Consider the following 197190-nt stretch of genomic DNA (forward strand, 5'->3'; position numbering starts at 1 on the left):
ACCAAAGTCCAATTGACTGATTCTTTGAAGTGTATGCATATACTGCGTCAGCAAAGGCTGATCCAGCCCGAACTCATGCCTTTTCTGCTCCAGAATCTCTGGAGTAGGATAAATATGAGCAGCCGTCAAATAAGCCTCGGCCGGATCAACTGGTGAAATATGAATCAGTGCAAAGGTAACGAGGGTGGCAAAGAGAACAATAGGAATGACCGCTACCATTCGCTTCCCGATATAGCTGATCATGAGTTGTCCTCCTATCCTGTAAACTACCGTTACCTATCGGCTTCAGCTACTTTCCGATTTCAATTCCCTCAAACGGATTTTCATCCCGATTAGCCGGGAATACAAAGTTTGTAATCTTTTTCTGGTACACTGCCGTTTTCTTAATATAAGAAATAGGCACAATGGCAGATTGCTCCTGAAGCGTCTTCAGAATCGAAGCATACAGCTCTTGACGCTTGGTTTCATCTGTCGATGAGAGCGCTTCGTGTACTTGCTGATCCAGATCTTTCTTCATCGGGAGGGCACTCAGCACCTCGGAAATTCCGAAGCTCTTCTTGGCAATGACATTAATAAAGGAATGCGGATCATAAGGTGCACCATAGTTGTACCAGAAGTACAGATCAAACTGGTTGGATCTAAGGCGCTTGATTTGAACCGTCAGCTCCAGTCCGGTCAGGTTCACTTTGACACCCAATTCTCCCCATTCAGCCTGAATGGTTTCAGCCATCGCCTTTTGGATCGGATCAGTCTTATCAAAAATCAGCTCAAAATCCAGCTGTTGTCCGTCTTTTTCCCGTACTGTACCGCCTGCGGGCAGCTTCCAGCCAGCCTCATCCAGCAACGATTTGGATTTTTCCACATCATAGCCAACAGGCTGTAAGTTTACATTCGTATACGGATAGTTTTTGGATAAAACCGTATCCGCTGTTTCCTCCAGCCCCGAGGTTACACCTTCCACCATTGCCTGCTTGTTAAAGCCATGCTGGAGTGCCAGACGTACCCGAAGGTCTGCCAGCTTGGGATTGGATGAGTTGAGTAACAGGCTTCTTGTACCTACAGGCTCGGACAGCGTGGTAACATACTGATTCGTGTCGCGAAGCTGTTTGAAAGCATCCAGACTAATGACACCCTCTCCATAAATCAGATCCAGGTCGCCTTTTTCAAAGGCCATTACACGGGTTTCGCCATCGGGAATGATTTTTACCGTAATTTTATCCACCTTCGGTGCAGTACCCCAATAGTTCGGATTACGCTTAAAGGTTGCATATTCATCTTGCTTGTATTCATCCAGCATCCAAGGTCCTGTACCTACAGGTTTCTTGATTCCTTTGGACGTATCTCCATCATCCGGGAACCCCGCTTCACCCAGAAAACGGAACGGGCGAACGACAGACAAATCCTGAAGCACTGGGTAGTATGGCTCTTTGAGCGTCATTCGGAAGGTGCTGTCATCTACAGCTTCAGTTTTGTCGTGAACGCCTACTATACCAAGCCAGCTGTGCGTTTTCTCATTTTTCATAATAGCGTCAAAGTTCTTTTTGACAATGGTCGCATTAAATAGCGTTCCATCCGAAAATTTCACACCTTTGCGCAGCTTAAACGTATATATTTTGCCGTCCTTGGAAATAGTCCAGGATTCAGCCAAAGCAGGCTCCAGCTTGCCTCCTTGCTTGTAGCTGACTAACGGCTCATAGACCATGGATTGTGCAAAAAGTTGGGAAGGATTGTATACGTGAGGATTCATCGTACCAATGTCACGCGGCCACGATAGCGTGATCGACTTTTCATTGGCAGCTCCGTCAGTAGAGGTGGATGCAGGGGTGTTTTCCTGCTTCGCGCAGCCCAAAACAACGGATAATAAGAGGAGCGCCACCAACATAAGGGTGGCAGTCTTGCGGTGTCGAACGGACATCAATGTATTTCCCCTTTTCTATATATGTGATAATGATTATCATAATCATATTTAGAATAGGTACCACGTTCTATTTTGTCAACAATATTCGACAAGCAATCCTCTTATTTATTTTAAATTTGTATAATATTAAATTTATGGCTTAATTCTCCAACGTTTGAAACAGAGTACGCGTGTACTCGTGCTGTAACAAGTCTTCATCCCATTCCTTAAAGATTTCCACGATCTCCCCCTGAACCATGACGGCAACTCGATCACAAAACTGACGAGTAGATTGGAGATCATGAGTGATGAATAGGTAGGACAACTGACGCTCCATCTGCATTCTTTTGAGCATGTCCAGTACAGAAGACTGCGTTGTCGTATCCAGATTGGCGATCGATTCATCGAACAAGATAATATCCGGCTCCACCGCCAACGCTCGGGCAATACATACCCGCTGTTTTTGCCCGCCACTCAGCTGTGCTGGGTATTTTTCCAGACTGTCAGCCTCCAATCCTACTGATTCCAATAGAGACAGACAAATATCCAGCGCCTGCACTTTTAGCTCAGGAAAATAGTTGTGGATCGGCTCCATTAAAATATCTCGAATGGTCATACGAGGATGCAATGAGGAGGACGAATCCTGTGCAACCAACTGGATTCGCTTGTACAACTGAACGTCCTTCATCTTTTCGAAATGTATAGGCTGATGATCCAGCCAAATCTCCCCTGAGGTCAACGACTCCAGCCCTAGAATACATTGTGCCAGCGTACTTTTGCCACTTCCACTTTCTCCAACCAATCCAAGACACTCCCCCTGCCGTAACTCCAGACTCACCTTCTTCACGGCCTGCTCGCTATCTTGCGTGCTGAACCAGCCTTTTCTCCGTTTGCGGACAGGGTATGCTTTGGTCACATTCTTCAATTCCAGCATCACTGGTGCATCCTTCCTTCCGGGCTCATCTCCAACACTCGATCTGCTATGCGGCTCATACCTTGGCGATCATGTGAAATCAACAATATGGTGAGATCAAAGTCTTCTCTCAATTGTTGCAGCAATGCCAAAACCTTGTCGCGGTTGATAACATCCAACGCCGTAGTAGGCTCATCGGCAATAAAGAGGCTCGGACCTGAGCTTAACATTGCAGCCAGCAGCACCCTTTGACACATGCCTCCGCTTAGTTCAAAAGGATATGACGACAAAATATGCTCAGGATCTGCAAACCCAACCTTGCGGAGCAGAGAGCGCAAATAGGCCTCCCGCACTGGAGTAGCGCCTCCTCTGGCTATCTCCATGGCACGGATCAGCATCTGCCGCATCCGTGGCAGCACGCCCAGCGGGTGGACTTGCTGCGGTGCAGTGTGGGATGGGGCAGCACCAGCTTGCCCCGGCTCCATCTGGTCGTGCGGCATCCGACGCCGCCCGTGCAGTCTAAGCGTATCCATCAGCTGGGCGCGGACAGTCCGGATCGGATTCAACCCGCTCAGCGATTGTTGAATGAGCAGGGCAATATCCTCTCGGCGCAGCCTTTGCCAGCGCCGTTCCTGGAACGGGAGAGTGTCTTCCCCGTTATAGTAGATACGCCCTTGCGTAACACCGATACCTGGCTCCAGCATGCCTGCGATTGCGTGTGCGGTCAGACTCTTGCCGCATCCGCTCGGTCCGGTCAGGGCCACAATCTCCCCTGAATATATGGAAAAGCTCACATCCCGCAGCAGTGGTTTGCTCCCACTTCCGCTTGCTCCTACGCCTGTGCGGCAGATTTCCAAATGTTCCACGTGTAACAACGGTTTTCGCCCTGCCACTTGTTCTATCGTATCCTTGCCCCCAAGGGCTATTTGATCTCCCACTATTTGGCCGCCCCCTTTTCCGAAAAGCGGTCGCCCAAAAGCTGGCAGGCAAGTACGAATAGCATAATCGCCAAGCCCGGGAAAATCATGACATGCGGAGCCACCTGAAAATATGAGGTTGCATCATGCAGCATCACGCCCCACTCTGGCTTGGGCGGCTGTACACCCAGTCCAAGAAAGGACAGCCCAGCGATCATCAGCACCACGCGTCCGATATCCCATACTGCATAAACCAACAACTGCGGCAACGCTTGTGGCAATACATAACGTCTCAGTATACGTACGTGTGAATTGCCGGATAAACGGGCATACCGAACGTAGTCCTCCTGACAGGCTTTTTGAACCAAACTACGGATATACCGGACATAGCCCGCCCACCGTACCGCAATAATCGCAAGGGTCATGTTAACAAAACCCGGGCCCAAAATGCCCACAATTGCCACCGTTAAAATAATATCAGGAAAAGCCAATACGCCATCGATTCCCCGCATGATCAGCTGATCTACACGTCCACGCACATAACCAATGAGCAACCCTATAGGCAGACTGAAGCACAGCGTAGCTACAGTAATTGCACATGCGATTAGCACGCTCGTCCGAATCCCGTAAATTAGCCGTGATAGCACATCCCGACCCAGATGATCCGTACCGAAAGGATATTTCCGACTGGGTGGTGCCAGACGGTTCAAAAGATCCACTTGAAGAGGATCATGAGGAGCGACCCATGGAGCCAATAACCCAAGCAGCACGATCAGACCAAAAAGTACGCCTCCTGCCAGCAAGCTCCCTTGAAAGGAAAGCCGTATCTTTTTCATTTTCAGCTTCCCCCTTAACGCAAACGTAGCCTCGGATCTATCGCCGTCTGGACCAAATCCACCAAACACTGAACACCTACAATTAAAAATACGGCAAAAATAACATACCCCTGAATCACCGGATAATCTCGCTGGGTAATCGCATCTATAAAATACTTACCTAACCCCGGCCATGAAAAAATGGTCTCGACGATGACATTACCTGCCAGCATAAATGATAGATTGGTACCTAGCAGTGTAATCATAGGCAGAACCGCATGCTTAAATATCTCAAAAAACAGGATATGCATACGTGAAAAGCCTCGAGCCTTCGCTGCTTTCACAAAATTCCGGTCACCCAGCTCCAGCATTTGAGCGCGCAGTACACGGGCTTGCACCGCTCCCAAACCTGCGCCAAGAGTCAGCGCTGGGAGCACTAGATGTGTCCAGTCCTCCCTTCCCATGGATGGGAGCCAGCCCAAGCGAACGGAGAATAGATAGATCAACAGAAAACCAAGCCAAAAAGAGGGAATCGACGATCCCAGCAGGGCAAACAGCCTGCCCAGACGATCCAGTGGGCCGCTGATTTTTAGCGAGGCAGCCAGTCCCAGCCCCAGCGTAAGCACCGTCATGACGGCAAAGCCCGCAGCAGCTAGCTCCACAGTAGCAGGCAGTCTGTTCCATAGTTCGGCTAGCACGGATTCCTTGGATACATACGAGGTGCCCCAATGCCCCGTGAACACATCTCGCAGCCAGTTCACATATTGAATATGAAGCGGCTCGTTTAAGCCCAGTTCCTGCCGTAGCGTCGTCAACGCCTCCTCAGAGGCAGGGACATTATGCGCGGTGAGCAAAATAGTAGCAGGGTCACCAGGAGCGAGCCGCATCAGTACAAAAGTCAGCGTGGATACAACGAATACAATGATGAGCAGCTGCGCCACACGTTCCAGTATAAAACGAATCATAGGATACGCAGCTCGTTATTCCGTAATATCAGATTGCGCTGTAATGTAGTAATACTCGATCGGATGGGGTGTAAAACCCTCCACCCCTTTTTTCACACCAAACACATTATCAGGATGCACAATGAACGACTGTGGCAAATCCGCATTGATGATATCCAGCGCTTGTAGTGTCACAGCATTACGCTGCGCTGTATCCTTCGCCAGCTTCAAGCTGTTAAGAATACTCTCTAGCGGTTTGGAACTATACCGGCTTACATTGGCTTCGCTTTTCGAAGAATAAAACATGTCCATAAAATATTGCGGCTCTCCTGTATGAGCAGTAAGCATACTGTACATAGCAAAATCCCAATCGTTTTTGGTCAACGCCTCGTCGATATTTTCCACCTTGCGAATCTTGACCTGGATTCCCTCTTTCAACAATTGGCTTTGGATGACCTCAGCCATAACAGAGAGCTCCGGACGCTGAGGGAAAGTCAGCAGCGTAACCTCGAACGGCTTGCCTTGCTTAGTCCATGTCCCTTGGGCGTCCTTCTGCCAGCCATCCTTCGTCAACAGCTGCTCTGCCGTTCCCCCCAGCGCTTTACGCTCAACTTTACCAAAGGGAAGAATGCTCGGGAATGGGCTGCTTGCTTCCGTACCGAAGCCCCTCATGACGGCGCTCACAATCGATGTGCGTGGAATCAGGCTGTCCACCACCTTACGGTTCGCCGCATCCTTGAATACTGGCGATTCCATATTGTACACGATCATATGGGTGCGCAAGGAGGGAGCCGACAGCACTTGTAGCTTGTCATTCTTTTTCAGTACCTCTGCATTATCAACCGGAATATCCGTCGCTACGTCCACCTCGCCGGATTGCAGCGCCATCAGACGCGAATTCCCGTCCGTAATGAACTTCATCGTCGCTTCAGCCAGTCGTGCCTTCTCGCCCCAATATCCGTCATAACGCTCTACGACCAACGATTGGTCCTTGTTGAACGCTTTGATTTTAAAGGCGCCTGTCATCGCTGGGTAACTCTGCTCATCTTTCATCGATGCCACATCCAGTACAATTGTCGATGGATCAGCTAGATTGGACACCAGCGCCGCGTTCGGCTGGTTTGTCGTGATTTTCAAAGCCAGCGGGCCGCTTACATCAATGGACTTCACATTCAGTAAATCCTTCGCCAGATGGCTTTTCTCGATAGAGCGCAGCAAAGACGCTTTTACACCTGCTGCATCCATACTCTTTCCATCATGAAAAGTGACTTTATCCTGCAAGCTGAACGTCCAAACTGTAGGACTATCCTGCTTCCACTCCTTTGCCAGCCAAGCCACAGGCTCCAGCTTTTCATTCAAACGTACCAGTGTCTCACCTGCACCGGATCGCATCACATCCCAGCTATTATCTCCGTGCGGGTCAACGCCTGACGGTTTCCATGTATACGCCATTATCAGCTTTTTACCTGTCGCTGTTTGTTGTGCTGACGCGTTTTCACCCTTGCCGGAGCTATCCGACGTCTTATTGCTGGTACATCCCGAAAGAGCCATAACTGCCAGAAATAGCATCACCCCTGTACATATCAACCATGAACGCCTGCTACGATTGCTAATCATTCAATGAATCCCCCTCTATCTTGTAAAATCATATAAACCTAACGCAAAACGCGAAAAAAGCATTCCGGACCACTTGATCAGCAGTCAGAAATGCTTTCATTATAAAATGTCAAAACTCACCTCGAAGCCAACTCCAAAAACATAGAAGGGATCAGATCGGTTTCAGACATTCCGTATGCAGCACGCCTAACCACCTCCCCAGCATCCCGTGGGTCTGACAGTGATGTCAAAACAGGCAGGTCTCCTGACTCCAGGCGCATCTTTCAGGCCTTCCCGGTTCTTCACAGTTCCAGTGGCTGTTCTGAAAGCTCCAGCAGTATCCTGCTGATGCCTGTATACAGTGGCGGGTCCGTGTCGGAATCTACCGAACTTCCCTTTTAAGTGAACACGCTCAACAACCATCTACATGGTCTCAACAAAACCTCGTACATAGAGTCGTCCGGCTCACACCTGTTTTCTTCCTTTATTTCTTTCCATTACGATCTTATTTTGTTGTCACAGGCTTGTCAATAAATGCTGCACAATAATTTAAATTTGAACGATGTGGCGAGAATGAAGGTGATGTCTATTCATTGCGTGCACGAAATGAACGTGCTAAAATTAGGTATAGAGATAATCATCGTGTCCGTATACTAAAAAGAGTCTTCGCCGCGCCAACGGCAAAGACTCTTAGGACTTGAAAGGCTGTGGATCACCACCACGGCGCGCTGCATAACTAAATGTTAATGCAAACGAAACCCACCGTTAGGGGCCAACCTAATTACGCGGTGGGTTTTCGCTTGTTCCGAAATTTTCGACGTAGCCAGCGATAAAGTTTACGAATACTAAACACCAGGCTTAGTAACGTAACCACCCAACGCAACACATCGTAGCACGACACAAGTGTGACCATCGGCTTCACCCCCTTTCGGGAAGCTGCACCGTAGTCCGAAAACATCCACCACTATTCAAAATCCATAAGGTAAATTATACCACTGCCTCGCCCACTACTCTAGCAAATTCCTCTAGTAAATAAATCAACTTAAGAGTTAACTTTAGCGCCACTGCACAGTCGGACAGGGTCAATATCTATATGTCCCCAGACGGCAAGGGTTTATTTATTCCTAATCATCAAACCTTCTGTGGAACCTCCTGAACCGTCACGCTTTTGACCGAGTCCCCTTGTTTTCTCGTCAAAACGATGTTCAAGACAATCGCTGTAATCGAGCCTGAAACGATACCATTTTGCAACAGCATTTTGGCAAAGCTCGGCAGCTGGTCGAACATTTGTGGCAGAACGGCAGAGCCTAGGCCCACGGCAATACTGCATGCTGCGATCAGCAGATTGCTTTCCTTCCGCAGATCCACTTCTGACAGAATAGACATGCCTGATGCAGCGACCGAGCCGAACATGACGATCATCGCCCCGCCCAGCACAGCGTTAGGAATCACTGTCGTTAAAGCAGCCAGCTTAGGCAGCAAACCGAGAACAACCATGATACCGCCCGCAGCAAAAATAACGTTGCGCGATTTGACGCGTGTGAGTGAGATCAGACCCACATTTTGCGAGAAAGCTGTATAAGGAAACGCGTTAAAAATACCCCCAAGCATGATCGCAAGTCCCTCGGAACGCAGACCATTGACGATCTGCTTCTGCTCCACCTTCTGATCAATCGCTTTGCCTACTGCCAGATAAACGCCCGTAGACTCAACCATACTGACAATATTGACGATAATCATCGTACAAACTGCCATAATGCTAAACTCTGGCTTACCAAAATAAAACGGCTGTGCAACACTCACCCATGAGGCCTCCGCCACGGGAGCAAAATGCACCATTCCCATTCCATAAGCAACCACTGTGCCCGCGAACAAACCAATAAGCACGGAAATCGAGCGCAAAAAGCCTTTTGCCAACCGATTCACAAGCAGAATAACCAGTAGTGTGACTAACGCCAACAGTAAATTACGTGGCTGTCCAAAGTCCGAACTGCCCTGGCCCCCTGCTACATTGTTCATCGCCACCGGAATAAGGGATAGACCGATAATCGTAACGACCGAACCCGTAACCACCGTCGGGAAAAAGCGTAGCAGCTTGCCATACAACGGTGCTGCTAACACCACAAATATACCAGACAAAATAATGGCACCATACGCTGTCGCTAAATTTGAGGTCGAAGCAATCGCGATGATGGGCCCTACTGCCGTAAACGTACAACCTAAAATGACAGGCAGTCTACTACCGAAAAAGCGTGTGCCCATAATCTGTAATAACGTAGCAATCCCGCAAGTGAACAGATCGGCAGCCACCAAATAAGCCATCTGGGCTGGCGTCAGGTGCAATGCTCCCCCTACAATTAGAGGTACAGCAATTGCTCCAGCGTACATCGCCATGACATGCTGGAAGCCCAGCGCGAATAACTTTTGTTTACTTAACATCCCACATTCTCCTTAACGGGAGGAATCACCGCGCCAGCTTCCTCTATAAAATGAACCTCGCCTGGTGCCATGGAAGCGATACGCGCAAGAGAGCGCACAGCAATGCCTCTTTGCTCCAACAGTCCACGGCCTTCCTGGAAGCTCTTCTCAATCACACTGCCAACCCCGGCCAGCTCCGCTCCTGCTTCCTTCACAATATCCGTAAGTCCGACCAATGCTGCGCCAGTAGCCAAAAAATCATCTACGATCAGCACATGGTCGCTGGCATGGAGATATTTTTGGGAAATACTCACCTGATAGGTTTCCTGCCGAGTGAACGAATGAACCTCTGCGAAGTATACCTGCTCATTCAGCGTGATTGCTTTCTTTTTCTTCGCATAAATGAAAGGGACCCCCAAGGCAATAGCAGTAGCCATAGCAAATTGAATACCACTAGCTTCAATTGTAAGCACCTTGGTGATCGGAGCACTGCCGAAAAGGCGTGCAAACTCCTTACCAATCTCCAATGCTAATGCTGTATCTACCTGATGATTCAAAAATGAATCTACCTTTAGTACGGTATCAGATAAAATTTGTCCCTCTTGACGAATACGTTCCTCCAAAGCTTTCATTATGCGAGTATCGCTCCTTCTGTACTTTAAAATAGTATAAAACCTGCCAAAACCAAAAAAAGGACAGGCTCCCTTGAGTTGTTTCTCAAGTGAAGCCTGTCCTTGGGGTTGTAATCCCTGACGGATTGGCGCACAAATAAATGCCCGCATTCATCCAAAGCCGATGCGCTATCACTCATAGTCGGACGATTACAGTGGTCATCCGGTAGAAACTTCTGGGCCATATCCCCAATATTATACGAGTCATATGAAATTGATATCTTGTATACTACACCCTCTGGCGGGCGGTTTCAAGACTATTTTTCATACAGACAGCGGCATTTGGAGAACCTTCCACAATTGGAATATCGTAAATCAAGCCGACCTTTGTTCAAGGTATATATATTGTAAGGACTTTGCATAATCCTGATTGTAGAAAACAGATAAAAAACAAAAATACATGCAAAACAACATTTAATTTTAATTATAATTTTAGAAAACAAAAATAAAACCACAAATTATACTTCCGTTTATGTTGACTACAAAGAAAAACGGAAGTAGTATGGAGTTAGTTAAGAAAGCAAAAGGCAGACTTTCAGGCTGCCAGTATTTTATCCATGCAAGGAGATTGGGTATGAATAATTATCTTGCTGTTGATATTGGAGCTTCAAGCGGAAGGCTCGTAAGTGCAACTCTGCAAGGTGACCAGCTACACTTGCAAGAGCTTCACCGTTTCAACAACTCCTTTACCGAAAAAAACGGACACGATTACTGGAATATCGACGAACTATTGAATGAGATTATTCAGGGCTTGCAAAAAGCTAAACAGACGGGGATTCACTCCTGTACGCTCGGCATTGATACATGGGCTGTAGATTACGTGCTACTTGATCAGAAAGGAAACCGCATTCATGAGGTATACGCTTACCGGGATGCACGTACCCTCCATGCGCCCGACAGGCTGCACCAGATCATCAGTCGAGAGGCTGTGTATGAGAAAACAGGCATTCAGGAACTAAACTTTAATACCCTGTATCAACTGTTTGTCCATGATCGGGAACAGCTTGCCCAGGCGGATAAAATATTGATGGTCCCCGATTATCTGTACTATCGCCTGACAGGCATCATGATCAATGAAATGACGAATGCGTCCACGATGCAGCTTCTCAACGTGAACACACGAGAGTTTGATGAAGACCTGCTTTCCCTGCTCCAACTGCGACGCAATCAGTTTTCAGAGCTTGCCGAGCCTGGACGGGTTCTGGGTTCTCTTTTGCCGGAGCTTGTTCAAAAATACGATCTTCCGGACTGTCAGATCATTCTTGCGCCTACTCACGATACTGCATCGGCTGTTGCAGGTGTTCCGTCACAGCGGGAAGAATCTTGGGCCTATATTAGCAGCGGAACGTGGTCACTACTGGGAATGGAACGTTCCAAAGCCTTGAATACCAAGGCAGCCATGCAGGCGAACTACACCAATGAGTGGGGTGCTTACGGTACGTACCGTTTTCTGAAAAATATTATGGGATTGTGGATGATTCAGGAGGTTAGGAGAGAGGGCGGTTCCGCACATAGCTTTGCTGAATTGGCCGAACTGGCTTCAGCAGAGACACCGTTTGTCAGTCTCGTCCTCTGTAACCAGTCGTCCTTCTTAAACCCGGATAGTATGACCCTTGAAATCCAGCGATTCTGTGAAGAAACAGGCCAGCCCAGCCCCAGAACGCCGGGTTCGCTCGCCCGCTGTATTTTCGACAGTCTGGCCTTAAGCTACCGCGATGCCTTACACGAACTGCAACGTTTAACAGACGAAACGATTACCAGATTGTACATTGTCGGCGGAGGCGCTAACAACGAATTACTATGTCAGCTTACAGCCGATCTCTTGGGAATTGAGGTTCAGGCAGGTCCTTCCGAATCTACAGCCATCGGCAATATTGTCGTGCAATTAATCAGCTCTGGTGCTCTTGAAGATCTCCAAGCTGCTGGCCGAACCATCGCCCGCTCCTTTCCGACTCGGCTATATGAACCGAAATCGGTGGAAGGCTTGCAAGAACTCCTGGATCGCTGGGAGCGCCTCAAGATACAAGCAACATCCTCTATTCAGATATCTCAATAAAGGAGTAAAGCCATGAATGAAGCTATTGAAGCCAGTTATAACGAAGCGAAAAAGCTGTATGCCCGCCACGGTATTCAAGTTGACGACATTTTACAGAAGCTTTCACAAATCAAAATATCACTGCACTGCTGGCAGGGAGATGATGTTCAGGGATTTCTGTTCAAAGACAAACAGCTTAGCGGGGGGATTGCCGTAACGGGCAGCTACCCGGGCAGAGCAGGCACGCCGCATGAGTTGCGTCAGGATTTAGAAAAAGCTCTATCGCTTATTCCGGGTAAACACAAGGTCAATCTGCACGCAATCTATGCGGACACCACAGAACAAGTGGATCTGGATCAACTGGAGCCACGCCATTTTCAGAACTGGGTAGACTGGGCCAAACAGCAAGGGCTCGGGCTTGATTTTAATCCAACTTTGTTCTCCCATCCCAAAGCGGAAGACGGCTTCACACTGAGTCACAAGGATTCGAAAATCCGCGATTTCTGGATCACACACTGCAAAAAATCACGCAGGATTGCAGAGCATTTTGGCAAAGAACTCGGTCAGCCCTGTGTCACAAACCACTGGATGCCGGATGGCTATAAAGATACTCCGGTTGATCGGTTGGCTCCAAGAGAACGTCTGCGTGATGCGCTGGACGAAATTTTCAGCGAGGAAATCAGCGAGGAATACAACATCGATGCGGTTGAAAGCAAGCTGTTTGGCATCGGCTCGGAAAGCTATGTCGTAGGCTCACATGAATTCTATATGGGATACGCCCTGACACGCGGTAAATCCATCTGTCTCGACGCTGGTCACTTCCATCCAACCGAAGTCATTTCGAACAAACTGTCCTCTGTGCTGATGTTCACCGATCAATTATTGCTCCATGTCAGCAGACCGGTTCGTTGGGACAGTGATCATGTCGTGACGATGGACGACGAATTGCTGGACATTGCCCGTGAGCTGGTTCGCGGTGAATTGCTTTCCCGAACCCATATCGGTCTTGATTTCTTTGATGGAAGTATCAATCATGTGGCAGCATGGGTCATCGGAACACGCAACACGATCAAAGCGCTGCTTCGCGCTATGCTTGAACCGATTGAAGCATTAAAGCAGGCGGAAGAGGAACGGGATTTCACCACTCGTCTTGCTCTGGTCGAAGAGTTTAAATCGTATCCGTTTGGTGCCATATGGGATTACTATTGCGCTCAAAACGGCGTTCCTGTTCGTGAGGAATGGCTGGCCGAAGTAAAAAACTATGAACAACAGGTGCTGCTGAAACGGTAACTACTGCACTGATAATGCTTATATTCATATCATACAAAGGGAGAGATTATCCATGACTACTGTGCTGGAGAATCAAAAAGAACGCAAATCGGGACTGGATATCCCATTTGTTCGCGAGATGGCGGAAATTACACAAAACATGTGGAAATTCGGCTGGGATGAACGCAATGGAGGTAATGTAAGCTATATTCTGGATGAAGCTGAGGTTGCAAAATATATAGATATTCATCAGGTCATTCGGACGATCAAACCTGCCTTCCCGGTGAATGAACTGGCTGGTAAATATTTTATCGTCACCGGATCAGGAAAATATTTTAAAAACGTAATTGCAGATCCAGAAGCTAACTTAGGAGTCCTTCGTGTCTCCCAGGATGGTGAGCAATTGGAAGTCTTGTGGGGCCTCAAACATGGCGCAGTGCCTACCAGTGAGTTACCTTCCCATTTTATGGGCCACATTGAGCGCTTGAAGGTCGATCCTAACCATCGTGTTGTGATTCATAATCATGCCACCCATGTTATTGCCATGACCTTCATTCATAGTCTGGACGAAAACCAATTCACCAAAACGCTGTGGGAAATGTGTACCGAATGTATTGTCGTCTTTCCAGACGGTATTGGTGTAATCCCTTGGATGGTACCAGGTTCCAGCGAAATCGGCCGCGAAACGGCTAAAAAAATGAAGGATCATCACGCTGTATTATGGCCTCATCATGGCATTTTCGGAACGGGCAGCTCCATTGATGAAGCGTTTGGCCTGATTGAAACGATTGAAAAGGCAGCGCAAATTTATATGCTCATTGCACACCATGATATTCAGCAACGGATTACAGATCAGGAATTGGCCGATCTGGCCAAAGCCTTCAACGTTACTCCAAAAGAAGGCATCCTGAACGTATAAATGTAGGCTAATCTTCATCTCATAATACAGAACTTAAAAGGCTCCATGGCTCGTCTCAAATCGACCATGGAGCCTTTGGCATACCTAGTTTTAATTATATAACCCTTAATTCCAATGAATTAACTTGTAATTACGCTTCCCTTTATATACAATAAAATCAAAATTCCCTTATCTCCACCAAAGGAGAGGTGACAAGTTATGAAAAGAGCAAAAAATGAAGATCACTTCGACATCGTGGAAGACCATTATTTCACAGCTACCGAACTGGAAAAATCCAGCGCCATTTGGCCAGTCAGACTGGGTATGGATATTTCGAAAACAAGCTGCCATGTCGGTCCCAAGGCTGTTCCTTATTTTTATTTGATTTTTGTACTTGAAGGTCAGGCTGAGTTTATTTATAAGCAGCAGAAGTACCGTGTCCAAAAGTCTGATTTATTCTGTTTTTTTCCGCATCTTGCCCATGAATATTACACCGATCAGGAGCACCCGTTGCAAAAGGTATGGATTGCCTTTGAGGGACCTAAATCCCTCGCGCTACTGGAGCGGATCGGAATTAATCCCTCTACGCCATTTATGGCTAACGCAGTGAGCGAGGAAATCCTTGAGCTTATCTCCAACCTGTTTTCCATCGTAAACGACAACAGACAGGGTAGCGATCTGGCCCGCTTGATTACACTGCATCAGATCTTCGAGGAGTTATCCCGCAACACATCTGACGTGCTGCGCAACTTTGTATGCTCTGATTATTGGCTCCAGCAGGGGAAAGATTACATTGAAATGCATTATTGTGACCGTGTTACGATTGAGCAAATTGCCGAGCATGTAGGTGTGGATCGTGCGCATTTTTCACGTAAGTTCCATTCCACCTTCCTCATCTCTCCCGCCAAGTATTTGCAAAACCTCAAGATTAACGAAGCCAAAAGATTACTGGAGCAGACAACTTACAATTTGTCGATCATAGCCCAGTCCATCGGCTATACCGATATGTCCACCTTTTCCAAGGCATTTAAGAAAACGGCAGGGATTCCACCGCGTGAGTATCGCTTCCGACATCAGTCCCGGCAAGAGATTCGTACCGTCAACGCTTAGTCGGAATCCAGTAACGTTAAAGAGAGCCGCCGTATACGGTGGCTCTCTTTTTATGACCTGATCCTAATTTCCACTTGGTTCTGAGCCCTTTCAACGCTATAATAGGCTTCAAACCAACAGGAAAGGTACGTGAAATCCATGCTGCGATTCAATGCGATACGTACGGGCTATCTGCTGGGCATCTCACTGATACTGGCCGCAATTATTTATTTTTTCGCCTCCAATTGGGGCGGACTGGATCGGACATCCAAGATTGTACTTGCTGCTGCGCTTATTGTTCTGTTCTATGGCTTGTCTTTTGTATTTGCACGGATACGTGCTGTTCCCGGCCAACAAGCTTTTCTGTCTAATATGTTTTTGGTGGCTGGCTGTATAGCCTTTGGCGTTTCCGTGGCATTGCTCGGTCAAATTTACAATTCCCATGCGGACAGCTACGGATTGTTTTTCATTTGGTCGGTGCCGGCTCTGCTACTTAGCTGGATTACTCGCTACAATCCCTTTTATATGCTGTCTTATGTACTGATTCAACTTGGTTTGTGGCTTTATTTTTACCCTACGATGCAAAGTGTGCCTTATAGCGAACTTCGATCATTGTCGATTGCCGGAGTGTTCGCACTGGTCAATCTGGTGTTGTTTCTATTGGCGTTCCTTCATCGTATACGCTCTGCTCCACTACAATATATGAGCTTTACTGTTTTTCATATAGCCATGTTAGCGATGACCAACTCTTTTGCATTTGATGGGTATGGGCTGGTCATGAATATACCGTATATCGCTGTGATTGCTTTAGGATTTTATATATTTATCAAGGTGCGACTGAATAAAACGCTACTGACCTTGAATGCATTGGCGCTCTCAGCGTTTGCTGTCTTTAAATTTATAGAGCTGGCAGAGGCGTACTCCTCATCTCTGTTTTTTGTGTTTGGTTTGATTTTTGTGGCGCTGCTGCTGACGGGTAACGTGTGGTTTTTCCGTTATTTGAATCGTTTGGGAAAAACACCGCCGGAAGCAGGGATAACGGACATTAGTACATCAAAGACTGAGACGACCGTTCCCGAGGAACATGGCAGTGAATGGATCAGCAAAACCGTATCCCGTGTAATCAAAGTGGTTGGAGTGCTGATCGGTAGTATATCTCTCATCGGATTGATTATGATTAGCACGAATGTAAACCACACCGAATATGTACTGTTGGTTGTGTCGTTGCTGCTTATGATTTCGATGATTGTCATACCGGAATCCAAGCTGGATTCGGTAATACGTTATACACTGCTGACCATCAGCTATATTACAGGCTTGGCGGCCATTCTATGGTCAGATCAGTCGTTGCTTTCGGTATTATTTCTGATCGTTTCCATCGCTGGATGGTTTCGCTCCAAGGGGAAAAGGCAGTTGTTTTTTGCCTACACCTTTGTAAACCTGAATCTGGCGACCATTTTATTTCAGCAGTATCAGGAGTGGGATGGTTGGAACTGGACCTATAAGTTCATCATTTTCTCTCTTTTCATCGTCAATGCCGTGTTATATGGGGTAAGTTACTTTAAATTCAAGACGGAGTTAAAAGAACATCTGCGGAATAGTTCATTATTTTTCAGCTTGTTGTTCCTTTTTTGGGCGACGTTTTTCGAGGATGTCATTCCATACTCTTATATGTTCATTAACATTTTTTATTTTGTTATCGTTACCGGGATGATCTTTGCCTTTGCCCGTCTGAAACAAAAATCGGAGACCCTCATGAGCGTTGTCTTCTGGTTTATTTTTATCGGCTTCAAATACTATGATTTATTGTGGACGCTACTGTATAAGTCTTTTACGTTGGCGCTTCTAGGGGTCATTGCACTCGGCTTGACCTGGTGGGCGGATCGGCGAATGGACCATAGCGGCAAAGCAGCATTTGATGCCGACCACCGCAGCTTTAGCTTCATGCGCTTAAGCCCGTTACTCATCGCTATTGTCATCGTGCTACAGCTGGGGATCATCGGCTATCAGACGGCGAGAAGTGAAACCCTGCTCGCCACAGGGGCTTCAATTAAGCTCAAACTGGCTCCTATAGACCCGCGCTCCCTGCTGCAAGGCGATTATGTGGCACTGAATTACGACATATCTACCCCGCCTTCCAAGACCCCTCTTCAGGAGGAGGAATGGAGCCGAGGCAAGGTCAAAGTCGTTCTCACACCAGATAGCCAAGGAGTATACGTCGCGGATCGCCTATATCAAGATGGTGAAAAACTTACCAGTCATGAGGTCGTTCTAAATGGACAATGGTATGGTTCTCGTATTCTGTACGGTATTGAGAATTATTTCATCCCTGAGGGAACCGGACGTACTGTAGAACAGAACGCACATTTTGCCCATATTCGGGTGAGCCGCAATGGGGACGCGCTGCTGGAACGTTTGGCAGAAAGCTGACCGGATCGGCGTAGGTAGTCAACAAAGCAGGCTGAACCAAGCTGCTCCATTGCTGGAGCACAACTTGGTTCAGCCTGCTTGTTCTTTTTCGGGCCATCGAGTTACCTCTTATAGATAACCTTTATCCCTACGCTACGCTTATCCTCGTTTATACATCTCTCGTCCATGATGCTATTTCCTCAATATCCAGCGGCTGAGTCCGGCAACAGCCGCCAATCAGACGAGCTCCCGCTTCATACCATTGGCGGGCACTTTGTCCAAATGTCTCTGTACAAGTGCTGCCGTGCCATGTCTTGCTGACCGGGTCATATTCCTCCCCCAGATTGGGATATACCACCACAGGCTTATCCGTGTGACTGCGTATTTCGTGAATAAGCGATGGAACGAAATTGGGCAAAGTGCAATTGATTCCTACAGCGGCCACTTGCTCATGCCCATTCAGCCACTCAGCACATGCAGCGGCAGACTCACCATTGCTGATATGCTGCCCATCCTTTGCGCTAAAGCTGATCCAGGCATACGTGCCTGGGAATTCCTTCAGCAATCGGGCGATGGCCTTGGCTTCAACCAGACAGGGTATCGTTTCACAAGCTAAAATATCTGCACCCGCCTCAATCAGAGCTTTCATACGCGGCCTGTGGAACTCCACTAGCTGTTCCTCGCTCAGCTTGTAATCGCCGCGATACTCTGACCCATCTGCCAAAAACGCCCCGTAAGGGCCAACAGAGGCCGCGACTAGCGGCTTGGGACGATGCCGCTGACTAGCAGTAGCCGTCACGTCAGCCCAAAACTCATCGCGTGCCTGCACAGCAATCCGCACCGATGATTGAATCAGTTCCAGCGCCTCATTTTCGCTTAGGCCCCGTTTAACATAGCCTTCAACGGTAGCCTGATAGCTCGCAGTAATCGCACAGTCTGCCCCAGCTTCAAAATAATCCCTATGTACACGCTTGATCGACTCCGGATGCTCATGGAGGATTTTAGCTGACCATAAGCTATCGTTCAGATCATGTCCATGACGCTCCAGTTCGGTCGCCATGGCGCCGTCCAGCACGATCAGCTGAAATTCGTCCAGTATATATTGTATCGGGTTCATGTGACCCCTCCTGCTCGTCTTTTCTATTTAACCCACTAATCAAGTAGGGTTTAATGATTTACATTATAGCACGGATGTTGATGAGCACTCACAAAGCCAATAAATAATCATTCCGTGAAGACGTGCCCTCTCGTTTCATTTACCATCTGATGTAACGTATAAATTTTTTAAATTAGTTTCATAAGTTAAATTAATTAGATATTGTTCTTTTTTTCACAAAGTCATTTTACTATAAAAGTGCAAACCAACACTTTGGCCAAAAGATCAGGGAATTGCATCGTCACATTCTGCATCGTCATTTATGTGAAAAAAGGTACAAGAGAGGGTTTTATCTATGTCTTTACTAGAAATGATTACAGCGACCTTAACAGATAACAAAATTCTCAGTTCTATCGCTTCCACCGTTTTTATTATCCTTCTTGGTTTCTTTTGCCGGAAGAAGGGGATTTTTAACGCAGCAGTAGGAAAGATGTTATCCAAGGTTGTTCTAACCGTGGCTCTACCAGCACTAGCCTTTAATTCTTTCATGCAGGATATTAATCCTACAATGTTAAAACAAGGCATGAATGTTTTAATATGGGGAGTTCTAATTTATATTATTCTCATCTTTATTTCTAAACCGTTCTTCCTGAGCTACAACAAGGATAAACAGGATGTTTTGCGGGTGTTAACCATTTTCGGTTCTACTACTTTTTTCGGAATTCCAATTGTCGGAGCCATTTACGGTCCTACCGGAGTGATGTACAGTTCCATTTTTAACATAGGGTACCGCATTTTCTTATACTCCTATGGCTATATCAAAATGAGCGGCTTGAAAATGGAGCTTAAAAATCTCAAAACCATGTTTTTGAATCCCATCGTTATCGCCACGTTTCTAGGCTTGTTTGTTTGGTTGTTTCAAGGTTATTTGCCACAGATGAGTGTAGCTACAGAGGATGGGGCCATTCAGCAGTTCGCCTTTCTAAGAATTGATCAAACCGCTGTCTGGCTGTTCAAGCCCATGACCTACCTAGCTGGACTAGCTTCTCCATTAGCCTGGTTATCGATTGGCTCGACATTGGGGGAGATCAGCTTCAAGTCGGCAGCTACTGATAAGACCTCTTGGTATTACAGCATAGTTAAGGTTTGGCTTGTTCCTATTGTTAACATCGTCTTGCTGGCTTTGTTGACTGTATCCCATATTCTGTCAGTCGATTCTGTCGCTTTAGCTACTATTGTCATCATGATGGCTACTCCTACAGCTACCGTAGCCGCAGCCTATGCCATCAGTTTTGATAAGGAAGCCATATTAACTTCTAATGCATCGCTTCTATCTACTATCACTTCTGTCGTCATGATTCCAGTGTGGATCATTACGCTCAATGTCATTGATAAAATTGGAATTTTCTAAATCAGGGGGAAAACAACATGTTAAAAATCATTTGCTATGGTGTCCGTTCTTATGAGAAACCCTATTTCCAGGATCTCAATAAATATAACTTCCAACTAACGCTAGTAGAAGAGTTGTTAACCACCAGCAATGCAGAATTGGCACAGCATCACGATGCCGTTTTGCTAAGAGGAAACTGTGCTGCCAATCGGGAAAATATCACAAAATTCAATGAATACGGCATTCAATATGTTTTCACCAGAACAGTCGGAATCAACCACATTGATTTGGATGCCTGCAGCGAATTCGGAATGAAGGTGGCACGCGTGCCATCCTACTCTCCGAATGCCATCGCCGAGCTCTCCCTAACTTTAGCAATGATGCTGTTCCGACACACCGCTTATATGACTACCAAAAGCTCGTTCAAAAATTTTATTGTGGATGAGCATACATTCAGCAAAGAGATCCATAACTGTAAAGTTGGGATTATCGGGGTTGGTCGCATTGGTCTGACGGAGGCCAAATTGTTTAAAGGATTGGGAGCCTCTGTTATTGGTTATGATGTGTACCAATCAGATGCGGCCAAGGAAGTCATTCCATTCACAACCTTGGATGAATTACTGGCAGAGAGTGATGTCGTTAGTGTGCACGTTCCTTATCTGCCGGGACAGAACGACAAAATGATTAACGCCAGCTTTTTGGCAAAAATGAAAAAGGGATCTATTCTTATCAATACATCACGTGGAGAATTACAAGATAACCAAGCCATTTTGGACGCTTTGCTCAGTAACCATCTGGAGGGCTTCGCTACGGATGTCTTCCCTAAAGAAGATGAATTATTCTTTAGAGCATTTGAACCATGGCAAATGCTCCCGGACCCAACGATCCAGAAGCTTGTGGAGCTGTATCCAAGAGTTTTGGTAACGCCTCATGCTGGCTCGAATACCGTTACGGCGTTATCCAACATGATTGAAACTAGCTACGACAACTTCCATGATATCGTTACAACTCATTCTTCGGATAACCTAGTCCCACTTCCTGTTCTCTCTATGAAATAATTAGGAAGCTCGGTACTCTTGTTGAACAAAAAAGAACCGCTATTTCCAGATTACATCGGAAATGGCGGTTCTTTTATATCAGGATTCAACTGATAGAGCATTAGCGGCCTGCCAACCTTGTGGTATTCTATCGATTCAACTAGAAAGCCATCGTCCACCAGGAACTGAATATATTTTTTTACCGTGATACGGGACAAGTCCACTTCTCTGGCTAATGTTTCAACCGAGAATGGTCCGTCCAGCTCTTGAATATTCTTCAGTATCGTGGTCATGGTCAGTTTGGACAAATTTTTAGATAGGTTTTTCGGTAGATTATGCGATGGATGTTCAACAGGTTTTTTCTTTTCCACACCCGCATGCTCTTCTTTATTAAAATAATGGTCAATAACAGCTTGATTAATTCCGTTCCCTTCCTCCATCACCGTGGCCAGACGCTGGATTTTCTCAACAGCCAGTCTAAAGCGTTCGAATGTAAAGGGCTTAATTAAATAGTCTGCAACACCATAAAAAACAGCTTCCTTCACCGTCTGAATATCTTTTGCAGCCGTAATTAAAATAACTGAAGCATGATACTGATGCTCCTGCATATGTGATAATAAAGTTAATCCGCTTTTTCCAGGTAAATAAACGTCCAGTAATACCAGATCCGGTGACCATTTTTGAAGGCAGTCCTGTGCTTTCTTGACGGTATCTGCCTTACATACAACATCCAAATTGTCCATGCGCTCGATAAACTGTTGATTGAGCTCAGCAACCATCGGATCATCCTCAACAATTAGAACTTTCATTCATTTGTCACCTCCAATGTACAGGGCAACTCTACATATATACTTGTTCCGAGACCCGGTTGGCTATCAAGCTCAATGATTCCTTGATGATTTTCCACCATGGTTTTAACCAGATTCAAGCCGTAGCCTCTGTCTTCTCCTTTGGTTGAAAAGCCATGCTCGAATATCCTTTTTTGCATCTCAAAATCAATCCCCAACCCATTATCTTTCACTTTCAAAATGAATACATTTCCCTCATACTCATAATTCAATTTCAGCTCAATTTTGCCGGGTTCTTTTTTTTGTAAGATGGAATCTATGGCGTTGTCAAAAAAATTACCCAGGATGTGTATGACATCATGAACGATATCCTGCATCTCCACATTAGAGACATCCGAGCTTTCTGCAAGAAGAACCGAAATATTCTGTTCGCGTGCTTCATTGATTTTACCCATAATAAAACCTGCTAATGCCGGAACTTTAATTCTCTCAGTCAAAAAGCCTACCTCATCTTGATACCGGTGATTTAGCTGCTGAATATATTGACTGACCTCCGCATATTTCCTCATTTCAATCAGGCCGGATATTACGTGCATTTTGTTCATAAATTCATGGGTCTGTCCGCGAAGGGAGTTAATATAATATTTTGTACCACTTAACTGGTTGCTGAGATGGATCATCTCGGATTGGTCGCGCAGCGTTGCAACTGCCCCAAAAAACTCATTTTCAATATATATAGGGGTTACTGTCGCAATGACTTCTATACCATTCACATAAAATGAGCGATCCTTGATTTTCTTTTTATCATCAAACACTCTCTTGAAGAGCACGTTATAAAAGTTGGTATCTAGCTGCTCGCCAATCGGGGCTTTCATCTCTTGGTTTGCCAGTTGATACTTGGCCTGAGCTTCTTTGTTCATGAGCATAATTTTCTTGTCAGCCGAAATGGCTATAATTCCTTCAGCGACCTCATTTTCAATAATTTCTTTTTCACGCAATCGTGTCGCTATCTCTTGCGGCTCAAGCCCAAATAAAATCGTTTTGATTTTCTGAGCCAGAATGATCGCGCCCAGAACTCCACTAAAGAGCCCCAGCATCAGCCCCCCAAAAATGGTATACTGCGCCTGCATCAAATCATGATTTAGGGTTCTCATGGTCAGCCCTACACATACAATGCCAATGACCTCATGCTGTTGATTAAATATCGGCGTAAAATATCGGTAACCTTTGCCCAAAATACCTATATTCTCAGAAAAATGTCCCTGACCGGATAGCGCTCTTCTGGCATCATTCAAATCAGAGAACGGTTTGCCAACCATCGTTGCATCCGGATGAGATAGCCGAATTAAATCGTGATTCAAAATGACAACGAAATCCACATTAACGTTGTGCATGACTCCAAGCGAGTAGTCTTGGATCTGCTTCACAGGAACTCCCTGCTCAACATTACGAATAACATCGTTGTCACTGGCAACCATCTTGGCAATACCCGAAAGTTTTTCCTTCGTATTATCAAAATGCTTGTTAATCACGAAATTACGAATGAGAAGCAAGGATATAATTAAAGAAATAATGATAACTAAAACAACCAAAATAATAATCATGAATTGTAGCGAAACCTTGAATTGTCGTCTCGGTTTCGACTTACTTTTTAATCGCAACCCCATCACCTAGCTTTTTTGTTAAGCTCTCCATTAGGAATAAGAGCCTATCTCTCTGACCCTATATTCCCTTGATATTCGACATCGTTTGACAATTTCCTTCTTATTCTGCAAGCTCTGCGCGCTTCAGAAACAAGGTGCGAACGACCAGGCGTCCGAGGAAGCCATTCATCGGCTGGAAAATCAAATTTCGTTCATCTTGAACAAGTGCGATATTAACCACTAGTTGATGCTTGGCTATTTCAGTAAAATAAATAAAACCGACTTGTCTTTTAAAGACAAGCCGGTTCTATATGAATTAGTGTATGCAAAAAGGTTCCAAATTCACAAAATTCCCCGTATCTCATCCAATGACTGCACCTTTTCCCGCTGCATCCATTGTTCAAGGCCATGTACCAGCTCAGCCCCTGCATGTAAATGAACAAAATTGTACGTTCCCACCTGAATGGCAGCGGCCCCTGCCATGGTGAATTCAATAATATCCTCCACCGAGCTAATCCCGCCCATCCCGATCACCGGAATCGACACCGCCTGTGCCACCTGGTGAACCATGCGCAAGGCAATCGGTTTAATTGCCGGGCCGGAAAGACCAGCATACGTGTTGGCGAAGACACTGCGACGCCGGCGTATATCTATTTTCATTGCAGAAAATGTATTGATCAGCGAAACTCCGTCTGCGCCTTCTTCCTCGCACATAACCGCCATCTGTGTGATGTTCTCTGCGTTTGGAGACAATTTGACGACCAACGGAAGCGCCGTCACATTGCGCACCTGGCGCACAACCTCCCGCGCTACCTCCGTCTGGATACCAAATTGCATTCCACCCTGCTTCACATTGGGACATGAAATGTTCAATTCCAGCATATCAACGCCTCTGCGGTTCATTGTGCGACGCTTTTGCGCGTTTTCCGTAATCATCGCTACGGCCTGAACGTATTCCTCCAGATTGGAGCCGCCCACATTGGCAATAACAGCCGTGTTCCAGCGTGTCATGTCATCCAGCTCATCCTTCAAAAAGGCGGCAACACCCGGATTCTCCAGCCCCACACTATTGAGCATGCCCGATGCTGTCTCATGTATTCGTGATCCCGTATTACCAGCCTTCGGATGCAGGGTCAGTCCCTTGCCGACGATACCACCCAATAATTCAGGAGAATAAAATTCCGCATACTCACGTCCGAATCCAAACGTACCGGAAGCCATGATGATCGGGTTCTTGAATGGTACACCCGCAATATTACACACCATGGAGATCATCAAACTCCACCTCCTCCACCGGGAATACAGGCCCTTCTTTACATACCCTTCGATTGCCTCCACGGGTACGCATCGTACAGCCCAAACATGCGCCAATACCACAGGCCATGTGTCTTTCAGTTGAAATATATAAACGGGATGACGTATCCACCGTTTTCATGGCGAGTGCTTGCAACATCGGAGTTGGCCCGCAGGAGAACATATTTGCATAAAGCGTCGGATCGACCTGTTCGACGATGCTTCCCCCTACCTTGACCTGCACAGATGCCGCCACAGCTTCGAACGCTTCAACCCCAAAGGCTTGCTGTGCAAACCCCAAATAAACGTGCGCATGCGGGTAATACTTTGCAGCCAACAGCAACGGAGCTGTACCCATGCCACCGCCGATCAAAGCCAAACTACCCTCTACCTGCGGAAATCCGTTTCCGAAAGGTCCTTCTAAATGAATCTCCTGACCAGGCTGTAATTGGGAAAACAAATTTGTCCCCTCTCCAACAACCCGGTACAAAAAGGAAATACTCTCTTCCCCGATATCATAAATGCTGATGGGTCTGGGCAGCAGTGGGTAACCTGTCCCGCTGCGCAGCATGTAAAACTGCCCCATGTTCCCTTTAAACTTTCCCTCTATTTTCATCACATAAATGCCCGGAACGAGCGCCACATTCGAAATTACGTTAGCCATATAACCCCTCCACTAACCACTCACTATAACGTAAAAGCAGCAACTATTACGTGACTATTTTCACATTTTCGGGTAACGTTTCGCCCTGCGGCTCGTGATATAAAAAAGCGTACTCCTGTTAGAGAGTACGCTTGTGTATTTAACTAATGGCTTCGCGCTCCGCATTGCGGCTACCCTTGGCATCCTTGCGGATTTGCTTGCTGCGTAGCTGCCCGCAGGCCGCGTCAATATCGACTCCATGCTCCAGCCGAACACTACAGCTAATGCCTTGTTTTTTCAGAACATCATAGAAGCCAGTAATCGACTCCGACTCACTCCGCTGGTATTGGCTATGCTCATCCACCGGATTGTACGGAATCAGGTTTACATTGGCCAGATTACGGCGATGGCCCACCAGCTCAGCCAGTTCGAGCGCGTGCTCCTTACCGTCATTAACATCCTTCAGCAAGATGTACTCCAGCGTAATCCGACGATTTGTTTTGTCCAAATAATAATCAATCGCCTGCATGAGTTTCTCAATCGGAATCGCCCGGTTGATCTTCATAATGCGAGTACGAATCTCATTATTCGGAGCGTGGAGGGAGATCGCCAAATTGACATGCAGGTCGGAATCTGCAAATTCAATGATTTTATCAGCCAGTCCACTTGTGGAAACGGTAATATGCCGTGGCCCAATCGCTAGCCCTTTGTGATCCTTAATGACCCGAATGAAATCGGACAGGTTCACGAAGTTATCAAACGGTTCGCCAATTCCCATCACAACAACGTGACTGACCTGGTCGCCCGGTCGTTCCTGATCCAGATACAGCTGGACCTTCATAATTTGCTCTACAATTTCACCGCTGGACAGGTCACGGCTCTTCTTCAACAATCCGCTCGCACAGAAGCTGCACCCAATGTTACATCCTACCTGCGTAGTCACACATACAGATAAACCAAACTTATGCCGCATCAATACTGTCTCAATCAAATTACCATCCTGAAGCCGGAACAAGAACTTGACCGTCCCGTCTGCTGACTGTTGCTTCACGTGTTCTTCAAGTGTTTCAATGGAAAAATGCTCGGCCAACAGGCGAGTACAATCCTCATGAACCTCTGCCATCGCTGCAAAATCAGTAACCCGCTTCCGGTACAATGCGTCCCATACCTGCAATGCCCGGGATTTCTTATGTCCATGCTCGATGAGCCATGCTGTCAATTGATCTAGCGTTAATCCATAAATGGATTCTTTTTTCATGTTCGATCCTCTTTTCAAAACATTCAAATTCGTCTTCCTCTATATGAAACTAAGCACGCACCATTCGTCTCAACCATCATTGCATCATAGCATGTTTAAGCAATCTGCGCTATTTAAACGCCTCTTCCATTGTCCCAAATTTTAATTATGAACACAAGGGGGCAGGCACATGGTTTCTCCAAAATTTTAGCGTGAAATTATATCTTGAAACAAAGTACAAGCCACATTAAACTAGGCGACAGAACCTGTTCGATAAGAGCACGCAAAGACAGGATTACAGATACTCCTAATGATATGATTACAACTAAGGAAGGTGATGCGGTTGGAATGGTTGCTTCGGATCAAGAACGCACTGGATCTGATGGAAGAGAGAATGCAGCAGTCACTCGATATCGATGAAATTGCAAAGGCAGCCTACTCGTCTCCTTTCCATTTTCAGCGTATGTTTCATATGCTAACCGGCGTTACGGTTGCAGAATATGTGCGCAAACGTCGATTGACCTTGGCTGCTCAGGAATTGAGTCTTTCTTCCGCCAAGGTGCTGGATGTAGCGTTCAAATACGGATATGATTCCCCCGAATCTTTTTCTAAAGCGTTCCGAAGGGTACACGGTATTTCGCCCTCTGAGGCCAGAAGCCCTGGGGTAAACCTGAAAGCCTTTCCACGTATCACCTTCCATTTATCGTTGAAGGGAGATCAGGAAATGGATTACAAAATTATAGAGAAGGCGGCCTTTACGGTCATTGGCAAGTCCATTCAAGTCACCACTAAGAACGGCGATAATCTTCGAGAAATCCCAAAATTCTGGAACGAACTGAATGCGGATGGTACATCGGATCAGATTCATGCCTTGGGAACAGGCGACGACATCCTCGGTATTTGTTTGGATTTCAAACATGGAGAAGAGAAATTCACGTACCTGATTGCCGCAGAAGGCAGCGAAGACGTAGCGACCGCGAATGGGCTGGAATCCAGAACCATTCCGGCTTCAACCTGGGCAGTATTTACATCCATCGGCCCTATGCCTCACTCGATCCAAAAGGTATGGCAAAGAATTTTTCAGGAATGGTTCCCTGCCAGTAATTATGAGCATTCAGGCGGCCCGGAACTGGAAGTGTATACTATGGGCGATTCACATGCTGAAGACTACCGAAGTGAAGTTTGGATTCCGATTAAGAAAAAGTAAACAACGAACCGACTGCCTATTGCAGTCGGTTTTATACCGTACTGTATTTACATCAGAAGGTGACAGAAAACACAATTCCCTGCATACTCGCTACTCTAGCTTAATGCTCCCAGGCAACTCCCCAAGCTCCTGCTTCAACACAGAGTATAGGCTTGAACCTGCCGGCTTTAGCGGATAGTCTGTTGCTTTGCAAAGAAGGCCGAAGGTCATATCGATCAGGCTGCCGCTTAATTCCCTCACCGCTGTTCCTGCTGGGACAGAACTGACCAGAATTTGTGGCACAAGTGCAATACCTAAATCGCTCTCCACATAAAATTTCAGAGCCGTCATGCTGCCAATTTCCATCGTGTTTAATATGGTTATTCCATATTCCTTCATGACCATTTCAAGTTTGCGACGATATGGACAGGTGGCCGACGTAATAAGCAACCGCTGCCCCTGTAAATCCTCCGGCCCAATCTTTTCTTTTTGCGCAAGCGGGTGATTTTCAGGCATCAATACTACAAATCTCTCCCTAAATAAAGGTTCAAAATATAGCTCTGTGCCCAAATCCGGTGCGGAGCACAGCGCTAAATCAATATCCCCCTTGAGAACACGCTCGCTTAGAGTAGGGGTATTCCCAAACTCAACAGAAACCCGAATGTTCGGATAATGGGTTAAGAATCGTTTTAAAATTTCTGGTAGTCGGTAACTGGCAGTCGGTTCGGTCACTCCTATACGAAGGTCGCCTGCGGTTCCTCTTTGCAGATTGTCCATATTTTCCTGCAATTGCTCCATATCCTTTACAATATGTAGACTTTGCTCGTAAAACATCCTGCCCGCTTCAGTTAACTTTATTTTCTTGCCCCGTTCGATCAGTTGAATTCCCATATCGGACTCCAGCTTCTGTATTTGCATCGTCACAGTAGATTGTGCATAATTCAACTCTTCCGCTGCACGAATAAAACTCCCGTAATTCACAATCATTTGAAATGTTTTGAGTGTTTTAATGTCCATTCTCAAACTCCTATATGCACAATTAATTCAATTTTATTGAATTGTAAATTCAGTTAATTCAATTATACAGAACACAATACATCTTCTACAATGATACATATCAGATCATATTATTTTTCAGACGCAAAATGAACTGGATGGGAAGGAGCGAATATATATGGATTTACATCAAAAAGTAGCACTGGTTACAGGTGGAGGTACAGGAATTGGGAGAGCCGTATGTATGGCCTTGGCAGATCGAAAAGCTACGGTAGTCGTAAACTATTCCCGCTCTAAAAACGATGCTGAGGAAACTGTACGTATGATCCTTGAAAAAGGCGGACGTGCTATCGCATTACAGGCAGATGTTTCCCGAGATCAGGAAGTTCGAATTATGGTTGACCAGATTGTCCATCAATTCGGTACGATTGATATACTTGTGAATAACGCTAGCATTACACATCACATTCCTATGGATGATCTGGAGGCAGCCACGGAAGAGGTATGGGATGATCTATTTGATGTAAATGTAAAAGGCATGTTTTACTGCGCCAGAGCCGTAGCTCCTTTTATGAAGCGTAGTAAACAAGGAGCTATCGTCAATCTGGGAAGTATAGCAGGACAAACAGGGCTAGGTTCCTCTCTTCCCTATGCGGTATCCAAAGCGGCCGTCCACGGGCTGACCAAATCTTTAGCACGAGCACTGGCACCGGATATTCGAGTCAATTGCATCGTGCCGGGAGCCGTAGCGACAAGATGGTGGGCAGGCAGGGAAGAACAAATGAAGCAACTGTTTCCTCATTTGCTCCTACAGCACATTTCCACGCCCGAGGATATTGCTAGCATGATCTGCTCTGCTTTGGAACAGGAAGCCATGACAGGCCAGACTATTACGGTGGACAGCGGACAAACGCTGTAAAAATACTGGGATTTCTGCGTAAAAACAAGCCGCCTTCTCAGACAGAAGGCGGCTTTTGAGCTATCGTATACCGTCGTTGACTACGTTTTTTAGCTTAGAGATACCGCAATTCGTGTACCTTTCACGAATTTAACAAATAAGTACCGAACAAGCGGCCCTACAATTAAGAGCTGCAGAGGGAAAGCAAAAATAAAATTCTTGCAAACTAAAGACAAGTAATTTTTAAATAATGAGTCTCCCGAAAGACCATTAAAAAAGTAAGCTGTCCCCAATCCATAAAGTGACATACAGAGAACCATTCCAATGACCATACAGCATGAGAGGGATAGAATCACAAATACCTTTTTAGTTTTGTCGTATGGTAATGAGAAGGCTATTTTCTTTGCTAGTGGACCGACAATAAATAATTCCAATACGAAAGCAATGATAAAACATAAAATAAATTGCAGAAACATTACTTTTAGAGATATTGTGCCAATCAAGTCATTTGTATATAGATTATAAAATGTCATGAATACGACCATCCCCAAGCACATCATTAAACCAAAATAAAAATCTTCTTTCTTCGTTGTTGGCAATTCCATCATCCCTTCCGTGTACCTTGGTAATTATATAAATAGTCAAAACCTCCACATAAGTGAACTTTCTGTGAACTTTATAGTAAGCGCTTCCTTTTTTGTATATAAGAAATAGGCATCGTTCAGCTCAACGATACCTTGGAATACTGCGTCATGTCCCTCAATGATCTGCTTTTAAATCTAAGCCAAATCTCTTCAGCTCAATAAAAACACCTTCCAGTCGCTTCCCTTTTTCCGTTAACGAATATTCAACACGCGGGGGAACCTCGGCATATACCTTTCTTTCTAACAGACCGTTATCTTCAAGTTCCTTCAGGCGTAGGGAAAGCGTTTTGGGGCTAATCCCCTTCATGGATTTTTGAAGTTGGCTGAATCTCAGTGTTCCTTCGATAAGAAGGTCGCGGATGATTAAAAAAGTCCATTTCGTTCCGATCAAATCAAGTGTTTGGGCAATAGGACACGGCTTACCTGGTATTCCTTTGGTCAATTCAATAGGTTCTTGGGCGTGCATAGGAACTCCTCCAAAAATATCTGTTAAACCCAATGGTATCACAATAGTTCCATTTAGGAAACTATATGAATTAAATATCACTACTTCCCTAAATAAACTTACTACATATACAATATCGGTGTAGCAAGTCATGTTTTCTCTAATACGAGGAGGTGAAGAGATGAAAAATATACTAATCATTAACGGTCATCAAAAATATGATTCGTCTGAAGGGAAATTGAACCGAACATTGATGGACAATATGGTGCGTCTCTTAAGTGAAGAGAACAAAATCAAAACAACGTCTGTTCAAAATGGCTATACCCTCAGCGAAGAACAAGAAAAATTTTTATGGGCGGATGTAGTCATTTACCAAACCCCTATCTATTGGTTCAGCGTTCCTGGATTATTAAAGACTTATATGGATGAAGTCTATGCTTACGGTGTATTCTTCACGGGTGCTCATGAATATGGTAGCGGAGGTTTATTAACCGACAAGAAATATATGTTCTCCACGACTTGGAACGCTCCAGAAAAAGCTTTTAATGATCCAACTCAATTTTTTAATGGCGCTAGTCTAGAAGCCGCACTCAGGCATTTGCATTCTGCACATGCATTTCTCGGTATGGAGCCTTTGAAAAGCTTTGCATGCTACGATGTTATTAAAAATCCAAATATACCTAAATTTATTGCTGATCTCGATATACATCTACAAGCCGTATTACATGATTAACAAATCCAGATGAACACTAGGAGGGAATCCATTTGCAAAACCAAAAGATTGTCATTATTGGTGGAAGCTCAGGTATTGGTTTAGAAACAGCTAAGCAAGTCATTTCGCTTGGAGCGGAAGTGGTAATCGCCAGCCGCTCGGAGGATAAATTGCACAAGGCCAAAGAAATGCTGGGCTCTCGTGCTGCAATATATGTGCTAGACACGTCAGATGAGCAGCAGGTAAAATCTTTCTTTGAAAAAGTCGGCCCCTATGACCATCTTATCGTTAGCGCGGCAGAAACCTCAGGTGGGTCATTCCTTCAGTTGGAGACGGATCAAGCCCGCAAGCTATTCGAAAACAAATTTTGGGGCCAGTATTATGCAGCTAAATACGGAGCTTCTCAACTTTCAACCGAGGGTTCCATTACCTTATTTTCAGGAGTGGTGGCATACAAGCCGATGATTGGCTCCTCTGCGCTCGGTGCTGTGAATGCAGCGGTTTCGAATCTTGGTCAAACCTTGGCGTTAGAGCTTGCTCCCATCCGCGTGAATGTCGTCTCACCCGGCATTATTGATACACCTTCACGCAGCAAAATGCCTGAAAATACGCGCAATCAATTCTATGATACGATCGCGCATAAGCTTCCTGTGAAGCGAGTTGGACTTGCCGAGGATGTTGCACGAGGTGTAATTTATTTGATTCAAAATCAGTTTGTGACCGGAACAGTCCTTCATGTGGATGGCGGACACATTTTAACATAAAAGCTTCGTCTTAAATCCGTCAGTCATTTAACAAAAAAACGAAGAACGCTCCCGCATCTTTGCTTGGGCGTTCTCCTCTTTTCTTATCAATGAATGATTTCACAAACTTTATCCTAGTGATGAATACGACGTTTGTTTCTCAAAATGTTGCGAATCATCTTGTGATTGGGGAGCTGCCTGAACAACATATGTCCGGGATGCGGATTGGCCTCGATAATCCAGATTTGACCGCTCTTTTCAATAGCAAGATCGATGCCCAGCTCGCGAACCGGATGATTTGTATCTATCGTGTCGGCAATGATTCTAGAAAGCTCGGTGATCTGGTCCAGAATCTCTTTCATTTTTGTTCTGTCATTTTTAAAGACCCTTAAAAGCACTTTGGACAACGGCGCCGCATGTCCTCCCTTCCGATAGTTGGTAACGACTTTTCGAGGTGCAGCGACACGGCCGGTTATTCCTGAAATGACCCATTCCGATTCCGGCTTCTGCATATACACTCTGGCATCAAAAATGGAACCTTTGTACTTGGCTAACTTAAGTCCTTGCTGTACCAAATAACGGCGATGAGGTCTCCGATAGGTTCTAACTGCTCTTCTTACGGCGTGGGATCTAACGACTCTGCGACTGGAGCCACAACGAATCTCATATTTCCTCCCCAGCTTTTTCGCACGTATGATGCCAGTTCCTCCACTCCCATAATTAGGCTTGATGAAGACTGTGCGATAGGTATCCAGCATCCGTAAAGTCCTTGCATTACTGATCCAGCGGGTTTCGGGCAAGTGAGAACGTAAAATGGGATGTTGTCGCATTTCCTTGTATTGAATCATCTTTCCAATGGGCACGAATATCCCTCGATTCTGTTGGGTTTTTGCACACATTACATGAATATGCATCTATATTCTATCTTGGTAACGGCGAATGCCACAGTTTGCTATGAAAGAGGCAAATCTCCTACTTTCTTTAAGGCGAGTCTTCTTTGATTTCAAGAGAGAAATGAACAAAGTGTTCTTTGCATGACGAAGTTATTGCAAATACCTATAAAGTTGATTCCAATAATATATTAGACCAATAATAATTCTGGATATATGATGTATTAAAAAATAACGTGAGGAGGAACGTTAATATGTCTATTTATGATTTTCAGGCAACCTCAATTAACGGGAAACCGATTGAATTCTCAGACTACAGAGGAAAGGTTCTCCTCATTGTAAACACAGCCAGCAAGTGTAGCTTCTCCAGTCAATTCGCTGATCTGCAGAGGCTCTACGAAAGACGGAGGGAACAAGGTTTTGAAATCCTTGCGTTTCCTTGTAACCAATTCAATGAAAAAGAGCCGGGTAGCCATTCGGAGGTTCAGGGAATCTGTCAAATGAACCATGGAGTAACCTTCCCGCTATTTGAGAAGACGGATGTAAGAGGCTCATCTCCTCATCCTTTATTTCAATATCTGACCCAACAGGCACCGTTTCAAGGCTTCGATACCCAGACCAAAGACGGTCAATGGATGGAGGATTTCCTGCGGGATAAGTATCCAGAAATATACGCTGGCGACGGTATCAAGTGGAACTTTTCTAAATTCTTGGTCGATCGCGATGGCCATGTAAAAGGAAGGTTTGAAGTAACAACCGAGCCCTGTGCCATTGATCCTGTCATCGAATCGCTATTGTAATTTTTCCGTTCACTTCTTTGGATTCTTTAAAAAAAGAGTATCAAATGACAAAAATGAATATTTGTCATTTGATACTCTTTGTGTTATCCTGACTTCAAGGAGGTGACTCACACGGCACTTGACCGTGTCCCTATGGAAAAATCCTCAGATGTGCTAACCAAGGAACAGATTCTCATCGCTACAGAAGACACCCTTAGACGTTTTGGTGTAGCCAAAACTTCCGTGACCGATGTTGCCAAAGTACTGGGAGTAAGTCATGGCACCATTTACCGACACTTTAAAAGTAAGGCCGAGCTTCTTGAAGGCGTGACCGAAAAATGGCTGAATGAAAAGATTATTGGCCCGTTAACGGAGGTCTGTCAGAATTCATTTATACTGGGAACGCCACATTTAAAACGATATATACAGACCTTGGTCGAACTTAAGCAGCATTATGCCCGCGATGACGAGGAAATGTTTGAGATGTATACGAGGGTCACCGAGCAAGCCGCTGATTTAATCGACCTGCATATCACACACATTGTGGATCAGCTCGCTGATATCATTGCACGCGGGGACATCACATCGGATCAGCCAGCCCAACTGGCGCGTACCCTTTTCTATGCCACAGCCCGTTTTCATCATCCCGCTCATGCTTACGAATGGAAGAGTCCCGTGATTAATCAGGAGTTTTCGGATGTGTGGATGCTTTTAGAAAAAGGAATCACTTAAAATAGATAAAGGAAAGAAGGACAAAACACATATGAAGCATTTGGACGGAAAAACAGCAATTATCACCGGGTCCTCCAGAGGGATTGGACGTGCCATTGCCGAGCAACTGGCTGATCTAGGCGCTAATGTAGTCATCAATTATGCCAGCAGTCCGGACAAAGCCCAAGAAGTCGTGAAGAGCATTCTTCAAAAAGGCGGCAAAGCCATAGCACTTCACGCTGATCTGGGCAAAATGAGTGATATTGAAGCATTATTTACAAATACGATTGCTGAATTCGGTAAAGTGGATATTCTGGTTAACAACGCTGGGCTGATGATTACCCAACCTCTGGCTGAGGTAAACGAAGCAGATTTTGACAAACAATTCGCACTCAATGTAAAGGGCACTTTCTTTGCATGTCAGCAAGCCATGAAATATATGGAGAACTACGGAAGAATCGTGAACCTGTCTACATCCGTGATCGGACAAATGTTCCCAGCCTATAGCGTATATGCAGGTACCAAGGGCGCAGTGGAGCAATTTACCCGTCAGCTAGCCAAAGAGTTCGGAAGCAAGCAAATTACGATCAACGCTGTGGCTCCCGGTCCTGTGAACACCGAGCTTTTCCAAGCAGGAAAAACCGAGCAGCAAATCGAAGGCATGAAAAAAATGAATGCTATGGGTCGGCTCGGCGAACCGGAAGATATCGCTGATGTGATTGAGTTCCTGGTCAGCGCCAAATCACAGTGGGTTACCGGGCAAACGATCCGCGTCAATGGCGGGTTCATCTAAAAGCTGGAATACATGGAATGGAGGCTGTTTACGTTCATGATATTAAACAAAGGCGAGACCTTATTTCGACAAGGAGAATCCGGCCCTTTATATCACTTAAAGAGCGGCTTGTTAAAAATTGTCCGAGTCCATGAAGACGGCTCGCAAATTTTAGTTAATGTGATTGTGCCCGATGAAATCATCCCGCACCACTCCCTGATCAGCCCCAATCCTTATTATGGTACAGCGGTGGCGTTGGTAACCTCTGAGGTCGAGGTTCTGTCGCAAAAAGAATGGTATCAGGCGCTGGAGCAAGATCCGGCTCAATGTCGGGCTATCGCTTTGCAGCTACAGGACAAGTTACGCATGATGCAGCAACGAATTGACCAGCTCACCGAGGTGTCACCTGCCGAGAAGCTTCGGAAGCTCCAACGCTGGTTCCACTCCTACATCGCACCCGCCACGTTAACGGACGTGCTGACGCAGGAGGAAATCGGCCAGTTTATTGGGCTGCGTCGGGAGACGATTAATCGGCTATTGCGTGCTTCAAGCGCTCCTTCTGCAAAAGATGATGACGATAATGCATCTCAATGAGCTCAAACCACTCTCCAGCATTCAACGCACCAAAACTGGGATGAGAGACGGTGAACAGCGTTGTTGATTTCCCAACGGTCGGCTCAATCTCTCTCATCTTGCGGATCACGACGTTTAATCCCTCCACAATTTCTTCTTTGCTAGTGGGTTGTTGGGGAGTGTACTGAGGGGATGGTGGAACTTGGATACGCATTGGCGGAAAGCTCCCCAGATTAAAAATGGCCGTGCCTGCCTCCGTTTTAACTCCTGTCTCCCCATTAGGCTGTAGACAAAGATCAATGTTCTTAAGATGCATATACAGTGCAGAGTTCACCAAATGAAGATACATTTGTCCAAGCGACCATTGACCCTCCTGAGGTGTGTATTGCAGTTCCTCCAAGCTAAAGCTGTCCAATTCAAGAAGATAGTGTTGTGCCGTTTCTTCGAAACGCTGCAATGTTTCAGTTGTATTCATATATTAATAATTGCTCCTCTCTATCAAAGTAGCTTTACTATACAAAAATGCTACTGACAGCATTATGTCAGTAGCATTTCAACATTTTTTCCACTTCCACACGTATCCGCTCCCTGAGCGACTCAGGCTCCAGCACAACCATATCCGCGCCCCATCCAAGTATCCATTGCAGTAGTTCCTCTGGCTGTCTGACGCGGAAGAGTACATGCAGTCCATCTGCACGCTCCTCTATGGCCTCCATATAAAAGTTGTTCGCTTCCTTCACCTTATCTGCGATATCTGAACGTGCTAATATGCGAACAGTTACATGACGGTCATCGGTTTGCTTGTAATCCTGCAAATGAAAATCGACAGGCAACTGAAACCTGTCCTCCAGCACGATAAGCTTGTCCATACGTGACAGACGGAAATGGCGAAGCTGCTGTCGCAATTCGCATTGCCCAATTAACATCCAAGAACCACGGAGCAGTACAAGACCATAAGGAGCGACCACACGCACACTTTGACGATTCCCGTCAGCCTCTGGCATTCTCTTGGAGTAGCCAAACTGTACTTTCCGTTTTTCCAATACTGCGAGACGCAACGTTTCCAAACAGGTTTTCTCGCTATGGTTTACCCCTTCACCCACCGCGAGCAGTCTGATGGTCGTACGCACCCGGGAAACTTCCCTGCGAACGCTCTCCGGTAATATGGCTTCAATCTTCCTGCGGGAGGTTTGCGCCTTGATACCGTAATCTGTATCAAATTTTTGTTCGACAAAATCCGTTCCGATTAGCAACGCCACAGCCTCTTCTGCGGTAAAGCTCAGGGGGGGCAGGAAGTACCCCTCCATCAAGGAATATCCAATGCCCGGTGCTCCTACAATCGGTACACCCGATTCACTTAGAGCCTGAATATCCCGATAGATGGTCCTCACACTCGTTTCGAATATGGCTGCCAAATCCTCGGCTCGTAAAATATCCTTACGCTGCAACTCTAGCAAGATCGCTAGCAAACGATCTGTTTTGTTCATACCACGGCCCCTCTCTGGAAGGATCTAAAATGCAGAAATACAAAAAAGCAATAAGGGCAGTACAGTCACTGCGACTTATTGCTCTTTTTTTTCATACGGAAGTTACTTCATTATTTAAAAAACACTTTTTCGACGTTATATTTAGCCTTTTGTGAATTGATGATGTAGGTTTCATAGATTTCTCGCTCTACAGCATCTTCCACAATACAAACCTCAATAATCGCTACTTCGTTCCGCTTGTCCTTGATCGGCGATACGGTATCTTCAAAATGCTTTTTGATTCTTTGTCTCAGCTTTCTTGCTTTACCAACGAACAGCAATTCCTCCTGTGTGTTGTAGAACATAAAGATACCAGCCTTATCTCTAGGGATCAGGTGAAAGTCGGTAAATCCGTAAATATGGCTGAGCTCAGGGTTAACCTGTTTGGTAATTGTGATATCCGGAGTTGGAATTGTTATATTAATCACTATGTCACTTCCTCATTCTATATAGGTGTAAATATTATCACAAATCCCGTGGTAACACCATTTAATAATCCTTTGTCCCATGACTAAAACTCCCGACTTAGAAACTGTATGAGAAAAAGATGACTCTGATGAATACAGAGCCACCTTTTCATTTATGTTATCCATTTTTGTAATCCGTAATGCGGTAATACATCGTTTTATCCTTCAACTTACGGAAATGGGACCTTGCCGGATAAAGATTAGCCTCAATAATCCCGATACGTCCTTTCCGGTCTATTCCAATGTCCAGTCCATACATACGATGTCCCGGAAAAAAATTACTTAATCTCTTCGCGGAACGGATGGAAACACGATTAATACGGGACTCTAGGGCACTGGCAGACAGGTGCCGAACAGAAGATTGTTTTATGCCGGATTTAAAACTGAGTAAAGTTCCCTTACTCCGTGTATTGTTGGAAACAATATAACCTTTGCCTGCAACTTTGATAACCTTCCCTGTGACTACCCATACAGGTGAGCCGGTTCTCCGTTGAATGATGACTCTCATATCAAAAGGGCGTTTGTTGATGGTCGGACGGGTAATTCTGCGTTGAACCATATAACTGGCGTTCCCGATTTTTCTTCTAATATAATGATACGTATTGGTTCTACCCCTTACTAAAACTCTTTTATTCTCGTAATGTACGATGTACTTATGGTTTCCTAACCAGGAGACCTGGAAGATCCCCCGTCCACGACTCCCCCACACCGGTTTCACAATAACATGCACGTACTTGGAGAGAAGTTTCGAGAAATTATGCCTATCCAGGAGCCTCGTCTCGGGGACATAAGACCTCAGAGACGCATACCTTCTCAATAACAAATATTTGTACCACTTATCTTTTGCTCCTGATGCCATGGGAACTCCACCTTTCTCATCCGCATTTTATGCTACTGAGATAGCCTTCAAGCAATTCCAAAAATAACTCCATTTCCTTATACGTAATATCACCTATATTGGCAATCCGGAACGTATTTAGCTTCTCTAGCTTGCCGGGATAAATCATCATGCCTTTGCTATAAAAATAATCATGCATAGATTGAAAATCATAACCTGCACAATGAGGTTCAAGAATGGAAGTAATGATCTTGGAATGATGCTCTTCGGGAATGATATAGGTTAGGCCTAACCGGGCTAACCCGTTAATTAAGGTTTTCCAGGATGTCGCGTACCTTTCGTACCTTTTATCCACCCCTTCTTGCTTTAATTCCTCAATCGCTTGTCTAAGCGCATATAAGGTTTGGACTGGGGGAGTAAACCGCATCTGCCCATGTTCCACAAAATAGTTATATTGAGCATACAAATTCAAATAATAGCTTCTTGGTTTCTGGCCTTTCAAATTCTCCAATTTGCTTTTTTCGGCGATCACAAACGAAACCCCGGCCATTCCCTGTAAGTTTTTGTTGGAGCTTGCCGCCAGGTAGGCAATGTTCATTTCCTTCAATTGAATTGGAACGGCCGCAAATGAGCTCATGGCATCCACGATCATGTCGATTTGATAGCTTTTGCACAATTCTCCGATATCCTTCACCTTGTTAAGCAGGCCAGTTGTCGTCTCATGATGTACGACGGCCAGATGGGAGACAGTGCGTTCGGAAGATTGGATACACCTTTCTAATTCGGCCAAATCAATCGCATCATCGGGAGAACTTTTGAACTCAAAATAATCCACTCCATAAACCTTCGCTATCTCGCACATCCGTTTTCCATAGGCCCCATTGCTGACAATGATTACTGCATCGTGATTCGGGACCGAACTGATGATGGATTCCACCGCTGCAGTACCTGATCCGCCAAACAATACGGTCGCATAATCATCCGGGTCAGCAACCAACCGGGTCAGTTCTGTAGAAATGTACTCCATGATTTGCCCAAACTCGGCTTCACGAGGACAAATATCCGGAACCACCTGTGAACATTTCACACTTTCTGTAGTCGTTGCCGGCCCAGGTGTTAGCAAAATGTTTTTCTTGACGACAGAACTCATGAACCGCCCACTTCCTTGCCCTTCAAAGGATCGTTATGAATAAAACGCTGCAGACGTTCTTTTACTTCGTGAGGCTTCATATGCGGACGAGCAAGCTGATCCTTAGAATCTTTGGATATTTTCAGACACAAAAACGTAAGTTCTCTATTCATTTTCCATTCTTGTAAAAAGACTTTTAGTTCCTCGAGACTGTGAACAAGAATCGACTTTGTATACCCACAGGAAGCAGCAATATCTATAAAATCAATATTATGCGATACCGTACTTTGCCCGCCTGTTGATTCATGGGCATTATTATCTAGCATGATATGAATCATATTGGCCGTATGGTAGTACCCGTTGGTTGCCAGGCTCCCCATACGCATCAACAGAGATCCGTCTCCGTCAATCACGACAATATTTTTGCTTGGTTGGCTCAGAGCTAACCCCAGTCCAAAAGAACCGATGCACCCCATAGAACCTACCATGTACAGGTTGTTATCTGCATCTTCAATTTCATATAGTTCGCGCCCAGTTTTACCAGTTGTTGCGAGCTGGACGGTATGGCTGTCTTTCATGGAGTTAATCGCACATAATGCATCATAGCGCGTAGGCATTTGATGATTCGCACGACCATGCTGCCGGATCTGATTTAAATGGATGGAGGTTTGCTGTTTTTTCAATGGCTCTTTGTCGAACGTGCCTTTTTTAACGACAAAAAAGAACGGGCGATTCCGAGCAATTTGCTCATTAGCCTGGATCAATTGATTTTTTACCTCCTCTAAATCCTTGGAGAGATACTGCCATTCCACATCCATCAAATCCAGCATTTGCGTTGTAATCTGGCCCATCAGTTCATGCTGAGGCTCGTCAGGTATCCCCGGTTCTCCGCGCAGACTGACAAATCCAAGCAGAGGAATACGAAAAGGGTAAGTAAGGGAGGTCAATGGCGAAACAGCGTTGGTCAGCCCCGAATTTTGCATAAGGACTACCGATTTCTTCCCCCCTATATAAGCTCCGGATGCAATGGCGACCGCATCCCCTTCGTTAGCCGCTGCAACATAATCGCATTCGTTTATGGCATAATTGATCAAGCTTTTCAAGAAGGAGCATGGAACACCGCTGAAAAAGGTAAATCCTAATTTTTTCAGCTCTTCTCCTAACAATTTCGTGTCCATTATACGCGCTCACCCGAATCCGGTTCTGACGATGGAAGATATTCCTTTTCCGCAGCTTGCAGCTCTTCGACCCCTTGAAGCCGGAATACTTCTTCGAGGGTTGCGACTTCCTTTTCGACATGAACAAGGCTTTCATCCCGATAAATTCGGCCAGATAATTGTTTCATGGCTTGAATGGATGCTCTCAAATTATGGTTTGCCCAAATCACAAGGCTAATCCCCATCTCCTGAAACCTGATGGTTGGAGTCGTATAGTATTTGGTAGGCACGATCACTACTGGCAATCTTCCAGCCCATTCTTTCATGAACGCTTCAATCTCTGCGGCATCCGATCTTTTGCTGTGTATAAATACGGCATCGGCTCCTGCCTTTCGATATGCCTCCGCCCGCTGCAGCGCCACTTTAAGCCCACTCCCGGTAATAAATGCCTCTACTCTGGCCACCACCGTAAAATCCGTGTCCGTCTGCGTATCTTTCATCGCTTTAATTTTCCCGGAAAACTCTTCGATATCAGCCAAAGTCTGCTCTTGACCGTTAATGAAAGAATTCGTTTTGGGGAACCGCTTATCTTCGATACATACCCCCGCAATATGGCGCTGCTCCAGTTTCTTCACCAAGCGCCTTGCATTGTTGAAGTTGCCGTACCCCGTATCTCCGTCCAACAAAATCGGGATGGAGGTAGCGTCACTCATGAATTCCAAAACATCCAAAACCTGCGTCCAGGAGGCCTCATTGTTGTCCCTTACTCCCATCGCTGCAGAGATGGATAACCCGCTGGCCCAAATTCCTTTAAATCCTGCCTCCTCCACAATTTTGGCTGACAGACCATTATGAGCCTCCATGATAAACTCTGGTTTTTGTGAATTGACCAAGTCTCTAAGTTGCTTTGTTTTTTTCATTGAAACTTTCTCCTTCTCCCCTAAAAATAACGTGCATGGAATCTACTTTCGAATAAGACTCTTGTTTCTCATGATGGTGTTGATCATAGTAGGATCGGGAAATTGAGTAAATAGCATATGTCCTGGGTGTGAATTGGCCTCGATAATCCAAATATGACCTTTTTTATCTATGGCAATATCAACCCCCAATTCGCGAACCGGATGCCGTTCATTGATCTTTTTGGCAATAATGACGGATAGTTTGGAGATTCTACGAAAATAGGCATCTGCTTTCGCGCGGTTGTGCTTAAAAAGGCTGAATAGCACTCGATGCAAGGATACTGCATGCCCTCCTTTAAGATAATTGGTAACATACTTATGAGGTGCCGCGACACGGGCAGCCACCCCGGAAATAACCCATTTCCCCCTTGGCTTCTGTAAATATATCCTGGTGTCAAAAATCGACCCGTGGTACTTAGCCAACCGAAGTCCTTTCTGTACCAAATACCGATGTCTGGATTTCCGGTATGACTTAATTGCTTTTAAGACAAAACGAGATCCAACAAACTTTCGACTTGAACCGCTACGAACCTCATATCCTTTTTTCAATCTCTTGACCCGGATGATCCCGCTGCCACCACTCCCGTGATTGGGTTTTATGAAGACCGATGAATAAGTATTCAGCATCCGCGAGGTCCTTGAATCCGTATACCAGTGGGTTTCAGGTAAATGCGAACGCAAAACGGGATGTTGCAACATTTCTTTATGCTTTTTCATTTTTCCAATAGGCACTAGTCATCCCTCTTATCTTTTTGGGTTTTTGCGCATACAGTATGCATATGCATCCAGATCCCCTTCTGCGTGGGCCGCTACCTCTGCTAGAAACCAAGATTTATGTCACAAAAAGGCATGTCCCAGCTGTTATAAATACGCCCCCCTTGGAGACACCCTTTCGGACAGACTCGGGGTTCGGACCACAGAAAATAGGCTGTCACACACTGCACTTGAAATAAAACCCATTTTGACCGAAAATATAAAGGGTAATTATGTAATTAATTCAACTATTTTGTTAGGAGGAATATGTATCATGTCAAATATCTTTAATCGGAAGGTCAGGTTTAGCTTCTTACTCGTAGCCATTATTGCGTTCGTTATTCAAAATTCTACAGGAGACATTCATGTAGCCCGAGCTGCGGACAATGTAATTAATGCCAAGGATTTTGGCGTTAAAGCCAACTCGAATTCCTCACAGTCAAAGGAAATTCAGAATGCATTAAAGTATTTCTACGACCGAGGAATGGAGGGAACCGTCTATTTTCCAAAAGGAACATACTTGGTTGACGAATCTATTCGTTTATATGCCGGGGTTAGCCTGAACGGTGACGGAATGGGAAAAACGATTTTCAAAAAGACAGGGTCTAAAAGCCAATACGTCGTTGGCGATCCGATTCTACGAAACAATTCTGACCGACTAGACATGAAGTTATCTAATCTCACCATTGATGCAGACCGTGCCAACCGTGAAGCCCGTGGCGAAAGTCAGGTGGGCGGTATTATTATGGAAGTCGCCGTCTCTCACTTCACGCTGGATCGTGTGGAGATTTGCGATACAACGATCGGAGCCCTTCTTCGCAGAACGAGAGATTCAGAGATTACCAACAGCCGCTTTGACCGAAATAATGGACATGCTATTGCCACCGGACACGAGAGCTTTCCGGCAGGCGAGTTCCGCAACGTCAAAATTACGAATAACCAGATTACCAATTCGGGCGGCGGCAGTGGAATAAATTTATCACGCGCAACCTACACGACAGTCACTGGGAACCAAATTATTAACAAGACCCATCAATCTGATGGATACGCAGGCATTCGCATCCCTAATAATGGCGCCAACAATACTGTAAACAATAATGTGATTGAAAATTACCCGCGCGGGATCTTTGTCCTGACTGGAGCAACAGGTAACAATGTATACGGAAATACTGTAAAAAATGCATCCCTGCAAGGTCTTTTGGTCCAATCGGATGGCAATACGTTTACCGACAACGAATTTATTCAAACCAATTCCTCACTTACTCCAGAGGCAGTCATTCGCCTTGCTGACGCAAACAACAACAAAGTTATTGGTAACGAGATGACCACATACTCCGGGTTCTCCAATATAGGAATACGGGTCACCGATTCCAACTCCAATGAAATTAAGGACAACATCACAGATACTAGAGGTAAATCAGTCAGTATTGAAGGCGGGCGTAATAACGTCAATACAGGCAACCGCAATCGGTAGAAATTTTATGAATTACCTACTATGCGAGTACGTCGGTTTCCGTTACAATATGTCAGTGTGATTCTGGCATCGGCAGATTGACGCGTACTTGAACATTATTGGAGGCTTCTATTTTTTCATGCAAAACGAATCTCATTCTAACGTAAAAATCATAACGGCCGATCCGAGTGCGATCGGCCTGTTTGGCTTGGCTATCGTAACGCTTGTGGCTTCATCCCAAAAGCTTGGTCTCACCGAAGGCTTAAGCTTCATCATCCCTTGGGCTATATTTCTCGGTGCTTTTGCGCAGCTGTTTGCCTCCATTCAGGATGCAAAACATAACAATACCTTCGGCATGACGGCATTTGGTGCTTACGCCTTCTTCTGGTTAGCCGTAGCTAGTAGCTGGATGATTAAAATGGGCGTATTCGGCCCTGAGCTGGCGTCTGCTGTAGACGGCAAGCAGCTCGGCTTTGCCTTTGCGGGCTATCTCATCTTTACGCTCTTTATGACCATTGGAGCGATGGAGACGCATAAGGTTCTATTCTTTATTTTTGTGTTGATTGATTTTCTGTTCCTCGGTCTTAGCTTCGATGCATTCGGCGTTGCACCAGAGATATTCCATACCATCGCCGCTTATGCTGAAATGGGCATTGGTCTACTCTCACTGTACGGTACAGGAGCTGCCGTTCTGAATGCTCATTTTGGCCGTACATTCCTGCCCGTTGGACGTCCTTTCGGCATTTTCAAGCCACGTCCTTAACTGTATATGTAAACCCACAAAGCCGCCTTTCGCGCCGATCCGCGTAAAGGACGGCTTTTGTTTTGGGATTAATATGCTATCTTAATTATTCAGCTTGCCAATTCGGCATCCGCTCTGCCGGATAACGAAGGCCTGCTGCCATTCCTTTTGGAATGATTGCGTTAATAGCTTCCATTTCCTGTGTGGTTAAAACAACATCGATGGAACCTGCATTTTCCTCTAAATACGTAACCCGCTTGGTTCCTGGAATCGGTACAATTCCCTCCTGCGCAAGCAGCCATGCCAACGCCAGTTGAGAAGGTTTGACCCCTTTTTGGGCAGCAAGGTCCTTAACATGCTGCACGAGGTCCAGATTTTTCTGGAAATTCTCAGGTTGGAAACGTGGCACCGAGCGACGGAAATCATCTTCTGCAAAATCATCAAACTTCTGAATTTGCCCGCTCAAAAATCCGCGTCCAAGTGGACTGTAGGCCACAAATTCGATACCCAACTCCTTACACGTCGGTATAACTTCATCTTCCGCTTCCCGGCTCCATAAGGAGTATTCCGTTTGCAGCGCTGTAATCGGATGTACCTTGTGAGCGCGTCGAATGAGCCCAGGAGAAGCTTCGGACAGCCCCAAATAGCGGACTTTTCCCGCCTGAACCAAGTCACTCATCGCGCCAATCGTTTCCTCGATAGGTACATTCGGATCGACACGGTGCTGGTAATACAAATCAATCACATCTACACCCAGTCTTTGCAGGCTGCGATCACATGCCTCTTTTACATATTCAGGACGGCCACTTACACCCATAAATGCGCCATCTTCCCCGCGCATAATGGAAAATTTAGTGGCCAATACGACTTCGTCACGGTGGCTCCGCAGGACTTGGCTAATCAGTTTTTCATTTTTCCCCACACCGTAGACATCGGCAGTATCCCAGAAGTTTATCCCTAGCTCCAGCGCACGATGAAGCGTTTTGATCGACTCCTGATCATTCAACTCACCGTAATACTCGGACATTCCCATGCAGCCCAGACCCAGTGCAGATACTTGAAGGTCGCTGTTACCCAGTTGTTTCTTTTTCAATTTTTATCACTCCTAAATTATCAGAATAGTCATCGCATTTCCTAATCACCACGTCACATCCCGTATATTACTACTTAAAGTTAACTTGAAGTCAAGCATTGTCTTGTATATGCTATTTCAAAATTTTTTAGAAAAATTTGATTTCCGGGTTGTAAGAGGCAGCTGTAAATTTCCTATATATATGAGAAACGAATTATCGCGCGAGATTCGGTTTCAAAATAATCCAATTGGAGGTTTAACATGCCAGCAAACTACTCTTACACCAAAACGTCCGATGGTTTCCATGTTATCATCACGCCAGCTTCGAATATTCAAAATAAAAATATTCGAAGCCGGATCACACAGCAAACCGATTACGGGATTAATGGGGGCTTCTTTAACCCAATCAGCACAACAAAGGCGCCGACCGAGTGTTTGTCTATCGCGGTCACACCTAATAATACCCATGATACTAAGGCGAATGCCAAAGGGAATAGCCGTGGTACAGCATTTGTATACACGGAGAGCAACAAAACGAAAATAGGGATTACCCGTGCTTCAAGTGTGACGGATCTCAAAAAACAAATGGGGAGTTCGGTTGCGTATAAGTCTATTATTAGCGGCGGTAGCCTGTCGCTGAAGAAAGAGGAAGAAGCATGGCTTGAGGATTTAAAAGATATTGAAAAATTTGATTTGAACGGAACGTTGCGATACACCGATTCCACCGGGCGAACTGGCCTGGGCTTCAAGGTCGTAAATAATGTTTGGCAGGTCTACCTGGTTGTTCATGAAAATGCGACACTGAAACAACTTCGCAATTATTTTATTAAACAGGATTGCTTTGAAGCCATTCTTCTTGATGGTGGAGGCTCGTCCGGTATTCAAGTTAAAAACTCTGCAGGCACTATGGTTAAGTATGAGCAAACACGTTATATCTACAACATGGTAAAACTCATTAATATCACCTAAGCCTTATGATATAACGTGCTTGTATAGGAGTAAGGAGGCCTTACCGGCCTCCTCTATAAATCATCCAGCACAACGATTTCCAATGCCAGGAAAACAGGTGTTACAGGGTACACATAAGAAACTTCAATCGGTTGCCCCGCTTGTAATTGTGCTGGATTGATTAATTGCCTCCGCTGACCATCCATCTGCTTATAAATATGTGTATCTGGGACAGATATATAGACCGATTGGATAGGTTTTTCCGTTGGATCATCACTTTGGGGTAGTTCTTTAGCAAATTGAACAGGCTGTTCAAATCGGACCAAATAGTCCATGGTGGGGGCTGCTAAGGGTTGTTCTACTTCTTTTTCAATTCTTTCAATACTTTCGATTTTGGCACGCCCTGTGTATACCGTTGTGCTTTCCAGACGGACTAAGTCAAAAATAGATTGAGCCACCGCTCCATTAGATTCGTTAACCGGCGTAGCCGATTCTGTTGTAGAACATGCAGGCAGTAATGCTGCCGCAAGCAAGACAAGGACAAGGGCAGAAACTCTATTTTTCATAAGTGATCCTCCCTAATCTGGTTTATAGAATATGTTCACTATTAAGACGCGGACAGGAACAATTTGGTTGCTTTAGTCTGTATTTATCCATTACATTTTGAAAGGTGTGCAATTATATGTTAAAAAAACTCAGTTTGGTAGCTCTCGCTGCATCAACACTTTTAGTAGGAAGCTCTATTACGGCAAGCGCTGATTCTACTGTAAATTACGATCATTTGCTCTCGGCAGGGACCACTAACGCTTTCCTGGCCATGGAAGATGGATCTTCATTTTATGCAACGGGAAGTAACAGTGATGGCAAGCTCGGCGTAGGCGCTGGCGGAGGGAATAATAAAACAAGCCCAATGCAAGCAGATGTATCCGACATCGCAATGATTGATGCTGGTGATTTGCATTCAACTTTGCTCAAAAAAGACGGAACCATCTGGTCTTGGGGGTTTGCAAGTTACGGCGAACTAGGGACAGGGAATAAGAGGGACACGGCAAGAGTACCTGTTAAAAACAAATATATTGATAATGTTAAGGAAGTGAGAGCAGGAGGTCAATTTACGCTTGCGCTCAAAAATGACGGCACAGTGTGGGCTTATGGAGAAAACAACTTTGGGCAGCTGGGGATTGGCACAAAAGGAGTTTCCGCCTTTTCCGTTAAGCCTGTTCAGGTACAAGGTTTAGAAGATATTGTATCCATTGATGCTGGTGACAGTTTTGGCGCAGCCCTGGACAAAAATAATCAGCTATGGGTATGGGGACGTGGTTATGACGGCGCACTGGGGCAGGATGACAAAGAAAACCAGCTTACCCCTGTTCAATATCGAATTGATGATATCAAAACTTTTACTGCCGGAGCTGACCGCATTTATGTACTAACGAACAGCGGAGAAGTATATGCTTCCGGGAGTAACACTTCTGGAAAGCTTGGGGATGGAACCTCTACTTTTAGAAGATCACCCGTATTGATCAATGTTTCCAATGTAAGTAGACTGAAAGCAGGCAAAACTCAAACTTTTGCACTTAAAAATGATGGAACTCTTTGGGGCTGGGGAACCAATAATGAGGGACAGGTAGGTGACGGGACCGATGTATTTTCTGTTAAAGTCCCATCCCAAGTTGTAGATGACACAAACACGCCACTAACCGATGTAGTAGCATTCAGTGCAGCAGGAACCCACTCCCATGCTTTGACAGCCGATGGGACGGTCTGGTCCTGGGGATATAACAAAAACGGCGAACTGGGAATCGGCAACACCAAGGAACAATATGCTGCCACGAAAACGAATTTCCCAAATCCTTTTTCGGAATAACTAATATTCTTATACCTTAATAAATTGTTTAAGGAATACGCTTAGCCCTCCGTTTTTTCCAACCCCAAAAAAGCAATAAGGGCAGTCCAATCAACTGCCCTCATTGCTTTTTATTTTCATTTAGAGCTGCTTTATTACAAATAAAACTATGATTATGTATGAACAGAAGCGCTTTAGTAGCTTCTGGACGGTAGAGAAATTCATTTACAGAGCTAAGGCTTCTTCCGTAATCTTTTTGATATCAATGGATGAAGGCGTTTCTTCCTTGACCATATCGGGCAAGATATTTTCCAAAAAATAATCAACGCAATGTAATTGAATATTCTTGATTTTCACAAGTGCATTACGGTACATGACTATAAATTCTTTTTCAGTATTTCCCCGCTGTAGTTCGGCAAATGCTTCGTACACCTGATCCATCTTGTCAGCAACTTCAAGGATCAAACCTTCTACTGAATTATCTTTGCCTTCACGTAACTGTTTGCGAAAAATAGCTTTAAAATCCTCGGGAATATTCTCTTCAATAAAATACTCAATCATACCTTCTTCGACCTGCTGGATTAATAATCGTAGTTCCTTAGAGGAATGCTTAACAGGCGTTTTGATGTCCCCAATAAAAATTTCCCCGTAATCGTGACTGCTCGTAATCTCGTATAGCTTTTTCCAGTCAATACTGACACCATTTCTCTCTTCAATATCAGCCAGCGTTTTAGCGTATTGTACTACTTTCCAAGAATGTGCCGATACGCTGTGTTCCTCGAATTTAAACTTACCCGGACAACGGATGATTCTTTCCAGCTCATTTAGCGACCGAAAATACGTGTGAATTCCCATCATTGCATCCATCCTTTAACATATATGAGATAGTCAATATAAACCCCACTATAAACCTCAACTATTAACAGCAGATTATCGCAGTATCAAGTTGAATCCACACATGTAGCACATATACAATTTTTGCTATACACTTTATAAAAGGGGAGTTGCAAAATCCTAAAAAAAGGTTAAAGTGGTGAAATCGTTGTTCAAAATCCTACTAATTGAAGATGATGAAACTTTGTTCCATGAAATGAAGGATCGGTTAACTCAATGGAACTATGATGTGTATGGCATCCAGGATTTTAATAAAGTCATTCAGGAATTCACAACGATAAAGCCTGACCTGGTCGTGATAGATATTCAATTGCCGAAATTTGATGGGTTTCATTGGTGTCGAATGATTCGATCCCACTCTAACGTGCCCATTCTTTTCTTATCATCACGGGATCATCCTACGGATATGGTGATGTCGATGCAGCTTGGCGCGGATGATTTTATCCAAAAACCGTTTCATTTTGATGTACTCATTGCAAAATTACAGGCGACACTCCGCCGCGTATATAATTACAATACAGAGCCTGTCTCCCTGAAAACATGGCGTGGAGCGACGGTCGATTATGAAAAAAACGTAGTAGCCAATGAGGCTGGCTCCATCGAATTAACCAAGAACGAAATTTTTATTTTGAAGCTGCTGATTGAACAAAAAAATAAAATTGTCGCACGAGAGGAATTAATTAAAAGCCTCTGGGATGATGAACGTTTTGTCAGCGACAATACCCTGACCGTCAACTTGAACCGCCTGCGTAAAAAATTAGACGAGCTGGATTTGGGCCGTTTCATTGAAACGAAAGTCGGGCAAGGCTACATGGCTACAGAAGAGGCACCTTCCTATGATTAAAAAATATCTTATAGAGAGGCGAAGCTGGATTCTACTGTTTGTATGCCAGCAATTCCTGATCCTGTTCATTGCTTATGTGGATGCAGCAATTCCGTTAATGCCAATCCTTTATATCGTCTTCTTATCCATGATGATTTTCTTGGTTTTTTTAATCATTCGCTATCCCAAGGAAATCAAATTCTATACCACACTAGAAGAATGGAGGAGCCCTCTTGAACTAACGGGTATAGGCGAACCGGAGAGTCCGTTTGAGCAAATCATTGAACAAAAAATCACTGACCAGACCGAACGGTTACAACAGATCATCTCGCAAAATCAATTGACACTTGAACATGAAAAAGATGAATTATTATCCTGGATTCATGAGGTAAAAACACCTTTGACCACCATGCATTTGATGATTGAGCGGTTGGACGATAAGCCCCTAAAAGCTCAGTTAACCTATGAATGGCTACGAATCCACTTACTGCTGGATCAGCAGCTCCATCACAAACGCATATCCTTTATTGAAAATGATCTGTATGTCGAGCAAGTGAATTTAAAATCTCTTGTTTTTAAAGAGATCAAAGCACTACAGTCATGGTGCATCCAAAAAGGGATCGGTTTTGACATCCAATTGGAGCACATGGAAGTGCTGAGTGATGCCAAATGGCTGGCTTTTATCATCAGACAGCTCTTAACCAATGCCATCAAATATAGCGATGCCAGTGATATTATCATTCACAGCTATGTACAAAGGGATCGAATACAGCTTGAGGTCCAAGACTTTGGGCGCGGTATTGATCCGAAGGATATACCCCGTATTTTCGAGAAAGGTTTTACCTCCACAACCCAACATTCTGATCATACTTCAACGGGTATGGGGTTATATTTAACGAAAAAGGCAGCACAGTCCTTGCTCATACATATAGATGTGCACTCCAAACCGAACGTGGGTACAACCTTCACTTTAATTTTCCCCAAACGAAATGATTTCGTGAGCATGGTGAGCATGTGACAGAGATGTCACATGCTTTTATGTATTGTTCGCCCAATCAAAGGAAAAACATCGGCTCTATTTTTATAATAAGGCTACAAGAACAATAAGGAGTGCATCGAAGTGAGTATTTTAGAAGCCCATAAAATTCATAAAAGCTACGGTAATAAGTTAAATATGCAGGAGGTTTTGAAGGGAATAGATATCGTCATTGAAGAAGGAGAATTTGTCAGTATTATGGGAGCCTCCGGCTCAGGTAAAACCACACTGCTGAATGTTCTTTCCTCCATTGATAAAGTGAGCCAAGGCTCCATTAAAATCAATGATATCGAAATGACGAAAATGAAAGAAAAGCAACTGGCTGAATTTCGCAAAAAGCATTTAGGCTTTATTTTTCAAGAGTATAATCTGCTGGATACGCTAACCGTGAAGGAGAATATTCTCTTACCCTTATCCATCACCAAAACGCCTAAAAAAGAAGCCAACCAAAAATTTCAGGAAGTAGCTACAGAACTGGGAATTTATGAGCTCAAGGACAAATACCCCAATGAAATCTCGGGTGGACAGAAGCAGCGTACATCTGCGGCCAGAGCGTTTATTCATGAGCCCAGTATTATTTTTGCCGATGAACCAACGGGTGCGCTAGATTCCAAATCGGCTTCCGATTTATTAAATAAGCTGGGCCAATTAAACCAAAAACGCAAGGCAACCATTATTATGGTCACGCATGATCCTGTCGCTGCCAGCCATTGCAGTCGGGTCATTTTTATTAAAGATGGGCAAATGTATACGCAGCTTCACAAAGGCGAGCAGGAAAGACAAAGCTTTTTCCAGGATATCATGAAAACCCAAGGGGTCTTAGGCGGGGTCCAATATGAACATTAATCTGCTCATTCTAAAGAATTTGAAAAAAAACCTAAAAAATTATTACCTTTATGTTTTTGCTCTCATTTTCAGTGTTGCGCTCTATTTCGCTTTCGTCACATTACAATACGATCCCTCCATGGACGAAGTGAAGGGTTCTGTTAAAGGTGCAGCTTCCATACGTGCAGCTTCCGTTTTACTGGTCGCCATTGTCTGCATCTTCCTTTTGTATGCTAATAATATCTTTATAAAAAGACGCAGCAAAGAAATTGGCCTATTTCAATTGATCGGAATGACTAAAAATAAAATTTTTCGCATCCTGAGTGCTGAAAACTTAATTCTATACTTCAGTTCACTATTCATCGGAATTGGGGTTGGATTTTCCTTTTCCAAATTAGTGATCATGATTTTATTTAAGACGACGGGCGTCGAAGCCATTGCCACTCTATATTTCTCTAACCAAGCACTTATTCAAACACTCATCGTTTTTGGTATCATCTACCTGTTGATCATGCTCATGAATTATTCCTTTATCAAAAGACAGAGTATTTTGTCTTTGTTCAGAGTAACCTCAACCACCGAAGGGAAAATCAAAAAAATATCTATCTATGAGATGATCATCGGGATCATTGGAGTTTCATTCATCGCTTTAGGATACTATGTTTCTTCCAAATTATTTGGTGGAGACTTTACATCCATGAATGAGTTATTTATGGCTATGGTGTTTATTTTGGGCACTGTCATCATCGGAACACTCCTTTTTTATAAAGGATCTATCCGCTTTATTTCCAATATCATCAGAAAAAGTAAAGGCGGCTATTTGAACATTAATGAGGTGCTATCTCTCTCATCCATTATGTTCCGTATGAAATCCAATGCTTTGTTGTTGACCATTATTACGACGGTATCGGCACTTGCCATCGGTTTACTCTCCTTAAGCTATATCGCCTATTATTCTGCGGATCAAGCAGCTGAGGACAATGTGCCTTCCCATTTTGCAATGACGAATGTACCGGAGGCTGAGAAATTCAAAACGTTACTTCAGGAGCATGACATAAAGTATCGTGAAAAGAAAATTGAAGTTATTCAAGTCAGTGTGAACACAGCGCAAATTATGGACACTCCTCTGGAAGGATTAAATATCGGTGCGAATTCCATGACGTTGCCTGTCATAAGCGATCAATCTGTGAAGGGTACGGATGTATCTCCAGGCCAAACGATTTTAACAGGCTATAATGATTTGTTACAGAAATTCATGTCCTTGAAAAACTCAGGTCCATTGGATTTGAAGGGAAATAAGGAAGTCATACACCAACAATATGTGGGTCTAAAAAAGGAGTACGTGATTCCCTACTATTTTACAGCCGGTGGATTACCCACTGTCATTGTAGACGAAACTATCTTTGAGCGGCTAAAGAAAGATGCAAATCCTGAGATTCAAAAGAAGTCATCCTTATATATTGGAATTGATATGATAAATGCAGAACAGATCAAAGAAGCCGATCGTCTCTTTACAGCTGCGAATTTTAATGATCAACAAACATCACGCCTTGAAATGAGCAGCAATCAGAAGCGGAACATGGGAGTGATCATGTTTGTAGTTGGCTTTTTAGGACTGACCTTTCTCATTACATCAGGCTGCATCCTTTATTTTAAGCAAATGGATGAGAGCGAAGACGAAAAAGCCAATTACACCGTGTTAAGAAAGTTAGGGTTCACCCAAAATGACCTGCTTAGAGGCATTAAAATAAAACAACTCTTTAACTTCGGCATTCCACTAGTAATTGGCCTTTCACACAGCTATTTTGCCGTTCAATCCGGCTGGTTCTTGTTTGGAACTGAAATTTGGATGCCTATGATCATCGTTATGGTACTGTACACCGCCTTATATTCCATTTTCGGGATACTATCCATCCTGTATTATAAAAAGGTCATTAAATCAGCATTGTAATCGGCAAAAAGCAAAAAAAAGCCCCAGGCAAAAGCGCTGGGGCTTTTCCAAATATTTGAGCATTTTCGTTCCTATGTGTACAATAAAATAACTATCATCGTAACCCCAAAGGGGGAGAGCTTATTTTATTATTAATCATCAATGGCATCGGCATCGTAGCCAATATCATACTCGGTTCCTCTGTAGGCGTGGCTATTATCGTAGGAATCGTCTTTTTCCTGATTGGCTTGCCTGAGTTTAAAAGATCGCCGAAACTCACGAAAAAGGCTAAAAAAGATATCACCTATATTATGTCAACCCTATTAACTCTCCTTATATTCGTAGTTATTGTTTCTTGGAATCTCCATACTTCAGGTGACCTGTTTCTTGAAGATCCGCTAACACCGCAAATGAAGTTTCACTGGGGACAAAAGGTGTTGCTGCTAGGGTTACTGGAGGGCTTATGGGCTGTCATCAGCCTAAAATGGCTGTTGCCTATCTTTTTTGATCCGCTGGATCTCAGTAAGAAGCAAATCCTTGTTTTAGTAAGCGGGATTGTATTTAGTGTGGTTTCAGGTATTTATGCCCTGCTTGAAGCAAGTTAAAAAGTCTCGCTCTTCTCTGTTAAGGACAGGAAGAGCGAGACTTTTTTATTAATGGTTCCCCTCTACAGAGGCTAGAATGCTTAACGCAAAGGTTCAAACCCCTCTGCTTGCTTGAGAATCCGCTCAATTTCCGCGCATGTCTCCGGTTGCAGCGTCACTTCGACTGCTTTTACATTTTCTTCGATTTGTGCCGGTTTAGTGGCCCCAATGAGTGCAGCGCTGATACCCGGTTCTCTCAGAATCCAGGCAAGCGCGAGCTGTGACAGGGTAATACCCAAATCCTTCGCCAGCTTATCCAGCTCCTGGACACAGTTTAGAACGGTATCGTTCATGTAACTGCTGATGACATTATTGACAGAGGCATCAGCCCCGCGGCTGCCCGTCGGTAAAGGTTGTCCAGGCTTGTATTTACCCGTGAGGATACCTTGGGCCAGAGGCGAAAATACAATTTGGCCGATACCTACCTGCCCGGATACGGGAAGTACCTCATGTTCGATATAACGTTCGAACATATTATAGATTGGCTGATTGGCAATCAGTGGCCGCAAATTCAGCCTTTTTCCAATCCCATAGGCATCCGTGAGCTGGGCAGCACTCCATTCACTGACAGCAGCGTACAGAATCTTACCCTGAGCCTGAAGGTCATCAAGCGCTCGCAGCGTCTCTTCCAAAGGAGTACCCGAATCATAACGATGACAGAAGTACATGTCGATATAATCCGTGCCAAGACGCTTCAGACTCGCTTCACATTGCTCCATAATGTGCTTGCGTGACAGTCCCCTGTCATTGGGACCAGAATCCATAGGGAAGTAAACCTTGGTAGATAACACATAGCTCTCTCTTCGATAAGGCTTCAAGGCAGCTCCCATAGCCTTCTCGCCTTCTCCCCGGTTATACGCGTTCGCGGTATCAAAGAAATTAATCCCGAGTTCAAAGGCTTTGGCAATACAGGTATGAGCTGCTTCCTGCTCGGCAGCTGTACCGTACGTTAACCAGCTACCCAGACCGATTTCACTAATTTTAAGACCACTGTTGCCTACATTTCTATATTTCATATCTACTCCTTCTTTCATAAGAAGATCATATTTTTATATTTTAACATGTAAACCCTTTCATTAAAATCATTGATAAAGGACTCATGGAGTTATATGAAGGATATCTACCACCCTGACTGTTAGGGTGGTAGATGCTTATAGCCTCACAATCTCAAATCATATTTACTTGCTTCCTACAGGAAAAAGCGCATCATATGCGGGACAAGGCAGTTTGTCGAGAAACTCCTGAAGCTGCTTCGGTTTATTTTTGTAAATATCCTTTAGGGATGTTCCATTATAAATATTGCCGATGACCACAGGATGGCATAGCTCACAGATCAGGATGTCCCCGTTCCCGTGAAGATGGAGCTGTTTTTTACCATCAACACAGTTGGAAAAATAAACACCAGGCTGTTCCTTGAAGCCCAGCGCTTCTGCAAAACGGTCCATACAGGTGAAATACAACACAGTATCATCTTTCTTATGTGCAATCAGGTCATGAACGGAACGGACGAGCGCTTCCTTGGTGGAAATAGCATTCCAGTTCGTATGATCCATCACAATGCTGTTTTGGATTTCATGGATGCGCACACCGAGTTCATATACCTTTTCGCTAATCGCTGGCATGTTGTTCTGCGTCTCCGCAAACAGCAACGTCTCCAGCACCGTTTCCAGCTTGGCTTCGGTACATAACCGGATATTTTGGACGATTTTCTCATACATGCGAGGATGAACATGATAATAGGTTGCATATTTATCGGCATCCGTGAAGTTGAAAGAGATATGAATGTTGGAAAGTCCTGCATCACGTAGTTTCTCAATTCGTTCAGGGCTGAGCAAGCTGGCATTGGTATTGAGCTGGGTAGCGATGCCCTTGCTTGAGCAGTGAGCCACAATGTCCAGACAATCCTCATACTTCAAGGTCACTTCTCCCCCGGACAGTCGCACACGTTTTAACGTTGGAATGTCATCAATAATATCAATGACCTCTTTGCTGCTAATGCATTGCCCATCGTTCCGCTGATACGCGCAGCAGTAATCACACTTGAAGTTGCAATTAGAGGTGACCCCGACTTCCAGTCCCTCCAGCTCGTAGATGCCCGGCTTTTCCAGCTCAAGTGCTTTATATTTGTTGTCTATACTCACTTTCTCATGATCCTCCCGATCTCAGGCTTATGTCTTGAATTCCCTTGAGATTATACAGAATAGGAGCGGTTTGTAGATATGACATTGGTAACGGTGGGGCCAAACAGATACCATAGCGGTAACGGCCTTGGGAATCCTCCTATCAGCGCTGAAAAAATTAATTTGACAAGTACTGCCGAACTTTAGTAAATTCATATTAGTTAAGTCCTTAACTACATTTATGGTGGTGATCGTTTGAAAGACCTACAGGATTATGTACTTGATTTGCCGCTGCATTCTCTGGTTTTCTTTTCACTGGTGGAAACGACAGCCGGATTAGTTGATGTCTCAGAAAAATACTGGCATTCGAAGGGAACCAATGGAGCCAGAATTCGAATTCTAGTTGAAATCATGAAGGAAGGAGGCACAATTCTCCCATCTGTGCTCGCCCAAAGGATCGGAGTCACCAAATCAAATATTAGCCTGCTGCTCACCCCGCTCGAAAACGAAGGGTTCATTCGCCGGGAAGGCCATCCCATGGACGGCAGAAAATCGGTAATTTCTATAACAAGTGAAGGGCAAAGCCTCCTGTTGCGTAATTTACCCGAAAACCGACAGAGGATTGCGGAAAAAATGCAAGTGTTGAATGAGCAGGAATTGAAGCAGCTCCTTTCCCTACTCAACAAATTAAAGAGGACGTAACGTCTTTTCTACTCAATTGGTTAAGTCCTAAACTAAAATCCCATTTGTATAAAAAGGATGATATTCCATGTCGATCGTTATTACTGGAGCCAATGGTCAATTGGGGAGCCTAATCATACAACAGCTCCTTCAAAAAGTCTCACCTCATGAAATTACCGCTTGTGTTCGCCACCTTGAAACCGGAAAACACTATGAGGCACAGGGAATTACAGTACGATTAGGTGACTACGATCAACCCGATTCGCTTGAGCAAGCATTCGCGGGTGCTTCCCAACTGTTGTTGATTTCAAGTTCACATCCCGACGATACGATTCGTATTCGTCAACATACTCATATCATAGAAGTAGCTAAAAAATGTAAAGTAGAACACATTTTATACACCAGCTTTGCCTTTTCTGAAGCCAGCTCTATCCCCCTCTCCAATCTGCATTTGGCTACAGAACACGCCATTTGTACCACCGGAATTCCTTACACTTTTCTACGGAATGCATTATATACTGATTTTGTCAAAACTCTTGACCTGAACGCCGCCATAGCGAAGGGCGCACTCGATATTTACCCTGGAGAGTGGAAATTTAACACCGTCACGCGTTGGGATCTTGCCAGAGGGATCGCAGCAGTGCTATCCGATCCAGACCGCCATAAGAACAAGAAATATGAATTTGTCTCCTCCAGTCCCTGGACCTTTTCAGATTTGACAGCAGCTTTGACCGAGCTTACAGGCAGATCCATCTCCCTCCGTCATGATCCCCAAATCAAAAATTGGATATTTGGGTTTTTGGGCAAAATAGATACGCGCTCCACGTCGGATGAATTGGAACAGTTGATCAGTGGTCCGCTCACTTCACTGAAAGAAAGCATCCGGCCCTTTATCTCCACATGAAAAACAACGCTAAAAATTCTTGCCAACACCCACTCCATAAATTGTGAGCGATATGTGAACTGGGCATACTTCTCATTCCCAAATCCATACTGAATATATCTGTTGGTAATGGAGGCGGGAATTGTGGATAAAAGGATGAATCTGCTTATGTTCAGCGGCGATTATGATAAGGCAATGGCTGGACTGATTCTGGCAAATACAGCGCGGGAATTGGACGTGGACGTGACGATGTTTTTTGCGTTCTGGGGACTATTTCTGGTTCGTGATCCTGACAAGATGACGTTTGAGGACAAGACGATTTATGAAAAAATCATGGGCTGGATGACTCCAAAAGGACCCGAAGAGTTGCCATTATCCAAAATGAATTTTAGCGGCCTTGGCAAGCTGATGCTGACGGAAATGATCGAAGATAACGAAGCCCCGAAGCTCATTCATTTCTTGAAAGGAGCACGGAAGAAAAATGTGAAATTTTATGCCTGTAAGCTATCGGTCGATATTATGGGCTTTAAACCGGAAGAATTTATACCTGAACTGGAAATTATCGAGGCCAAAACGTATTTAAAAGATGCGCTCGAATCCGATATGCAGTTGTTTATATAAGATAGACTTGCGCCTTATCCGGCTGTTGGATGAGGCTTTTATTGTGACTAAATGATGACACTCGCCTATTTTTTTTAACCTATTCGGGCCTACCTACGTACCCTAAGAAGACAGAACGACTTGGGAGGCGCCGTATGCTCATGGCTCGAATTGGAAGCAGTAATTGTAGGTATCAGCCTTCTAACGAGGCTTATTTCCAAAGGTATCGTGAAAGTACAATCGGATATCACCAGACCTTTGAATCTCCATATGGGCAAAAAAAGCTGATTTATGCGGATTGGGCAGCCAGCGGCCGTCTGTATGGACCCATCGAGTCGAAAATAGCTAATGAATTAGGCCCTTTTGTGGCGAACACGCATACGGAGTCTAATTTGACAGGAACTCTGATGACCCAAGCCTATGAAGAAGCGAAACAAATCATTAAAAGCCACGTTCATGCCAATGAACATGATATCATCCTGTTTGCCGGGTCCGGTATGACAGGTGCAGTGAATAAGCTTCAGCGACTGCTAGGATTGAAAATACATGAAAAATTAAAGCCCCTCTACCCCATCGCCGAAAAAGAACGTCCCGTTATTTTCGTTACACACATGGAGCACCACTCCAATCATATTTCCTGGGCAGAAACCATTGGAGACGTTGTGTGTCTTCCTCCGGGTCCCGGCGGAATTGTCGATCCAACTCATCTCGAACGACTGCTGCTTCAATTCCAGCATCGCCCTATCAAAATCGGCGCCTTTACCGCTTGCTCCAATGTTACAGGGTTCGAAGTGCCGATTTACCAGCTAGCCCGCAAAATGCACGAACATGGTGGCGTTTGTTTCGTTGATTTTTCGGCAAGCGCACCTTATGCCGAGATCAACATGCACCGTACAGATCCGCTTGAGAAGCTGGACGGGATTGTATTTTCTCCTCACAAATTTCTTGGGGGGCCCGGTACAAGTGGCGTTTTAATTGTGGATTCGAGGCTGTGCCTCAATTGTGCTCCGGATCAGCCCGGAGGGGGCACAGTTAGCTGGACCAATCCTTGGGGTGGATACGAGTATAAAGAGAATACTGAAGCCCGTGAGGATGGAGGGACGCCTGCTTTTCTACAGGCCGTTCGAACGGCGCTCTGCATTCGGCTGAAGGAACAAATGGGACAGAAGCGCCTGTTGGAGCGCAAAAAGGAACTGACATCTCTATTACTAAAGAGCTTGAGTACCATACCAGACCTACACATTTTAGGAGGAAGTAGCCAAGAACGAATGGGAATCGTTTCTTTCGTTGTCGGCCATATTCACTATAACCTGATTGTGAAACTATTGAATGATCGGTTTGGCATTCAGGTCCGGGGCGGCTGCTCTTGTGCAGGCCCCTACGGACATTATTTGCTGGGCATCGACCCACAAACATCTAAACAAATGACAGACCTGATCCATGCGGGAGACTTATCTCGAAAACCGGGCTGGGTGCGTCTGTCGCTCCATCCCATGATGACGAATCAGGAAGTCTCCTATATCGCCTCTTCCATACGGGCAATCGTGGAAAACATCATGATCTGGCAAAAAGATTATACCTATCAATCAGAATCAAACGAATGGCGATCTATGAATGAACATCACAAAATAGACATCAGCAAATGGTTCAATTTGAGCGATTAAGAGACTCATGTCCGTTCCCTTCTTTCAAAACTCTCATAGGATACACTGTAAATTACTATATGAGGAAAGAAGTGACGACAATGGGGCTCAATTTTCGCAACAGTACTAGTGCAGCTATCTTTGTAGTCTTTGCCTACCCGGACTTCAGCTGTACTCCTGTTAACTACTCTAAAGCAGGCTGGTACCGTGTTAACCCCGGACAGACTATTCAGGTTTGGAGCGGCTTCGCAGGAGGTAATACGTTCTTTTACTACGCTGAAGATGATTTTGGACGCGAATGGCGGGGTTCATATTTCACTCAAGTTCCTGAAAATGCCTTCAATTGGTGCTGGGATACAGGCTGTACCACTTGTAGAAGCGTGGGACTGCGGAGAATCGCAGTTAGTCCGTTCGTCTTGGACTACACCATCAACTTTGTAACGAGCAGCAGTCAAAGAAAACCTGCATCATCCACACTCCGCATGACATTGCCTTCCAAAGCAACCCAAGAGAAACCTATTTTGCGCAGAGTTCCTGCAACACCTAAGAGACTAAAACAAGGCAAAACTTTATTGCAAAAACGTATTGCGCATAAAAAACGGACCAAATAAAAAATGATCTGATCAGCTCGCATATAGTTTTTTAGAACCCAAAAAAGGAGCGACCTCACCCCCATGGCCTGCTCCTTTCTCTTTTATCTATGAGGTAACCGCTTATTTACTCTCGGATTCCCACTTGGATATCTCTTTACGAACCCGTGGTGCTACCTCTGTTCCCAATAGCTCAATAGCTCTCATGACATCATCATGCGGCATCGTACCGACGGGCACGTGCAGCAGAAAACGTGTAATGCCTACCTGTTTACGCAGATGAATGATTTTCTTGGCAACCGTATCGGGATCGCCCACATACAACGCTCCTTCAAAGCTGCGTGCGGCATCGAAGCTGGAACGAGTGTAAGGGCCCCAACCACGTTCACGCCCAAGCACATTCATGCTCTGCTGAGTGGAAGGGAAGAACTTATCCGCTGCCAGCTCAGTAGTCTCTGCGATAAAACCATGCGAGTGTGATGCAACCGGAAGCAGCGATGCATCATGACCGGCATGCCTAGCGGCTTTTTTATACAGTTCCACCAACGGGGCAAACTGTACAGGACTACCCCCAATAATCGCCAGAACCAGCGGCAACCCGAGCAAGCCTGCACGAACCACAGATTCCTGATTGCCCCCACTCCCAATCCATACAGGCAACGGATTTTGAACTGGACGTGGATACACGCCCAAATTGTGAATTGCAGGCCGATGTCCGCCTTTCCAGGTGACTTTCTCGGAATCTCGTATTTTCAATAACAGCTCCAGCTTTTCATCGAATAACTCATCGTAGTTATCCAAATCGTACCCAAATAACGGAAACGATTCGATAAAAGAACCCCGGCCTGCCATAATCTCAGCCCGTCCATTCGAAATACCGTCCAGTGTAGCAAAATCCTGAAACACACGCACGGGATCATCCGATGAAAGCACCGTAACTGCACTGGTTAACCGAATTCGTTGGGTCTGTGCTGCTGCAGCAGCGAGGATAACAGCCGGAGCAGATGCCGCATAATCTTTACGATGATGCTCCCCCACGCCGTACACATCCAGCCCTACCTGATCTGCAAGCACAATCTCCTCGACCACTTCACGTATACGTTGTGCGTGACTGATAACCTCACCCGTTTGGGTATCCGGCGTTGTTTCTACAAACGTGCTTATACCTATCTCCACTTGTTCTACCCCCTATTTTCATGCCCTATTCTCATACGACTGCTTTCGAAGCCAATCATTTTAAATACCGATATCTTTATATTGAACCTTTTTCACATCTTTTTCAAGCTCTCCTTTTTTGAGTCTGAAAACCAGCCAAGGGAAGTGTCCAGATTCGCCGCAGGAAAAGAAGTCTCTTTGTCGAATATTTTATGGAATAAAGAAGATTCCCATCCCCACAACATGAATACAACAAGGAGGCACATACATTTATGGCTTTTGTCATTAACAATTTAAAGGATAACAGCAATGTTGCCATCACTGACCAATTAGGTGGATTTACGGTACTAGAATACATAACAGATTTGAGTTCCACCTCGGTGGAGGCTGCGAAAAACAATTACTATATGAGCAAAAGTAATATGCGCCGCAAACAGCTCATGATCGAAATCAACAATAGCGAGATTATGATGAAAGCGGGAGCCATGCAATATACTGTGGGTAGCATGGAAATGACTACTGGTGTAAAAGGCGTTGGAGGCTTAATGCGAAACTTGGTGTCCGGTGCTGTAACGGGAACAGGTGCCATTAAACCACACTATAGAGGCACGGGTACCATTATGCTGGAGCCTACTTACCAATATATTTGGCTTATTGATGTCGACAATGATGATATTGCCATCGAAGACGGCTTGTTTTTGGCTTGTGACACGACGCTGGACATTTCCGTCGTTGCACGTAGTAATCTTTCCTCTGCTGCACTGGGTGGAGAAGGGTTATTTAATTTAAGCGCCCGCGGAAAAGGAGTTCTGGCACTTCAAGCTCCAATCCCTTCTGAGGAAGCGGTCGTTATAGAATTGCAAAATGATGTGCTGAAGGTGGATGGTAACTTTGCCCTCATGTGGTCCAATACCTTACAGTTCACCGTCGAAAAATCCGGGAAAACCAAAATGGGCTCGGCTGCTTCCGGCGAAGGGCTGGTAAATGTGTACAGGGGAACGGGAACCGTATGGTTAGCACCATTGTAAATAAAAAAGGAGAAGCCCTCGGCTTCTCCTTTCTTGCATTTTAATTCTTTTTTACAAACTCCGATTTTAGCTTCATTGCTCCAAAACCATCAATTTTGCAGTCAATATCGTGATCGCCATCCACCAGACGGATGTTTTTTACTTTGGTCCCGATTTTCAAGACGGATGAGCTTCCCTTCACTTTAAGGTCTTTAATGACAGTTACAGAGTCACCATCCTGCAGGATGTTACCATTCGCATCTTTAACAACCTTTACGTCTTCACTGCTTGCTTCTGACTCGGTAGACCACTCATGAGCGCATTCCGGGCAAATGAAAAGACTGCGATCCTCATAAGTGTATTCTGAATTACATTCAGGACAATTTGGTAAATTAGACATGGTATTATGTACTCCATTCATTTTCAAATTCTACTGCTATGCTAAGCTTCCTTGATAGACCAAGCTTGCTCCAAGTCTTCCTTGGAGTTCCCTACAAGTATATTGGATAATCCGTCACGATTCCACTCATTGATGAAACTAATCTGAGTATTGTTGTACCTTATATGTAAGCGTTCTGTCTACTGAAAATGCCGAGAGGTAAACATGTAACTAAAAAGGACGCTGTCTTCCTAGGCAGCATCCTTTTTTACGGCACGTTTATTATGCTTGGGTTTGCTTGATCAGTTCACTAATTCCTTGACTAAGCGGCGTAAGGGGGCGTTTCAACAGCTTCTCGAAGTCGTTGCTTACGACATCCAAGGCTCCTTCACGAATTGCTTGTTGAATACCGACCACAATAGGGATGGCACCTTCCGGGACTCCCGCACCGAGCATAACCTCGGCATACGTAGCATCATCCACCTGCTGTACAGGAACGTCTTTGCCCAGAACCTCAGCAAGTACCGCTGCAAACTCTTCTTGGGTAATCGGCTTACCGGAGAGCTCGTATATTGTATTCTCATGCCCTTCGCCAGACAAAACGGTTGCAGCTGCTTGCGCATAATCTGCGCGGGTAGCCCAACCTACTTTACCGGACCCTGCCGAGGTTAGCCAAGGAGCCCCCGCGAGTACGGATTGGATCGTGCCTGCCTCATTCTCCAGATACCAATTATTACGCAAGAAGGAGTAAGGAATACCTGACTCGCGAATGAACTCCTCCGTGATACGATGTACGGGCGCAAGGAATAGAGTGCTGTCAGCGGCATTGGCAGCGCTAGTATAAACGATGAAGCCTACTCCAGCACGCACAGCAGCATCAACAGCCGCTTTATGCTGACGGATTCTAGTATCATTATCCCCGTCTGCGGATATAATCAGCAGTCGATCTACTCCAGCAAACGCCTGATCCAGCGTCTCCGGTTTATCAAAATCGCCATGACGAACGTCAACACCACGAGACCGTAAGTTCTCTGCTTTTTCTGGATTTCTTACGCTAACAATAAGATCGTTTGCGGAGACAGATGTAAGCAACGTATCTACCACGATGGAACCCAGTTGCCCCGTTGCTCCTGTTAATGCAATTTTCATATGAAATCCTCCATTCAAATTGTATTCACTTTTATATAGTAACTAAAAATATAACACATGTCTAATCTAGAGTCTAAAGGTCTGCTTTTCGGGTAAGAGTTGGTAACCAGACTTTCCCCAGAGAAAGGAACATGTATATGAAGAAAGCTATGATTATTGTAAATCCCTCTTCCGGCAAAGAGGAATCCCTCCAACATGTCAGAAGCGTAGAAGAAATTCTACGTGATCAAGGATACGTTGTTACGGTTAAAGAGACGGCAAAGGAACTGGACGCCACTCGTTTTTGCGTCAATGCGTGTGAGGAAGCTTGTGACCTAGTCGTTTCCATCGGCGGGGATGGCACACTTCACGAAACAATCAACGGTTTCATTGATCAAGACCACCGTCCAAGACTGGGTGTCATCCCCCTGGGGACAGTCAATGATTTTGCCCGTGCCTTGCAAATTCCGCTAAGTCCCGAGCTAGCGATCCGTACACTGACTTCTGCCCGCGTGAAAAACGTAGATATGGGTCTCTTAAACGGCCGAATGTTTGCCAATGTTGTTGCCACAGGTTCGCTTGCTGAATCGCTATCAGCTGTATCATCAGACGATAAATCCATGTTTGGCACGTTTGCCTACTTCAAAGAAGGCATGAAAGAGCTTATCAGCCATCCTGCCCACTCACTTATCGTCCGCTATGATGACAATATCTGGGAAGGAAAATCCCCACTCTTTTTGGCTACTTTGACCAATTCAGTTGGCGGATTCGAGAAACTGGCGCCCGATGCGGCTGTTGACGATGGTCTGCTTCACTGCTTTATTTTCAAAAACCTCAATATATTGAACACCGTGACGGCCAGCATATCCTTATTTTTAGGCAACCTGAAGGATCATAGTGATATCGTTTACTTTACCGCAAAGCATGTAAGTGTCAGCTCTGCAGAACCGATCAGTACGAATGTAGATGGTGAGGAAGGGCCGTCTTTGCCTATCGAGCTTGGTATTTTACCGCGTCATATTGAGGTAATTGTGCCGGAAGAGGTTTAAGTAATGCGGTGCTGGTCCTCAAGCTTGAGGATCATACTCGCTCAATTTCCCCTCGTAGATCAAATGGAATCGATCACTTTGACGAAAATCGTCTGGCGTAACAAGAGCGGGCAACTTGTTCCATATTTTTATGCCGGATCGCTGTAAAATTTCCGCAACGAATTGCGAACAAAAATAAGAATTGCTGAACTCGACTGGTTCTTTGAGTGCAATACCAATCAAACCCAGTAAGTTATACATATATTTTTGACGACTTCGGATAAATACATGTAAAACTCGCTTCATTTTTTCAACTTCACGGTCGGTTACTTGAAGCTCATAGATAACACATGTTGTATTCGGAAATCTGCTGTATGTACCTGTCTTAATATCCTCTTTCACGAAACCACCATCCAGAGGGTTATTCGGGGTCTTTCTCCCGAAGCTGTATAACTCCGAAAGTTCCCGGTTGAAGGAAATGGAGGCGTGATTGTATGGCGCTCTCGTATAGCTTTTAATGACTCTCGTAAGAAACGTTCCCGTATTCGTAAGCAAGATAAAGACGGATTGATCTGCTACCATTTACGAAATTTCCCCTTATCAAGTTTGAATTATTCCTTCATAATAACATAGGAACCCTAATGGAACCCTATTTCGCGATAAGTTGGTGAGTGGTAATGGATAGTTCGTTATTAACGTTAATCCTTATTTTTATAGCCTTATTGGTCATCCATCTGATTTACATAGTAGTAGTCAAAACACAGCCAGACAAAGACTATGCAGCTATTGGGCTTCGCATCAAGACATGGTGGGGTATGTTCTTTATCTTTTGCTTGGCAACTCTTTTCAATCCGATCGTGTCACTGCTTTCCTTGATGGCACTCACCTTTTTTGCGCTAAAAGAATACTTTTCCATGATTAGATCCAGAAAAGCTGATCGCAGATTGTTTCTATGGGCATAATTGGCGATTCCCGTACAATTTTATTGGATTTATATCGGGTGGTACGGAATGTTTATTGTCTTTATCCCTATCTATGTATTCTTACTGCTACCGCTCCCGCGATTGATCAACAAAGGAACGGTTGGTTTTTTGCGCAGTGTCAGTTCGACCCAATGGGGGCTCATGCTGATGGTTTTTGGGTTGAGTCATCTGGCCTATTTTCAGTTTGCTACGCCGCAATACGGAGCAAAACTTGTACTTTTTCTAGTGGTACTGACGCAGCTCAATGATGTCGTACACTATCTAGCATCACTCTATTTCGGAAAGCGGAAAATCGTCCCGACATCCAATCCCAATATAACTTGGGAAGGCTTTGCATTCGCTTTTCCCGTAACTATAGCGGCTTCCTATCTCATCTATCCCTACCTGACGCCGTTTGACCTGAAATTTGGAATTATTTTCGGCATGCTGATCAGCTTGAGCGGTTTCTTCGGTAGCTTAACGGTTTCCGTGCTGAAGCGGGATTTATTAATCGGCGATGATGATAAGTTCGATGCTTTGAAAAAAAGCTATTTAAGTCGGGTGGATAGCTTGACCTACACCTCGCCCGTCTTTTTTCATGTAATCCGTTATTTTTTTGACTTTATGTAGCGATTACATGGCTCAAACCTAGATGATCATGGAACACAATATCTTGTTGTGAAAAAAGCAGCCTATCCTCACGGGGTTGTATTCCCGTCAGTACACTGTTGCTGTCCTATATCATCCTCCGTGATTCCTTCTCATTTGCTCATCTAGCTGGTGCAGGCTTTGTGTTTCTCGGCATCATGCTCATATCACGCGGTGAACGCCGCTGATTCACGCAAAGACTTTTTCAAAGAAAAGAGACTCCCGGCTAAAACTTCGGGAGCCTCTTTTCTTTGATTCAAGTTCTTATCGCTTGGAATTAATGCACCTGATCCAGCAATTGATATGCTTCTTCCTTCGTTTTAACCGCCAGGAGCGCTTCTCTGAAATGATCATCCATCAGCTTACGCGATAACATCTGCAGTACTTTCAGATGCGCATTTTCCTTGCTGTTGCGCGGTACGGCAATCATGAAAATCAGTTTTGCTTCACTTCCGTCTGCACTATTCCAGTCAACACCGCCCTGCTTGATGCCGAAGACCACGCTTGGCTTCAGGACAGCTTCCGATTTGCCATGAGGAATGGCAATATTCATTCCAATGCCTGTGGAGCCTTCTTCCTCTCTGGCTAATATCGCCTGTTTGAAATCACTGGCAGAGCTTACGGCTCCAGTTCTCTCAAGTGCTCTGATCATTTCATCAACTACAGCATCTCGTGTCGTTCCTTCCAGATCCAAATTAATCAGATCCATTGTTACAATATCCGTCAGTTTCTCAATGTGAATGGTTTGCGAAGACACGGCCGGCCCATTATTTATAACAGTTGTTGAAGCAGATGACTCCGTAGCGGCCCTTGTAGTAATCGCAGATTGTCCAGCTTCCCCAGCAACATCTGGAGTTACAGTTGCTGCAATATCTTTTTTCAGCAAGCTTACCAGGACAACCGATACAGCTACGCCGACAATAACGGCGATAAAGAACATAAGCACATGATCTACTGCACCAAGTACAGCTACAATCGGTCCACCGTGAGCTACCTTGTCACCTACATTCCCCAACATCGCAATGACTGAACCGACCATGGATCCTACCATGATACTAGGAATAACACGCAGTGGATCTTGCGCCGCGAATGGAATTGCACCTTCGGTAATACCGAACAACCCCATTGTGAATGTTGCCTTCCCAGCCTCGCGTTCCGCAGGTGCAAATTTACGTTTGTTGATCATCGCTGCAAGTCCCATCCCAATCGGTGGAATACAAATCGCAACGGCGATTGGCCCCATAATTTCATAATTCCCTTCGCCGATCATGGCCGAACCGAATAAGAAAGCAACTTTGTTCACAGGGCCGCCCATATCAAAGGAGATCATCGCACCTAGAATCAATGCCAGTAGAATTGAACTTGTACCTTGCATACCTGCAAGCCAACCTGTCAAAGCTTCAAACAATTGTGCGACTGGAGCACCAATCACAAAGACAAAGATTAATCCAACAATTAAAGATGCCAATACAGGGATAATAATTATAGGCATGATCGGCTGTAATGCTCGGCCAACCTTGATTTTTCGAATCCCAAGTGCAACATAACCCGCCAGGAAACCGGCGATAATGCCGCCGATAAATCCAGCCCCCGCCTCACTTCCATAAAAGCTGCCGTTTGCAGCAATGAATCCGCCAATCATACCCGGTGCAAGCCCCGGTCTATCTGCAATACTCATCGCGATAAATCCGGCGAGGATCGGTATCATAAAGGTAAACGAAGCCGAACCGATATCCTGAACCGTCTTCCAGAATGAACCGTCCGGTATAACCAGACCGCCTGGTGTCTTCTCACCGCCAATCGTCAACGCAATGGCAATGAGCAATCCCCCAATGACGATGAAGGGTACCATATAGGATACACCGTTCATCAAGTGGCGGTAGATGGGATTTTGTTTCGGTTTGTTCTCCTGTGAGCTACCTTCGGCAGAACGTGACTCTGCTTGGTACACAGGTACATTACCCTTCATCACCCGCTGGATCAATTCTTCTGAACGGCGAATGCCATCCTGTACGCCAACGACCAGCAGTTTCTTACCGACGAAGCGGTCTTTAACCACCGTTTTATCCGCTGCAATAATAATGCCATCTGCCTCACGGATCTCCTGCTCGGTCAGTTGATTTTCGACTCCAATGGAGCCTTGTGTCTCGACCTTCATCTCGACGCCCAGCTTTGCTGCTGCCTTTTGCAGATTCTCAGCTGCCATATACGTATGTGCAATTCCGTTAGGACATGAGGTAATCGCCAATATCTTCATAGTCATTCCCCTTCTCTCTGTTGTTTCCGCTTACATTGATAGTATAAACGCCTATCTTGCTGTTATCGGACGAACTTTTTACCGGAACTTTCGGAAAAACGGAATTATACCGGCAAAAAACAGGACTTATCTATAAGTCCTGTTCCAGAGCACAGCTTTTTTAGTTTATCCCTTCATTCTCCCTAATAATCTCATCGCATCGGTCTCCTTAGATAAGGCATGAACCAAAGCAGGCTGCTCACTGATCAGGGACAATTCCTTAAATAACTGGCGCATTTCTTCCCGCCCATCCTGTTTGACCGCAAGCAAGAACACAAGCTCTACTTTCTCGGTTCCCCAGGTAAGCGGCTGCTTCAAGGTAGCGATTACAATGGAGGACTGCCTTATCCACTCAGAACCGCCATGCGGGATGGCTATGCCTCCCCCAATCGTCGTGGCCGACATTTTTTCTCGCGCCAGTACGCTGTCCACATAACCAGGCTCCACATATCCTTTGTCCTCCAGTATTTGCGCCAGCTTGGAGATCAATTGTTCCGGATGCTGCACTTCCTGCTGGGGAAAGACCAAAAAAGGTGTTGTATATTTAAAAAATACCGATTCTTCTGCTGCCCTATGTTCCGGCTCATCCAGTCGTCGGATCACTTGCTCCAGTCGACGTTCGTCCTTGACATCCAGCAAGGGAGAGACGAGAATGTGCGGAATGTTCATCTCTGGGAGATCTACAGTGGTAATGACGAGATCCACCTCCTGGGCTGCCAGATAGTCCTGGACTTCTGCTTTGGAAAGGGTTGTCTCCACATGTACAGCCGGAAATTTACGTTCCACCTTGGTGCGTAGCAGTTGGGACATACCGATGCCCATGTGACACACGATGATGGCTCTCTGGGGATGACTCTCTTTCTGGTGCAATCGCTCCACAGAAGCCTGAAAATGCAGCGTTAAATACGCCGCTTCCTCCTCGGGGAAGGATAGCCGGATCCATTTCCCCACCTCTTCCAGTGTAATAATAACTCGGTCGAACATGTAGGGGTACATCTTCTTGATCTCGGCCAGCATAGGATTGGACACGGTCAACCCATATTGAAGACGGTTCAGGGTCGTATATAAATGGACATTCAACCCTTTCAGTAACATCTTGTCCTTGGAAAAGGCAATCATATTCAGCTCGGACATCCGCCGAACTAACTGCTCAATCAACTCAGGCAAAAGCGGGTGACTATCTGCCAGCTCACCTTGTTTTCCTGTTCTTCCCTCCTGCTGGTAACGGAACTTCCCACTAAGCAGGTGCAGAGTTAAATACGCCGTCTCTTCCTTGGAAAAAGGCACAGCAAACAACTTTTGCAACTGCTGCAAAAAAGACGTAGCCCATGTAAATTCGCGTCTCTCCTGCAAAAAGGCAATGTCCTGCTTGGAGAGCGAAATGGGTTGTCCCATCTTGGTTCGTTTGACCATTAAGAGAATATGCAGCATTAGAGCTTCGAAAGCTTCGTCAGTAAAGCTGAGCTCATGGCGTTTTTGAAATGCTTTTAATTCATGATTTATGGTTGTAATCTCGTGCGATTCAAACTGTTTGCGCATCATCTGTCCTGTTAACTCAGGACTGTCAATCAGCTGGTTCATCCGCGCCAAAGCGATGCGCTTATTTTTCTCAGAGCCTTGAATGGTCAATCCAACGCGCTGCTTGGTAATCAAGGCCAGATCAAAGCTGTGCAGCCAGCCATCGATCTTCTCCATATCTCTACGAATCACCGTCTTGTTCACATAATACTGTGAAGCTAGATCCTGGATGGTCACAGGCTTGGCATTCATCAAGAGCCGATAGGCGAGATGCAGCACCCTTTCCTCATCCGACTCATGTTGGGCTGTACTCTCGTCCGCATACAGTCGATGGAACAATTCATTCTGATCCGCTTCACCCATCTCCAGATAAATGCCGCGTCCCGGCCTTCTCACCAGATTGGCATCAGAATGCTTGACGATATAATCTTCAATTACTTTCAGATCGTTGCGGATCGTCTTTTCAGAGCAGTCGGTCAGATCCGCCAGATCCTGCGCTAACCACAACCGGTCCGGTTCAGTTAACAACATGCGTAAAATTTCCATTTGCCTTTTATTCATTCCATTCTCCCATCTTCCAAAATAAAGAATGTCCAGGGCATTTCGAGCTATATTTTTGCTGGTTTTGTGTTGACTTTAAGTATACTCCAAGTAGTACATTTAAAGCATGGTGGCCGCCAAATTCAAGAATAATGAAAAGAGGAATCGCTCATGACTATTGGGAAAACAGCTCTTATTACTGGGGCCAACAAAGGCATCGGGTATGAAACAGCCAGACAATTGGGGGGGATGGGTCTTACAATCCTGATTGGCTCACGGAATGAGCAGAGCGGCCGGGAAGCGGTGGCTAAGTTGGCTAATGAGGGAGTAGAAGCCCGATTGATTTTGTTAGACGTGACGAATCAAAGTACGATTGATTCCGCAGTCCAACAGATCAAACAAGAATTCGGTTCCCTTGATGTACTAATCAACAATGCCGGCATATCTTTAGGAGGAGCCACTCCTCCAAGTCAGTTCTCTTTGAACGATTTAAGAGAAACGTATGAAACGAACTTTTTCGGTTTGGTCGCCGTGACGCAAGCCCTGCTACCTTTATTGCAAGAATCTCCTTGTGGTAGAATCGTTAACTTGTCGAGTGGCCTTGGTTCGTTAACCTATAATGGCGATCCTGAGCATGAGCATGCACAATTTAATTTGCTTGCCTACAATAGCAGCAAGGCAGCGGTTAATATGTTCACCGTCACCCTTGCCAAAGAATTCAAAGACTCACCTCTCAAAATTAATTCGGCTGACCCTGGCTTTACCGCCACTGACTTAAATGGCTTTACAGGACCGGGTTCGGTACAACAAGCTGCTGCTGTCGTTGTTCGTTTAGCCACTTTAAATAATGACGGGCCGTCAGGAGGGTTTTTCGACTCGAATGGAGAAGTGCCTTGGTAATCGTTACAATTAAGGAGTGGGATACTTTGCAGGAAATTCCGGAGACCATAACCTCTATTAGTCAAGCTGCAGAACTAACAGGTTTAACAGAAGATACTATACGCTATTATGAGCGAATTGGCTTGCTGCCTTATGCAGAACGAAAGGCTAACGGACACAGGTTCTACAGTAGAGATCAGATTCTGGGGATTATCTTTTTAACCCGATTAAAAGCTACTGGAATGACTATAGAGGAAATGAAGCATTATCGAGAACTTTCGATGCAAGGCAACAGCACCATTCCGATCAGACACTCCTTACTTGAGAAACATAATCAGAAGATTCAACAAGAAATTTCCAGACTGATGGAAACCCAAAAAATTATTGAATATAAGCTCAACCATTATCGTGACCTCTCTACCAATCCTGATCTTAGCGACACGAATTGCAACCCTACAACACCCAGCACCAATCCCCTTTTTTAAGGGGTTTTTTTATTTTCAGCGGGAGATTGATGGAGCTCCCTTAATTCCCTATAATCCAAATATAGTATGAATTTCTAGGGGGAATAACGGTGATCACCTATGTGAGATGCAATGACGTCAGTATGGAACACATTTTCCAAGCATTTTCGCTTGGGTTCTCGGATTATTCCATTCGTCTGACCACGGATCAGGACGATTTCGCAGCACGTTTTTTTGGTCCAGAGGGTAATACACGGAATCACTCTTTCCTTGCCATGGATGAGGATCAACCGATCGGCTTAATTCTTGGCGGTGTCCGGCAGTTCGACGGGTACAAGACCATGCGTTGCGGCACGCTATGCATCGCCCCGGCTTACCGTGGTCAGGGGATTAGCAACAAGTTGCTGGAATTACATAAACAAACAGCCATCTCCGCGGGTTGCCAGCAGCTATGGCTCGAAGTCATCAAGGATAATCATCGGGCCGTCAAATTATATGAAAAGCAAGGCTATCAGCCACGCTATACGCTGAAATACTACAACGGCACTCTGCCCTCCACCCCACCCGCTGCCCTCTCATCTTCGTATATTCTTAAGGAAGTTACATTTGATGACATCGCAGCTTTTCGAAAGACCCTTATCGACTGCCACATCCATTGGCAAAGTGACACACCTTATTACGCCACTAGTACACAGGAAGCTTTTCTCGGCATCTACGAAGTAAATCAAACGTGCCTCGGCATGGTGAGCATGAGTGCTAAGGGTAAAATCAACTTTCTTTGGGTCGATCCTAAGCATCGCAACCAAGGATTAGGATGCGCCCTCCTTCATAGAGCAGCAGAGATCCAAAAGATTGAGAAGGTGTACATCTGTCTGTCTGACAATGACTCTCTTGAAGGCTTTATCCAAAAAATAGGTCTCTCGAAAGACTCCATTGAGCAATATGAAATGGGTATGCCGCTGAATCCAAGCTCTCCCGCTTGATTCACCTACATCTATCATTTCTGAGAACGATTGATATACTCTGATTTGACCAATGCGCACATGTAAAGATCATCATATTTCCCTAACGTAAATTCATATTGGGAGAGGAGCCCTTCTTGCCGAAAGCCTGCTTTTTCAAGCAACCGCAAGGATTGTGCATTCTCTGGCTCTACTAGCGCCTGAATGCGGTTCAATGAGAGGAAGGGATATTTATAATAATTTCTTTGTTTATAGAATGTTTTCCTAAACATGGATTGTAAAATGACCGTTAATATAAGGAGTGTGTTTTCAATTATTAAGAAGAGGTGTATTTTTTGGACGAACAGCACATATCACACAATCCGCAGGAAACTTCAAGACAGACGTACATTCAGCATGGTCAAAATTATGGGGTAGATCCAAACAGGATGGCGGCGTTATCAAAAACATACGGGAATTCTACTCTGTTTAGACGGTGGGGAGCAACAGTTTTTGATTGCATATTTTTTGTAATCGGGTATATTTGTTTTTTTATTTCTGTCATTCAAATAACGGACAGATGGTTTTTGCCTTTAGCGATTGCAACCCGTTGTATTCTGCTTATTGCTTTCTTCAGCTATTATTTGCTTTTGGAAGGTTACACAGGCTATACGCTGGGTAAGTTCGTTTTTCGTATTAAGGTGGTTAACGGGGAAGGAAAGCCTCCTGGTTTTCTTAAATCACTCATTCGTACGCTGCTCAGACTCATAGACACCAATCCGTTGCTAATGGGTGGGATACCTGCTGGTATCAGTGTGTTAGTAACTGCATCAAGACAACGAATTGGTGATTTAGCTGCAGGTACATATGTTGTAAAGGTACGGGATTTAGAGCCGATTAACAAAAAGACAATGAAACGTTCGCTCTTTATATTTTTTACTGCAATGGTGATCTTGGGAGCCTCGTTTGTAAATGCTATTTTTATACTTGCAGACAGTTACGTACCTCCTGAAGCTCCAGTGAGCAAGAAAGAGCAAAGCTATGTAAGTAAAGATGGACGATTTCAAATCACGGCCCCGCTGGACTGGTCAACAGACCCGGACCGTGAAGGAAAAGCAGAGATTGCGATATTTAATCCGTACATTCAAAAGTCCGTTGCGGTAGTATCCAATTCGAAAAAGGAATTGGGCAATGTAACTCTCCAGCACTACACAAAGAAAATTCAATACAACATGACCAAAGAGTTTAATCTCTCTACTGTAGGACCTTCATCTAACACAACGATTCATGGATATCCTGCCATTGAGTTTACGATTAAAGGACAAAAAGATGTGAACCATTATGTCACCCATGTGGCGATTATTGAGACCGAAAATGATTATTATCAGGTGCTCGGATATACGCCCGCATCTAAATATAGTCGTTTTAAGAAAGAGCTACATGATATTATCTACAGCTTCCGCGAGGTCCGTCATTAGACAGCGTGGCTGGCAATAAAAAGGATAGACAAAAAGCAGGTGCTCCTATGAGCCCTGTTTTTTTGCGTACAACTATACTCTAGATTACACTCAATGCAAAAATATATAACATCGTTTAATGGATTATTATAATATGCTGCAATTTCACATCTATGATAAAATTGACTGACATGTTCGGTAATCCGCTTTATCATATTGTTCAGATGCACAATGGATTGAAAACCCTTTCATAAAGGTAGTACATTAAAACACACTATATCACTATAGATAAGGGAGGAATCCTGATTTGTTTCAGCTCTCCGAAAAACAAGCTCAAGACATCGTAGACAAAATGATGAAGGATATTCCATACAATATCAATATTATGAATGAACGCGGCATCATCATTGGCAGCGGCGAGAGTGAACGAATCGGAACCATTCACCAAGGAGCTGTTCAGGCGCTCGAAACTGGGAAAATGGTTGAAGTGTGGCAGGACGGCCACTATGAGAAAAAGGGAACCAATGAACCGATTGTCATTCATCATGAGTTAGTTGGTGTCATTGGTATTTCAGGCAATCCTGATGAAGTGCGTCCTTTTTGCAATATTGTTAAAACTACGGTGTCTCTCCTGATTGAACAGCGGATCTCCTTGGAGCATCTGGCCCACGAAGCCAACCGCAAAAAATCTGTGCTGGAAATGCTGTTAAATCATCAGGGAGCCTACACGCAAAAAATAAAAAAAGAAGCAGCCCAATATCACATTGATTTGCTTCTAAAAACTTCGGCTGTATATGTAAAGTACCTGCCTACTGATCCAGCTCATTTAGCCGAGTTGTCCAATATATTTATGCAGCATCCATCCTTTCGTATGGAGGAAGACTGCTATCTCATCCTAATACAAAATCAGGAGCCGACAGACAAACTGCTAGAGCCACTTGTGCGCAGCCATCCCGATGTGCTGGTTACGGTCAGCAGACAAGAGATCAACATTGCGGATGTTTATATGCAGGCCAAGTCAGCTATGAATGTTTTACTGGCTTTGCGCCCGCCTGTGCAAAAAATTTCTTTTGCGGAAGTCGAATTTCTGGTCAAATTGAGTCAAACGAACCTGACGAATACGATCTATCTGGTTAGCAAGCTGGAAGATACCGTGGATTTGCTGGATACGCTGCGAAGCTTTATTAACCATAACGGCAGTGTCTCCTTTACCGCAGATGAATTAAATATTCACCGAAATACGTTGCAATACCGCCTGAAGCGCATTCATACCTTAACCGGTAAAGATCCCCGGAATCTCCTTCAGCTTTTTGAGCTTACGCACGGCTTATTGGCACTGTATCAATGAACTGCTGTATCACGCCAGACCATGCGCCAGTAACACCATATTTTCGCTCGCCGTCACCCAAATTTCTTAGTCAATCCGGCTTTAGCTAGGTTCGGGATTACAGGCGAGCGCTCGTATTATATCGTATTTGTATGATGCCGTTTTATGTTTAAAACCCGCTTCTCCATCTGTTCATTTCTCGCTCAATTGAAATACTCTTGCGATATTCTCGCACGTACGCTCTACGTTTTGCGGCCCTTCGGCCAGCAGCTTACCGAGCTCCGAGGCTCCCGGTACGATGCCGAACACCGCATCTATTCCTTCCTTGTACAACGTGTCGATCCCTTCCCCGATATAACCTGCGACCGCAATGACCTTTTTTCCAGACTGTTTTGCCGCCTGGGCTACTCCATAAGGAGTTTTACCGAATTTGGTCTGAAAATCAATACCGCCTTCCCCCGTCAAAACGATATCGGCAGTGGCGAGCTTTTGTTTTAAACCGGTGTATTCAATCACAATTTCAATGCCTTTTTGCAGCGCCGCCTGAGTGAAAATTAATAAGCCCGCACCCAATCCACCTGCTGCGCCTGCGCCTGGGAGATCGCGCACATCCTTGCCCAGCTGCTGCTTCACCACATCGGCGTAATGAGCAAGATTGGCATCCAATTGCTGCACCATTTCCGGAGTCGCCCCTTTTTGTGGCCCGAATACTTGAGATGCCCCATGCTCTCCGCACAGCGGATTTGTCACATCACAGGCTACAATTAATTGTACCTGCTGCAAGCGGTCATCCAGTGATGAAATATCAACACTGGCCAGCTCGCCCAGACTACCGCCGCCGCGCGGAAGAGTATTGCCTTTTGTATCCAGAAATCTGGCGCCCAGCGCTTCCGCCATTCCTGTACCGCCATCATTCGTCGCGCTTCCACCAATGCCGATGATAATTTTTCGAATTCCCTGGTTCAGACATTCACGGATTAACTCCCCTGTTCCGTAGGTTGTTGTCTTTAACGGGTTTTTGTTATCCTTGTTCACCAAATGGATTCCACTGGCGGATGCCATCTCGATTGCCGCTGTGGTGCCGTCTCCCAGCAGGCCGTATGCAGCAGTTACAGGTTCTCCAAGCGGTCCTGTCACCTCGATATAACGAATCTGTCCGCCTGTCGCATCCACCAGTGACTGCACCGTTCCTTCACCGCCGTCCGCCATCGGTACGTGGACATAATTCGCCGCCGGATAGACCTTGCGCAGTCCTTTCTCCATCGCGATACATACTTCTTTAGCCGTCATGCTTTCTTTAAAAGAATCTGGTGCCAGCACAAACGTTTTCTCTCTCATCTTCTCACCCCATCGTGAATATTAAAGTAAAAATCCATACATGATTGTCGCTACAATTGCCATCGTTCCACCCACAATAGCTTCGTAAGGAATCAAGCCCATCCGTTGTTTAATGCTCATTTTCATGCTGTCTGCCGTGACGTGAAAATAGTTGCCCTGCGGCAAGGAATCAATGACTGTAGCTCCTGTATGCACCATCACAGCTGCAGCGAGTGGGGCCGTTCCCATGTTCAGAATGGCTTCCCCAAACGAGCCTGTCGCCAAAATAACGCCCGTCGAGGTGGACGCCGTAGCAGCTGCCATCAGAATGCCTGCAAGCGGTGCCAAAAATGTACCGGAAACTCCCGAAGCTTCAATCAGGCCAACCACCTGAGCAGACAAGTTGGAAGCAGAGATCAGACCCGCAATCCCGCCCGCACCGATCAAAATCAGCACAGTCGCCGTCATTTTATTTAAACCGGAGGCCGAATACTTTAAGATATTGCGCCCTTGCCCCATGGCCAGCATACCCACAATCCCAGCGATCGGCAAAATGTACATCGCATCCACCTTGAAACTCGAAAGTGCTTCAATACCGGAAATAGAACCAATCGGGTTAATCATCAGCAAAATAACAGCTACCAGCGGGGCTACAATCGCCCGTCCCAACGCTGGATATTTCGATGTATCGACGTCACTGTCCATGATATCCTGATCAGACACCTTCACACCTTTGGTTTTCAACATAGACGCCACCAAAACAGTCATGATTAAACCACATATCGCAGGAACCACACCCGCCAACATCACGTGGCTTAAATCCAGATTAAATCCGCGCGCCGCTGCAATCGTATTAGGATTGGGAGAGATGATGTTCCCCGCTTTTCCGCCTCCAGACAAAGCCAACAGGAGCGCCAGCTTGGAAATCCCCATTTTGTTACCGACCGACAATGCAATAGGTGCCACAATCAACACGGCAACGGGAATAAATACACCTACCGCCGTAATAATCATCGTCGCCAAGGCTAGTGCGAGTATCGCTTTACTGCCGCCGAACTTCTTTACAATAGCCTGCGCAATCGTCTCCGCTGCCCCGGATTCCATCATTACACCTGCCAATACACCTGCGGCAAGCACACGAATGACCGTCCCCATCACACTTTGCGTACCGCTTATTAACACGCTGATCGTCTGCTCCAGATTGGCTCCGCCCAATAAAGCGCCTACAATAGCTCCCAAAAATAAAGCGTAAACCGGATTCAGCTTTCTTAATATCAGAATAATTGCAATAGCCAGCCCTGCCAGAGCTCCTATCCAACTGATCGTCAATCCTTCCATCTGTCTAACCCCCCGGGTAATTTTTGATTACGCTTTCATTATATCGATTGCCGCATGTTAAAAATATTGAAGAACAGACGAAATTGATTGTGCATTTGAACAAAAAATCGGAACTTCAATTGGAACCTATAGATGAAATCAGTATTGAGTCTAGCACTATATATGAGAAGATCCAAACAGGATCTATGTCTTAATATGCAATTTTCATTTTATGTATCGAGGCGTTACAAAACAAATTTAATGTATACGCTTGCAAATTTAAAATTTCAGATTATAATACCTGTATACAAGTATACTTGATTAATTGAGAAGGTGAAATGATGGTCGAATCAGAATTCCTATATCCCTCCAAATGGCTTTTAAAAGCCTCTGCTGGTGATCGCGTAACATCCGAGCTTAGAATGCGCATTATTTCTGGCGGGATTGAAAGCGGTACCATATTATCCGAAAATAAACTAGCTGCTGATTTCACTGTAAGTCGCTCACCCATTCGTGAAGCGTTAAAAATACTGGCATCCGAAAATATCATTCGATTAGAAAGAATGGGAGCCGTTGTTATTGGCCTATCAGAAAAAGAAATAGAAGAAATTTATGATGTCCGTCTGCTCATAGAATCCTTCGTATTTGAACGTCTTGTAAAGATGGATACTAATGATTTGGCGAAGGAACTTAGTAAAATACTCGAAATGATGAAAGTCGCCGTTAAATATAGTGATGCTGATGAGTTTTCATATCAAGATGTCTTGTTCCATGAAACGATTATTCGTGCAGTCAATCATTCGCATATTCTGATGATCTGGAATAATTTAAAGCCTGTTATGGAAAGTCTCATTCTTTTGTCGATGCGTATGCGTTTTAAAGAAAAGTATGAAGACTTTACACGGATTATAAACAATCACGAACTTTATATTGAAGCAATCAAAGCAAAAGATAGAGACCTCATGATCAAGTCTTTACATGAAAACTTTGATGATGTTCAAGGTAAAGTAGAAGACCTATGGATGTCACAACAAATGCTATCTAAAGGAGTCGTGCAACAAAATGACTAACTATATGTTAGGTGTAGATATCGGAACCACAAGTACGAAAGCCGTTCTATTTAGCGAAAAAGGCGAAGTCATCCAACAAGAGAATATTGGATACCCGCTTTATACACCGGATATAGCAACAGCTGAACAAAACCCAGAAGAGATTTTTCAGGCTGTTCTGCAAGCCACTTCAAATATAATGAAACATCACTCACAAAAAAAGCTATCGTTTGTTTCATTTAGCAGTGCCATGCATAGTGTCATTGCGATGGATGAAAATGACCGCCCACTGACGTCTTGTATCACTTGGGCAGATAATCGCAGTGAAGCGTGGGCACATAAAATAAAAGATGAGCTGAATGGCCATGAAGTCTATAAACGAACAGGAACACCCATTCACCCCATGTCACCCTTAACGAAAATAGCCTGGATTGTGAATGACCTTCCTGAAACCGCTGTCAAGGTTAAAAAGTATATCGGAATTAAAGAATATATTTTTAAAAAGTTCTTTGATCAATATGTAGTGGATTATTCCCTAGCTTCTGCCATGGGCATGATGAATCTAGAAAAATTAGATTGGGATGAAGAAGCATTAAAAATTGCTGGTATAACCCCTTCTCAATTATCTGAGCTCGTGCCAACAACCAGGATATTTACCAACTGTGATTCAGATTTAGCAAAAAAGATGGGGATCGATCCACAAACATCGTTTGTCATTGGAGCTAGCGATGGAGTCCTTTCTAATCTAGGTGTAAATGCGATACGAAAAGGCGAAGTTGCCGTCACAATCGGGACAAGCGGTGCCATTCGAACCATTATAGACAAGCCTCAGACAGACGAAAAGGGAAGAATATTTTGTTATGCCTTAACAGAAAAGCACTGGGTTATTGGGGGGCCGGTGAACAATGGCGGGATGGTCCTTCGCTGGATCCGTGACGAACTTGCCTCATCAGAAGTAGAAACAGCGAAAAGACTAGGAATTGATCCATATGATGTACTAACCAAGATTGCTGAACGTGTAAGACCAGGATCTGACGGATTGTTATTCCATCCATACCTGGCTGGTGAACGTGCGCCATTATGGAACCCAGACGTACGTGGCTCATTCTTCGGTTTAACGATGTCACATAAGAAAGAACATATGATTCGCGCAGCCCTAGAAGGAGTCATTTACAATTTGTACACCGTATTTTTAGCATTAACCGAATGTATGGACGGTCCTGTGACCCGAATTCAAGCTACTGGAGGCTTCGCAAGATCAGATGTTTGGCGGCAAATGATGTCTGACATATTCTCATCTGAAGTCGTCGTTCCAGAAAGCTACGAAAGTTCTTGTCTAGGAGCTTGTATTTTAGGCTTGTATACCACCGGACAAATCCAGTCCTTTGAAGTCGTTTCTGAAATGATTGGCAGTACCAACAAACATACACCAAAAGAAGAAGCGACCAAGGAATATAGGAAATTGCTGCCGATTTTCATTAACCTATCCAGAGTATTAGAAGATGATTATACACGGATTTCCAATTATCAAAGAAGCTTAATTAAACACTAAAAAGATAAAAAGCAGGGGGTAATTACAATGCCATTAGTTATCGTAGCGATTGGAATTTTAGCATTATTAGTTTTAATCATGGGCTTCAAATTGAATACCTTTATTTCATTAATCATTGTATCGTTCGGCGTCGCTTTAGCACTTGGAATGCCATTAGAGGAAATTGTCAAAACCATCGAAGCCGGATTAGGCGGAACCCTTGGTCACTTAGCGTTAATCTTTGGACTTGGAGCGATGTTAGGTAAGTTGATCGCTGATTCTGGTGGTGCTCAACGAATTGCTATGACCCTCGTAGACAAATTTGGTGAAAAAAATATCCAATGGGCAGTCGTAGCTGCTTCATTCATTATCGGTGTGGCGTTATTTTTTGAAGTAGGATTAGTATTGTTAATTCCAATCATATTTGCCATTTCAAAAGAATTAAAGGTTTCTATCTTATATCTCGGTATTCCGATGGTTGCAGCTTTATCCGTAACACATGGTTTCTTACCTCCACATCCAGGGCCAACAGTTATTGCTGGTGAATATGGCGCGAACCTTGGTGAGGTTTTACTTTACGGTTTCATTATTGCCATTCCAACCGTTATTTTAGCTGGACCTGTATTTACTAAGCTTGCCAAAAAACTCGTACCTGCATCATTTACGAAAACGGGTAATATTGCCTCTTTAGGTGAACAAAAAGTATTTAAATCCGAGGAAACTCCGGGATTTGGTATCAGTGTATTTACTGCAATGCTTCCTGTTATTTTAATGTCTATTGCTACGGTTATTACTTTGCTTCAAAAAACAATGGGATTTGAAGATAGCAGTTTACTAGCAGCGATCCGTTTTATTGGTGATGCATCAACTTCCATGTTAATTTCCTTACTGGTAGCTGTCTACACCATGGGAATAGCACGGAAAATTCCAATCAAAAATGTAATGGCATCTTGTACAACGGCTATTACTCATATTGGGATGATGCTCTTAATCATTGGGGGTGGCGGAGCCTTCAAACAAGTACTGATTAATGGCGGCGTAGGTGACTATGTAGCTGAATTATTCAATGGAACTACATTATCACCCATCTTACTTGCCTGGATTATCGCTGCAATATTACGAATTTCCTTAGGTTCTGCAACTGTTGCAGCTTTAACAACCGCTGGTTTAGTTATTCCGATGTTAGGACAATCCGACGTTAATCTTGCTTTAGTTGTGCTTGCAACGGGAGCGGGTAGTTTAATAGCTTCACATGTTAACGATGCTGGTTTCTGGATGTTTAAAGAATATTTTGGTTTAAGTATGAAAGAAACATTTGCAACATGGACATTGCTTGAGACCATCATTTCTGTAGCTGGATTAGGATTTATTTTAGTACTAAGTTTATTCGTATAAACCATGATTCCCGGGCGGTAGATCCCCCACTTATTTTTCTTAGAATTTTCTAAGCCTATAAGTGAGGATCTACGGCCTATTCATTTCAAATAAAAGGAGCAGAAAAATGTCCAACACAATTGGTGTCATTGGTTTAGGGGTAATGGGCCGTAATATCGCCTTAAACATGGCTGGTAAGGGTGAGCAAGTCGCTGTCTATAACTATACGAGGGATTTAACGGATGATCTTGTTAAAAAAAGTGAAGGTCACTCTATCCATCCCTACTACGAAATTCAAGATTTTGTTTACTCCTTAAAAACTCCAAGAAAAATCTTCCTTATGGTAACAGCGGGCAAACCGGTCGATTCGGTAATAGGTACATTAGTACCCTTCCTTGAAGCAGGCGATGTGATTATGGACGGTGGTAACTCCCATTACAAAGATACGGAACATAGATATGATGAATTGAAGTCAAAAGGAATCGGTTATTTAGGAATCGGTATTTCCGGCGGCGAAGTCGGGGCTTTAAATGGACCTTCGATCATGCCTGGTGGAGATAAAAACGTATATGAAAAAGCAGCTCCTATTCTAACAAAAATAGCAGCCCAAGTGGACGCAGACCCTTGCTGTGTTTATATGGGTCCAAAAGGGTCCGGTCACTTTGTAAAAATGGTACATAACGGAATCGAGTATGCAGATATGCAATTAATCGCAGAAACCTATACATTTTTAAGAAAAAGGTTACGTTTATCTGTGAATGAAATTGCTGATATCTTTGAAATATGGAATCAAGGGGAGCTAAAAAGTTATTTAATCCAAATCACAGCAGAGATTTTACGGAAAAAGGATGATGTAACAGGCTTACCACTAATTGATGTGATTCTTGATAAAACAGGGCAAAAGGGCACTGGTAAATGGACAAGCATTCAAGCAATTGACAATGGGATCCCATCATCCATTATTACAGAGTCATTGTTTGCCCGTTACATCTCCTCTTTAAAAGAAGAACGAGTTTATGCAGAAAATATTCTAACAGGACCAGGGATTGATCAGCGAAGTTTAGATAAAGATGTGTGGATTGAGTACATTAGACAAGCTTTTTATATGGGTAAGATTTGTGCCTACGCGCAAGGATTTATACAATATAAAATGACTTCTGAACTTTACGGATGGAATTTACCTTTAAAGGATATTGCCCTTATTTTCCGTGGTGGTTGCATCATTCGTGCTGAATTCTTAAACGTAATAAGCGAAACATATCAAGAACAGCCGAATTTGGCTAATCTATTAATCGCCCCGTATTTTGCTGAAAAAGTTAAAGAGTATCAAAAAGGATTACGAAAAATTGTCTGTGAGGGTATTAATTCTGGCACTTCGTTTCCCTGTTTAAGTGCTTCACTTACTTATTATGATAGTTACCGGACAGGCATTTCGAATGCTAACCTTTTGCAAGCACAAAGGGATTATTTTGGTGCCCATACTTATGAACGAAGTGATGTAGCAGGATTCTTTCACACAAACTGGCAGTGATCCATAGCCGTAGTAAATCTCCAGAGCCCTAATGAAGTGGTTCTTCCCTTCATTAGGGCTCTTATTTTGAATACATTTTCCCCACAATGCTCTTGTGTCTATATTATGTAACAGACGTTGAGATTCTGAAGGGCAAGGGGAATAAATAGAAGCTACATGACAAAACGATTAATACATGTGCTGATTCTTTATACGGACCAGAACTTTACCAAAGCGTCCTCCTTGCTGAACAGGGATTCTCTTCCCTACGTACGTCTCTCTTAAATAGGCTTCTGCTTTCTGTAGCGACTGTTCATCTGTTGGCATCCCGAAGAATGAGAACCAGCCTAATGTATGTTTTACCGCCTCGTCCACCGACATCATTACCGTTTGGGTTTCACGAGTAATCAGGGTTTGAAAAGAGTAGCCATATATATTTAATAGTTGGATGATATATGCCATATCTGAAGTTTGTACTAGGTCCTCTTTTATTCCGACTACAGGGCGCAATTCCTGAATCAGACTATGCTCCTTAGGCCCAGCACTCGTACTGATGTAACAAAACTGGCTGGCACAGGCGAGCGCCTTCTCTACCATTTCCCAACCGAAAATGGCTGGACACATGGATGCAAACACCAGATCAAATTTGTTTTGCCATCCGTTCGTCTCAATAGATAACTCCTCAAATTGTTCCCGTACGATTTTAATGTTTTCCTTTATCGATGGCTTAATACTCTCTTCCATTAAGGCTGTCAACGGTCCTGAGGGCTCAACGGCAGTAACATTTGCCCCTTCCTCTGCAAAAGGAATACTGAAGACACCCGAGGCAGCACCAATATCCAGGATAGAGGAGTCTTTAATGGTAACTCCCTGTGTCCTTAGCCATCCCATAATTCTGGCTGTTCTCTTTATTCCCTCTTCATTAAATGCCTGCTTGTGGAAGCTTCTTGCCCTTGCCATATCATCAAACGAATGAGCCGGTACCGTTCCCGCTCTAAGCATTCGATTTACACCGGCTTCCGGATCGTTTATCCAAGCAGCCTTCCATACTTCGGGATCAAATAAAGACTGGGTCATTAATTAGACTTCCCTTCTACTAATTAGATTTTAAAGTCTACTAATATCTACACCTTGCTTCCGTATGGTGGTAAATATGAAACACTCTACAATAGATATTATAGACTTATTATATCCGTAATTCAATCAAAAAAATTTACATGACTAAAAATTCATACCCTCACGCCGTGCGGCACAAGAACTTTCTCGACGAATGCCCTTATGCCTTCAAGCGTGTTTATATCCTCGGTCCGAAAATCTTTATCTCATTTTTGAACGATTGAACCCGTTGCTTCTGTTGTAGCTTTTGCCTCACCATGTCCTGCACCAAATAGGTTCAGTACCACCACGCCAATAACAATTAAAGCAATACCTGCGATACTTCCTGTATTGATTTTTTCTTTCCAAATCAATACTGAAATAAGCGTTGTAGCAACAGCCCCTACACCTGACCAGATGGCATAAGTCATATTTAAAGGAAGCGTCTTAAGGGATAGAGAGATAAAGAAGAAAGAGACCACAAACGCAACAATTGTGAATAGAGTCGGATACAATCTGGTAAAACCTTCTGAAGCTTTAAGCATTGAAGTTCCAATAAGTTCACCAACAATAGAGATTGCCAAGAAAAGATAAGCCATTATTCATTCTCCTTTATATATGTCTTCAATTCTTCCATCATTTTTTGCCTCATTTCCTCATTAGGAGGAGCAAGCCCAAACATTTCGGCAAACCACAAGCCGTCTATAGCTAATCGGACTATCGTGGAACGAACGGGATCCAATTCGTCGTTTTCAATTTTGTTTTGGATATTCTCATACTCGTCCTGAAGTAACTTTAGCATTTGAGGGTTCGTAAACTGTGCTGCTGAAAGAGCGGTATACAGGTCACTTGCATTCCGATCGCCAGAAAATGATGTATTCATATAAGCGCGAGTCCATCTTCCTTTGGAATGCATATCGTTTTCTGCTCTCTCATTAAATTCGGAGACAAAGCTGGTCGATAGTTGCTCAACCATTCCCAAAACCAATTCATCCTTATTCGGAAAATGGTAAAGCAATCCTCCTTTACTTATTCCCGCTTTCTTAGCCACCGCTTCTAACGTTAACTTCTCTACTCCTTCTTCGTGCACAATCATGGAGGCCGCTTTAAGAATTAATTCTCTTTTTAATGTTTTTTTAGTTGTATTCATATTGATCACCCCTCTTTACTATACCGTCCAGACGGTTTTATTTCAAGTGGGTTAAAGTTATAGATTGGGTATGTAAGCCTAATTGAGTTGGATTAGGTTTTGATACGTTAGGTTTAAGCTAAATAAAAAGAAGCCTTGGGCGTATAACATTTCAGCCAAGACTTCGTCAAATAAATATCTACCCAGCCCAGACATTCGGAAAAATTTCGCATCTGTTGGGTTTTAAGTGCCACCTATAGTTTAACTCTGCACATATTGTCTCAGCCATTGGAGCGCAGGACGTTCCGTGCCGTTAGAATTCAGCAGATGTGTGTTCGGCTTCCAAGTTTGTCCCTGGATATACCCCCAGAGCGTAACTCCCTTCACCGCAGAATGCTTCCATAATACCGGAAATTTCTCCTTGTATCTGGCAAGCTGGGTGTTGTCGTCGCCAGTTATATCCAGTTCCGACACATAGATTGGCAATCCTGTTGCCGCCAGTTTGTTCAGTACAGTGTTCATCGTGTTAACTGAGACAGTGTCCATGCTAAACTGGTGGCATTGAATACCAATACCGTCAATCAGGCCTCTGCTCTTGAGCTGATTAATAATATTGACATATTGGTCGGTTAACGAGGGATCGTTGATAATTCCATATTCATTAATCATCAGCTTGGCATTCGGGAAGGCTTGTCTTGCCTGTTGGAACGACCATATGACCCAATCCCATCCGGTCGATCCGTCACCGCCTATGGCATTGCGGAAGGATGGCTTCTGATGCAGGGGCTCATTCACCACATCTATAAACTCCGCATTCGGATAGCGTTGACCTGCTGCTTTAATCCACTGGGTCACTTCCGCCTTCTGATCAGCAGCCGACAGTCCGCTAATCCAACCTGGCTCCTGAGCACCCCATACCAATGTATGGAACTTGAACGGGAAGCCATTGTTACGGGCATAATTGTAGGCGGTATCCGCCTGCGACCAGTTCATGTTGTTACGACTGCCTTCAACCGACCCCCATTTGGTCGAATTCTCTGGCGTCACCTGGTTCCAGTATGTTCCGAAACTTGCAGGGACACTTCCAGCAATGATATTCCCGAGGAATTTGCCACCGTTCGCCATACTGGCACTAGCCGGGTTTATCAGAACTGATGATAACAACACACCCGCCAACGCCAAGCTGCTTACCAACTTGCCCACTTTAAATTTCGACATACAATCTCCTCCTCATACGTATAGTTTTTTAATATCCTCGCCTCTAAATAAATCGCTTACATTTCCAATTATAAGAATGAAAGGTTATTATCCGCTACATGTAAAAGTAAAGATTTTACCCGAAAAACTTTACATCATTGCGGGGCGACTGAACACCTGGTGCTCCTTTAACACATCGTTTCGGTTAAAAACTAGTCTCGTATCAAACGACAAAAAAGATTACTGCAAAAAGTGATATGCTCCCCTTACAGTAGCAAGTTTTATTATTTAACCTGTCTACTTTTTTGGAAGCATATCACTTTGGAGACTGCCCATTTAATAGTTTAAGAATTAAGGGCTCGTGCAATTGCATCTACATAACTTTGGCTAGCACGTTGGCTTACTTCTGCTTGCGGAACCATCCCCTCAAAGTTGTGGAATGTGCCGGGATACAGATGGAATTCAACGTCTACCCCAGCTTGGGCAAGGCGTGTCACATATTCAATCGTCTCATCTCGGAACAGATCGAGCTGGCCAATGCACGTATAGGTCGGCGGTAGCCCAGCCAAGCATTCCGCTCTCGACGGCACAGCGTATAGGGACACCTCGGTGTCTTCAGTACGATCCCCCAAGTACATGTTCCAAGCCGCCAAGTTGTTCTTCCGGTTCCATGGTGCGTTATCGGCCGTAATCTCATGACTTGACACCGTAATACTACGGTCATCGATCATCGGATACAGCGGCATTTGGAAAATGAGGGCTGGCCCGCCTTTGTCACGGGCCATTAAAGCAAGTGCTGCGGTCAGACCGCCGCCCCCACTTGCTCCGGCAATTGCGACTCGATCTAAGTCGATGCCCAGCAGCTCAGCTTCATCGGTCATCCACGTCAAAGCGGCATAACAGTCATCGATGGCAGCTGGGTAGGGATGCTCGGGAGCAAGTCGGTAATCGACCGATACGACGACGCATTTGGCCGCCTGCACGAAGCGTTCGCACAAAGCATCGTCCATATCAGGATGCCCCATCACATAGCCTCCCCCGTGAATCCACAGCATGGCCGGAAGCCTAACGTCAGTTCGCTGGGCAGGTTCGTAGATTTTAACTAATATCTCGCCTGCTACGCTCGGAATCATCCGGCTTGTCGTGCGTACGTGCTTCGACTGCTCAATGGGAGGACTCGACAAATAGCTTCTACTCAGTTCTAAATTTTCTTCCAATTGAAATCCAGGAAATTGTGCAATTACCGACCTAAATTCTGGGTACAAACGATTTTCAAAATCCATGTGAATCACTCCTATGTTTGGTTTTTATAATCTTTTTTCCGTCTCCGCTTCCCACTGGGCTATTTCCTTCCGAACTCGGGGTGCTACCTCTGTTCCCAGCAGCTCAATGGCTCTCATCACCTCGGCATGCGGCATTGTACTTAACGGAACATACAGCATAAAGCGTGTAACACCTACATGTTTGCGAAGGTGAATGATCTTCTGGGCAACAGTCTCAGGATCGCCAACATACAGCGCACCTTCAAAGCTGCGCGCGGCATCGTAGCTAGAACGATCATAATGCGCCCAGCCCCGCTCCCTGCCTAATCTATTCATACCTGCCATCGTAGAAGGGAAATATGTATCTGCAGCTCGTTCATTATTCTCTCCAACAAATCCTATCGAGTGCGATCCAACCTTAAGCTGCGATTCGTCATGACCAGCGTGCGCTGCTGCCTTCTTATAAAGCTGTACAAGCGGTGCAAAATTCATCGGATTTCCACCAATGATCGCCAACATCAAGGGCAGCCCTAACAGACCTGCACGGATAGCAGAATCCTGCCTGCCCCCGCTGCCAACCCATATCGGTAAAGGATTCTGAACCGGCCGTGGATACACACCCAAATTGTTAATCGCTGGCCGATGTCCGCCTTTCCAGGTTACTTTTTCGGACTCCCGTATTTTAAGAAGCAATTCCAAATGTTGTTCAAACAGCTCATCATAGTCTTCCAAGTCATAGCCAAACAGTGGAAAAGATTCAATAAAGGAACCTCGGCCCGCCATAATCTCCGCACGTCCATTCGAAATACCATCCAGCGTAGCAAAATCCTGAAAAACGCGAACGGGATCAGCTGAAGAAAGCACTGTGACTGCACTGGTCAGCCGAATCCGTTTCGTCTGCGCTGCAGCCGCTGACAGCACAATTGCTGGTGAAGATGCCGAATAATCCTTCCGATGATGCTCACCTACCCCAAACACATCAAGTCCCACTTGATCAGCAAGGATAATTTCCTCGACAACTTCGCGCAATCGCTGTGCGTGACTTATCACTTCACCTGTCTGAACGTCAGGCTTTGTTTCTACAAACGAAGTAATACCTATCTCCATGGTCCATCTCTCCTATTCTAATAGCTTTCTTTGTATGACAATCAAATACCGATAAAATATCATACCGATCGGTAATATATTTTTCCCAGTAAATATAACTCATTAAAAAGAATACTGTCAATAAATATAGTAAAAATACTTTGTTTTATCCTCATACTGATATCTCCTTGGTGCGATAAACCAATCTGCATTTGACAATATAACAGGCTAATTATAAGATAATAACATACTAATTGGTACGCAAATAAAAAACTCTGACAATTATGATCAGAGCTATTGAGTTAAGAATAAAATTACGAGCAATGAGAGGTATTGATTATGGGACGAATCCGCGAATTTGACGAAGATAAAGTATTAGATGCAGCAATGCAAATATTTTGGGAGAAGGGATATGAAGCTACCTCACTGAGTGATTTAACTTCCAGAATGGAAATTCAACGACCTAGTATATACTCCACTTTTGGAGGCAAAAAAGAATTGTTCGAAGCTGCGCTGCGCAAATACATGATGTCCCGTGCTTCTCTGATCCGAGCCAAGCTTCAAAGCAAACCATCTGTAAAAGAAGCATTTCGAGCTTTTTTTGAAGGTGTGGTCGATGAGGAATATACAGAAAACCCTAGAAAAGGATGCTTTTGCATCAATACAATGGTTGAACTTGCACCTCATGATGAGAAATTTGAAATTCTTACAAGGGAACATCAAATGTACCTATCGGTTATATTTCAAGAAACCATTGAACGAGGTATACAATCAGGTGAGCTTGAGATCGGGCTCAATGCGAAGGCTGTATCACAGGCGCTAGTCGTATCGTTAATTGGACTAACCGTAATGATAAAGTCTCGTCCAGAACGATCATTTATTGATAACACGATAGAGGTGACACTTACACTTCTTAAGTAATTCGGAGTGAATTCAATTTTACCGAATGGGTGTATTCTCGACGCACATGTCCCTCAGCGCAACAAAGACTGCCGGATACATTTCCTCGGCAGCCTTTGTTGCGCTCATATTACATACTTCTTCGCATTTGCATGAGTTCAAAAGATTCTTTCACTGATCTTAATTTTGCATATATATACTTTACGATGTATATTAATTCAAAACTAATGAAAAGGGAGTACATCTAATGTTATTTTTAATAAGAAACGCTAAGCCTGATGATTTAAACAATTTAACCGAGTTAATGTATGAATACATCGTTGGTTTTTATCAAAACCCTAGGCCACCTATCGAAAAAATTCATAATTTGATTCAAACCCTTTTTGAGCAGCAAAACGGTATACAATTTGTGGCGGAACAAAATGGAGAATTAATCGGCTTTGCTACATTATTCTTTACCTTTAGCACGATGAAAGCAGACAAAATCACCGTTATGAACGACCTATTTGTATTGGAACCATTTAGAGATACAGAAGTAGAATCACAGCTTTTTTTAGAATGTCAAAAGTACTCACAAAATTATGGATATGCTCATATGACCTGGATAACTTCTACTGAGAATAAACGCGCTCAAATTTTCTTTAAAAAGATGGATGCTGTCCAAGGGAGAGATTGGGTTCACTTTTCATCGTAACAATACTTTTGATACGGTTTTCCGCGCTAACGGCAGTTCAAAGGGCACCCGATTGGGTGCCCTTTCGTAACACATGTTTTCACGCATGCGGATATGGAAATGCCGATACAATTGAAGATAAGTAATTCTCCATGAAATTGTTCAACGTAGATCCATATGGGGTAAAGTTTGTTGGTCGTTAAATTGCGAAATAGCTCAGTCGACCAACACATCAGATACCATACACGAGAAAATGGACGAGCCCTTCGTTAAACGTTCCAAGGATACGATTAGACAAACAGTAACATGGATATGTATTAGAGTGAACCTGGATATAGAGTATACTAGATGAGTATAAGTTCGATACACGATGACATTATATATGTAATGGTATTCAAATACAGCGCAGAAGAGGTTGAAAATGAGTCAGAAGCATTTTACAGATTACGCATTAAGTGAAGAAATTGTAAGAGCGCTCAATAGCTTGGGCTATGAGACGCCAACAGAGATTCAAACGGAAGTTATTCCTGTTGCGCTTGAGAAGAAGGATCTTGTCGCCAAATCGCAAACAGGTAGCGGCAAAACAGCAGCATATGGTATTCCACTTTGTGAGCTAGTAGATTGGAATGAGAATAAGCCCCAAGCTTTAATCCTGACGCCAACCCGTGAACTCGCATTACAGGTCACCGAAGACATCACGAATATTGGACGCTTTAAGCGGATAAAAGCAACGCCCCTTTATGGAAAACATCCTTTTCATATCCAAAAGGCTGAGTTAAAACAAAGAACGCATGTGGCTGTAGGTACGCCAGGACGTGTACTGGACCATATCGAACGAGGCACGCTATCGTTAGATCGGATTGCCTACCTCGTGATTGATGAAGCTGACGAGATGCTGAATATGGGCTTTATCGAGCAAGTCCAGTCGATTATTCAAGCGCTGCCTAGTGACCGGGTTACCATGTTATTCTCCGCTACTTTTCCTGAGGATGTAGCCAGACTGTCACACAAGTATATGAACGATCCTGTTAGAATTGAGATTAAAGCGACTGGCATAACGACCGCTACAATTGATCACTCTCTTATTCAGGTGAAGGAGTCAGACAAGCTGGCACTACTGCAAGATCTGCTCATTGTTGAGAATCCTGACAGCTGCATTATTTTCTGTCGTACGCAGGAGAATGTAGATACATTATTCAGAGCATTGGCTGATCTCGAATATCCATGTGATCGCATTCATGGTGGCATGGAGCAAGACGAGCGATTTGAGGTAATGAATGCATTCAGAAGGGGTCAATTCCGTTACTTGATTGCGACAGATGTCGCCGCCAGAGGGATTGATATCACGAATATCACCCATGTCATTAACTACGATATTCCCCTTGAGAAGGAAAGCTATGTTCACCGCACAGGACGTACGGGACGTGCTGGAAAAACAGGGAAAGCCATTTCCCTCATCACTCCTAAGGATGGCAGAAGATTAGTTGATATTGAAGCATATATTGGATTCGCGATTCCGCAGGTAAAGGCCCCCTCAGAAGAGGCTGTTGATCTCCGTAGAGAAGATTTTGAGCAGAAACTGCATGTAAAAACCGCACTCAAAAAAGATAAGCGCGAGCAATTAAACCAACAGATTATGAAGCTGAACTTTAACGGCGGTAAGAAGAAAAAACTCAGAGCTGTCGACTTCGTGGGGACCATCGCTAAGCTTGACGGAGTCACCGCAGATGATATCGGAATCATTACGATTCTGGATTATGCGACAGATGTTGAGATTCTGAATGGTAAAGGTCCACTGGTGCTTGAAATTATGAAGAATACGACCGTAAAGGGTAAGCTGTTAAAGGTACGCAAAGGGAATAAGTAGAAGATACGCTGCATTAAAGAGGGTGAGGCAATCCCGCCCAGCATAGCCGATGGTTTTCGTTAGCTATACGGGCGGGATTGCCGAGTTTATCTCTTGATCATTTAATTCATCTTTCCATTTTTTCTGCAATGCAATTAATGCCCTTCTTCTGACATATTCGTGCTCATCATTCGAGAGCTTAGACAAAAGACTATTTACTTCATCCCTCATTCCTTTTACTTCACCTAATCCATAGGCTATTTGCCATCTGGCTTCGTAATCAGAGTATGTAATTGCACTGTAGGCTAAAGACAAAAATATTTTGGGTTGTACAATTAACAACTGCAATACATTCTCAACTTCATTATCCCTTGCCAGTGTATATAAGATCAGTTCATAAACTTCTGTCTGCCATTCAGCTAATGAAGTATGTTCTAACACTTCCTCAACAGCATTATAAAGCTTATCCCAATAAAGATAATTCGTTTCCCATTCTCCATGTTTTTCAGCTATGCTAGCTCCCCATTGTTTGAATGTTATGACTTGCTCTTGAAGAGTGCGGAATAAAGCATTTTCTCTATTATCATAAAACCCCATTTTCCATCTCCTTTTTTCTTTACAATCTATTTCCACTTTTTTGATAGGTATATTTCATCATTCTATTTATTTCCACAATAAAAATTCAAGCTCTATGAAATCAACAACGTTGGTGATAATTGTTCTGCTTTATCGTATTCTCTTAGAGAGTTGATTAATACTTAAAAAATTTTAGAAAAGGTGTCCCTTTCGGTCCTCTTCATTTGTTATACAGACATAGTTTTCTTTTTAATCAGAGGGGGTGCCTAAATCTTTGAATGAGGAAATCGAATATAGAATTAAACGGGTCCAAGCTGGCGAGATCCAGGATTACGCCTACATTGTAAAGGAGTATCAGCGTCAGATTTTTGTGTACTGCTGGCGGATATTAGGAAGTGAGCAGGAAGCGGAAGAGGCCGTACAGGATATTTTCGTTAGTGCTTTCGAGAAAATCAGTATGTACAAGCCCACAGTGGGCTTCTCCTCCTGGCTGTATAAAATGGCTTATCATCACTGCCTGAACCTGACTCGCAGGAAGAAACTACAGCGCAAATTTAAAATCACCCTGTTCAACTCAACTAACATGACTTCAGACAGTGCTGCGCAGGTTATGGAACGTCAGCTTTTCAGTGAACCGCTGAGCCGGGCATTGGACCAACTGAATGCAGAGGAGCGAAACCTGTTGGTGCTGCGCATTTTTGAAGAAAAATCGTTTGGAGAAATCGGGGAAATTATGAACAAAAGCGAGGAAGCGATCAAGAAAAAATACGGCAGAACAAAAACAAAGCTCAAAAAAATGATGGAGCCCATAGAGGAGGACCCAAAATGCGTGAATTACAAGACAGAACTCAGGAACAAGGCCTGAAATACACCGATCTAAAAGATAGAGGCTTAAAAAACATGGACATGCTGACAGAACCAGAGAGTGTCCTAAAAATCCAAGCTTTTGACGTCTCTGACAAAGTGATGGAACAGGTCTACCAAAAGGCGAAACCCAAAAAGGGATTCATTGTAAAAATGCGTCTTCAGCCGCGCATCACCGCTCCTATCATGATCTTGCTTTTTGTATTGGGCGCCTCTGTGACTGGATACGCCGCTTCGCAATATCTGGAATTCCGTAACAGTAAAGGCGATGTCGTATTAAATACCGCCAAAACACCTGCCGAAACGGACGCTTCCAAAACGTATACAACCACCTACACACAGTGGAACGAAGAGGTGACAGACCGTCTACAGCCTGGAGAGTATGCCGCCTATTACGTTAAGGACGATTCTATGAATCAACAAAATTCGTCTAATCCCGTCCTGTTTGCCTACAAGCCGACTGAACTTTCTAGCTTCAGCAGTCTGCAGGATGAAATCAAGCGGACAGAAGCTCCGCTGTTGCATAGTCCCACTCATCTGCCGAATGGCTACCGGTTTGATTTCGGATACGTCTACCCAGTCGCTGCATATCCTGGGATGATGAACAAAGAGGAATATCGGGCTTTAACGGATAAACTGACGCAACAGGCTAAAGCTGCACCGAAAGGTGAAAATCTGTTTATTCAAAAGCTGATCTGGGACAAGTCAGACTTCACCCTCGCCCGGTATGCGAGAGGAAATGACTATGTAAACATCACCGTCACCAAATACGCTCCCGAAGTCACAAAGACGACCGTGATGCAAAATGAACAGGATTCGGCTGAGGAACTGATGATTAAAGGAACCAAGGCCTATTACATCAGAGCAAGCGAAACAAGCAAGCCCTTGGAGGTAGGAAAAAATCGACTGGGATGGCTCGATGAAAAAAGACGGTTACACTACAACATATCTGATAACCAGGACAGCCCGCTGAGCAAAGAAGACCTGGTAAAAATAGCTGAAGATTTGCTTAACGGTTCGCCGCAATAGCTATAAAAGAAAAGTTTCGAAGAGAGACCATCCCTTTTTTAAGGGTGGTCTCTCTTTGAAGAATAGTCCTTATACCTTTTCCTCACAAACTATTACGGCATGTTCCACAATCTTTTTACCTCAACTAATTCCTGATCATTGAATTCCATTCTGTATACGTCTGGTTTGGATGTGTGTAGTAAAAAATTCAAATCATACTGCTTGTCATAATACTCCATCATTAAAGTCATTACAGCTCCATGAGTGCCTAATGCGACTTTCTGTCCTCGGTAGATTTTTAGCAATTCCTTTAAGACTGTTATACTTCGGTTCTGACAAACTGCATTAGACTCTCCTCCCGTTAAAGCAAAGTTGGGATCAGAAAATGACTTATCTAACAAAGGGAATAATTCATCATCGGGGATTCGGTTATCTTCACTAGAAAAAATTCTTTCTTTACCTTTTGCTAGGGTGGTTTTCTCTTGTTTCTTATTGCATAAATTTTTCTTGAAGGTGACGTTACGTCATTTGCTATACTGACTGAGAACGACATGCTAGAGCAATCAATTGGATGTGAGCAATGGATGGACAAAGAGAACTATCTGACGACAGGACAGCTTGCCAAACGTACAGGGATAACGGTCAGGACACTGCGATATTACGACCAAATTGGACTTCTGAGTCCAGGAGGTCATCGCACTGGATCCATAAGACTGTACAACATGAAAGATATGGAAAGACTACAGCGAATTCAGATGTTGAAGTATCTAGGGTTATCGCTTCAAACAATAATGGATATTTTAGATGCAGAGTCGCCATCCAACGGAGAGATCAGACACTCGTTGCAAGCACAACTCGATGTTTTACAAAAGAAAATTGCTCATACAGAGCACGTAGTACATGCAATACGAGATGCTATGGAAATGTCGGCTTATGGCTCCGATTGGAACCATTTGGCGGATGTTATTCAAACCGTGCAGAGTGAGCAAAATTGGGGGGAGCAATATCGGACGGCGAACCGTCTGCAAACGCGGATACATCTTTACGACAAGTACAGTACGAATCCCCAAGGCTGGCATCGTTGGATCTTTGAACAACTGGAGGTCCAACCGGGAGCCCACATTCTCGAGTTGGGCTGCGGCGACGGGACCTTTTGGATAAGAAACGCCGAACGAATTCCAAGCAGCTGGCGTATCACGCTTACCGATATGTCAAGCGGGATGGTGGAAGAAGCACGTTGTCGCTTGGGAAGCAACAATCCGCAGTTTAAGTTTTTATCTGTTGACGCGCAACAGATCCCATTCCATGAAGAGCAATTCGATATGGTTATCGCTAACAACATGCTGTACCACGTGCCAGACATCCCTAGAGCAATCCGCGAGATGCACCGTATCTTAAAGCAAGGAGGTATAGTATGCACCTCTACAATGAGCACTCAACACCTACAAGAGGTCGAACACTTGGCGGTTTCGTTCGATCCTGAGCTTCATGTGTTGGATCATGCTATTAAACGGTTCCACCTGGATAACGGAGGGGACTTGCTGTCTTCTTGCTTTTCCGATCTTCGGTTGCTTCGATACGAGGACTGTTTGTTGGTCGACGAAGCGGAACCCCTGATCGAATATATAATCTCGACTCCGATGAACGCAAGAGAGCGACTTGTCGGAGCGGCTATTGACAAGTTTCGAGACCACGTCAATCGGCTTCTGCAGCAGAACGGAACTCTCGAAATGACTAAAGAGAACGGAATCTTTCTAGGGAGGAAATGAGATGAAGTCACAACAGTATCACCCAAGAGTACGGATTGTAAAAGAGGAGCTTCTATCGGATAACTGGTACATCTTAAATAAGGTCACATTCGAGTTTGAAAAAAATAATGGACAATGGGAGACACAATCCCGTGAAGTGTACGATCGCGGCAACGGCGCAACGATCCTGCTCTATAATCGGCACAAACAAACCGTTGTGCTGACCAGACAGTTCCGGATGCCTACTTATCGGAACGGCAATGAAACTGGGATGCTTATCGAAACCTGTGCAGGACTACTCGATAAAGAAACACCGGAAGAAGGTATTCTTCGGGAGACGGAGGAGGAGACGGGATACCGTATCGACCGTGTGCAGAAAGTTGGCGAGGCCTATATGTCACCGGGCTCCGTTACCGAAATCCTGCACTTCTATGTAGCCGAGTATAGTGAAGATATGACAACGGGTGGCGGTGGTGGCCTTGAGGAGGAGCAGGAAAACATTGAAGTGATGGAACTCCCGTTTGCTCAAGTGCTAAACATGGTCGAAAGCGGTGAGATTCGTGACGCCAAGACGATAATGCTGCTCCAATACGCTCAGATCCAAGGTCTCTTGAAAGTGAAATCGAAACCGCTTCATATCCTTATCGCAGGCCCGTATCGATCTGGAACGAATGATGATCATGTATTAATTGAGAAGAACGTCAACTACATGAATGAAATTGCTCTTCAAGTTTACGAGGCTGGTCATATGCCGGTGCTGGGGGAGTGGTATGCTTTGCCCCTTATCGCGACAGCTGGTTCCACTGCTTTGGGAGACGAGACTTTTAACAGAATCTTTCATCCGTCTTCCATTCGCCTGCTTGATTGCTGTAACGCCGTGCTTCGGGTTGGAGGACCCTCTCAGGGTGCCGATGAAATGGTAAGGGTGGCGAAAGAGAAAGGATTGTTGATTTACGAACGGCTCGACGAACTTCCGTTGGTGTGATATATCCTCTTTGACCAGACCAAAGACAACTTGCCTCTGGGCATCCTCCACGGATCACCCGAAGAAACTCTCAATCAACTGAGACACTAAGGGAATTACGCAAATGTGTAACATCACTCATCGGTGGACGTCCAAACATGCGTCCATATTCCCGGCTGAACTGTGATGGGCTCTCATAGCCAACGCGAAAGCCTGCAGTGGCGGCTTCCACTCCCTCCGAGAGCAGTAAGCGGCGTGCAGTCTGCAATCGAATGGCCTTCTGATACTGGAGAGGACTTATAGCTGTTACTTTTTTAAAATGCTTGTGTAAGGAAGAGGCGCTCATGTTTACTTCCTTCGCCAATTCTTCGATCACAAGAGGCTTAGAGTAATCGCGGGTTATCAGATGGATCGCTTTGGAGATGCTATGTGCATAGCTACCAACTACGGCAAATTGCCTGATTAAAGCTCCCTGCTCACCTTGTAATACACGATAAAGGATCTCATGCGTGATAAGCGGCGCAAGAAACTGAATATCCGCAGGCGTATCCGAAAGTCTGACAAGCCGAAGCAGCGCATCAAGCAGCAGAGGGTCAAATTGGCTCACCAGTATGCCGCGTCCAGTCTTTACGTTACATTGAGGAGGACTCTTCTTGATAATATCCAAAATGACGTCTGGACTAATGGATAATTGAAGACTTAGATAAGGGAGCTCCGACGAGGCCTGAGTTATTTTACCAGTTACGGGAAGCTGAACTGATGTGACCATGTAAGTTGTTGGATCGTACACATAGTTTTCTCCAGCCAGCATTGCTGTCTTTGAGCCTTGTGCAACCACGTACAGGGAGGGCATATGGACCGTATGATTTAGCTCCGACACATCGCTTGCACGTCTGAAATAAAGTCCTGGCACAGACGAGACAAACGTACCATCCGAAGACGCATGTTGATGAATTAAATGAATCAGTTCTTGTAGATTCGTAGAAATATCAGAGGGGGGAGGAGACGAAATCATTCATGCTTCACCGTCCTTTCCGTTGAACGCTAATATTGATGTGCTAATTATATGCACGCCGAATAGGATTAGGCAAGAATTGGACTTGATCGGTCTACCTGTCTCAAGCGAATTCTACTTAAAATTTACTTGCAAGGCCAACAAAGGGCCTAAGGCAAATAGATTAGAGGAAGAGGGATTGGGCTATGCATTTGGAAGGAAGAATAGAGAACAAAGTCGTCGTGATTACAGGTGCAAGCAGCGGAATTGGAGAAGCAACAGCACTGTTGCTTGCCGAGCGTGGGGCAAAAGTCGTGCTTGGAGCGCGCGGAGCGGATCGCCTTGAAGCGCTGGCGACACGCATTTCAAATGGAGGTGGCGAAGCTGTTTATGCACGCACTGACGTGAGACGGCGCGAGGATCTGTGCAGCCTCGTTAATTTGGCTTGCGAACGGTACGGGAAGCTGGATGTTCTCGTCAGCAACGCTGGCGTTATGCCCATTTCCCCTCTCGAAGATCTGTGTGTCGAGGACTGGGAGGACATGATTGACGTCAACATTAAAGGCGTTTTGTACGGTATAGCCGCAGCGTTGCCTATCTTTCATAAGCAGGGTTCCGGACACTTCGTGAACATCGCTTCTGTAGCAGGACATAAGACTGTGCCGAACCAGTCGGTCTACTCCGGTACGAAGTTCGCTGTGCGCGCCATCTCAGAGGGGTTGCGCCAGGAGGCTGGTGACAAGCTGCGCGTGACCATCATTTCGCCTGGTATTGTGCAGACGAATTTCACGGAGGGTATGACCAATCCCGCATTGAGAGATCAACTCGCTGCCATCCGGGATAAACTAGCCATGACACCGGCCGCGGTAGCCCGCGCAATTGGATTCGCAATTGAACAACCGGATGATATTGATGTGAACGAAATCGTGATCCGCCCAACCGCACAAATGTAACATAAGTGCTTTACCCTGGAAGCTGATCATCCATGTAATTAAATCCGCCCGTTGGACCATCCTCCGGCAGGGTCGCCAGTCGGTCCTCCATTTTCGCTACATCCTCCACCGACAGCTCTGTCTTTTCTCCGCCCATCTGCGTTTTAACCAAGCCGGGGTAGTAATCCGCTGCACCAGTTTATTGGACAACTGGAACTGAATAGAGCCTATAGCGCTCTACATAATTACTGTGATCACTGTAGCAGACACCGAAAATGCAGAAGGATTGCAAAATTTTGTATTGTTAAGCAAGCATTTTAGCGGTGGGGAATTCCTTCCCACCGCTTGGTGTTGTTACTTATTCAACTTTAAAATATATCGTAAGATTACTGCACATTTTATTAAAAAGTAGTGGGATGATCCAGTTACCGGCCATGCAAAATTAACGATGAAGCGGTTCTTTTTCGCCCAGACCCAGCACCTCCGTTGTGGAATTGTAAATTTCTTGGTAAAGCTCTGGGTTTTCCGCTAGTGACACCCCATAAGAAGGAATCATCTCTTTTATTTTTGGTTCCCACTCTTCCATATGTTGTGGGAAGCATTTTTCCAATACTTCCAGCATAACGTGAACAGCAGTAGAAGCACCCGGAGAAGCGCCGAGCAGGGCAGCTACCGAACCATCAGCGGCACTAACCACCTCCGTACCAAATTGAAGTGTTCCTTTACCGCCCTCCGTATCTTTGATCACCTGCACACGTTGACCCGCTACCACAATCCCCCAGTCCTCGATTTTGGCGTTCGGAATAAACTCGCGTAATTCTACCAGACGCTTTTCATTCGATAACATCACTTGCTGGATCAGGTATTTGGTCAATGCCATCTCTTTTGCGCCTGCCGCCAACATCGTGATGAGATTATTGGGTTTTACAGAACCGATCAAATCCAAATTTGAGCCCGTTTTCAAGAACTTCGGTGAGAAGCCAGCAAACGGCCCAAATAGCAGTGCTTTTTGGTTACCGATGTATCTTGTATCCAGATGCGGAACAGACATGGGAGGAGCACCAACCTTAGCTTTACCATATACTTTTGCATGATGCTGGGCGACAACCTTAGGATTGTTACATACCATAAATAGTCCACTTACCGGGAATCCCCCGATATATTTGGACTCAGGAATACCAGTTCGTTGTAGCAAAGGTAGACTTCCACCGCCACCACCGATAAAGACAAATTTGGCATTATGGTATTCGATTTTACCGTTGTCCAGATTATGGACTTTGACTTTCCACGAGCCGTCGCTCGCACGTTTAATATCCTTTACACTATGCTTGTAATTGATGTCGACGTTTTTACTTTTTAAATGCTCAAACAACATGCGTGTTAAAGCACCAAAGTTGACATCTGTTCCAGAGTCGATTTTGGTTGCCGCGATTGGTTCATTCAATGTACGGCCTTCCATAATCAACGGAATCCATTCCTTCAGCTTTTCAGGGTCGTCGGAAAATTCCATGCCTTGAAACAGAGAAATAGTTGAAAGCGCTTTAAACCTTTTTTTCAAAAAAGATACATTTTTCTCTCCTGTTACCAAACTCATATGAGGTATTGGTTTGATAAAGTCCTGTGGATTACGAATCAAATTGCTGTTTACAAGAAAAGACCAAAACTGTCTTGAAAGCTGAAACTGCTCATTAATGTCTACAGCTTTACGAATATCTATAGATCCATCAGCTTTCTCGGATGTATAGTTCAGTTCGCACAGTGCAGCATGGCCTGTACCTGCATTATTCCATTCGTTAGAGCTTTCTTCTCCCGCGTTTGCGAGTTTCTCAAACACTTGAATTTCCCACTCCGGTGCTAACTCTTTCAGCAATGATCCCAGAGTCGCGCTCATGACTCCGGCACCAATTAAGATAATGTCTGTTTTTTTCTGAATGCTATTCATAAAAACCTTCCTTATCTCTTATATTTGCAAAAAAGAGCAGGCCCTCCTGCTTAGATGATACAAGAAGCAAGGCTCCACTCAGGAACATATCTTTTCTGTCTCTATTATAACTAAAATATAATCTTTTAAAAATTATATTGTCTATTATCTGATAATTATAAATCATTTCTGCTAAAAAGTGAGAATTTTCTTTGCAGAAATAATAAGAATTGATCTCAACACGCTGTATTATTTGAGCTTCACTTACTAGCAGTAATAACAGACACCAAAAAAGCGTTTAGAAGCAAATGATGTAGAGTACAGATTTCCAATGATCGAATCAACAGTCCATGTATATGAATAATTCGGTAAAATATGTCTTTACGGGATAGGCCCTTTCTAATTGCACTAACGTTTTCTGGAATGAGCTTCACGGTTTATAAATACTTCATCATAATATTCAAAATGGTCTGTTGTTGATTCTCCCAAGCATAATCGGAGTTATCCATAATAAATGATTGAAAAGGGAGTTGCTCAATGATTTGCAATTCTAGCTCACGTCGATGTTCAAGGAACTGAATATATCCTTCGTACCCGTGCAAACCCTTCCTCTTTCCATAATCTTGCTCCGTATGGTACCAAATCGCGAAATCTAACCATTCTTGAGATCTCATTGTTTTAACTCGCTCAATCGTCTCACGCACATTTGGTTGCTTCAAATAGAACAAAATTGGATTTAACTCCTGAATTTGCTCCGCAATCTGTAATACATGCTGAATAAAACGATCTTCTCCAGCATCATGCCGGGCGAGTAATGCACACCCTGGGTTCTGTAAAAAACAGCATTCGAGTATCATCAACTTTTCTTTTTCTCGCTGATCTTTAACAAAAGACTTCCAACGTTGAATCATCAACTCGCAATACTTTTCTACGGGTACTCCATCGTAGATTTCATAACGCCGGATTTCCTCATACAAACTAGAGGGAATTTCATTTTGGGCTGATTGCTGCGCAAGCGCATAGGCGATTAAAGAGTCGTTGCCATTCAAAGATATAAACGGATCAATGTAATGAAACGCCTCGGAATAGATTGATCGAAGCTGATCAAGTTCTTCGTTTGGCATACATGCAACCGATTCATAATCAGCGGGATGTCGTAAGTCCCCTTCTAAAAATAGTTCCGATTCTATTTGATGTGTGTTTAACATGTCATGTATGTGTCTAGATAATGTGGATTTACCAGAGCCAGGTATACCTTCAACGATAACCAGTTTCGTTTTCGTAGCTGGTAAATTGGACATAGTATCACATCCTTATGAATTAAATGATTACCTTAAGGAGAAACCAATTATCCCGTTATAATGCCAGATAGCTTAGGAACCTTCCCATATCTATACATTCTTAGAAAACTAATAAAAAGCACTGGGTCCTGAGGACTGACCCAATGCTTTTAGTAGATGACTATCTTCTAGTTACTTAATAATCACGTATTCCAGGTTAACCAGTTTTGCATAAGTAACAATTTGGTCTGTGGTTAGATTCAAGGAAACCACGGTATGGTGACCGCCGCCGTTCTCAATCCATGCTTTAACCCCATCTTGGAAGTTTGGCTTCACGTTCCACAGTACACGGGCCACTGGAAGATTTGGAGCAGGAACTGTCGGTTCAAATGCAGTAACCTCATTGATCAGCAGTTTATAATGCGTGCCAAAGTCAGCCATGGAAACAACTACACCGTCTCCTGCCTTGCCGTCAAACACCAGACGGGCTGGATCTTCACGATCGCCGATACCTAACGGTGAAACGATGATTTTAGGCTTGTTGCTTGCCAACGTTGGGTCAACTTCAAGCATATGGGATTGAAGGATCGATTCCTGACCAGCCGCCAATTCATAGGTGTAGTCTTCCATAAAGCCAGTGGATTGGTTATGGCTCATTACTTTAAGCAGGCGATCGAGCGCTGCCGTCTTCCAGTCCCCTTCACCGGCGAAGCCGTATCCTTGTGCCATCAAACGTTGAACGGCAAGACCAGGAAGCTGTTTCATACCATAGAGGTCTTCGAAGTTCGTAGTGAAGGCAGTATAGCCGCCATTATCCAGGAACCGTTTAAGGGCAATTTCATAGCTTGCTTGCACTCTTACGCTGGCTTCCCAAGCTTCCTTGCTGTAAGTACCATAATCAAATTCATAGAGTTCGGAGTATTCTGCAAACAAAGCATCAATCTCTTCTTCTTTCACAGCATTGACGTACTGAACAAGGTCGCCAATTCCGAAGTAGTCAACGGTCCATCCAAATTGAATTTGGGCTTCGACCTTATCGCCTTCCGTAACGCCAACGTTACGCATGTTGTCGCCAAAGCGGGCAACTTTGATATTGAAGCTTTCGTTATAAGCAACCGCTACATCCATCCACTCTGCGATTTGCTTCTGCACTTCCGCACGTTCCCAGTACCCTACGACCACTTTATTCTGTTTCTTCAGACGGGCATTGATGAATCCATATTCACGGTCACCATGAGCTGCCTGATTGAGGTTCATGAAGTCCATGTCAATCGTAGCCCAAGGAATACTTTCATTGAACTGTGTAGCAAGATGAAGCAGCGGCTTTTGCAGCAATTTAGTACCACGAATCCACATTTTTGCAGGTGAGAAGGTATGCATCCACGTGATGACACCGGCAACCTCGTCGCGATAGTTGACTTCTTTCATAAGGCTAGTAATTTTGTCTGCACTAACCGCCAGATCCTGCAATACAAGCGGATAAGGCAGAACGCCACTCTTATTTAAGGCATCGGTCATTTCTTGTGCGTGTGCTTTGACTTCTGCTAATGCTTCTTCTCCATACAGATGTTGTGAACCTACGACAAACCAGAACTGTTTTGTACCTACTGTTGACATCATTCATCCTCTTTTCATAATTTTTTAGTTTATATTACTTTTGCCCGTAGTACGCGTCTTTCCCATGTTTGCGTAAATAGTGTTTATCTAGAATGCGTTGCGGCAATTCTTCAGCAAAATGATTCAATTCTCGTGCGAATAAATTCATTTTCGAAACTTCTTCCAACACGACGCTATTCATGACTGCCGATTTTGCATCTTTCCCCCAAGTGAAGGGAGCATGACCCTTAAGCAGAACACCCGGCACTGCTAAAATATCCAGCCCGCGCTGCTCAAAAGTTTCGATGATGACACGGCCAGTTTCCGCTTCATAACCACGATCAATCTCCTCTTGTGTCAAGAAACGGGCGCAAGGAACAGAACCATAGAAGGTGTCTGCATGAGTAGTCCCCATTACAGGTACATCCAAGCCTGCTTGAGCCCAAATGGTCGCCCAAGTTGAATGCGTGTGTACAATACCGCCGATCTCTGCATAATGCTTATAAAGCACGGCGTGAGTCGGTGTATCTGATGAAGGTCTCATTTCTCCTTCAACAACATTGCCATCAAAATCAACAACCACCATATCGCTAGGTTTCATCGTGTCATAACTAACACCACTAGGTTTGATAACGAATAAGCGGCTCTCACGATCAACAGCGCTTACGTTACCCCAGGTGTATTTCACGAGTCCATGTTTAGGCAAATCCAGATTGGCTTGATATACTTCTTCTTTCAGTTGCTCTAACACGTCAATCCCTCCAGTTTTCCACTAGATTATCTACAGCAGCCTGTTCAATCGCTAGACCTTGTGTATAGCGTTCCATGAATGCTTCGAATCCCTTAACGTCGGAACTGTCAGGAGAAATTTCTTGCCCCTCAGCATCTCTAAATACTTTTTGGTCGAGGAAGTCTTCCAGACTTTCTTGTTGAGCCTTGTTCATCATGTAAGAAGCCAGAATAGCAATACCCCACGCCCCGCCTTCTCCAGCTGTTGACATCACTGATACCGGGACATTCATGGCAGCCGCAACGATTTTTTGTCCGACGATAGGGGTTTTAAATAAACCACCGTGAGCCAGTATGCTATCAATTGCTACATTTTCTTTCTTTGTCAAAATATCCATTCCGATTTTCAAAGCAGCAAACGCAGTGAAAAGATGAGTCCGCATGAAATTGGGCAAATTGAAACGGCTCTCAGGGGAGCGGACAAACAATGGCCGGCCTTTCTCTATTCCGGTGATATTCTCTCCTGACAAATATCCGTAGCTAAGTAAGCCGCCGCCATCTGGATCTGCTTCCAAAGCCTTGTTCAGCAACACACTGAATAATTGGTTTGGATCGGCCTTTTGCCCCATTGCCTCATAGAACTCACGGAACAATCCCAGCCAAGCATTGAGATCACTTGAACAGTTGTTGGCATGAACCATTCCGACCGGATTACCATTCGGTGTAGTCACCAGATCAATTTCCGGATATACCGCTGAAAGATCCTTCTCTAATACAAGCATGGCAAAAACCGAGGTTCCCACAGAGACGTTGCCAGTCCGTTTCCTCACACTATTCGTAGCGACCATCCCTGTTCCCGCATCACCTTCTGGAGGACAAAGCGGAATACCTGGTTGTAAATCTTCGGATTTATCTAAGATTTTGGCTCCCGCGGCGGTTAGTACACCTGCCTGCTCGCCTGAAATATAAACTTTAGGGAGAATTCCTTCTAACTTCCAATCGTAACCTTTGGCTGCAATGAGTTCATCGAACTGCTTAACCATCGATTCGTTATAATCATGTGTAGTCTCATCAATTGGGAAGATACCCGAAGCATCTCCGATGCCAATGGACTTATTGCCAGTCAGCAGCCAGTGAATATATCCAGCTAACGTCGTCATAAAATCAATCTGAGGGACATGTTGCTCTTCGTTCAATATAGCTTGATACAGGTGAGCAATACTCCATCGCTCAGGGATGTTGAATTGGAATTTATCGGTTAACACTTTTGCCGCAACACCGGTTGTCGCATTCCGCCAAGTCCGGAACGGAACAAGCAACTCACCTTTGCTGTCAAAAGCCATATATCCGTGCATCATTGCAGAGAATCCTATAGATCCAACGGTACGAAGGGTGATTCCATATTTTCGCTCAACTTCTTGCTTCATTTCGCTATAAGCCTCTTGTAGACCCGTAATAATACTCTCTAAGTTGTACGTCCAATATCCGTCTACCAAGAGATTTTCCCACTCATAGCTTCCAGATGCGATTGTTTCAAAATGATGATCAATCAGCACTGCCTTGATACGTGTGGATCCAAATTCGATACCAAGTGAGGTTTCTCCCTTAGTAATCGCTTGTTTAATGTCTTGATCCATGCTCACGTGACTCCTCTCTCTGAACAACTGTTATAATCGCAATAATTGAAAGAAGGCGCTTTCTTTAATTTACAACCTTAGTATATTTTTTGTTCGTACATTTGTCAACACGAATACATAGTTATACCTACAAATATTCTTACGAATTGAATGTTTCTCTATTTTTCCTTTAGTATTACTGCATGTTGGGCAATGGATTATAATAAGTTCATAATTATGCTAAAATATGTACATACAAATATTATGGATAGGTAAATTGGTATTAGGACAACCAGGAAAGAAGGAATAAAGTGAAACCAAAGTATCAGGTCATCCTTGAGGATATAAAAAGCAACATTCTATCAGGAGCATACAGCGTAGGAGAACAAATTCCAACGGAATCGGCTTTGCAGGATATGTATAAAGTTAGTCGCCAGACGGTACGAAAGGCTATTTTAGAACTATCCAACGAGGGTTTTTTAAGAAGTGAAAAAGGATCGGGCACTTACGTCAGCAACCAATTCCGATCAAAAACCGGCGGGAATTCCAGTAATAAAACCATCGGAGTCATCACGACCTATATTTCTGATTACATCTTCCCTTCTATTATTCGCGGGATTGAAGCTAGATTGAATGAAGATAATTATTCATTGCTATTAGCTAGTACAAATAATGATGTCGCACAGGAAAAGAAAGCTTTGGAGATGATGTTGTCCTTTGGTGTGGATGGCTTGATCATTGAGCCTACGAAGAGCAATCTATATAATCCCAATATCTCTTACTATTTGACGTTCAAGGAGCAGGATGTTCCGTTCATCATGATTAATGCTTATTATGAAGAGTTGGAAGTTCCCTTCTTTTGTCTCGATGACGTACAATCCAGCTATCTGGCAACAAAAGAATTGATTGCTAACGGACACACACACATTGGTATCATTGCCAAAATGGATGATTTGCAAGGAAAGCATCGAATGAAGGGCTATATCAAAGCGCTTGGAGAAGCCAAATTACGGTTTCACCCAGAGCAAGTGCTCTCATTCTATACAGAGACGAAGCAGGACCTGTCCGCCAACTTAAAAAAATTCCTTACCGAACAAAGAGACGGGTTAACCGCAATTGTCTGCTATAACGACGAGGTAGGATTAGAAGTTGTACATGTATGCAGACAACTTGGGATATCTGTTCCCGAAGACATATCCATTATTGGTCAAGATAATTCCTATATTTCCAAAAATGCAAACATCAAGCTAACCACATTAACACACCCACAGGAACAAATGGGACGTGATGCCGCCGATTGGGTTATTAAGAAACTGCAAGGGAAGAAGGATCTACGCAACCACACCTATTATCAGCCCGTGTTGATTGAAGGGGAGACGGTAAAGAAGAAACTGAAGTAGATGGTGCTCACATTACCTCCAATTATGAACCGCCAGTTTGCCATTAACATTAGGGTATGCTGGCTTGAATTTATGGCGGGAACGTAAGTTTTAATAAATTTCATACAATTGGAGGTAAACATGAATCTAAAAAGGATAAAATATTTTATAGATCTCGTTGAATGTAGAAACTTCACAGAAACAGCAAAAAAGAATTTTGTATCGCAAACTACGATTAGCCAACAAATTGCCTCACTTGAGAATGAGTTCAACATTCAGTTAATTGATAGAAAACAAATTCCGATTGAGCCCACCAAAGCGGGATGGCTGTTTTATGCAGAGGCCGTCGTGCTCTGGAAGCAATATAATCATATGAAAACAAGCATGGAAAATTTTCAAAAATATAATACCCAACTATTGAGTATCGAATATGCTGCAATCACAGATATCCAAAGCTTGTTAAAATTTATCCCTTCATTTAAAGAAAATCATCCAAAGATTAAACTTGAATTAAATAAAGTATTGCTAAAGGATATCGCTGAGTATCTGCAAAAAGGAATACATGACGTGGCCGTTGCCTTTGACTCAGAGTTTAAAGGGAAAGAAGAAATCCTAACCCATACATTATATAGCGGACGATACTGCGCGGCCGTAAGTAAACAACATCCCCTCTTCAGTTTTGAGTCCATCTCAAAGGAAGAACTATATAAGTATCCGCTTGTCATGCTGAATCCAATGGTTATTGGAGACTCCTATTATTTAATGATTCAGCATGCCATGGAAGATGGTTACCAGCCCAACATCCTTAGAACCGCAGACGATGTCGAAACAAAGCTGTTTTATATCATCACAGAGAATTTAATTGGCTTTTTCCCAGATAACTATGATCTTGCTGACCTGAAAGAAGAGGTCCGACTCATTCCCATACAGGGTTCACACCATACTTTTAAAATCGAAATAGGCTACTTAAAAAATAATTCTAATCCAGCATTATACTCATTCCTGCAACAAATACAAAATTCGTTTTAGCAATAGCCCATAAGTTTTTTGTATTATACTTTGTTATTTTTTTCACATAATATATAAGTATAGTTCATTTCAGCAAGGAGTGACGACAAACATGGGTAAGTTATTATTAACGGGTGTGGATGGCAATCTGGGCAGACAAGCGGCTGAATTTTTATTGAAATTAGTAGAAAAAGACCAAATTATTTTTTGTGCATATGATCCGGCATCTTTACAAGGGTATGCAGAACAAGGTATTGAAACGCATGTGACCAATTTCAATACAATAGACGGTCTTGCAGAAGCTTTTGCTAATGCAGATAAGCTTGCTTTAATCTCCATGCCTTTTGTGGGGGTAAAACGCCAAAATGCACACAAAAACGTGGTCGATGCGGCGAAAGAAGCTGGAGTAAAACAAATCATCTATACTTCATTGGTTAACGCGGCGGATGAATCCAATCCAAGTGTTGAAAAACTGGACCATGTCTATACAGAAGATTATATCAAAAGTGTCGGGTTAGATTATATTTTCCTGCGTAATTCGCAATATGCGGAAGCTATGGTTACCAATTACTTCACCTATGTGAAGTCTGACGGCGTGTTGAAAAACAACCAGGGTGACGGCAAGATGGCCTATATCTCACGGAAAGATTGTGCAAAAGCTGTCGCTTATGCATTAGCAGCAAGCAATTATCATGAGGCGATATTAAATATAAATGGTCCCGAATTAATAACAATGTCCGACTTTATCGAGATTGGAAATAAAGTAACGGGTCATCATATTACCTACAAGCAGATCACGGATGAAGAAAACTACGCCATATTTGATGCCATGGGTGTTCCCAGAACAACGGATGGCAAATTTGCAGAGGACTCCGAAGCCCCCTTCTCTTCTGAAGGTATGGTTACCTTTGGACAAGCTATTCGCTTAGGAAAAATGGATATATTTACGGACGACTTTAAGAAGCTGACGGGCCAAGATCCCGTAACAGTGAAATATATGTTTGTACATGCGAATGAGTACCAAGTGGGTGAACGACACTCCAAAGATAATTAATCCAAGTCATAATCATGTTACGGAGAGATCGGAAGCTGATTTACATCCGATTTCTCCAATTGCGCTTTTGCCTACTTTAGTATTCTCCTTTAATTACAAAAAACGAACCCCGAATTGTTCCAGCTATTTTTGACTTCTGCCTAGCAAACTTAAACTTCCCTTCTAGCTCCTTTGGTACCTCCATCCCCTCAGAAAGCTTAAACCCAACGGCCCGCTTCTTAGTGTCATCAACCGTATACATGACGTTGACCTCAAGACCATCCTCATAAAAGACATAAGCAAATTTAATATTTTCCACTTGAAAACGTGACGTTTCTAAAGGTTTGGCCGCAAACTCAATATCACGCTCTTTCAGAATTCGGTTCACATAATCAAGGGTCTCCTGACTTTCACTAGCTGACACAACCGTAAATTCATGCTTGTATTTGTTCATAAAGTAACGGGCTTCATTAGCACGCAGACCAGCAAGCGCTTCTACTACAGGTGAAGACTCTAAACCAACCGTAGACACATTATTAAAATCAACGATATAGGGCATTTGCATCTCTCCTTCTATCTCATTATTCCCCAAAAAACTTGCCGCTATTTATGTTACGGTTCTGGCGCTCACAACTTACTGGTACACATAAATCGTCACCGATCCAAAGGAATATTCTCTCTAACTTCCTTCTGTCTGAGGGAACATGGGCGTTGGGAAGCATGTCAACTTGAACTCAGTTAGGGTATGATCGGCAGCAACAAATAAGAATCAAATTCATCCCCTGTATATAGAGTAATGTCTGCATCCCAAACCCTGTCATCCGCCGTCTGAGTCAGCAGTGCGCAGCCACTTTGATTCTGGCTTCCAATTTCCAGGAGCAATCGGTTCCCTTTAGCTACAACAATTGCACTATCCCATATCTCAATATCCAAGCAATAGACTTCTCCTGGAACCAGCTTTTGAAACTCATCGAAGGTGTAATAAGGCTTATACTCCGTAGATAATTCATCATCAGTTTTACGTAAGGAAGCGCGCAGCCAGCCCTGGCTAATTGGGAATTTCTCTGTTAGTGCTCCTGAGTTAACGACCTCATTGCCTAGTGAGTCAATATTTCGCAAAGATACGAAAATGTCCATATCATCTGTAGTTGACGATGCCCACAAACGGAGTTTGATAGGCCCGAGAATTTCTGTTTCGTTATCAAACGGATCGGTTTCAAACAGAACACGCTTTGAATTGTTTTCCTCTCTCGAGAATTCTTTCACCATAAAAGGCTTCGCCCAGTGCTTTGACTCGCACTCCTTATCGCCTTCATAGCAAAGCTGGGCCTTGGCTTGCGGAGGCTCTTGCGAAAGCAAATTCGAGCTTGCATCAAGGTAAAAGCGGGTCCATTGGGTGCGCTTAAGCGGATACTCGTTCTCGTAGCGCCATGTGTAGTTATTGCCTCCGCGAGGAATGGCAAGCTTCACTTTCGGTTCTCTCATTATGCCAGTATCGATTCCTTTAAGCCAATAATCCAGAAATTTTTTCTGCAGTTCTCGACCCTGAGCGGTGTAAAATGCACCAACATGGCTCCCGATATGTACTTCAAGCCACTTGTGCTCTGATACCGCATTCTGAAAACCCAGAAAATTTCCACGGGTATGCATTCCGGCGCTAAACCAGTTGCTTGCGGATAATAAAGGCACCTCTACTTTACTCAAATCAGAAAATCGATTCGTCCACGATTGATCACGTAATGGATTGTTTTTTACCATCTCCGGGAAATCAGTGCGATTGGCTTGCAATTGTTCTTCCGAGAATTTTCCATCGGGATTGTATTGATGCGCCAAAACTCCGTTCTTCCACCAGAATGAAAGAAAACCGTTCGCCTGGATTCCGCCCGGATAACAGAATTCCGCATAATAATCTACTGTACCTTCCCAAGGTATGATGCAAGCTAAATGAGGAGGTTGTTCGGATGCCACAGCCCATTGACTCATAGCCAAATAGGAGATGCCCAGCAGTCCTATCTTTCCATTGCTCCATGGTTGCGTTCCAGCCCATTCGATTGCATCATAATAATCTTTCTTCAAAGAATTTGATAATATATCCAGCTTTCCTGGAGAATTACCGATACCACGTTCATCTACTCGCAAGACAGTATACCCTTGCGGCACCCAAAATTCAGGATTTGGTGTTTCCCAACTAATTAAGGGCCCTTTATCCTGCGAATGTGTATATTCTATTGCGATCGTTGGGTTAGCAGGAGCAAATTGAGAGAAATGAAGATCCTTTCCATACGGACACATCGTCATAATTACTGGAAAACTCCCATCCACATTAGGCTGATAAAGATTTGCGGCGAGATAATTCCCGTCTCTCATAGGAATCTGTACTTCTTTCCAAGTAAGTTCATAAAAGTGATTACTTCTTTCGTTAATGTCGATAGGTAATGGATTCATAGCTTGCCTCCATTTGATAGTTTTTCTTCAAACCAGCCAATCAATAAGCAGCGTGCTTCTGTATCCTGTTCAATCGCATTGTGAACTTTAGGTCTCTTTCTGATTTCTTGCAAGGGGTTCACTCCCTTCAATAATTATTCAGAAAAGTTTTAGTACACGTGTACTAAAATCAGTATATTCCTGCAAATACAGCAACTCAACTCTGGTCTTTATTGGGAATGGCACTCTTGGCTGAGGATTTTCGCAAATTATCTCTCGAATTCTTCCGTATTCTTAATCAAGCTACTTATTTCGGCTTGAAGGAACAATTTATGATATAATGCTTTTGATTTCAAGTGCATAGCACAAACGCTCTAAAGGAGATAGAAATGGATATTAATTTAAGGGATAAGATCCTTGAGACTTCAATTGAATTATTTAATAAAAAAGGATATGCATATGTAACATTGAGGGATATTTCCGATGCGTTAAATATAAGTCCTGGTAATTTGACATACTATTTCAAAAAAAAACATGATCTTATGATTGGTGTTATGGCAATGCAGTATGAAGAATACCAAAACTTAAATTTCTCTGCGGAGGTTTCTATCGAAGGGCTGAATCAGCAGTTTTTAATTCTTAATGCATTCCGTAAAAAATATTTCTTTTATTTCTCCAGTTTTACAGAATTGCCTAAGTTATATCCGGAGATAGCTAAAATGCAAATTAAGGTTGTTAATGATTTCTATACGCTTTTTACCAACATATTTAAGGGGTTTGTTAATAAAGGATTTATGAAAGAAGAATTATATGCCGGGCAATATGAAGATTTGGCTATTTCTTTACTATCGATAAATATGTATGGCACACAGGAAATAATTCTTCTCCAAAAGTTTCTTCCAAATCCAAAAAACATCTTGTCCATCCTATGGAGCCTTATACTGCCTCATCTAACCAAAGAAGGAATGGCCATGTATTGTCGGATAACGCAGGTTGATAAAACTATCCCCTCCAAGCTATGCTACAAGCCAGATCAATCGGATGGAGGCTTGGAAGGCTCAACATGAGGCCGCCAAGGCATCTTTTTGTAGCGGCAAGTTTTTGAATAAGGACCATCCCGATAAAAGGATGGCCTTTAGGACCGCTAATCTACTATTTTAATTGCCTCGATATAAAGTTCGATTCTCACTTCATTCCCGACAACAATCCCGCCTTTTTCCAGATGCGAGTTGAATGTCAAGCCAAATTCATTGCGTTCGATACTGGCTGTTGAATGAAATCCTACACGTTCCCGGCCACGAGGGTCTTTATTTAGTCCTTCAAAAACGGTATGAAAAGTGATGGGTTTTGTTACTCCATGCAAAGTTAGATTGCCCGTAAGCTCATATTGCCTTTCGCCAGCAAGGACGCAGCGGGTGCTTTGAAACGTAATGGTTGGATACTTGGCTGCATGAAGGAAGTCGTCGCTCTTCAGGTGTTCATCTCGTTGCGATTGGCGAGTTGTGATACTATTTGCGTCTATGGAAGCTTGAATACCCATGGTTGTTAAATCATTGGGGTCAAAATTCAAGATCGCTTGGAAATGCTCGAATACTCCTTTGATTCTATTAATCATTAAATGCGTTACCGAAAACTCAACGGAGCTGTGGTCCGCATCAACTTCCCAATTGATATTGCTCATAAATAGATTCCACCTCTATGATAAGATTTGAGAAAGGTCGCCCTATCTCCAAAACACTGCGCTATTCGCATGCTCCTAATATACAAAAACGCTACTGACAACGGGATGTCAGTAGCGTTTTAGCATTTTTTCGGCTTCCTCGTAAATCCGATTTCGGACTGTACAAGAAGCATGGGGCTGTCTCATAAGGGGCGGCCTTTTATTTCGTTGCACCTTAGAAGCTAACTATAAGGAGAGTTGATTTCTGCCTAAAAGTTTATTTCCGAGAATCAAGAATAAACATAGATGCATCTTGTCCCATGAATATTTTACTTCCATTATAAAAAGTTTTGGATTGAATATCTCTATACCCTATTTTAGTCATAATGTCAGCCAGCTCTTCTTGATGAAACCCGTTGTGAACTATATCTGAAACTACTTTTTCATTTTTATTAAAATCTACGATTAGTAAATGTCCTCCCTCATTTAGAACATCAAATAATCTGGATAAAACGAATTCAACATCATGAATATGGAGCAGAACCTGAGCCATAAAAATATAGTCCGCATGAAGATCCGATAGACCTTCCTTTTCAAAATCAAAGCATATTGTATCTGCATTATGAATATGAAGATCAGTAATTTTTTGCTTTATTTGATTAATCATGTTTTGTGAAGTATCCAGAAAAAGCATAGAATTAAAATCGTTTAACAAGTTCATTCCGACAAGACCCGTTCCACACCCAAAATCAATAGCATTCTTACTATTAGCGTCAACTACATATTCACGAATGGCATCAGATGATGCCTTTGCAATTTGAATTCTTTCCGAAGTGTCATATATATTCGCTATCATTTCAAACTTATCCGTATTTCCCATAATTACCTCCCCAATCCGCCTTAATAAAATCCTGAATACAACCATATAGAATGATATTCTATCAAGCATTAGCATTTAGTCCACATTCTTATTCATGCTTATGGAAAAACAAAACCTCTGTATGAATGGAGGAGACAACCTTGGGGTGGTTCATGTACACCTTCTTCACGATTCGTCTTTGTCGAAATAATCATCTGGCAAATGCAGTTCTCGCAAACAGCCGATAAATTTTTCTCTGAAATTCGGATTTCTTCTATATTCCGGCCATACCGCCTTATAGTAAGGTAGCAACTTCTCATGTGGAATAATGTCCCAGTATAAAATCAAGTTATTCAGAACCTGCGGGCCGCCCCCCATCAGCATCTGTTCAATGATCTGCCAGCTTCCCAGCTTGTTTTCGCAATTGCGCGCGGCATAGATGGCAGTAGTTTGCATTGTGGGGTCCGCGTGACACAAGAAAGGCGCAAAGTTCTGGAGCGTAATCGCACCGTAATCTTCCAAGATATACCCTGCATAACGCAACGTTTCCGGGTCGCGAATCCTGTCAAGCCTTTGCAAGATCACTAGAATAAACTCCGTTAAATCCTCAGTTTTACTGGAAGCGTGCAGAATCTGTAAAGCTTGCAGAAAATCCTCATGTTCATCCGATTGCAACAGCTCCAGAAGATATTTTCTACCCGTGTCAAAGGAAGTTTTGCAGATGAGCCAAATGGCTGTGGTCCGATTTTTGGGGCTTTGCTCCGCAATATTTTTCAAAAAAGCAAGGGTTAGCTGAGAGACCTTCTTAAACTTGAACATTCCATCAAGCGCTTTGACTTGGATTTCTTCGTTTGGAGCGCTCTGATAAATCTGGATCAGTGCATTCTCATCACCCGGCATTCGACTGCCAAACCACCCGATATCATAATCCAGAATAATTTCATCCAGCCAGCGCTCGTACCAGTCCAGAAAGCTGTCTTCATAGACAAAGAAAAAAGGATGATCGGGATGAAAATCGGAGGTGTACACAATTCTCCCCCTGTATTTCCCTTCAAGTACGAGATACATGTCGTATTCACAACCTTGTGTGCCTATGCACAACATACCGCCCAACACCTTATTACAGGTGTCGTCGTATTCCTCATCGGGAATGTCCTCATCCTTGGTCAGGGGCTCAATCAGATGGTTCCATTCCTCTTTGGTCATCCCGGGATGCAGAACAGATTTTGCAAGGAGTGCCTGGCGCTCGGTATAGGAAGCTGCCTTTTCAATCGGATAAATTCCGTAATAGGGGCCGGCGCCTCCGTTGCCGATTTTCGTTAAAAACAGCGCGTAAGGCTCAGGAAGTATGACCTGATTGTGGACTTGCCAGTCCGCCAGCTCTTTTGCTGTAAGCTTCTCTTTAACCCTATATTGATGTGAGGATGCTCCAAACACCGAGAAGTCCGCATCTTTGCGCATAGCTTGACTCAATTTGTTATTTATTCGATCCAGTTGCGTTTCTTTCTTCCTAAACCACATATTTGAACCCTCCTGTTGACCATAGCCAGGTTTCCTTGTTTGCTTATCCAGCAATTTTATTATTTTTTCTATGGGTCGTACTTCTTTAAAATGATATGTATCTTTAATTAATCTTTCATTGTAGCTTCTCTTAAGGTCCCCTGGACCACCTTAGATTACCATACAAAAAATGCATATGAAAGGAATCCATATGGGGGCCAACACGAATTTGTTAGGATACGGAAACTTGGCAAATTTAATGACAAAGAACGTGATCATTTTTATTCTTGTTAGAAAGTGATGGTGTGGGCTAGCCCCCTTTGACCACTCAATGGGGGCTTAAAGTTCACAGGGACACGATTATTCGTTATCCGGCGTGGCCGGACTGGCCGGGGGCATCAAACCTTTAACGGCGCCGAGAAACGGGCGAATGGACTTGATCATGCCGTAGCCCATCTTCACGACCGGGACAAATTTCTGGATCATGCCGAACAGCCGCAAGCCGCCGCCGAGCATACCGCCAAGCCCTCCTGCGCCCGCAGTGGAGCCGCCCAGGCCGCCTAATAGCGAGCCCATCATCGGCAGGAATGCCGACACCTTGGCGTCCGGCTTGCGGGATCGCGAACGGCCAGACGGCTTACGCGCGCCGCTTTTCCGGTTGCCGAGACGGACGCCCGGGGCATGCGCACCAGCTCTGCGTTTGAGAGATCGGGAGTCTTGCTTCCCGGAAGAAGCGCGTGGGGGGACTCCGGCGCTGGCAAGTACTAACCCGCCATAATTAGCGTCGGTGATGTAGCCGACGTAAGTCTCTCCGCTGTGCAGGGTGACACAGACCGGACGGCCCTGAAACTTCTTAGCCCGTGCACGCATCTCTTTCGATTGTGCCATGGAAGTTCACCTCGCTCACTGATTATAATTCAGTTTACGCCAGGGGCGGGCTGCCTGCTTGTGCGAATGGGACATACGCACGCCAAAAATCGCTTGATGATTAGGCATTTTACAACTCTCCCTCAAGAAACGCGAACGCCCTTACTCCGCCGCTTCCGCCAGCCATGCTCGCATAGCCGGAGACTCCGCCCGATTCAAACGTAGGGCGATTTCGGTATTGATCTCATCCGGCGGCATAACCTCGACAAGGACACATACAGACTCTCGCGGTTGATTCAAGGCAAACACGCCTTCATCATCGAGCGTTTTCATCGCCAGCTCCATGGCCTTCAGCCTCGAATCAAACTCACGATTCCTTTCGTCAGCCTCAAGCTCCGCAATAGAAGGACGCTCCATAAACAATTGTTTAACCTCATCGAAGTTTCCATCCCTGAAACAACAATAGGGTGAATCGGCATAGGACCATTTAATGAGTTCCGCAATCGTTGATCCCGGCGTGTCGCTTTCGTCTCCTTGCCTGACCGCTTCCCTCTCCAAGGCCTCCCATGACCAGGCGGAGATGCTTGGCGCATGTCCCTCTCCAGAAGTGAATAGCGTGCAGTAATAGTAACGTTCGCCATTTTCAAAAAGAGTGCGAAAGGATGTCCTAGCCACATCGACAATTTCCGCCACCAGCGCCTCTATTCCTTGCATGGGTTTCATGACATTCGCCCCTTAGCCCTATAAAATATACATCTTATTTCCATTATAAAAATTGTTTGTCCTAAATCTACCTACTTTCTACCTGAATCCTGGAAATATGGGCGATTAAGGTTCTAATTCAAGGTGCATCTTGGCTTCCGCCTCATCCCATGGCACCGAGTAACCCGCCCCCTTGGCGCAAAAGATGGAGGAGGATGTATACAGTGGGTCCGCCCCTTTGCGGTAGCCCATCCGCTCTATGACTTCCTCCGAATTATGGCAGCGGTCGTAGCCGCTGAACACGCAGCGGATACTGCCTCGTCCATGCGTAAAGGATGCAAATTCGGCACTGTAGTTCATGAAAGTCGACACAGGCACCCTGCCCGTGACCACCGCTTGCGTTCCGGTTGTCTGCGGTGGATTAAAAATACCTGAAGCACGCTGAATATCGGACAGCACCCTGCCCATTTCATCGATAGCGACCTTAATTTTAAAATCGTAAAAAGGCTCCAGCAGCACGTTGTCCGCCTTCTCCAGACCCTGCCGTAGTGCTCGAAAGGCAGCCTCACGAAAATCGCCACCATGGGTATGTTCTTTATGCGCGCGGCCCCTCAGCAGCGTAATGTTTACGTCGGTGACTGGCATGCCGGTCAGCAGTCCGTGATGCTCCCGTTCATAGAGATGATTCCGAATCAGATTCTGATAGCTGACATTCAGATCATCAGCATGACATCTGCTATCGAACATGATGCCGTTGCCCCTTGCTCCCGGTTCAATCAGCAAATGCACTTCCGCATAATGCCTGAGCGGTTCGAAGTGGCCGTACCCTTTCACAGCCGATTGAATCGTTTCCTTATACAAGATTTCCGGTTGTCCAAAAGAGATAGCAAAGCCAAACCGCTCTCTAACAAGCTGCTCCAGCACTTCCAGTTGAATCAATCCCATGACGCGGATAGAAATCTCCTGCAATTTCTCATCCCAAACGACGTTCAGAGACGGCTCCTCCGCCTCCAGCGTGCGAAAAGCACCGAGCACCTTCTGTACGTGTATCGAATTGTCGAATACTACCTTCGATTGTAACGTCGGCTCCGACTCGTAAGCTAACTTGTCTGATATCGACCCCAGACCTTGTCCAACCTCAGCAGCGGACAATCCCGCAACCGCAAACAAATCGCCGGCTTCCACTTGTTCCACCGGCTGCGATTTAAGACCGTTAAACAAGAAGAGCCGCGTAACTTTTTCGTCATATTGAACCCCGCCGCTCTCGTAACTAAGCTGTTCTCTCACCTTCAGCCGACCACCCAGCACCTTAATGAACGTGAGTCTCGCTCCGCCTGCATCGTGCCGAATTTTATAAACCCGCCCCTGGAACGAAGCATTCTCGTCATAAGTGGTTGTCGTCAGCAGATGCAGCTGATCCAGAAATTCAACGACGCCTGCATCCTGAAGCGCAGAGCCGTATGCACTGGGAAAGAGAAGACCCGCCGTTATCATCCTCTGCAAGGCCTCCAGCCAGAAGCCGGAATCCTCTCTCCCCTCCAGGAATGCTTCCAGCAAGGCTTCGTCCCGCTCCGCCATGGCCTCCCGTAGCGGCTCGCCGACTATGCCGTCAGCGAAGCTCTGTGTAATGCAGCATACTTCCCCCGTCAACTGCTGACGGATATCCGCCTCGGTTCTGCCTGCATCCGCGCCGATCCGATCCGTCTTGTTGATAAAGAAGAACGTCGGAATCCGATGCTTGCGCAGCAACTGCCAGACCGTCTCAGTATGGCCCTGGACACCTTCAACTGCGCTTACAATCAGGATGGCATAATCAATGACCTGAATCGCCCTCTCCATCTCCGGGGAGAAATCGACGTGTCCGGGCGTGTCTATTAAATAATAGCTGTCTCCTTTATATTCTATTACCGCCTGATCTGCGAATACCGTAATACCCCTTGCCCGCTCGATGTCGTGGCTGTCCAGAAACGCATCCTGATGATCCACCCGCCCCCGCGACCGGATACTGTGCGTATGGTACAGCAGCTGTTCCGCAAAAGTTGTCTTACCTGCATCCACATGGGCGAACAGGCCAATCGTTAGTCGCTTCATAGAATCCCACTTTCAACGCTTCTTGTTGATACTGCTCATTTTATTAAAGCATACAAATCGGGAGAGTGGGTAGGAGTTGGTTTTGAGAGGGGGTCTTTTTTCATAAATTGCGTAGATAAACTTAGGATCATTTTCGCTGCCACGCATACCCCTTAACTATTTAAGAGCTGCACATCTTACAGAGCATTTAATTGTAGTATACTGAAGTAGTCTTTACTAATTTCCTAGATTCTACAGGTGGCTAACATGACTAATAAACTTATTTTTAAAAAAATAGGCTTTTCTTCACATGACGCACAACAAATAGAGGAAGATTTGCTAACCAACCATCCCATTATCTACATTCTTTATAATCAACACTCGCTCCAGGCTTATGTTGGCGAAACGGTTCAATTTAAACGGCGCTTAAAAAAGCATTTGGGTAATCCCCAGCGCAAGGGCCTTAAGCAAACCATACTTATTGGACATAAACGATTCCACCAGTCTGCGACCTATAATATTGAGACTAATTTAATTAACTATTTGATCGCAGAAAATCGATACAGGCTTCAGAATGTCAGCCAGACGGTAAAAAGTGAGGTACACAATTACTATCGAAAGCATTACTACAATGAAGGTGTTTTCACAGAAATATGGGAAAAACTCAGAGATGAAGAAATTGTAAAAGAACCTATTGAAAAATTAAAGAATAGGGATACCTATAAGCTCTCGCCCTTTAAAGAACTATCCGATCAGCAGTTTGAGATTAAGAATCAAATCCTTAATTTCTGCAAGAAAAATATTCAAAAAACGGAGTCGCAAGTATTAATTATTGAAGGTGAAGCAGGAACCGGAAAAAGTGTGCTAATAAGTTCTCTGTTCAATACTATTCAGGACTATGCCAATGACAGTGACTCTATTCTGTACGGTACAAATAATTACTTATTAGTGAACCATAGCGAGATGCTAAAGACTTATCATAGTCTAGCTAAAAGCCTTCCCAATATTAAAAAGAACAAAGTTATGAAGCCCACAACATTCATTAATGATCAAAAAATAACGTCAGCAAATATTGTCTTAGTAGACGAAGCCCATTTGCTTCTAACTAAGGAAGATCGATATAACAACTTCAAAGGGAATAATCATCTCGAGGAAATTATCAAGAAAAGCAAAATAACGATCGTCATTTTTGACCCGAAACAGGTTCTAAGAATCAAAAGCTACTGGAACAAAAAAATGTTAAAAGAAATTACTGAAAAATATCATTCTAAAACCTTTCGTTTAGAAGATCAATTCCGAATGAATGCCAAGCCTGAGTTTGTTAACTGGATTGACAGCTTTGTATCAAAGAAGCTGATTAACATGCCACAAGTAAGTCAAAATACATATGACTTGCAGATTTTCAGCAATGCTCTTGAAATGAAGAAAGCGATTGAGGACAAAAACAAAAAGTTTGGCTTGTCCCGAATAGTTGCGACCTTTGATTATGAACACAAAAAGGACGGACAGGTATACTACGTTGAGACAGACGGATTGAAAATGCCTTGGAATATTCCAGTTAGCGGCACGACCTGGGCCGAGAAAGAGGATACGATTCATGAAGTAGGTTCTATCTATACCATCCAAGGCTTTGATTTAAATTATGTAGGTGTCATACTAGGTCCTTCAGTCGGGTATGATGAACATACGGGCCAAATCCTTATTGATACAACTAAATATAAGGATGTCGGCGCCTTTAACTCACGAAGTGATCTCTCTGTGCAGGAAATACAACAAGCTAAACAAGATATCATTTTAAATTCAATTAATGTGTTGATGAAGCGCGGTATCCATGGACTCTATATTTACGCTACAGACCCTAAACTAAGAAAGAAGCTATTGTCTTTGGTTAAAAGATAAGGAGCAGATGCACCAAGCATAAGCGGTGGTCTCATGAAAGATCTAAACATATCTAAACACCTCATCTGCTGGCTTAAATTTCGCCCTACTTGTAATACGGTTCACCTTACACGCTATAACGGCTAAATTTAGAGGCACCCATAAATGGATGCCTCTAATACTTAATTTATGAATCTATCTCGGGCTTGCAATATGAAAAAATGATCTGGAAATGTACTCTCAATTAAACCTTTGTACAAAATAATAATCGAATCGTTCCGCCCATATTTTTATTTTGATGGATCGTTTAATCGCTTTGTTATGTTCTTCCAATGATTTTCAACCTGAGTTTCCATTAGATTGTGCGTTGTAGCATTAACATCAAATATTTTTTGTGCTCTCGAAACATAACTTATAAAGTTCCCATATCCTTCTTTTCTTGTCTTCCCGAGATGGGTATAGTTTTTATAGAGACCTTTTCTATGCTTCTTCCTCTCATGCTCATCTGCTTTCCAATTACATAATCGAACTTTCCTATACGCCCTGCTGTAAAACTTAAATAAACTCTTCTCTCTAATTTTCACATTATGTCCATCGAATGAAAAACCTAAATAATCAAGAGTTCCTTTATTAAAGCTCTCATCGAAAATCTGACTATTTGAATAAATAAACTTTTTTGTTTTCTCCTGTTGAATAATTAATCTAGGGGTCTGTATTTTTATATCTTCTACAAACTCCATGTGCACATTATAATCATATTTTTCAATTTCCCCATCAAAAGGTATCACAATAATTAAATCATCGCAGTATCTTCTATATAAGCCGTTGTTACCCTTTACATACTCGTTGATATTTTTATCAAAATCCAAAAGGTATATGTTTGAACAAACTGAACTTAAGCCAGCTCCTTGAGGTATTCCATATTCGTTTTTGTTAAACTTAATATTTTCATTATCTGAGCTCCTAAATTTTCTAAAATCTTTTTCGTCAAAATATCTAGTTAACTTCTTTCTTTTATCCTTGTTTCTATATTTCTTTTTCAAGACAGCTTCTATTTTTTCTTTTTCGGCCCAACTAAATTTAGTAATATTTTTAAATACGGAATAATAATCATCCGGCAATTTATCTTCCTCTAATACTACTTGTATCTGCCTTTTTAGATATTTGTGGTCTAGTTCATCAAAGAATTTAGTAAAATCAGCAACATAAATAAAAGCATTTTTTTGACTCTTAATAAAATCAATTACTTCTTTAGCAAAGTGGATATTACTCTTTCCACTCGAATTATTTCTGTACGCAGTAGCTACCTCATTTATAGCTAACTTCTTTACTATATCATTATATTTATCATTCAATTTATCTCCATAATATTTGTAAATATAACTATCAATATGTGAAGCGTAATATATATCTCGTGTTTTAGATTTTCTTTCTTTTTTTTCCTTATTATATTTAAAGAATTCAATTTTGAAATGGATAAATGGATAAAATCCATGTTTTGTTACCCAACATGGATTAGTTATGTCATTAATTACTCTATTGATGGATATTTTATTGTCGAAATGGGTATATCGTTTAGTCCGAAATCTACTTGCATCAATTTTCGCAGAGCAAGTAAGGGTTTGTAATCGTAGCCTATTACTCTGAATCATACTCAGTTACCCCTCACCTGCATACATTTAGTCTCAATTGGATTCTATTTCTAGACTTCAAAAGAACCATTTTCGTTGTGCTCAATTTCTATCACACAACAAGGCTACTTAATTCACTTATTAGTTATACTATAGAGTGTATAGTAGAATGGCAGTTAGATACACATGGAGGTGTCGATGTCCATATGCAGAGTTGCTTAACCTTGTCCGTCGCTATTGCCTGCTTGATAGGAATCGCAAGAAATGTCGCTTGGATAAAGCTTGACAACTGTTCACCATAAACCCTCAACACAATTTCTATGAGGCCTTTTCATTATACCACTAGTTCATATATTTTCCACAATGGAAGATTTAAATTTCGCTACCATCTTAATACAAGATCTGTACTGATCCTGAACTTCATCCCACGATAACATTTTAACTTTCCCCTCCAACCTCAGCTGTTTGCTCACAATTCAAGCATATGAGCCGTGTGGGGATTCGGCAAACATCAAATTCCCTGTAATTAAGATGATAAATATGAAAAGAAAACAGCTTAACTTTATAGCCCTTTGATATTCCTAATATTTATTTACAGAGATAGGAGTACTAACCTTAATCTTAGTTAAGATTGGAGTATACAAATCTATGGACTGCTCAGGAGTATGAATATGAGCTTTAACAACATTTAAATTTGATCTGCCGTTGCCATAAGAAATCATCGCCTCCCGTTTAAATTATATCATTATGCTATCCAAAAAATATGGACCGCTTCTGCTTTACTATTACTTGTGGTATGGTTCACCGCGATTAATCTTCACCGCCCGGTAAATCTGTTCCACCAGCACCAATCGCATCAGCTGATGCGGCAAAGTCATCCTTCCGAAGCTCAGCTTCTGCTGGGCGCGACGGAGGACTTCGTCAGAGAGTCCGTGGCTGCCGCCAATGACGAAGACAACATGGCTTGTACCGTAGGTGCCGAGCTTGTCCAGTTCTTCTGCGAGTTCCTCGGAGCTCCACAGTTTGCCGTCGATGGCGAGCACAATCACGTGTGCTTCACTTTTCACATGAGCAAGGATGCGCTCTCCCTCTCGCTCCTTAACCTGTCGAACCTCCGCCTCGCTCAGTGTATCGGGAGCCTTTTCGTCCGCTACCTCAATCATTTGAAACTTGATGTATGGCCCTAGCCGTTTGGCATATTCCTGAATGCCCATGACCAAATACTTCTCTTTTAACTTGCCAACACCTATAAGCTGAATAAACAAATTCCATACCCCTATCTATGTCGAATGATAATGTAAAATCGTATTTACGATCCCTAACATGAAAAGATACCTTTAACATAGTTATTTTAGCACCTGAAACGTCTCTTACCTATCTATTTCCTCTCCGTTTCGTATTCATCAAGACATTGCATTAGCAGCTGTCGATATCCGCTGATTTGCTCCGCTGTCGCTGACTCCCGTAATGATTCAAACAATGCTGTACATCTCTTAAATTGACCATCATTACCCGACTGATCGGCTAGTTGCATCGCCCGCACAGTAAGTCCCACTGCATCCTGTAATCTATTGTACTTCCGATAGTACAAAGCCAAGTGATAGCAGTAGCTATAATAGTAAGATATGTTCTCTGCGTCTTCATAACTCTCAAATTCATCAATCTGCTCTGCAAACGTATGTAAAATATCTGTCACATCCAAATGATACATAAGCGCTGTCTGTAATATGGTATTCAGTCCCGGTAATATTTCCTCTAGATTATCCTGCAAAAAGGCTACGTATTCCTCGACAAGCTCTATATTTCCAGACAAAATATCTACTGCATATAAATTAGTTTTGGCTAAAAACCTGAATTCCTCGACAACCTGAATGTCTTCTTCCTCTAAATCCTCCATCCACCCCAGCTCAGCATACTTATAGATGCACTCCCTTGCCTGCTCATATGCACCCTGGTTCTGGTGAGCCATTCCACACATCAGGTGACTGAAACCAAAATAGTATACCAACGGACGTTCTAAATTGACATGCGGGATGGATAACTTCATTGCTTTATGATATTGCCGTTCTTCATAGATACGCTGTACACATTGGTACAAAATATCTGCCGTATCCATCACCTTTTTCCAATTTTCAAAAACCACAGCCATCTCTAACATTTCAACAATGATGTCCGGTTTGAGTGATTTCAGGATAGAAGTTCTCAAGAGTAGCCCCTCCTTATATTTCCATTCATAACCAATTGTATAGAAAGTGAAAAAGGAGGTCAATATAAATAGTACTTAAAAGTACAGTTTTATATGTATTTATTTTGTATAAGATGGTCTGTAACGATATTCTCTCCTCTTCTAACCTTAAGTGGAGGTGATTACATGAGTTTACCAGAAAGTGTCGGAAACCGAATACGAGAACTAAGAAAAGCTAAAGGATGGACACAGGAACAATTGGCAGAAGCAGCAGGACTTCATTACAGTTATATGGGTGGAGTAGAACGTGGAGATCGAAATATTTCATTGGAGACGTTGGAAAAAATAATTCTAGCATTAAACGTTCCAGCCTTTGAACTTTTTCAATTCGATGAAAATACGGATCGAAAACAGATCATAAATGAACTTATGTTACTCATAAATTCAAGAGAAACAACAGAGCTCGAAATTCTTACTACTATAACAAAAAATATTGTTGCTTTAGTTGAGTTACAACAAAAAAGAATTGAATAATTCTTTTCTACCTGACTTTTACACTTCATCTTCCATAAGCTTGTTATGAGGTGGTTAGTATGACAGAATTACGCAAGCAAATGGGTACAAGAATCCGGGCTATTCGAAATGCAAAGGGACTTACACAGCAAAAACTGGCTGACATCGCAAGCTTGGACTATAGATATATTGGTGCATTAGAAAGAGGCGAAAGAAACTTTTCGATTGATACCTTGGAGAAAGTGTTAACTGCCTTAAACGTGTCTATCAGTGAATTAATGTTTTCCAAAGAACATATGACTACAGACGAAACGATTCGGCAAGAGGCAATAGATGAATTTGTTACGTTGACCAGCAGATTGAATGAAGAGCAAATCGGCATTCTCAGACGAGTTAGTAAAGAAGTTTCACGTGCGTTCGACTAAGCCATTCCACCCTAAAAAGCCTTGAATAAAACAAAAAAAGAGCACCTCACAGGTGCCCTCCAAACCTTTTATAAAAGATACTCAAGCGTACAACATAAAAAAGTTCACTTCATGTCCCAGTTGCTTCAGATAATTGTAGATCTGCGAACGGTGATGGAACACATGGGTTACGGTCTCAATCTGCCATTGAACCTGTAGATGTCCGTGCTCCATATAAAAGGCCTTCGTCGAACGGTTCAGATAATCGTCTTCGCTAAGCGAAAGAATATAAGCCTTATAAGCCTCAAAATTCTGTCTGAAAGTTGTAGCCAAGCGCTCGGGATCTTCCACCCCGGACAAGCTGGTTTCAATGCTTCCCACTTCACCCTCAGACTTCTCCTGCATTATCGCAAGATCCGAAGCAGGAATAAGCACAAAGTGATGCACTAACTCCAGCAGCGAACGGAAATTATCCTGTGGACGAAAGCTCCAATCCTCTGGACGTATTTTACGGATTAAGGCTTCCCCTGTCCGTACTCCGGTCTCCAGCTCATTCAGCAAATGATCGCGAACTTGCAGTGTTCCACTCATATTCACATCTCTCCTTTGCCATTCTTATTCATATTTTGAGTATAGCCGAAGCCTCTGGGCGTGTATTGTAAAAATCGGACAACTTCCGTAAATCCTTAGCCGCGGTAAGCGGGGAATCTCCATAAAACCTGCGAAAATCACGGATTAGATGCGCTTGATCGAAAAAGCTGTGCTTCAATGCCAGCTCCGTCCAATCCAGACCCCCGCCGCCTTTGATACTGTGCAGAACGCTCTGGAAGCGGACGACTTCACTGAACTTTTTGGGGCTGATTCCGATCCACTGCCCAAACTTGCGGTTAAGCTGTCTTTCACTGATCGCCTCACACTCCGCAAGCTCCTTAACCCCCACACTCCCGCCGCTCACAAAGATGCGATGCAGCAAGTTTTTCATCAGGTCACAATCGCTTATCCTACGGCGCAGCAGAAGCTGGTTAAGATACTCATCCATTATGCGCACCCGTTCATTGAAATTCTGCGCTTCCATAATGCGCTCACCTATCACAGCGATGCTTTCGGGCCAGAGATCTTCCAAGCGATAATTACCACCTGTAAACAAATGAGTCGGCATACCGTGAAAATAATGTGCCCCACCGGGAAAAAATCGCACCGCAAAAATGCGTGTCTCGGACCCTGCTTGTCTGGCAGACACAAACGGTTGCGTAAATGTCCCACAGTACGAGAGTTCCTGACGCTTACTCACCGGGTCGTATTCAAATAGAATATCCGTACAGCCGTCAGGTAATACCCGCTCCATGGTTTCTTCATGCGGCAAGCTTAACAAAGCGGTGTCTTCGCACGAAGCTGCTAGATTCTCTTCTACCACCCTATTAGCCGGACCGGACTCCCAATAACAGGCCACGTAAGCTTTTAGCACAGCAGACGGCTTTTGTTCGATATAATACGTGGAGAGATCACTTCCATTGACTTGAAGCGGACGAAATAGTGAATGCAGCAAAGGGTCCATCCATCGTTCACTCCTGTCTCAGTACGTGGTGGGAATAAATATAGCTCTATGTATGGGGTATTTTTGCAATAAATCCTGGTATACAAAAAGGACGTTTCTGCCCGAAACGCCCGTGCTTGTTTTTTAGACGACCAAAAACTCTGCTTTCTTCTCACATTCCTTGCACTTCACTGGAGGGTCCCAATCCGAAAATTTCGTTTCCTTAAGATCGACGACATCCGGTGCATCCTCGTATTCATCGACGAACATATCAATTGCTAGTTCCACATGCTCTTTACATACCACGTACATTCCAATTGCATCCCTTTCCGTTTGAAGCTCTTCCTGTTGTAGGTGTGCCAAAACTGCCTTCTTTTGTTCTACCACACTTGACGCGGAAAGGAAAGGGCTTGCTTTTTACCCCAAACGTCTGGTTGTAAAAATAAGAAAATTAGTGACATTAAGGTCCTCGTGAAAATGGGGATATTTCTCCAACATTTCGGCAGAAGGCTTGGGTTCGATCATCCCTTCCAACAGCAAACCCGCCTCAATAATGGTCTGTACATAGCTGCTCAGCGTACGGTGAAAGTACAAAATTTTTTCTTCCTGATCATAAGGGATCGCTTGCTCCAATGGGCCTTCGTTGAAATATTGATCCACTTTCCAATATAGTTTTTTCCCTGTCTCATCCTTCACCCAACCACTCTGTGGCGTCTGGAAGCACGGATGCAGAATAGAAAAAATAAAGCGGCCTCCTGGAACTAATAATCGCTGCATTTCGGCAATCGCCTGCTCATAATGAGCCAAGTCCTGTATGACCATATTGGACACGATCAGATCAAAGCTCTGGTCCCCGAACATCTCCAGCTTTTCCAGATTGCCGTGGTGATATGTAATTCCCAATGCTGACGGCGTTCGCTCTTTGGCTAGCCTCAGCATCTCTGTCGAGTAATCGACAGCCTCTACCAACGCACCCGCCCTGGCCATTTTACGGCTTAGATAGCCTTCGCCACAGCCGGCATCCAGCACTTTTTTGCCCCCGAGAGGTCCCATACAGGCTTGCAATGCCGGGTTTAGCAGTACTTCGCGAGATCGATCTCCTTCCTCCGTGTACTTGGCAGTAAAGTTTTCTGCATGCATATCCCAGCGTCGAATGGCCTCTTCCGTGTCCCACTTATTCATATTCATCTCCTTCTTTCTTTTGTATTTACAAATCCGATCCTATACTACAATCCACGTAGGGCCATAGATTCTACACTCATTTCTGTATTTTTTCAATAATAACGCTTACAAAATTAAAATATCTAATTAACACATGATTTTTACATGAATTATACAGGTATTCCATATTCAAATAGTATGGTAGTGTTTTATAGGAAAGCGCTTTCAAAAATAACTTTGTAAAGGGGCCTGTTATGTTAAAACGAAGACCCGTTTCATTGCTGTCGTTGACGCTTGCCATCACCTTATTGTTATCTACGTTCGCATCCGTTGCCGCTGCTGCCGAATCTGACGGACAAGCACCACAAGCTGCGGCTGCGAGCAGCATGCAATCGTATGTGGAAGCCATGCAGCCTGGATGGAATTTAGGAAATTCTCTGGATGCTGTGGGGGCGGATGAAACAGCCTGGGGCAATCCGCGCATTACCCAGGCGTTGATCCAGCAAATTGCTGCCCAAGGGTACAAAAGCATACGCATCCCGGTCACCTGGGATAAGCACATTGGAGCAGCACCAAACTATACCGTTGAGTCTGCCTACATGAACCGTGTGGAAGAGGTTGTTCGCTGGGCACTGGATGCTAATCTGTACGTCATGATCAATGTCCATCATGATTCATGGACGTGGGTAAGCAGTATGGAGCCCAAACATGATGAGGTGCTGGCTCGCTATAAGGCATTATGGACACAAATTGCCCAGCGCTTTAAAGATCAACCTAACAAGCTGATGTTCGAAAGTATTAACGAACCCCGTTTCTCCGAAGGAGGGACTACGGATGAAGCGAAAATGAATCAGATGCTCCAAGAACTGAATGTATCCTTCCACAAAATTGTCCGCGCCTCTGGCGGTAAGAATGCCACTCGTCCCCTTGTTCTGCCTGGCTTGGATACTTCACCTGCTCAGGCCAAAATCAACGAGCTGTATAACACGATAACCAAGCTGAATGATCCCAATCTGATTGCCACCGTCCACTATTATGGTTATTGGCCTTTCAGTGTAAATATTGCGGGCCATACTACTTTTGATAAAGATACTAAAAACGATATCATCCAAACCTTTGATAACGTCTATAACACCTTTGTAGTCAAAGGTATTCCGGTTATTGTAGGTGAATTCGGTCTACTCGGCTTCGATAAAAATACAGGCGTTATTGAACAAGGCGAAAAGCTGAAATTCTTCGAGTATTTAACCTATTACATGAAAGAGAAGAAAATAACAGGCATACTCTGGGATAACGGCCAGCATTTTAACCGCACAACGTACAAATGGTCTGATCCTGAGCTCATTAATGTTATTAAAGCCAGTCTAAAAGGTCGTTCCTCCAATGCAGACCGTGATCTCATTCACTTGAAGAAAGACACCTCTGCTCAGGACACCAAGGTCACCTTAAACCTGAATGGCAATCAGCTGAAAACACTCAGTGTGGGCAGTAAGCAACTAACACAGGGCACCGACTATACGCTGAGCGGAGATACATTAACCTTAAAAGCCAGCTTGCTCACCAGCCTGACCACTTCCGGTAAATATGGGGAGAATGCCGTCATTACCGCTAAGTTTAACAAGGGGGCAGACTGGAACTTCAAAGTAGTCGTGTATGATACCCCAAAATTAAGTGCTGTCGAAGGGACTACACAAACCTTTACCATTCCAACGGACTTCCGCGGTAGCCAGCTTGCCACGATGGAAGCCGTTTATACCAATGGTGGCAATGCCGGTCCACAGGATTGGACGCCTTATAAAGAGTTTGGCAATACTTTTGCCCCTGCCTATGATGCCAATGGCATCAAGCTGCTACCTGAATTTTTTAATAGTGTAAAAGATGGTGAAGTCACGCTGAAGTTCCATTTTTGGAGCGGCGATGTGGTGACATACAAAATCACCAAGAGCGGAACCCGTGTAACGGGAACGACATCCTAATCTAAGGCTCAGCAGAAGATCGAAAAAGGCGTTCCCGGAAATGAGCCGGTGAACGCCTTTTTTTATAGTTAAGCCTATAAGTTACCTTAGCCTTCCGGCTTATCTGTTAATTTTAACATCACCGTTTCTTCCTTGCCTGCCCGGTAAAAAGTAACTTTCAGCTCATCGCCAATCTTCTTGTTATCGTACAAGTAGCGACGTAAATCAAGGGTAGAGTTAATCGGTTCGCTATCAAACGCTGTAATGACATCGTTCAGCTTCAAGCCACCCTCCTTGGCAGGACCATGGGCCTCCAGAACGACTGCTCCATTTTTCACGCTGTCCGGCAGCTTGAGCTCCTTGCGCTGAGTTTCATCCAGCGGTGCATATTCATTGTTTAGGTCCACCGTGTATACCCCCAGATAAGGGCGGGTGATCTTGCCGTCCTCAACCAGTTCATTCACCGTCTTCATTACCTCATTGGCGGGAATGGCGAAGCCAAGTCCCTCAACACCTGTATCAGCGATTTTCATCGTATTGATGCCAATCACACGTCCGTCCAGATCGACCAGCGCTCCGCCGCTGTTTCCCTCATTAATCGCCGCATCGGTCTGGATCACATGCTGCTCCCAGTCATATACGCCATCCTGGTTAATGGAAATCGGAATGATGCGATTCGTATAACTCACAATACCGGAGGTAAGCGTGTCTCCCAGGCCAAGCGGATTGCCGATAGCAATGACCGTTTCACCCAGACGAAGTTTGCTGGAATCGCCGATATCCGCTACCGTGCTAATGCCTTTATCGTCCACTGCGAGTACAGCGATATCACTAATGCGATCCTTTCCGATCAGCTTTGCCTCTTTTGTGACGCCGTCTACCGTTACAATATCCAGATCATCTGATCCTTCGACCACATGGTTATTTGTCATAATGAAGGCTTTGCCTGAACTCACTCGGAAAATGACACCCGATCCAAGCGCGGATTGTTCCGTGCTTTTACCATCTTCCTCTTTCAGATTCACGATGCTGACGACGGCTGGGCGCACCTTGGCTGCCGCCTGCACAATCCGATCATACGGATCACCCGCTGCTTGCCGCAAGGGATAGTGACTGGCTCCCGTTACCGCCGTAGTGGAGGGCAGGCCTGTAATAAAGCTGAACAGAAGCACAGCAACCACTGCACTGACTGCACCGCTAATGACAGCAGCTTGCACCGGACTTACTCCACGCTTCCTGTGTGGCCAACGTCCACGTCCTCCACGGCGCGCCTTAAATGCCATTTTTTTAGCCGCACGTGTGGATACCTTTGTTGAATAAAAATCGTCCTCAAACAAGCCCATGCTAATCCTCTCCCCTTCGTTGTCATGCACCGACACTCACTAAAAAATTAGGGCTATTCGGGCTTGCGCCAACCTATGCTACAGAGAACCTGCTCCGTTGAACATCTCAAATGGATTGAATATCCCTTATCATCGGAATCCAGCAACCAATCGTTCCGGCCTACTTATTAATCACCACAAATGGTACCTTCCTAAGCAACCGAATCTCATAAATTAGCATACACGCCGAATCTGACCCCGAATAGAGGAAAAAAGAGGAATGATTTCCAAACCAATGGACTACAATAGTAACAAGTCTTCTATTCTATTACAAAATGATCGTCTCATAGAGACGTTCTGGCCTATTCCCGTCCGTTTAAAGCTGCCTATACTTTCGATGAGAGCCTTCCTTCAGAAAGCTTTCCGTTGTTAGCTTTATTGTATCACAGCACCCGGCAAAACCACAGGCAGAACCAAGCTCATTGCACGCCATTTCTAAAATATTTTTACAGGAGGAATATATGATGAATTCACATCGTTCGGCTATGGATGAAGTTCACATGGCTGCCAAGCTTGCGGATTTGAAAGACGAGCATTACCGCAATACACTGGCGCTAAGTACATTGATTGAACTACTGGTGGACAAAGGCGTAGTGACCCGTGAAGAGGTAGAACGCAAAGCCGCCGAGCTGGACAGCTTTATGGCTCACTTACCTTATCCCAAGGTGTAGGACGATCATAGTACGTATCGCACAATCGAAATTCACTGTCCTTGTAAAAACAGCCGCGGTCTTCCATCGCCCCACGTACAGTCAACTTCGCAAGTTCCATCATATTGTGGTCGCGGCTCAAATGTGCCAAATACGTTCGCTTCGTACGTCCTGTCAATAGCTCGCTAAGAATCGCGCCCGCCATCTCATTGGATAAATGACCGATATCACTGAGAATACGGCGCTTGATGTTCCACGGATAACGACCCATACGCAGCATTTCCACATCATGATTAGACTCCAGCACCAATACATCCGCGTCTGATATCGCCTGTTTCACTTTGTCGCTGACATAGCCAAGATCGGTCGCTACACTGAGCTTCTCTGCCCCATCATAAAAGCTATATCCTACAGGCTCAGCCGCATCATGGGATATGCCAAAAGACTCCACGCGTAATGACTCAAATTCCCGCGTTGCGCCTGTCTCCAATATTCTGCGGTTATCGTCTGCAATTTGCCCAACAGCATTGCTGATGGCAAACCATGTCTTCTCGTTAGCATATATAGGTAAATTATATTTACGCGCCATGGCGCCTAGTCCTTTAACATGATCGGAATGCTCATGCGTGACCAAAATACCATCCAACTCTTCTCCGCTCAGATCGCGTTCTTTCAGCAATTCGTCAATACGCTTCGCGCTGAGACCTGCGTCGATGAGCAATGTCGTGTCTTCGTTCCGCACAACGGTAGCGTTGCCGGTCGAACCGCTCGACAGCACGGTAAATGAAATCCCCATATCTGTTCAAGACCCTTCTGTATGTTCTGTCTTTGGACTAATGACATCTCCGTTCATCTGCACATAGTACACACCTTTCCCGTTATCCATCATAAACCGCCACACGGGGGCAGCCACCTGGCTATCGGAGTTAAAGGTCTGTCCGTAATAACCGAGCCGGATATCCTTCACAATCGAGTCGCGCGGCAAATAACCGTCAATCAGCCTTGCCAGTGCTTTGGACGCAGGCAGCATTTTCTTTGCCTCATCCGAAGGCTGGAGATCGACCTTAATTTTGCGATACCCTGTAATTTTCTGATTGCTGTAAAACAGAGCCAGCTTCACATTAAATAGCGGCCACTTGCCCTGAACCAACGGATGGAGCACAAAAGCATCTGCTTGTCCGGATGCCAACTCCTCCTGAACATCCAGCGGATCATACTGAAAGTTATCGATATCCTTGATTTGTGGCTCCAATGCCTCAACTAGCGCGTCATGGGTGAATACCAGTTTGCTGTCCACCGGCTTCACCAGCTGCACACGATCATCCTTTTCTCCACTATGAACGTATGTGTAAGAAAGTTTAGGCAGCTGCGGGGTATCCCCGGGAATCGGAGCCAGCACCTGAATGCTTTTCTCTTCCATTAAACGCTGCGTATTTTCATCCAATGAAGTAAAATCCAGATTCGGCCCTACCGTTTCCTGCGCGTCATGCCACAGTTGATAACTCAATACCACATTGAGCAGCAAAAATGTACAGATCAGTACGTTTTTGGCGCGGCTCCAATCCATTCCCGTTCCCCCTTCCTGTCACCTCTTTGTCTCCCGGTCTGGCTGTGTTTGTGTTGTATTCGATGCTGTCGTTACAGGGACAGCATGAATCTCAGCAACAGAACCGTCACTGAGCGTAACGCGCCACTCAGGAGAAAGCTTCAATCCATCATTAATCAGCTCCGGCTGATATACAGGAGTCAGTTCTCTAATCGTCTTCCCTTTGCCTACAGTCTCCAGTTGCTTTTTCAAGGGCTCGCCGCCCGGCAGCATAACCTTCTTTGAGGATTGTTCTCCTCCCTTGAGATACAGCAACGAACGTTCATAGACAGAAGCCGTTTCCTGCTGGATTTGCAGCGAAATCGTACCAAAGCGGAACGATGGTGTGTCCAGCACTGGATAAGCACCATAATACTGCTGAAACATCACAGTTGTACGATTTTCATCACTGCTCTTCAATTTCAGCTGATACGAAGCATCCCAACCACCATGCTGATTCACAAAATCAACCGCGGCCAGCACATCCCTAATCGGACTGCTTCCACCCGCCCCCGGCGCACTGGGATCGGTATAGCTCATCCATCGTTGCTCCTGCTTGATTTGCAGACTACGCTTGCTGTCCGTATAAATTTGGGAGCCGTCCTTTTCCTGAATATTGCGCGTAATCCCCGGATCGAAAAACAAATTCCGCTGCATTTGCTCCGTCGTAAACAACCCGGCATACACCACAGGCTGTGTAGTTTCCAGGTCATTCACGGGAATGTAGTACTGATTATCCACCAGCTCGTACAATGGGGCATTTTTACCGAAATTCACATGCTGCCGGATGTCCTCTACCGTCATATCGAACTGGTTCGCCTCATACACCACATCGCCTCTGGCACTGAAAAAGAGCGCGTGCGGCTTGGCATTCTTTTCATCTATATAGATCCAGATGCGGTTAATCGTCTCTCCCTGAAACACCGAATCCGGCGTCAGACGCATGATCCGCTCCAGTAATGAAACCGGGACTCCGCCTGAAAAAGATAATTCGATGCCTTCATTTTCGCTGCGAATCCGCGCCCAGTCTGCCGATTGAATACTTCGACGTTGAAAGTTGTTAAAGCTTCGGCTTTCCAGCCGTGTATAAATTAAATCGTAAAAAGTAACACCCGGATAAAAAACGGTATGCTTCTTCTCACCTTGGTGAATGAGCATTTTATCAGGAAACACGAGGTTCTCAATCTTTTTCTCCTGTCCCATGCTTTCGGTTTTGACATAGTTCGTTTCTGAAGTGAGTACAGAATCACTGCCCGGAAGGCGGTAAATCAAAAAATAAGTCTGTATCAGGCTGGAAGCAACCAGCAAAATAAGCGTCCAGGACTTCAAACGTTCCTTCACTGTGCTTCCCTCCCTTCACTCGACATGGGTAGCGTAAAGGTCGTACAGGTTCCCTGACCGTATTCCGACTCCAGAAAAATCTGGCCCCCATGCGCCTTTACAATTTCCCGGGCAATCGAAAGTCCCAACCCCGTGCCGCCCATATTGCGCGATCTCGCCTTGTCTACACGATAAAACCGTTCAAAAATCCGGTCCAGATCTTTTTTGGGAATACCAATCCCGGTGTCCTGTACCGAAATGGATAGCATCCCCTCACTATTGCGGCGAGCTTCAATCCGAATACTCCCGCCATCTGGCGTATATTTCAGCGCATTGGACATCAGGTTGTCCAACACCTGCTCAATTTGGTCCCGGTCGATCACGACTTTACCGATTCCCTGCTCTACGAACATCCCTGAGCGAATGTGCTTTTGCTTCATTTGAAAAGAAAACCGATCTGCGACCTCGTCCAGCATCTCCATCACATCTGCAGGCTGCATCCGCAAAGGTGCCTCATTGGAATCGAGCCGTGACAGATGCAGCAAATCCGTAACCAACCGGATCATACGCTCTGTCTCGTTGCGGATCACGCCCACGAAACGCTCCGCGAGCTGCGGTTCAGCCATCGCGCCGTCATCCAGCGCCTCAGCATAGCTGCGGATGGTCGTCAACGGAGTGCGCAGCTCATGTGATACATTCGCTACGAATTCCCGCCGTGTCGTCTCCATCTCCTCCTGCTCCGTCACGTCTTGGAGTACGGCAATCGTTCCCGTAATGCCAAATTCCCGCCGATGAATCGGCGTGAATGTCACACGGATAACAATGGGTTCATCCTGACCGGCTGGCTCCAGCTGCAAGAGCGTGGAGGCCGAAGAGCCGCTATACAGGGCCTCGGTTTCCTCCGGGTCGATCCCCAGCAGTACCGCGATATGCCTTCCAGTCATTTCGTTCTCGTTTACGCCCAGCATGGCGCTGGCCCGACGGTTGACCAGAATGACCCGGCCATTGTCATCAGTAGCGACCACACCGTCGCTCATATTGGTCAAGATGGAGGAGAGCTTCTCCTTCTCCTCTTCATTTTGGGACAGCGCCTCACGCAGACGGCCTGTCATATAGTTAAAGGCCACGCTGAGCCTGCCGATCTCGTCATCACCAAATACAGGCATCTGCTGGTCGAATTTGCCCTCGGCAACCTCCGTTGCATGACGTGTCATCACCTTAATCGGGTGCGTAATCGTGTGGGCCAATACCACGCCCAGCACAGCCGTCAACGCGAGCGCAATGAGCATACCTGAAAGAAACACATTGTTAATGCGTTTCATCGTATCGTAGAGCTCGGTCATCGAAGCGGCGATGTACACCGCGCCGACAATCTTGCCTTGGCTGATAACAGGTTTGGCGACGACCTTCTTGCGGACATTATCCTCGTCCACCATGTATTCCTCGTTATCACGGATACCTTGGAGTGCGCGGCTGACCACTGTCTGCGTATTTTTGCGTCCGACATAATCGGCGTGTGAACCCTGAGAAGTAATTAATACTTTGCCGCTGGCATCCAGCACCTGAATTTCCGCGCCGCTGAAATCAAACAAATTATTCACGCGTGCACGCAGGCTTTCCACGCTGTCTTCTTCCATTTTGCCGTCACTGCCACTCAGATCCTGCTCCGCCAGCACGGACAGCATCTCCGCCCGTGCTTGCAAATCCTGCGTAAAATTACTCGTGAGAGAGTTCTTCATCGAGCTGACAAAGTAGACCCCAATCAGCTGCATGGCCACCAAGATAAGCAGCACATAGATAATAATCAGCTTTGCATGAATGGTACGAAAGAAAGACAGCCATCTCATGCCCGCAGGCCACCTTTGCCCCCGCTCACGATATATCCAAGGCCACGGCGTGTCAGGATGGTCTCCGGCTTGCTCGGGTTCTCCTCAATCTTCTCGCGCAACCTCCGAATGGTCACATCCACTGTCCGCACATCCCCGTAGTATTCGAAGCCCCACACCGCCTGGAGTAAATGCTCCCGCGTCATGACTTTTCCGGCATTCTTCGCCATGTAGTGCAATAGCTCATACTCACGGTGCGTCAGGTCAAGCGGTGTTCCGTTTTTGTAAGCTGTATACATATCCGTATCAAAAAAGAGGTCGCCCACGCGCAGCCCCTGCTTATCCTCCTGCGGTCGGCTTTCCGACGTGCCTGCCCCGCCGCGTTGCTGTCTGCGCATCTGTGCCTTCACCCGTGCCAGCAATTCCCGTGTGCTGAACGGCTTTGTCACATAATCGTCCGCGCCCAGCTCCAGCCCCAGCACTTTGTCGATTTCGCCGTCCTTGGCGGTCAGCATAATAATCGGCGTCTGGAGCTGATGCCCACGTACCTCGCGGCATACGTCCATGCCATCCATGCCCGGTAGCATCAGATCCAGCAGAATCAGGTCAGGCTGCTGCTTGACCGCGATATCCACCGCGCTGATTCCATCGAAGGCGCAAATCACCTGGTAGCCCTCTTTTTCCAAATTAAATTTTAAAATATCAGCGATTGGCTGTTCATCATCCACTACCAGAATCGTTCCCTGCATATAGCGTTCACCTCTCTTCACGGATCATAATTTATAATTAACTTACGTTTGTCAGTACCTATAAGATGTTTATTCTATTCTATCATACCCGTGAGCCATTCCATTACTTCTCTAGACCCTTTTCTTTACGCAGAAAAAAACCATGCCTGCACCTAATGTTAAGCATGCAGAAAAACATGGCCTTTCCCTTTGATTCTCATAAATCATGTAACTCTCGATATAAACATCCAATCTATCTTAAATACGTCATTGGATTGCGTGGCGTATTATCTTTACGAATTTCAAAATGCAGATGCGTTCCGGTCGAGCGTCCTGTGTTCCCCATGACCCCAATCGATTCGCCTTGCTGAACCACCTGTCCTACATGAACGCCAATGCTGCTCAAATGCCCGTACACGGTTTGGTAGCCGTTGCCATGATCAATCATAATGACATTGCCGTATCCATTCTGCTGACCTGCAAATGATACCACGCCTTCATCTGATGCGTGAATATCAGCACTACCGACCAAGTCCACACCCTCATGCATACGTCCCCAACGTGCGCCAAAGCTACTCGACATCGATGCGCCGGACACCGGCCAAGCGAACTGTCCTGAGCCTTCTCCCACGACCTTCGTCCCTCTAAGAACCACCTCAGTAACAGACGGCTGCAGCACCTTTTGACCGAGCCATTCCTCTTGCACGACCTCGCCGTTCTCCTTGGTCAAACGATAGTCCATCTCTTTAAGACCTGCTTGTCCCGGTCTGACTACTTTGGTAACTCCTGCCTTCAGTTCATCGCTCTGGCGAATCTCAACCTCAGGCTCGATGGCAATCTGTTCGACGACCTTCTCTACTGTTCGCACCGTAACCGGAGCCTTCGGAGCAGTAAGCTTCAATTCGTCCCCAATTTGCAAATACAGCTCACGCGAGCCAGGGTTGTTCTGCTTAATCTCCCAAGCGGTCATATTAAATTTAGTTGCAATCGACGACAAAGAATCGCCTTCTTGCACTGTATACGTGATAGGAGCCTCACGCCCCTCAGTCAACACTTTGACTGCTTCTGCCTCCGTCAGCACCTTGTTCGGGTCTGCTTTCACAGGCTCGTACGCGATTTTCTCACGGATACCGGCAGACTCCAGCCATGCTTTAGGGGTTTTAGTACTAGCACTCGCATGGCTGCTGCCCACGGATGTTTTGCGAACCAGCCCCTTGATGCCTGTAGATGTACCCTCACCCACAGGTGTGTACTTCTTCTGTACTTGTTTTAAAGCCGCTTGTGCAGTCGCTTTGTCCTTTACAATGCCAACCGTCTGACCGTTGACCTTCACTTCTACCCCTTTGGCATACGCTGTCAGCATACCGTCCAGCTTCTTCAGCGTGGCCGCGCTGTCGATATCCGCTTTATATGCCTTCTCAATGCCTGTCGTTACCGCGCTCGTATTGAGCACCATATCGACGCCGGGATACTTGTCCTTATATTGTTTGCTCTTCGTTGCGTACAGCTGTTTAAGTTGTTGCTCATTCAAGATATTCCCGACCTCGACGCCTTTTACATACACTTTATAATAAGGAACTGTGTTAGCCCCGACATACTGATTACTCGCAAAAATAAGACTGCCTGCAATCACCACACCGCCTGCCGTCCAGCTCAACCATTTTCTCCGACCGCTCCACCACTTTGCTATTTTCCCCGCTTCCACAGCAGGCTTGTCTGCAACGTTTGAGTCTGCATTCCTGCTGTCTGGTGAATCCTGCTCCCTCAAAACCTTCATGACTCTCTCCTTTTCAGCATATCTTATCTCTATATAAATGCGTTCGTTATTGGTCTTTCACATTATGAACCTAGCCTGTATTCACAAGCATCTATGATATTAGTCGCTATCTACCATTGCATAGTTGCGTAAAAGGTTTCAAAAATTTAACCTTTTCACAACACTGTTTACTTTAACATAGCCTTTACAAAGAATTCAACTACACTCCAATTCCTTCCTGACACGCAAAAAAATCCGCGCATGGCGCGGATTCTACAGTCCTATTTTGAGCATAAACATTTCCCATGAATTCATCGTTTATTATTCAAGATTTTGCAAAATACTCATTTAAGCAAATCCATCAACTTGTTATATTCCTCTTTGGTCAAATACTTCGCAAGCACCTGCTGAATATCCTGAAGCTCCTGCTCGGTGAGACCGCCTTCCATCGCAGCTGATATTTTCTGCATCTCCTCCGGCGGCAGCTTATTCATCAGAATCGCAAAAATTTCCTGCTTCTGTGCCGCTGGTAAGTTGTTCTTCTTCTCCGTCAAATGGTCGGGCGTAATCACTAAATCATGGCCTTCAATACTCGTTTCGGGTGTAGCTGTACCTTCTGCCTGCTTCCGTGACTCGTTGCCTGATGTTCCGGCCGACGTGGCCCCCTCCTGAGATACCTTGCCATTGGCTACGCCACCAGCCTCACTCCCGCTTTCTTCTAAGCCCTGTCCCATGACAGGCAACGCATCATCAGGCGGTGTTACACTTCCCGAGCCACTTCCCGTCGTCTTGTTCTTCCCCGTGTTTGTGCTTTGGTCCGTACCCGCACTGCCTTTTAGCCAACCCAATCCCCATATGGGCTGATGATCGAGCTGAATGTTAAACTGCCGCAGCAGCGATTGAACATAAGCATTAACGACTACACCTGTCACTGCCAGCGTTAGTGCGCTAACCAACACCACCGTCATTCCTTTTTTGAGCAGCCATCCAAGCCACCTCATATCCCGTTACCTCCTTATACGCATCCTGCCATGTGTGTATCATCATGAAGTGCATATAGATCAGTATTGACGAGATATGACGATTTTTAACCCATGGAATATGTAAAACTAGCACAATTCAATAGAAGATGCCACATTCTGATTGAATCAGCGCGTACGACGCACCCAGAAACGGAAAATGTCACTGCGGACATAATCCAGAGAATACAGCACCTGCCTGTTCATTTCATCATAGTGAAGCTGCTTCAATAGTAATACCGTAGCCTGCGGATGCTTCAGCAGACGTGTCATATGTGCGTCGTCATAGTTGGGAACGGTAAGCTCGGAATACGCTCCGACGATTCGCACCCCCGCCTTGAACTCAAGACTCTGAAAAAGCGAGCCTGAAAAAGAGTCACCTTCCAGAATGGGACCGGCTAATTTCTCTGGCATCCAGTTTATAGAGTGGGCTACAGCCTCTCCGTTGGCAGTTCGTGTACGCTCTAGGGCAATCATGGGCTCATTTTCGGAAAATCTCATCTGTTCGGCAATATCAGGAGGGCAAACCGAAATTCTCTGAATGGATTCCAGCTGCTCGTCTTCCCGTAACCCTGCCGAACGAATCATGTCCCCGATGCTGTACAGGCGGTCCAGCGAGCTTGGAATACTCGGCAGCGGACAAGTAGCAAACGTGCCACTCCCGTGTTTTACTAGTAGCTTACCTTCCGATTCCAGTTGGCGGATAGCTCCCCGTAGCGTCGTACGTGAGACACGAAACGATTGGGAAAGTGCAGTTTCCGACGGCAGCCGATCCCCCGGACCCATTTGATTAACCTTCATATATTCTTCTATAAGCTGCTTTATGTTCTCTTGTTTTGTTGACACCGTCCGAAGCCCAGCCTTTCTATTGTGTTAAGCCATATAAATCGGATTCGTAAAAGCAATCATCATCACGCAGTCTTCCATGCAGCCGTAAAGCTCCGCTCGTATCCAGCCCTTTCCTAGCGGATCTTGCAATGACAGCGTATATTCTCCTGTGTGAGCAGGGATCTGGATCTCGGAACATATTCCATGACTACTTGTCAGCAGAAGACGAAGATTCTGAGGCTTGAGGTTATAATGGGATGCTCTTGCTTCCACATCCAATTGAACCGTCACCGATAGTGAATCCTCTACAGTCAGCTCTATACATTCGCCGATGTGATAACGATTTTCTTTGCCCTTAATCTGTGCCCACATCGTCAGTAACGGTCCCATTGTAACTGACACTGAACCGTGGCGAATCGCCTCAACTGCCCGGCCTGCTAAGCCTTCTCGCTCTTCTGCTTCATCATGAACCCCCAGATACGTAACAGCCGGAAGCGCATCATCCGGTTTAGATACATGCCAGTCCCGACCGCTTACCGCAGTGATGCGATACCCCTGATTCAACAAATCGGTCCACATGGCAAACGCCCGCTGGCTATCCCGCTTAATAGATGGCATAAGCGTTGACCAGACCTCTATATAATCCACCTCATGCCAATCCTGAATCGTGTATTCCCAAAAGCACCCCGTGCAGATCGGACTTCCGATCCTGAACGGATGGGCAATCCCTGCAATGCCTCCCTGCTCATGCACCTGCCGAATCCCCTCATGGATGTCATCTGGTCCTAGCACACGCCAGTCGATAAAGCGGTCAACCCCAAGCGTCAGCATGTGCCCGTAAAAGGTCGTCCACTCCATCCCTGAAATGATCGGGAGACCGAACTGCCGCTGAACCCGTTCCTGATCCGCAAGTGCCGATTGCGTGTTGTGATCCGTCATAGCGATACATTCAAGCCCGAGATTGGCTGCACTTTGGGCCAGCTCCTCCAGTGTTTGCTTGCCGTCGCTGTGAAGCGTATGGGTGTGAAGCTCAGCCGGAATCCATTTAAGCATATGCTGCTTCCTCCCCCAATACATGAATTTGGTAGGCAAGCGTCTCGGTCACAACGGCATGCAGACTGACCGTAATCCGCCACATGCCTGGCGGATGATCTCCTGCAAGGAATCCCGGGGAAGCCGCAGACGAACCGAGCCAATGCTCCTGCTGCATCTCGGGACGGTGCGCATTTCCGCGGTGACGGAGAGGATCATCGACAGACAGCGTTAATAAATTTTGCAGCGGTATATACTTCTTCCATAGATCGGATGAATGCCCCGGCTCTTCGTATCCGTATTTGCTCATGCTCTCCTCAATGATTTCTCGTGCTTGCTCTTGATCCTCCAATAACTTGGGCGTGTAAGAGAAGTGAATACGGATCGTTTCAGTCGGCTGTGGAATATGAAAAGAGTACGTAATATGGCTCTGGGTGCAGGTTCTGTCGACCGTTCCTTCCACATACAGTAGTCTGCTCATGACTCCCCATCCTGGCTAGACGGTTCATCCACAACATGTTTCACCATATCATTCACAGTATGTTCTTCATCACCCGACATGTCTTTGTCTGCCGCCCACAAAACACCCACGGGTTGAAGCCGCGTCAGCTCAATCACCCGGTCTGTACGAATACCTGGAAACTGCGGGAGATTATCTTCGTTTAACGTAAAAGCACACAGTCCGACCACTTCCATGCTGTCCGCACCGCCTTCCAGCAATACGGCTCTGATTTCAGCTATATCCTCAAGCACAGCTTCTCCAGACAGCTTGACCGTGGTAGAAAAATGTGACTCTGCACCCTCATAAGCGGCTCTAAATTCCCCGAGTCTCAGATCATAATGGCACGATGAATACCACTGCTCCGAGCCGTGAAGGCGAAGCTGGACATCGACACAGGCATCCTCCTCACGCCGATTGAAGCCAGGTCTGGACGCTGGAACCGATTCTCTGCCTGAATCCCGCAAGGGGCGTTTGGAAGTCTGTATAAACACATAGCTACGCTGGTGTGCAAGTGTAATGGAAGACGCTTGTGATGGCATTTCCAGCTCCTGCTGACGTTCCATCTCCCACCCAGTGACCTGATAGGCAAAAGGAAAACGGCTCATGACAGCCTCACGCGGCTCTTCCTCTGGTTTCCAATGGAAAGCAGGCGGCAGCATAAAACGATAGTCCGATGAAATGTCATCCTTAAAGTTTCCGTTGGTTGTTGCGGATTGGAGAACAGGATGCCCGCCCAGATCATAATTCCCATTAAACGCAGTCGTAATATGATGTGCCCCCTGGAAAACAGCTTCCAGAACATTGTCCTCTGCATCTAGCTCTACGCGGTACATCCATTCGATATCGGTGGTTCTTCCCCATTTGCTCATAAGCAGCGGCGCGGGCGTTCCCTCATCTTCATGGCTGAACATCATCTGGTATTCGATGACCGTCTTCCCCTCGTTCACTTCTATGGAATAGAACAAAACAAGCGGTGTATCCGTAAAGCGATTCTCATAAGGATGTGACAGATTACGGCCATATAAAAGCGGGGTATGGCGATAAATCAGCGATCTTGGAGAGGAATCAGCCACGCAGCGCAGTTCAACCCCGTCGATCCATGCTCGAGATACAAGCGGAGCCGATTCCAGTTCGCGAAATTCGGCATAGACCTCGTAATCGCCTTCTTTTAGATATCCCAACAAACGGGTGTACACTCCCTGACTGCTACCATAGTACAAAATGACATCTTGATTATAGGCTTCATTCAGGTAGAGACGTACAAAGGCAGATTCTCGATCTGTCGCAGCCCAGTCACTGTCTGATCTGGCGAACAGATCAAGCTCCGCGTATCCGTCTTCTGGCATGGAAAATGTAAACCGGAATCCGTTTCCCGGACTGAGCTCAACCTCCGCCTTGTGTAAGGCAATCCGATAACCACAATCCAGCAGATCCTTTTCCCACGCTCGCCCACTAAACCCGGTAATTTGCACCTCTGCTTGGCTGTTCATCCCTGTAACCTCCTTAGTGTATAACGGCGGTCTAGCTGGCATCCGCATCCTTCACCATTGTCCGAATATAAAAGTAGCCCATAAAAGAACACAGTAAAAACATAAACACTGCCATTGCACTGGCCGTATGCGTCTCCTGATAGCTGGAAAACACCTGCTGCATCGCAACACCCAGCACTTGTGGCGAGTTGGCACCGATCAGGAAGGGAGCCGTAAAGCTTCCCATGATTCCCATGAAAATGAAGGTCACCGCAACCCACATCGTTTTGTAGGAAAGGGGTAAAATAAAGCGCCCAAACAGCTGCATCGTGCTGGCTCCGGCATCTCTGGCACTTTCGACGACAGCGTTTGGAATGCTGGCAAGTGCCGAGCTGAGCAGCATGGTTGCGAACGGAATGTTGAACCACAAATTAGCCAGCACCAGCCCTTTGTAGTCATAAATAATCCTCGGAATCGTCTCAATGCCAAGCGGCAGCAAAAGACGTGCAGCCCAACCGTGATTACCATACATGGTAATGATCGCATACGTTGCAATTACACCGGGAACAAACATCGGAATAAAATACAACCGACCTATCCACTTCACGACAACCCCTTTACCGAATCTCAGATAAACCGCCAAAGCATAGCTGATGACCAGAGTAAGGGCCGTCGAGACTAACGTGACATTAATGGTATACATGATATTTCTACGCATGGCAGGTTCCGTGAACAACCGAATATAGTTGGCCAGTCCGTAGCCCGTTCCATATTGATCAATCAAGCTTTCCTTCACGGCATAGAGAATCGGAATAATAACGACGACCAGCAAAATGAGAAAAGACGGGATGACCAGGGCAAGCCCCAGCATCCCCCTTTTGGACAATGAACTCATGATCAACCGCCCGCTACTTCACTTTGCCAGCGTTTGTAGATTTCCTGCTGAAGCTCTCCGCTGTTAAAGCTGCGGTATCCAGAAGATACACTGTTAAATTTCTCTTGCAGCTCCGTTGGCATCAGATTCCACTTAATCCCCGGATAGCCGTACATTTTATTAATAACCACCGTTTGCGCTTCGGGCGTCAGTATATAATTCAAGAATTCCTGAGTTGCTTCTTTTTTGGAGGAAAGCGAAGGAACCATCAGATAAGAGGGTCCACCTGTAAAGGCAGGGTCGATCTGTGTCAGCTTCACCGTGTCTGGAAGCAGCCCTTTAGCCAGTTGCTCGAGCGCCATATCAGACCAGGCTGGAACCATGTCAACCTCTCCACTTGCCAAAATATCAAGCGTGCCTTGGTTTTTCTTAGGATAGACTCCTTTTTGGTACATCGAAGGACCCAGTTCCTTGAGCAGTGAGAATCCTTGATCCCATTTCTTCATATTTGCCGGATCATCACTGTTCATCGCCTCTGGTGGAAGGAAATTATAGATAACCGTGTTCACAAACGAGCTGCCTGACCCACCAGTGGACGGATCATTATAGGCAAACTTACCCGGATGCTGACGAATCCACGTGTACAGCTCGTCGGCTGTTTTCGGAGGTGTTGCTACTTTTGCACTGTTATAGGCAAGGACAACCGAAGAGGCACGGTATGGAATGGCCTGATTGTTGACTTGCTCGAGATATGTTTCATCAACATTCTTCAAATTTGGAACCTTGGCAGCATCCACCGTTTCCCACAGTTTCTCGCCTACCCCTTTGGTGATGTCATCCAGACTGCCTTCGTACAGGTCGATATCTGTATCGGTTTGTCCGCTTTTCTTGGCTGCGATCAGACGATCCAGTGTAGATGCGCCTCCGGTCCCTGCTGGCAAATACACCAGTTTGACCTTAACGTGATCATTTTTAGCTTCAAAGTCCTTGATTAACGTTTCCCACAGCTCTTTGACGTTCAGGGACCCTCCAGTGTACAAGGAAATTTCCGTCGTTCCCGTAGCCGCTCCCGCTTTTGTAGACTTGGCTTCCCCAGTAGCCGTGGCGGCATTACCGCCGTTTCCACAGCCAGCCAACAACGATAAACTAAGTACCCCTGCCAAAACCAGACCCATATTCTTTTTCCCAAACACGTTGTTGCCTCCTTTAGATAGTTGCACAAGTTCGCAGCATCACCAGATGATGCGTTCGTGATGGACATTGATGCGATATAGAGGTTGATCGTGAATCTTCACTGTGCTGATGGAAAAGTAACAATTTTACTGAAGCTGAATCTGATGTGCTCTCCACTGCGCAGCTCGGCCGCTCGTTCACGCGGCACAAACATTTTCAGATGATGGGTACCGCTATCCAGCGAAACTTCCGCATAATGCCCGAGAATCATCACTTGTCTGATCGTTCCGGCTAGAGAACCATTTTCTTCCGTCGTCAGAACAATATCCTCTGGTCTTACACCAATCATGGATTCACCTGTGTATTCATGCTCTTGTGCAAACGGTATTCCGCTCACAGAGACACTGCGACCTGTGCTCACCCCCTTTAATAAATTGATACGGCCAATAAAACCCGCTACAAAAAGTGACTGTGGCTTGTCATAAATCTCCTGCGGTGAAGAGAGTTGCTCAATTCGGCCCGCATTCATAACGACGATTCGGTCGGAAATGGACAGCGCCTCCTCCTGATCATGGGTGACGAACACCATCGTCATCCCTGTCTGGGTCTGGATATCGCGCAGCTCCTCTCTCATCTCCATGCGCAATTTGGCATCAAGCGCGGAAAAAGGCTCGTCCAGCAGCAATACATCAGGCTTTAGCAGCAAAGCCCGAGCGAGTGCTACCCGCTGCTGCTGACCGCCCGAGAGCTGTCCTGGCGTTTTACGCTCTGCGCTCTCTAGCCGAACCAGCGCTAGCGCTTCCTTCACCTGACGGTCAATTTCTGTCTTCTTCACCTTTCGAATCTTCAACCCGAAAGCCAGGTTGTCATACACGGTCATATGCGGCCACAAATTATAACTTTGGAACACCATAGCCGTCGGACGCTTTTCGGGCGGCAGCTTGAGTACGCTTTTACCCTGAATCTGAATGTCGCCACTGTCCGGGTCCAAAAAGCCGCCAATGGAGCGAAGCACGGTTGTTTTACCACAGCCGGAAGGTCCTAGCAGTGTCACCAGCTCTCCCTTCATCACGTCAAGTGAAATGCCTTTGACTCCGTCTCCTGTCTTGAAGCGCTTGGTTAACTCTTGAATGGATAATTGAATGGGCATTAGCTTAGGCTCCTTTTTCAGGATTTTGCAAACTCCTCTTTTGACCAATTACGTTATTTCACCTGAAATCCGCCTGCCAGTACATCCGCACTTACAAAACGCTTGGCTGCCAATAGCAGAATGATCGTTGGCAGAGTAAGAATGACAGAGAAAACAGCGCCCGTTGTGCTCGGATAATCAGCAATGATGGAATACATGATGACTGGCATTGTTTTATAGTCCGGTGTTCCGACAAGGAGTGTCCCCTGTGCTTCATCTAGTGAAGCAAGAAAGGTAAAGATGGAGGCGACCACAATGCCGGGCAGCGCCATAGGAAAGGTGATTTTCCAAAACACCCGAAATGGTCCGGCTCCGGCATCCCGCGCTGACTCCTCCTGTGCACGATGTACGCTGCGGAAGGCAGAGGAAGGAATCCAGGTCATATACATGAGCGTGTTTACCATATGGATAAGCACAATACCTGCAAAGGTGTTCATCAACCCGAATTGGTAGAATAGTACGGCAATGGACACATACAAACCCATTTTCGGAAAAGCATGCGTAAGCAGGAATGAGAAAAGAAACCACTTACTGAGCGGGAAAGAAATTCGTGCAAAGGCATAAGCAGCAGGAATACATACGATAATGGAGCAGACCGTAACGGTAATCGCAATCAGGAAGGATAGGGAAATCGAGCTGAGTACATCATCCTGGGTAAGTACAAACTTCCACCATTCCAGTGACAAGCTCTGCGGAAGCGGTGCAGGATACTGCCATTTTCCCGAAACCGCCAAAAGGAGAAGGTTGGTCAGAGGTCCCAGGAAAAAAATGACGAAAATGACAAGCACGATGAATTCCACAATTTTGCGTGTGCCGAGTGAGCGAAGATACCAGTTCATAATTCATCCCTCTCAAGACGTCTAGACGTCCGAATCTCTTTTCTATTTGGATTATAGAGAGGGTTTGTTATCACAAATCGACAAGGAAGATAAGATTATGTAAAGGGGGAGGAACCATTTAACACTTCACAGAATAAAAAAAAGAGAGAGGCTGCTAACAGCCTCTCTCCTTGAACATGTATCAATAGCTATATCATTCTTGTCCTACAAATAAATCGGAAGCACCTGATTTGTTTGATCGCGATTACGCCCAACCGAGAAAATAGCAATTGGGATACCTGTCAGATCAGACACGCGTTGTACGTAATTGCGTGTAGTCTCAGGCAGTTCCTCCAGCGTTTTCACGCCAGTGATGTCTTCGCTCCAACCTGGCATTTCTTCATATACCGCTTCGCATTCCGCTAGCATTTTCAGGCTAGCCGGATAATGCGTAATCACCTCGCCGTGGTACTTGTAACCTGTGCAAATTTTCACTGTTTTCAGGCCAGTCAATACATCCAGCGAGTTCAGGGAAAGACCCGTTAACCCACTGACACGACGGGCATGACGCACAACGACGCTGTCAAACCAGCCAACACGACGAGCACGACCTGTAACCGTACCGTACTCATGACCTGTTTCACGAATGTAATCGCCGACTTCATCGTTCAGCTCAGTTGGGAAGGGTCCATCACCTACACGAGTTGTGTACGATTTAGCTACACCGATGACTTGTTGAATCTTGGACGGTCCCACACCGGAACCAATACATACGCCGCCAGCCGACGGGTTGGAGGACGTAACGTACGGATACGTACCTTGGTCGATATCGAGCATAACGCCTTGCGCACCCTCGAACAGTACCTTTTGATTTGCGTCAATCGCATCATTCAACACGACAGACGTATCTCCTACATAAGGACGGATAAATTCAGCATACTCCAGATACTGTTTCAGTATTTCTTCTACGTCCAGCGGCTCGCCGCCGTATACTTGTTCAATCACTTGATTTTTTTCTTTCGTTTGATGGCGCAGCTTCTTTTCGAATTCCTCTGCATCCAGCAAATCAGCAATACGAATACCGTTACGTGCAGCTTTATCCATATAAGCAGGGCCGATCCCTTTACGGGTAGTACCAATTTTGTTAGGACCTTTGCGGTCTTCTTCCAGCACATCCAGCGTCATATGGTACGGCATAATCACATGTGCACGGTCACTAATGACCAGATTTTTTGTGGAAAAGCCATTATCATGAATGTAAGTAATTTCTTCAATAAGAGCGGCTGGATTTACTACCATGCCGTTGCCAATAACACACTTTTTATCTTCATAAAAAACGCCGGATGGAATCAGGCTCAGCTTGTACTTTTTACCGTCAATGAGAATCGTATGACCAGCATTGTTTCCGCCTTGGTAACGGGCTACCACTTCAGCGCTTTCCGCCAGATAGTCCGTGATTTTACCTTTGCCTTCGTCTCCCCATTGTGTTCCCACAACGACTACAGTTGACATGTTTCATTCCTCCGTGGAGTGCCCACAGACACTCTGATTTTGAGCTGACACACTACGCATATCCGACTTCAACCGCCTGAGCGAGCAGATATGGAGCGTTCTCGGACAGCAGGAAAAAACGTCCGTCGCAGACATTCCGTAGGTTCGGAAAGCCCCGGGCGTAATGTTCTCCCCACTGCGTTGAAGCAGCACTATAAGTGTAACAGCACCATTTTTTAAAGTCAAATAAAAAGCGAACATTATATTACATGAAAATAGTATTGTTCGTAATTGAGAGTTTCATTCCTTATATGAAAATACGTGAACCCTATAAAAAAGGACCCTTTCGAGATCGCGAAATCCGCGTCGAAAGAGCCTTTTCTAATGATACTAATATGTTATCCGGCGAACGCATCCGAATGGGCACGCTCGTAATTAGCGAATTTATTATAATTTTTGAGAAAGACCAATTCTACCGTACCGACCGGGCCGTTACGCTGCTTGGCAATGATAATCTCAATAATATTCTTCTTTTCTGTTTCCTGATTATAGTAATCATCCCGGTACAGAAACGCCACGATATCAGCATCCTGCTCGATAGAACCCGATTCCCGCAAGTCACTCATCATCGGCCGCTTGTCTTGACGCTGCTCCACACCCCGACTCAGCTGGGAGAGGGCAATTACAGGCACTTCAAGCTCACGGGCGATTTGCTTCAATGTCCGTGAAATTTCGGATACCTCCTGTTGCCGGTTCTCGCCTGCTTTGCCTCGTCCGTGAATAAGCTGCAAGTAGTCGATTACGATCATACCCAGTCCCTTTTCCGTCTTGAGACGGCGGCATTTGGCACGGATATCAGCCACAGTGATGCCGGGCGTATCATCGATATAGATTTCCGCCTCTGACAAGGCTGCAATGCCCATCGTCAGCTTCGCCCAATCGTCGTCGCCTTTAAATTCACCTGTCCGCATGACGTTCGCGTCCAGATTGGCCTCGGCGCAAATCATCCGCTGCACGAGCTGAGCGGCCGACATCTCCAGACTGAAGATGGCTACTGTCTCTTTTGCCCGAACTGCAACGTTTTGCGCAATATTCAGAGCGAACGCTGTTTTACCTACGGATGGACGGGCGGCCACAATGATCAAGTCATTGCGCTGGAAACCCGCCGTCATCTTGTCCAAATCAACAAACCCGGACGGAATCCCGGTCGTATTGCCCTTGTTCTGATGCAGCAATTCAACGCGGTCAAACACTTCCATCACGACATCGCGGATGGCAATAAAGCCACTACCTGAGCGCCCGTTGGATATCTCCATAATCTTGCGCTCAGCATCGCTCAGCATACCAGCGACATCCTCGCCACTGCTATAGCCTTCGCTCACAATCTGTGTAGCTGCACGAATCAAGCGACGAAGCATCGCTTTTTCTTCAATGATCTGGGCATAGTAATCCACGTTAGCCGCTGTTGGCACCCCGTGAGCCAGCTTCGCCAGATAACTGACACCGCCGATATCCTCTAGCTGTCCCTTGTCCTGAATTTTCGAGGTCAGCGTAACCAAGTCAATCGGCTGTCCGGATTCACCCAGCTCAATCATTGCTTCGTAAATCATCTGATGAGCCTTATCATAAAAGTCCTCGGTTTGCACCCGCTCCATTGCGGTAATCAGTGCTTCAGACTGGAGCAAAATAGACCCGATAACCGCCTGTTCAGCCTCCAGATTTTGCGGAGGAATCCGATCAAAAAATTCGCCGCCCATAATTATTCTTCAGTCACCTGTACTTTCAGCGTAGCTTTGACCTCAGGATGAAGCTTAACGGTCATTTGAGTCACGCCCAACGTACGAATCGGTTCTTCCAGCTCAATTTTGCGTTTGTCCAGCTTGATGCCAGTTTTAGCTACTGCCTCCGCGATTTGCTTGCTTGTAATCGCGCCGAACAGCCGTCCACCTTCACCAGCCTTCGCCTTGAGCTGAATCGTTGTCTCTTCCAGCTTTTTGCCGAGCGCTTGAGCCTCTTCCTTTTCCTCTTGCTTGCGCTTTTCCTCAGCAGCATTCTGATTTTCCAGCGTCTTCATATTTCCTTCTGTCGCTGGACGGGCAACACCACGCGGCAACAGGAAATTCGCTGCATAACCGTCCGACACTTCCTTAATTTGCCCCTTCTTGCCTTGGCCCTTCATATCTTTAATGAATATCACTTTCATTCAAATAACCCCTCTTCCCCATCAATTTCGGCCAGCACGTCGACCACTCTGCGCTTAGCTTCCTCCAGCGGGCAATCCAGCTGAACCGCCGCATTCGTCAGATGTCCTCCGCCGCCTAGCCGTTCCATGACGACCTGTACGTTCATGCGTCCGAGTGAACGGGCGCTGATCCCCACCAGGCCGTCAGGACGTTCACTGACCACAAAGGAGGCCAGTACATCCGTCATATTGAGTAATGAATCCGCCACCTGAGCAATCAGGAGCTGCGGTATTTTCTGTCCGGGCTCAGTTACCGCAATTGCGATATGCCCATATATCATTTTAGCATGCTTAATAATTTCCGCCTTAGCAATATATTCATCCAAGTCCTCTTTTAACATGCGCTGGATCATTACTGTATCTGCCCCACTACGCCGTAAAAAGCCGGCTGCCTCGAATGTACGCGAGCCTGTATGCAGCGAAAAATGCTTGGTATCCACCGTAATCCCCGCCAGCAGTGATGTTGCCTCCAGCGGTGTCAGTTGGACCTTCTCATGGATATATTGCAGCAGCTCGGTCACCAGCTCACAGGCCGATGACGCATATGGCTCCAAGTAGATCAGAACCGAATCGTTAATAAATTCCTCGCCCCGACGATGATGGTCGACAACCACCACCCGGCTGGCCGTTTGCACCAGACGCGGCTCAATCGTCATTGAGGCCTTATGCGTGTCCACCACGACCAGCAGACTGTGCTCAGTCATCAGCTGGAGCGACTGCTCTGGCGTCATGAGCGCTTGCGATAACTTCTCATCCTTGTTTACCTGCTCCATCATTCGGTCGATAGACGGATTGGATTTATCCAGTACGATATGTGCCTCTACATTGTAAAGTGCCGCAGCCTTCCACACACCGATGGCCGCTCCCAATGCATCCATGTCCGGTATTTTGTGTCCCATGATCAGGACGCGGTCGCTCTCCTGCATCAGGTCACGCAGCGCATGTGCAATGACTCGGGCACGCACCCTGGTACGCTTCTCGACAGCATTGGACTTGCCTCCATAAAAGGACAGGCGCTGTCCCGCCTTCACTGCTGCCTGATCGCCCCCACGTCCAAGCGCCATATCTAGACTGGATTGGGCCAGCTCGCCTAGCTCCTTGATGCTCTCTGCACCGAAGGACAAGCCAATACTCAGTGTCATTGGTACTTTTAAATCCGCCGTCATTTCCCTTACGGTATCCAGAATGACGAATCGACTTTGCTCCAGCTCCTGAAGCGCTTTATGATTTAGCATAATGAGATAACGCTCAGAAGATAATCGACGCAAATAAATATTGTACTGATTAGCCCAAGATGTAATCTCGCTTGACACCTTTGCAATAAGCGCGGTGCGTTGCTGATCGTCCATTCCCTGAGCAGCCTCGTCCATATTATCGAGCATGACGATACCGAGCGCCAACCGCTCGTTTTCATACTGCTTGCGTAGCACCGCCAACTCCGTTACTTCATACAAATATATCAGACGCTCATCGGGCACGATCAGAAACTGATAATGACGCTCATCATGCTGTAGCTCCACCTTCAGCTCACGAGCAGGCTCCTTTGTTTCCTTCTTGGTGCTTAGAGCACCTGCGAGTTGAGGAAACAAATCTTGAAGAGACTCACCAATCAGCGATTGCTCCTGGAACATCTCCCCGGCAAACCGATTGTGCCATTCTACCGTTCGATTTTCACTGTATAAAATGATGCCGAACGGCAATGTACTAATCGCTTCCCCTTCCACCCGCTTGATCCGGAAGGAAAGACCGCTGATATATTGATTCAGTTCCCGACGAAAATCCAATTCCGTCTTCAGCATCAGTCCGCCGAGCAAGAATGACAGCAGCAGTCCTATCACACCCAGTTCCCAGTTGTACATGGAAATACATATGACAAGCACCAGCAGCAGTAAAAACGCCCAGACCGTCTGATAGCCGTGCCAGCGTTTTTGTAGAAATTTAGGCATGACTGTTCACCCTATTTCTTTGATCTTGTAATAGCTTCACGCAGCGGAAAGGCCAAATCAATAATACCTATAATGCGGAGCGGCTGGAACACCAGAACGACGAGCGACAGCAGCAACGCAATCACCGGGCTCATTTTACGGCTATGCGTCCAAAAGTATACAAAACCAATCGTCTGGATAATAAAACATGCATGAATCAGCGGTAGCATACTAATGGAAACCATTTGAATCCAGCTGCTATCGGAAGACCCTGCTATCCATTCAATTACAATTGCCAGCAGATAATACCAGATCAGCGCGCGCGGTAGCCTCCACTCGCGAGCAGGCTTCATTTTGCGTACCGGTACATCGAGACTGCTCAATGCCGGACGTGCCAAAGCATGCGTAATCACCGCCAATATGAACGAGGTCATGATCAGCACATACGGAATTTTTCCAATCAGCATTGTACCGAGTTTCTGCGTATCCTCCGCTGTCCAATTCATGTTCGAAAACATCGGATTAGCACTCAAAACCTGCTGTACTATACTTGCCGATATCGCGGCCTGATCACGAAGGTACTGCGAAAGATCAAACCCAAAAGAATACGTAGCGATAAACAGAACAACCAACAACTCGGCTAAAATAATGCCCATTCCGGTCATCAACGCCTGAAAAGCAGGTCCTCCCTTTTTATAAATCCGTCCCATCATTATTGAAGGAATCAGAAAATAAATCGCAGGGAGCAGCGAATACACATCGAGTAGCGCTATAATTAACAGCACCGGTATGACGTGGACCAGAAATCCTTTGAAAGGCAGCGATGAAAACAATACAGCGCCAGGCACAATCAGCAAAAATACGGTAATGATTCTTAATGGTGTCAATAGAGTCAGCAGCAGAAGCAAATAAATGACGCTCCATGCTACAGTTGCCAAGCGGAATTTCAACGTTTTCACCTCTTACGCATATGTTCTTCCAGTGCGGAAATGTCCTGATACCAATCCTCCAGCTGGTGTCCTTCTTTTCTGTGCTTTCTTAGCTTGTCGATGAGTAGATCATCCAATTCACGGTAAGACACTCCAAGGCGCCTCCCCAAAATATAACTGCTCATCACCAAACTCGCCAAACAATCACCAATGCGGGCTGTACTGCCTTCCCACATCGCCTTAAACAGACGGGAGACTTGGTCAAGCACCTCTGTTTTAAGCCATTCAATAACCTTGGCTCGTTTAACTACATCCATTTCTTTAGGCATATGATGAAGAGTCACACCCCTCTGAAAAAGCTTTATTCTCCATTATAGCATATCCTATTCTGAAAATAACTGTTACCCCATAAGGTAAATCGTTATTTTCGGACCAGCTTTGCTGCTTATTTTAGCTTGAAGTATTAAGCGATTCCCTGGACACAAATTTTTCACAATACTCAATAATCTGGCTGCGACGTACAATGCCAATAAACCGTTCCATATCATCTACGACGGGCACAAAATTCTGTACCTTCGCCAAATTAATTAAATCCTCCATGTTCGCGTCAATGGATACGGGCTTCATCGTAACCCGCAACGGAACGTCCTTAAGCATAAACTTAGAAGCGTTTTCAAAGGTGATTTTCCCCTCGGACTCTTTCATATGCCACAACAGATCACCTTCTGTAACTGTACCTGTATATCTACCTTCTTTATCCAAAATAGGAACCGCTGTAAAACGGTGATATTCCATCCGTTCCAACGTTTGCCGTAAAGTAGCATCCGCCGTTACACAAGCAACTTCCTGTTTGGGAAGCAAGAAAAAAGCGATGTTCATGAGAAACGAATCCCCCTCAAAATCAAATATAAATCAATTGATTATTCACTGAATGTCCTGCTTGTCGGGAAGCCTCAGCGTCTGCGGGGTTGTATCGGAATCTAGCCAGTTCGCAATCATAAGTCTGGCATATTCAAGTTCCTGTTCATTAGCCCGGTCATAATACAGGCCCTTCTTCTTGAACCCTTCCCCCGTAATCGTAAAACTTGAAATTTGTGGATTCCCCTGCGAAATAGCCTGCTTGCCAAGCCCAGTAATAAAAGTAGGTTCCATATCGGTTTTGAAATTGGCTCCCATAATATCGAGCAGCTCCGGGATTTTGGTAATTCCGTTGATATTCAGCAGCTTATCGGCCATAGCGTTCAAGAAAATTTGCTGCCGTTTTGTACGGTTGAAGTCGCTATCTTCCCGATATCTAACATAATACATGGCTTCCTCACCATTATAAAGCGGCTTGCCCGCCTCAATACGGAACTTGATATGCAGCGGATTCTTATTCTCAATGGGCTTGTCGATGGGAAGCACAACTCCACCCACTGCGTTCACCGCCTCCTGAATACCCTGGAAATTAATCGTAGCATAATAATCGGCCTTATGCTCCATCAACTTCTCTACTGTAGCCATGGACATATCTGCGCCTCCGAACGCATAAGCATGCCCCAACTTATCAAAATCATCCTCGCCATCGCGATTCGGATCATGTCCGACAATCTGTACGTACGTATCCCTTGGAATGGAAATCAAAAGCACACGCGATTCTGCGGGCCGTACTACTGCATACATAACCGTATCCGAACGACCACGCGCCTTTTCATTTGGCCTTTCATCTGTACCCAGTAACAGCACCGAAAAGGGCTCCTTACGGTAAGCAACTGTCTCTTGCTGCTGCTGTTCACCGGATTGTCGCGGCTGATAGGATTTCTCCAGCTTGCTCTCCAACGTCGGTGATACAAACCAATCAAAAGCCACCAGTGTCAGCTGTTTGCGGAATAGGTAGCCTCCCACTGCAATCAAAAATAAAACAATACATGAAATATATAGAGCGGTAAACCTCTTTTTCTTTTTGGGCTTTCCACTGGTCCTTCTCTTATGTCTTCTCTCCATAACAGGTACCTTCCTTCTTTCCGTCACAAATCCCATCTCTTCATTAAACCGAATTGGTCCCACATGAAGCGAAAACTTCCCCTCAAAGCATAAAAGGTCTGCTACCCTGTTGTCAAAAGTATCATGGCGTGGTCAGCTTCTCAAATTCATGCCAAAAAAGGCTTCGACCTCACGGTCAAAGCCCCAATTCATGTTTATTTTCGTATCCTATGTAGCTTTCAAAATCATTTTCCCCCTTAATGCGGGGCCAGTTTCACCAAATTTTGCAGTCGCACGGGGAAAGAAGTCGACAGGGCAAAACCATAATCGAACAACCTCCGTGTCTGCTCAAAACGCTCCTCCTTGCTCGGTGCACCCAACACCACAGCAACTAGCCGTCTTCCATGCTGCTCAGCTGTACCCGTGAAGCAGTATCCAGCATCGCTTGTGTATCCTGCTTTCAGTCCGTCCGTTCCCGCGTAAGAGTACGGTCCAGCCAAGGAAGGCAGCATCCAGTTCGTATTACTAATGTAGATGCCTTTATCCTTCAACTCCATCTGCGTACGGCTGGACGTTCTCAAAATCTCCGGGTGTGACGTAATCAAATAGGAGGCCAACTTCGCCGTGTCGCTTGCTGTCATTTTCGTTTCTCCCCGAATATCCTCAGGGTGATTCGGCCCCAATTCACTCTGCCCTGCTCCAGAGGCATTGCTGAAGCGACTATCGGATGACAACCCGATTTGGGCAGCTTTTCCATTCATACGCTTCACAAAAGCTGATTCATTCCCTGCTGAACGCTCCGCTAACGCGACAGCGGCATCATTCGCTGAATACACAACCATACTCTGGAACAATTCGGATACGGTCATCCTTTCACCATACCGGAGGGACAAATTCACACCGCCCACCGTACTCGCGTAACGGCTAATTCGCACTTCATCATTCCAGCCTAACCGTCCGGCCCGAATATCCTCCAGCACCAATAGCTCAGTCATGAGCTTGGACATATTTGCGGAAGGCATAGGCGTATCGCCGTTCACATCCATCAGTAATTCCCCAGTATGCATGTCCATCAGCACCGCAGCCTCTGCATCCACATTCGGCTTTCCGATCAACAGGCGGGGTCCAAGCGTAATAAAAATCAATATAATAAGTACCGGGACGACAATAGCCCAACGTAACCAATGTTTTTTCATCATCGTAATAACCTCCATACTTTATTAGACGATGAAAAATCCATTTTGTCTGCAATTTTTCGAAAAAAAGATACAATTTTTTTACCTTTTGTATTCCACGCCAAAATATCCGTCAATTCTGCTTTCAGGATGACGGATATTTTGCTTCCTAATTATTATATTTTAGGCAAAGTGACAGGCTACAAAATGCTGATCGCCCGCATCGCGGTATACCGGAATCTCTGTTTTACAACGTGCTTCTGCCATAGGACAACGTGTATGAAACTTGCATCCTGAAGGCGGATTGGCCGGAGATGGGATGTCTCCTTTCAACACAATCCGTTGTCTCTTGATCGTGGGATCGGGAATCGGTACTGCCGATAGCAGCGCCTTTGTGTACGGATGAAGCGGATTACTGAACAGTTCCTCCTTGGAGGAAAGCTCTACCATTGAACCCAGATACATCACACCAATCCGGCTACACAGATGCTCGACTACACTTAGATCATGCGAGATAAACAGATAGGTCAATTGGCGTTCCTGCTGCAAATCACTTAACAAGTTAATAATCTGGGCCTGAATAGACACATCTAGAGCAGATACCGGCTCATCAGCCACAATAAAATCAGGATTCAAAATCAAAGCCCTTGCAATCCCGATCCGCTGACGCTGGCCGCCAGAAAATTCATGCGGATACCGATCATAATGATACGAGGATAGCCCACAAATATTCAGCGTTTCATTGACCTTCTTCCGCAGCTCACTACGATCAATCAACCCGTGATCCAGCAACGCCTCACCAATGGCTTCACCGACCTTAATTCTCGGGTTCAGTGAGCTAAAAGGGTCCTGAAAGACGATTTGCAACTTCGGACGAAGCGCACGAATCTGCTCTTTGTTTAACGCGTGCAAGTCTTCGCCTTTGTATCGTACCGATCCCTCTGTCTTATCCATCAATCTAAGAATCGTGCGTCCAATCGTACTTTTGCCACAACCCGATTCTCCTACCAGACCGAAGGATTCACCCTTATGAATGTTAAAGGATACATCATCGACTGCTTTCACATGTCCGACAGTACGCTGAAAAATCCCGCCTGTGATCGGGAAATACTTTTTCAGCCCTTCCACTTGAATCAAAGGCTCGCTCATATCCGTTGCCCTCCTTCTTTCTCATATAGCCAGCAGGCAACCTTATGACCATTCTCCTTTTCATTCAAAGGAGGAGCCTGATCCTTGCAAATTTGCATACAGTGGGAGCACCGATCATGGAAATGACAATTTTCTCCCAACTCAATTGGGTTTGGAACCTGTCCTGGGATGGAATAGAGTCGATCCATTTTCTGATTAATGACGGGCTTCGCCTTTAATAAGCCTTGAGTATATGGATGCTGCGGATTTTTAAACAGCTCAATGACAGGCGCCTCTTCAATGACATTTCCAGCATACATAACGACCACATAATCAGCCATTTCTGCCACGACACCCAAGTCGTGCGTAATGAGCATAATGGACGTTTTAAGCTTATCCTTCAAATCCCGCATTAAATCTAGAATCTGTGCCTGAATCGTCACATCCAGTGCCGTTGTCGGTTCATCCGCAATCAATAACTTCGGATTACAGCTTAATGCGATGGCAATCATGATCCGCTGGCGCATACCGCCACTCAATTCATGAGGATAGGAATGAAATATTTCCTCTGAACGTGAAATCCCCACCAAATTAATCAGCTCAATTGCCCGGGCATGTGCTTCTTTTTTACTCATTAATGTATGCATCAGCAATGGCTCCGTGATCTGTTCCCCAATCGTAAGCACGGGATTCAGAGAAGACATCGGCTCCTGAAAAATGATCGAGATGTCATTGCCGCGAATCTGCTGCATTTGACCTTTATTGAGTTTTAGGAGGTCTTTGCCCTCAAACCAGATTTGTCCGTCTGAGGTGTGGGGAGAATCAATCAACCTCATCATCGTCATCGCAGTTACACTCTTACCGCAACCAGATTCTCCTACCACACAGAGCGTTTCACCCTCACGAATTTTAAAACTGACGTCATTGACCGCTTTGACAGTTCCGTTAGAGGTATGAAAGTGGGTTTTCAGGTTACGAAATTCAATCAAAGCATTTTCCATAAACGTTCGTCTCCTACTTCTTCATTTTAGGGTCCAGCGCATCACGCAAACCGTCGCCAATCAGGTTAATCGCTACAACTGTAATTAGAATACACATTCCCGGTGGGACCCATATCCAAGGCCGTTTGCGGAAGTCAATTAGGTTATTTGCAGCCGATATCATATTCCCCCACGAAGGTGTGGGCGGCACAACGCCGATTCCCAAGTAACTGAGCGCAGATTCTGTAATAATCGCACCCGCTACTCCAAGCGTAGCCGTAACAATAATGGTAGGAATCGTGTTCGGCAGCAAATGTCGGAATATTTTGCGACGGTCTCTCAAGCCTAGCGCTTCCGTCGCCTGCATGAACTCCTGTTCACGCAGCGTAAGAATCTGCCCCCTGACCAGACGAGACAAGCTAGTCCAGCTCAAGACCCCGATAATGAGCATCAGAAAATAAATGCGATTCGACGGATCGACCTTCAAATCCGACAGAACAGCACCTAAAATAATAAGCAGCGGTAATGTAGGGAGTGCCATGAAAATATCGGCAATCCGCATAATAACCGTATCCACGCCTTTACGATAAAACCCTGCCAGCGCACCCAACGTCGCTCCAATCATGACCGAAATAAACGTGGCGACCAGTCCCACCGTCAAGGAAATACGGCCGGCCAGCATTGTACGCAGCAAAATATCTCTACCAAACTTATCTGTACCAAGCCAGTACTTAGCATTAGGCGATAAATTTTTGTCAGCTAGCTTGTAATCATCTAAATGATAAGGTGAAATCATCGGTCCAAAACTACAAATGATAACCATCAGAATTAATATAACGAGACCAGCCAAAGCCAGACGGTTTTGGTTAAAACGGCGAACGGCGATTCTCCATGGAGACGCTTCAGGACGGATCGCCGCCTTTTGATTCGTTTCAATCGTGACTGTTTCTGCGGACAATAGTATCCCTCCTACTTCAAGCGAATTCTTGGATCTGCCATGCCATACAATACATCAGAGAGCAAATTACCGATAAGCGTAAGTAACGCTAAGAAAATCGTGAAGCCCAACATAAACGGATAATCCCGCATACTAATCGACTCCAGATAGACCTGACCCACACCCGGCCACACAAATACTTTCTCCAGAATCATCGCCCCACCAAATAAGGCCGGAAGCTCGAAGCCAAGTAGTGTGATGGCTGGAATCAGTGCATTGCGCAGTGCGTGCTTGAAAATAACCGTACGTTCCTTCAAGCCTTTGGCGCGTGCGGTACGAATATAATCCTGACGAATGACCTCCAACATGCCTGTACGGAAATACCGGGTCAGACTTCCTGTGCTCAGCATCGTAAGTACGAGTGTCGGCAGGAACATATGCTTGAGAACATCCACCATATAAGCCCACGAGCCTGGCTCCATCCCTGCTGTGGTCATGCCCCCAACCGGGAGAATCCCCCACTCTAGGGCAAATATTTTGATGACCAATAGACCAATAAAAAATGAAGGCAGCGACATACATAAGAAAATGAATAATGTGACAAACTTATCGAATAACGAATATTGAAACTTGGCTGAAAATACTCCTGCAATAACCGCAATCAGCCAGCTAAAAATAAGACTAAAAAAAGCGATAATAAATGAGTTCCATACATAATTGCCAATGACCTTCGTTACCGGCTGCTTATGCTGTAATGAATCCCCCATATTCCCCTTTAACATATTACCGGCCCATATAAAATAGCGTTGGTATTCCGGTTTATCCAGCCCGTAGATATGTCGTAGCTGCTGCGCCTTTTCGGCCGTCATATTCGGGTTCTGCTTGGCTGTAATATAATCACCCGGCACCATGGCTGAAATCGCAAATACGATAATGGATATGCCAATAAGTGTGGGGATGAGTTGCAGCAGTCTTCGAATAATGTACTGCTTCATATTCATTCCTCCAGACGAATAAAGTGATATGCCCAGCTCGTGAGAGCTGAGCATACGATTGGCAACCCTTATTGAGCGATCTGAGCGTTATGCAGAGTGAACTCAAAATCTTTGTATGGCGTAATTTCTAAGCCAGATACACGTCCATTAACTGGCCACATATCTCTGCGTTGGTACATAAAAATAGTTGGTAGATCTTTGTTCAGCTCTTGATAGAGCTGTTTGTAAATCAATTTGCGTTTCTCTTGATCCAGTTCATGCTTACCAGCAAGCGTTAGTTCATCGACCTTCTTATTGGAATAGCCGATATCATTTTGTGCACCATTCGAAATAAAAGTCGTTGTATCCGGGTCTGGTGTTAAGCCCCAAGCCGCGAAGAACATATCAAACTTGCCTGTGTCCTTTTTATCCATAATGGCGTTAAAATCTAAAGTTTCGGAAGTCAGCTTGATGCCTAGCTCCTTATAGTTATTGGACATGATCGGTAGCAAGGCCTCTACTACTGGGTTATCAGCAGTCGCAGAGAAGTTAATGGTCAACTTTTCTCCGTCCTTTTCGCGAATTCCGTCAGCACCAACCTTCCAGCCTGCCTCATCCAGCAAAGCCTTCGCCTTAGCTGTATCAAATTCATATTTGTTGATACCTTCATCCGTATAAGACCAAGATTCTGTAGATTGTGGAATGTTAATAACATTCGCATATGGACCATACACGCCCTGCACAATCTCCTTACGGTTTAAGCCAATCGTTAGAGCCTGACGTACTTTAGGGTCCTTAAATTTCTTTTCCTTATGATTAAACGCAATATATCCATAGCCGTTTGTCGGCATAATATTCACGTCCAAGAAGCCCAACGCCTTTAATTCCTCTACATTGTCTTCAGTAACTGTGATGTTGTCCATGTCCGTTTCACCTGTTTGCAGCATAGACAGGTTTGTTTCTTCTGTTGTTGTTTTGAAAATAACTGACTTCACTTTTGGTGCGCCTTTGAAGTAGTTTGGATTCGCATCAAATACGACTTGTTGACCCGGGGAGAAGCTCTTCAGTACATACTGACCAGAGCCGATTGGCTTATTATTAAGCGCCTTGATGCTGTCCAGGTTACCCTTTTTGAATCCTTTTCCATAATAAGCTTCTGGCATGAAGTATTGCTCACCCAGAAAATCCTTTGTATACGCTGTTGCTTCTGTAACGGTTACCTCTACTGTGTTATCATCAATGACTTTGATACCAGAGATATCATTCGCCTTGCCATCGTGATACTCTTTACCGCCTTTAATCTTAAAAGATAATACATCTGTTTCTCCGTCATAATTTGGATCATGCAGTACCTTGAGGACAAAAGCATAATCCTTCACTGTTACTGGGGTACCGTCACTATACTTCACGCCTGGTTTCAGATGGAATGTATATTTTAGACCATCCGGCGATACATCAACCTTGTCAGCCAAACTATTTTCATATGTACCATCCGCCTTCACCTGTAAGAAGGAATCAAATACTGTTCTGACTACATATAAATCGTAAGTCGTTTGCCAGAATAGCGGGTTAAATACCCCTTTAGGTGATGTCATACCTACTACAATGTTATCTTTCCGATTAGTGGCTCCCGGAGGATTTTGCGTGAGATCAGTCGCTTTAATAACGCCCTCCGTAACGGGTGCAGTTCCTTCATTTCCCTCTGTTTTATTATCCGCATTGCCTTGCTGTGGCTGTGCCTCATTAGCACCCCCGCTACATCCTGCAAACAGAACACCAACGATCGTAAGCACCATAAGCAAAGAAACCCATTTCTTCGTCTGCATCATCCTGTTAATCCCCCTTAGTCGGTTCTTTATTTAACAGCCTGTCCCATTCCTGCGGTGATTCGTTAAAGCTTGAGGTTTGAAAATGAAGTTTGCACATCCTCCTCACTGTCTTAATAGCGTAAACACGTGTTTTAGACCTCTGGTCAATTTCGTGCGCTAACAACCATTACATTTTTATTAAGGTTTATCTTAAGTGTAAAATAATATCACGTCAATATCTTTTTTTATGTAATATAAAAATGCAAAATATCTATTTATGTAAAGTTTATGAATTTCACTTGTGGAAAATGACAAAAAACAGGATTCCATGTAATATAAAATAACATTACAGAAGGCCGAAATGTTTACTCTGGCGAGTTGGGGAGCTTGCAATTTCACAAGCCATTAAAAGGTATACTATGGTTTATGGGTAAACATGGATTGTATTATTAGTAAGTTACAATAGATGGCACTTGTTGTCAATATAAAAAATCACGAAAAAAGACGCTCCCGGGATCGGGAACGCCTCTTTTTTCCACCCACTACTATTCAGTAGTGTAAGGAAGCAATGCGATTTGACGGGAACGTTTAACAGCGATTGTCAACATACGTTGATATTTCGCACTTGTTCCAGTCACACGACGAGGAAGAATTTTTCCACGTTCGCTGATGAATTTTTTAAGCAGGTCTGTATCTTTATAGTCAATGTGAGTAATTTTGTTCACAGTGAAGAAACATACTTTACGACGTTTGTTGCGACCACCACGACGAGCTGGTCTTTTGTTATCGTCTCCGCCTTCTCTTTGTCTGAAGCCCATTCTTTGTCAGTCCTTTCCCAATTAAAATGGTAAATCATCATCCGAAATATCGATCGGTTTTCCGTCATCGGAAAAAGGATCCTGATTGTTTCGCGAGTTATTATTCCCGCGTCCACTATTGCTGTTACCGCCTCCGAAAGGAGACTCCTCACGCGCAGCTCCACCGCTATTGCCGCCACCGTTACCGCCATCGCGGTTAGATTCCAAGAAACGCACATTATCAGCTACAATTTCAGTCACGTATACACGTTTTCCTTCATTGTTCTCATAATTACGCACCTGAACACGGCCTTCAACAGCCGTTAAACGACCTTTGCGAAGATAGTTAGCGCATGTTTCAGCAAGCTGACGCCAGGTTACGATCGGCAAGAAATCCGCTTCCCGTTCGCCGCCTTGACTCGTAAACGGACGGTCTACAGCCAGGGTGAACTGGGTTACTGCTACACCAGATGGTGTATAGCGCAGCTCTGGATCTTTGGTCAAACGACCGATCAGAATGACACGGTTCAACAATCCAATCCCCTCCTTTGAGCGTTGTTCATTACATAATCACGTACAATAATTAAGCTACGTCGTTCGTAATGAGATAACGAATTACTTCGTCAGAAATTTTCATGATACGCTCAAGCTCAGTAACAACAGCAGGTTCTGCTGTGAAGTTTACCAGAACGAAAGAACCATCACGGAATTTCTTGATCTCATACGCAAGACGGCGTTTAGTTACATCGTGACTCGTAATTTCGCCACCGCCGTTAGAGATGATACCTTGGAATTTATCGACTGTCGCTTGAACAGCTTCTTGTTCAATGTCAGGACGAATAATATACATCGCTTCATATTTGCGCATTCTTTACACCTCCTTATGGACATAAGGCCCTCAATCTCAGTTGAGAGCAAGGAACGAGCCTAAGCTCGCACTAAAACAGTTTACCAAATCCAACAACTGAATGCAACCTACAAATTCAATACACAAGCCTAAAACGGCTAAAAACACTGCATATCATTAGCTATATACAATTTTATAGAACATCAAAAATTTTGCATATATAAAGGAAATCATTTGATTCACTCACTATCTGTATACACGGTTTCGCATGTTTCTGTTCAAGACAGCGCACAATAACCGTTGCAGTCCAAATTCATTTATCTAAGGAGGCACCACCGTATGGGTGAAAAGACTGAGTTCGAACCAGGAGATAAGGTCCCAAACGACGGCGTATACATGGAGGTCGGAGAAAAGAGCTTCCATACTGAAATCCAAAACCCACAGCAAGTAACGCTGGAAAGAGGCGATTCTTTTCCCAAAACCGCCAACCATAATCGCAAATGGAAGAAAAAAACGAAAGCTCGTGTCCACTAATGTATATTTCCTCGGAATCCTGGCCATATTATGATTAGGCGGTACAACAGAGAGGTGTGGTTCCGTTGGACGACGTAGCCGGACAAACTGTTAGGAGATCCATTCCGGGCATTAGAAGCGTTAGGTTTGTGTAAAAGGACACTGTCTTTTCAACACTGGTATTGCTGGTCAGTACACCGAGTTTCATGATGTGATTGGACAGATCGTATCCTGTTAAAAATGTATCGCCTACGATGGAGGACCTTTGTGGTCCTCCTTTGTTGCATTATCGGACTTTTTGCATATCCTGGTAAAATGCAGATTAATTCAGCTCCTTCTGCTAGAATATATCCAAGTACAAAGACCTACTATCTACGGAGGTTTAAAGATGAGCTATTCTCGAATATTAAAGTGGATATCAGGTATATTCGAATTGGTGCTTGCCGTACCGATTGTGGGGGGAGCTATTGTCATGGGGACCGGCTACTCGGCTCTGGGATTTATGCTTGTCCTGCATGCAGTAACACTTATCCTGTCGTTACGCAATCAGGAGGCGATCTACGGCTCTGTATGGGGAGTACTCACTTCTTTGCTGGCCTGGATACCCTTTGTAGGCTGGGCTCTCCATTTGATTGCAGCGATCCTTCTGATGATCTCTGGCTCAAAAAAAACAAAACGCTATCATTACCCGCCTAACCAGCTATAACAAAAGAGTGCTCCTACCGGCAATGTTTCTCTGCTGTCAGGAGCATTTTTTGCTGTAACGATATCTCTCAGAAGGAACAAACTAACCCTTGTCTTTTACAAGGTCGAGCTGTATGTCTCCCCTTTCTCGCAGACACAGCAATTCATCGAACAGGAAAGTAAGTCCGCTTTTGTCTCTCCAGTTTCTGATGATGTCCGATACTACCTCCATCAAATCACGCCGAATCCCCTCTGCCAGTTGTAATCCTGCACTGTCACCATCAATGAACAAATGTGTGTGTGCCAACTGCTCCAACTTGCGTACCTGACGCAGACATAGCACACCATTGTCCAGATAGAAGAAGTAGCATCCTTTATATAGAACCCCTTCGAATATCTCATACATATGCGGTAAATCATACGGCCCGTATACCATCGAAGCCCACTCCAATGCCAACGATTTACTCATACATCGTTTCCCCTTTCCTAATGAAAATAAAGTTATCCTTCTTTCCAAGTAATATGGAGCAAAAGTATGTAAACCTAAAATCAATAAAACTTAATAAGTACTACTTTATTAGTAATATAATATAAAAAATAGTACTACTCGGTGAGTAGTATGTCAATAGGATATACGAAAAAAGTTTTACGATATAGGTAGTGTAGGATATAATACAAATAACTAATTTAGTAATTTTGTAACCCACAATATTTTCTTAAGGAGGCTCATTAACGTGAGTCAAATTCATTTTAAATTGAGTGAAACACTAGAAATGATTGGAGCTACACGTAACAAGATCGCGGTGGAGTCGAAAACAAGACCTGCTACAATTCTTGATTTAGCAAGTGGCGATACAAAAACCATTAAGCTGGAAACCTTGGTTAATATCTTAAATGCGATAAACGAAATCGCCCGTAGCCACGGCTTGGAACAAACATTTGGTATTGAAGATATCATTCAGTACGTCCCTCAAAGCACAGAAAATACGCGCTAATCCACTTTGGGATAGCGCGTACTTTTTTTAATAATATGATTCTTACTTTTCAAAAAGCATAAATCCCTTCTAAGTTCTTTACTTCGTGGACACGTTAGCCGCATATATACCTTCAAAATATCTCCCATAAACAAAAAATCTCCTACGTCACAGACGTAAGAGATTGGTTTATTAAATGAAGTTAGTGGCGGAAAGAGTGGGAGTCGAACCCACGCACGCCTTGCGACGCCTAACTGATTTCGAGTCAGCCCCCTTAGACCTCTTGGGTACCTTTCCGCAGCAAGGATAATTATATCATCATTGCAACTGTGACGCAAGCTGATTCTGGTTCATCGCCATTCATCTTTCTTGGCTCAATTCGCTTCCGTGTTTTAATCGTCGGCGTTGGCCTTTGATCGCAGCACTTTCTTCATATTCTTTTCGAACTTGGCACGCGGAATCAGCACACTATGCTGGCAACCGACACATTTGATTCGAATATCCATCCCCATGCGGATAATTTCCATTTCATTCGTTCCACACGGATGAGGCTTCTTCATCTGTACAATGTCCCCTAGTTCAAATGACTTACGCTCCACCCTTCTCTCCCCCTTTTCTTCCTTGTTCATCTTCTTTTTCTAGGGTTATCGCTGTCTCCAAGGCTGCCTGACGATGTTCCTCATCCTCTAGGGCCTTCTTGATGTTATTCTGAATATCACGCTCTACCACGGCCCCTGTATTTGGCATACATTCTGCCACAACACGCACAATATACTCTGAGGTAGTCATGGACTGAACCCCTAACACATCTGGTATATTAAGTATCTGTACATTGGACTCTTCAATGCCTTGGATTGCCTGTTTTACCAAACCAACTGCTTCCTCCAGACTACGCTCGGCCTTCATTGGCACATCCACTACCGCCAACGCGTTGGACATGGAGAAGTTTGTTACCGTTGTAATTGAGCCGTTCGGTAAAATGTAAACCTCACCTTTCCAGCTCACCAGTCTGGTTGTGCGCAGCCCGATCATTTCCACCGTACCCTTGAAAGTACCTGTCTGAATGACGTCTCCTACGGCAAATTGATCTTCAAAAATAATGAAGAATCCAGTAATTACATCCTTAACCAGGCTCTGTGCCCCAAAACCAACGGCCAATCCAAGCACTCCAGCTCCAGCAATCAGAGGACCAAGATTAATGCCCATTTGAGAAAGCACCAGCATAATCAAGATGAAATTGAATACAATATTGGTTACATTTTTTAGCAATTCCCCAACGGTCGTTAACCGCCTTGTATTCAATCGGAATCTGCCGTTATCTCCCTTTTGTTGCATTGACTTATCTATAATTTTATTAATAACTCGAATAAAGATACGTGTAATAATGAAAATAATTGCAATTTTCAAAATCACAAACAAAAAGGTCGACCACATCTCACCATCTGTAATGAATTTCCATACGATATCCTTCAAGTGGATAGCACCCTTCACTACCTCTTCTGTGCCTGAATCGCCCTCCAGCCAATGCATAAAGGTCATCCTGTACTCCTCCTTAAAAAAGGGAACTACTCTTCCTGCTTCCCGAATTCTATTTCCTACTATATAAGCTTATCTACTGACTTCAAACATATGGCTATGAATAATCTACTTCCTTCGAGTATAAAAGCACAAGTTTATCCATATACTAGCTACTATCTTGAGAATAAATGTTACCCGCAGGCTAATTGTTATTCTCCAAGGTACAGCGAGCGCAACCTTCACACTCCATTACAGAGCGAAAGGAAGATTCCATGACTCATCCATCTGACTTCATTCCGGAGCAAGAACCCCTAAGCTTAAAAATATCACACACAGACCCCGGGATCCAATCAGCCATCATCCATCGTCTGCTGTTCCATCTGCATCAGGCGCCGAGTCTGCAAAATATCGTCATTATTTGCATCGGCACCGACCGTTCTACTGGAGATTGCCTGGGTCCGCTCGTAGGTACGCATTTATCACGCTACAAAAGCCCTCTGTTTAACCTATACGGTACATTAGAGGAGCCTGTACATGCTATGAACCTGCAAACGACGCTGAATGGCATACAAGCCCGATATGAACAGCCTTATATCATTGGTATAGATGCATGTCTTGGACAAACCTCCAGCGTTGGATGCATTCAGGTTTCAGATGGTCCTCTCAAGCCTGGAGCAGGTGTAAATAAAGAATTACCGCCGGTCGGCGATATCCATTTAACTGGTATCGTTAACGTCGGCGGCTTCATGGAATACTTCGTGCTGCAAAATACGAGACTAAATTTGGTAATGAAATTATCAGATATCATTGCTGGCAGCCTATACTCCGCAATTAAGGAGTGGCATTACCGTTCTGTCCTGCTTGCTGCGCAAGAGTAACGGCTTCTTTTTCTTCAGGTGATAAGGAATAGGTGGATTGTCCCGCTTCTAGTGGCTTGGCATACACATATGAGCCATCTCGGTTATAAATGCCGGTTAATACCATACCATCCTGATTGTCGTCTACAATAGCCAGGGAAAAGCTTAAATCGCTTCCTCTCTCACCAAAGGCATTATAACGTTTGATACCTATATGTCCCTTCAAGCCAGCCAGTTTACTACGTAATGATTTCATACTTGCACGATGGGTTTCCTGCTCATCCTCAATCGTATCCATCTGTACCTTCAAATCAATCAGCAGCGTTTCCAAATTCTCGACACCGCTGCCTGCCATCATGGTTTCATACTTTCGCCGCATCTTCTTCAGCTTTGCACCCTGCACGATAATAACAATCAACAGGATGAGCAAAATAAGCACGATCCCTGCAACGATTCCGGCAAGCTGTTCCATGATTAGTCCATTCAATTCAGCCATATGCTTGCTTCTACTCCTCTACCTCAAAAATCATGTTACTGCATACTTATATTTTATACGTTTGAGAACAGCGAAACAAATACCACAAGGCTATTAGTTTATCCATCAAAACCATTCTAATTCCTGCAATTCCAGACAAAGCAAAGACATATCTCACTTTCCATTTTGCTCAAGGAGACATGTCCATATTTCAACAAACTACTGTAATAGCTCCAGTAATCTTTCCAAATCCTGCTGGCTGTAATAATTCAATTCAATTTTGCCTTTATCCTTATTGTGCTTGATCTTTACAGTTGTTTTAAAGCGTTCACGCAGGGACTCTTCCATATGGTCAATATAGGGGTCCTTTTTTCGTACCTTTGTTTTGGCTTTCGCCTCACCAGGCTTATGATCCAACTGCTGTACAGCTTCCTCCAGTTCGCGAACACTCCACTGCTGTTCAATACATTGCTGTGCTAACTGTTTCACCATGTCTGGATCTTTGAGCCCAACAATAGCTCTAGCATGTCCCATAGACAATGTTCCACGTGAAACATGATCTTTAACTTCTTCAGGCAATGCGAGCAAGCGAAGGAAATTGGCAATATGAGAACGTGATTTTCCCACTTTCATGGACAACTCTTCCTGAGTTAAAGAAAACTGATCCATTAATCCCTGATAAGCTACTGCCACTTCCATTGCATTCAAATTCTCACGCTGTAAATTCTCAATCAGGGCAATCTCCATCACCTGCTGATCCGTAAAATTGCGAACAACTACAGGTATAGTCGGATTCCCACAAAATTGAGAAGCCCGAAAACGTCTTTCCCCGGCTATGATTTCATATCCTCGCAATACACTACGTGCAATAATGGGTTGGATAACACCGTGCTGACGAATGGATTCGGCTAATTCCTTAATGGACTCTTCATCAAACGTTTTTCGAGGCTGGTACGGATTCGCACGCAACTGGCTGAGCGGAATGTCAACAACCTTATCCTCTTCATTGACTGTAAGGGAGGGAATGAGTGCATCAAGTCCTTTTCCCAACCGTTTACTCATAAGATACCACTTCCTTTGCCAACTCAATATATACCTCTGCCCCACGGGAACGGGGATCATACGTAATAATGGACTGGCCATGTGATGGTGCTTCGCTGAGTCTCACATTGCGTGGAATAATCGTCTGATAAACCTTGCTTTGAAAATACTTTTTCACTTCTTCAATCACCTGAATACCCAAGTTCGTGCGGGCATCAAACATGGTTAACAACACACCTTCAATTTGCAATGAGGTGTTCAGATGTTTTTGCACTAATCGCACGGTATTCAACAATTGACTTAATCCTTCCAATGCGTAATATTCACACTGGATTGGAATAATGACTGAATCGGAAGCCGTCAATGAATTGAGCGTCAAAATACCCAGCGATGGCGGGCAATCAATTAAAATATAATCATAATTATGCTTAACGAGTTGAAGCGATCTTTTTAATCTCAATTCACGAGAAATGGTCGGTACCAGTTCAATTTCCGCGCCTGCTAACTGAATGGTTGCCGGAATAATATCTAATCCTTCAACCTGTGTACTGACAATAGCTTCGCTAGGATCAACCTCGTTAATGAGTACATCATAAATGCAATTTGCCACATCCGCCTTATTGATACCCACACCGCTGGTTGTATTACCTTGCGGGTCGATATCCACGAGCAATACCCTTTTGCCGAGGGAAGCAAGTCCGGCGCCCAAATTAACGGAAGTAGTTGTTTTGCCTACTCCGCCCTTTTGATTGGCTACGGCTATTATTTTTGACACTTCATTCACCTCATAATTTAATCGGAATCCTGCTACACTCCATGATTGCAAAATGCTCTATGGAGACGTTACTTAGTCCTTAACTTACGGATAACGGCAATTTCAGAATAGAATTGAGTATGCTGCGGTTTTATTCGGCGTTAGACAGAAAAAGCGGCAATTGCTGCCGCCTGTACGCTTCATCCCTTACTTACGTTTGGGAATTTGAATGACAATCTCATAGTGATCCTCATGATCAGATTCCTTGGTTTTGATATCCAAGCCTGAGCCAGACACCATATCAATGGATTGACGTATCGTATTCAGCGCAAGCCGGACATCCTTGGTAAAGGAAATCCGCTTCGATTTCTTATTGGTGGATACTTGTTTATAAAAGGCAACTCGTGCCTCTGTCTGCTTCACATTGAGTTCTTTGGCAATGACTTCATCTAAAACCTTGTACTGTAGTTCTTCGGTCTCTAATGACAATAATGCACGAGCATGACGCTCGGACACCTTCCGTTCCATTAGAGCCTCTTTCACTCTCTCCGGCAGATGAAGCAGCCGTATCTTGTTAGCAATAGTGGATTGGCTTTTACCAAGTCGTTGAGCGAGGCTTTCCTGGGTGAGCTGATGTAGATCAATCAGCTTTTGGTAAGCTACAGCCTCTTCAATCGCAGTTAACCCTTCCCGTTGAAGATTCTCAATCAACGCGATGGATGCAGCTTGTGAATCATTAAACTCACGAACAATGGCTGGAATAGTTTCCATACCCAGCTTGGTGACAGCTCTCCAACGACGTTCCCCTGCTATAATCTCATATTGTCCATTACGGAAACGAACGACAATCGGTTGAATTACACCATGCGTCTTAATGGTCTGGCATAGCTCATCAATCTTCTCGTCGTCAAATATGGTACGGGGCTGATAAGGACTGCTGACAATATCCCGAACTGGAATTTGTTTTATTTCGTCCCCAGTAGATCGCTCCGTCAAACCAAATAGCTTGGAAAATTGTTCTTTCATTCCGTATAATACCACCTAATTTCATAATAGCACCATACTAACAGCGCTTCGTGAAAAACAGTTCCTTACGCGGATCGTAGACCCTTTTATATGAAACAGCGCCGTAAGCGGGTACACTCCACGTACTCCCCTGACATTTGTTGTCCCACTCCCCTATATGTATATCTGAATTCATGGGTACAGGAGCAGTCAACTTACATTAAAACGATTATCTCTATTCTATCACTTTTCCAGCCATAATCCTATCGTCTCTACCAGCTTTTCGGAAGGATAAGAGAATAAATTATGCATCCTCTTTGATAACTATCAGCCATCCTCCTCCCCAAATGTAAACAAGAACGTATGTTAGCAAAGAGTCTTTTATGTAAAGAGTCTATCAGCCATAAAAAAAGTGAATGTTTCACGTGAAACATTCACTTTCTTTCAAACATTTACACTAACGGCGTCTTCAAAGGAGTACCCGGCTTACGTGGATATTTTCGTGGTGTCGCCGCTCTTTTCTCAATAATAATCATATGTCTGGCTGCATCTTCAACAGGTAGCTGGAAGGCCTGAACATGTTTGATTTTTCCCTTTAGCTCTTTCAAGCTGTAGGAAGCTTCCTTGATTTCCTCTGTAGGATCACTGCCCTTCATCGCGGCAAAGTGTCCTCCTTCACGGACAAACGGCAAACAAAATTCATTCAATACTGCGAGACGAGCAACCGCTCTGGCTGTCACTAGATCATAGCTATCGCGGTATCCTGGTTTACGTCCCAATTCCTCTGCCCTGCTATGAATCAGTTCAACATTTTCCAAACCCAACTGTTCTACCACATGTGCCAAGAATTGTATACGTTTATTCAACGAGTCTACAATAGTCAACTGAATCTGCGGAAAGCATATTTTCAAAGGAATGCCCGGAAAACCTGCACCTGATCCAATATCAGCTAGGCTTTCCACATCTTTTAACGGTACATAAAAGGCCAGGGAAAGAGAATCATAAAAATGCTTGGTGTACACTGCATCACGCTCAGTAATACCCGTCAGGTTCATTTTTTCATTCCACTCAACCAGCACACGGTAATATGTTTCAAACTGCTCTAACTGACTGTCATTAATCACAATACTATGCTCTGCCAGCCGCTGCTTAAATTGCTGTTGTATCGCGTCCATTATGATCCCCTTGCTGCCGTTACGCGGTTATAATGCTCCAGATAAACCAGCAAAATGGAAATATCCGCAGGAGTTACACCCGAAATACGGGATGCTTGGCCAATCGACATCGGACGGATCTTTTCAAGTTTTTGCTTGGCTTCAATGGCCAGTCCTTGAACTTCACTGTATACAATATCCTCTGGGAGCTTCTTCTTCTCCATCTTTTGCAGACGCTCAACATGCATCAATTGCTTTTCAATGTAGCCCGCATACTTAATTTGGATTTCCACCTGCTCCTGTTCTTCCTCAGTAAGAGCTATAGGTGAAGGTGAGATTTGTGCTACTTGCGCATAACTGATCTCTGGTCGACGCAGCACCGTTAACAAATTACTTCCATCCTGTATTGGTGCAGATCCACCTTGCTCCAGCATCTCATTTATATCAACCGGACGAACCTTCGCCAAGCGTAAACGTTCAATCTCTTGCTCTACCTTTTGCTTTTTATCCAAAAAGCGCTCGTATCGTTCATCCGTAATTAGGCCAATATCATGCCCGATCGGAGTCAATCGCAGGTCGGCGTTATCATGACGCAACAACAGACGATATTCTGCACGTGACGTCAGCAAGCGATACGGCTCATTCGTACCCTTCGTCACGAGATCGTCAATCAGAACCCCAATATAGCCTTGCGAACGGTCCAATACGACAGGCTCTTTGCCCTGCACCTTGCGAGCTGCGTTAATACCTGCCATAATCCCTTGACCTGCAGCTTCTTCGTAACCGGAGGTACCGTTAATCTGACCTGCTGTGAACAAGCCCGGGACTTTCTTCGTTTCCAAAGTAGGCCATAACTGCGTAGGTACCATTGCATCATACTCAATAGCATAGCCATTGCGCATCATCTCTACCTTTTCCATCCCCGGAATCGAACGAAGCACAGCTAATTGCACATCCTCTGGCAAGCTGGTGGACAAGCCCTGAACATAGTATTCAGATGTGTTTTTACCTTCAGGCTCCAAAAAGATTTGGTGCTTAGGCTTATCACTGAAACGTACCACCTTATCTTCAATAGATGGGCAATAACGTGGTCCCGTTCCTTCAATCAGACCAGAGAACATGGGTGCACGGTGCAAATTATCATTAATAATCTGATGCGTTTCTATTGAAGTATATGTCAGCCAGCAAGGAAGCTGTTCATTATCTGAAGACTTCGTTTCATAGGAAAAGAACTTCGGTTGATCATCACCCGGTTGTATTTCCGTTTTGCTAAAATCAATCGTGTCCTTATGCACACGTGGCGGCGTTCCTGTCTTAAATCGAACCAGATCAAAACCCAGCTCTCTCAAATGCTCAGACAATCTCAACGAAGGCTGTTGATTGTTCGGACCACTCTCATACATCAGCTCGCCCATAATGATTTTTCCGCGCAGATAAGTGCCTGTGGTCAGGACAACTGCTTTACTTCGATACTCTGTGCCCGTCTTCGTAATTACACCTACGCAATGACCGTCTTCCATAATCAGCTCTTCAACCATACCTTGGCGTAAGGTCAGATTCGGTTCCTTTTCCATCGTTTCCTTCATCGTATGCTGATAAGAGAACTTGTCTGCTTGTGCACGCAATGCATGAACCGCGGGACCTTTACCAGTATTCAACATTCTCATTTGGATAAACGTCTTATCGATATTCCGACCCATTTCGCCGCCCAGTGCATCAATTTCTCGCACCACATGCCCTTTTGCAGGACCGCCAATAGACGGGTTGCAGGGCATGAAAGCGACCATATCCAGGTTAATTGTGATCATCAACGTGCGACAGCCCATCCGTGCTGCTGCCAAGGCTGATTCTACGCCCGCATGGCCCGCGCCTACGACAATTACGTCATAGTCGCCTCCTTGGTAACCCATACCTTTCTTACCTCCTTATACATTCCGGTCTTCACGCCGAATATGCTCTTGTATATATAACGATAGTAGGCTTATATCAGCCATGCTTGAAAGTTCTATTTGCCCAGACAAAATTGTGAAAATATTTGATCTATTAGCGCATCATGCGCAGTATCGCCTACAATCTCACCCAAATGCTCCCATGCCAGCCTTACATCAATCTGGATCATGTCGATCGGAACAAATTGATCAGCGGCTTCATAGGCATCTACCAGCGATTGCCGCGCCTTCTTCAACAAAGCAATATGCCGTACGTTGCTGACATATGTCATATCCGCTGATTCCAGCTTGCCGCTAAAGAATAAATTCGATATAGCCTGCTCCAGTCGGTCCGCTCCCTCATTTTCCTTCACAGACATCGGTACGATAAGCTCTTCGGGAACATAACGCAGCAACAAATCCCGGTCTACTTGGGCCGGTAAGTCCATTTTATTCATAATGACAATCGCTTGTCTACCGCGGATTTGTTCCATTAATGCCATTTCATCCTCATGCAGTGGTTCGTTGGCGTTAATGACGATGAGCAGCAGATCCGCTTCACTAACCGCCGTTCTCGAACGTTCTACTCCGATCCGTTCCACTACGTCCATCGTTTCACGAATCCCGGCTGTATCCAGCAGCTTGAGCGGAATACTATTAATCGTCACATATTCCTCAATAACGTCACGGGTTGTACCCGGAATATCGGTCACAATTGCCCGCTCGCCCTGAGCCAATGTGTTCAGCAGTGATGATTTGCCCACATTTGGTCTTCCAACAATCGCTGTGGTCAGCCCTTCACGTAAAATCTTTCCCTGCTCCGCCGTATGCAACAGCCGATCAATTTCCGTCATGACCTGACTGCTTTTATCCTTGATTAAGTCAGATGTAAAAGATTCAACATCATGCTCAGGATAATCAATGTTCACTTCAATATGAGCAAGTGTCTCCACCAAAACATGACGCAAGCGACGAATATTCTGGGACAGTTGTCCATCCACCTGCTTCAAAGCCACCGAAAAAGCTTTATCTGATTTGGAGCGAATCAAGTCAATAACGCCCTCCGCCTGACTCAGGTCAATACGACCATTCAAAAAAGCACGTTTCGTAAATTCACCTGGCTCAGCCAGACGTATATTTTGCAGCAATAGTAAATCCATCACCCGTTTGACGGCTACGACCCCGCCATGAGTGCTGATTTCTACGACATCTTCTGTCGTAAAAGAGCGTGGAGCCCGCATCACTGTAACTAAAACTTCCTCCACCTTTTCCTGGCTTTGAGGATCTATTATATGTCCATAATGTACCGTGTGAGTTGGAGCCTTGCTTAGAGGCGTTTTACTACGGAACAAAGCCTCCACTTCCGTGACCGCTTCTGGACCGCTGATCCGTACAACCGCAATGCCGCCCTCGCCGACAGCCGTTGCAATGGCAGCTATAGTATCGCTCAGCATAAAGTTTCTACCTCCTATCATGTAGAAACGACATTGCCGTCCTTCATCAAGGACGGCAGCCGTTTCAGCGAGAAATATAAGAAAAAAAGCAATGGCTTCTGCATCTTGCAGAGAGCCATTGCGTCGGATTATTTTTTAGCAATGACGACGCGCCGATTGGGCTCGTCCCCCTTGCTGTATGTTCTAACCAGCGCATGCTGTTGGAGCTTGGCGTGAATCAGCTTCCGCTCCTGTGACGGCATTGGCTCCAGTACCACTTCCTTGCCATAACGAATAGCCTGGTTTGCCAACCGATCTGCCAAATCCTCCAGCGTTTTTTGCCGACGTGCACGAAATTGCTCGGCATCCAGCACAATTCGGATGAATTTGTCAGAATGACGGTTGGCAACGATATTCGTCAGGTACTGTAATGCATCCAATGTCTGTCCTCTGCGGCCGATCAACATACCGAGTGACGGACCGGAGATATCCAGTGTACTTTCATCCTTGCGGTGGCGGACATCAACTTTAACGTCCAATCCCATTCCTGCTGCTGTTTCACGGATGAAACGCACCGCCTCTTCATAAGGATCTATATGTCCCGAGGGTGCTCCCATGTTCATCTGTGCTTCCTGTGCAACAGGCCCAGTTTCTTCTGATAAAGCCTGTCCCACGCTAGAAGGTGCTTGAGCCGATACATGAGGTTCAGCCGCGTGTGTGGTTTCAGGAGACCGCTCAGAGAGCAGCGTAAGCTCCACCTTCGCCTTCTTGACCCCGAGCCACCCCAGGAATCCTTTTGACGGCTGTTCCAACACGCTTACGGTTACCCGTTCACGGCTTACTCCCAGCTGGGAGAGTCCTTGTCTTACAGCATCTTCAACGGTTTTTCCTGATGTCACGACTTTGGTCATCTCGACTTTTTAGCCCCCTTCGTGTTTTTGCCACTTTTTTTCTTACTATTGGAGGAACCTGTTTTCGCGAGACTGGCTGTTTTCACATTCGCCAGTGCTGCTTCTTTATCCTTATTCCGATAAAGGAAATAGTTTTGAATGATCGTGTAAATATTACTGTAGAACCAGTACAACGGCAAAGCGGATGGGAAGTTGTACGACATGAAAAGAATCAGCACTGGATAGACGTACAGCAAAAATTGCATTGGTCCCTGCTGCGGCGTCGGATTCATTTTCATCATCATCCAGGTTTGGACAAAAGTCGTAATCGCTGCCAAAATCGGCAGGATAAACAAGTGATCCGGTTTACCTAACTGGAGCCACAAGAAGTCATGATCCCGCAATGCCGAGTTATAATAAATGGCATTATAAAGCGCGATGAAAATTGGCATCTGTACTACCAAAGGAAGACAGCCAGCCATCGGGTTGACCTTATTTTCCTGGAACAACTTCATCGTCTCTTGCTGGACTTTTTCAGGCGTATCCTTGTACTTCGCTTGAATTTCTTTTAATTGCGGCTGAATGGCCTGCATAGCTTTGGAACTACGTACTTGCTTGAGTGTAAGCGGCAAAATAATGGTTCGCACGATAATCACCAGAATCAGTACGGCCAGGCCATACTCTCCAGAGAACCATTGGGCAAATGTATCTAACGCATACGAAAACCAGTAAACGACATATCTTTGCCAAAACGATCCATTGGCCAAGTCTGCCGTCGTGTAAGAATTGTGGGCCGTCTGAGCACATCCGGACAGCACAGCAACAAGTGCCAATAAGGCAATCAGGAGGAACCATTTTCCTCGTTGAGTCTTCAAACGCGACACTTCATAACCCCTTTCTTAACCAATCCATTCCAACGTAAATCATACCATATCCTGTAGGACAAAGATACTGACTATCGGCGTGAAGACTTGAGCAGCGAGGCTTTGCGTAGAACGTGCAGCACGCTTTTCTCCAGCTCTTGATACGACATTGTAACCGCACCCTTACGAACGATAAAAATCAGGTCAATCTGCTCCACCAATTCATGCTCATGATGGCGCACAATTTCCTTAACGATTCTGCGCATCCGGTTGCGAACTACTGCGTTGCCGATCTTCTTGCTGGCCGAAATTCCGACGCGGAACTGCTCTACCTCTCTGCGGCGGAACCAGTACACCACAAACTGATGGTTGGCAAAAGATTTGCCATGGCGGTATACGCGCCCAAAGTCCGCCCGGTTTCGTAGACGCAATTTTTTTTGCACGGCGCTTCTCCTTGCTCATCTCTTTTACACATGTCGGTAAGCTAACCTTTACCTTTTATATAGTAAGAAGTATGGACAACATTCCAACATGGTAATCTCGCTTATTTTATATCCGTTTTCAAAAGCTTCATCTAATATAGGACAGGATGCTGGACTTCTCCCTCTTCTTTCACTACATTTTTTACAACAATAAAAGAAGGAATCCGATCCCTGAATACCTCAATTATGAAAAAAAAGACCACCGTAGTGGTCTTTATGCACGCATTACGCACTCAATACTTTTCTACCTTTTTGGCGACGAGCTGCCAAAACTTTACGGCCATTCTTCGTGCTCATTCTTTTACGGAAGCCGTGAACTTTTTTACGTTTGCTGACATTCGGTCTGAAAGTCGGTCTCATTGTGCTGCACCTCCTTACAAGGAATACGTTTTATATGGAATATACCTAACGTAGCAATCTCCACAAAAAACACCTTTGTACATTTAACCACAAATAGCGGCCAAAGTCAATGTACTTGTGAATCCTCTCCCTCTTTTTCGCATTCAGGAAGCCTCCTCCCCTTCCTCCCGCTCACTCACTTCACTCTTTTATCCCCTTACTTCATAAAACTTCTTTCACCTCTCCCTCCATCATCAGCATTCTATTTGTAGTTTTCGCTCCTCCAAAAACGGTTTTTTACATTTATTCATTCTGTAACTTGAATCCATCCTATTTTCAGATCGACGTTATCAGGTTCGTTCAAAAATAATGTCGGAAACGTTACCGGAAATTTTCAACAGAAAAATAAGCCTCTGTGACCAAAAGGCAACGGCTGTTATACACAGATCCACAAAAAGAACTGAATTGTGATTTAAATGGTCATAACCTGTGCATAACATTTTAGAGTAAAAAAGAGTTATTGTCGAAAACTGAACAAATTATAAACAATATCTTGTGTTGTGAATAAAAATTGTACACAACAGATTGAATTTGTGGATAAATAACCACCAGTCATTGAAATACAAGGCTTCTTTTGCTATGATGATATTACTTTTGAATGTGAATATGTTGTTTTACCCTCCATATTATCAACACCCTGTGGATAAAGTTGTGAACAAGTTCAATTTATCCATCTTTTTATTTTTGTGCGGATTCGGGATTCTGGGGATATATTCTACATTTTTCATTTGATTTCGACATATTGCAGTCCCGTTTTGGCCTGCGGGATCAAGAGAACGGATCGTGCCGCACATTCCCTCCTGAGAAATATCGCCTTTCTTCTGCTGATCAGCAGCGGAATTTCCATTAGCTATTTTTCAGGGTCATTTTGTGCTGCGTTCTCTCACCACACTGCCGCATGATTTAGGCGGCGGTATGTCTTTTTATGGCCTTCTACAACATTTTTGGGATTTAGGCGTTTTGCCGAAGCGCCGAGAGCAGCTCTCTGCAGCTTAATTCGGTAAAATGTCAGGATTTAAAAGGAGTGACGTCTGTGGACAGCCATACCTCTGAACTATGGCAGCAAATTCTATCCATCATACAAACCAAGCTGAGTAAGCCGAGTTACGACACTTGGTTTAAGGCTACCAAGGCAGCGAAACTAAATGACCACTCCATTGTGATTTCTGCACCGACAACTTTTGCCGTGGAATGGCTTGAAAGCCGCTATACCAAGCTAGTCGGAGCAACGGTTTATGAAATTTTGGGCAAACAACTAGAGGTCAAGTTCGTTATTGAAGAGAACAAGCCCGCCGAGGTCGACCTTCAGCAACAACCTCAGCAGCAGCCGGTCGTTCATGAAGAAGCTGTGTCCCATATGCTGAATCCCAAATATACATTCGATACATTCGTCATCGGATCGGGGAACCGTTTTGCCCATGCGGCATCGCTGGCCGTCGCCGAGGCGCCGGCAAAAGCTTACAATCCGCTGTTTTTATACGGTGGTGTGGGGCTGGGGAAAACGCATCTGATGCACGCTATCGGACACTATATTTTGGAGCACAATCCGACCAGCAAGGTCGTTTATTTATCGTCGGAGAAGTTTACGAATGAATTCATTAATGCCATCCGGGACAACCGCGGGGAAAGTTTCCGGAATAAATATCGCAACATTGATATTTTGCTCATTGATGATATTCAATTCATTGCGGGCAAGGAATCGACGCAGGAGGAATTTTTCCACACGTTCAACGCCCTTCATGAGGAACGCAAGCAGATTATAATCTCAAGCGATCGGCCGCCTAAAGAAATTCCAACGCTGGAAGAACGACTGCGCTCTCGCTTTGAGTGGGGACTTATTACGGATATTCAACCGCCGGATCTGGAGACGAGAATTGCTATTCTTCGGAAAAAGGCGCGGGCGGAGAACCTGGATATTCCTAATGAGGCCATGATGTATATCGCTAATCAAATTGATACAAACATCCGTGAGCTGGAAGGGGCGCTTATTCGCGTTGTCGCTTATTCCTCCTTAACCAATCAGGATGTCACAAGTCATCTCGCGGCTGAGGCGTTGAAAGATATTATCCCGTCCAGTCGTCCAAAAATGATCACGATTCAGGATATACAGCATCAAGTCGGGGAATTTTACAATCTACGGCTGGAGGATTTTAAAGCGCGTAAGCGGACGAAGGCTGTAGCTTTTCCACGACAGATTGCCATGTACCTGTCTCGTGAGCTAACCGACTATTCTTTGCCAAAAATCGGCGAAGCCTTCGGTGGGCGTGATCATACGACTGTCATTCATGCGCACGAAAAAATCTCCAAATCCATTCAAGTGGATCAGGATCTGTTTAAAGTTATCAACAGCCTAATAGAAAAAATCAAAAATCCAACCTGAATAAGTTCAGAGCCTATACACAATTTATACACATGTGGATAGGCTTGATTTTATTAGGGTTACAGTGACTTATCCACATATTCAGTGCGCCTATTACTATTACTAATATATTTTAAAGATATACATCACCTAAATAAGGCCCGCGTCAACGCGTGCTTGAAGGATTAAAACCCGTAGGAGGAACTTATGAAGATCAGCATTCTGAAAAACGTTTTGAACGAGGCTATACAACATGTATCCAAAGCGATATCAAGTCGGACTACGATTCCAATTCTGAGTGGTATTAAGCTGGATGTGAATCACCAGGGAGTAACGCTGACCGCCAGCGATACAGACATCTCCATTCAATCCTTTATTCCGATGGAGGATGGTGACCAAACTGTTGTTCAGGTCGAACAACCCGGCAGTGTTGTGCTGCCTGCCAAATTCTTTGTCGAAATTATCAAAAAGTTGCCGTCGCAGGAGATCCATATGGAGGTAAAAGACCAATTCCAAACCTTTATCTCGTCCGGCGCAACTGAAATTCAGATTGTTGGCTTGGACCCTGAAGAATTCCCGGTGCTTCCCAACATTGAAGAAAATCAAGTCATCTCTGTACCAGGAGATTTACTTAAAAATATGATTAAACAGACGGTATTCTCCATCTCCACCCACGAAACGACACCGATTTTAACTGGCGTGTTGTGGAATCTGGCTGAGGGTGAATTGAAGTTTGTGGCAACGGACCGCCACCGCCTTGCCACCCGTAGCGCTCATTTGGAGACGTCTGAAGGCTTGCGTTTTAGCAATGTTGTCATTGCGGGCAAAACGCTGAATGAGCTGAGCAGAATTATTCCAGATCAAAATATGCTTGTGGATATCGTAGTAGCGGACAATCAGGTATTATTCAAAGTAGATCGGGTGCTATTTTATTCCCGCATCTTGGACGGCACCTATCCTGATACTTCTAGAATTATTCCGACCTCCTACAAAACAGAACTGATTGTGGATACAAAAAGTTTAAGTGAGTCAATTGACCGTGCTTATTTGCTGTCCCGTGAGGAAAAAACGAATATTGTAAAAATGCAGTCGCTGGAAAATGGCGGTTTGGAGATTTCCTCTAGTTCCTCTGAGCTTGGCAAAGTGCGTGAGGAAGTAACTGTGTCCAAATTTGAGGGAGAGCCGCTCAAAATTTCGTTCAACTCTAAATACATGCTCGACGTGCTGAAGGTGATTGACAGCGAGCAACTGACGATTGCTTTTACCGGCATTATGAGCCCCATTATTTTAAAACCGGCTGATTCCAGCAATGCGCTGTATATCATCCTGCCATATCGCACAACCAACTGACGTTTAGCGTTAACCCACCCGAGGACAAGCGAAAGGATGAACAAGCCTTGAAACAGATATCTATACAAACCGAATACATTAAGCTCGATCAATTTTTAAAATTAGCCGATTGTGTATCCACAGGAGGCATGGCTAAAGCCCTGCTGCAAGAAGGACAAGTCCGTGTGAATGGTGAACCGGAAGAACGTCGTGGAAGAAAACTGTACCCGGGTGATACCGTAGAAGTAGAGGACAACGGAAGTTTCGAAGTTACAGCAGGAGCATGATCGCCTGGGTGGCAAGGACTCCTTTTAGGTACGGAGTAACAAGGGGGACCCTATGTGTTTGTGAACAACATTGTTTTGCAGCAGTACCGGAACTATGAACAGCTGGAGCTGAATGAATTTGGGCCCGTTAATTTGCTGATCGGACAAAATGCGCAGGGCAAAACGAATCTGGTAGAGGCGATTTTTGTACTGGCTTTAACCAAAAGTCATCGAACGTCCCGCGACAAGGAGTTAATCTCTTTCGGGGCTACTTCCACTCACCTAGCTGCGGATGTGGATAAAAAATACGGGAAAATCAGACTGGATCTCGCGTTATCCACACAAGGCAAAAAAGCAAAGATCAACGGACTGGAGCAGCGAAAACTGAGCGATTTTATCGGTTCGTTAAATGTGGTCATGTTTGCACCTGAGGATCTGGAAATTGTGAAAGGGACACCGGGGGTTCGCCGCCGGTTTCTTGACATGGAAATCGGACAGGTTGCGCCAGGATATCTGTATCATTTGCAGCAATATCAGAAAGTATTGGTTCAGCGAAACAACCTGCTCAAGCAAGCTTGGGGTAAGGATATGGCGTCAGTGCAGCTGATGCTGGAGGTATGGAATGAGCAACTTGTTGAGCATGGTGTTAAAATTGTTAAAAAGCGGAAACAATTTATAACAAAGCTACAAAAGTGGGCTCAGGCCATTCATGAAGGGATCGCAGGTGGGACTGAAGAGTTAAAATTAACCTATGTTCCCTCCTTCAGTGAGCCAGAGGAAGAAGATGAAGCTGTCTTATTGGAGCGATTTATGATAAAGTTATCCCAAATGAGGGAACAGGAAATCCGCCGTGGCATGACTTTGGCGGGACCCCATCGTGACGATTTGGCCTTTGCCATTAACGGCAGAGAAGTGCATACGTATGGCTCTCAGGGGCAGCAGCGGACGACGGCCCTGTCCTTGAAGTTGGCCGAAATAGAGTTAATTCATGAGGAAATTGGTGAATATCCTGTCTTGCTGCTGGATGATGTTTTGTCCGAGCTGGACCCCTATCGTCAGACCCAGCTGATCGAGACTTTCCAAAGCAAGGTACAGACCTTTATCACGGCAACCGGGGTTGAGACTTTGAACGCAGAACGACTCAAGGATGCCAATATTTATCACGTCCACGACGGGCATGTGGAACACTAAGGAGTGAGTGACCGCTATGTATATTCATCTGGGTGGAGAAAAAATCATCCGCTCGTCAGAGCTTGTGGCTATTTTCGATATCTCGATTGAAAAATCCTCTAAAATCTCCAAGCAATATGTGAACCACGCCCAACAGCAAAAGCATGTCGAGATGATTGGCGAAGAGGAAGCCAAGTCCATCGTAGTGACTCAGAATACGGTGTATTATTCCCCCATCTCCTCAACAACACTCAAAAAGCGGGCAAACCAGTTTGTTGCCAATGCTTAACCATAGAATCTATAGAAGTAGGTGAAAGGCATGTCTATGAATCAACCGTCTTATGATGCGGGCGAGATTCAGGTCCTCGAGGGCCTGGAAGCGGTTCGGAAACGTCCCGGGATGTATATTGGCTCCACGAGCGCCAAAGGTCTCCATCATCTGGTCTGGGAAGTTGTGGACAACAGCATTGACGAAGCGCTGGCGGGTTATTGTGACAGCATTCAAGTTGTGGTTCACGAAGATAACAGCGTTACCGTTACAGATAACGGACGCGGTATTCCGGTAAGCGAACACGCCAAAATGAAAAAATCTGCGCTGGAAGTCGTTATGACTGTACTTCACGCCGGCGGTAAATTCGGAGGCGGAGGGTACAAGGTATCCGGTGGTCTGCACGGGGTTGGTGTATCGGTAGTGAACGCTCTCTCCAGCAAAATGATCGTTCATGTTAAACGGGACGGACATCTGTATGAGCAGGAATATCACCGTGGTGCTCCGCAGTATGATGTCAGAGTCATCGGTGATACAGACGAGACGGGTACCCAAACGACCTTCTATCCGGACGATCAAATCTTTACAGAAACGACCGTATATGATTATGATACGCTCCAAACGCGGATTCGTGAGTTGGCTTTCCTGAACAAAGGCATTGCAATCAGCTTGACTGATGAACGGACGGGAGCCAGCGATACATTCCATTACGAGGGCGGAATCAGTGAATATGTGCAATTCTTGAATCAAAAAAGAGAAGCGTTACATGAACAGCCGATTTATGTCGAAGGCTCGCGTGATATGATTCAAGTCGAAGTTGCTTTGCAATATAACGACAGCTATACCGAGAATATTTATTCTTTTGCTAACAACATCAATACCCATGAGGGCGGAACTCACGAATCAGGCTTCAAGAGTGCATTAACCCGGATTATTAACGATTATGCACGTAAAAATGGCTTGATTAAGGACAACAATGCCAACTTGACCGGTGATGATGTGCGTGAAGGATTGACGGCGATTATCTCCGTCAAAATTCCAGAACCACAGTTTGAGGGTCAGACCAAGACAAAGCTGGGGAACAGTGAGGTGCGAGGGATTGTCGAATCCCTATTCGCAGAGAAACTCCAGGAATTCCTAGAGGAAAATCCGTCTGTTTCCCGCCGTGTGGTTGATAAATCATTACAAGCAGCACGTGCCCGGGAAGCAGCGCGTAAAGCGCGTGAGCTTACACGTCGTAAAAGCGCGCTGGAAATCAGTTCGCTCCCAGGCAAGCTGGCAGATTGCTCCTCTAAGGATGCTTCGATTAGTGAACTGTACATCGTCGAAGGTGACTCAGCAGGGGGTTCGGCCAAGCAGGGTCGTGATCGTCACTTTCAAGCTATTTTGCCGATTCGCGGTAAAATCCTGAATGTCGAAAAGGCACGCTTGGACCGTATTTTGTCCAGTGATGAAATCCGGTCGATGGTAACAGCAATGGGCACAGGGATCGGAGACGACTTTGACATCGCCAAAGCCCGTTATCACAAGGTCATTATCATGACAGATGCGGATGTCGATGGTGCCCATATTCGTACGTTGTTGCTGACGTTCTTCTATCGGTACATGCGTAAAATCATTGATGCAGGCTATATTTATATTGCTCAGCCACCACTATTCAAAGTAGAGCGTAACAAAGTTGTACGTTATGCGAACTCCGAGGCGGAACGTGATGAGATCATCAGGGAATTTGGAGAAAACGCGAAGTACAATGTACAGCGCTATAAAGGTTTGGGTGAGATGAATGCGACCCAACTTTGGGAAACTACGATGGACCCTGAGAGTCGTACTATGCTTCAGGTAACTGTCAGTGACGCGATGCTGGCTGATACACTGTTCAATACCTTGATGGGTGATAATGTAGAACCTCGTCGTGACTTTATCCAAGAACATGCGAAGTACGTGAAAAATCTTGATTTTTAATGTGTGATGTTCTTTCCTAGTGGCTGTATTACGTGCTCATTAGGTAGTATTTTGTAGGAGTTCACAAGGGTCGCCCAAAGGGGCGTCCCTTTTCTTGTCATTAACCAGCCCGGGTGAATTTGAACATTTAATCTCATTGTTTTAGGCTTTTTTCTTAGAGCGTATGGCTTTACCCGTGGATGAAGAGTACCGGCCGTAGCCTACTGCATATCTGAATATTTTATGATAGAGGCTTTTGTTTGGAAGGGAAGAGAACACCTTGATTGCTGGTCTCGTGTTAACCTCCAGAATCCACGGATAATTTTGCTGATCCAGTCCCACATCTAATCCTATTTCCCTTAAACGTGGGTATCTTTTTTGCAACTGCCAGGCTACCCGTTCGCCCATTTTTGATAATTTTTGCTCCAGTCGTACAGATTCCTTTACATCCATGTATGGAGCGACCAGCTCATTGAAAAAGCGCGTTGTCCCACCGCTGTGATGATTGGTGACGACTTTGTCAGGAGCAGCTACGCGTCCTACAATAAGCGTTGTTTCCCATTGGTGTCTTAAGTTCATCTGGGTTAATACCCTCAGATCGAAAGGGCGTGCTTCATGCTGAAGAAGTGGAATTCCACGCTGGATCAGATATGGACGTTTTCGTATGCGGGAAGAAACCACTCTATGCAGATCTTCTAGACTTTCGAAGGTGAAGGTATCTACTTCATAGCGAAGCACATACCAAGTTCTCTCTTCGATGATTCCTTCTTCTGTCGGCGGAAGCGGTTCTGTCAGCCTCTCTGCCCGCATAACCCCTTTTCCATAAGTACCGTTATCAGGCTTAATATAGACAGTACCATACACGGCCAACATTTCGTTCAAGTGATCAAATGTGTACAACCGTGTTTCCGGTACATAAGCGGCCAATGTCGGATTGGGGAGAATGGCATTTGTTTTGGTCCACTTACTGGATACTCGCTGAATAGACAAGTAATCTCATCCCTTTCTTTTCGAAATATGAGTCATGTACTTGGAATCCGCAACACTTTGACAAAACAAGGGAAACTAAAGGACAAGTGCGTAAAACAATGATATAATAGAGAAATACGGCGTTTTTCGGAATTTTGCTAAGTGAACCCTGACCGTATACGTATTGTATGTGGAAAAGGCCCTTAGGGTGGGGGCTAATCCCCAGCTCTGGGGAATTTGTTATAATCAGGGCTTGTGAGTTGTACAAGAGAATAGCGATCTGCTACAGGCAGAGAGAGAATGACGAGGGATTTACGCTGTAAAGAGGACAGATGTGTTTAATTGTGCTCTTTTTGTGAAAGTAATATAATTATACAGATGAGGATTTCAGCCAAAATCCTGCGCAGAGAGCGGAGTGTATAGGCAGTATCTTGTTAGGCTTTTCACATAGAGAGCATTGTATTGAAGGATAAGAAGGAGGACCAGCATGGCGGATCAAAATAACTCGCAAATCATCAATAGGGATATCGGAGTGGAAATGCGCGAATCCTTTATGGATTATGCCATGAGTATTATTGTTAGCCGTGCCTTGCCTGATGTGCGGGACGGACTGAAGCCGGTACACCGTCGTATTTTGTACGCGATGTCCGAGCTGGGCATGTCGCCAGATAAGCCTTACAAAAAATCGGCAAGAATCGTCGGCGAAGTTATCGGTAAATATCACCCTCATGGTGATACGGCTGTATATGATACGATGGTGCGGATGGCGCAGGATTTTTCTTTGCGTTATATGTTGGTGGATGGACACGGTAACTTTGGCTCCGTGGATGGAGATATGGCGGCTGCGATGCGTTACACCGAAGCACGGTTGTCCAAGATTGCCATGGAAATGCTACGTGATTTGAACAAAGAGACCGTTGATTTTATGCCGAACTACGATGGTGAAGAGAGCGAGCCCGTCGTATTACCTGCACGTTATCCTAACTTGCTGGTGAATGGTGTCGGCGGAATTGCAGTCGGAATGGCTACCAATATTCCTCCGCATAACTTGGGAGAGGTTATCGATGGTGTACAAGCATTGATCGAAAACCCCGACATTACGCCGATGGAACTTATGGATTATATTCAAGGGCCCGATTTCCCGACAGCAGGTTATATTTTAGGACGCTCTGGTATCCGTCAGGCGTACCAGACTGGCCGCGGATCTGTGACCATGCGTGCGAAGACCACCATAGAAGAGATTGGCAATAAAGCACGGATTATCGTGCATGAGTTGCCTTACCAAGTGAATAAGGCTCGTCTGGTTGAGAAAATTGCCGAATTAGTACGTGACAAACGTATTGAAGGCATTACGGATCTTCGGGATGAATCGGACCGTACGGGTATGCGTGTCGTTATCGAGTTGCGTAGGGACGTGAACCCGAACGTCGTTCTGAATAATTTGTTTAAACATACGGCTATGCAGTCGAATTTCGGTATTAATATGCTTGCCATTGTAAACAACGAACCGAAGATTTTGAACCTGAAGGATGTCTTGTATCATTATCTCAAACATCAGGTCGAGGTTATTCGTCGCCGGACAGAATTTGATCTGAAAAAAGCCGAAGCTAGAGCACACATTCTGGAAGGCTTGCGCATTGCCCTTGACCATCTGGACGAAGTTATTGCTTTGATTCGTTCTTCCCAAACTGCGGAAGCAGCTCGTGAAGGACTGATTGAGCGTTTCTCGCTCACTCTTGAGCAGTCTCAGGCTATTCTCGATATGCGTCTGCAACGCTTAACCGGTTTGGAACGTGAGAAGATCGAGAACGAATATAACGAGCTAATACAAAAGATTGCGGAATACCGTGAGATTTTGGCGAACGAGCATCTGGTACTCAACATCATTAGCGAAGAGCTGAATGAACTTAAGGAACGCTTCGCTGATGACCGTCGCACTGAAATTACAGTGGGTGAAGAGAGTATTCTGGATGAGGATCTCATTCCGCGTGAAGATGTTATTATTACTGTAACCCATACGGGATATATCAAACGCCTTCCTGTTACTACCTATCGCAGTCAAAAACGCGGTGGTCGTGGTGTAGTGGGTATGGATACCAAAGATGAGGATTTCGTAGAGCATCTGTTCATTACGAATTCACATCATCATTTGTTATTCTTTACCGACAAGGGCAAGGTATATCGGATTAAGGCCTATGAGATTCCTGACCTTAGCCGGACAGCCCGGGGAACACCGATTATTAACCTGATTCAGATTGAACAGGGTGAGTCGATCAATGCGGTAATTCCAATCGAGGAATTTGTGGAGGATAGCTATCTATTCTTTGCGACCCAGCATGGAATCATAAAGAAGACACCACTTGACGACTATGCAAATATCCGCAAAGGTGGCTTGATTGCCATTAACTTGCGTGAAGATGACGCCCTGATCGAAGTGAAGCTGACGGACGGACAACAGGAAATGATTATTGGTACAGCACAAGGCATGTCTATCCGTTTCCCTGAAAGTGATGTACGGTCTATGGGCCGTAGCGCTACAGGGGTTAAAGGGATCAACCTTGATGAGAGTGATGCTGTAATTGGTATGGACATCGTAGATACCAGCCTGGATATCCTGATTGTAACGGCCAAAGGTTATGGCAAGCGTACCCCTGTTGTGGATTATCGTATCCAAAGCCGTGGAGGTAAGGGGATCAAGACGATTAATGTTACGGATAAAAATGGTCCGGTTGTCGGTCTCAAGGTTGTAAAAACCGAAGAGGATCTGATGATCATTACAGCTAGTGGCACCTTGATTCGGACTAGCATGGGGGAAATCTCCACGATGGGTCGGAATACACAAGGGGTAAGGCTGATTAATATTCGCGATGATGATTCGGTTGCAACTGTTTGTCGAGCGAACAAGAATGAGGAGCAGGATGAACTGCTTGAAGAATTATTAGAGGGTGGGGAAGCTGGAGAGGGCTCATCTCTATCATCTGTTGAACCAACTCTCGAAACGAATACAGAAGGTGCGGAAGGTAACGACCCAGAATCTTCTGAGGGCGAATAAGAGCCTGAATATGGAAACAACAGTAGTTATTAAATTTCAGATGGAACAGACTCTCTGACTATTTGGTCGGGGAGTCTTTTTCTTTTTCTGGCTAACGAATTCAGACAAGTATGCTTTAAATGGCATAAAATGAATGTACAGGATCATTCCCAAGTAATATAATGACATCATAACTGGCAGCTGGAGCAGCTGTTGTGAGAACAGAGAGGTTGACCATGACAACTGTACCCGTATCCGAATTAAAAGCAGGACTTAGATTGCAAAGCGATGTATTTACAGAAATGGGCAGCTTGCTGCTACCGAAAGGGCGCATTCTGCTACCGCGTGACTTGGAGATTTTACAGGCGTTCCTGATCCAGCAAGTTGAGGTAGGGACGGATGATCTTACAAAATCCATTAGCGAGTCTACGACTGTTCGATCTGGAACATCTGAATCGCAAGGACCTTCGTTAGATGGACGAGATGAATCTGAACAATTTCAGGATGAGTATGACAAAATGGTGATGCTCGTTAAGAATGCATTTCAATCGGTGCTCGTCTCTAATTTATCTATATATGAACTGCGGGGACAATTGGAGTCCTTACTGGTGCACATTCAGCGCTATAATGTAATGACCTATACTCCGCCCGCCATGATCGAAGTGGACTATATTTTTCACAACGCTGTGCTAACCTCCCTTACTTCCTACTCCATTGCACAATGGATCGGATTACCTCAAAAGGATTGGATGCAAGTGGCCTTTGCTGGATTGCTTCATGACATAGGGAACGCTAAAATGGACCCGGTCATTCTGTACAAGCCCTCCAAACTAACGTGGGAAGAGCAAGAAGAAATACGTCGCCATACATCACTAGGATACCAGTTGCTTAAAAATGTGAAAGCTATTAACGAAGGTGTGCGTTTGGCAGCTCTTCAGCATCATGAGAAAGTGGACGGTACTGGATATCCACTGCGTCTTAAAGGGGAACAAATCCACATCTACGCTAAAATCGTTGGAGTGGCTGATGTATTCCATGCTATGACTCTAGAGAAAACATACCGACCTGCTCAATCACCGTATCTGGTCCTAGAGCAAATCAAGTCAGAATCATTTGGAAAGCTGGACCCAAGTGTCGTACAAGTTTTTATTCATAAGTTAACCCAATTCAATAATGGAACCAAGGTGCGCCTCAATGATAACCGTACAGGGGAAATTATTTTCGCTGATCGAGATCATCCGACTCGGCCGTTGATTCAAGTAGATGGGGAAATCATTAACTTAATGCTGCAAAGAGAGCTTTATATCGAGTGTATTGTTACTTAACTAAGTATTTCAAAAAAAGAGTTGCATAATGCAAGGAAAGTATGATATATTACTTCTTGTCGCTTCAAGTGTTATCAAGAAGAGCGAAAAACACTTTTAAAAAAAGTGTTGACATAACTCTAGAAAATATGATACACTATAAAAGTTGCTGAGGGGTTGAAAAAAACGCCGATGTGGACATTGAATGTTTGATCTTTGAAAACTGAACAACGAGTGAGTAAAACGATTTTGCTTGCAAAATCAAACAAGAGATATTTTATCTCGTCAGTTTCAAAATGAGCTCATCGCTCTTTCTATAAACCGG

At 44.9% G+C, this 197190-nt stretch carries 187 protein-coding genes, 1 tRNA gene, 2 pseudogenes and 2 riboswitches (1 of these 192 only partly in view); of the genes and pseudogenes, 71 read left to right on the forward strand and 119 right to left on the reverse strand.

Annotation, left to right across the window (positions count from 1 at the left end; genetic code table 11):
• From nikB (MKX30_RS18980) to MKX30_RS19020, 9 genes are all read right to left on the reverse strand, one after another.
• A protein-coding gene (gene nikB, locus MKX30_RS18980; RefSeq protein ID WP_341063254.1) for a nickel ABC transporter permease subunit NikB crosses the window boundary here: on the reverse strand, positions 1-243 show its 5' end (the start). It extends 702 nt beyond the left edge of the window; 243 of the gene's 945 nt are visible here — the first part of the coding sequence; the start codon lies at positions 241-243; its stop codon lies beyond the left edge, outside the window.
• A gap of 46 nt (positions 244-289) precedes the next feature.
• Positions 290-1915, reverse strand: a complete 1626-nt coding sequence (nikA, locus tag MKX30_RS18985; protein ID WP_341063255.1) for a nickel ABC transporter substrate-binding protein — start codon at positions 1913-1915, stop codon at positions 290-292.
• Between the two features lie 142 nt (positions 1916-2057).
• The gene (locus tag MKX30_RS18990; protein WP_068939156.1) at positions 2058-2834 is read right to left on the reverse strand and encodes an ABC transporter ATP-binding protein; all 777 of its coding nucleotides are present in this window, start codon (positions 2832-2834) and stop codon (positions 2058-2060) included.
• Positions 2831-3748 (reverse strand): ATP-binding cassette domain-containing protein, encoded by a 918-nt coding sequence (locus MKX30_RS18995; protein ID WP_068939158.1) that lies wholly within the window; start codon positions 3746-3748, stop codon positions 2831-2833. The genes MKX30_RS18990 and MKX30_RS18995 overlap by 4 nt, the downstream gene beginning before the upstream one ends.
• Positions 3748-4563, reverse strand: a complete 816-nt coding sequence (gene nikC, locus MKX30_RS19000) for a nickel transporter permease (protein ID WP_053326421.1) — start codon at positions 4561-4563, stop codon at positions 3748-3750. The genes MKX30_RS18995 and nikC overlap by 1 nt, the downstream gene beginning before the upstream one ends.
• A gap of 14 nt (positions 4564-4577) precedes the next feature.
• A complete protein-coding gene (nikB, locus tag MKX30_RS19005) occupies positions 4578-5507 on the reverse strand; it encodes a nickel ABC transporter permease (RefSeq protein WP_023990985.1) in 930 nt (309 codons plus the stop codon).
• A gap of 15 nt (positions 5508-5522) precedes the next feature.
• The gene (locus MKX30_RS19010; protein ID WP_341063258.1) at positions 5523-7103 is read right to left on the reverse strand and encodes an ABC transporter substrate-binding protein; all 1581 of its coding nucleotides are present in this window, start codon (positions 7101-7103) and stop codon (positions 5523-5525) included.
• A 217-nt stretch (positions 7104-7320) separates the two neighbouring features.
• A riboswitch (cobalamin riboswitch) is annotated at positions 7321-7524 on the reverse strand.
• A 689-nt stretch (positions 7525-8213) separates the two neighbouring features.
• Positions 8214-9521 carry a nucleobase:cation symporter-2 family protein gene (locus tag MKX30_RS19015; protein WP_028540883.1) on the reverse strand — a complete coding sequence of 436 codons (1308 nt, stop codon included), beginning with the start codon at positions 9519-9521 and terminating at the stop codon, positions 8214-8216.
• The gene (locus MKX30_RS19020; RefSeq protein ID WP_341063259.1) at positions 9515-10132 is read right to left on the reverse strand and encodes a xanthine phosphoribosyltransferase; all 618 of its coding nucleotides are present in this window, start codon (positions 10130-10132) and stop codon (positions 9515-9517) included. Before MKX30_RS19020 ends, MKX30_RS19015 begins: the two co-directional genes overlap by 7 nt.
• 158 nt (positions 10133-10290) lie before the next feature.
• Positions 10291-10394: riboswitch (purine riboswitch) on the reverse strand.
• 351 nt (positions 10395-10745) lie between these two features.
• On the opposite strand from MKX30_RS19020, the gene rhaB reads away from it, so the two are divergent.
• From rhaB to MKX30_RS19045, 5 genes are all read left to right on the forward strand, one after another.
• The gene (gene rhaB / locus MKX30_RS19025) at positions 10746-12227 is read left to right on the forward strand and encodes a rhamnulokinase (protein WP_341063260.1); all 1482 of its coding nucleotides are present in this window, start codon (positions 10746-10748) and stop codon (positions 12225-12227) included.
• A 12-nt stretch (positions 12228-12239) separates the two neighbouring features.
• The gene (rhaA, locus tag MKX30_RS19030; RefSeq protein WP_341063262.1) at positions 12240-13496 is read left to right on the forward strand and encodes an L-rhamnose isomerase; all 1257 of its coding nucleotides are present in this window, start codon (positions 12240-12242) and stop codon (positions 13494-13496) included.
• Positions 13497-13548: 52 nt separating this feature from the next.
• Positions 13549-14394: a rhamnulose-1-phosphate aldolase gene (rhaD, locus tag MKX30_RS19035; protein ID WP_023990992.1), complete on the forward strand. Its 846-nt coding sequence runs from the start codon at positions 13549-13551 to the stop codon at positions 14392-14394.
• A 198-nt stretch (positions 14395-14592) separates the two neighbouring features.
• Entirely contained in the window at positions 14593-15483 is an 891-nt protein-coding gene (locus tag MKX30_RS19040; protein WP_075154949.1) for a helix-turn-helix domain-containing protein, read from the forward strand.
• 138 nt (positions 15484-15621) lie between these two features.
• Positions 15622-17892 (forward strand): GDYXXLXY domain-containing protein, encoded by a 2271-nt coding sequence (locus MKX30_RS19045; protein ID WP_341063321.1) that lies wholly within the window; start codon positions 15622-15624, stop codon positions 17890-17892.
• Between the two features lie 148 nt (positions 17893-18040).
• Here the strand turns inward: MKX30_RS19045 and mmuM are convergent, their stop codons facing one another.
• Positions 18041-18988 (reverse strand): homocysteine S-methyltransferase, encoded by a 948-nt coding sequence (gene mmuM / locus MKX30_RS19050; protein ID WP_028540887.1) that lies wholly within the window; start codon positions 18986-18988, stop codon positions 18041-18043.
• A 334-nt stretch (positions 18989-19322) separates the two neighbouring features.
• On the opposite strand from mmuM, the gene MKX30_RS19055 reads away from it, so the two are divergent.
• Together MKX30_RS19055 and MKX30_RS19060 are read left to right on the forward strand one after the other, a co-directional pair.
• Positions 19323-20378 carry an AEC family transporter gene (locus tag MKX30_RS19055; RefSeq protein ID WP_025720201.1) on the forward strand — a complete coding sequence of 352 codons (1056 nt, stop codon included), beginning with the start codon at positions 19323-19325 and terminating at the stop codon, positions 20376-20378.
• Between the two features lie 17 nt (positions 20379-20395).
• Positions 20396-21415, forward strand: a complete 1020-nt coding sequence (locus MKX30_RS19060) for a 2-hydroxyacid dehydrogenase (protein ID WP_028540889.1) — start codon at positions 20396-20398, stop codon at positions 21413-21415.
• A gap of 50 nt (positions 21416-21465) precedes the next feature.
• Here the strand turns inward: MKX30_RS19060 and MKX30_RS19065 are convergent, their stop codons facing one another.
• From MKX30_RS19065 to rlmN, 5 genes are all read right to left on the reverse strand, one after another.
• The gene (locus MKX30_RS19065) at positions 21466-22203 is read right to left on the reverse strand and encodes a response regulator (RefSeq protein ID WP_023990998.1); all 738 of its coding nucleotides are present in this window, start codon (positions 22201-22203) and stop codon (positions 21466-21468) included.
• Complete coding sequence (locus MKX30_RS19070; RefSeq protein ID WP_068939340.1) at positions 22200-23786, reverse strand: ATP-binding protein; 1587 nt, start codon at positions 23784-23786, stop codon at positions 22200-22202. The genes MKX30_RS19065 and MKX30_RS19070 overlap by 4 nt, the downstream gene beginning before the upstream one ends.
• 381 nt (positions 23787-24167) lie before the next feature.
• Positions 24168-25100: a dihydroorotate dehydrogenase gene (locus MKX30_RS19075; RefSeq protein ID WP_023991001.1), complete on the reverse strand. Its 933-nt coding sequence runs from the start codon at positions 25098-25100 to the stop codon at positions 24168-24170.
• Complete coding sequence (locus tag MKX30_RS19080; protein ID WP_023991002.1) at positions 25081-25782, reverse strand: dihydroorotate dehydrogenase electron transfer subunit; 702 nt, start codon at positions 25780-25782, stop codon at positions 25081-25083. The genes MKX30_RS19075 and MKX30_RS19080 overlap by 20 nt, the downstream gene beginning before the upstream one ends.
• Before the next feature lie 139 nt (positions 25783-25921).
• Complete coding sequence (gene rlmN / locus MKX30_RS19085) at positions 25922-27019, reverse strand: 23S rRNA (adenine(2503)-C(2))-methyltransferase RlmN (protein WP_023991003.1); 1098 nt, start codon at positions 27017-27019, stop codon at positions 25922-25924.
• Between the two features lie 316 nt (positions 27020-27335).
• Between rlmN and MKX30_RS19090 the strand changes: the two genes are divergently transcribed.
• A complete protein-coding gene (locus MKX30_RS19090) occupies positions 27336-28205 on the forward strand; it encodes an AraC family transcriptional regulator (RefSeq protein ID WP_076264582.1) in 870 nt (289 codons plus the stop codon).
• 90 nt (positions 28206-28295) lie between these two features.
• Here MKX30_RS19090 and MKX30_RS19095 read toward each other — a convergent pair whose 3' ends face one another.
• Positions 28296-29201 (reverse strand): LysR family transcriptional regulator, encoded by a 906-nt coding sequence (locus MKX30_RS19095; RefSeq protein ID WP_023991005.1) that lies wholly within the window; start codon positions 29199-29201, stop codon positions 28296-28298.
• A 157-nt stretch (positions 29202-29358) separates the two neighbouring features.
• Here MKX30_RS19095 and MKX30_RS19100 point away from each other — a divergent pair, with 157 nt between their 5' ends.
• Positions 29359-30099, forward strand: coding sequence for an SDR family NAD(P)-dependent oxidoreductase (locus MKX30_RS19100; protein WP_075154959.1), 741 nt, complete (start codon positions 29359-29361; stop codon positions 30097-30099).
• Between the two features lie 89 nt (positions 30100-30188).
• Here MKX30_RS19100 and MKX30_RS19105 read toward each other — a convergent pair whose 3' ends face one another.
• A complete protein-coding gene (locus MKX30_RS19105) occupies positions 30189-30677 on the reverse strand; it encodes a hypothetical protein (protein ID WP_068939341.1) in 489 nt (162 codons plus the stop codon).
• A 160-nt stretch (positions 30678-30837) separates the two neighbouring features.
• On the reverse strand, positions 30838-31188 hold the full coding sequence (locus MKX30_RS19110) for a winged helix-turn-helix transcriptional regulator (RefSeq protein WP_013312645.1): 351 nt from the start codon (positions 31186-31188) through the stop codon (positions 30838-30840).
• 160 nt (positions 31189-31348) lie between these two features.
• Between MKX30_RS19110 and MKX30_RS19115 the strand changes: the two genes are divergently transcribed.
• Positions 31349-31900, forward strand: coding sequence for an NAD(P)H-dependent oxidoreductase (locus tag MKX30_RS19115; protein ID WP_068939180.1), 552 nt, complete (start codon positions 31349-31351; stop codon positions 31898-31900).
• Positions 31901-31932: 32 nt separating this feature from the next.
• Complete coding sequence (locus tag MKX30_RS19120; protein ID WP_076156682.1) at positions 31933-32643, forward strand: SDR family oxidoreductase; 711 nt, start codon at positions 31933-31935, stop codon at positions 32641-32643.
• 113 nt (positions 32644-32756) lie between these two features.
• Here MKX30_RS19120 and MKX30_RS19125 read toward each other — a convergent pair whose 3' ends face one another.
• Positions 32757-33485 carry a YheC/YheD family protein gene (locus tag MKX30_RS19125; protein ID WP_023991010.1) on the reverse strand — a complete coding sequence of 243 codons (729 nt, stop codon included), beginning with the start codon at positions 33483-33485 and terminating at the stop codon, positions 32757-32759.
• A 281-nt stretch (positions 33486-33766) separates the two neighbouring features.
• Here MKX30_RS19125 and MKX30_RS19130 point away from each other — a divergent pair, with 281 nt between their 5' ends.
• The 4 genes from MKX30_RS19130 to MKX30_RS19145 all read left to right on the forward strand — a co-directional run bounded on the left by MKX30_RS19130 (position 33767) and on the right by MKX30_RS19145 (position 36368).
• Positions 33767-34312 (forward strand): glutathione peroxidase, encoded by a 546-nt coding sequence (locus MKX30_RS19130; RefSeq protein WP_023991011.1) that lies wholly within the window; start codon positions 33767-33769, stop codon positions 34310-34312.
• A gap of 132 nt (positions 34313-34444) precedes the next feature.
• Complete coding sequence (locus tag MKX30_RS19135; RefSeq protein WP_028540896.1) at positions 34445-35023, forward strand: TetR/AcrR family transcriptional regulator; 579 nt, start codon at positions 34445-34447, stop codon at positions 35021-35023.
• A gap of 31 nt (positions 35024-35054) precedes the next feature.
• Entirely contained in the window at positions 35055-35795 is a 741-nt protein-coding gene (locus tag MKX30_RS19140; protein WP_053326433.1) for an SDR family oxidoreductase, read from the forward strand.
• Between the two features lie 36 nt (positions 35796-35831).
• Complete coding sequence (locus MKX30_RS19145) at positions 35832-36368, forward strand: Crp/Fnr family transcriptional regulator (RefSeq protein WP_023991014.1); 537 nt, start codon at positions 35832-35834, stop codon at positions 36366-36368.
• Here MKX30_RS19145 and MKX30_RS19150 read toward each other — a convergent pair.
• The 8 genes from MKX30_RS19150 to MKX30_RS19185 form a co-directional block, all read right to left on the reverse strand.
• Positions 36301-36822, reverse strand: a complete 522-nt coding sequence (locus MKX30_RS19150) for a DinB family protein (protein ID WP_023991015.1) — start codon at positions 36820-36822, stop codon at positions 36301-36303. The two genes, MKX30_RS19145 and MKX30_RS19150, sit on opposite strands and share 68 nt — an antisense overlap.
• Positions 36823-36889: 67 nt before the next feature.
• Positions 36890-37834, reverse strand: a complete 945-nt coding sequence (locus MKX30_RS19155) for a helix-turn-helix transcriptional regulator (RefSeq protein WP_028540897.1) — start codon at positions 37832-37834, stop codon at positions 36890-36892.
• A gap of 110 nt (positions 37835-37944) precedes the next feature.
• Positions 37945-38301 carry a nucleotide excision repair endonuclease gene (locus MKX30_RS19160; RefSeq protein ID WP_023991017.1) on the reverse strand — a complete coding sequence of 119 codons (357 nt, stop codon included), beginning with the start codon at positions 38299-38301 and terminating at the stop codon, positions 37945-37947.
• Positions 38302-38458: 157 nt separating this feature from the next.
• Complete coding sequence (locus MKX30_RS19165) at positions 38459-39199, reverse strand: YheC/YheD family protein (RefSeq protein WP_053326436.1); 741 nt, start codon at positions 39197-39199, stop codon at positions 38459-38461.
• A 16-nt stretch (positions 39200-39215) separates the two neighbouring features.
• Positions 39216-40328, reverse strand: a complete 1113-nt coding sequence (locus MKX30_RS19170; RefSeq protein WP_023991019.1) for a 2-aminoethylphosphonate aminotransferase — start codon at positions 40326-40328, stop codon at positions 39216-39218.
• On the reverse strand, positions 40325-41485 hold the full coding sequence (aepY, locus tag MKX30_RS19175; RefSeq protein WP_028540900.1) for a phosphonopyruvate decarboxylase: 1161 nt from the start codon (positions 41483-41485) through the stop codon (positions 40325-40327). Before aepY ends, MKX30_RS19170 begins: the two co-directional genes overlap by 4 nt.
• Entirely contained in the window at positions 41485-42384 is a 900-nt protein-coding gene (aepX, locus tag MKX30_RS19180) for a phosphoenolpyruvate mutase (protein ID WP_341063264.1), read from the reverse strand. Before aepX ends, aepY begins: the two co-directional genes overlap by 1 nt.
• Before the next feature lie 42 nt (positions 42385-42426).
• Positions 42427-43155, reverse strand: coding sequence for a YheC/YheD family protein (locus tag MKX30_RS19185; RefSeq protein WP_023991022.1), 729 nt, complete (start codon positions 43153-43155; stop codon positions 42427-42429).
• Positions 43156-43450: 295 nt separating this feature from the next.
• Here MKX30_RS19185 and MKX30_RS19190 point away from each other — a divergent pair, with 295 nt between their 5' ends.
• Positions 43451-44650: a glycosyl hydrolase family 28-related protein gene (locus tag MKX30_RS19190; protein ID WP_341063265.1), complete on the forward strand. Its 1200-nt coding sequence runs from the start codon at positions 43451-43453 to the stop codon at positions 44648-44650.
• Between the two features lie 118 nt (positions 44651-44768).
• A complete protein-coding gene (locus MKX30_RS19195; RefSeq protein ID WP_053326442.1) occupies positions 44769-45392 on the forward strand; it encodes an acetate uptake transporter in 624 nt (207 codons plus the stop codon).
• A gap of 85 nt (positions 45393-45477) precedes the next feature.
• Here MKX30_RS19195 and MKX30_RS19200 read toward each other — a convergent pair whose 3' ends face one another.
• On the reverse strand, positions 45478-46464 hold the full coding sequence (locus MKX30_RS19200; RefSeq protein WP_254348329.1) for an aldo/keto reductase: 987 nt from the start codon (positions 46462-46464) through the stop codon (positions 45478-45480).
• 240 nt (positions 46465-46704) lie between these two features.
• On the opposite strand from MKX30_RS19200, the gene MKX30_RS19205 reads away from it, so the two are divergent.
• A complete protein-coding gene (locus tag MKX30_RS19205; RefSeq protein ID WP_068939202.1) occupies positions 46705-47412 on the forward strand; it encodes a phosphodiester glycosidase family protein in 708 nt (235 codons plus the stop codon).
• A 53-nt stretch (positions 47413-47465) separates the two neighbouring features.
• On the opposite strand, the gene MKX30_RS19210 is transcribed toward MKX30_RS19205, so the two are convergent.
• The gene (locus MKX30_RS19210) at positions 47466-47957 is read right to left on the reverse strand and encodes a hypothetical protein (RefSeq protein ID WP_028540909.1); all 492 of its coding nucleotides are present in this window, start codon (positions 47955-47957) and stop codon (positions 47466-47468) included.
• Positions 47958-48073: 116 nt separating this feature from the next.
• Here MKX30_RS19210 and MKX30_RS19215 point away from each other — a divergent pair, with 116 nt between their 5' ends.
• A complete protein-coding gene (locus MKX30_RS19215) occupies positions 48074-49258 on the forward strand; it encodes an RCC1 domain-containing protein (protein WP_076264587.1) in 1185 nt (394 codons plus the stop codon).
• Between the two features lie 204 nt (positions 49259-49462).
• Here the strand turns inward: MKX30_RS19215 and MKX30_RS19220 are convergent, their stop codons facing one another.
• Positions 49463-50092 (reverse strand): YfbR-like 5'-deoxynucleotidase, encoded by a 630-nt coding sequence (locus tag MKX30_RS19220; RefSeq protein WP_023991029.1) that lies wholly within the window; start codon positions 50090-50092, stop codon positions 49463-49465.
• A gap of 187 nt (positions 50093-50279) precedes the next feature.
• Between MKX30_RS19220 and MKX30_RS19225 the strand changes: the two genes are divergently transcribed.
• The 5 genes from MKX30_RS19225 to MKX30_RS19245 all read left to right on the forward strand — a co-directional run bounded on the left by MKX30_RS19225 (position 50280) and on the right by MKX30_RS19245 (position 55350).
• Positions 50280-50975, forward strand: coding sequence for a response regulator transcription factor (locus MKX30_RS19225; protein WP_023991030.1), 696 nt, complete (start codon positions 50280-50282; stop codon positions 50973-50975).
• Positions 50968-51972, forward strand: coding sequence for a sensor histidine kinase (locus MKX30_RS19230; protein ID WP_341063268.1), 1005 nt, complete (start codon positions 50968-50970; stop codon positions 51970-51972). The genes MKX30_RS19225 and MKX30_RS19230 overlap by 8 nt, the downstream gene beginning before the upstream one ends.
• A gap of 102 nt (positions 51973-52074) precedes the next feature.
• The gene (locus tag MKX30_RS19235; RefSeq protein WP_028540913.1) at positions 52075-52836 is read left to right on the forward strand and encodes an ABC transporter ATP-binding protein; all 762 of its coding nucleotides are present in this window, start codon (positions 52075-52077) and stop codon (positions 52834-52836) included.
• Positions 52826-54766, forward strand: coding sequence for an ABC transporter permease (locus tag MKX30_RS19240; protein WP_341063270.1), 1941 nt, complete (start codon positions 52826-52828; stop codon positions 54764-54766). Before MKX30_RS19235 ends, MKX30_RS19240 begins: the two co-directional genes overlap by 11 nt.
• Positions 54767-54954: 188 nt before the next feature.
• Positions 54955-55350, forward strand: coding sequence for a hypothetical protein (locus MKX30_RS19245; RefSeq protein WP_053326450.1), 396 nt, complete (start codon positions 54955-54957; stop codon positions 55348-55350).
• A gap of 80 nt (positions 55351-55430) precedes the next feature.
• On the opposite strand, the gene MKX30_RS19250 is transcribed toward MKX30_RS19245, so the two are convergent.
• Both MKX30_RS19250 and MKX30_RS19255 read right to left on the reverse strand, forming a co-directional pair.
• Positions 55431-56405: an aldo/keto reductase family protein gene (locus MKX30_RS19250; RefSeq protein WP_028540916.1), complete on the reverse strand. Its 975-nt coding sequence runs from the start codon at positions 56403-56405 to the stop codon at positions 55431-55433.
• Positions 56406-56567: 162 nt separating this feature from the next.
• Complete coding sequence (locus MKX30_RS19255; RefSeq protein WP_028540917.1) at positions 56568-57530, reverse strand: radical SAM protein; 963 nt, start codon at positions 57528-57530, stop codon at positions 56568-56570.
• Between the two features lie 234 nt (positions 57531-57764).
• On the opposite strand from MKX30_RS19255, the gene MKX30_RS19260 reads away from it, so the two are divergent.
• From MKX30_RS19260 to MKX30_RS19280, 5 genes are all read left to right on the forward strand, one after another.
• Positions 57765-58211: a MarR family winged helix-turn-helix transcriptional regulator gene (locus MKX30_RS19260; RefSeq protein ID WP_053326452.1), complete on the forward strand. Its 447-nt coding sequence runs from the start codon at positions 57765-57767 to the stop codon at positions 58209-58211.
• Positions 58212-58278: 67 nt separating this feature from the next.
• On the forward strand, positions 58279-59094 hold the full coding sequence (locus tag MKX30_RS19265; RefSeq protein ID WP_053326453.1) for an NAD(P)H-binding protein: 816 nt from the start codon (positions 58279-58281) through the stop codon (positions 59092-59094).
• Between the two features lie 123 nt (positions 59095-59217).
• Positions 59218-59694, forward strand: coding sequence for a DsrE/DsrF/DrsH-like family protein (locus MKX30_RS19270; protein WP_023991039.1), 477 nt, complete (start codon positions 59218-59220; stop codon positions 59692-59694).
• A 134-nt stretch (positions 59695-59828) separates the two neighbouring features.
• Complete coding sequence (locus tag MKX30_RS19275) at positions 59829-61337, forward strand: aminotransferase class V-fold PLP-dependent enzyme (RefSeq protein ID WP_341063273.1); 1509 nt, start codon at positions 59829-59831, stop codon at positions 61335-61337.
• Between the two features lie 80 nt (positions 61338-61417).
• On the forward strand, positions 61418-61927 hold the full coding sequence (locus MKX30_RS19280) for a DUF1036 domain-containing protein (RefSeq protein ID WP_028540920.1): 510 nt from the start codon (positions 61418-61420) through the stop codon (positions 61925-61927).
• A 102-nt stretch (positions 61928-62029) separates the two neighbouring features.
• On the opposite strand, the gene MKX30_RS19285 is transcribed toward MKX30_RS19280, so the two are convergent.
• A complete protein-coding gene (locus MKX30_RS19285; RefSeq protein WP_341063274.1) occupies positions 62030-63082 on the reverse strand; it encodes an LLM class flavin-dependent oxidoreductase in 1053 nt (350 codons plus the stop codon).
• Between the two features lie 251 nt (positions 63083-63333).
• Here MKX30_RS19285 and MKX30_RS19290 point away from each other — a divergent pair, with 251 nt between their 5' ends.
• Positions 63334-64089, forward strand: coding sequence for an AIM24 family protein (locus MKX30_RS19290; RefSeq protein ID WP_023991043.1), 756 nt, complete (start codon positions 63334-63336; stop codon positions 64087-64089).
• A gap of 40 nt (positions 64090-64129) precedes the next feature.
• Here the strand turns inward: MKX30_RS19290 and MKX30_RS19295 are convergent, their stop codons facing one another.
• Positions 64130-64468, reverse strand: a complete 339-nt coding sequence (locus tag MKX30_RS19295) for a zinc ribbon domain-containing protein YjdM (RefSeq protein ID WP_013312677.1) — start codon at positions 64466-64468, stop codon at positions 64130-64132.
• A 261-nt stretch (positions 64469-64729) separates the two neighbouring features.
• Entirely contained in the window at positions 64730-65596 is an 867-nt protein-coding gene (locus MKX30_RS19300) for an SDR family oxidoreductase (RefSeq protein WP_023991044.1), read from the reverse strand.
• 137 nt (positions 65597-65733) lie between these two features.
• Here MKX30_RS19300 and MKX30_RS19305 point away from each other — a divergent pair, with 137 nt between their 5' ends.
• On the forward strand, positions 65734-66624 hold the full coding sequence (locus tag MKX30_RS19305) for a diacylglycerol/lipid kinase family protein (RefSeq protein ID WP_341063276.1): 891 nt from the start codon (positions 65734-65736) through the stop codon (positions 66622-66624).
• Between the two features lie 18 nt (positions 66625-66642).
• On the opposite strand, the gene MKX30_RS19310 is transcribed toward MKX30_RS19305, so the two are convergent.
• Entirely contained in the window at positions 66643-67185 is a 543-nt protein-coding gene (locus tag MKX30_RS19310) for a hypothetical protein (RefSeq protein ID WP_023991046.1), read from the reverse strand.
• A 95-nt stretch (positions 67186-67280) separates the two neighbouring features.
• On the opposite strand from MKX30_RS19310, the pseudogene MKX30_RS19315 reads away from it, so the two are divergent.
• Positions 67281-68195, forward strand: a pseudogene (locus tag MKX30_RS19315) (phosphatidate cytidylyltransferase).
• An 80-nt stretch (positions 68196-68275) separates the two neighbouring features.
• Positions 68276-68401, forward strand: a complete 126-nt coding sequence (locus tag MKX30_RS19320; RefSeq protein WP_256715585.1) for an EamA family transporter — start codon at positions 68276-68278, stop codon at positions 68399-68401.
• A gap of 89 nt (positions 68402-68490) precedes the next feature.
• Here the strand turns inward: MKX30_RS19320 and MKX30_RS19325 are convergent, their stop codons facing one another.
• Together MKX30_RS19325 and MKX30_RS19330 are read right to left on the reverse strand one after the other, a co-directional pair.
• On the reverse strand, positions 68491-70470 hold the full coding sequence (locus MKX30_RS19325; RefSeq protein ID WP_341063278.1) for a PTS fructose transporter subunit IIABC: 1980 nt from the start codon (positions 70468-70470) through the stop codon (positions 68491-68493).
• Positions 70471-70635: 165 nt separating this feature from the next.
• Entirely contained in the window at positions 70636-72588 is a 1953-nt protein-coding gene (locus MKX30_RS19330; RefSeq protein WP_028540925.1) for a BglG family transcription antiterminator, read from the reverse strand.
• A gap of 150 nt (positions 72589-72738) precedes the next feature.
• Here MKX30_RS19330 and MKX30_RS19335 point away from each other — a divergent pair, with 150 nt between their 5' ends.
• From MKX30_RS19335 to MKX30_RS19355, 5 genes are all read left to right on the forward strand, one after another.
• Positions 72739-73467 (forward strand): SDR family oxidoreductase, encoded by a 729-nt coding sequence (locus MKX30_RS19335; protein WP_341063280.1) that lies wholly within the window; start codon positions 72739-72741, stop codon positions 73465-73467.
• The gene (locus MKX30_RS19340) at positions 73461-73931 is read left to right on the forward strand and encodes a MerR family transcriptional regulator (RefSeq protein WP_023991051.1); all 471 of its coding nucleotides are present in this window, start codon (positions 73461-73463) and stop codon (positions 73929-73931) included. Before MKX30_RS19335 ends, MKX30_RS19340 begins: the two co-directional genes overlap by 7 nt.
• Positions 73932-74020: 89 nt before the next feature.
• The gene (locus MKX30_RS19345; protein WP_279833151.1) at positions 74021-74893 is read left to right on the forward strand and encodes a GNAT family N-acetyltransferase; all 873 of its coding nucleotides are present in this window, start codon (positions 74021-74023) and stop codon (positions 74891-74893) included.
• Positions 74894-75207: 314 nt separating this feature from the next.
• Positions 75208-76329: an RDD family protein gene (locus tag MKX30_RS19350; RefSeq protein ID WP_023991053.1), complete on the forward strand. Its 1122-nt coding sequence runs from the start codon at positions 75208-75210 to the stop codon at positions 76327-76329.
• 286 nt (positions 76330-76615) lie between these two features.
• The gene (locus MKX30_RS19355; RefSeq protein WP_028540929.1) at positions 76616-77656 is read left to right on the forward strand and encodes a CdaR family transcriptional regulator; all 1041 of its coding nucleotides are present in this window, start codon (positions 76616-76618) and stop codon (positions 77654-77656) included.
• A 171-nt stretch (positions 77657-77827) separates the two neighbouring features.
• Here MKX30_RS19355 and MKX30_RS19360 read toward each other — a convergent pair whose 3' ends face one another.
• Together MKX30_RS19360 and MKX30_RS19365 are read right to left on the reverse strand one after the other, a co-directional pair.
• The gene (locus MKX30_RS19360; RefSeq protein WP_341056950.1) at positions 77828-78973 is read right to left on the reverse strand and encodes a glycerate kinase family protein; all 1146 of its coding nucleotides are present in this window, start codon (positions 78971-78973) and stop codon (positions 77828-77830) included.
• A 21-nt stretch (positions 78974-78994) separates the two neighbouring features.
• Positions 78995-80290, reverse strand: coding sequence for a GntP family permease (locus tag MKX30_RS19365; RefSeq protein WP_023991056.1), 1296 nt, complete (start codon positions 80288-80290; stop codon positions 78995-78997).
• 317 nt (positions 80291-80607) lie between these two features.
• On the opposite strand from MKX30_RS19365, the gene MKX30_RS19370 reads away from it, so the two are divergent.
• The 4 genes from MKX30_RS19370 to gnd all read left to right on the forward strand — a co-directional run bounded on the left by MKX30_RS19370 (position 80608) and on the right by gnd (position 85754).
• Positions 80608-81339, forward strand: coding sequence for a GntR family transcriptional regulator (locus MKX30_RS19370; protein WP_068939234.1), 732 nt, complete (start codon positions 80608-80610; stop codon positions 81337-81339).
• Positions 81332-82870 carry a gluconokinase gene (gene gntK / locus MKX30_RS19375; RefSeq protein WP_341063281.1) on the forward strand — a complete coding sequence of 513 codons (1539 nt, stop codon included), beginning with the start codon at positions 81332-81334 and terminating at the stop codon, positions 82868-82870. Before MKX30_RS19370 ends, gntK begins: the two co-directional genes overlap by 8 nt.
• Positions 82871-82897: 27 nt before the next feature.
• On the forward strand, positions 82898-84244 hold the full coding sequence (locus MKX30_RS19380; protein WP_023991059.1) for a GntP family permease: 1347 nt from the start codon (positions 82898-82900) through the stop codon (positions 84242-84244).
• 106 nt (positions 84245-84350) lie between these two features.
• Positions 84351-85754: a decarboxylating NADP(+)-dependent phosphogluconate dehydrogenase gene (gnd, locus tag MKX30_RS19385; protein ID WP_341063282.1), complete on the forward strand. Its 1404-nt coding sequence runs from the start codon at positions 84351-84353 to the stop codon at positions 85752-85754.
• A 168-nt stretch (positions 85755-85922) separates the two neighbouring features.
• Here the strand turns inward: gnd and MKX30_RS19390 are convergent, their stop codons facing one another.
• From MKX30_RS19390 to MKX30_RS19415, 6 genes are all read right to left on the reverse strand, one after another.
• The gene (locus MKX30_RS19390) at positions 85923-86810 is read right to left on the reverse strand and encodes a class I SAM-dependent methyltransferase (protein WP_053326461.1); all 888 of its coding nucleotides are present in this window, start codon (positions 86808-86810) and stop codon (positions 85923-85925) included.
• Between the two features lie 245 nt (positions 86811-87055).
• Positions 87056-87427, reverse strand: coding sequence for a DMT family transporter (locus tag MKX30_RS19395; RefSeq protein WP_279833133.1), 372 nt, complete (start codon positions 87425-87427; stop codon positions 87056-87058).
• Positions 87427-87978, reverse strand: a complete 552-nt coding sequence (locus tag MKX30_RS19400; RefSeq protein WP_023991063.1) for a TetR/AcrR family transcriptional regulator — start codon at positions 87976-87978, stop codon at positions 87427-87429. The genes MKX30_RS19395 and MKX30_RS19400 overlap by 1 nt, the downstream gene beginning before the upstream one ends.
• 240 nt (positions 87979-88218) lie before the next feature.
• The gene (locus MKX30_RS19405; protein WP_160788349.1) at positions 88219-89175 is read right to left on the reverse strand and encodes an endo-1,4-beta-xylanase; all 957 of its coding nucleotides are present in this window, start codon (positions 89173-89175) and stop codon (positions 88219-88221) included.
• 323 nt (positions 89176-89498) lie between these two features.
• Complete coding sequence (locus tag MKX30_RS19410; RefSeq protein WP_341063283.1) at positions 89499-90437, reverse strand: alpha/beta hydrolase; 939 nt, start codon at positions 90435-90437, stop codon at positions 89499-89501.
• Between the two features lie 24 nt (positions 90438-90461).
• Positions 90462-91523, reverse strand: a complete 1062-nt coding sequence (locus tag MKX30_RS19415; RefSeq protein WP_071558013.1) for an LLM class flavin-dependent oxidoreductase — start codon at positions 91521-91523, stop codon at positions 90462-90464.
• Between the two features lie 318 nt (positions 91524-91841).
• Between MKX30_RS19415 and MKX30_RS19420 the strand changes: the two genes are divergently transcribed.
• The 3 genes from MKX30_RS19420 to MKX30_RS19430 all read left to right on the forward strand — a co-directional run bounded on the left by MKX30_RS19420 (position 91842) and on the right by MKX30_RS19430 (position 94942).
• Positions 91842-92423 carry a TetR/AcrR family transcriptional regulator gene (locus MKX30_RS19420; RefSeq protein ID WP_023991067.1) on the forward strand — a complete coding sequence of 194 codons (582 nt, stop codon included), beginning with the start codon at positions 91842-91844 and terminating at the stop codon, positions 92421-92423.
• Between the two features lie 226 nt (positions 92424-92649).
• Positions 92650-93096, forward strand: coding sequence for a GNAT family N-acetyltransferase (locus MKX30_RS19425; protein WP_075154986.1), 447 nt, complete (start codon positions 92650-92652; stop codon positions 93094-93096).
• A gap of 400 nt (positions 93097-93496) precedes the next feature.
• Complete coding sequence (locus MKX30_RS19430; RefSeq protein WP_076295174.1) at positions 93497-94942, forward strand: DEAD/DEAH box helicase; 1446 nt, start codon at positions 93497-93499, stop codon at positions 94940-94942.
• A 63-nt stretch (positions 94943-95005) separates the two neighbouring features.
• Here the strand turns inward: MKX30_RS19430 and MKX30_RS19435 are convergent, their stop codons facing one another.
• Positions 95006-95518: a HEAT repeat domain-containing protein gene (locus MKX30_RS19435; protein WP_028540941.1), complete on the reverse strand. Its 513-nt coding sequence runs from the start codon at positions 95516-95518 to the stop codon at positions 95006-95008.
• A 253-nt stretch (positions 95519-95771) separates the two neighbouring features.
• On the opposite strand from MKX30_RS19435, the gene MKX30_RS19440 reads away from it, so the two are divergent.
• Positions 95772-96362, forward strand: coding sequence for an RNA polymerase sigma factor (locus tag MKX30_RS19440; protein ID WP_076264599.1), 591 nt, complete (start codon positions 95772-95774; stop codon positions 96360-96362).
• Positions 96323-97390 carry a DUF4367 domain-containing protein gene (locus MKX30_RS19445; protein WP_069080566.1) on the forward strand — a complete coding sequence of 356 codons (1068 nt, stop codon included), beginning with the start codon at positions 96323-96325 and terminating at the stop codon, positions 97388-97390. Before MKX30_RS19440 ends, MKX30_RS19445 begins: the two co-directional genes overlap by 40 nt.
• 92 nt (positions 97391-97482) lie before the next feature.
• Here the strand turns inward: MKX30_RS19445 and MKX30_RS19450 are convergent.
• A pseudogene (locus MKX30_RS19450) lies at positions 97483-97830 on the reverse strand (histidine phosphatase family protein); the annotation flags it as partial.
• A 123-nt stretch (positions 97831-97953) separates the two neighbouring features.
• On the opposite strand from MKX30_RS19450, the gene MKX30_RS19455 reads away from it, so the two are divergent.
• On the forward strand, positions 97954-99138 hold the full coding sequence (locus MKX30_RS19455) for a MerR family transcriptional regulator (protein ID WP_023991074.1): 1185 nt from the start codon (positions 97954-97956) through the stop codon (positions 99136-99138).
• Position 99139: 1 nt separating this feature from the next.
• Complete coding sequence (gene nudK, locus MKX30_RS19460; RefSeq protein WP_069080567.1) at positions 99140-100102, forward strand: GDP-mannose pyrophosphatase NudK; 963 nt, start codon at positions 99140-99142, stop codon at positions 100100-100102.
• Between the two features lie 70 nt (positions 100103-100172).
• Here the strand turns inward: nudK and MKX30_RS19465 are convergent, their stop codons facing one another.
• Entirely contained in the window at positions 100173-101096 is a 924-nt protein-coding gene (locus MKX30_RS19465) for an AraC family transcriptional regulator (protein WP_341063285.1), read from the reverse strand.
• 185 nt (positions 101097-101281) lie between these two features.
• On the opposite strand from MKX30_RS19465, the gene MKX30_RS19470 reads away from it, so the two are divergent.
• A complete protein-coding gene (locus MKX30_RS19470; RefSeq protein WP_341063286.1) occupies positions 101282-102028 on the forward strand; it encodes an SDR family oxidoreductase in 747 nt (248 codons plus the stop codon).
• 10 nt (positions 102029-102038) lie between these two features.
• Here the strand turns inward: MKX30_RS19470 and MKX30_RS19475 are convergent, their stop codons facing one another.
• The 6 genes from MKX30_RS19475 to MKX30_RS19500 form a co-directional block, all read right to left on the reverse strand.
• Positions 102039-102179, reverse strand: a complete 141-nt coding sequence (locus MKX30_RS19475) for a hypothetical protein (RefSeq protein WP_237448877.1) — start codon at positions 102177-102179, stop codon at positions 102039-102041.
• Between the two features lie 270 nt (positions 102180-102449).
• The gene (locus MKX30_RS19480; protein WP_341063288.1) at positions 102450-103949 is read right to left on the reverse strand and encodes a malate:quinone oxidoreductase; all 1500 of its coding nucleotides are present in this window, start codon (positions 103947-103949) and stop codon (positions 102450-102452) included.
• 416 nt (positions 103950-104365) lie between these two features.
• Positions 104366-105229: a hypothetical protein gene (locus tag MKX30_RS19485; protein WP_341063289.1), complete on the reverse strand. Its 864-nt coding sequence runs from the start codon at positions 105227-105229 to the stop codon at positions 104366-104368.
• Positions 105230-105400: 171 nt separating this feature from the next.
• Complete coding sequence (araA, locus tag MKX30_RS19490; protein WP_023991081.1) at positions 105401-106825, reverse strand: L-arabinose isomerase; 1425 nt, start codon at positions 106823-106825, stop codon at positions 105401-105403.
• A 34-nt stretch (positions 106826-106859) separates the two neighbouring features.
• A complete protein-coding gene (locus tag MKX30_RS19495) occupies positions 106860-107555 on the reverse strand; it encodes an L-ribulose-5-phosphate 4-epimerase (protein WP_068939259.1) in 696 nt (231 codons plus the stop codon).
• A 1-nt stretch (position 107556) separates the two neighbouring features.
• Positions 107557-109170 (reverse strand): xylulokinase, encoded by a 1614-nt coding sequence (locus tag MKX30_RS19500; protein WP_023991083.1) that lies wholly within the window; start codon positions 109168-109170, stop codon positions 107557-107559.
• A 290-nt stretch (positions 109171-109460) separates the two neighbouring features.
• Here MKX30_RS19500 and MKX30_RS19505 point away from each other — a divergent pair, with 290 nt between their 5' ends.
• From MKX30_RS19505 to MKX30_RS19515, 3 genes are all read left to right on the forward strand, one after another.
• The gene (locus MKX30_RS19505; protein WP_023991084.1) at positions 109461-110549 is read left to right on the forward strand and encodes a GntR family transcriptional regulator; all 1089 of its coding nucleotides are present in this window, start codon (positions 109461-109463) and stop codon (positions 110547-110549) included.
• Positions 110550-110669: 120 nt separating this feature from the next.
• Positions 110670-111557 (forward strand): LysR family transcriptional regulator, encoded by an 888-nt coding sequence (locus tag MKX30_RS19510; RefSeq protein ID WP_028540948.1) that lies wholly within the window; start codon positions 110670-110672, stop codon positions 111555-111557.
• Between the two features lie 91 nt (positions 111558-111648).
• The gene (locus MKX30_RS19515; protein ID WP_028540949.1) at positions 111649-112590 is read left to right on the forward strand and encodes an NmrA family NAD(P)-binding protein; all 942 of its coding nucleotides are present in this window, start codon (positions 111649-111651) and stop codon (positions 112588-112590) included.
• A 76-nt stretch (positions 112591-112666) separates the two neighbouring features.
• On the opposite strand, the gene MKX30_RS19520 is transcribed toward MKX30_RS19515, so the two are convergent.
• Together MKX30_RS19520 and MKX30_RS19525 are read right to left on the reverse strand one after the other, a co-directional pair.
• Positions 112667-113128: a hypothetical protein gene (locus MKX30_RS19520; RefSeq protein ID WP_028540950.1), complete on the reverse strand. Its 462-nt coding sequence runs from the start codon at positions 113126-113128 to the stop codon at positions 112667-112669.
• A 179-nt stretch (positions 113129-113307) separates the two neighbouring features.
• Positions 113308-115014: a CocE/NonD family hydrolase gene (locus MKX30_RS19525; protein WP_023991088.1), complete on the reverse strand. Its 1707-nt coding sequence runs from the start codon at positions 115012-115014 to the stop codon at positions 113308-113310.
• Between the two features lie 368 nt (positions 115015-115382).
• On the opposite strand from MKX30_RS19525, the gene MKX30_RS19530 reads away from it, so the two are divergent.
• Positions 115383-116060 (forward strand): TetR/AcrR family transcriptional regulator, encoded by a 678-nt coding sequence (locus tag MKX30_RS19530; protein ID WP_341063292.1) that lies wholly within the window; start codon positions 115383-115385, stop codon positions 116058-116060.
• A 77-nt stretch (positions 116061-116137) separates the two neighbouring features.
• Here the strand turns inward: MKX30_RS19530 and MKX30_RS19535 are convergent, their stop codons facing one another.
• The 6 genes from MKX30_RS19535 to MKX30_RS19560 form a co-directional block, all read right to left on the reverse strand.
• Positions 116138-116674 (reverse strand): YceI family protein, encoded by a 537-nt coding sequence (locus MKX30_RS19535; protein ID WP_341063293.1) that lies wholly within the window; start codon positions 116672-116674, stop codon positions 116138-116140.
• Positions 116675-116930: 256 nt separating this feature from the next.
• The gene (locus tag MKX30_RS19540) at positions 116931-117533 is read right to left on the reverse strand and encodes a class I SAM-dependent methyltransferase (RefSeq protein WP_076264601.1); all 603 of its coding nucleotides are present in this window, start codon (positions 117531-117533) and stop codon (positions 116931-116933) included.
• 165 nt (positions 117534-117698) lie between these two features.
• Complete coding sequence (locus MKX30_RS19545) at positions 117699-119033, reverse strand: SMI1/KNR4 family protein (protein ID WP_341063294.1); 1335 nt, start codon at positions 119031-119033, stop codon at positions 117699-117701.
• Positions 119034-119372: 339 nt separating this feature from the next.
• Positions 119373-119900, reverse strand: a complete 528-nt coding sequence (locus MKX30_RS19550) for a hypothetical protein (protein WP_341063296.1) — start codon at positions 119898-119900, stop codon at positions 119373-119375.
• Positions 119901-120041: 141 nt separating this feature from the next.
• Positions 120042-120602 carry a DUF4303 domain-containing protein gene (locus MKX30_RS19555; RefSeq protein ID WP_341063298.1) on the reverse strand — a complete coding sequence of 187 codons (561 nt, stop codon included), beginning with the start codon at positions 120600-120602 and terminating at the stop codon, positions 120042-120044.
• A gap of 105 nt (positions 120603-120707) precedes the next feature.
• Positions 120708-122672 (reverse strand): translation factor GTPase family protein, encoded by a 1965-nt coding sequence (locus MKX30_RS19560; protein ID WP_341063299.1) that lies wholly within the window; start codon positions 122670-122672, stop codon positions 120708-120710.
• Between the two features lie 246 nt (positions 122673-122918).
• Here MKX30_RS19560 and MKX30_RS19565 point away from each other — a divergent pair, with 246 nt between their 5' ends.
• Positions 122919-124550 (forward strand): DUF2075 domain-containing protein, encoded by a 1632-nt coding sequence (locus MKX30_RS19565; RefSeq protein WP_076295160.1) that lies wholly within the window; start codon positions 122919-122921, stop codon positions 124548-124550.
• A gap of 269 nt (positions 124551-124819) precedes the next feature.
• Here MKX30_RS19565 and MKX30_RS19570 read toward each other — a convergent pair whose 3' ends face one another.
• The 3 genes from MKX30_RS19570 to MKX30_RS19580 all read right to left on the reverse strand — a co-directional run bounded on the left by MKX30_RS19570 (position 124820) and on the right by MKX30_RS19580 (position 128366).
• Positions 124820-126181, reverse strand: a complete 1362-nt coding sequence (locus tag MKX30_RS19570) for a reverse transcriptase domain-containing protein (RefSeq protein ID WP_258296437.1) — start codon at positions 126179-126181, stop codon at positions 124820-124822.
• A 764-nt stretch (positions 126182-126945) separates the two neighbouring features.
• Entirely contained in the window at positions 126946-127425 is a 480-nt protein-coding gene (rlmH, locus tag MKX30_RS19575; RefSeq protein WP_013312768.1) for a 23S rRNA (pseudouridine(1915)-N(3))-methyltransferase RlmH, read from the reverse strand.
• Positions 127426-127538: 113 nt separating this feature from the next.
• The gene (locus tag MKX30_RS19580) at positions 127539-128366 is read right to left on the reverse strand and encodes a DNA-binding protein (RefSeq protein WP_341063302.1); all 828 of its coding nucleotides are present in this window, start codon (positions 128364-128366) and stop codon (positions 127539-127541) included.
• 165 nt (positions 128367-128531) lie between these two features.
• On the opposite strand from MKX30_RS19580, the gene MKX30_RS19585 reads away from it, so the two are divergent.
• Together MKX30_RS19585 and MKX30_RS19590 are read left to right on the forward strand one after the other, a co-directional pair.
• The gene (locus MKX30_RS19585; protein ID WP_068939283.1) at positions 128532-128879 is read left to right on the forward strand and encodes a helix-turn-helix domain-containing protein; all 348 of its coding nucleotides are present in this window, start codon (positions 128532-128534) and stop codon (positions 128877-128879) included.
• Positions 128880-128938: 59 nt separating this feature from the next.
• Positions 128939-129283 carry a helix-turn-helix domain-containing protein gene (locus MKX30_RS19590; protein WP_068939285.1) on the forward strand — a complete coding sequence of 115 codons (345 nt, stop codon included), beginning with the start codon at positions 128939-128941 and terminating at the stop codon, positions 129281-129283.
• Between the two features lie 81 nt (positions 129284-129364).
• Here MKX30_RS19590 and MKX30_RS19595 read toward each other — a convergent pair whose 3' ends face one another.
• The 4 genes from MKX30_RS19595 to MKX30_RS19610 form a co-directional block, all read right to left on the reverse strand.
• Positions 129365-129853, reverse strand: a complete 489-nt coding sequence (locus MKX30_RS19595) for a DinB family protein (protein WP_068939286.1) — start codon at positions 129851-129853, stop codon at positions 129365-129367.
• A 28-nt stretch (positions 129854-129881) separates the two neighbouring features.
• The gene (locus tag MKX30_RS19600) at positions 129882-130817 is read right to left on the reverse strand and encodes an AraC family transcriptional regulator (RefSeq protein ID WP_068939288.1); all 936 of its coding nucleotides are present in this window, start codon (positions 130815-130817) and stop codon (positions 129882-129884) included.
• 123 nt (positions 130818-130940) lie between these two features.
• A complete protein-coding gene (locus MKX30_RS19605) occupies positions 130941-131108 on the reverse strand; it encodes a CxxH/CxxC protein (RefSeq protein ID WP_013373879.1) in 168 nt (55 codons plus the stop codon).
• Positions 131109-131213: 105 nt separating this feature from the next.
• On the reverse strand, positions 131214-131978 hold the full coding sequence (locus MKX30_RS19610) for a class I SAM-dependent methyltransferase (protein ID WP_341063305.1): 765 nt from the start codon (positions 131976-131978) through the stop codon (positions 131214-131216).
• Positions 131979-132211: 233 nt separating this feature from the next.
• On the opposite strand from MKX30_RS19610, the gene MKX30_RS19615 reads away from it, so the two are divergent.
• Entirely contained in the window at positions 132212-133933 is a 1722-nt protein-coding gene (locus MKX30_RS19615) for a cellulase family glycosylhydrolase (protein ID WP_339201198.1), read from the forward strand.
• An 86-nt stretch (positions 133934-134019) separates the two neighbouring features.
• On the opposite strand, the gene MKX30_RS19620 is transcribed toward MKX30_RS19615, so the two are convergent.
• Positions 134020-135255, reverse strand: a complete 1236-nt coding sequence (locus MKX30_RS19620; RefSeq protein WP_340958881.1) for a S1C family serine protease — start codon at positions 135253-135255, stop codon at positions 134020-134022.
• Between the two features lie 503 nt (positions 135256-135758).
• Between MKX30_RS19620 and MKX30_RS19625 the strand changes: the two genes are divergently transcribed.
• Complete coding sequence (locus MKX30_RS19625) at positions 135759-135965, forward strand: hypothetical protein (RefSeq protein ID WP_028540967.1); 207 nt, start codon at positions 135759-135761, stop codon at positions 135963-135965.
• Here the strand turns inward: MKX30_RS19625 and MKX30_RS19630 are convergent.
• The 32 genes from MKX30_RS19630 to rpsF all read right to left on the reverse strand — a co-directional run bounded on the left by MKX30_RS19630 (position 135934) and on the right by rpsF (position 169279).
• Positions 135934-136740, reverse strand: coding sequence for an MBL fold metallo-hydrolase (locus tag MKX30_RS19630; RefSeq protein ID WP_023991120.1), 807 nt, complete (start codon positions 136738-136740; stop codon positions 135934-135936). The genes MKX30_RS19625 and MKX30_RS19630 overlap by 32 nt on opposite strands.
• A 6-nt stretch (positions 136741-136746) precedes the next feature.
• Positions 136747-137511 (reverse strand): two-component system regulatory protein YycI, encoded by a 765-nt coding sequence (gene yycI / locus MKX30_RS19635; RefSeq protein ID WP_023991121.1) that lies wholly within the window; start codon positions 137509-137511, stop codon positions 136747-136749.
• Between the two features lie 18 nt (positions 137512-137529).
• Entirely contained in the window at positions 137530-138870 is a 1341-nt protein-coding gene (locus MKX30_RS19640; protein ID WP_341063306.1) for a YycH family regulatory protein, read from the reverse strand.
• Positions 138867-140696, reverse strand: coding sequence for a cell wall metabolism sensor histidine kinase WalK (gene walK, locus MKX30_RS19645; protein WP_160788382.1), 1830 nt, complete (start codon positions 140694-140696; stop codon positions 138867-138869). Before walK ends, MKX30_RS19640 begins: the two co-directional genes overlap by 4 nt.
• Complete coding sequence (gene yycF, locus MKX30_RS19650; RefSeq protein WP_023991124.1) at positions 140693-141424, reverse strand: response regulator YycF; 732 nt, start codon at positions 141422-141424, stop codon at positions 140693-140695. The genes walK and yycF overlap by 4 nt, the downstream gene beginning before the upstream one ends.
• A gap of 232 nt (positions 141425-141656) precedes the next feature.
• Positions 141657-143180, reverse strand: a complete 1524-nt coding sequence (locus MKX30_RS19655; protein WP_023991125.1) for a M23 family metallopeptidase — start codon at positions 143178-143180, stop codon at positions 141657-141659.
• A gap of 323 nt (positions 143181-143503) precedes the next feature.
• On the reverse strand, positions 143504-144160 hold the full coding sequence (locus MKX30_RS19660; RefSeq protein WP_023991126.1) for a hypothetical protein: 657 nt from the start codon (positions 144158-144160) through the stop codon (positions 143504-143506).
• A 147-nt stretch (positions 144161-144307) separates the two neighbouring features.
• Positions 144308-145024 carry a GntR family transcriptional regulator gene (locus MKX30_RS19665; protein ID WP_028540973.1) on the reverse strand — a complete coding sequence of 239 codons (717 nt, stop codon included), beginning with the start codon at positions 145022-145024 and terminating at the stop codon, positions 144308-144310.
• A 27-nt stretch (positions 145025-145051) separates the two neighbouring features.
• The gene (locus tag MKX30_RS19670; RefSeq protein ID WP_023991128.1) at positions 145052-146059 is read right to left on the reverse strand and encodes a CehA/McbA family metallohydrolase; all 1008 of its coding nucleotides are present in this window, start codon (positions 146057-146059) and stop codon (positions 145052-145054) included.
• Positions 146052-146519, reverse strand: coding sequence for a hypothetical protein (locus MKX30_RS19675; RefSeq protein WP_023991129.1), 468 nt, complete (start codon positions 146517-146519; stop codon positions 146052-146054). Before MKX30_RS19675 ends, MKX30_RS19670 begins: the two co-directional genes overlap by 8 nt.
• The gene (locus MKX30_RS19680) at positions 146516-148030 is read right to left on the reverse strand and encodes a hypothetical protein (RefSeq protein WP_023991130.1); all 1515 of its coding nucleotides are present in this window, start codon (positions 148028-148030) and stop codon (positions 146516-146518) included. The genes MKX30_RS19675 and MKX30_RS19680 overlap by 4 nt, the downstream gene beginning before the upstream one ends.
• 31 nt (positions 148031-148061) lie before the next feature.
• Positions 148062-148904 (reverse strand): ABC transporter permease, encoded by an 843-nt coding sequence (locus tag MKX30_RS19685; RefSeq protein ID WP_023991131.1) that lies wholly within the window; start codon positions 148902-148904, stop codon positions 148062-148064.
• A 2-nt stretch (positions 148905-148906) separates the two neighbouring features.
• Entirely contained in the window at positions 148907-150076 is a 1170-nt protein-coding gene (locus MKX30_RS19690) for an extracellular solute-binding protein (protein ID WP_028540975.1), read from the reverse strand.
• A gap of 98 nt (positions 150077-150174) precedes the next feature.
• Entirely contained in the window at positions 150175-151206 is a 1032-nt protein-coding gene (locus MKX30_RS19695) for an ABC transporter ATP-binding protein (protein WP_028540976.1), read from the reverse strand.
• 53 nt (positions 151207-151259) lie between these two features.
• Positions 151260-152084: an ABC transporter permease gene (locus tag MKX30_RS19700; RefSeq protein WP_023991134.1), complete on the reverse strand. Its 825-nt coding sequence runs from the start codon at positions 152082-152084 to the stop codon at positions 151260-151262.
• A gap of 204 nt (positions 152085-152288) precedes the next feature.
• Positions 152289-153575 carry an adenylosuccinate synthase gene (locus MKX30_RS19705; protein WP_023991135.1) on the reverse strand — a complete coding sequence of 429 codons (1287 nt, stop codon included), beginning with the start codon at positions 153573-153575 and terminating at the stop codon, positions 152289-152291.
• Between the two features lie 377 nt (positions 153576-153952).
• Positions 153953-155311: a replicative DNA helicase gene (gene dnaB / locus MKX30_RS19710; RefSeq protein WP_023991136.1), complete on the reverse strand. Its 1359-nt coding sequence runs from the start codon at positions 155309-155311 to the stop codon at positions 153953-153955.
• 2 nt (positions 155312-155313) lie between these two features.
• On the reverse strand, positions 155314-155757 hold the full coding sequence (rplI, locus tag MKX30_RS19715) for a 50S ribosomal protein L9 (RefSeq protein WP_023991137.1): 444 nt from the start codon (positions 155755-155757) through the stop codon (positions 155314-155316).
• On the reverse strand, positions 155754-157742 hold the full coding sequence (locus MKX30_RS19720) for a DHH family phosphoesterase (RefSeq protein ID WP_341063308.1): 1989 nt from the start codon (positions 157740-157742) through the stop codon (positions 155754-155756). Before MKX30_RS19720 ends, rplI begins: the two co-directional genes overlap by 4 nt.
• Before the next feature lie 11 nt (positions 157743-157753).
• Entirely contained in the window at positions 157754-158671 is a 918-nt protein-coding gene (locus tag MKX30_RS19725) for a DUF2232 domain-containing protein (RefSeq protein ID WP_023991139.1), read from the reverse strand.
• A gap of 5 nt (positions 158672-158676) precedes the next feature.
• Entirely contained in the window at positions 158677-158979 is a 303-nt protein-coding gene (locus MKX30_RS19730) for a MazG-like family protein (RefSeq protein WP_013312791.1), read from the reverse strand.
• A 121-nt stretch (positions 158980-159100) separates the two neighbouring features.
• Positions 159101-159529, reverse strand: coding sequence for a CBS domain-containing protein (locus tag MKX30_RS19735; RefSeq protein WP_013312792.1), 429 nt, complete (start codon positions 159527-159529; stop codon positions 159101-159103).
• A 45-nt stretch (positions 159530-159574) separates the two neighbouring features.
• Positions 159575-160633 (reverse strand): LCP family protein, encoded by a 1059-nt coding sequence (locus MKX30_RS19740; protein ID WP_023991140.1) that lies wholly within the window; start codon positions 160631-160633, stop codon positions 159575-159577.
• A 236-nt stretch (positions 160634-160869) separates the two neighbouring features.
• Entirely contained in the window at positions 160870-161811 is a 942-nt protein-coding gene (locus MKX30_RS19745) for a D-alanyl-D-alanine carboxypeptidase family protein (protein WP_023991141.1), read from the reverse strand.
• Between the two features lie 159 nt (positions 161812-161970).
• Positions 161971-162936, reverse strand: coding sequence for an ABC transporter ATP-binding protein (locus MKX30_RS19750; protein WP_013312795.1), 966 nt, complete (start codon positions 162934-162936; stop codon positions 161971-161973).
• Entirely contained in the window at positions 162933-163916 is a 984-nt protein-coding gene (locus tag MKX30_RS19755; RefSeq protein WP_023991142.1) for an ABC transporter ATP-binding protein, read from the reverse strand. Before MKX30_RS19755 ends, MKX30_RS19750 begins: the two co-directional genes overlap by 4 nt.
• Before the next feature lie 13 nt (positions 163917-163929).
• Positions 163930-164853: an oligopeptide ABC transporter permease gene (gene opp4C, locus MKX30_RS19760; RefSeq protein ID WP_013312797.1), complete on the reverse strand. Its 924-nt coding sequence runs from the start codon at positions 164851-164853 to the stop codon at positions 163930-163932.
• An 11-nt stretch (positions 164854-164864) separates the two neighbouring features.
• Positions 164865-165827: an ABC transporter permease gene (locus MKX30_RS19765; protein WP_023991143.1), complete on the reverse strand. Its 963-nt coding sequence runs from the start codon at positions 165825-165827 to the stop codon at positions 164865-164867.
• 68 nt (positions 165828-165895) lie between these two features.
• Positions 165896-167635, reverse strand: a complete 1740-nt coding sequence (locus tag MKX30_RS19770) for an ABC transporter substrate-binding protein (protein WP_053326513.1) — start codon at positions 167633-167635, stop codon at positions 165896-165898.
• A 524-nt stretch (positions 167636-168159) separates the two neighbouring features.
• Positions 168160-168432, reverse strand: a complete 273-nt coding sequence (gene rpsR, locus MKX30_RS19775; RefSeq protein WP_013312800.1) for a 30S ribosomal protein S18 — start codon at positions 168430-168432, stop codon at positions 168160-168162.
• A 21-nt stretch (positions 168433-168453) separates the two neighbouring features.
• The gene (gene ssb / locus MKX30_RS19780) at positions 168454-168945 is read right to left on the reverse strand and encodes a single-stranded DNA-binding protein (RefSeq protein WP_013312801.1); all 492 of its coding nucleotides are present in this window, start codon (positions 168943-168945) and stop codon (positions 168454-168456) included.
• A gap of 49 nt (positions 168946-168994) precedes the next feature.
• On the reverse strand, positions 168995-169279 hold the full coding sequence (gene rpsF / locus MKX30_RS19785; protein ID WP_013312802.1) for a 30S ribosomal protein S6: 285 nt from the start codon (positions 169277-169279) through the stop codon (positions 168995-168997).
• 318 nt (positions 169280-169597) lie between these two features.
• On the opposite strand from rpsF, the gene MKX30_RS19790 reads away from it, so the two are divergent.
• Positions 169598-169792 carry a YjzC family protein gene (locus MKX30_RS19790; protein WP_028540980.1) on the forward strand — a complete coding sequence of 65 codons (195 nt, stop codon included), beginning with the start codon at positions 169598-169600 and terminating at the stop codon, positions 169790-169792.
• Between the two features lie 367 nt (positions 169793-170159).
• Positions 170160-170477, forward strand: coding sequence for a hypothetical protein (locus MKX30_RS19795; protein ID WP_013312804.1), 318 nt, complete (start codon positions 170160-170162; stop codon positions 170475-170477).
• Positions 170478-170558: 81 nt separating this feature from the next.
• Here MKX30_RS19795 and MKX30_RS19800 read toward each other — a convergent pair whose 3' ends face one another.
• A complete protein-coding gene (locus MKX30_RS19800; RefSeq protein ID WP_023991145.1) occupies positions 170559-170924 on the reverse strand; it encodes a hypothetical protein in 366 nt (121 codons plus the stop codon).
• A gap of 265 nt (positions 170925-171189) precedes the next feature.
• Between MKX30_RS19800 and MKX30_RS19805 the strand changes: the two genes are divergently transcribed.
• A complete protein-coding gene (locus MKX30_RS19805) occupies positions 171190-171450 on the forward strand; it encodes a hypothetical protein (protein ID WP_023991146.1) in 261 nt (86 codons plus the stop codon).
• Between the two features lie 185 nt (positions 171451-171635).
• Here MKX30_RS19805 and MKX30_RS19810 read toward each other — a convergent pair.
• The 3 genes from MKX30_RS19810 to MKX30_RS19820 all read right to left on the reverse strand — a co-directional run bounded on the left by MKX30_RS19810 (position 171636) and on the right by MKX30_RS19820 (position 172968).
• Positions 171636-171726: transfer RNA gene (locus MKX30_RS19810), tRNA-Ser, on the reverse strand.
• Between the two features lie 95 nt (positions 171727-171821).
• The gene (locus MKX30_RS19815; RefSeq protein WP_023991148.1) at positions 171822-172028 is read right to left on the reverse strand and encodes a DUF951 domain-containing protein; all 207 of its coding nucleotides are present in this window, start codon (positions 172026-172028) and stop codon (positions 171822-171824) included.
• Positions 172018-172968, reverse strand: a complete 951-nt coding sequence (locus MKX30_RS19820) for a mechanosensitive ion channel family protein (RefSeq protein ID WP_076295140.1) — start codon at positions 172966-172968, stop codon at positions 172018-172020. The genes MKX30_RS19815 and MKX30_RS19820 overlap by 11 nt, the downstream gene beginning before the upstream one ends.
• 251 nt (positions 172969-173219) lie before the next feature.
• Between MKX30_RS19820 and yyaC the strand changes: the two genes are divergently transcribed.
• Positions 173220-173825: a spore protease YyaC gene (gene yyaC, locus MKX30_RS19825; RefSeq protein ID WP_023991150.1), complete on the forward strand. Its 606-nt coding sequence runs from the start codon at positions 173220-173222 to the stop codon at positions 173823-173825.
• Here yyaC and MKX30_RS19830 read toward each other — a convergent pair.
• From MKX30_RS19830 to rpmH, 11 genes are all read right to left on the reverse strand, one after another.
• Positions 173779-174300 (reverse strand): DUF4446 family protein, encoded by a 522-nt coding sequence (locus MKX30_RS19830; RefSeq protein WP_023991151.1) that lies wholly within the window; start codon positions 174298-174300, stop codon positions 173779-173781. The genes yyaC and MKX30_RS19830 overlap by 47 nt on opposite strands.
• Before the next feature lie 198 nt (positions 174301-174498).
• Positions 174499-175341: a ParB/RepB/Spo0J family partition protein gene (locus tag MKX30_RS19835; protein ID WP_013312809.1), complete on the reverse strand. Its 843-nt coding sequence runs from the start codon at positions 175339-175341 to the stop codon at positions 174499-174501.
• Positions 175334-176095: a ParA family protein gene (locus MKX30_RS19840; RefSeq protein WP_023991152.1), complete on the reverse strand. Its 762-nt coding sequence runs from the start codon at positions 176093-176095 to the stop codon at positions 175334-175336. Before MKX30_RS19840 ends, MKX30_RS19835 begins: the two co-directional genes overlap by 8 nt.
• Before the next feature lie 186 nt (positions 176096-176281).
• Positions 176282-177100, reverse strand: a complete 819-nt coding sequence (gene noc / locus MKX30_RS19845; RefSeq protein ID WP_013312811.1) for a nucleoid occlusion protein — start codon at positions 177098-177100, stop codon at positions 176282-176284.
• A 431-nt stretch (positions 177101-177531) separates the two neighbouring features.
• Positions 177532-178254, reverse strand: a complete 723-nt coding sequence (gene rsmG / locus MKX30_RS19850; protein ID WP_028540983.1) for a 16S rRNA (guanine(527)-N(7))-methyltransferase RsmG — start codon at positions 178252-178254, stop codon at positions 177532-177534.
• Positions 178254-180143, reverse strand: coding sequence for a tRNA uridine-5-carboxymethylaminomethyl(34) synthesis enzyme MnmG (gene mnmG / locus MKX30_RS19855; protein ID WP_028540984.1), 1890 nt, complete (start codon positions 180141-180143; stop codon positions 178254-178256). Before mnmG ends, rsmG begins: the two co-directional genes overlap by 1 nt.
• Positions 180144-180238: 95 nt before the next feature.
• Positions 180239-181615, reverse strand: a complete 1377-nt coding sequence (gene mnmE / locus MKX30_RS19860; protein WP_013312814.1) for a tRNA uridine-5-carboxymethylaminomethyl(34) synthesis GTPase MnmE — start codon at positions 181613-181615, stop codon at positions 180239-180241.
• A gap of 128 nt (positions 181616-181743) precedes the next feature.
• A complete protein-coding gene (jag, locus tag MKX30_RS19865) occupies positions 181744-182505 on the reverse strand; it encodes an RNA-binding cell elongation regulator Jag/EloR (protein WP_341063309.1) in 762 nt (253 codons plus the stop codon).
• Complete coding sequence (locus tag MKX30_RS19870) at positions 182502-183368, reverse strand: YidC/Oxa1 family membrane protein insertase (RefSeq protein WP_023991157.1); 867 nt, start codon at positions 183366-183368, stop codon at positions 182502-182504. Before MKX30_RS19870 ends, jag begins: the two co-directional genes overlap by 4 nt.
• Positions 183369-183439: 71 nt before the next feature.
• A complete protein-coding gene (gene rnpA, locus MKX30_RS19875) occupies positions 183440-183790 on the reverse strand; it encodes a ribonuclease P protein component (protein WP_013312817.1) in 351 nt (116 codons plus the stop codon).
• Positions 183791-184054: 264 nt separating this feature from the next.
• Positions 184055-184189 (reverse strand): 50S ribosomal protein L34, encoded by a 135-nt coding sequence (gene rpmH / locus MKX30_RS19880; RefSeq protein WP_007433250.1) that lies wholly within the window; start codon positions 184187-184189, stop codon positions 184055-184057.
• Positions 184190-185261: 1072 nt separating this feature from the next.
• Between rpmH and dnaA the strand changes: the two genes are divergently transcribed.
• From dnaA to gyrB, 6 genes are all read left to right on the forward strand, one after another.
• The gene (gene dnaA / locus MKX30_RS19885) at positions 185262-186608 is read left to right on the forward strand and encodes a chromosomal replication initiator protein DnaA (protein WP_023986414.1); all 1347 of its coding nucleotides are present in this window, start codon (positions 185262-185264) and stop codon (positions 186606-186608) included.
• Positions 186609-186794: 186 nt separating this feature from the next.
• The gene (dnaN, locus tag MKX30_RS19890; protein ID WP_023986415.1) at positions 186795-187937 is read left to right on the forward strand and encodes a DNA polymerase III subunit beta; all 1143 of its coding nucleotides are present in this window, start codon (positions 186795-186797) and stop codon (positions 187935-187937) included.
• A 47-nt stretch (positions 187938-187984) separates the two neighbouring features.
• The gene (gene yaaA, locus MKX30_RS19895) at positions 187985-188203 is read left to right on the forward strand and encodes a S4 domain-containing protein YaaA (protein WP_023986416.1); all 219 of its coding nucleotides are present in this window, start codon (positions 187985-187987) and stop codon (positions 188201-188203) included.
• A gap of 54 nt (positions 188204-188257) precedes the next feature.
• A complete protein-coding gene (gene recF, locus MKX30_RS19900; RefSeq protein WP_013308098.1) occupies positions 188258-189373 on the forward strand; it encodes a DNA replication/repair protein RecF in 1116 nt (371 codons plus the stop codon).
• A gap of 16 nt (positions 189374-189389) precedes the next feature.
• Positions 189390-189641, forward strand: coding sequence for an extracellular matrix regulator RemB (gene remB / locus MKX30_RS19905; RefSeq protein ID WP_007433255.1), 252 nt, complete (start codon positions 189390-189392; stop codon positions 189639-189641).
• A 30-nt stretch (positions 189642-189671) separates the two neighbouring features.
• Positions 189672-191582, forward strand: coding sequence for a DNA topoisomerase (ATP-hydrolyzing) subunit B (gyrB, locus tag MKX30_RS19910; protein ID WP_013308100.1), 1911 nt, complete (start codon positions 189672-189674; stop codon positions 191580-191582).
• A gap of 141 nt (positions 191583-191723) precedes the next feature.
• On the opposite strand, the gene MKX30_RS19915 is transcribed toward gyrB, so the two are convergent.
• Entirely contained in the window at positions 191724-192551 is an 828-nt protein-coding gene (locus tag MKX30_RS19915; protein ID WP_023986417.1) for a YheC/YheD family protein, read from the reverse strand.
• Positions 192552-193017: 466 nt separating this feature from the next.
• Between MKX30_RS19915 and gyrA the strand changes: the two genes are divergently transcribed.
• Positions 193018-195582: a DNA gyrase subunit A gene (gene gyrA, locus MKX30_RS19920; protein ID WP_053324310.1), complete on the forward strand. Its 2565-nt coding sequence runs from the start codon at positions 193018-193020 to the stop codon at positions 195580-195582.
• Positions 195583-195797: 215 nt separating this feature from the next.
• Complete coding sequence (locus tag MKX30_RS19925; protein ID WP_023986419.1) at positions 195798-196886, forward strand: HD-GYP domain-containing protein; 1089 nt, start codon at positions 195798-195800, stop codon at positions 196884-196886.
• Positions 196887-197190 lie beyond the last annotated feature (304 nt).

This window comes from Paenibacillus sp. FSL P2-0173 (assembly GCF_038008045.1).
GTDB lineage: Bacteria > Bacillota > Bacilli > Paenibacillales > Paenibacillaceae > Paenibacillus > Paenibacillus polymyxa_B.

Excerpts from the sequence above, each read along its gene's own strand:
- MKX30_RS19215 (WP_076264587.1), top strand. The coding sequence starts at position 48,074 with ATGTTAAAAAAACTCAGTTTGGTAGCTCTCGCTGCATCAACACTTTTA.
- MKX30_RS19925 (WP_023986419.1), top strand. The coding sequence starts at position 195,798 with ATGACAACTGTACCCGTATCCGAATTAAAAGCAGGACTTAGATTGCAA.
- remB (WP_007433255.1), top strand. The coding sequence starts at position 189,390 with ATGTATATTCATCTGGGTGGAGAAAAAATCATCCGCTCGTCAGAGCTT.
- MKX30_RS19395 (WP_279833133.1), bottom strand. The coding sequence starts at position 87,427 with ATGGCTTATCTTTTCTTGGCAATCTCTATTGTTGGTGAACTTATTGGA.
- MKX30_RS19510 (WP_028540948.1), top strand. The coding sequence starts at position 110,670 with ATGAATCTAAAAAGGATAAAATATTTTATAGATCTCGTTGAATGTAGA.
- MKX30_RS19485 (WP_341063289.1), bottom strand. The coding sequence starts at position 105,229 with ATGTCCAATTTACCAGCTACGAAAACGAAACTGGTTATCGTTGAAGGT.
- yycI (WP_023991121.1), bottom strand. The coding sequence starts at position 137,511 with ATGGATTGGAGCCGCGCCAAAAACGTACTGATCTGTACATTTTTGCTG.
- MKX30_RS19100 (WP_075154959.1), top strand. The coding sequence starts at position 29,359 with ATGGATTTACATCAAAAAGTAGCACTGGTTACAGGTGGAGGTACAGGA.
- gnd (WP_341063282.1), top strand. The coding sequence starts at position 84,351 with ATGTCCAACACAATTGGTGTCATTGGTTTAGGGGTAATGGGCCGTAAT.
- MKX30_RS19360 (WP_341056950.1), bottom strand. The coding sequence starts at position 78,973 with ATGAGAGAGAAAACGTTTGTGCTGGCACCAGATTCTTTTAAAGAAAGC.
- MKX30_RS19060 (WP_028540889.1), top strand. The coding sequence starts at position 20,396 with ATGTTAAAAATCATTTGCTATGGTGTCCGTTCTTATGAGAAACCCTAT.
- noc (WP_013312811.1), bottom strand. The coding sequence starts at position 177,100 with ATGAAAGAACAATTTTCCAAGCTATTTGGTTTGACGGAGCGATCTACT.
- MKX30_RS19310 (WP_023991046.1), bottom strand. The coding sequence starts at position 67,185 with ATGGTAGCAGATCAATCCGTCTTTATCTTGCTTACGAATACGGGAACG.
- MKX30_RS19190 (WP_341063265.1), top strand. The coding sequence starts at position 43,451 with ATGTCAAATATCTTTAATCGGAAGGTCAGGTTTAGCTTCTTACTCGTA.
- rlmN (WP_023991003.1), bottom strand. The coding sequence starts at position 27,019 with ATGAAAAAAGAATCCATTTATGGATTAACGCTAGATCAATTGACAGCA.
- mnmG (WP_028540984.1), bottom strand. The coding sequence starts at position 180,143 with ATGGGTTACCAAGGAGGCGACTATGACGTAATTGTCGTAGGCGCGGGC.
- MKX30_RS19220 (WP_023991029.1), bottom strand. The coding sequence starts at position 50,092 with ATGGGAATTCACACGTATTTTCGGTCGCTAAATGAGCTGGAAAGAATC.
- MKX30_RS19305 (WP_341063276.1), top strand. The coding sequence starts at position 65,734 with ATGAAGAAAGCTATGATTATTGTAAATCCCTCTTCCGGCAAAGAGGAA.
- MKX30_RS19525 (WP_023991088.1), bottom strand. The coding sequence starts at position 115,014 with ATGAATCCATTACCTATCGACATTAACGAAAGAAGTAATCACTTTTAT.
- nikC (WP_053326421.1), bottom strand. The coding sequence starts at position 4,563 with ATGAAAAAGATACGGCTTTCCTTTCAAGGGAGCTTGCTGGCAGGAGGC.
- MKX30_RS19070 (WP_068939340.1), bottom strand. The coding sequence starts at position 23,786 with ATGATTATTATTTTGGTTGTTTTAGTTATCATTATTTCTTTAATTATA.
- MKX30_RS19405 (WP_160788349.1), bottom strand. The coding sequence starts at position 89,175 with ATGTCGAAATTTAAAGTGGGCAAGTTGGTAAGCAGCTTGGCGTTGGCG.
- aepY (WP_028540900.1), bottom strand. The coding sequence starts at position 41,485 with ATGGACACGAAATTGTTAGGAGAAGAGCTGAAAAAATTAGGATTTACC.
- MKX30_RS19590 (WP_068939285.1), top strand. The coding sequence starts at position 128,939 with ATGACAGAATTACGCAAGCAAATGGGTACAAGAATCCGGGCTATTCGA.
- MKX30_RS19325 (WP_341063278.1), bottom strand. The coding sequence starts at position 70,470 with ATGAAGATATTGGCGATTACCTCATGTCCTAACGGAATTGCACATACG.
- dnaN (WP_023986415.1), top strand. The coding sequence starts at position 186,795 with ATGAAGATCAGCATTCTGAAAAACGTTTTGAACGAGGCTATACAACAT.
- MKX30_RS19265 (WP_053326453.1), top strand. The coding sequence starts at position 58,279 with ATGTCGATCGTTATTACTGGAGCCAATGGTCAATTGGGGAGCCTAATC.
- gyrA (WP_053324310.1), top strand. The coding sequence starts at position 193,018 with ATGGCGGATCAAAATAACTCGCAAATCATCAATAGGGATATCGGAGTG.
- MKX30_RS19630 (WP_023991120.1), bottom strand. The coding sequence starts at position 136,740 with ATGGGGATTTCATTTACCGTGCTGTCGAGCGGTTCGACCGGCAACGCT.
- MKX30_RS19755 (WP_023991142.1), bottom strand. The coding sequence starts at position 163,916 with ATGGAAAATGCTTTGATTGAATTTCGTAACCTGAAAACCCACTTTCAT.
- MKX30_RS19770 (WP_053326513.1), bottom strand. The coding sequence starts at position 167,635 with ATGATGCAGACGAAGAAATGGGTTTCTTTGCTTATGGTGCTTACGATC.
- araA (WP_023991081.1), bottom strand. The coding sequence starts at position 106,825 with ATGTCAACAGTAGGTACAAAACAGTTCTGGTTTGTCGTAGGTTCACAA.
- MKX30_RS19075 (WP_023991001.1), bottom strand. The coding sequence starts at position 25,100 with ATGATCTCCATGGTGTGTAATATTGCGGGTGTACCATTCAAGAACCCG.
- MKX30_RS19530 (WP_341063292.1), top strand. The coding sequence starts at position 115,383 with ATGGATATTAATTTAAGGGATAAGATCCTTGAGACTTCAATTGAATTA.
- MKX30_RS19250 (WP_028540916.1), bottom strand. The coding sequence starts at position 56,405 with ATGAAATATAGAAATGTAGGCAACAGTGGTCTTAAAATTAGTGAAATC.
- MKX30_RS19205 (WP_068939202.1), top strand. The coding sequence starts at position 46,705 with ATGCCAGCAAACTACTCTTACACCAAAACGTCCGATGGTTTCCATGTT.
- MKX30_RS19365 (WP_023991056.1), bottom strand. The coding sequence starts at position 80,290 with ATGGAAGGATTGACGATCAGTTGGATAGGAGCTCTGGCAGGGCTGGCT.
- MKX30_RS19275 (WP_341063273.1), top strand. The coding sequence starts at position 59,829 with ATGCTCATGGCTCGAATTGGAAGCAGTAATTGTAGGTATCAGCCTTCT.
- rhaA (WP_341063262.1), top strand. The coding sequence starts at position 12,240 with ATGAATGAAGCTATTGAAGCCAGTTATAACGAAGCGAAAAAGCTGTAT.
- MKX30_RS19140 (WP_053326433.1), top strand. The coding sequence starts at position 35,055 with ATGAAGCATTTGGACGGAAAAACAGCAATTATCACCGGGTCCTCCAGA.
- MKX30_RS19045 (WP_341063321.1), top strand. The coding sequence starts at position 15,622 with ATGCTGCGATTCAATGCGATACGTACGGGCTATCTGCTGGGCATCTCA.
- walK (WP_160788382.1), bottom strand. The coding sequence starts at position 140,696 with ATGAGATGGCTGTCTTTCTTTCGTACCATTCATGCAAAGCTGATTATT.
- MKX30_RS19155 (WP_028540897.1), bottom strand. The coding sequence starts at position 37,834 with ATGAACAAAACAGATCGTTTGCTAGCGATCTTGCTAGAGTTGCAGCGT.
- mnmE (WP_013312814.1), bottom strand. The coding sequence starts at position 181,615 with ATGCTGAGCGATACTATAGCTGCCATTGCAACGGCTGTCGGCGAGGGC.
- MKX30_RS19150 (WP_023991015.1), bottom strand. The coding sequence starts at position 36,822 with ATGAATACAACTGAAACATTGCAGCGTTTCGAAGAAACGGCACAACAC.
- nikA (WP_341063255.1), bottom strand. The coding sequence starts at position 1,915 with ATGTCCGTTCGACACCGCAAGACTGCCACCCTTATGTTGGTGGCGCTC.
- MKX30_RS19330 (WP_028540925.1), bottom strand. The coding sequence starts at position 72,588 with ATGAATAAAAGGCAAATGGAAATTTTACGCATGTTGTTAACTGAACCG.
- MKX30_RS19420 (WP_023991067.1), top strand. The coding sequence starts at position 91,842 with ATGGGACGAATCCGCGAATTTGACGAAGATAAAGTATTAGATGCAGCA.
- MKX30_RS19090 (WP_076264582.1), top strand. The coding sequence starts at position 27,336 with ATGCGGTTGGAATGGTTGCTTCGGATCAAGAACGCACTGGATCTGATG.
- MKX30_RS19300 (WP_023991044.1), bottom strand. The coding sequence starts at position 65,596 with ATGAAAATTGCATTAACAGGAGCAACGGGGCAACTGGGTTCCATCGTG.
- MKX30_RS19670 (WP_023991128.1), bottom strand. The coding sequence starts at position 146,059 with ATGCTTAAATGGATTCCGGCTGAGCTTCACACCCATACGCTTCACAGC.
- MKX30_RS19610 (WP_341063305.1), bottom strand. The coding sequence starts at position 131,978 with ATGAATAAGTGGGACACGGAAGAGGCCATTCGACGCTGGGATATGCAT.
- MKX30_RS19570 (WP_258296437.1), bottom strand. The coding sequence starts at position 126,181 with ATGATTCAGAGTAATAGGCTACGATTACAAACCCTTACTTGCTCTGCG.
- MKX30_RS19555 (WP_341063298.1), bottom strand. The coding sequence starts at position 120,602 with ATGAAACCCATGCAAGGAATAGAGGCGCTGGTGGCGGAAATTGTCGAT.
- yycF (WP_023991124.1), bottom strand. The coding sequence starts at position 141,424 with ATGCAGGGAACGATTCTGGTAGTGGATGATGAACAGCCAATCGCTGAT.
- MKX30_RS19700 (WP_023991134.1), bottom strand. The coding sequence starts at position 152,084 with ATGAACTGGTATCTTCGCTCACTCGGCACACGCAAAATTGTGGAATTC.
- MKX30_RS19625 (WP_028540967.1), top strand. The coding sequence starts at position 135,759 with ATGAATTCACATCGTTCGGCTATGGATGAAGTTCACATGGCTGCCAAG.
- MKX30_RS19145 (WP_023991014.1), top strand. The coding sequence starts at position 35,832 with ATGATATTAAACAAAGGCGAGACCTTATTTCGACAAGGAGAATCCGGC.
- aepX (WP_341063264.1), bottom strand. The coding sequence starts at position 42,384 with ATGAAAAAAACAAAGCAACTTAGAGACTTGGTCAATTCACAAAAACCA.
- MKX30_RS19165 (WP_053326436.1), bottom strand. The coding sequence starts at position 39,199 with ATGGCATCAGGAGCAAAAGATAAGTGGTACAAATATTTGTTATTGAGA.
- MKX30_RS19335 (WP_341063280.1), top strand. The coding sequence starts at position 72,739 with ATGACTATTGGGAAAACAGCTCTTATTACTGGGGCCAACAAAGGCATC.
- MKX30_RS19435 (WP_028540941.1), bottom strand. The coding sequence starts at position 95,518 with ATGGGGTTTTATGATAATAGAGAAAATGCTTTATTCCGCACTCTTCAA.
- MKX30_RS19520 (WP_028540950.1), bottom strand. The coding sequence starts at position 113,128 with ATGCCCTATATCGTTGATTTTAATAATGTGTCTACGGTTGGTTTAGAG.
- MKX30_RS19730 (WP_013312791.1), bottom strand. The coding sequence starts at position 158,979 with ATGCCTAAAGAAATGGATGTAGTTAAACGAGCCAAGGTTATTGAATGG.
- MKX30_RS19535 (WP_341063293.1), bottom strand. The coding sequence starts at position 116,674 with ATGAGCAATATCAATTGGGAAGTTGATGCGGACCACAGCTCCGTTGAG.
- MKX30_RS19620 (WP_340958881.1), bottom strand. The coding sequence starts at position 135,255 with ATGGGCTTGTTTGAGGACGATTTTTATTCAACAAAGGTATCCACACGT.
- nudK (WP_069080567.1), top strand. The coding sequence starts at position 99,140 with ATGAAGTCACAACAGTATCACCCAAGAGTACGGATTGTAAAAGAGGAG.
- MKX30_RS19540 (WP_076264601.1), bottom strand. The coding sequence starts at position 117,533 with ATGGGAAATACGGATAAGTTTGAAATGATAGCGAATATATATGACACT.
- MKX30_RS19295 (WP_013312677.1), bottom strand. The coding sequence starts at position 64,468 with ATGTCTAATTTACCAAATTGTCCTGAATGTAATTCAGAATACACTTAT.
- MKX30_RS19675 (WP_023991129.1), bottom strand. The coding sequence starts at position 146,519 with ATGAGCAGACTACTGTATGTGGAAGGAACGGTCGACAGAACCTGCACC.
- MKX30_RS19600 (WP_068939288.1), bottom strand. The coding sequence starts at position 130,817 with ATGGACCCTTTGCTGCATTCACTATTTCGTCCGCTTCAAGTCAATGGA.
- MKX30_RS19740 (WP_023991140.1), bottom strand. The coding sequence starts at position 160,633 with ATGGAGAGAAGACATAAGAGAAGGACCAGTGGAAAGCCCAAAAAGAAA.
- MKX30_RS19685 (WP_023991131.1), bottom strand. The coding sequence starts at position 148,904 with ATGAGTTCATTGTCCAAAAGGGGGATGCTGGGGCTTGCCCTGGTCATC.
- jag (WP_341063309.1), bottom strand. The coding sequence starts at position 182,505 with ATGACCAAAGTCGTGACATCAGGAAAAACCGTTGAAGATGCTGTAAGA.
- MKX30_RS19515 (WP_028540949.1), top strand. The coding sequence starts at position 111,649 with ATGGGTAAGTTATTATTAACGGGTGTGGATGGCAATCTGGGCAGACAA.
- MKX30_RS19195 (WP_053326442.1), top strand. The coding sequence starts at position 44,769 with ATGCAAAACGAATCTCATTCTAACGTAAAAATCATAACGGCCGATCCG.
- rhaB (WP_341063260.1), top strand. The coding sequence starts at position 10,746 with ATGAATAATTATCTTGCTGTTGATATTGGAGCTTCAAGCGGAAGGCTC.
- MKX30_RS19015 (WP_028540883.1), bottom strand. The coding sequence starts at position 9,521 with ATGTTAAGTAAACAAAAGTTATTCGCGCTGGGCTTCCAGCATGTCATG.
- MKX30_RS19820 (WP_076295140.1), bottom strand. The coding sequence starts at position 172,968 with ATGACCTTTATGCATTGGCTGGAGGGCGATTCAGGCACAGAAGAGGTA.
- MKX30_RS19680 (WP_023991130.1), bottom strand. The coding sequence starts at position 148,030 with ATGAACAGCCAAGCAGAGGTGCAAATTACCGGGTTTAGTGGGCGAGCG.
- MKX30_RS19110 (WP_013312645.1), bottom strand. The coding sequence starts at position 31,188 with ATGCACGCCCAAGAACCTATTGAATTGACCAAAGGAATACCAGGTAAG.
- MKX30_RS19545 (WP_341063294.1), bottom strand. The coding sequence starts at position 119,033 with ATGTGGTTTAGGAAGAAAGAAACGCAACTGGATCGAATAAATAACAAA.
- MKX30_RS19230 (WP_341063268.1), top strand. The coding sequence starts at position 50,968 with ATGATTAAAAAATATCTTATAGAGAGGCGAAGCTGGATTCTACTGTTT.
- MKX30_RS19835 (WP_013312809.1), bottom strand. The coding sequence starts at position 175,341 with ATGAGTAAACGGTTGGGAAAAGGACTTGATGCACTCATTCCCTCCCTT.
- MKX30_RS19500 (WP_023991083.1), bottom strand. The coding sequence starts at position 109,170 with ATGGATCAAGACATTAAACAAGCGATTACTAAGGGAGAAACCTCACTT.
- MKX30_RS19465 (WP_341063285.1), bottom strand. The coding sequence starts at position 101,096 with ATGATTTCGTCTCCTCCCCCCTCTGATATTTCTACGAATCTACAAGAA.
- rpmH (WP_007433250.1), bottom strand. The coding sequence starts at position 184,189 with ATGAGACCGACTTTCAGACCGAATGTCAGCAAACGTAAAAAAGTTCAC.
- MKX30_RS19210 (WP_028540909.1), bottom strand. The coding sequence starts at position 47,957 with ATGAAAAATAGAGTTTCTGCCCTTGTCCTTGTCTTGCTTGCGGCAGCA.
- gyrB (WP_013308100.1), top strand. The coding sequence starts at position 189,672 with ATGTCTATGAATCAACCGTCTTATGATGCGGGCGAGATTCAGGTCCTC.
- MKX30_RS19660 (WP_023991126.1), bottom strand. The coding sequence starts at position 144,160 with ATGAGGTGGCTTGGATGGCTGCTCAAAAAAGGAATGACGGTGGTGTTG.
- MKX30_RS19455 (WP_023991074.1), top strand. The coding sequence starts at position 97,954 with ATGGACAAAGAGAACTATCTGACGACAGGACAGCTTGCCAAACGTACA.
- mmuM (WP_028540887.1), bottom strand. The coding sequence starts at position 18,988 with ATGAACCCGATACAATATATACTGGACGAATTTCAGCTGATCGTGCTG.
- rpsF (WP_013312802.1), bottom strand. The coding sequence starts at position 169,279 with ATGCGCAAATATGAAGCGATGTATATTATTCGTCCTGACATTGAACAA.
- MKX30_RS19745 (WP_023991141.1), bottom strand. The coding sequence starts at position 161,811 with ATGATGAAAAAACATTGGTTACGTTGGGCTATTGTCGTCCCGGTACTT.
- MKX30_RS19470 (WP_341063286.1), top strand. The coding sequence starts at position 101,282 with ATGCATTTGGAAGGAAGAATAGAGAACAAAGTCGTCGTGATTACAGGT.
- MKX30_RS19560 (WP_341063299.1), bottom strand. The coding sequence starts at position 122,672 with ATGAAGCGACTAACGATTGGCCTGTTCGCCCATGTGGATGCAGGTAAG.
- MKX30_RS19800 (WP_023991145.1), bottom strand. The coding sequence starts at position 170,924 with ATGAGTAAATCGTTGGCATTGGAGTGGGCTTCGATGGTATACGGGCCG.
- MKX30_RS19750 (WP_013312795.1), bottom strand. The coding sequence starts at position 162,936 with ATGAGCGAGCCTTTGATTCAAGTGGAAGGGCTGAAAAAGTATTTCCCG.
- yyaC (WP_023991150.1), top strand. The coding sequence starts at position 173,220 with ATGACTCATCCATCTGACTTCATTCCGGAGCAAGAACCCCTAAGCTTA.
- MKX30_RS19830 (WP_023991151.1), bottom strand. The coding sequence starts at position 174,300 with ATGGCTGAATTGAATGGACTAATCATGGAACAGCTTGCCGGAATCGTT.
- rpsR (WP_013312800.1), bottom strand. The coding sequence starts at position 168,432 with ATGGGCTTCAGACAAAGAGAAGGCGGAGACGATAACAAAAGACCAGCT.
- MKX30_RS19390 (WP_053326461.1), bottom strand. The coding sequence starts at position 86,810 with ATGACCCAGTCTTTATTTGATCCCGAAGTATGGAAGGCTGCTTGGATA.
- MKX30_RS19595 (WP_068939286.1), bottom strand. The coding sequence starts at position 129,853 with ATGAGTGGAACACTGCAAGTTCGCGATCATTTGCTGAATGAGCTGGAG.
- MKX30_RS19655 (WP_023991125.1), bottom strand. The coding sequence starts at position 143,180 with ATGAAGGTTTTGAGGGAGCAGGATTCACCAGACAGCAGGAATGCAGAC.
- rsmG (WP_028540983.1), bottom strand. The coding sequence starts at position 178,254 with ATGGACGCGATACAACAGCAATTTAAGCAGCGGCTGGCAGAGCATAGT.
- MKX30_RS19080 (WP_023991002.1), bottom strand. The coding sequence starts at position 25,782 with ATGGCTAACGTAATTTCGAATGTGGCGCTCGTTCCGGGCATTTATGTG.
- MKX30_RS19550 (WP_341063296.1), bottom strand. The coding sequence starts at position 119,900 with ATGGCACAATCGAAAGAGATGCGTGCACGGGCTAAGAAGTTTCAGGGC.
- MKX30_RS19055 (WP_025720201.1), top strand. The coding sequence starts at position 19,323 with ATGTCTTTACTAGAAATGATTACAGCGACCTTAACAGATAACAAAATT.
- MKX30_RS19370 (WP_068939234.1), top strand. The coding sequence starts at position 80,608 with ATGATGGTCGAATCAGAATTCCTATATCCCTCCAAATGGCTTTTAAAA.
- MKX30_RS19020 (WP_341063259.1), bottom strand. The coding sequence starts at position 10,132 with ATGAAAGCTTTGGAGGAACGTATTCGTCAAGAGGGACAAATTTTATCT.
- rhaD (WP_023990992.1), top strand. The coding sequence starts at position 13,549 with ATGACTACTGTGCTGGAGAATCAAAAAGAACGCAAATCGGGACTGGAT.
- MKX30_RS19480 (WP_341063288.1), bottom strand. The coding sequence starts at position 103,949 with ATGAATAGCATTCAGAAAAAAACAGACATTATCTTAATTGGTGCCGGA.
- MKX30_RS19240 (WP_341063270.1), top strand. The coding sequence starts at position 52,826 with ATGAACATTAATCTGCTCATTCTAAAGAATTTGAAAAAAAACCTAAAA.
- MKX30_RS19040 (WP_075154949.1), top strand. The coding sequence starts at position 14,593 with ATGAAAAGAGCAAAAAATGAAGATCACTTCGACATCGTGGAAGACCAT.
- dnaB (WP_023991136.1), bottom strand. The coding sequence starts at position 155,311 with ATGGGCGGCGAATTTTTTGATCGGATTCCTCCGCAAAATCTGGAGGCT.
- MKX30_RS19705 (WP_023991135.1), bottom strand. The coding sequence starts at position 153,575 with ATGTCAACTGTAGTCGTTGTGGGAACACAATGGGGAGACGAAGGCAAA.
- MKX30_RS19135 (WP_028540896.1), top strand. The coding sequence starts at position 34,445 with ATGGAAAAATCCTCAGATGTGCTAACCAAGGAACAGATTCTCATCGCT.
- MKX30_RS19735 (WP_013312792.1), bottom strand. The coding sequence starts at position 159,529 with ATGAACATCGCTTTTTTCTTGCTTCCCAAACAGGAAGTTGCTTGTGTA.
- MKX30_RS19415 (WP_071558013.1), bottom strand. The coding sequence starts at position 91,523 with ATGGAGATAGGTATTACTTCGTTTGTAGAAACAAAGCCTGACGTTCAG.
- MKX30_RS19765 (WP_023991143.1), bottom strand. The coding sequence starts at position 165,827 with ATGAAGCAGTACATTATTCGAAGACTGCTGCAACTCATCCCCACACTT.
- MKX30_RS19400 (WP_023991063.1), bottom strand. The coding sequence starts at position 87,978 with ATGAATACAACTAAAAAAACATTAAAAAGAGAATTAATTCTTAAAGCG.
- MKX30_RS19095 (WP_023991005.1), bottom strand. The coding sequence starts at position 29,201 with ATGGACATTAAAACACTCAAAACATTTCAAATGATTGTGAATTACGGG.
- MKX30_RS19790 (WP_028540980.1), top strand. The coding sequence starts at position 169,598 with ATGGGTGAAAAGACTGAGTTCGAACCAGGAGATAAGGTCCCAAACGAC.
- MKX30_RS19605 (WP_013373879.1), bottom strand. The coding sequence starts at position 131,108 with ATGTACGTGGTATGTAAAGAGCATGTGGAACTAGCAATTGATATGTTC.
- MKX30_RS19585 (WP_068939283.1), top strand. The coding sequence starts at position 128,532 with ATGAGTTTACCAGAAAGTGTCGGAAACCGAATACGAGAACTAAGAAAA.
- MKX30_RS19010 (WP_341063258.1), bottom strand. The coding sequence starts at position 7,103 with ATGATTAGCAATCGTAGCAGGCGTTCATGGTTGATATGTACAGGGGTG.
- MKX30_RS19115 (WP_068939180.1), top strand. The coding sequence starts at position 31,349 with ATGAAAAATATACTAATCATTAACGGTCATCAAAAATATGATTCGTCT.
- MKX30_RS19425 (WP_075154986.1), top strand. The coding sequence starts at position 92,650 with ATGTTATTTTTAATAAGAAACGCTAAGCCTGATGATTTAAACAATTTA.
- MKX30_RS19795 (WP_013312804.1), top strand. The coding sequence starts at position 170,160 with ATGAGCTATTCTCGAATATTAAAGTGGATATCAGGTATATTCGAATTG.
- MKX30_RS19130 (WP_023991011.1), top strand. The coding sequence starts at position 33,767 with ATGTCTATTTATGATTTTCAGGCAACCTCAATTAACGGGAAACCGATT.
- MKX30_RS19445 (WP_069080566.1), top strand. The coding sequence starts at position 96,323 with ATGCGTGAATTACAAGACAGAACTCAGGAACAAGGCCTGAAATACACC.
- MKX30_RS19290 (WP_023991043.1), top strand. The coding sequence starts at position 63,334 with ATGGCTTTTGTCATTAACAATTTAAAGGATAACAGCAATGTTGCCATC.
- MKX30_RS19615 (WP_339201198.1), top strand. The coding sequence starts at position 132,212 with ATGTTAAAACGAAGACCCGTTTCATTGCTGTCGTTGACGCTTGCCATC.
- MKX30_RS19280 (WP_028540920.1), top strand. The coding sequence starts at position 61,418 with ATGGGGCTCAATTTTCGCAACAGTACTAGTGCAGCTATCTTTGTAGTC.
- MKX30_RS19170 (WP_023991019.1), bottom strand. The coding sequence starts at position 40,328 with ATGAGTTCTGTCGTCAAGAAAAACATTTTGCTAACACCTGGGCCGGCA.
- MKX30_RS19380 (WP_023991059.1), top strand. The coding sequence starts at position 82,898 with ATGCCATTAGTTATCGTAGCGATTGGAATTTTAGCATTATTAGTTTTA.
- MKX30_RS19430 (WP_076295174.1), top strand. The coding sequence starts at position 93,497 with ATGAGTCAGAAGCATTTTACAGATTACGCATTAAGTGAAGAAATTGTA.
- MKX30_RS19065 (WP_023990998.1), bottom strand. The coding sequence starts at position 22,203 with ATGAAAGTTCTAATTGTTGAGGATGATCCGATGGTTGCTGAGCTCAAT.
- MKX30_RS19410 (WP_341063283.1), bottom strand. The coding sequence starts at position 90,437 with ATGGATTTTGAAAATCGTTTGTACCCAGAATTTAGGTCGGTAATTGCA.
- MKX30_RS19695 (WP_028540976.1), bottom strand. The coding sequence starts at position 151,206 with ATGCCCATTCAATTATCCATTCAAGAGTTAACCAAGCGCTTCAAGACA.
- rplI (WP_023991137.1), bottom strand. The coding sequence starts at position 155,757 with ATGAAAGTGATATTCATTAAAGATATGAAGGGCCAAGGCAAGAAGGGG.
- MKX30_RS19565 (WP_076295160.1), top strand. The coding sequence starts at position 122,919 with ATGACTAATAAACTTATTTTTAAAAAAATAGGCTTTTCTTCACATGAC.
- gntK (WP_341063281.1), top strand. The coding sequence starts at position 81,332 with ATGACTAACTATATGTTAGGTGTAGATATCGGAACCACAAGTACGAAA.
- nikB (WP_023990985.1), bottom strand. The coding sequence starts at position 5,507 with ATGATTCGTTTTATACTGGAACGTGTGGCGCAGCTGCTCATCATTGTA.
- MKX30_RS19720 (WP_341063308.1), bottom strand. The coding sequence starts at position 157,742 with ATGCCTAAATTTCTACAAAAACGCTGGCACGGCTATCAGACGGTCTGG.